Source organism: Stenotrophomonas sp. 86428_Sma, assembly GCF_056481585.1.
This window is the reverse complement of sequence record NZ_CM151156.1, coordinates 1,730,597-1,951,153: the sequence shown is the minus strand read 5'-3', so window position 1 is coordinate 1,951,153 and position 220,557 is coordinate 1,730,597. Positions and strand designations below refer to the sequence as shown.

The 220,557-nt window shown below is 65.9% G+C and carries 222 protein-coding genes, 8 tRNA genes, 1 other RNA gene, 1 pseudogene and 1 riboswitch (1 of these 233 running past the window's edge); of the genes and pseudogenes, 91 read left to right on the top strand and 141 right to left on the bottom strand.

The genetic code is table 11. The annotated features are described in order from the left end of the window. From ACZK3J_RS09055 to ACZK3J_RS09045, 3 genes are all read right to left on the bottom strand, one after another. Window positions 1-533, bottom strand: partial view of a prephenate dehydrogenase gene (locus tag ACZK3J_RS09055; RefSeq protein WP_478476781.1) — the start only. 592 nt of this gene lie to the left of the window's left edge; 533 of the gene's 1,125 nt are visible here — the first part of the coding sequence; its start codon is at window positions 531-533; its stop codon lies beyond the left edge, outside the window. Further along, window positions 530-1,438 (bottom strand): pyridoxal kinase, encoded by a 909-nt coding sequence (pdxY, locus tag ACZK3J_RS09050; RefSeq protein WP_032128295.1) that lies wholly within the window; start codon window positions 1,436-1,438, stop codon window positions 530-532. Before pdxY ends, ACZK3J_RS09055 begins: the two co-directional genes overlap by 4 nt. 722 nt (window positions 1,439-2,160) lie before the next feature. Further along, window positions 2,161-3,360 (bottom strand): MFS transporter, encoded by a 1,200-nt coding sequence (locus tag ACZK3J_RS09045; RefSeq protein ID WP_478476779.1) that lies wholly within the window; start codon window positions 3,358-3,360, stop codon window positions 2,161-2,163. Window positions 3,361-3,432: 72 nt separating this feature from the next. Here ACZK3J_RS09045 and ACZK3J_RS09040 point away from each other — a divergent pair, with 72 nt between their 5' ends. Next, window positions 3,433-4,230, top strand: coding sequence for an AraC family transcriptional regulator (locus ACZK3J_RS09040; RefSeq protein WP_478476777.1), 798 nt, complete (start codon window positions 3,433-3,435; stop codon window positions 4,228-4,230). A 60-nt stretch (window positions 4,231-4,290) separates the two neighbouring features. On the opposite strand, the gene dnaJ is transcribed toward ACZK3J_RS09040, so the two are convergent. From dnaJ to hrcA, 4 genes are all read right to left on the bottom strand, one after another. Further along, window positions 4,291-5,415, bottom strand: a complete 1,125-nt coding sequence (dnaJ, locus tag ACZK3J_RS09035) for a molecular chaperone DnaJ (protein ID WP_032128292.1) — start codon at window positions 5,413-5,415, stop codon at window positions 4,291-4,293. Window positions 5,416-5,569: 154 nt separating this feature from the next. Next, window positions 5,570-7,495 (bottom strand): molecular chaperone DnaK, encoded by a 1,926-nt coding sequence (dnaK, locus tag ACZK3J_RS09030; RefSeq protein WP_134951496.1) that lies wholly within the window; start codon window positions 7,493-7,495, stop codon window positions 5,570-5,572. Between the two features lie 182 nt (window positions 7,496-7,677). Next, on the bottom strand, window positions 7,678-8,193 hold the full coding sequence (gene grpE, locus ACZK3J_RS09025; protein ID WP_032128290.1) for a nucleotide exchange factor GrpE: 516 nt from the start codon (window positions 8,191-8,193) through the stop codon (window positions 7,678-7,680). 63 nt (window positions 8,194-8,256) lie between these two features. Continuing rightward, complete coding sequence (hrcA, locus tag ACZK3J_RS09020; protein ID WP_032128289.1) at window positions 8,257-9,321, bottom strand: heat-inducible transcriptional repressor HrcA; 1,065 nt, start codon at window positions 9,319-9,321, stop codon at window positions 8,257-8,259. A 115-nt stretch (window positions 9,322-9,436) separates the two neighbouring features. On the opposite strand from hrcA, the gene recN reads away from it, so the two are divergent. Then, window positions 9,437-11,098 (top strand): DNA repair protein RecN, encoded by a 1,662-nt coding sequence (gene recN / locus ACZK3J_RS09015; protein WP_134951495.1) that lies wholly within the window; start codon window positions 9,437-9,439, stop codon window positions 11,096-11,098. Between the two features lie 121 nt (window positions 11,099-11,219). Here recN and ACZK3J_RS09010 read toward each other — a convergent pair whose 3' ends face one another. Then, window positions 11,220-12,137, bottom strand: coding sequence for a LysR family transcriptional regulator (locus ACZK3J_RS09010; protein ID WP_049463045.1), 918 nt, complete (start codon window positions 12,135-12,137; stop codon window positions 11,220-11,222). 97 nt (window positions 12,138-12,234) lie between these two features. Between ACZK3J_RS09010 and ACZK3J_RS09005 the strand changes: the two genes are divergently transcribed. After that, window positions 12,235-13,479, top strand: coding sequence for an SGNH/GDSL hydrolase family protein (locus ACZK3J_RS09005; RefSeq protein WP_049463044.1), 1,245 nt, complete (start codon window positions 12,235-12,237; stop codon window positions 13,477-13,479). Window positions 13,480-13,537: 58 nt separating this feature from the next. On the opposite strand, the gene fur is transcribed toward ACZK3J_RS09005, so the two are convergent. Continuing rightward, window positions 13,538-13,945: a ferric iron uptake transcriptional regulator gene (fur, locus tag ACZK3J_RS09000; protein WP_005409235.1), complete on the bottom strand. Its 408-nt coding sequence runs from the start codon at window positions 13,943-13,945 to the stop codon at window positions 13,538-13,540. A 103-nt stretch (window positions 13,946-14,048) separates the two neighbouring features. On the opposite strand from fur, the gene ACZK3J_RS08995 reads away from it, so the two are divergent. Then, window positions 14,049-14,441 (top strand): outer membrane protein assembly factor BamE, encoded by a 393-nt coding sequence (locus ACZK3J_RS08995; RefSeq protein WP_010484453.1) that lies wholly within the window; start codon window positions 14,049-14,051, stop codon window positions 14,439-14,441. A gap of 36 nt (window positions 14,442-14,477) precedes the next feature. Here ACZK3J_RS08995 and ACZK3J_RS08990 read toward each other — a convergent pair whose 3' ends face one another. Continuing rightward, window positions 14,478-14,735, bottom strand: a complete 258-nt coding sequence (locus ACZK3J_RS08990; protein WP_032128285.1) for an RnfH family protein — start codon at window positions 14,733-14,735, stop codon at window positions 14,478-14,480. A gap of 3 nt (window positions 14,736-14,738) precedes the next feature. After that, window positions 14,739-15,164 (bottom strand): type II toxin-antitoxin system RatA family toxin, encoded by a 426-nt coding sequence (locus ACZK3J_RS08985; RefSeq protein ID WP_049463043.1) that lies wholly within the window; start codon window positions 15,162-15,164, stop codon window positions 14,739-14,741. Window positions 15,165-15,221: 57 nt separating this feature from the next. On the opposite strand from ACZK3J_RS08985, the gene smpB reads away from it, so the two are divergent. Then, complete coding sequence (gene smpB, locus ACZK3J_RS08980) at window positions 15,222-15,725, top strand: SsrA-binding protein SmpB (protein WP_010484447.1); 504 nt, start codon at window positions 15,222-15,224, stop codon at window positions 15,723-15,725. Between the two features lie 387 nt (window positions 15,726-16,112). Continuing rightward, window positions 16,113-17,018, top strand: coding sequence for an IS110 family transposase (locus ACZK3J_RS08975; protein ID WP_478476030.1), 906 nt, complete (start codon window positions 16,113-16,115; stop codon window positions 17,016-17,018). 36 nt (window positions 17,019-17,054) lie between these two features. Here ACZK3J_RS08975 and ACZK3J_RS08970 read toward each other — a convergent pair whose 3' ends face one another. From ACZK3J_RS08970 to ACZK3J_RS08960, 3 genes are all read right to left on the bottom strand, one after another. Next, window positions 17,055-17,627, bottom strand: coding sequence for a hypothetical protein (locus ACZK3J_RS08970; protein WP_032128284.1), 573 nt, complete (start codon window positions 17,625-17,627; stop codon window positions 17,055-17,057). 141 nt (window positions 17,628-17,768) lie between these two features. Continuing rightward, on the bottom strand, window positions 17,769-18,221 hold the full coding sequence (locus tag ACZK3J_RS08965) for a GNAT family N-acetyltransferase (RefSeq protein ID WP_258013921.1): 453 nt from the start codon (window positions 18,219-18,221) through the stop codon (window positions 17,769-17,771). 64 nt (window positions 18,222-18,285) lie between these two features. Beyond that, window positions 18,286-18,513, bottom strand: coding sequence for a hypothetical protein (locus tag ACZK3J_RS08960; RefSeq protein ID WP_238380394.1), 228 nt, complete (start codon window positions 18,511-18,513; stop codon window positions 18,286-18,288). A gap of 198 nt (window positions 18,514-18,711) precedes the next feature. Between ACZK3J_RS08960 and ssrA the strand changes: the two genes are divergently transcribed. Continuing rightward, window positions 18,712-19,104, top strand: a transfer-messenger RNA (tmRNA) gene (gene ssrA, locus ACZK3J_RS08955). Between the two features lie 119 nt (window positions 19,105-19,223). Continuing rightward, on the top strand, window positions 19,224-20,798 hold the full coding sequence (locus ACZK3J_RS08950) for a tyrosine-type recombinase/integrase (protein ID WP_478457825.1): 1,575 nt from the start codon (window positions 19,224-19,226) through the stop codon (window positions 20,796-20,798). A gap of 381 nt (window positions 20,799-21,179) precedes the next feature. On the opposite strand, the gene ACZK3J_RS08945 is transcribed toward ACZK3J_RS08950, so the two are convergent. The 3 genes from ACZK3J_RS08945 to ACZK3J_RS08935 all read right to left on the bottom strand — a co-directional run bounded on the left by ACZK3J_RS08945 (window position 21,180) and on the right by ACZK3J_RS08935 (window position 24,699). Continuing rightward, window positions 21,180-21,368: a hypothetical protein gene (locus ACZK3J_RS08945; RefSeq protein ID WP_478476775.1), complete on the bottom strand. Its 189-nt coding sequence runs from the start codon at window positions 21,366-21,368 to the stop codon at window positions 21,180-21,182. Between the two features lie 876 nt (window positions 21,369-22,244). Continuing rightward, the gene (locus ACZK3J_RS08940) at window positions 22,245-22,781 is read right to left on the bottom strand and encodes a hypothetical protein (RefSeq protein WP_076739244.1); all 537 of its coding nucleotides are present in this window, start codon (window positions 22,779-22,781) and stop codon (window positions 22,245-22,247) included. Between the two features lie 64 nt (window positions 22,782-22,845). Then, entirely contained in the window at window positions 22,846-24,699 is a 1,854-nt protein-coding gene (locus ACZK3J_RS08935) for a MobA/MobL family protein (protein ID WP_254005085.1), read from the bottom strand. Window positions 24,700-25,161: 462 nt separating this feature from the next. Between ACZK3J_RS08935 and ACZK3J_RS08930 the strand changes: the two genes are divergently transcribed. Next, entirely contained in the window at window positions 25,162-25,527 is a 366-nt protein-coding gene (locus tag ACZK3J_RS08930) for a conjugal transfer protein TraD (protein ID WP_076739245.1), read from the top strand. Continuing rightward, window positions 25,524-27,275 (top strand): type 4 pilus major pilin, encoded by a 1,752-nt coding sequence (locus tag ACZK3J_RS08925; RefSeq protein ID WP_076739246.1) that lies wholly within the window; start codon window positions 25,524-25,526, stop codon window positions 27,273-27,275. The genes ACZK3J_RS08930 and ACZK3J_RS08925 overlap by 4 nt, the downstream gene beginning before the upstream one ends. A gap of 53 nt (window positions 27,276-27,328) precedes the next feature. On the opposite strand, the gene ACZK3J_RS08920 is transcribed toward ACZK3J_RS08925, so the two are convergent. From ACZK3J_RS08920 to ACZK3J_RS08880, 9 genes and pseudogenes are all read right to left on the bottom strand, one after another. Then, window positions 27,329-27,937 (bottom strand): hypothetical protein, encoded by a 609-nt coding sequence (locus ACZK3J_RS08920; RefSeq protein ID WP_076739247.1) that lies wholly within the window; start codon window positions 27,935-27,937, stop codon window positions 27,329-27,331. Window positions 27,938-28,367: 430 nt separating this feature from the next. Further along, window positions 28,368-28,952: a tail assembly protein gene (locus ACZK3J_RS08915; RefSeq protein ID WP_049462620.1), complete on the bottom strand. Its 585-nt coding sequence runs from the start codon at window positions 28,950-28,952 to the stop codon at window positions 28,368-28,370. Continuing rightward, on the bottom strand, window positions 28,945-29,610 hold the full coding sequence (locus ACZK3J_RS08910) for a C40 family peptidase (RefSeq protein ID WP_238380396.1): 666 nt from the start codon (window positions 29,608-29,610) through the stop codon (window positions 28,945-28,947). The genes ACZK3J_RS08915 and ACZK3J_RS08910 overlap by 8 nt, the downstream gene beginning before the upstream one ends. Window positions 29,611-29,634: 24 nt before the next feature. Then, window positions 29,635-29,787, bottom strand: a pseudogene (locus tag ACZK3J_RS08905) (lysozyme); the annotation flags it as partial. 531 nt (window positions 29,788-30,318) lie between these two features. After that, window positions 30,319-30,645, bottom strand: coding sequence for a hypothetical protein (locus tag ACZK3J_RS08900; protein ID WP_238380393.1), 327 nt, complete (start codon window positions 30,643-30,645; stop codon window positions 30,319-30,321). A gap of 57 nt (window positions 30,646-30,702) precedes the next feature. Beyond that, window positions 30,703-30,852 carry a hypothetical protein gene (locus ACZK3J_RS08895; protein WP_238380392.1) on the bottom strand — a complete coding sequence of 50 codons (150 nt, stop codon included), beginning with the start codon at window positions 30,850-30,852 and terminating at the stop codon, window positions 30,703-30,705. After that, complete coding sequence (locus ACZK3J_RS08890) at window positions 30,839-31,054, bottom strand: hypothetical protein (RefSeq protein WP_049462619.1); 216 nt, start codon at window positions 31,052-31,054, stop codon at window positions 30,839-30,841. Before ACZK3J_RS08890 ends, ACZK3J_RS08895 begins: the two co-directional genes overlap by 14 nt. Then, window positions 31,051-31,593, bottom strand: coding sequence for a RuvC family protein (locus ACZK3J_RS08885; RefSeq protein WP_049462618.1), 543 nt, complete (start codon window positions 31,591-31,593; stop codon window positions 31,051-31,053). Before ACZK3J_RS08885 ends, ACZK3J_RS08890 begins: the two co-directional genes overlap by 4 nt. After that, window positions 31,575-31,907: a Ref family recombination enhancement nuclease gene (locus ACZK3J_RS08880; RefSeq protein WP_049462617.1), complete on the bottom strand. Its 333-nt coding sequence runs from the start codon at window positions 31,905-31,907 to the stop codon at window positions 31,575-31,577. Before ACZK3J_RS08880 ends, ACZK3J_RS08885 begins: the two co-directional genes overlap by 19 nt. A gap of 80 nt (window positions 31,908-31,987) precedes the next feature. Between ACZK3J_RS08880 and ACZK3J_RS08875 the strand changes: the two genes are divergently transcribed. Then, window positions 31,988-32,518: a hypothetical protein gene (locus ACZK3J_RS08875; protein ID WP_049462616.1), complete on the top strand. Its 531-nt coding sequence runs from the start codon at window positions 31,988-31,990 to the stop codon at window positions 32,516-32,518. 195 nt (window positions 32,519-32,713) lie between these two features. After that, window positions 32,714-33,277, top strand: a complete 564-nt coding sequence (locus tag ACZK3J_RS08870) for a hypothetical protein (protein WP_049462614.1) — start codon at window positions 32,714-32,716, stop codon at window positions 33,275-33,277. Here ACZK3J_RS08870 and ACZK3J_RS08865 read toward each other — a convergent pair. After that, complete coding sequence (locus ACZK3J_RS08865; protein WP_049462613.1) at window positions 33,274-33,903, bottom strand: hypothetical protein; 630 nt, start codon at window positions 33,901-33,903, stop codon at window positions 33,274-33,276. The two genes, ACZK3J_RS08870 and ACZK3J_RS08865, sit on opposite strands and share 4 nt — an antisense overlap. On the opposite strand from ACZK3J_RS08865, the gene ACZK3J_RS08860 reads away from it, so the two are divergent. Beyond that, complete coding sequence (locus ACZK3J_RS08860; RefSeq protein ID WP_049462612.1) at window positions 33,902-34,630, top strand: hypothetical protein; 729 nt, start codon at window positions 33,902-33,904, stop codon at window positions 34,628-34,630. The genes ACZK3J_RS08865 and ACZK3J_RS08860 overlap by 2 nt on opposite strands. A gap of 9 nt (window positions 34,631-34,639) precedes the next feature. Next, window positions 34,640-35,296 (top strand): DNA cytosine methyltransferase, encoded by a 657-nt coding sequence (locus ACZK3J_RS08855; protein WP_049462611.1) that lies wholly within the window; start codon window positions 34,640-34,642, stop codon window positions 35,294-35,296. Window positions 35,297-35,304: 8 nt separating this feature from the next. Here ACZK3J_RS08855 and ACZK3J_RS08850 read toward each other — a convergent pair whose 3' ends face one another. Next, window positions 35,305-35,523 (bottom strand): hypothetical protein, encoded by a 219-nt coding sequence (locus ACZK3J_RS08850; RefSeq protein ID WP_049462610.1) that lies wholly within the window; start codon window positions 35,521-35,523, stop codon window positions 35,305-35,307. Between the two features lie 92 nt (window positions 35,524-35,615). Here ACZK3J_RS08850 and ACZK3J_RS08845 point away from each other — a divergent pair, with 92 nt between their 5' ends. The 5 genes from ACZK3J_RS08845 (at window position 35,616) to ACZK3J_RS08825 (ending at window position 39,423) form a co-directional block, all read left to right on the top strand. Continuing rightward, window positions 35,616-35,948: a hypothetical protein gene (locus ACZK3J_RS08845; RefSeq protein ID WP_080356552.1), complete on the top strand. Its 333-nt coding sequence runs from the start codon at window positions 35,616-35,618 to the stop codon at window positions 35,946-35,948. Further along, window positions 35,945-36,601, top strand: coding sequence for a hypothetical protein (locus ACZK3J_RS08840; RefSeq protein ID WP_049462609.1), 657 nt, complete (start codon window positions 35,945-35,947; stop codon window positions 36,599-36,601). The genes ACZK3J_RS08845 and ACZK3J_RS08840 overlap by 4 nt, the downstream gene beginning before the upstream one ends. After that, a complete protein-coding gene (locus tag ACZK3J_RS08835) occupies window positions 36,601-37,266 on the top strand; it encodes a hypothetical protein (protein ID WP_049462608.1) in 666 nt (221 codons plus the stop codon). Before ACZK3J_RS08840 ends, ACZK3J_RS08835 begins: the two co-directional genes overlap by 1 nt. Then, the gene (locus ACZK3J_RS08830) at window positions 37,263-37,514 is read left to right on the top strand and encodes a helix-turn-helix transcriptional regulator (protein ID WP_049462607.1); all 252 of its coding nucleotides are present in this window, start codon (window positions 37,263-37,265) and stop codon (window positions 37,512-37,514) included. Before ACZK3J_RS08835 ends, ACZK3J_RS08830 begins: the two co-directional genes overlap by 4 nt. Window positions 37,515-37,917: 403 nt before the next feature. Next, complete coding sequence (locus ACZK3J_RS08825; protein WP_223224726.1) at window positions 37,918-39,423, top strand: S8 family serine peptidase; 1,506 nt, start codon at window positions 37,918-37,920, stop codon at window positions 39,421-39,423. A 48-nt stretch (window positions 39,424-39,471) separates the two neighbouring features. On the opposite strand, the gene ACZK3J_RS08820 is transcribed toward ACZK3J_RS08825, so the two are convergent. Beyond that, complete coding sequence (locus tag ACZK3J_RS08820; protein ID WP_125895154.1) at window positions 39,472-40,905, bottom strand: MFS transporter; 1,434 nt, start codon at window positions 40,903-40,905, stop codon at window positions 39,472-39,474. A 108-nt stretch (window positions 40,906-41,013) separates the two neighbouring features. Between ACZK3J_RS08820 and soxR the strand changes: the two genes are divergently transcribed. Both soxR and ACZK3J_RS08810 read left to right on the top strand, forming a co-directional pair. Continuing rightward, window positions 41,014-41,484 carry a redox-sensitive transcriptional activator SoxR gene (gene soxR, locus ACZK3J_RS08815; protein ID WP_049423593.1) on the top strand — a complete coding sequence of 157 codons (471 nt, stop codon included), beginning with the start codon at window positions 41,014-41,016 and terminating at the stop codon, window positions 41,482-41,484. Between the two features lie 93 nt (window positions 41,485-41,577). Beyond that, window positions 41,578-42,063: a hypothetical protein gene (locus tag ACZK3J_RS08810; RefSeq protein WP_134951218.1), complete on the top strand. Its 486-nt coding sequence runs from the start codon at window positions 41,578-41,580 to the stop codon at window positions 42,061-42,063. A gap of 14 nt (window positions 42,064-42,077) precedes the next feature. Here ACZK3J_RS08810 and ACZK3J_RS08805 read toward each other — a convergent pair whose 3' ends face one another. Continuing rightward, window positions 42,078-42,539: a methyltransferase family protein gene (locus tag ACZK3J_RS08805; protein WP_049462605.1), complete on the bottom strand. Its 462-nt coding sequence runs from the start codon at window positions 42,537-42,539 to the stop codon at window positions 42,078-42,080. A gap of 153 nt (window positions 42,540-42,692) precedes the next feature. On the opposite strand from ACZK3J_RS08805, the gene ACZK3J_RS08800 reads away from it, so the two are divergent. The 6 genes from ACZK3J_RS08800 to ACZK3J_RS08775 all read left to right on the top strand — a co-directional run bounded on the left by ACZK3J_RS08800 (window position 42,693) and on the right by ACZK3J_RS08775 (window position 48,091). Continuing rightward, window positions 42,693-44,714 carry an esterase/lipase family protein gene (locus ACZK3J_RS08800; RefSeq protein ID WP_049462604.1) on the top strand — a complete coding sequence of 674 codons (2,022 nt, stop codon included), beginning with the start codon at window positions 42,693-42,695 and terminating at the stop codon, window positions 44,712-44,714. An 84-nt stretch (window positions 44,715-44,798) separates the two neighbouring features. Continuing rightward, complete coding sequence (gene hchA / locus ACZK3J_RS08795; protein WP_049462603.1) at window positions 44,799-45,671, top strand: glyoxalase III HchA; 873 nt, start codon at window positions 44,799-44,801, stop codon at window positions 45,669-45,671. A gap of 5 nt (window positions 45,672-45,676) precedes the next feature. Next, window positions 45,677-46,381, top strand: coding sequence for a PA1136 family autoinducer-binding transcriptional regulator (locus ACZK3J_RS08790; protein ID WP_049423583.1), 705 nt, complete (start codon window positions 45,677-45,679; stop codon window positions 46,379-46,381). Window positions 46,382-46,468: 87 nt separating this feature from the next. Next, complete coding sequence (locus tag ACZK3J_RS08785; protein ID WP_032128272.1) at window positions 46,469-46,702, top strand: hypothetical protein; 234 nt, start codon at window positions 46,469-46,471, stop codon at window positions 46,700-46,702. 135 nt (window positions 46,703-46,837) lie between these two features. Beyond that, window positions 46,838-47,080 carry a hypothetical protein gene (locus ACZK3J_RS08780; RefSeq protein WP_049462602.1) on the top strand — a complete coding sequence of 81 codons (243 nt, stop codon included), beginning with the start codon at window positions 46,838-46,840 and terminating at the stop codon, window positions 47,078-47,080. A gap of 156 nt (window positions 47,081-47,236) precedes the next feature. Next, window positions 47,237-48,091, top strand: coding sequence for an endonuclease/exonuclease/phosphatase family protein (locus ACZK3J_RS08775; protein ID WP_049462601.1), 855 nt, complete (start codon window positions 47,237-47,239; stop codon window positions 48,089-48,091). A 19-nt stretch (window positions 48,092-48,110) separates the two neighbouring features. Here the strand turns inward: ACZK3J_RS08775 and ACZK3J_RS08770 are convergent, their stop codons facing one another. After that, window positions 48,111-48,374, bottom strand: a complete 264-nt coding sequence (locus ACZK3J_RS08770) for a hypothetical protein (protein ID WP_049462600.1) — start codon at window positions 48,372-48,374, stop codon at window positions 48,111-48,113. Between the two features lie 140 nt (window positions 48,375-48,514). On the opposite strand from ACZK3J_RS08770, the gene ACZK3J_RS08765 reads away from it, so the two are divergent. Next, the gene (locus ACZK3J_RS08765; protein WP_049462599.1) at window positions 48,515-48,892 is read left to right on the top strand and encodes a VOC family protein; all 378 of its coding nucleotides are present in this window, start codon (window positions 48,515-48,517) and stop codon (window positions 48,890-48,892) included. 41 nt (window positions 48,893-48,933) lie between these two features. Here the strand turns inward: ACZK3J_RS08765 and ACZK3J_RS08760 are convergent, their stop codons facing one another. From ACZK3J_RS08760 to ACZK3J_RS08735, 6 genes are all read right to left on the bottom strand, one after another. Further along, window positions 48,934-50,355, bottom strand: a complete 1,422-nt coding sequence (locus ACZK3J_RS08760) for an efflux transporter outer membrane subunit (protein WP_049462598.1) — start codon at window positions 50,353-50,355, stop codon at window positions 48,934-48,936. Continuing rightward, window positions 50,349-51,086 (bottom strand): SDR family oxidoreductase, encoded by a 738-nt coding sequence (locus ACZK3J_RS08755; RefSeq protein ID WP_012510730.1) that lies wholly within the window; start codon window positions 51,084-51,086, stop codon window positions 50,349-50,351. The genes ACZK3J_RS08760 and ACZK3J_RS08755 overlap by 7 nt, the downstream gene beginning before the upstream one ends. 64 nt (window positions 51,087-51,150) lie before the next feature. Next, window positions 51,151-54,321 (bottom strand): efflux RND transporter permease subunit, encoded by a 3,171-nt coding sequence (locus tag ACZK3J_RS08750; protein WP_032128264.1) that lies wholly within the window; start codon window positions 54,319-54,321, stop codon window positions 51,151-51,153. Between the two features lie 127 nt (window positions 54,322-54,448). Further along, a complete protein-coding gene (locus ACZK3J_RS08745) occupies window positions 54,449-55,675 on the bottom strand; it encodes an efflux RND transporter periplasmic adaptor subunit (RefSeq protein ID WP_032128263.1) in 1,227 nt (408 codons plus the stop codon). A gap of 91 nt (window positions 55,676-55,766) precedes the next feature. Continuing rightward, window positions 55,767-56,537: an SDR family NAD(P)-dependent oxidoreductase gene (locus tag ACZK3J_RS08740; protein ID WP_049400332.1), complete on the bottom strand. Its 771-nt coding sequence runs from the start codon at window positions 56,535-56,537 to the stop codon at window positions 55,767-55,769. After that, entirely contained in the window at window positions 56,534-56,761 is a 228-nt protein-coding gene (locus ACZK3J_RS08735; protein ID WP_032128321.1) for a hypothetical protein, read from the bottom strand. The genes ACZK3J_RS08740 and ACZK3J_RS08735 overlap by 4 nt, the downstream gene beginning before the upstream one ends. A 147-nt stretch (window positions 56,762-56,908) precedes the next feature. Here ACZK3J_RS08735 and ACZK3J_RS08730 point away from each other — a divergent pair, with 147 nt between their 5' ends. After that, the gene (locus ACZK3J_RS08730; RefSeq protein ID WP_005409107.1) at window positions 56,909-57,940 is read left to right on the top strand and encodes a LysR family transcriptional regulator; all 1,032 of its coding nucleotides are present in this window, start codon (window positions 56,909-56,911) and stop codon (window positions 57,938-57,940) included. 334 nt (window positions 57,941-58,274) lie between these two features. Here the strand turns inward: ACZK3J_RS08730 and ACZK3J_RS08725 are convergent, their stop codons facing one another. Together ACZK3J_RS08725 and ACZK3J_RS08720 are read right to left on the bottom strand one after the other, a co-directional pair. Continuing rightward, a complete protein-coding gene (locus tag ACZK3J_RS08725) occupies window positions 58,275-58,970 on the bottom strand; it encodes a YiaD family glycine zipper/OmpA-like lipoprotein (RefSeq protein ID WP_008267948.1) in 696 nt (231 codons plus the stop codon). Between the two features lie 139 nt (window positions 58,971-59,109). Continuing rightward, a complete protein-coding gene (locus ACZK3J_RS08720) occupies window positions 59,110-60,525 on the bottom strand; it encodes a cryptochrome/photolyase family protein (RefSeq protein ID WP_478476969.1) in 1,416 nt (471 codons plus the stop codon). Between the two features lie 109 nt (window positions 60,526-60,634). Here ACZK3J_RS08720 and ACZK3J_RS08715 point away from each other — a divergent pair, with 109 nt between their 5' ends. Continuing rightward, complete coding sequence (locus ACZK3J_RS08715; protein WP_049462595.1) at window positions 60,635-61,219, top strand: SMI1/KNR4 family protein; 585 nt, start codon at window positions 60,635-60,637, stop codon at window positions 61,217-61,219. A 19-nt stretch (window positions 61,220-61,238) separates the two neighbouring features. Here the strand turns inward: ACZK3J_RS08715 and ACZK3J_RS08710 are convergent, their stop codons facing one another. Genes ACZK3J_RS08710 through ACZK3J_RS08695 form a run of 4 tightly spaced genes read right to left on the bottom strand, consistent with a single transcriptional unit; the run spans window position 61,239 to window position 66,856 of the window. After that, window positions 61,239-61,853 carry an inorganic diphosphatase gene (locus tag ACZK3J_RS08710; protein WP_049462594.1) on the bottom strand — a complete coding sequence of 205 codons (615 nt, stop codon included), beginning with the start codon at window positions 61,851-61,853 and terminating at the stop codon, window positions 61,239-61,241. Between the two features lie 10 nt (window positions 61,854-61,863). Beyond that, window positions 61,864-63,213, bottom strand: coding sequence for a purple acid phosphatase family protein (locus ACZK3J_RS08705; RefSeq protein ID WP_238380395.1), 1,350 nt, complete (start codon window positions 63,211-63,213; stop codon window positions 61,864-61,866). A 14-nt stretch (window positions 63,214-63,227) separates the two neighbouring features. Further along, entirely contained in the window at window positions 63,228-64,343 is a 1,116-nt protein-coding gene (locus ACZK3J_RS08700) for an NHL repeat-containing protein (RefSeq protein ID WP_049462592.1), read from the bottom strand. Then, window positions 64,343-66,856 carry a TonB-dependent receptor gene (locus ACZK3J_RS08695; protein WP_414578464.1) on the bottom strand — a complete coding sequence of 838 codons (2,514 nt, stop codon included), beginning with the start codon at window positions 66,854-66,856 and terminating at the stop codon, window positions 64,343-64,345. The genes ACZK3J_RS08700 and ACZK3J_RS08695 overlap by 1 nt, the downstream gene beginning before the upstream one ends. Window positions 66,857-67,071: 215 nt before the next feature. Between ACZK3J_RS08695 and upp the strand changes: the two genes are divergently transcribed. Together upp and ACZK3J_RS08685 are read left to right on the top strand one after the other, a co-directional pair. Continuing rightward, window positions 67,072-67,704 carry a uracil phosphoribosyltransferase gene (gene upp, locus ACZK3J_RS08690; protein WP_005409099.1) on the top strand — a complete coding sequence of 211 codons (633 nt, stop codon included), beginning with the start codon at window positions 67,072-67,074 and terminating at the stop codon, window positions 67,702-67,704. A 146-nt stretch (window positions 67,705-67,850) separates the two neighbouring features. Further along, complete coding sequence (locus ACZK3J_RS08685) at window positions 67,851-68,144, top strand: PsiF family protein (protein WP_049463240.1); 294 nt, start codon at window positions 67,851-67,853, stop codon at window positions 68,142-68,144. 85 nt (window positions 68,145-68,229) lie between these two features. On the opposite strand, the gene ACZK3J_RS08680 is transcribed toward ACZK3J_RS08685, so the two are convergent. From ACZK3J_RS08680 to rsmD, 6 genes are all read right to left on the bottom strand, one after another. After that, window positions 68,230-69,117: an MBL fold metallo-hydrolase gene (locus ACZK3J_RS08680; RefSeq protein WP_049400411.1), complete on the bottom strand. Its 888-nt coding sequence runs from the start codon at window positions 69,115-69,117 to the stop codon at window positions 68,230-68,232. Between the two features lie 120 nt (window positions 69,118-69,237). Further along, window positions 69,238-70,968: a gamma-glutamyltransferase gene (gene ggt / locus ACZK3J_RS08675; protein ID WP_049463241.1), complete on the bottom strand. Its 1,731-nt coding sequence runs from the start codon at window positions 70,966-70,968 to the stop codon at window positions 69,238-69,240. Beyond that, window positions 70,965-71,246: a YfhL family 4Fe-4S dicluster ferredoxin gene (locus tag ACZK3J_RS08670; RefSeq protein ID WP_004153175.1), complete on the bottom strand. Its 282-nt coding sequence runs from the start codon at window positions 71,244-71,246 to the stop codon at window positions 70,965-70,967. The genes ggt and ACZK3J_RS08670 overlap by 4 nt, the downstream gene beginning before the upstream one ends. Window positions 71,247-71,378: 132 nt before the next feature. Further along, entirely contained in the window at window positions 71,379-71,870 is a 492-nt protein-coding gene (locus ACZK3J_RS08665) for a hypothetical protein (protein ID WP_004153167.1), read from the bottom strand. A gap of 60 nt (window positions 71,871-71,930) precedes the next feature. After that, the gene (coaD, locus tag ACZK3J_RS08660; RefSeq protein WP_049463242.1) at window positions 71,931-72,440 is read right to left on the bottom strand and encodes a pantetheine-phosphate adenylyltransferase; all 510 of its coding nucleotides are present in this window, start codon (window positions 72,438-72,440) and stop codon (window positions 71,931-71,933) included. Window positions 72,441-72,466: 26 nt separating this feature from the next. Then, a complete protein-coding gene (gene rsmD / locus ACZK3J_RS08655) occupies window positions 72,467-73,045 on the bottom strand; it encodes a 16S rRNA (guanine(966)-N(2))-methyltransferase RsmD (RefSeq protein WP_049400409.1) in 579 nt (192 codons plus the stop codon). A gap of 648 nt (window positions 73,046-73,693) precedes the next feature. Here rsmD and htpG point away from each other — a divergent pair. Further along, the gene (gene htpG / locus ACZK3J_RS08650; protein ID WP_049462305.1) at window positions 73,694-75,583 is read left to right on the top strand and encodes a molecular chaperone HtpG; all 1,890 of its coding nucleotides are present in this window, start codon (window positions 73,694-73,696) and stop codon (window positions 75,581-75,583) included. A gap of 325 nt (window positions 75,584-75,908) precedes the next feature. On the opposite strand, the gene ACZK3J_RS08645 is transcribed toward htpG, so the two are convergent. Further along, window positions 75,909-76,208 carry a hypothetical protein gene (locus ACZK3J_RS08645; protein WP_049462304.1) on the bottom strand — a complete coding sequence of 100 codons (300 nt, stop codon included), beginning with the start codon at window positions 76,206-76,208 and terminating at the stop codon, window positions 75,909-75,911. Window positions 76,209-76,337: 129 nt separating this feature from the next. Here ACZK3J_RS08645 and ftsY point away from each other — a divergent pair, with 129 nt between their 5' ends. The 3 genes from ftsY (at window position 76,338) to ACZK3J_RS08630 (ending at window position 79,148) form a co-directional block, all read left to right on the top strand. Further along, window positions 76,338-77,666, top strand: a complete 1,329-nt coding sequence (ftsY, locus tag ACZK3J_RS08640) for a signal recognition particle-docking protein FtsY (protein ID WP_049463708.1) — start codon at window positions 76,338-76,340, stop codon at window positions 77,664-77,666. A gap of 82 nt (window positions 77,667-77,748) precedes the next feature. Continuing rightward, the gene (gene mutY / locus ACZK3J_RS08635; RefSeq protein WP_049460622.1) at window positions 77,749-78,873 is read left to right on the top strand and encodes an A/G-specific adenine glycosylase; all 1,125 of its coding nucleotides are present in this window, start codon (window positions 77,749-77,751) and stop codon (window positions 78,871-78,873) included. Between the two features lie 5 nt (window positions 78,874-78,878). Further along, window positions 78,879-79,148, top strand: coding sequence for an oxidative damage protection protein (locus ACZK3J_RS08630; protein WP_049460624.1), 270 nt, complete (start codon window positions 78,879-78,881; stop codon window positions 79,146-79,148). A 74-nt stretch (window positions 79,149-79,222) separates the two neighbouring features. Here the strand turns inward: ACZK3J_RS08630 and ACZK3J_RS08625 are convergent, their stop codons facing one another. The 10 genes from ACZK3J_RS08625 to ACZK3J_RS08580 form a co-directional block, all read right to left on the bottom strand. Next, a complete protein-coding gene (locus ACZK3J_RS08625) occupies window positions 79,223-79,672 on the bottom strand; it encodes a DUF6491 family protein (protein ID WP_049460626.1) in 450 nt (149 codons plus the stop codon). A gap of 204 nt (window positions 79,673-79,876) precedes the next feature. Further along, a complete protein-coding gene (lolD, locus tag ACZK3J_RS08620; protein WP_005409083.1) occupies window positions 79,877-80,590 on the bottom strand; it encodes a lipoprotein-releasing ABC transporter ATP-binding protein LolD in 714 nt (237 codons plus the stop codon). Further along, window positions 80,583-81,824, bottom strand: coding sequence for a lipoprotein-releasing ABC transporter permease subunit (locus ACZK3J_RS08615; protein WP_049460629.1), 1,242 nt, complete (start codon window positions 81,822-81,824; stop codon window positions 80,583-80,585). Before ACZK3J_RS08615 ends, lolD begins: the two co-directional genes overlap by 8 nt. 23 nt (window positions 81,825-81,847) lie before the next feature. Beyond that, window positions 81,848-82,297: a hypothetical protein gene (locus ACZK3J_RS08610; RefSeq protein WP_049460630.1), complete on the bottom strand. Its 450-nt coding sequence runs from the start codon at window positions 82,295-82,297 to the stop codon at window positions 81,848-81,850. Continuing rightward, entirely contained in the window at window positions 82,248-82,496 is a 249-nt protein-coding gene (locus tag ACZK3J_RS08605) for an FAD assembly factor SdhE (RefSeq protein WP_005409080.1), read from the bottom strand. Before ACZK3J_RS08605 ends, ACZK3J_RS08610 begins: the two co-directional genes overlap by 50 nt. A 98-nt stretch (window positions 82,497-82,594) precedes the next feature. Beyond that, the gene (locus ACZK3J_RS08600; RefSeq protein ID WP_005409079.1) at window positions 82,595-83,380 is read right to left on the bottom strand and encodes a succinate dehydrogenase iron-sulfur subunit; all 786 of its coding nucleotides are present in this window, start codon (window positions 83,378-83,380) and stop codon (window positions 82,595-82,597) included. Between the two features lie 66 nt (window positions 83,381-83,446). Then, the gene (sdhA, locus tag ACZK3J_RS08595) at window positions 83,447-85,237 is read right to left on the bottom strand and encodes a succinate dehydrogenase flavoprotein subunit (protein ID WP_049460632.1); all 1,791 of its coding nucleotides are present in this window, start codon (window positions 85,235-85,237) and stop codon (window positions 83,447-83,449) included. Between the two features lie 31 nt (window positions 85,238-85,268). Beyond that, window positions 85,269-85,655 (bottom strand): succinate dehydrogenase, hydrophobic membrane anchor protein, encoded by a 387-nt coding sequence (sdhD, locus tag ACZK3J_RS08590; protein WP_005409077.1) that lies wholly within the window; start codon window positions 85,653-85,655, stop codon window positions 85,269-85,271. Beyond that, the gene (gene sdhC, locus ACZK3J_RS08585) at window positions 85,652-86,044 is read right to left on the bottom strand and encodes a succinate dehydrogenase, cytochrome b556 subunit (protein ID WP_024958620.1); all 393 of its coding nucleotides are present in this window, start codon (window positions 86,042-86,044) and stop codon (window positions 85,652-85,654) included. The genes sdhD and sdhC overlap by 4 nt, the downstream gene beginning before the upstream one ends. Window positions 86,045-86,100: 56 nt before the next feature. Next, a complete protein-coding gene (locus tag ACZK3J_RS08580; RefSeq protein ID WP_005409075.1) occupies window positions 86,101-86,271 on the bottom strand; it encodes a DUF1674 domain-containing protein in 171 nt (56 codons plus the stop codon). Window positions 86,272-86,310: 39 nt separating this feature from the next. On the opposite strand from ACZK3J_RS08580, the gene ygfZ reads away from it, so the two are divergent. Continuing rightward, the gene (ygfZ, locus tag ACZK3J_RS08575) at window positions 86,311-87,186 is read left to right on the top strand and encodes a CAF17-like 4Fe-4S cluster assembly/insertion protein YgfZ (protein WP_049460634.1); all 876 of its coding nucleotides are present in this window, start codon (window positions 86,311-86,313) and stop codon (window positions 87,184-87,186) included. A gap of 87 nt (window positions 87,187-87,273) precedes the next feature. On the opposite strand, the gene ACZK3J_RS08570 is transcribed toward ygfZ, so the two are convergent. Then, on the bottom strand, window positions 87,274-88,356 hold the full coding sequence (locus ACZK3J_RS08570) for an ABC transporter ATP-binding protein (protein WP_049460636.1): 1,083 nt from the start codon (window positions 88,354-88,356) through the stop codon (window positions 87,274-87,276). 352 nt (window positions 88,357-88,708) lie between these two features. Between ACZK3J_RS08570 and zwf the strand changes: the two genes are divergently transcribed. From zwf to eda, 5 genes are all read left to right on the top strand, one after another. After that, complete coding sequence (gene zwf / locus ACZK3J_RS08565) at window positions 88,709-90,145, top strand: glucose-6-phosphate dehydrogenase (protein WP_049460638.1); 1,437 nt, start codon at window positions 88,709-88,711, stop codon at window positions 90,143-90,145. After that, window positions 90,142-91,149: a glucokinase gene (gene glk / locus ACZK3J_RS08560; protein ID WP_049400948.1), complete on the top strand. Its 1,008-nt coding sequence runs from the start codon at window positions 90,142-90,144 to the stop codon at window positions 91,147-91,149. The genes zwf and glk overlap by 4 nt, the downstream gene beginning before the upstream one ends. Then, entirely contained in the window at window positions 91,146-91,871 is a 726-nt protein-coding gene (pgl, locus tag ACZK3J_RS08555; RefSeq protein ID WP_049460640.1) for a 6-phosphogluconolactonase, read from the top strand. Before glk ends, pgl begins: the two co-directional genes overlap by 4 nt. Window positions 91,872-91,929: 58 nt before the next feature. Beyond that, window positions 91,930-93,846, top strand: a complete 1,917-nt coding sequence (gene edd, locus ACZK3J_RS08550) for a phosphogluconate dehydratase (protein ID WP_049460642.1) — start codon at window positions 91,930-91,932, stop codon at window positions 93,844-93,846. A 205-nt stretch (window positions 93,847-94,051) separates the two neighbouring features. Then, window positions 94,052-94,711, top strand: coding sequence for a bifunctional 4-hydroxy-2-oxoglutarate aldolase/2-dehydro-3-deoxy-phosphogluconate aldolase (gene eda, locus ACZK3J_RS08545; RefSeq protein WP_049429315.1), 660 nt, complete (start codon window positions 94,052-94,054; stop codon window positions 94,709-94,711). Between the two features lie 330 nt (window positions 94,712-95,041). On the opposite strand, the gene ACZK3J_RS08540 is transcribed toward eda, so the two are convergent. From ACZK3J_RS08540 to ispG, 3 genes are all read right to left on the bottom strand, one after another. Beyond that, window positions 95,042-95,689 (bottom strand): response regulator, encoded by a 648-nt coding sequence (locus ACZK3J_RS08540; RefSeq protein ID WP_004153112.1) that lies wholly within the window; start codon window positions 95,687-95,689, stop codon window positions 95,042-95,044. A 201-nt stretch (window positions 95,690-95,890) separates the two neighbouring features. Further along, window positions 95,891-96,640: a phosphatase PAP2 family protein gene (locus ACZK3J_RS08535; RefSeq protein ID WP_032128858.1), complete on the bottom strand. Its 750-nt coding sequence runs from the start codon at window positions 96,638-96,640 to the stop codon at window positions 95,891-95,893. Then, entirely contained in the window at window positions 96,621-97,886 is a 1,266-nt protein-coding gene (ispG, locus tag ACZK3J_RS08530) for a flavodoxin-dependent (E)-4-hydroxy-3-methylbut-2-enyl-diphosphate synthase (RefSeq protein WP_032128857.1), read from the bottom strand. The genes ACZK3J_RS08535 and ispG overlap by 20 nt, the downstream gene beginning before the upstream one ends. 114 nt (window positions 97,887-98,000) lie before the next feature. Between ispG and ACZK3J_RS08525 the strand changes: the two genes are divergently transcribed. Both ACZK3J_RS08525 and ACZK3J_RS08520 read left to right on the top strand, forming a co-directional pair. After that, entirely contained in the window at window positions 98,001-99,227 is a 1,227-nt protein-coding gene (locus tag ACZK3J_RS08525; protein ID WP_032128856.1) for an ATP-binding protein, read from the top strand. After that, a complete protein-coding gene (locus ACZK3J_RS08520; protein ID WP_012510702.1) occupies window positions 99,224-99,793 on the top strand; it encodes a response regulator transcription factor in 570 nt (189 codons plus the stop codon). Before ACZK3J_RS08525 ends, ACZK3J_RS08520 begins: the two co-directional genes overlap by 4 nt. 18 nt (window positions 99,794-99,811) lie before the next feature. Here the strand turns inward: ACZK3J_RS08520 and ACZK3J_RS08515 are convergent, their stop codons facing one another. The 9 genes from ACZK3J_RS08515 to pcnB all read right to left on the bottom strand — a co-directional run bounded on the left by ACZK3J_RS08515 (window position 99,812) and on the right by pcnB (window position 109,411). After that, complete coding sequence (locus ACZK3J_RS08515; RefSeq protein WP_478476772.1) at window positions 99,812-102,709, bottom strand: type 2 lanthipeptide synthetase LanM family protein; 2,898 nt, start codon at window positions 102,707-102,709, stop codon at window positions 99,812-99,814. An 81-nt stretch (window positions 102,710-102,790) separates the two neighbouring features. Continuing rightward, the gene (locus tag ACZK3J_RS08510) at window positions 102,791-102,997 is read right to left on the bottom strand and encodes a DUF6229 family protein (RefSeq protein ID WP_010484314.1); all 207 of its coding nucleotides are present in this window, start codon (window positions 102,995-102,997) and stop codon (window positions 102,791-102,793) included. Window positions 102,998-103,313: 316 nt separating this feature from the next. Next, on the bottom strand, window positions 103,314-104,828 hold the full coding sequence (gene pgi, locus ACZK3J_RS08505; RefSeq protein ID WP_414577840.1) for a glucose-6-phosphate isomerase: 1,515 nt from the start codon (window positions 104,826-104,828) through the stop codon (window positions 103,314-103,316). Continuing rightward, entirely contained in the window at window positions 104,825-105,205 is a 381-nt protein-coding gene (gene panD / locus ACZK3J_RS08500) for an aspartate 1-decarboxylase (RefSeq protein WP_032128853.1), read from the bottom strand. The genes pgi and panD overlap by 4 nt, the downstream gene beginning before the upstream one ends. Window positions 105,206-105,292: 87 nt before the next feature. Then, a complete protein-coding gene (locus tag ACZK3J_RS08495; RefSeq protein WP_197655952.1) occupies window positions 105,293-105,790 on the bottom strand; it encodes a hypothetical protein in 498 nt (165 codons plus the stop codon). A gap of 66 nt (window positions 105,791-105,856) precedes the next feature. Beyond that, a complete protein-coding gene (gene panC, locus ACZK3J_RS08490) occupies window positions 105,857-106,696 on the bottom strand; it encodes a pantoate--beta-alanine ligase (RefSeq protein ID WP_478476771.1) in 840 nt (279 codons plus the stop codon). Next, entirely contained in the window at window positions 106,693-107,508 is an 816-nt protein-coding gene (gene panB, locus ACZK3J_RS08485) for a 3-methyl-2-oxobutanoate hydroxymethyltransferase (protein ID WP_005416119.1), read from the bottom strand. Before panB ends, panC begins: the two co-directional genes overlap by 4 nt. A 34-nt stretch (window positions 107,509-107,542) precedes the next feature. Then, window positions 107,543-108,028: a 2-amino-4-hydroxy-6-hydroxymethyldihydropteridine diphosphokinase gene (folK, locus tag ACZK3J_RS08480; protein ID WP_049463674.1), complete on the bottom strand. Its 486-nt coding sequence runs from the start codon at window positions 108,026-108,028 to the stop codon at window positions 107,543-107,545. 3 nt (window positions 108,029-108,031) lie between these two features. Beyond that, on the bottom strand, window positions 108,032-109,411 hold the full coding sequence (gene pcnB, locus ACZK3J_RS08475) for a polynucleotide adenylyltransferase PcnB (protein ID WP_032128849.1): 1,380 nt from the start codon (window positions 109,409-109,411) through the stop codon (window positions 108,032-108,034). Window positions 109,412-109,463: 52 nt separating this feature from the next. Here pcnB and ACZK3J_RS08470 point away from each other — a divergent pair. Continuing rightward, a tRNA-Glu gene (locus ACZK3J_RS08470) sits at window positions 109,464-109,538 on the top strand. Window positions 109,539-109,986: 448 nt separating this feature from the next. Here ACZK3J_RS08470 and ACZK3J_RS08465 read toward each other — a convergent pair. After that, window positions 109,987-111,411: a sugar porter family MFS transporter gene (locus tag ACZK3J_RS08465; RefSeq protein WP_478476769.1), complete on the bottom strand. Its 1,425-nt coding sequence runs from the start codon at window positions 111,409-111,411 to the stop codon at window positions 109,987-109,989. 192 nt (window positions 111,412-111,603) lie between these two features. On the opposite strand from ACZK3J_RS08465, the gene fdxA reads away from it, so the two are divergent. Further along, window positions 111,604-111,927, top strand: coding sequence for a ferredoxin FdxA (gene fdxA / locus ACZK3J_RS08460; RefSeq protein ID WP_004153066.1), 324 nt, complete (start codon window positions 111,604-111,606; stop codon window positions 111,925-111,927). A 289-nt stretch (window positions 111,928-112,216) separates the two neighbouring features. On the opposite strand, the gene ACZK3J_RS08455 is transcribed toward fdxA, so the two are convergent. Both ACZK3J_RS08455 and dapA read right to left on the bottom strand, forming a co-directional pair. Next, window positions 112,217-112,732, bottom strand: coding sequence for a hypothetical protein (locus ACZK3J_RS08455; protein ID WP_049463696.1), 516 nt, complete (start codon window positions 112,730-112,732; stop codon window positions 112,217-112,219). A 32-nt stretch (window positions 112,733-112,764) separates the two neighbouring features. Then, window positions 112,765-113,658: a 4-hydroxy-tetrahydrodipicolinate synthase gene (dapA, locus tag ACZK3J_RS08450; protein WP_049463695.1), complete on the bottom strand. Its 894-nt coding sequence runs from the start codon at window positions 113,656-113,658 to the stop codon at window positions 112,765-112,767. 94 nt (window positions 113,659-113,752) lie between these two features. Here dapA and ACZK3J_RS08445 point away from each other — a divergent pair, with 94 nt between their 5' ends. The 10 genes from ACZK3J_RS08445 (at window position 113,753) to ACZK3J_RS08400 (ending at window position 119,729) form a co-directional block, all read left to right on the top strand. Then, window positions 113,753-114,382 carry a glycine cleavage system transcriptional repressor gene (locus ACZK3J_RS08445; RefSeq protein ID WP_428992976.1) on the top strand — a complete coding sequence of 210 codons (630 nt, stop codon included), beginning with the start codon at window positions 113,753-113,755 and terminating at the stop codon, window positions 114,380-114,382. Between the two features lie 79 nt (window positions 114,383-114,461). Continuing rightward, on the top strand, window positions 114,462-114,941 hold the full coding sequence (locus tag ACZK3J_RS08440) for a peroxiredoxin (RefSeq protein WP_049463694.1): 480 nt from the start codon (window positions 114,462-114,464) through the stop codon (window positions 114,939-114,941). Window positions 114,942-115,025: 84 nt separating this feature from the next. After that, window positions 115,026-116,426, top strand: a complete 1,401-nt coding sequence (locus ACZK3J_RS08435) for a PhoH family protein (RefSeq protein ID WP_010484287.1) — start codon at window positions 115,026-115,028, stop codon at window positions 116,424-116,426. Next, window positions 116,423-116,929 carry a hypothetical protein gene (locus ACZK3J_RS08430; protein WP_049463693.1) on the top strand — a complete coding sequence of 169 codons (507 nt, stop codon included), beginning with the start codon at window positions 116,423-116,425 and terminating at the stop codon, window positions 116,927-116,929. Before ACZK3J_RS08435 ends, ACZK3J_RS08430 begins: the two co-directional genes overlap by 4 nt. A gap of 12 nt (window positions 116,930-116,941) precedes the next feature. Next, window positions 116,942-117,610 carry a YoaK family protein gene (locus ACZK3J_RS08425; protein WP_049463692.1) on the top strand — a complete coding sequence of 223 codons (669 nt, stop codon included), beginning with the start codon at window positions 116,942-116,944 and terminating at the stop codon, window positions 117,608-117,610. A gap of 64 nt (window positions 117,611-117,674) precedes the next feature. After that, a complete protein-coding gene (thiD, locus tag ACZK3J_RS08420; protein WP_049400932.1) occupies window positions 117,675-118,484 on the top strand; it encodes a bifunctional hydroxymethylpyrimidine kinase/phosphomethylpyrimidine kinase in 810 nt (269 codons plus the stop codon). After that, window positions 118,481-119,407 (top strand): alpha/beta hydrolase family protein, encoded by a 927-nt coding sequence (locus ACZK3J_RS08415; protein ID WP_049463691.1) that lies wholly within the window; start codon window positions 118,481-118,483, stop codon window positions 119,405-119,407. Before thiD ends, ACZK3J_RS08415 begins: the two co-directional genes overlap by 4 nt. Continuing rightward, a tRNA-Arg gene (locus tag ACZK3J_RS08410) sits at window positions 119,398-119,474 on the top strand. The genes ACZK3J_RS08415 and ACZK3J_RS08410 overlap by 10 nt, the downstream gene beginning before the upstream one ends. A 69-nt stretch (window positions 119,475-119,543) precedes the next feature. Continuing rightward, window positions 119,544-119,620: transfer RNA gene (locus tag ACZK3J_RS08405), tRNA-Arg, on the top strand. A 32-nt stretch (window positions 119,621-119,652) separates the two neighbouring features. Then, window positions 119,653-119,729, top strand: a tRNA-Arg gene (locus ACZK3J_RS08400). Window positions 119,730-120,476: 747 nt separating this feature from the next. On the opposite strand, the gene ACZK3J_RS08395 is transcribed toward ACZK3J_RS08400, so the two are convergent. After that, window positions 120,477-121,397, bottom strand: a complete 921-nt coding sequence (locus ACZK3J_RS08395) for a LysR family transcriptional regulator (protein ID WP_049461318.1) — start codon at window positions 121,395-121,397, stop codon at window positions 120,477-120,479. A 140-nt stretch (window positions 121,398-121,537) separates the two neighbouring features. Here ACZK3J_RS08395 and ACZK3J_RS08390 point away from each other — a divergent pair, with 140 nt between their 5' ends. Beyond that, complete coding sequence (locus ACZK3J_RS08390) at window positions 121,538-122,239, top strand: pirin family protein (RefSeq protein WP_478476767.1); 702 nt, start codon at window positions 121,538-121,540, stop codon at window positions 122,237-122,239. A gap of 115 nt (window positions 122,240-122,354) precedes the next feature. Here the strand turns inward: ACZK3J_RS08390 and ACZK3J_RS08385 are convergent, their stop codons facing one another. Both ACZK3J_RS08385 and ACZK3J_RS08380 read right to left on the bottom strand, forming a co-directional pair. Further along, on the bottom strand, window positions 122,355-124,559 hold the full coding sequence (locus tag ACZK3J_RS08385) for a TonB-dependent siderophore receptor (protein ID WP_049461315.1): 2,205 nt from the start codon (window positions 124,557-124,559) through the stop codon (window positions 122,355-122,357). Window positions 124,560-124,706: 147 nt separating this feature from the next. Next, a complete protein-coding gene (locus ACZK3J_RS08380; protein ID WP_049461313.1) occupies window positions 124,707-125,402 on the bottom strand; it encodes an alpha/beta hydrolase in 696 nt (231 codons plus the stop codon). Window positions 125,403-125,586: 184 nt separating this feature from the next. Here ACZK3J_RS08380 and ACZK3J_RS08375 point away from each other — a divergent pair, with 184 nt between their 5' ends. Continuing rightward, on the top strand, window positions 125,587-126,726 hold the full coding sequence (locus ACZK3J_RS08375; RefSeq protein WP_049461323.1) for an MFS transporter: 1,140 nt from the start codon (window positions 125,587-125,589) through the stop codon (window positions 126,724-126,726). A gap of 82 nt (window positions 126,727-126,808) precedes the next feature. On the opposite strand, the gene ACZK3J_RS08370 is transcribed toward ACZK3J_RS08375, so the two are convergent. Next, entirely contained in the window at window positions 126,809-127,927 is a 1,119-nt protein-coding gene (locus tag ACZK3J_RS08370; RefSeq protein WP_049400454.1) for an alpha/beta fold hydrolase, read from the bottom strand. A gap of 185 nt (window positions 127,928-128,112) precedes the next feature. Between ACZK3J_RS08370 and ACZK3J_RS08365 the strand changes: the two genes are divergently transcribed. Together ACZK3J_RS08365 and ACZK3J_RS08360 are read left to right on the top strand one after the other, a co-directional pair. Continuing rightward, window positions 128,113-129,459 carry a c-type cytochrome gene (locus tag ACZK3J_RS08365; protein WP_478476765.1) on the top strand — a complete coding sequence of 449 codons (1,347 nt, stop codon included), beginning with the start codon at window positions 128,113-128,115 and terminating at the stop codon, window positions 129,457-129,459. Further along, window positions 129,456-130,382: a c-type cytochrome gene (locus ACZK3J_RS08360; RefSeq protein WP_478476764.1), complete on the top strand. Its 927-nt coding sequence runs from the start codon at window positions 129,456-129,458 to the stop codon at window positions 130,380-130,382. Before ACZK3J_RS08365 ends, ACZK3J_RS08360 begins: the two co-directional genes overlap by 4 nt. Window positions 130,383-130,394: 12 nt before the next feature. Here ACZK3J_RS08360 and ACZK3J_RS08355 read toward each other — a convergent pair whose 3' ends face one another. After that, window positions 130,395-131,924, bottom strand: a complete 1,530-nt coding sequence (locus ACZK3J_RS08355; protein WP_478476762.1) for an OmpA family protein — start codon at window positions 131,922-131,924, stop codon at window positions 130,395-130,397. 150 nt (window positions 131,925-132,074) lie between these two features. Between ACZK3J_RS08355 and ACZK3J_RS08350 the strand changes: the two genes are divergently transcribed. After that, window positions 132,075-134,453 carry a TonB-dependent receptor gene (locus tag ACZK3J_RS08350; protein WP_478476760.1) on the top strand — a complete coding sequence of 793 codons (2,379 nt, stop codon included), beginning with the start codon at window positions 132,075-132,077 and terminating at the stop codon, window positions 134,451-134,453. Window positions 134,454-134,461: 8 nt separating this feature from the next. Beyond that, on the top strand, window positions 134,462-136,570 hold the full coding sequence (locus tag ACZK3J_RS08345) for a phosphocholine-specific phospholipase C (protein WP_478476758.1): 2,109 nt from the start codon (window positions 134,462-134,464) through the stop codon (window positions 136,568-136,570). Window positions 136,571-136,684: 114 nt separating this feature from the next. Here the strand turns inward: ACZK3J_RS08345 and ACZK3J_RS08340 are convergent, their stop codons facing one another. The 4 genes from ACZK3J_RS08340 to ACZK3J_RS08325 all read right to left on the bottom strand — a co-directional run bounded on the left by ACZK3J_RS08340 (window position 136,685) and on the right by ACZK3J_RS08325 (window position 142,900). Further along, entirely contained in the window at window positions 136,685-138,280 is a 1,596-nt protein-coding gene (locus ACZK3J_RS08340) for an alkaline phosphatase D family protein (RefSeq protein WP_478476757.1), read from the bottom strand. 10 nt (window positions 138,281-138,290) lie between these two features. Then, complete coding sequence (locus ACZK3J_RS08335) at window positions 138,291-141,224, bottom strand: TonB-dependent receptor (RefSeq protein ID WP_478476756.1); 2,934 nt, start codon at window positions 141,222-141,224, stop codon at window positions 138,291-138,293. 141 nt (window positions 141,225-141,365) lie between these two features. Then, a complete protein-coding gene (locus tag ACZK3J_RS08330) occupies window positions 141,366-142,388 on the bottom strand; it encodes a FecR family protein (protein ID WP_478476754.1) in 1,023 nt (340 codons plus the stop codon). After that, window positions 142,385-142,900 (bottom strand): RNA polymerase sigma factor, encoded by a 516-nt coding sequence (locus ACZK3J_RS08325; protein ID WP_049400446.1) that lies wholly within the window; start codon window positions 142,898-142,900, stop codon window positions 142,385-142,387. Before ACZK3J_RS08325 ends, ACZK3J_RS08330 begins: the two co-directional genes overlap by 4 nt. A gap of 138 nt (window positions 142,901-143,038) precedes the next feature. On the opposite strand from ACZK3J_RS08325, the gene ACZK3J_RS08320 reads away from it, so the two are divergent. Together ACZK3J_RS08320 and aceE are read left to right on the top strand one after the other, a co-directional pair. After that, the gene (locus ACZK3J_RS08320; protein WP_032128423.1) at window positions 143,039-143,338 is read left to right on the top strand and encodes a hypothetical protein; all 300 of its coding nucleotides are present in this window, start codon (window positions 143,039-143,041) and stop codon (window positions 143,336-143,338) included. Window positions 143,339-143,582: 244 nt separating this feature from the next. Beyond that, entirely contained in the window at window positions 143,583-146,255 is a 2,673-nt protein-coding gene (gene aceE, locus ACZK3J_RS08315) for a pyruvate dehydrogenase (acetyl-transferring), homodimeric type (RefSeq protein ID WP_478476752.1), read from the top strand. A 51-nt stretch (window positions 146,256-146,306) separates the two neighbouring features. Here the strand turns inward: aceE and ACZK3J_RS08310 are convergent, their stop codons facing one another. The 3 genes from ACZK3J_RS08310 to ACZK3J_RS08300 form a co-directional block, all read right to left on the bottom strand. Then, window positions 146,307-146,789, bottom strand: a complete 483-nt coding sequence (locus tag ACZK3J_RS08310) for a LuxR family transcriptional regulator (protein ID WP_164080814.1) — start codon at window positions 146,787-146,789, stop codon at window positions 146,307-146,309. Between the two features lie 122 nt (window positions 146,790-146,911). Continuing rightward, on the bottom strand, window positions 146,912-149,083 hold the full coding sequence (fauA, locus tag ACZK3J_RS08305) for a TonB-dependent alcaligin siderophore receptor FauA (RefSeq protein ID WP_478476750.1): 2,172 nt from the start codon (window positions 149,081-149,083) through the stop codon (window positions 146,912-146,914). A 111-nt stretch (window positions 149,084-149,194) separates the two neighbouring features. Further along, entirely contained in the window at window positions 149,195-150,133 is a 939-nt protein-coding gene (locus tag ACZK3J_RS08300) for a helix-turn-helix transcriptional regulator (RefSeq protein ID WP_049400437.1), read from the bottom strand. A 139-nt stretch (window positions 150,134-150,272) separates the two neighbouring features. Here ACZK3J_RS08300 and ACZK3J_RS08295 point away from each other — a divergent pair, with 139 nt between their 5' ends. After that, on the top strand, window positions 150,273-152,603 hold the full coding sequence (locus ACZK3J_RS08295) for a TonB-dependent receptor (RefSeq protein WP_478476749.1): 2,331 nt from the start codon (window positions 150,273-150,275) through the stop codon (window positions 152,601-152,603). Between the two features lie 120 nt (window positions 152,604-152,723). Next, on the top strand, window positions 152,724-153,185 hold the full coding sequence (locus tag ACZK3J_RS08290; protein ID WP_478476748.1) for a DUF4189 domain-containing protein: 462 nt from the start codon (window positions 152,724-152,726) through the stop codon (window positions 153,183-153,185). Between the two features lie 74 nt (window positions 153,186-153,259). Here the strand turns inward: ACZK3J_RS08290 and ACZK3J_RS08285 are convergent. From ACZK3J_RS08285 to rlmE, 15 genes are all read right to left on the bottom strand, one after another. After that, window positions 153,260-153,352, bottom strand: a tRNA-Ser gene (locus ACZK3J_RS08285). A gap of 78 nt (window positions 153,353-153,430) precedes the next feature. Further along, complete coding sequence (csrA, locus tag ACZK3J_RS08280) at window positions 153,431-153,634, bottom strand: carbon storage regulator CsrA (RefSeq protein ID WP_004152909.1); 204 nt, start codon at window positions 153,632-153,634, stop codon at window positions 153,431-153,433. 147 nt (window positions 153,635-153,781) lie between these two features. Then, entirely contained in the window at window positions 153,782-156,430 is a 2,649-nt protein-coding gene (gene alaS / locus ACZK3J_RS08275) for an alanine--tRNA ligase (RefSeq protein WP_478476747.1), read from the bottom strand. 109 nt (window positions 156,431-156,539) lie between these two features. Then, window positions 156,540-157,031, bottom strand: a complete 492-nt coding sequence (gene recX / locus ACZK3J_RS08270) for a recombination regulator RecX (protein WP_005409024.1) — start codon at window positions 157,029-157,031, stop codon at window positions 156,540-156,542. A gap of 110 nt (window positions 157,032-157,141) precedes the next feature. Then, on the bottom strand, window positions 157,142-158,179 hold the full coding sequence (gene recA / locus ACZK3J_RS08265; protein WP_005412937.1) for a recombinase RecA: 1,038 nt from the start codon (window positions 158,177-158,179) through the stop codon (window positions 157,142-157,144). A 203-nt stretch (window positions 158,180-158,382) separates the two neighbouring features. After that, window positions 158,383-159,018 carry a transcriptional repressor LexA gene (gene lexA / locus ACZK3J_RS08260; RefSeq protein ID WP_005412936.1) on the bottom strand — a complete coding sequence of 212 codons (636 nt, stop codon included), beginning with the start codon at window positions 159,016-159,018 and terminating at the stop codon, window positions 158,383-158,385. Between the two features lie 212 nt (window positions 159,019-159,230). Then, on the bottom strand, window positions 159,231-160,913 hold the full coding sequence (gene ubiB / locus ACZK3J_RS08255; RefSeq protein WP_478476968.1) for a 2-polyprenylphenol 6-hydroxylase: 1,683 nt from the start codon (window positions 160,911-160,913) through the stop codon (window positions 159,231-159,233). A 34-nt stretch (window positions 160,914-160,947) separates the two neighbouring features. After that, window positions 160,948-161,442, bottom strand: coding sequence for a CinA family protein (locus ACZK3J_RS08250; protein WP_010484249.1), 495 nt, complete (start codon window positions 161,440-161,442; stop codon window positions 160,948-160,950). A 122-nt stretch (window positions 161,443-161,564) separates the two neighbouring features. Continuing rightward, entirely contained in the window at window positions 161,565-162,875 is a 1,311-nt protein-coding gene (gene hflX, locus ACZK3J_RS08245) for a ribosome rescue GTPase HflX (RefSeq protein WP_004152892.1), read from the bottom strand. Between the two features lie 14 nt (window positions 162,876-162,889). Further along, window positions 162,890-163,165 carry an RNA chaperone Hfq gene (gene hfq, locus ACZK3J_RS08240; protein ID WP_004152891.1) on the bottom strand — a complete coding sequence of 92 codons (276 nt, stop codon included), beginning with the start codon at window positions 163,163-163,165 and terminating at the stop codon, window positions 162,890-162,892. 96 nt (window positions 163,166-163,261) lie between these two features. Continuing rightward, window positions 163,262-164,215, bottom strand: coding sequence for a tRNA (adenosine(37)-N6)-dimethylallyltransferase MiaA (miaA, locus tag ACZK3J_RS08235; protein ID WP_478476746.1), 954 nt, complete (start codon window positions 164,213-164,215; stop codon window positions 163,262-163,264). Then, window positions 164,215-165,111, bottom strand: a complete 897-nt coding sequence (folP, locus tag ACZK3J_RS08230) for a dihydropteroate synthase (RefSeq protein ID WP_049461273.1) — start codon at window positions 165,109-165,111, stop codon at window positions 164,215-164,217. The genes miaA and folP overlap by 1 nt, the downstream gene beginning before the upstream one ends. A gap of 578 nt (window positions 165,112-165,689) precedes the next feature. Then, on the bottom strand, window positions 165,690-165,875 hold the full coding sequence (locus ACZK3J_RS08225) for a hypothetical protein (RefSeq protein WP_005409016.1): 186 nt from the start codon (window positions 165,873-165,875) through the stop codon (window positions 165,690-165,692). A gap of 102 nt (window positions 165,876-165,977) precedes the next feature. Beyond that, on the bottom strand, window positions 165,978-167,912 hold the full coding sequence (ftsH, locus tag ACZK3J_RS08220) for an ATP-dependent zinc metalloprotease FtsH (protein ID WP_010485966.1): 1,935 nt from the start codon (window positions 167,910-167,912) through the stop codon (window positions 165,978-165,980). 69 nt (window positions 167,913-167,981) lie between these two features. Continuing rightward, a complete protein-coding gene (gene rlmE, locus ACZK3J_RS08215; protein ID WP_005409014.1) occupies window positions 167,982-168,614 on the bottom strand; it encodes a 23S rRNA (uridine(2552)-2'-O)-methyltransferase RlmE in 633 nt (210 codons plus the stop codon). A gap of 65 nt (window positions 168,615-168,679) precedes the next feature. Between rlmE and yhbY the strand changes: the two genes are divergently transcribed. After that, window positions 168,680-168,985, top strand: a complete 306-nt coding sequence (gene yhbY, locus ACZK3J_RS08210) for a ribosome assembly RNA-binding protein YhbY (protein ID WP_478476744.1) — start codon at window positions 168,680-168,682, stop codon at window positions 168,983-168,985. A 13-nt stretch (window positions 168,986-168,998) separates the two neighbouring features. Then, complete coding sequence (locus ACZK3J_RS08205) at window positions 168,999-169,373, top strand: Mth938-like domain-containing protein (RefSeq protein ID WP_478476743.1); 375 nt, start codon at window positions 168,999-169,001, stop codon at window positions 169,371-169,373. Window positions 169,374-169,399: 26 nt separating this feature from the next. Here the strand turns inward: ACZK3J_RS08205 and ACZK3J_RS08200 are convergent, their stop codons facing one another. From ACZK3J_RS08200 to surE, 5 genes are all read right to left on the bottom strand, one after another. Next, on the bottom strand, window positions 169,400-169,888 hold the full coding sequence (locus ACZK3J_RS08200; RefSeq protein WP_049462717.1) for a YqhG/Tai3 family protein: 489 nt from the start codon (window positions 169,886-169,888) through the stop codon (window positions 169,400-169,402). Window positions 169,889-170,062: 174 nt separating this feature from the next. Next, window positions 170,063-170,848: a peptidoglycan DD-metalloendopeptidase family protein gene (locus ACZK3J_RS08195; RefSeq protein WP_032130122.1), complete on the bottom strand. Its 786-nt coding sequence runs from the start codon at window positions 170,846-170,848 to the stop codon at window positions 170,063-170,065. Further along, a complete protein-coding gene (locus tag ACZK3J_RS08190) occupies window positions 170,845-171,459 on the bottom strand; it encodes a YqaA family protein (RefSeq protein WP_014036746.1) in 615 nt (204 codons plus the stop codon). The genes ACZK3J_RS08195 and ACZK3J_RS08190 overlap by 4 nt, the downstream gene beginning before the upstream one ends. Window positions 171,460-171,477: 18 nt before the next feature. Further along, window positions 171,478-172,155, bottom strand: a complete 678-nt coding sequence (locus tag ACZK3J_RS08185; protein ID WP_010485977.1) for a protein-L-isoaspartate(D-aspartate) O-methyltransferase — start codon at window positions 172,153-172,155, stop codon at window positions 171,478-171,480. After that, on the bottom strand, window positions 172,152-172,931 hold the full coding sequence (surE, locus tag ACZK3J_RS08180; protein WP_049462715.1) for a 5'/3'-nucleotidase SurE: 780 nt from the start codon (window positions 172,929-172,931) through the stop codon (window positions 172,152-172,154). Before surE ends, ACZK3J_RS08185 begins: the two co-directional genes overlap by 4 nt. 209 nt (window positions 172,932-173,140) lie before the next feature. On the opposite strand from surE, the gene ACZK3J_RS08175 reads away from it, so the two are divergent. Beyond that, window positions 173,141-173,680: a Smr/MutS family protein gene (locus ACZK3J_RS08175; protein ID WP_180860893.1), complete on the top strand. Its 540-nt coding sequence runs from the start codon at window positions 173,141-173,143 to the stop codon at window positions 173,678-173,680. Between the two features lie 69 nt (window positions 173,681-173,749). Here ACZK3J_RS08175 and truD read toward each other — a convergent pair whose 3' ends face one another. From truD to ACZK3J_RS08125, 10 genes are all read right to left on the bottom strand, one after another. Next, window positions 173,750-174,781, bottom strand: a complete 1,032-nt coding sequence (gene truD / locus ACZK3J_RS08170; RefSeq protein ID WP_478476741.1) for a tRNA pseudouridine(13) synthase TruD — start codon at window positions 174,779-174,781, stop codon at window positions 173,750-173,752. Next, on the bottom strand, window positions 174,778-175,275 hold the full coding sequence (gene ispF / locus ACZK3J_RS08165) for a 2-C-methyl-D-erythritol 2,4-cyclodiphosphate synthase (protein WP_005409005.1): 498 nt from the start codon (window positions 175,273-175,275) through the stop codon (window positions 174,778-174,780). Before ispF ends, truD begins: the two co-directional genes overlap by 4 nt. 34 nt (window positions 175,276-175,309) lie before the next feature. Further along, window positions 175,310-176,008, bottom strand: coding sequence for a 2-C-methyl-D-erythritol 4-phosphate cytidylyltransferase (ispD, locus tag ACZK3J_RS08160; RefSeq protein WP_049462713.1), 699 nt, complete (start codon window positions 176,006-176,008; stop codon window positions 175,310-175,312). Further along, window positions 176,005-176,358 (bottom strand): cell division protein FtsB, encoded by a 354-nt coding sequence (ftsB, locus tag ACZK3J_RS08155; protein ID WP_032130117.1) that lies wholly within the window; start codon window positions 176,356-176,358, stop codon window positions 176,005-176,007. The genes ispD and ftsB overlap by 4 nt, the downstream gene beginning before the upstream one ends. A 4-nt stretch (window positions 176,359-176,362) precedes the next feature. Beyond that, window positions 176,363-177,655, bottom strand: a complete 1,293-nt coding sequence (eno, locus tag ACZK3J_RS08150) for a phosphopyruvate hydratase (RefSeq protein WP_032130116.1) — start codon at window positions 177,653-177,655, stop codon at window positions 176,363-176,365. A 96-nt stretch (window positions 177,656-177,751) separates the two neighbouring features. Further along, a complete protein-coding gene (locus ACZK3J_RS08145; RefSeq protein ID WP_049400376.1) occupies window positions 177,752-178,081 on the bottom strand; it encodes a hypothetical protein in 330 nt (109 codons plus the stop codon). Then, window positions 178,081-178,428: a hypothetical protein gene (locus ACZK3J_RS08140; protein ID WP_049462712.1), complete on the bottom strand. Its 348-nt coding sequence runs from the start codon at window positions 178,426-178,428 to the stop codon at window positions 178,081-178,083. The genes ACZK3J_RS08145 and ACZK3J_RS08140 overlap by 1 nt, the downstream gene beginning before the upstream one ends. Next, a complete protein-coding gene (gene kdsA / locus ACZK3J_RS08135; protein ID WP_014036736.1) occupies window positions 178,425-179,255 on the bottom strand; it encodes a 3-deoxy-8-phosphooctulonate synthase in 831 nt (276 codons plus the stop codon). Before kdsA ends, ACZK3J_RS08140 begins: the two co-directional genes overlap by 4 nt. 89 nt (window positions 179,256-179,344) lie before the next feature. Next, a complete protein-coding gene (locus ACZK3J_RS08130) occupies window positions 179,345-181,009 on the bottom strand; it encodes a CTP synthase (protein WP_032130113.1) in 1,665 nt (554 codons plus the stop codon). A gap of 401 nt (window positions 181,010-181,410) precedes the next feature. Continuing rightward, the gene (locus tag ACZK3J_RS08125; protein WP_005416022.1) at window positions 181,411-181,644 is read right to left on the bottom strand and encodes a hypothetical protein; all 234 of its coding nucleotides are present in this window, start codon (window positions 181,642-181,644) and stop codon (window positions 181,411-181,413) included. A 172-nt stretch (window positions 181,645-181,816) separates the two neighbouring features. Here ACZK3J_RS08125 and parE point away from each other — a divergent pair, with 172 nt between their 5' ends. The 3 genes from parE to ACZK3J_RS08110 all read left to right on the top strand — a co-directional run bounded on the left by parE (window position 181,817) and on the right by ACZK3J_RS08110 (window position 186,038). After that, window positions 181,817-183,706, top strand: a complete 1,890-nt coding sequence (gene parE, locus ACZK3J_RS08120) for a DNA topoisomerase IV subunit B (RefSeq protein ID WP_019338185.1) — start codon at window positions 181,817-181,819, stop codon at window positions 183,704-183,706. Between the two features lie 147 nt (window positions 183,707-183,853). Continuing rightward, complete coding sequence (locus ACZK3J_RS08115) at window positions 183,854-184,432, top strand: GNAT family N-acetyltransferase (protein ID WP_049421510.1); 579 nt, start codon at window positions 183,854-183,856, stop codon at window positions 184,430-184,432. A 109-nt stretch (window positions 184,433-184,541) separates the two neighbouring features. Further along, the gene (locus ACZK3J_RS08110; protein WP_277779304.1) at window positions 184,542-186,038 is read left to right on the top strand and encodes a S10 family peptidase; all 1,497 of its coding nucleotides are present in this window, start codon (window positions 184,542-184,544) and stop codon (window positions 186,036-186,038) included. 372 nt (window positions 186,039-186,410) lie between these two features. Here the strand turns inward: ACZK3J_RS08110 and ACZK3J_RS08105 are convergent, their stop codons facing one another. Together ACZK3J_RS08105 and ACZK3J_RS08100 are read right to left on the bottom strand one after the other, a co-directional pair. Continuing rightward, on the bottom strand, window positions 186,411-187,532 hold the full coding sequence (locus tag ACZK3J_RS08105) for an inorganic phosphate transporter (RefSeq protein WP_006431323.1): 1,122 nt from the start codon (window positions 187,530-187,532) through the stop codon (window positions 186,411-186,413). Between the two features lie 13 nt (window positions 187,533-187,545). Next, the gene (locus ACZK3J_RS08100) at window positions 187,546-188,172 is read right to left on the bottom strand and encodes a DUF47 domain-containing protein (RefSeq protein WP_004152833.1); all 627 of its coding nucleotides are present in this window, start codon (window positions 188,170-188,172) and stop codon (window positions 187,546-187,548) included. Between the two features lie 283 nt (window positions 188,173-188,455). Between ACZK3J_RS08100 and ACZK3J_RS08095 the strand changes: the two genes are divergently transcribed. Together ACZK3J_RS08095 and ACZK3J_RS08090 are read left to right on the top strand one after the other, a co-directional pair. Further along, on the top strand, window positions 188,456-189,799 hold the full coding sequence (locus tag ACZK3J_RS08095; protein WP_134950615.1) for a hemolysin family protein: 1,344 nt from the start codon (window positions 188,456-188,458) through the stop codon (window positions 189,797-189,799). Then, window positions 189,783-190,442, top strand: a complete 660-nt coding sequence (locus tag ACZK3J_RS08090; protein ID WP_032128944.1) for an exopolysaccharide biosynthesis protein — start codon at window positions 189,783-189,785, stop codon at window positions 190,440-190,442. Before ACZK3J_RS08095 ends, ACZK3J_RS08090 begins: the two co-directional genes overlap by 17 nt. A 92-nt stretch (window positions 190,443-190,534) precedes the next feature. Here the strand turns inward: ACZK3J_RS08090 and ACZK3J_RS08085 are convergent, their stop codons facing one another. The 3 genes from ACZK3J_RS08085 to ACZK3J_RS08075 form a co-directional block, all read right to left on the bottom strand. Next, window positions 190,535-191,032 carry a pyridoxamine 5'-phosphate oxidase family protein gene (locus ACZK3J_RS08085; RefSeq protein ID WP_478476738.1) on the bottom strand — a complete coding sequence of 166 codons (498 nt, stop codon included), beginning with the start codon at window positions 191,030-191,032 and terminating at the stop codon, window positions 190,535-190,537. Between the two features lie 68 nt (window positions 191,033-191,100). After that, a complete protein-coding gene (locus ACZK3J_RS08080; RefSeq protein WP_049400370.1) occupies window positions 191,101-192,096 on the bottom strand; it encodes an LLM class flavin-dependent oxidoreductase in 996 nt (331 codons plus the stop codon). 222 nt (window positions 192,097-192,318) lie between these two features. Beyond that, complete coding sequence (locus ACZK3J_RS08075) at window positions 192,319-193,086, bottom strand: sulfurtransferase (RefSeq protein ID WP_134950614.1); 768 nt, start codon at window positions 193,084-193,086, stop codon at window positions 192,319-192,321. Between the two features lie 139 nt (window positions 193,087-193,225). Here ACZK3J_RS08075 and ACZK3J_RS08070 point away from each other — a divergent pair, with 139 nt between their 5' ends. Next, the gene (locus ACZK3J_RS08070; protein WP_478476736.1) at window positions 193,226-193,360 is read left to right on the top strand and encodes a hypothetical protein; all 135 of its coding nucleotides are present in this window, start codon (window positions 193,226-193,228) and stop codon (window positions 193,358-193,360) included. A 46-nt stretch (window positions 193,361-193,406) separates the two neighbouring features. Here the strand turns inward: ACZK3J_RS08070 and ACZK3J_RS08065 are convergent, their stop codons facing one another. Continuing rightward, entirely contained in the window at window positions 193,407-193,772 is a 366-nt protein-coding gene (locus ACZK3J_RS08065; RefSeq protein WP_132809777.1) for a DUF6164 family protein, read from the bottom strand. Window positions 193,773-193,842: 70 nt separating this feature from the next. Between ACZK3J_RS08065 and ACZK3J_RS08060 the strand changes: the two genes are divergently transcribed. Then, window positions 193,843-194,277 (top strand): FKBP-type peptidyl-prolyl cis-trans isomerase, encoded by a 435-nt coding sequence (locus ACZK3J_RS08060; protein ID WP_049421508.1) that lies wholly within the window; start codon window positions 193,843-193,845, stop codon window positions 194,275-194,277. Next, window positions 194,264-195,511, top strand: a complete 1,248-nt coding sequence (locus ACZK3J_RS08055; protein ID WP_478476734.1) for a TIGR03862 family flavoprotein — start codon at window positions 194,264-194,266, stop codon at window positions 195,509-195,511. Before ACZK3J_RS08060 ends, ACZK3J_RS08055 begins: the two co-directional genes overlap by 14 nt. A gap of 36 nt (window positions 195,512-195,547) precedes the next feature. Here the strand turns inward: ACZK3J_RS08055 and ACZK3J_RS08050 are convergent, their stop codons facing one another. From ACZK3J_RS08050 to ACZK3J_RS08030, 5 genes are all read right to left on the bottom strand, one after another. Next, the gene (locus tag ACZK3J_RS08050) at window positions 195,548-196,510 is read right to left on the bottom strand and encodes an IS110 family transposase (RefSeq protein WP_478476732.1); all 963 of its coding nucleotides are present in this window, start codon (window positions 196,508-196,510) and stop codon (window positions 195,548-195,550) included. A 313-nt stretch (window positions 196,511-196,823) separates the two neighbouring features. Beyond that, the gene (locus ACZK3J_RS08045) at window positions 196,824-197,285 is read right to left on the bottom strand and encodes a GNAT family N-acetyltransferase (protein WP_049461935.1); all 462 of its coding nucleotides are present in this window, start codon (window positions 197,283-197,285) and stop codon (window positions 196,824-196,826) included. 160 nt (window positions 197,286-197,445) lie between these two features. Beyond that, window positions 197,446-199,068, bottom strand: a complete 1,623-nt coding sequence (locus ACZK3J_RS08040; protein WP_049420983.1) for an FMN-binding glutamate synthase family protein — start codon at window positions 199,066-199,068, stop codon at window positions 197,446-197,448. A 55-nt stretch (window positions 199,069-199,123) separates the two neighbouring features. After that, window positions 199,124-200,410 (bottom strand): nucleotide sugar dehydrogenase, encoded by a 1,287-nt coding sequence (locus ACZK3J_RS08035; RefSeq protein ID WP_049461936.1) that lies wholly within the window; start codon window positions 200,408-200,410, stop codon window positions 199,124-199,126. 142 nt (window positions 200,411-200,552) lie between these two features. Next, window positions 200,553-200,987: a BLUF domain-containing protein gene (locus tag ACZK3J_RS08030; RefSeq protein WP_032128935.1), complete on the bottom strand. Its 435-nt coding sequence runs from the start codon at window positions 200,985-200,987 to the stop codon at window positions 200,553-200,555. 130 nt (window positions 200,988-201,117) lie between these two features. On the opposite strand from ACZK3J_RS08030, the gene ACZK3J_RS08025 reads away from it, so the two are divergent. The 5 genes from ACZK3J_RS08025 to ACZK3J_RS08005 all read left to right on the top strand — a co-directional run bounded on the left by ACZK3J_RS08025 (window position 201,118) and on the right by ACZK3J_RS08005 (window position 207,040). Beyond that, window positions 201,118-201,204, top strand: a tRNA-Leu gene (locus ACZK3J_RS08025). A gap of 1,771 nt (window positions 201,205-202,975) precedes the next feature. Further along, window positions 202,976-203,137: a hypothetical protein gene (locus tag ACZK3J_RS08020; RefSeq protein WP_157805894.1), complete on the top strand. Its 162-nt coding sequence runs from the start codon at window positions 202,976-202,978 to the stop codon at window positions 203,135-203,137. A 93-nt stretch (window positions 203,138-203,230) separates the two neighbouring features. Further along, entirely contained in the window at window positions 203,231-203,524 is a 294-nt protein-coding gene (locus ACZK3J_RS08015) for a hypothetical protein (protein WP_134950612.1), read from the top strand. Window positions 203,525-203,681: 157 nt separating this feature from the next. Further along, on the top strand, window positions 203,682-205,799 hold the full coding sequence (locus ACZK3J_RS08010; RefSeq protein ID WP_149908622.1) for a peptidase domain-containing ABC transporter: 2,118 nt from the start codon (window positions 203,682-203,684) through the stop codon (window positions 205,797-205,799). Continuing rightward, the gene (locus tag ACZK3J_RS08005) at window positions 205,796-207,040 is read left to right on the top strand and encodes an HlyD family secretion protein (RefSeq protein ID WP_049461940.1); all 1,245 of its coding nucleotides are present in this window, start codon (window positions 205,796-205,798) and stop codon (window positions 207,038-207,040) included. The genes ACZK3J_RS08010 and ACZK3J_RS08005 overlap by 4 nt, the downstream gene beginning before the upstream one ends. Here ACZK3J_RS08005 and ACZK3J_RS08000 read toward each other — a convergent pair. From ACZK3J_RS08000 to ACZK3J_RS07990, 3 genes are all read right to left on the bottom strand, one after another. After that, on the bottom strand, window positions 206,964-207,719 hold the full coding sequence (locus tag ACZK3J_RS08000) for a phage tail protein (protein ID WP_223224655.1): 756 nt from the start codon (window positions 207,717-207,719) through the stop codon (window positions 206,964-206,966). The genes ACZK3J_RS08005 and ACZK3J_RS08000 overlap by 77 nt on opposite strands. Window positions 207,720-208,108: 389 nt before the next feature. After that, entirely contained in the window at window positions 208,109-209,518 is a 1,410-nt protein-coding gene (hemN, locus tag ACZK3J_RS07995; RefSeq protein ID WP_132809774.1) for an oxygen-independent coproporphyrinogen III oxidase, read from the bottom strand. Window positions 209,519-209,562: 44 nt separating this feature from the next. After that, window positions 209,563-210,003, bottom strand: a complete 441-nt coding sequence (locus ACZK3J_RS07990) for a group III truncated hemoglobin (RefSeq protein WP_049399954.1) — start codon at window positions 210,001-210,003, stop codon at window positions 209,563-209,565. A gap of 179 nt (window positions 210,004-210,182) precedes the next feature. On the opposite strand from ACZK3J_RS07990, the gene ACZK3J_RS07985 reads away from it, so the two are divergent. Together ACZK3J_RS07985 and ACZK3J_RS07980 are read left to right on the top strand one after the other, a co-directional pair. After that, window positions 210,183-210,470: a hypothetical protein gene (locus ACZK3J_RS07985; RefSeq protein WP_478476730.1), complete on the top strand. Its 288-nt coding sequence runs from the start codon at window positions 210,183-210,185 to the stop codon at window positions 210,468-210,470. Next, window positions 210,467-211,516, top strand: a complete 1,050-nt coding sequence (locus ACZK3J_RS07980; protein ID WP_478476729.1) for a 4Fe-4S dicluster domain-containing protein — start codon at window positions 210,467-210,469, stop codon at window positions 211,514-211,516. Before ACZK3J_RS07985 ends, ACZK3J_RS07980 begins: the two co-directional genes overlap by 4 nt. A gap of 1 nt (window position 211,517) precedes the next feature. On the opposite strand, the gene ACZK3J_RS07975 is transcribed toward ACZK3J_RS07980, so the two are convergent. After that, window positions 211,518-211,754: a hypothetical protein gene (locus tag ACZK3J_RS07975; RefSeq protein ID WP_032128931.1), complete on the bottom strand. Its 237-nt coding sequence runs from the start codon at window positions 211,752-211,754 to the stop codon at window positions 211,518-211,520. 353 nt (window positions 211,755-212,107) lie between these two features. Further along, the gene (locus ACZK3J_RS07970; RefSeq protein WP_032128930.1) at window positions 212,108-212,317 is read right to left on the bottom strand and encodes a helix-turn-helix domain-containing protein; all 210 of its coding nucleotides are present in this window, start codon (window positions 212,315-212,317) and stop codon (window positions 212,108-212,110) included. A 111-nt stretch (window positions 212,318-212,428) separates the two neighbouring features. On the opposite strand from ACZK3J_RS07970, the gene ACZK3J_RS07965 reads away from it, so the two are divergent. Together ACZK3J_RS07965 and crcB are read left to right on the top strand one after the other, a co-directional pair. Further along, a complete protein-coding gene (locus tag ACZK3J_RS07965; protein ID WP_010486043.1) occupies window positions 212,429-212,830 on the top strand; it encodes a transcriptional regulator in 402 nt (133 codons plus the stop codon). Window positions 212,831-212,852: 22 nt separating this feature from the next. Continuing rightward, window positions 212,853-212,916: riboswitch (Fluoride riboswitch) on the top strand. A gap of 82 nt (window positions 212,917-212,998) precedes the next feature. Continuing rightward, window positions 212,999-213,391, top strand: a complete 393-nt coding sequence (gene crcB, locus ACZK3J_RS07960; RefSeq protein WP_032128929.1) for a fluoride efflux transporter CrcB — start codon at window positions 212,999-213,001, stop codon at window positions 213,389-213,391. A 3-nt stretch (window positions 213,392-213,394) separates the two neighbouring features. Here crcB and ACZK3J_RS07955 read toward each other — a convergent pair whose 3' ends face one another. After that, on the bottom strand, window positions 213,395-214,228 hold the full coding sequence (locus tag ACZK3J_RS07955; RefSeq protein ID WP_032128928.1) for an AraC family transcriptional regulator: 834 nt from the start codon (window positions 214,226-214,228) through the stop codon (window positions 213,395-213,397). A gap of 96 nt (window positions 214,229-214,324) precedes the next feature. Continuing rightward, window positions 214,325-214,837, bottom strand: a complete 513-nt coding sequence (locus ACZK3J_RS07950) for a P-loop nucleotide/nucleoside kinase family protein (protein ID WP_100437538.1) — start codon at window positions 214,835-214,837, stop codon at window positions 214,325-214,327. A 261-nt stretch (window positions 214,838-215,098) separates the two neighbouring features. Between ACZK3J_RS07950 and ACZK3J_RS07945 the strand changes: the two genes are divergently transcribed. The 3 genes from ACZK3J_RS07945 (at window position 215,099) to ACZK3J_RS07935 (ending at window position 217,347) form a co-directional block, all read left to right on the top strand. Continuing rightward, window positions 215,099-216,175 (top strand): alpha/beta hydrolase family protein, encoded by a 1,077-nt coding sequence (locus tag ACZK3J_RS07945; RefSeq protein ID WP_478476728.1) that lies wholly within the window; start codon window positions 215,099-215,101, stop codon window positions 216,173-216,175. An 88-nt stretch (window positions 216,176-216,263) separates the two neighbouring features. Next, a complete protein-coding gene (locus ACZK3J_RS07940) occupies window positions 216,264-216,464 on the top strand; it encodes a hypothetical protein (protein ID WP_032128925.1) in 201 nt (66 codons plus the stop codon). A 118-nt stretch (window positions 216,465-216,582) separates the two neighbouring features. After that, the gene (locus ACZK3J_RS07935) at window positions 216,583-217,347 is read left to right on the top strand and encodes a thioesterase family protein (protein WP_134950610.1); all 765 of its coding nucleotides are present in this window, start codon (window positions 216,583-216,585) and stop codon (window positions 217,345-217,347) included. Between the two features lie 17 nt (window positions 217,348-217,364). On the opposite strand, the gene ACZK3J_RS07930 is transcribed toward ACZK3J_RS07935, so the two are convergent. Then, window positions 217,365-217,634 (bottom strand): hypothetical protein, encoded by a 270-nt coding sequence (locus tag ACZK3J_RS07930; RefSeq protein WP_032128923.1) that lies wholly within the window; start codon window positions 217,632-217,634, stop codon window positions 217,365-217,367. Between the two features lie 122 nt (window positions 217,635-217,756). After that, window positions 217,757-218,461, bottom strand: a complete 705-nt coding sequence (locus tag ACZK3J_RS07925; RefSeq protein ID WP_049399948.1) for an ArsR/SmtB family transcription factor — start codon at window positions 218,459-218,461, stop codon at window positions 217,757-217,759. 105 nt (window positions 218,462-218,566) lie between these two features. Here ACZK3J_RS07925 and ACZK3J_RS07920 point away from each other — a divergent pair, with 105 nt between their 5' ends. Then, entirely contained in the window at window positions 218,567-219,208 is a 642-nt protein-coding gene (locus ACZK3J_RS07920) for a flavin reductase family protein (protein WP_134950609.1), read from the top strand. A 10-nt stretch (window positions 219,209-219,218) separates the two neighbouring features. Here ACZK3J_RS07920 and ACZK3J_RS07915 read toward each other — a convergent pair whose 3' ends face one another. Further along, a complete protein-coding gene (locus tag ACZK3J_RS07915) occupies window positions 219,219-219,740 on the bottom strand; it encodes a GNAT family N-acetyltransferase (RefSeq protein WP_049461948.1) in 522 nt (173 codons plus the stop codon). A 107-nt stretch (window positions 219,741-219,847) separates the two neighbouring features. Between ACZK3J_RS07915 and ACZK3J_RS07910 the strand changes: the two genes are divergently transcribed. Beyond that, window positions 219,848-220,252, top strand: a complete 405-nt coding sequence (locus ACZK3J_RS07910; protein WP_032128919.1) for an NUDIX hydrolase — start codon at window positions 219,848-219,850, stop codon at window positions 220,250-220,252. Between the two features lie 77 nt (window positions 220,253-220,329). On the opposite strand, the gene ACZK3J_RS07905 is transcribed toward ACZK3J_RS07910, so the two are convergent. Together ACZK3J_RS07905 and ACZK3J_RS07900 are read right to left on the bottom strand one after the other, a co-directional pair. Next, window positions 220,330-220,403, bottom strand: a tRNA-Cys gene (locus tag ACZK3J_RS07905). 66 nt (window positions 220,404-220,469) lie between these two features. Continuing rightward, a tRNA-Gly gene (locus ACZK3J_RS07900) sits at window positions 220,470-220,545 on the bottom strand. Between the last annotated feature and the right edge of the window lie 12 nt (window positions 220,546-220,557).

Sequence of the window (220,557 nt, the reverse complement as noted above, 5' to 3'; positions counted from 1 at the left end):
TGGGTGGCATGCACCATCGCCTGCACCAGCGCCATCATCTGGTCGTGGTGCTGCGGCGTGGCCCGCACGCACTCGGCCTGCAGCGCCGTGCACAGCGTATCGACCCACGGCTGCCAGTGCTGCAGGCGCGCTTCGCAGACCACCATCACCCGGCCCTTCAGGGTCGGCGCCTTCGGCGGCGCGGTCATCGGGTGCAGGCCGACCACTTCGGCTTGAGAGGCCAGCATCGCCTGCACCGGCGCTTCCTTCACCGAGGTCACGTCCAGCCATAGCCGGTCCTGCTCACGGCCGGCCGACTGCCGCACGTACTCGGCAATCAGAGCCGGCGTATGCCGGATCGGTGCCGAGAACACCAGCACGTCGGCCTGCGCCAGCAGCTGTTCCGGCGTATGCGAGTCCGGATCCGCCGGATCGTGGCCGATCACCTGCAGCTGCAGGTGCTGCTGGAAGAAGCGGCTCAGCCAGCGCCCATAGGCGCCGGCACTGCCGACGATGCCGACCGTGCGCGGCGTGCGTTCGAGCAGACCGCTCATGCCACGCGTTCGGCGCGGAAGCGCGTGCCTTCGGCCAGTGCGGCAGGCGCCGCCGCGATCACGTCGAACTCTTCGAAGCCATTGTCCAGAGTCGCCTCCAGCGCCGCGTGGGTACCGGCAATCGCACGCGAAATCGCCTGCTGCATCGATTCACCTCGCAACAGGAACGACACCACCAGCGACATCAGCACGTCACCGGTGCCGGCCACGTCCACCGGCAGCAGCGGCGAAGTCCAGCGCCAGGTTTCCTCGCGACCGACCGCCAGGGTCACCAGCTCACCCGGGTTACCGCCCACGCTGTGCGCGATCACCCAGTGCGGGCCACGGTCAAGCAGCGTACGCGCGGCGGCGATGGCATCAGCCTCGGCCAGTGCCGGCATACCGGTCAGACGATTCAGTTCGAAGGCGTTCGGGGTCACCAGCCAGGCATGCGGCAGCAATCGCTCGGCGAAGATCGCTTCCAGGCCCGGCTCCACGTAGGGGCCGGTGTGGGTGTCACCAATCACCGGATCCAGGCAGTAACGCAGCTGCGGACAGACCGGCAGGATGTTGTCCAGCCAGTCGGCGAAGGCGGCACCGTTGGCGGTGCTGCCGAAGTAGCCGGAAACCAGCATTTTCGCCCGCTGCGGCAGGCCGCGCTCGTGGGTGCCCAGCAGCAGGTCGGCGAACCAGTCGGCGGGCAGCACCCGACCGCGCGTGGTGTCGTAGAACGGCGCATTGCTCAGCAACACGGTCGGGATTTCCGCGACGCGCACACCGAGCGCACGCATCGGCGGTACGGCGGCGCTGTTGCCGGCGTGGCCGTAGACAAGTTGCGACTGGACCGAGATGACATCGATCGGCGACGGACCATCCGGCCGCTGGCGGCGGCCGTGGACCAGGTGGTTATCAAGGGATTCGCTCATGCCCGCATTCTACGCCCAAGGGAGTTTTCGGCAGGGCTTGCAGCCCTGCACCTGCTCAATGCAACGGCAACCGCAACGGCCGAAGCCAAAGCGGCATTCCGTGGGTGACGGGGCGGTGTCGGAGTGCGGGGACGCCGCAAGTACGTCCTTGTAGGCTTCGCAGCGGCATCCATGCCGCTGACACCCCGCAATCCGACACCGCCCCACCTTCGACAGGTTCACGCGGCTGTTGGTAACTGCGCCTGTTGTTCCGCGCGGCTGTTGGTAGGTGTCGACCTTGGTCGACACATCTGTCAGATATCGAACGAATTCATCCGTGTCGACCAAGGTCGACACCTACCAGGGCCGGACGCTGTTCCGACAGATCGCGGAAAACTGTCGAAGGCGGGGTGGGTCCGGTTGAGGGGGCGTGAGCCGCATGGGCCCGAGGCATGCCTCGGGCGGGTTGGGCAGGACGCCCAACCCCGGTCTTGCCGTGTGCGCAGGACTGCGCACACGAGCAAGCGGCGACCGAGCTTACATGGGTGAGGGCGCTTTGCTTGCGAAGCACTGCTTCGCAAGCGCCCGAACGCACAGCCGCCAGCGGCTGGGCCGGGCCCCGGAGGGGGACTTGCAGCGTCCCCCTCAACCGGACCCACCCCGCCAACCCGCGGAATGCAGGCTTTTGACGTTGACGTTGCCTCTGCAGGTGCAGGGCTGCAAGCCCTGCAAACCCCACCCCCTCAGTGAGCAGCAGGCCGCGACGTTGGCAGCCACGCCGCCACGATACCCAACAGCGGCAGGAACGCGGTCAACTGGTAGACGTACTCAATGCTGGTCTTGTCCGCCAGCAGGCCCAGCACAGCCGCCCCAAGCCCGCCCATGCCGAAGGCGAAGCCGAAGAACAGGCCGGACACCGTGCCGATGCGGTGCGGCATCATTTCCTGCGCGTACACCACGATCGCCGAGAACGCCGAGGACAGCACGAAGCCGATCAGCACCGCCAGCACGGTCGTCCACAGCAGATCAGCATGCGGCAGCATCAGCGCGAACGGGGCCACGCCCAGGATCGAGGTCCAGATGATCGGCTTGCGGCCAATGCGGTCACCCAGCGGGCCACCAAGGAAGCCGCCGGCGGCGGACGCCACCAGGAACGCGAACAGATGCAGCTGGGCCTGCGCCACCGGAATGCCGAAGTGGTGGATCAGGTAGAAGGTCAAGTAGCTGCCGATGCTGGCCATGTAGAAGTACTTGCTGAAGATCAGCACCAGCAGGATCGCCAGCACCTTGGCCACGGTGCGAGACGGATGCCGCGGCGCCATCGCAGCCGTGCTGACCGGTCGAGGCGTACCCAGATGCAACGCGTACCAGCGGCCGACATAGGTCAGCAATGCGATGCCGATCAGGGCAGCACCGGCAAACCACGATGCGGCGTGCTGGCCATACGGCACGATCACTGCGGCGGCGATCAACGGGCCAAGCGCTGTTCCGAAATTGCCACCCACCTGGAACACCGACTGCGCGAAACCATGACGACCGCCCGAGGCCAGTCGCGCGATGCGCGAGGCTTCCGGATGGAAGATGGCCGAGCCAATGCCGACCATCGCCGCAGCCATCAGCACAACCGCGTAGTTCGGTGCGAAGCCGAGCAGCAGCATGCCGCACAGGGTCGAGGCCATGCCGATCGGCAGCGAGTACGGTGCAGGGCGACGGTCGGTGGCCATGCCGATCAACGGCTGGAAGATCGAGGCGGTAAGCTGGTAGGTCAGGGTGATCAGGCCGATCTGGGTGAAGCTGAGATTGAAGCCGCCCTTGATCACCGGATAGATGGCCAGGATCAGCGACTGCATCATGTCGTTGACGACATGCGAGGTGGAGATGGCGGCCAGCACGCCGGGGGCCACCGGGCGTGAGGTCGTTGCGGGAGAAGCCAGGGTCGACATGGACACAGTCAGGTTGGGGGCGAGCCACGCATGCTACGGTGGCCTCCCCCTCCCTTCTGCCGCGTTCGGGTCATGGCATATCGCAAAAAGGACACCCCCTGCCTGGTCCGCGAGACTGCACCGTGGAACGAGGTTCCGGTACACCGCCCGGTGACCTGCCGCGCCCGCCACTACAAACCCGGCACCCACATCGCGCCCCACCGGCATCGCCGTCACCAGCTGGTGTTCGCCATGTCCGGACTGATGGTGGTGCGTGCGGACGGCGGCCGCTGGGTGGTGCCCTCGACCCGCGCGATCTGGGTGCCGGCCGGCATGGCCCATGCGGTGGACTGCATCGCTGAGGTGCATATGCGCAGCCTGTACGTGGAACCGGATTTCGCGCCGCAGCTGCCGGACGAGGCGTTCGCGGTACAGGTAGCGCCGCTGCTGCGCGAGCTGCTGCTCGCCGCCAGCCTGATCGATACCGCGCATGTGGATGACAGCCGCGACGGCCGCGTGGTGCGCCTGCTGCTGGACGAGCTGCACCGCATGGACGTGCTGCCGCTGCACCTGCCCTCGCCCACCGACCCGCGCCTGCAGCGGATCTGCCAGCACATCCAGAAACATCCCGGCGACGACGCCACCCTGCAGGACTGGGCGCAGGCGCTGCAGGTGGACGTGAAAACCATCCAGCGTCATTTCGCCAGTGAACTGGGCATGACCTTCGGGCAGTGGCGGCAGCAGGCGCGGCTGTTGGCCGCCCTGGAGCGACTGGCGGTCGGCGACAAGGTCATCGATGTCGCGCTGGCGATGGGCTACGACAGCCCGAGTGCATTCACCAGCATGTTCAAGCGCCAGCTCGGGCAGACGCCGGCGGCGTTTTTCCGTTGACCGCATACGACAACGCCGGGCATGGCCCGGCGCTATCGTTCATCGCTTCCGTCGAAAAACTCAGGACGTCATCCGGTCCCAGAAACCCTTCACGCCATCCATGAAGGTGGCCGACTTCGGCGAATGCTTGCGCGCTTCCTCACCGACGAAGGTGGCTTCGAACTGCTCCAGCAGCTTGCGCTGCTCGTTGGTGAGGTTGACCGGGGTCTCCACCACCACACGGCAGTACAGGTCGCCTTCGCTACGGCTGCGCACCGAACGCACGCCCTTGCCACGCAGGCGGAACAGCTTGCCGGTCTGGGTCTCGGCCGGGATGCGGATCTCCGCTTCGCCGCCCAGGGTAGCCACGCGCACGGTATCGCCCAGTGCCGCCTGCGAGATGCGGATCGGCACTTCGCAGTGCAGGTCGTCGCCATCGCGCTGGAAGATCGCATGCTCGCGCACGCGCACTTCCACGTACAGGTCACCCGGCGGCGTACCGGCCGGGCCGGCCTCGCCTTCGCCCTGCAGGCGGATGCGGTCGCCGGTGTCGACGCCGGCCGGCACCTTCACCGACAGCACCTTGTCTTCCTCGACACGGCCGTTGCCGTGGCAGGTCTTGCAGGGCTTGGCGATGATCTGGCCACGGCCGCCGCAGTTGTGGCAGGCCTGCTGCATGGCGAAGATGCCGCGCTGGATGCGCACCTGGCCGCGGCCATGACACACATTGCAGGTCTCGACCTTGCCGTCTTCGGAGCCACTGCCATCGCAGTCGCCGCACTCGGCCAGGGTCGGGATCTCGATCCGGCGCTCGACGCCGCGCACGGCCTCTTCCAGGTCCAGTTCCATCACGTAGCCGATGTCGGCGCCGCGACGGGCCTGGCGCGGACCACCGCCGCCACCGCCAAAAATGTTGCCGAAGATATCGCCGAAGATATCGTTCATGTCCGGGCCGCCCGGACCGCCACCGCCCATGCCGTGCTCGAACGCGGCGTGGCCATGGCTGTCGTACATGCGGCGCTTGTTGCCGTCGGACAGCACTTCGTAGGCTTCCTTGCACTCCTTGAAGGAGGCTTCGGCCGCCGCATCACCCGGGTTGCGGTCCGGGTGGAATTTCATCGCGCAGCGACGGTAGGCCTTCTTCAGCTCTTCGTCGTTGGCGGTGCGGGCAACGCCCAGCACTTCGTAGTAATCGCGCTTGCTCATATCGTGAATCGGGTTCCGGAAAGTCGGGATTCGTCAAAGCGGAAGAGCGGAACCAGGTCCGCTCTTGCGTCGGGCGCCCCGACACGCCGGTGGGCGGTCAGGACCCTGATGCGACAACGGGACGCTGATGGCCAGCGTCCCGTGTCGGTCCGGATCAGGACTTCTTGTCGTCCTTGACTTCGGTGAACTCGGCGTCCACCACGTCATCCTGCGGCTTGCCCGCATTGCCGGCGTCGGCACCCGGGGCGGCACCGCCCTGGTCGGCCGAAGCGGCGGCAAACAGCGACTGGCCGGCTTCTTCCAGTGCCTTCGACTTGGCTTCGATCTGTGCCTTGTCGTCACCCTTCATCGCGGTTTCCAGGTCGGCCAGCGCCGCCTCGACCTTGCCGATGACATCGCCGCCGACCTTGCTGCCGTGCTCGGTGATGGCGCTGCGGGTGCCATGGATCAGGGCGTCGGCCTGGTTGCGGGCCTGCACCAGCTCCTGGAACTTCTTGTCTTCTTCGCGGTTGGCTTCCGCGTCGGCGACCATGCGCGCGATCTCTTCCTCGGACAGGCCCGAACCGGCCTTGATCTCGACCTTCTGTTCCTTGTTGGTCTTCTTGTCCTTGGCCGACACGTGCAGGATGCCGTTGGCGTCGATGTCGAAGGACACTTCCACCTGCGGCAGGCCGCGCGGGGCCGGCTCAATGCCGGACAGGTCGAACTTGGCCAGCGACTTGTTGAAGCGGGCCTGTTCGCGCTCACCCTGCAGCACGTGCACGGTCACGGCCGACTGGTTGTCCTCGGCGGTGGAGAACACCTGCGAAGCCTTGGTCGGGATGGTGGTGTTCTTCTCGATGATCTTGGTGAACACGCCGCCCATGGTTTCGATACCCAGCGACAGCGGGGTCACGTCCAGCAGCAGCACGTCCTTGACGTCGCCGCCCAGCACGCCGCCCTGGATCGCAGCACCCAGTGCCACGGCTTCGTCCGGGTTGACGTCCTTGCGCGGTTCCTTGCCGAAGAACTCGGTCACCGCCTGCTGCACCTTCGGCATGCGGGTCTGGCCACCGACCAGGATCACTTCGCTGATGTCGCTCGAACGCAGGCCGGCATCGTTCAGGGCGACGCGGCACGGCTCGATCGACTTCTTGATCAGGTCGTCCACCAGGGCTTCCAGCTTGGCGCGGGTCAGCTTGATGTTCAGGTGCTTCGGACCCGACGCGTCAGCGGTGACGTACGGCAGGTTCACTTCGGTCTGCTGGGCGCTGGACAGCTCGATCTTGGCGCGCTCGGCAGCATCCTTCAGGCGCTGCAGGGCCAGCGGATCCTTGCGCAGGTCGATGCCCTGGTCCTTGTTGAACTCTTCAACCAGGTACTCGATGACGCGGTTGTCGAAGTCTTCGCCGCCCAGGAAGGTGTCGCCGTTGGTGGCCAGCACTTCGAACTGCTTCTCGCCGTCGACGTTGGCGATCTCGATCACCGAGACGTCGAAGGTGCCGCCGCCCAGGTCGTACACCACGATCTTGCGATCCTTGTTGTCGCCCTTGTCCAGACCATAGGCCAGCGCAGCCGCAGTCGGCTCGTTGATGATGCGCTTGACGTCCAGGCCGGCAATGCGGCCGGCGTCCTTGGTCGCCTGGCGCTGGCTGTCGTTGAAGTAGGCCGGCACGGTGATGACCGCTTCGGTGACCTTCTCACCGAGGAAGTCCTCGGCGGTCTTCTTCATCTTTTCCAGCACCTTGGCCGAGATTTCCTGCGGGGCCATCTTCTTGCCGTCGCTGGTCGACACCCAGGCGTCGCCATTGTCATGGGCCAGGATGCCGTACGGGACGTGGGCGATGTCCTTCTGCACTTCGGCGTCGGTGAACTTGCGGCCGATCAGGCGCTTCACCGCATAGAAGGTGTTCTTCGGGTTGGTCACGGCCTGGCGCTTGGCCGAGGCGCCGACCAGGACTTCGCCGTCCTTGGTGTAGGCGACGATCGACGGGGTGGTGCGATCGCCTTCCGAATTCTCGATGACGCGGGCCTTGCCGCCGTCCATGATCGCCACGCACGAGTTGGTGGTGCCGAGGTCGATACCAATGATCTTGCCCATGGGGGAGACTCCTGAGGATGCTTGTTGGGGTCAGTCCGGCCGCTCGGCCGGTGGATGAATACGATGTGGGGGAGGCTCGTGGAACATTCAAGCCATCTCCCGAACGCTGTGTTCAGCGCCTGGAAAACCTTGCCAGGCATGGCCTGGCACGACCGGGACCGGGCATCGCCCGGCCCGGCCGATCAATCGGCGGCCACCACCACCAGCGCCGGCCGCAGCAGGCGCTCGTTGAGCAGGTAGCCCTTCTGGAACACGGTCACCACGCTGCCCGGGGCGGCGCCCGGGGTCGGCACCTGGCTGATCGCCTGGTGGTGTTCCGGGTTGAACGGCTGGCCGATCGGGTCCAGCAGGACCAGGCCGTTGTCGGCAGCGACCTTCAGCAGCTGCTTGTAGGTCAGCTCCAGGCCTTCGCGCAGCGGGTGCGGGTCGTCGCCGGCGGCCTTCAGGCCGGCATCCAGGCTGTCGAATACCGGCAGCAGCTCGCCAAGCAGCTTCTCGTTGGCGAACTTGCGGGCCTGCTCGATGTCACGGGCAACACGCTTGCGCTGGTTCTCGAGGTCGGCGCGCTCACGCAGCGCATCGGCCTTGATCTGCTCGACTTCGGCGCGCAGGCGCTCCACTTCGTCGTTGACGCCGGCGGCGGCGGCCGCATCGGCGGCAGTCTGCTGGGATTCGATATCTGGATGTTCGTGGTTCATGTCTGGGTCCCTGGCGGTCAATCTCCGCCTCCACCCACCCTAGTGTGGGCGGGATGCTGCGTTTCAAGCGTCGGATGTGCCGGGAGTGCGCCCGGCCGGTGAAAAGGCCGCGCCGAGCACATCGGCGGTGGCCTGGACCAGCGGAATCATGCGGTCGTAGGCCATCCGCTTGGGGCCGATCACGCCCAGCACACCCAGTACCTGGCCATTGGCGGTGTACGGGGCGGTGACCAGCGAGACCCCCTGCAACGGCATCATCCCGGTCTCCTCGCCAATGAAGATGCGCACCCCCGGGGCCTGGATGGTCCGCTCCAGCAGCTGCAGGATCTCGCGCTTGCTGGAGAACAGCTCGAACAGTTCGCGCAGGCGCTCCAGGTCCGACAGGTCCTGCACCCCCATCAGCCGGGTCTGGCCGGCCACCAGCATGTCGTCGGCGGCCGGCTGCAGGGCCTGCTCGGCCAGTTCGATGCTGTGCGCCAGCAGCTGCTCCAGCTCGGAACGGGCATCGCGCAGCTCCAGCAGCAGGCGGGTGCGGATCTCGGCCATCGGCAGGCCGGCGAAATGCGCATTGAGGTAGTTGGCGACCTGCTCCAGCTGGCCTGGCGCGAAGTCCTGACGGGTCTCGATGACCCGGTTCTGCACCTCGTTGTCGGCGAACACCAGGATCGCCAGCACCCGGCGCCCGTCCAGCGCCACGAAATCGATCTGTCGGAAGGCGAACTGCTCGCGTCGTGGCGCGCTGACCACGCCAACGAAGTGGCTCATCGCCGACAGCAGCTCCGAGGCGCTGCCGAGCAGGGCCTGGGTGCTGCCGCCGCTGGCCAGTTCCTGGCGCAACCGGGCCAGCTCGCCCTCGCCCGGCGGCTGCATCTGCAACAGGCTGTCGACGAACACCCGGTAACCATGCGCGGTCGGGATGCGCCCGGCCGAGGTGTGCGGCGAGGCCAGCAGCCCCAGGTCTTCCAGGTCGCCGAGGATGTTGCGGATGGTGGCCGGGCTGACCTCCAGGCCGGCCACGCGCGCCAGCGTCTGCGAGCCGACCGGCTCACCGTCCTGGATGTAACGCGCAATCAGCGTGCGCAGCAGATGGCGCGCACGCGGGGCAAGCTGGTCGGGAGAACCGTGCATGGAATCAACCTGTGAGACACGGACACTAGATAATGGCGGCGCATCACCTTGGCAAGTCATTGGACCTCCCTCGCCCGCGTGCTAGCGTTGCGCGGCTGCTGATACCCCCTTACCCATGCTCAGACATCTTTCGATCAAGGATTTTGCCGTCGTCCGCGCCACCGAACTGGAGTTCGGGCCAGGCATGACCGTGGTTTCAGGCGAGACCGGCGCCGGCAAGTCGCTGATGGTCGACGCGCTGGGCTTCCTGTCCGGCCTGCGCGCCGACAGTGGCGTGGTCCGCCACGGCGCTGCGCGCGCCGAACTTTCCGCCGAGTTCGCGCTGGACCAGCTGCAGGCCGCGCGCCAGTGGCTGGCCGACAACGAGCTGGACGACGAGGAACAATGCCAGCTGCGCCGCGTGATCCGTGCCGACGGCGGTTCGCGGGCGTGGATCAATGGCCGCCCGGTGACCCTGGCCCAGCTGGGCGACCTGGCCTCGTTGCTGGTGGAGATCCATGGCCAGCACGAACAGCAGGCCCTGCTGACGCGCCCGTCGCAGCTGGCCCTGCTGGACGCTTATGCCGGCAACGAGAACGAGCGCCGCCAGGTGCGCCGCGCCGCCGCGGCCTGGCAGGCTCTGGTCGATGAATCGCTGGCGCTGTCGCAACAGGGCGACGTCAGTGACCGGATCGGCTTCCTGGAGCACCAGCTGCGCGAACTGGACCGCGAAGACCTGGAACCGGAGTCGATCGTCGCACTCGGTGCCAGCCACCGCCGCCAGGCCCATGCCAGCGCCCTGCTGAGCGCCTGCCAGGCGGCCAGCAACCAGCTCAATGGCGACGACGGCAGTTCCGCGCTGGACCTGCTACAGCAGGTGCGCCACGAGCTGTCGCGCCTGATCGAACACGACCCGCGCCTGGGCGAGGTGGACGGCCTGATCGAGAACGCCTCGATCCAGCTGCACGAAGCCCTGTCGCTGCTGGACCGCGTGCACGACGACCTCGATGCCGACCCGGAGCAGTTCGAGGAGAACGAGCGTCGCCTCGGCCGCCTGCACGACCTGGCCCGCAAGCACCGCGTGCCGATGGACGAGCTGGGCGCGCAGCGCGAGCGCATGCATGCCGAAGTGGAACAGCTGCGCGGTGCCGACGAGCGCCTGCAGCGCCTGGCCGGCGAAATCGACAAGGCCGCTGCGGCCTGGCGCGTACAGGCCGAGGTGCTGACCGCCAGCCGTCGCAGCGCCGCTGCCGAACTGTCGGCCACCACCACCGGCATCATCGCCGAGCTGGGCATGGGCGGTGGCCAGTTCCTGATCGAACTGGAGCCGCAGGATTCCAGCAAGCCCGATCCACAGGGTGCGGAGCGCGTGGAGTTCCTGGTCGCCGCCAACGCCGGCCAGCCACCGCGCGCCCTGCGCAAGGTGGCCTCGGGCGGTGAACTGTCGCGCATTTCGCTGGCCATCGAAGTGGCCGCGCTGGACCTGGATGCGGTGCCGACCATGGTGTTCGACGAGGTCGACTCCGGCATCGGTGGCGCGGTGGCGGATATCGTCGGCCAGAAGCTGCGCGCCCTTGGCGAGAAGCGCCAGGTGCTGTGCGTGACCCACCTGCCGCAGGTCGCCTCCAAGGGCCACGCGCATTACCGGGTCAGCAAGGCGCCGGTGGAAGGCATGACCCAGAGCGCGGTGGAAAAGCTGGACAGCAAGGCACGCGAGGAAGAACTGGCGCGCATGCTGGGCGGCGTGGAAGTGAGCAAGGAAGCGCGCGCCGCCGCACGCAAGCTGCTGCAGGTCTGAGGCCTGTTCGCGGTTATCCACGCATGGCGTGGATCTACAACGCGCGAGGTAGTGCCGGCCGCTGGCCGGCAACCCAACACAGGTGAACGAAGATCATGAGGTTGCCGGCCAGCGGCCGGCACTACCCCCGTGGCCGCGCCAGATCCACCGTTTCCACCAGGAAATCGAGGAAGGCGCGCACCCGCAGCGGCAGGTAGCCGCCCTGCCCCAGGAACACCGCGTGCACCTCTTCCAGGTCACCGGGGTTGGCCTCCTCCAGCACCGGCAGCAGGCGTCCGGCGGCGATGTCCTCCTGCACCTGGTAGGTCGCCAGCCGCGCCATGCCCAACCCGCCCAGCACCAGCTGCCGCAGCGCGTTGCCATTGCTGGCGCGGGCATTGCCACTGGGCAGCACCATCCGCTCGCGTCCGTCCTGCAGCAGCGGCCAGCCCTGCATCGCACGCGCATGGCCGATGTCCAAACGGTTGTGCGACATCAGCTCCTCAGCGTTGCGCGGCAGTCCATGCCGCTGCGCGTAGGCTGGCGCGGCCACGATCATCATCCGCGTCGCACCCAGCCGTCGCGCCACCAGGCTGGAACTCTTCAGCGGGCCGGCCCGCACCGCCACGTCGGTGCGCTGCTCAAGCAGGTCGATCACCTCGTCGTTCAAGGTCAGATCCACCCCCACCTGCGGATTGCGCTCCAGGAATGCCGGCAGCAGCGGCAACAGGAAATGCTGGCCGAACGGCACGTTGGAGTTGACCCGCAGCCGTCCGCGCGGCTCGGCATGGGCGCTGGCACAGCGCTCGGCCTCCTCCAGGTCGGCCAGCACGCGCAGGCCGCGCTCGTAGAATGCGCAGCCTTCCGGGGTCAGCTGCAGCTGGCGGGTGGAGCGCTGCAGCAGACGCGTACCCAGCCGTTGCTCCAGCCGGGCTACCAGCTTGCTGACTGCCGACGGCGTCATGTCCAGGGTACGGGCCGCCGCGGAGAAGCCACCGGTCTCGATCACCCGCACGAACACTTCCAGTTCGCCGGATCGGTTGATGTCGGGTCGCGCCATGGCGATGAATCCAGTTCACAGATGATTATCCATGCGCAGTCTAGTTCACAGATGGACGGAGAATCACCATGGCCTTCCCTCCTCCCGGGATTGCCCGATGAACCGCTTCAGCCAGCTCACCGCGACCGCCTTGATCGCCCTGTCCAGCGCAGCCAGTGCCGCCCCGGCCCCGCACTGGGTCGCCAGCTGGCAGGCCAGTCCGCAACCGGTCTGGGGCGCCGATTTCCTGTTCCCGACCCTGGTCCCGGCCACGCTGCAGGACCAGACCTTCCGCCAGACCGCGCGCATCAGCCTGGGCGGGCCCCGGCTGCGGGTGCGGCTGAGCAATGCCTACGGCACCCAGCCGCTGCGGATCGGGGCGGCCAGCGTGGCTGCACACGCGGGTGCCACCCCGCAGCCGCTCAGTTTCGACGGCCAGCCCGGCGTATCGATCGAGCCCGGTCAGGAACGGCTGAGCGATCCACTAGCGGTGGCCACGGATGACCGCAAGGCGTTGCAGATCAGTGTCTTTGTGCCCGGGCCGACGCCCGTGCAGACGTTCCACTGGGAGGGGCGGCAGACCAGTTGGATTGCGCCCGGCGACCAGAGCCAGGCCCAGGCTCTGAGCGGGGTCAGCAGCACCACGGCCCGCCTGTTCCTGACCGGCATCGAGGTCGAGGCACCGGCCAGCGCACGCAGCGTGGTGGTGATCGGCGATTCGATCACCGATGGCGCCACCGCCAGCCTCGATCAGGACCAGCGCTGGACCGACCATCTGGCGGCGCGCCTGGCATCGCGGGGCGTTGCCGTGGTCAACGCCGGTATTTCCGGGGGGCGGCTGCTGCGCGATGGCATGGGCGAATCCGCCCTGGCCCGCTTCCGGCGTGACGTGCTGGATCAACCAGGCGTGGTCAGCGTAGTCGTGCTGATCGGCATCAATGACATCAGCTGGCCCGGCACCGCCTTCGCTCGGAACCAGGCCCGGCCCACGCTGGCCGAACTGCAGGCGGGGTATCGCACCCTGGCCGAGCAGGCCCATCGGCGGGGTCTACGCATCCTCGGCGCCACCCTGACACCGTTCGCCGGCGCCCTGCCCGGCACGCCGCTGGACGACTACTACCAGCCGGACAAGGAAGCACTGCGCCAACAGCTCAATGCCTGGCTGCGCAGCGACAGCCCGTTCGATGCGGTGATCGACCTGGATGCGGCGCTGCGCGACCCGGCCGATCCGTCACGGATGGCCGCCGCCTACGACTCCGGCGACCACCTGCATCCGGGCGATGCGGGTAACCGGGCCATGGCCGAGGCGGTGGATCTGGAGGTGCTGATGGGGCCCCTTACGCATGGTGTGAATCTGCCGTAAGCAACGAAAAACCCCGGGAAGGCCCGGGGTTTCGTCGCATACAGCTGGCCCGAACGGCTTACTTGCGCTTCTTGCGCACGTACAGCACCAGCGAGTGCTCTTCCAGCTCATAGCCGTGGTCTGCGGCGATCTTGCGCTGCAGCTCCTCGATCTCGTGGCTTTCGAACTCGATGATCTTGCCGCTGTCCACGTCGACCATGTGGTCGTGGTGGCCGCCACGGTCCAGCTCGTAGACGGCCTGGCCGCCTTCGAAATTGTGCTTGAGCACGAGGCCGGCGGCCTCGAACTGGGTCAGCACCCGGTAGACCGTCGCCAGGCCGATCTCGTCGCCATGCTCGAGCAGCTGGCGGTAGATGTCTTCGGCGGTCATGTGGTGCTGGGCATTGCGCTGTTCAAGCAGCGCCAGGATCCGCATCCGTGGATGGGTCACCTTCAGGCCGACTTTTCGCAGGTCGTGGGTTTCCATAGGTCTCCGTTCATTGGCGATTTAGCGCCAGCTGCCTCGGATTGGGTCGCGGTGGCACGCCGGGAGTGTATCATCGGTTTGATTTCCCCAACCGCCAGTCCCGATGCGCAATCTCCTGTTGGTCGCCGCCGTCGCCCTGTCCACCACCGGGTGCGGCATCATCTACAAGCAACCCATCTATCAGGGCAACCTGATCCGGGAAGATGCCGTGGCCAAGCTGCAGGTCGGGCAGAGCAAGCAGCAGGTCACTGCGCTGCTGGGCACCCCGTCCATTCCGGACCCGTTCCACGCCCAGCGCTGGGACTACACCTCCAGCCAGCGCGTGAACCGCCTGGGCCGTACCGAGGTGAAGAACTTCACCGTGTTCTTCGACAATGACAACGTGACCCGCTGGGAAGGCGACTACTTCCCGGGTAACGACAAGGCCCTGGCCCAGCAGACCGTGCGCCAGTTCGGCCGCAATCTGCCGAAGGACAAGAAGAAGAAGGGTCGCTGACGCCCCCTGCCCGTCCTCGCGGACGGGCGACAGGAATCAACCGCCGAGCGCGCGACGCCGGCGGTTGTCCTTGGGGTCGGCCTGCAACGGGCGTAGCAGTTCGATGCGGTCGCCATCCAGCAGCACCTGCTGCGGGCGCGCCAGCAGCCCATGCACGGCCGCCGCCGGGCAGTCGGCACTGCCTTCCAGCGCAGCAGCGGCAATGGCCTCGGCTACGGTCGCGCCCTCGTCCAGCTGCAACCGGCGCGAAAGCACCCGCTGCGGCCAGGCCAGCACCACCTCGACCTCGATCATCGCTCAGGCCTCGTCGGCAACGCGGATGAAGTCATTGACCATGCGGTCGGCCAGGCTCTGGAAGCCCAACGCCAGCGCCGGACCGAGCAGGCGCGAACTGGGCTCGAAGTCCAGGGTCAGGGTGACCTTGCAGGCATCTTCGGCCAGCGCATGGAACTCCCAGCGGCCGTGCAGCTGCTTGAACGGGCCATCGCGCAGCTGCATATCGATGCTGTGCGGGCGCTGCAGGGTGTTTTCAGTCTGGAACCAGGTGCTGAACGAGCCCAGGCCCAGGTCCAGGCGCGCTACCAGCCGGCCCTCGCCCTGCTCCAGGATCTGGGCAGCCGAACACCAGCGGAAACGGCGCGGATAGGCCTGGACATCATTGACCAGGTCGAACATGCGCGCGGCCGAATGTTCGACCAGGGCGCTGCGGCGGATAGTAGGCATGAATACAGGACGTTTCGGCAATCGACCGGGCGGGCCCGAATCGGAGACAATACGGAAATGAGCAAGAACAGCGGCAAGGATAAAGCAAAGAGCGCGACGGCCAACAAAACCATCGCGTTGAACAAGCGTGCCCGCCACGAGTACCACATCGAAGACCGCTTCGAAGCCGGCCTGGCCCTGCAGGGCTGGGAGGTGAAATCGATCCGTGCTGGCCGCGGCAACATCGTCGACGCCTACGCCTACGTGAAGGATGGTGAGATCTTCCTGATCGGCGCGCAGATCACTCCGTTGATCCAGGCCTCGACCCATGTCGTGGCCAACGACCGGCGCGATCGCAAGCTGCTGCTGCACCGGAGCGAGATCGACAAGCTGGTCGGCAAGGTCGAGCGCGATGGCTACACGATCGTGCCCACCGCGATGTACTGGAGCAAGAACAAGATCAAGCTCGAAGTCGCGCTGGCCAAGGGCAAGCAGACCCACGACAAGCGCGATGCCGCCAAGGACCGCGACTGGGCGATCGAGAAGCAGCGCGTGATGCGTCGCGGCAACCGCGACGCGTAAGGCCGTTGCACATGACCATGTAGAGCCGAGCCACGCTCAGCTGCCTTGGCTTTCTGTAGAGCCGAGCCATGCTCGGCTTCGGTAAGAAAAGCAGTCGAGCATGGCTTGTATGTTCCTCCCGGCTCCTACGCGGTATGTAGGAGCCAGGGTGGAGGGACCGTCAAGCATGCATCTGCGGATACTAGCCGACAGACGAGTCGAGCGATCCCCATCCCGCACACGAACGTCGATAAAGGATCGTACGGCCCCCAAAGGGGATCGTCGATGTAGGCAAGCTAACGTCGGTGCGGTACCACCCCAGCCCCTTAAAGATAGCTGGGAGCCGTACAAATGTCTGATTCTCTCGATATTGGCGTGGACGTGGACTCCAAGGAGTTCGTACCGGCAGTGGCCGACCGCAAGGCCGGCGACAGGATCGCCAACACCCGGGCCGGCATAGCCCAGTGGCTCAACACCTTGCCCCAGCGATGCCGGATTGGCATGGAGGCGACGGGGCGGTACTACGAGTTGTTGGCTCGGATGGCTGGCCAGGCAGGCCACGTTGTCTATGTGATCAATCCACGTCTGATCAAGCACTACGGCCGGGCGACGGGCTCGCGTGGCAAGACGGACGCCATGGACGCCGAAGCGATCGCCCGGTACGTGAAGAAGGAGAACGATCGCCTGCGTGAATACGTACCGCGTACCGACGAGCAGCAGCAGATGCACGATTTGCTGCGCAAGCGGCAGACGCTGGTAAAGACACGCGCGCGCCTGGAGCAATCCTTCGGGGTAAGCAAAAGTGCCCCCGGGGAGCTGTCAGATCTGTTCTGCGCTCTGGCTGGGACGCTGTCCGAGCTGGAAAGCGAACTGCAGCGCTTGGGTCGCGATGGAGAGCATGGCACGCTCTACAAGCGCCTGTTGACCATCCCTGGTGTCGGCCCTGCCGTCGCCGCTCACCTGATCTACTACATGACGCGCTGGCCGTTGGCCAACGCCAACGCGTGGATCGCCTGCACCGGCCTGGATCCCCGGCCTAACGAGTCTGGCGGCAGAACGGGACGGCGTCGGCTGTCCAAACAGGGCGCGCCAGTGCTGCGCCAGATGCTCTACATGGCCGCCATGGGGCTCAAGCGGTGTCGCCGGGGGCAACCGCTCTACGACGAGCTGTCAAAACGCGGTCACCCCAGCACCGCCGTCTTCAACATCCTGGCCAGAAAGCTGGCCAGGATCGCCTGGGGTGTCTTCAAAAGCGGCCGGGACTTCGATCCGGCCATGCTGAAGGTGGGTCAAGCCTGCTTCCAGCAGGCTTGACCACGAACATAGGATCTCGACTCTACAAAAGGCAGGTCACCCCGCCAGCATGCCCTGCCTGCGCATCCGCGGCGACAGCGCCGCGTGCATCACCGCCAGGTGCATCACTACCGCCAACTCCGGTGCGTAACGGTCATCGCCCAAGCGCCACTGTTGGGCCAGGTTCGCGGCATCAGCCGGCAGCAACGCCAGCAACTGGGCGTCGTCCAGTGCATCGGCCGCGCCCTGCAGCTGGCGTGCCATCTGTCGCGACTGCCACACATGCACGCCGATGCTGAGACTGGCCAGCGACATCAGCACCACAGCCAGCCCGTGCTCGAACCACTGCGACAGCACTTCCGGCCCCCACAGCAGGGCGGCCAGCACTGCCAGGCCCGGCAGGCGCCACCCCAGCCAATGGATGCGGCCGCGCTGCGACCAGTGCACCACCACCGCGCTGGCGACCAGTGCCGCAGCTGCCGTGGCCGGCAACTCCGTCACCCAGGTGGCCGCCAGCAGCACCGCCAGCACCGCCCAGACCCAGCCCGGCGGCAACGCACGCCGCTGGTAGTCGGCACCGACCGGCCCGATCAGCTGCCGCAGGCTGCGTTGTTGGCTTGCATCGGTCACCCATGGTCTCCGTGTCTGTCCTGGCTCGGATGGTCATCGCCAGTGTGTCGCAAATTCGTGCCCACGAAGTTAGCAATCCGCTATGACAGACGCTCTACAACAAGTTGCGGATTGACAGGACGCGCGGCTCGCCCGCAGCGCTCACCCCGCCGACAGATCCTTGCTGAGGAACACCCTGCATGTGCCGACCGGATCGCATGGCACACGGCCGAACACGACCCATCCGTGCTTCACATAGAAGTCGGGCGCCTGGAAGCTGAGGGTGTACAGCACGCCGGAACGGCAACCGCGACGCCGCGCTTCATCCTCTGCGGCCTTCAGCACACGCGACCCCAGCCCGTTGCCGCGATGGGCCGCTGGCAGATGGAACAGATCCACGAACCACAGGCCCAGTGAGGTTCGCCCGGTAAGGCCCCCTACCACCTCGCCACTGGCCGGATCGGTGACCAGCACCGCCAGCGTGCGCCGATCGGCGTAACCCGCAGCGTCAACATTGAACTGATCCAAGCCAGTGCCAATCACCTCCAGCGCTTCGTCGCTGGGTTCATCTGTTACTGCAACGTCTAGCGTCATGGCGTCCTTCCACTGGCTCAACTTCAGGAATCTGGATGCTATCAAGCCTGATCGCACCTACGCCGGCCCGCTTCAGCGTTTGGCGCTATTGCGGCCCGTCTTGAGCACAGACCGATGCCATTGCCTTCAACAACAGATCGGCCTGCAGCCCTGATGCAGGACCTGTTGCCGGAAACGCCGCCGCGAGGGCCTTCGCCGCCTGATCTGCGTGTGGCTGGATGTACCAGGACGATTCAGCCGACAGCATGCCACCGCGCACCTCTTGCCCGATCCGATACTGTCCCCAGTTGCCGGGGCTGACGGAAATGGCCATGAGGCCCCCCCGTGGAGTGGTACCGGAAATTCGAGCACGGCGTCCCAAGGGATCGCAACGTGCCAAACAGCTGGGAACCGGACGCTCACCTGCGTGACTGTTCAGGAAGATTGCCGTAAGATCCGTCTCGTTGGGCAGGGTCAGTGTCAGCTTTTATGACGGCATTGGCCCCAAAGCCTTGCAATGCTTGAAGAAACCGGGGGTGCATTGGTTTCGACGGGGGTTGTGAAGTCGCCTGGCGCATGCCGAGGGGGTAGCTTTCCTCGTAAATCCAGCTGCAAAACTCTAGTTGCCAACGACGACAACTACGCTCCGGTCGCTCTCGCAGCCTAAAAACTGCGGTGCGTGACCTTCTGCCGACTTAGGCGGAGCCTCGAAACTGCTTGTGTCCATGCTCGCAGCGTAGAGTCATTATCATGGAATCGCGCTGGGCGGCTGCCTGTCAGTCCGGCACTAGAACACAACAGGCTGGTTCCCGGGTGCGCTTTGCACACCGTGCTGCTCGGGGATGAGATTCAACGGTGAGCTAAGCATGTAGTGCTGGGGATGGAGTGCCTTCGGACGGCGGTTCAATTCCGCCCACCTCCACCATTCTCGCCTTGAAATCTACGCTAAGTGCATTGATTTTTCAAGGCTTTTTGGTAGAAAACGCGCCTCAAACGATACCCCTTTCAGGTATCGTTTGAGGTATCGTTTTGCCCAAACCCTTCTTGTTGAAGCGCGCCAGGGGGCTTTACGCCCGCTTTCTGGTGCCCGTGGATTTACGCCCGGTGCTGGGTTGCCGCTTCCTTGTTCGTGCCCTGCCCGGCCGAGGCGATACCGCCAGGCTGGTCGCTGCACGCATGGCGGTGGCACTATCGGAGTCTTTCCGAGCCATTCGAACAGGGGCGATGGTGAACGACGACATCAAGGACATCTTGCGCAGGGTGCGCGAGAACGGGCACAACGACCTGACCATCCAGCAGGTGCGGCTGCCCAACGGGCTGACGCTCGGCGGCGTGGAAATCAACACGGCCGAGGACCGCCGGCTGTTCCGGCAGACCGTGCAGGACTTGAACGCTCTCGCAGCAAAGGACCCGCTCATGGCGGGCATGCACGGCTGGGAACCCCCGCGGCCCCTGGCGCCACCTGCGCCTCCCGCCGGGCCGCTGCTGTCCGAGCGCATTGACGTCTACCTCAGCGACATGCAACGCGCTCAACGGGCCGTGCGCAACGTCATGGACACCGAATACACGCTTCGCCTCTTCCTGGCCCTGGGCGATGACAAGCCGATTGAAGAAGTCACGGCCACGGACGTGCGCGCGTTCCTGGATGCGCTGGCGGTCTACCCGGCCAACGCAAGCAAGAAAGCCGTGTTTCGTGGCCTGACGCCCAAGGAAGTGTTGGCGAAGGCCAAAAGAGGCGGCCACCCGACCCTGCTGGAACGCACCCAGGAGAAGCGCCGCGACCACCTGGCCGCTTTCTTCAACGCCCAGGCCGACGAGGCCCTTATCCCCAAAGCCCCGCACAAGGCCATCATGAATCGCTCCAAGTCGAAGACCGACGCACCGACCCGCGAACCTTTCACGCCGGAAGAGCTGGCCGCGCTCTTCGATGTCGAGGCATTCCCGCCGTGGGCGAGCAAATACCCGCACCGCTGGTTCGGCTCCATCCTGGGCGTCGCCACGGGTGCGCGCGTCAACGAGGTGGCCCAGCTCTATGTGGACGACGTTGCAGAGGTGGGCGGCCATTGGGGCATCCATATCCGTGCCCTGCGCCCGGACCAGCGCCTGAAGAACGCGCATTCCTCGCGCTTTGTCCCGTTGTCGGACAACGTGCTGCAGGCGGGATTCCTAGAGTTCGTCGAGGACGTGAAGCGGGCCGGGTTTGACCGCCTGTTCCCGCACCTCCAGCACACAGAGGCCGGCGGCTACGGCGACACCATGGGCGACCAGTTCCGCGCCTACGCCATCAAGCGCGGCCTGACCGGCCGCCTGAAATCCTTCCATTGCTTCCGCCACAACATCGTTAGCAACCTAGTCAACGAGCGGGGCATTGCCATCCAGGTGGTGCAGGAAATCACGGGGCACGACCTGACCTTGCCCAGCGGCCTCAGGCACTACGTCAATCCGGGCACCATCCCCAAGCGCTTTGCGGCGCTGAACGAATACGGCCCACCCGTGCCGCTGCCGACCTATGTGCCAGGTCAGTTTGACCGGGCCTTTAAGCAGGTGGCCCACATCGAGCGCCGCAGGGAGAAAGCCGCCAAGACGCGCCAAGCCAAGAAAAGCAAAGCCCCCGAGTGAGCGGGGGCTTTGGGTGTCGGCGCGTCAAGAGAAGACCAAGAAAAGTGCATCCGCCCTCTTACCCCGGCTAGCCATTGACTACGGTTTAGCATCCTTTTCGCTGGCGCGCCGGTTGCCCTCGTCAATCATCCTTCGAATGGTGCTGTTCAAGTCTGCTTGCGCCTGCGTAAGCGCTTCGGCCCTGTGATGCTCGCGCCGGGCCCCCGCAGGGTCAAAACGTCCGTTAACCCAGTTCGCTGGGTTCTCCTCCGGAAAATCGTCAAAATAGTCCGACCATTCGCCCACGGTATGCCTCCTAGCAGTGTGTAGGCGAACAATACCCCGACGCCAGTCAAACTGCCAGGAATACCGTCCCAGCGACGGTATGCACATGAGTAGGCGTCAAGCCATGGACTTGCGGGCCAAAGCACCCCGCATTTTCCCCGGCTTTTTCCCTTGCCGGGCAACGTGGGCCGCTTTGCGTTTCTTCTTCATGGTCTTGCGCAGGTTCTTGCCCCGCGGGTCGTAACCAGCGGCTTTCAGAAGTTTGTCTGCCGCTTTGGCGGCGGCTCGGCGGGTGGCACTGTCCATCGACAGTTTTTAGCGCATCTCGCTGGATGCGCAAGGGGCCGACGCGCGCCGATGTGCTTTTCTGGAACTGGAAAAGCCCGGGCCTGCCCTTCTTCCCCTTAAAGCTTCGCTAAGCTCCCCTGCTTTGCCCTTCATCTTGGGGGTCGCCTCCGGCTCCCCCCGACGATGAAGGGCAAAGTCTCCCCTAGGACCTCCGCGCGAAGCGGTCGGGGTGACTTGGCCCCCGTTGGTTACCGCCCCAAGGGACGGCCCGACAGTCGGGCGCGGTGATAGAAGGACTACACCGCTACGACGGATTCACGCGGTCCAACCGCGCCGGCTCAGGGTTCCGTCACCACTATGTGGCGTCTCTCCTGTGGGCTTGCCCGTTCCCCAGCCGTCGCTGGAAAATATCATCCTAGCTGCCATCCATGGGCCACAAACCGCTGATAGTCGGACCGCGACAGGGCACACGAGTGGGGCCAGATTGAGCACTCCCCACGCCTCTGCGACGCTTGAACTACCTGGTTGGCGCAGGTTGCAGGCCATACAGCGCCCGGTCCCCCTGCTTCAAAGCCTGCGCACCCTGGTGGGGTCAACCCAAGCCCTTGCGGGCTCCCAGTTCTCCTTGTGCGCAGCCGGTCTTTCCACCGACAACGAGTTACGGCTACCAACGGCCTTCGGGCTGGGCAGATTCGGGGGGCGAGTAAAGAGGGGGCTTGCGGCTCCGTCCAGGCTTGTTAGAGTGGCCTCAAGGGGCCTTGCCTGGGCATGTCGTAGCTGATTCCTACATTTGCTCGCCTCCGAGTCTGCTAACTCGGGGGCCGTGGATTCAAAATAAGATGCCCTCGGCTTTTGTCAAGCCGGGGGCTTCTTTTCTAAGCTAACTCGCACTTATCAGGAAACCTTTCCCACTCGCAACATGGCGTTCAGCGCCTCCTTAATGGCATTTTCTGTAACGGCCACTTGCTCAAATGCAGCGGCCGCCAGCCTCAGCCTGCCCTGAGCATCTACATCGTCATTTGACTCAACTTGTAACTTCCACAGTCGATGCAAATATCCAATCTGAGCGAATGCCTTGGCAACAAGCGAGGCTGAAATAGAATCGAACAGATCTGCCTTATCAATAAACTGACTTGGAAGGTCAAGCGTTACTCGCAATGCCTTTGCCTGAATCTGCTCCCTTCCCTCGACGGGTGTATCCAACAACTCTCGAGCGCTTGCCTCCCCACCAAACCTTGCGACTAGTGATTCCCTAAAGCGTGCAATCTCTACTTCAGCTTCCATGAATGGCTTGGTCATAATCTGAGCCAGCAGCCTACGGCTTGCCGCTCTTTCTTTGCGACGCCGCAAGGTATCGTGAACCCATATCCAAAGTGCGATGCCTGCCGCAATAGCGGTCCAATCGATTTTGTAATCGGTGCAAATCCACATGCGCCTTCGCCTGAAGTTCATTTTGGTAAAGGATGAGGCTAACCCTCCTCACCGGGCAAGGGTTTTAGGCCGGCCCTGGCCGCTTGCTGAAGGTAGCAGGCTGTCGGGATGCAGTGGGAGACTCCGGCAGCGGCTTAAGCGTGGGTGATGGCGAGATGTCGGCGGTGGGTTTGGCGGGCGGGAACTGGTGCGGGAACTGCGTCAAAAAATCCGCCGTTGCCAGCTCGAACGCCACGCCGGCCTTGTCTGTGGCTTCTTTGGTCTGTTCGCGTAATGCGCGGGCCTGCTGTTCTTGCCGCCTGGCCTGCTGTCTCTTTTCTTGCATCGCCTGCGCGGCCCGGTCCTTCACGGTGGGCCGTCCCACCTTGCGCAGCAACATGGAGCGGAGATCCGTGGGCACTGGGAACGTGTTGGCGTCAGCCACCGCCCTGCGGCGGGCCAGCCTGGCGTCCTCCCTGGCTTGTTTGGCATCCTCATGCGCCTGGCGCTTTTCGGCCAAGTCGTCACGCCGTTGGAGGAGCGTGCGAGAGACAGAACGCTGCTCAGGCGTGGCATTGCTGGACTGAAGGGCCCGGCGCGCCACCTTGAACATCATCTCGATCATCTCGTCCAAACTTTTTGCCACCTGCTCGCCTGCCATGAGTTCCGCCTGTCTGTTGGGTGTGGTTTTGCGTGAAGCGCGCTCGATGCCTGCCGCCCCCTTTCCCTGCTGACCGCCCCCAACGGGGGCCGGCCGGGGCATGGATGCTCCGGCTTTGTGCGCAGCGGGACGCTGTGCACGCGCCTGGACGGCGGCCCCTGGCTTGGGCGTCAGGAGTTGGACTGGAATGCGGAGCACCGCCGGACGAGGGTCGTGATGTCGCGGTGCATCTGTCCGCAAAACACGACTAAATCCGGCCCCTTCGGCGGCTGGTCGTCCGCCACCGGCCAGCCCAGGGTTAAGGTTGTGGAGTGGGCGCAGCGCAGGCATGCGCTCGTTGCCAACTCCGGGTTTTCTGACTCGGAGAGCATCAACGCTATCTCGCGTGAGAGCGGGGGCGCGTCGGCGCTGGGAATTGGTGGTAGTTCGGTCATGGCGTGGGGCCTCGGTGGGGGATGGCTGGGCAGCAGCGCGCAAGCGCACCGCCGATTCTTTGCGGCGTTCCAGAAGCGCTTGTGCGTGCAGGGCTTGCTCGTCCACATGGGCCAAGCGCCCCTCGGCTGCGGCTTGGGCTCTCAATGCCTCGAAGCGCTCGGCGTGGGCGATGACGCGGCTGTCGGCCGCTCGGCGGACCCGGTCGTTTCGCTTGGCGCGCGGCAACCGTTCGCCACGGCGGCGGGCTTGGGTGACCGCTTTGCCTTCGTGCTTAGTGGCCGGGCGGTCCAACTGGGCCGCTTTGGCGAAGTCATCGTTTTGGACGGCCGCGGCCTGCTGGCTCAACAACGAACGATGGTCCACGCGTGCAGCCATGCCTTCGCTGGCCAGCATGCGGTTGACGGCCGTGGCCCAGAACTCGCGTTCCCTTTCGGCCAGTGTGGGTTGCTTGGCTCGCTTGCACGCAATCGGGTCCAGCGCCACAGCCTTCTTCCCCAAGCTTCCGTCTGGGTTGACGCTGCACGCGCTGAGCAAAATATGGGCGTGGTGGTTGCGCCCGTCCCCGCCCTTGCTCGGCTCGTGGATGGCCACGTCAGCGGCCACGCCGTAGCGCTCGGCCAAATGGCGGGCAAAGCCATGCGCCAGTTCTTGGCGCTTTTCGGCCGAAAGTTCGGCGGGAAGCGCCACCTCCACCTCGCGGCACGTGATGGCGTCTCCACGCTTGTGGTGGGCCTCGACCCGATTCCAAAACTCGGCCCGGTCGGCGGTCTGTTCGCCTGGAAGGCAGAGCGCCGAAAACGCGACGCCTTGGCGGCGCGTGTAGTCGTGGACCGTCCCGGTCAATGCATCTTCAATCCGCACCCCTGCACGATAGGCAGCGCCAGCGGTGGACGAGTGTCCTCCCGAGCGCGAGTAAGCCTTAGCAGTGAGGTGGTAAATCGCCAATCCAGTCTCCGAGCGCAGCCCCTTGGGGGGCGAGCAATGGGGGGCTGGCGTGCGAAGCGCGCCGGGGTGTCGGGGGCGAAGCCCCTGACCGCACGTAATCCCGAAGGGATTACTCTAAGTGCGCTCTTGTTGTTTTCTTTGGGCGCTTCGCACCCGCATCAAACTAAAGAGAACCGGGGCTGCTCGCTGCGCTCGCTGGCCCCCTGAATCAGAGTTACATGCACAACGGAACTGTCAACTTTTTAGCCAAAGTCAAAAGCGGCGCTCGCTGCTCGCTCGCGCCAGAAAATGGGCATTGCCCCCTTGCGCTCCGCGCCGAATCTGCTTGCATGGTTTATCAGGACTTAATGCAGGCGTGCCGTGGCAGATATTGAAAAGCAAAAACTAAAACTGGCGAAGATGCTGGAAGCCGCGGCGAAGGAGCAAGCAAAGCTCTTGGTCGCTGAGAAGCAAGAGAAAGAGCGGCAAGCCCGCCAGGCCGCGCGTGACAAAGCCAAGGAGCGCGCCAAACTGTTCCGCTCGGCCGATGCGCACCGCAAGATTGGGTTGGGCGGACTGGTCATCGCCGCCGGTGCAGACGGCTGGGATGAGGCAGAGATTGTGGGTGCCCTTTTGATCATCGCCGGCCAACTCGAGCGCGAACCACAAAGGCGGGACGCACTGCGCGAGCGCGGCATCAAACACCTCGAAGCTCGTGCGGCCGCACGAGAGGCGGCCCGGTCATGAGCGACGATAAGAGACCCACGGACCCGCTGCTTGAACAGCAGAGGGAAGCCCTGCGCGTTCACTTCCTGGGCTCGCTGGGCGACTTGCTCGACGCGCGTCGCAAGCGCAAGGCGGAGTGCCCGACGCTTCCGCCAAGCGCTCCGCGTGGCCAGAAGCCGGGCGGCTATACGCTGGTGGAGGTGTTGTTGGTGCTGGCCGCAATGTCGGCCATGGCGGCCGCCGGCTGGCTGCTGTTCGGTCCCACATCGGTGGCCGCCGACGTGAAGCAAACACAAATGGACTTCAGCGAAACCGCAACGGCCATCGACCGCTCGCTAGGAATCGTAGGCGGCTTCTCTGGGCTGTCCACGTCCCTCGTGCGAACCGATGGCCTGGCCGCGCAGCGGCTGCGGCACAGCGATGGCCTCCGCAATGCATGGGGCGGCTCGGTGTCGTTCTTGCCGAACACCGTCAAGCACGGCAACGACTCGTTTTTAGTCGAAACCCGCGACGTGCCCAAGGCGGCATGCGCCAAGCTGGTTGCCGCGATGGCCGGTGACCCGGCCGTTGCCGATGCGCAGGTCAATGGCGAGAGCGTCTATGTGAACAACAAATACGACCCGGCCAGCGCCGCCGTTGCGTGCGAGCAGCACGGCGGGGACCGCCTGGGCTTCGTGTATTTCTCCGGTCTGGCGTCCGGCTCGTCGGTTGCGGTGTCGTCCATCGCGCTGCCTACGGCTCCGCCATCGGTGAACCCGACCAACCCAGCCACGCCAGTCGCCCCGGTCAATGGAGCCCCCAGCGTGGGCGATGCTGTGCCTGGAACGCCTGGCGTGGTGACGCCTGGCACGCCCTCAGCACCACCCCCGGCCGTGCCTACGGCCCCGCCAGCACCAGCGACACCGACGACCCCGCCGCCAACGCCGGGAGTTTTACCTCCGAGCACGCCGAAGGTTTTGCCGGTCTGCACGGTGCCGCCGACGCAATCTCAAAACGTGGGTTGCCCAGCTGGCCAAGTGGGCGAGCACTGGCAGCAACGAGAGGGCTATTGCGGCGAGGTGGGCGGGCCTTACGAGGCCTGGGCCACGGGGACCTATGGACCGTGGACGACTGTTTCCAGCACATGCGCGCCCGCGTGCGTGGCTCCGTCGCCTACCTCCGTGGCCATCTCCCGCGACGCGCCGGCCGAACGCCAAAACGTCGGTTGCCCGGCTGGCCAGGTGGGCGAGCACTGGCAGCAGCGCAGCCGCGTCGAGAACGGCACGCGCACCACGTCCTGGGTGTGCCCGGCCGCCACCGGCTCGCCGGTGTCGAGCACGTCGGATAGCTGGAGCGGCACCTACACGGCTACCAGCGGGTGGGGGACTACATCCAACAACTGCGCCACGCAGGGGCTGGTGGTTACCTCGGGATTCGTCAATCTGTCTGTGGCCAATGCCTACGGAACCGTGGGCAACCGCACGTTGACCGAAGCCACGAGCTGGACTTACCTGGCGGGCCAGAGTTCCGAGTGGTCCAGCAGTTGGGGACCAGTGCGGGGCAATGGACAGATAGAAATCACGTTCAATGGCATCACTGCAACCATCACTGGCGGTGGGAGCAGCAGCAACACCGCACGTCCGGGAAGCCCGACGTCATTCACGGCTAGCAACCAGGTTCTCAGCTTCAACGGTAAGCGCGTGGAGTTTGAGTTTCGTGGCAACGCCTCCACTGACAACGGCTCCGTCATACGCGGCAGCGTTGCGTTTTACTACCGCGTTCTGCCCTGACGTAGCATCAGAAAGCCCCGCATTGCGGGGCTTCCTCTTGGCTTCATTTCGGTTTATTTGGGTTCCGCCAACTCCCCCGGCGTAACAACGAAGTGGCCCAGGTTTCTTTCGGTCCCTTTGCCCTCCTGGTAGAGCAACTGACCTTCTGCCACCAGGTAGCCCGGGCCGGCGGCATAATCGCCGCTTGAGAAGTAGGCGCCGCCCACACGCTCAGAACGCCCACGCTTCACCATTCGGCCCGACGACAGCGGATTTTCCGCGTAGAAGGACACGTCTGCGGCGGTCGGCAGCACTGAACGGGTGTGGGGATGAGAGTGGATAGAGACGTTCAGGGCGTGCATGCCGTCGGGCACGTTGGACCGCGACATGGAACAGGTCATCGCCCCTTTCGTCGTGCCCAAGCGGATGCCAAACCGCTCTGCATCCGCAGACTGGGCGACCATGCCGCAAACCTCGTGGCCGCTTTCACGGGTGTGCTGGTCCAGGACCGGGGCAATGCGCAGCATGAAATCGCTCAGGCCCTCCCCGGGCTCGCTTACCAGTTCCGCCAGGTGCAGCCCCTTCCAACCCTGCTCCGTTCCGGTGGGCGGAATCGAACCGCCCTGCGCCCAGGCCGGAACGCCGGCCAACAAAGCCATCACCGCCAAAAGTTTCCACAGCATGCCGTCCTCTTTCGAGAACGGCCGCCCACGAGCCCCTTACCGTGCCTGCATGCTACGATTGGGTATCGTTTGAGGTATCGTTTTGAGGGAGCGGGCCCGGCAACTTTTCCTTGCAGTTCAACTGCTTAGAAAGAGGTGCTGGGACGATCCGCCCACCTCCACCAATACCGGGTCCGCAAGGGTCCACGAAAAGCCGGAATCCCTCGTCAAATAAGGGGTTCCGGCTTTTTCGTTTTCCACCCTTGTCCATGCCGTTCCGTTGCAGGCTATGAGACGGTGGGGGTATATCTAGGGGTATCGCACCGCCCACGAAAAGCCGATACCCCCATGCCCCTGACCGACGTCGCGATCCGCCGCGCGAAGCCACCGGCAATGGCCTCCGGCGAGCAGGCACGCGCCAGCTGCGTGGGCTGATACTTGATGACTACGTTCACTGCTGATCCTCTGCGTAGTTGCCGCCGCTGATCACTGCCGAGCCCACGAACATTCCCTTGGTGTCGTGGCCGCCATAGGCGACAGACACAGGGTTGCCCTGCGCCTGCGTGTTGACGGCGCCGTTCATGCTGTAGTTCGGGGTGTTCTCGGCACTGTCTTTGGCGCCAAGCCCTGTCGGCTGTGGTGCGAGCATCTGGGAAACGCCGCCCAGCACCATGACGCCGCCCTGGAAGACGAGCTGGTAGTTCTGGGTCCAGACGCCGACCACGATGAGCACGATGCCGAGAATTGTCTGCAGGACGCCTCCGCGCTTCGAACCCACCAGCACCGGAGCGATCCGAATGTCGTCAGCGCCGGGCGGATCGTGCAGCTGTTCCTTGGTCAGGTTCTGCCGCCCGACGAACACGGCGAACTCCATGCCCTTGGCCTTGGCGCCCATGAGGTACTGCTGGAAGCCCGGCAGCAGCACGCACAGAGCGCGCACGGCCTCAGCGGGGTTACTGACGGCCAGGCGGAACTTGCGGCCGAAGCGAGCACCCAGCAAGCCGTATAGGCGGATGGTGCGCAGGCGCTCAGCCATGACGGGCCCCCTTGTGCCGGACGATGTAGCGAGTGCGCTCGGCCCACATGCCGCCGTAGACCACCTTCTCCGACAGGCGGCCGTGCATGTGGTGCAGCATCTGGCCGTCGCCCAGGTAGACGCCGGCGTGGTTCGGCACCGGCGAGCGGATCTGCATCAGCACCATATCCCCGCGCTGTGGCTCGCCATCGATCAGCTCGAAGCCTTCGGCGCGCAGCCGGTCCAGGCTGTAGAGGTCCTGGCCCTTCTCCCACCAGTCGTCCTCGCGCTCGTACTGGCTGAGCTGGATGCCCAGCTTGCGGGCGTAGAAGTCCCGCACCAGGGTGTAGCAGTCCAGCACCCCGTGGGCGAACTGGCGGCCAACCAGCGGCGCCTCGTAGCCACAGGGCTCGATAGTCTGCAGGTCGCCACACTCCGGCTCTGCGCCGGTGCACTGGCCCACGCTCACGATGTGCCACGGCAGGCCGCTGGCCTCGCACATGACCCGATCAGCGTCGGAGGCAGCCGCAGAGGCGTTCGGGTGGCTGTGCACGACGGCCAGCACCTCGCCCTGGTCCTCCGCGTCGGCGTAGTCCTCAGCCGGCAACCGGAAGTGCTCGCTGGGGGTGGTGGCCACGTTGCGGCAGGAAATGTAGGTCTCGCCATCGGCGCCGGCCACGATCAGGCCGCAGCACTCGCGCGGGTAGCCGTTGAATAGCTGGCCGCCAACGATCACGTCATAGCCACGGTCCTTAGTCGGCTGCTTGCCGTTGTCCGTACCTTCGGACCAGGCCAGCATGTCGAGAAAGGCCACGACGTTCACGCCGCCAGCTTGTTGTGCCGTGATCTGCGCCATGGCGACTTCTCCTGCATAGGTGCCCGCCCCGCAACCGGCTGGTGCGCGAGGATGTGGTTTGTCCGGGGGGCGCGGGCTTAGAGGGCCGATCACCACCGCTGCCTAGGCACTGCCCGGCCTCCAAGGGCCGTGCGCAGACCGCCCGCCTGCGTTGACGCCAGCCCCAATCGCCTCACGGCGAGCGGAGGGGGATTCGGCGCGGTGGTTGATCGGTTTTTGGGTCCTGGAAACGCAAAAGCCCCAGCGCAGGGCCGGGGCTTCAGGGACAATTCTTGACAGTTGCAGAATCAAACCATTCGATAACGTAACTGTCAAGAAAAGATCGCCTAACCGTTTCTGATCCTCTCCAGCAAGTGCCACGGGTTGAACCCGGCGCCCAACACGGTCTTGCAGGCCGGGCAGCTATAGGTGACACCTCCGAGATAGTTCTTCGGATCCAACGGAACGTTCTCCGTCTCGAGTCTCTCGACAGGTTTTGAGCATTTCGGACAATACCCGGCCATGGCTGTTCCTCCTTGTAGTGGCCAGATGCTAAGCCGCAATGCTGCCGCGAAGCCAGTCCGTCGCTTTCGCCAACTCGTATCGATACTGCCTCAGCGTGAGCACGCCGCCATATTGCTCGGCCACCATTCGCGCCTTTACTGCCTGGCTGGCCGGCACGGTGAACTCGGTCCGGACGATCAGGGCGCGCACCGGATACTGCCGCTCCATCGATGCCAGCGCCCGGTCGATCCAACGCAGCTCATCCGGAACGCCGACATCGACCGCGATCTCTGGGTTGTCGTGAGGGTGATCCGCGTCGTTGGACGCGCGAATCGGATCTGCTGCCCACATAGGCACCATGCGCAGGCCCTTCACCCCTGCGGCGGCAGCCAGAAGCCGACGCCGGTCGGCGCCGTCGCGACCGACCAGATTTTAGACCGCCCGCTCCCGCGTCATCGGGGCATGGTCCCGCACCTTGTCCAGGACGTGCACGCTCCTGTCGGCACGGCTCAGCGCAAATCGATTCACCTGGGCGTGCCCCCAGCGGCGCAGATCTTCGGTCAGCGGATCATTGTTGCGCATCGCGCATGCCCTCCAGTACGGCGTCATCGAATCGGAAAACCGGTAGCTTTCTGTCGGTGTCGCAGGTGCCGGTCCGGTCGGGCCAGCCCTTGCAGTGGAAGCCAGCGGGGCCGAGGGTGCGGAACTGGCAGACCGAGCATCGGCCGTGCTTCTGCACGTAGGACCGGTACCGCTTCTGCATGCGCAGCTCGGCGCCGGTCATGCGGCGGCCTGGCCCATGGCCAGCTGGTGCTCGGCCCACAGGGCGATCAGCAGCGCGTCGGCCCGGCCGTTGTCCTTCTTCCGCTGCAACAGAAATGCGGCGGACGGAAAGCGCTGGATGGCTAGTAGGCGAGCCGCATCCTTGTCCTGGCCGGTCAGACCGAACCGGCGCTTCCAGCTGGCAGGCTCCGCACGCATGTAGGGAATACCCAGCAGCTGGAATGCGGCCTTGGCCTTTCCGTAGTGGTCGCCAAAGTTGAAGGACGACTGAGGACCTGCCCGCCGCTCTTCTTTGCCGTCGGCGCCCCGCTTCGGCGGCATGGCACGCACCCGCTCGATCACCCCGGACACGGCTGCACCCGGGTTCATGTCTTTCGCAGCACGGATGAACACCGCGATGGCCCTGGCGTCGACCTCCTCGTTCTCGCCGACGGTCAGCAGCGGCATGTCGATCACCGGACCTGGCGCGCCGTCGACCAACGCCGCGATGGCGCCGATTCGGCCGGGGTCGATTCTGATAATCAGGCGGCTAGTCGCCATGAGGTCTTCTCCAGGTGCTGTTCGATCAGGGTGTTCTGCAGGTCTAGCAGGTAGTCGTCGGTGCCGATCTCTTGCCGGAACCGTCGCGGTTCGCGGGCGTAGCTGGGGCCATACCGATCGGCGCAGGCGGAGTGGCTGAGGCCCGCCATCGGCTCACCGACGTGGTGCGAAGGGCACAGGCCGATGGTGAGGTCGTGGCCGCGCCGGGGCTGGCCGTGCTTGCCGCCGACTAGCAGGTGGTGCACCTGGCAGGGCATGAAGCCGTGGCCAAGGGCCTCGCAGACGATGCAGCCAATCTCGGTGATGGCATCCATCCGCTGTTGCTGGGCAACCGTCGGGTTGCCGGTTGAGCGTCCTCGCCTCATGCTGGCACCTCAGTTCTCGAGGAATGCACATGGACGCGCGGTACTGTCTTTTGCCCTCCGACTGGCCATGCCTTGGCCAGTCCGAATGGGCCGCTTGGATTCAGGTCATTGGCGCAATGGTCGCGCTCTTCTTGGCAATCTATGTGCCAATCAGAATGCGCAGGATCGACGATCTTGATCGGCGACGCAGTGCTGTTGGCTGTTTGCAACAACTGGACCGCATTGCCACCTACTATGCAACCGTGATCGACCAGCTCGAGAACGTCCTTGGCACTCCATTTGTCGACCTCACAGCAGCGCTCACTGCCGCTCGCGCACACCTGCAAAACCCCGACACACCGCCAGAAACGCTGCCTACTATAGGCCACGCAGTAGATGCGACCGAAAAGATGATGAAAGACTGGACGCGCGCAGCCAGCGACAGCGTCTACCGTCAGAACAAGTTCACAGTGCAGCAGGCCCGCGAGCATCACACGCGAATCCAAACCCACTGCCTTGCGCTCCAAGTTGCCTTGGACCGCTGGCGCCGCAAGCACTGGCTCTCTCTGGCTTTTACGTAGGATCACGCCACCCTCCGGTTCTGCCCAGCCATCCTCCAGAACTCGGCGCGTACGTCGTCGAGCCTCACGCTGGTGTGATGACAGACGAGGCGCCCGACATCCTTGATCGCCGCCAGCCTGGCCTGCTGCGCACGAGTTTCCTTGCCGGTTGAGCGCCCAAGCTTCATGCTTATCCCAATTACAATGGAGGACTGCATGGACTGCGAATGGATTGGATGGTGTGCGCTGAAGCCGGAGGCTCAGGCAGCTTGGATTCAAGCAGTGGGTAGCATTCTCGCTATAGCTGTCGCACTTGGTGTACCTGCCTGGCAGAAACGCAAAGAGGTTAAGTCGAAGGAGGAGGATCAGCGACAACGCGCTATCAACACAGCCGGAGCATTGCAACCTTTCGTCGACGCATATCGACGGCGGGCACAGATGCTGAAAGAGTGCTTGGAAGAGAAGCAATCGGTTGACCAACTCAAGCGTATCTTTCCTATTGATGCATTCGATCTTGCGCCAACCGTCCAGCAGTTCCATCCGACATTCCATCTGATGGGAACTGCTGGTTCCGTAGCGAATATGTTCGTTTCCAGCCTGTTCTGGCTGCAACAAGCCATGCACGTAATCCAGAAGGAATCTCTTCGAGATGAAACTCGCCTTCAGATTCTGCAGGACTGCGAGAATACGATCGCGCTGGCTCAAGAGCTTGCCCCGCTTCTCATCGCGCTGTGTGGAAAAACCAATCGGTTGCCTGATCAGGATATGGAGAGTCACTAGGCTGCCTTCCCCCGCTGCCGGCCATTGACCATCCGCCAATAGTCCGCGCGCACGTCGTCCAGCATGACGTGCGCGTAGTGGTCACCGATCCAGGCGGTGATGCCCTTGAAGAAGTCGGCGAAGTCCTCCTCTTCCATCGAATCGAAGGCCAGGGACTGAGCCACCTTCACCGGAATGGTGCGGATCTCCGGCAGCACCGCCGCCAGCACTTTCCGCGCCCCGGCGCCCAGCACGGTCTCTGCGGCATCCAGCAGTGCTTTCACCACCGGGCTGGCGTCCATCTCCACAATCTCGCAGCAGACACCTGACTCCAGCTGCACATGCTTCAGCGCGACATGCGCGTCCAGGTCACGGAACGCCTCGACGTTGTCGACCAGCAGGTGACCGATGACATGGGCCAGGCGATGGAACGCGGCATTGCGCGAGGCCTTGATCTCCAGTCGGTACTCATGGCCGACGCGGTAGCCGCGGTCCTTGGCCAGCCTGCGATCGATGTCGTTGCTCGGGGCGAACGCGCCAATCTCCTCTCCCGTGGCCGGATCGACCAGGCGCAGGCAGAGGGCGTAGATGGGCCGGCTGGCCCGCTTCGCCCGGATCTTCCGCGTAGCTGCTGTCATCGCGGTCATGCATCGTCTCCTGCGGCAAGGTCGCGGCGGCTGCGACGGCGGCGGCCCGACCACCCGCCGCCGCTTCTTCCTGATCGGCCGCAGTGACGGCAAGCGCCTGTCCTGGCCGGAGTTCACGCACGATCGCGTGGGCGGTACCGACCTGCTGGGCAGCCGGCCGCGCTGGCGTGGCGCGCGCGAGGTCATCGACTGGACCATGACCGGCAAGAGCATCTTCACCCGCATGAAGCCGCTGAAGCCGCTGAAGCCGAACACCCTGCGGCGGATCTTCGCCGGCGCGGTGAAGTACAGCTGGCCCCGGCCCTACATCGATGCCGTGCAGGCCCTGCTCAACGGCCAGGCCCCGCGGCTGGTGTTCAGCCGCGCTGAGGCAGCGGCCTTGGGCCTGATCAGCGCGGCCCCGATGCTGGTTCACCTGCGCGGCACCAGCGAGCAGCACCTGCAGGCCACGGCGAAGTCCGCCGACGAGCCGCTGCCCACGCTAACCGCCGGCGGCAGCCACGTTGGGCTGGTGCTGGCGACCAGCAGCGGCGGTGCAGCGCGCGACTTGGACCAGCCGCTTCCCACCATCACCACCGGCGGCGCGGGCGCCGAGCGCCCCGGCTGCGCACGGCCGCAGCTGGTGGAACCGATCATCGTGCCCACGTCGAACTCCAGCAGCGCCGGCGTGCCGCGCTCTGCCGCTGAGCCGATCCGGACGGTGACCACCGCTAGGGGCGGTGATTAAGCGCTGGCCGTGCCGCTGGTGGCCCCGTATTACGGCGGTGGCTCAGGCCTGACCGCGTCGTCGGTAGGCGAGCCGGTACCGTCCGTGACTACCAGGGCTCGCTTCGGCCTGGCCGAGCCAGTGCTGATGCGCGCCGGGCACGGTGACAGCGACGGCCGCAATCCCGTGAGCCGCGTGCTGGACGCTGACGCGCCGATGCCGGCGCTGACCGGATCCAACGAGATGGCGCTGGCCGAATCCATCGTCATGCGCGGCAATGTCGGCACCGGCCGGACGGGCGATATGCGGCCGGCCAGCGAGCCCATGCCCACCATCACCTGCTCCGAATCCCTGGCTCTAGCTGAGCCGTTCACCATGCCGGTCACCCACCACGGCGGCGAGCGCGTGCGCGGCATCGATGAGCCGCTGCCGACCATCACCTGCGCCAACCGGGGCGAGCTCGGCCTGGCTGCCGCTGCAGCAGATGTCGCCGACGAGGTCCGCATCGACATCAACTACCGGATGCTCCACTGGCGCGAGCTGGCACGGGCCACGTCGTTCGATGACGAGGGCGAGGTGTACGACTTCGCAGGAAACGCCACCGAGATCACCAAGCAGATCGGCAACGTGGTCCCGAACCGCACCGCCAAGGCGCTGGCCCTTGGCCTGATGAGGGACGCGGCATGAGCACGGGACTAGTTGTCTATCAAGGACGTCGCCAGGCGCAGACCGGCCTGCAGCGCCTGGTCGAGTGTGTCGTGCTCCCCGCAGTCGGGGGTTTCAATATCCGGGAGATCACCGGCTTGCACCAGGTGCACAAATGCCTTCCCGCCGGTCGGCTGCCAGGCCTCGACGTAGATATCTTGGCCGTAGTAGCTGGTGCTCAACGAATCAATCTGGATCTCTGGCTTCATAACGCGCTCCTTGCTGGTCGGGCGATGCTCGCCGGAAGCCGTCCGTTGGTCAATGGCAGCCAGCGCAAGCTCCAGTTCATGAGGGCTGCCGTATGAGCCGCCGTCAGCACGCCCACAACGGCATGGCCGCCGGTGGCCGGCCCATCCGCATCCCCCGCTCGGTCGACAGCGTGCGCGCGCACCTGAAGCGCCACCTGGTGGAAGAAGGCAAGCGCATGCAGGACCTGGCCGACGCCTGGGGCTGCTCGAAGCACAACGTCTACGACCTCTTCTACCGAGACCGGCCCATCTCCCCAAACCACATCGAGCTCGCCGCGAAGCTGCTCGGCCTGGACGAGTTCGACACCAACGAGCTGCGCCTGCTCGGTGCCCGCGAGGCCGGCTGGCAGATCGACCCCAACTTCATTCTGGAGACGCACGCATGAACACCACGATGGCAGACGGCGCCAGCGAGCGCCTGGACGCACAGATTGCCGACGCCCTGTTCGGGCAGCCGGGCATGAGCAAGATGGACGTGGCAAACCGGCTGCGGCAGCTGCGGGGCGACGGCGACGCGCTGCTGGGTTCCGCAGCCTATCCGGCCGCATGGATGTGGCCGCACCCCGAGGACGGCAGCGTGCGCTTCACCGCTGACGGCGATGTGGCTACCGAGGCGGCGAGCACGGGCCGCGCTGTGTCGGCGCTGTACCGCGTGCCGGTGCAGGAAGACGCCCAGCCATCCCCGGTCGATCACGGGGATGCGCTGGATCTCGACCGCGTGCTGTCGCTGGCGGACGTGCACGCCGAGGAAAGTCGAGAAGATGGCACGCGATTGCTTGATCGCGGCGGGCTGCTGGCGTTCGCTCAGGACGTAGCCGCCCCCCTCGCCGCCTACCAGTCAGCGCATGGTGAGCCGAATACCGCGCGGAATCGACTCACGGCTGGGGTCGCCGGATCGGTCACCCGCCCGTGGGAGTTCCGAGATGCCCCGCTGTGGGCACAGGACGCCGCCGACTGTTCGTCGCACCCAGACCACAAGGCCTACAGGTTCGCGTTCACCGAGCTGCTGGGCATGATCGACATCAGGGCGGTGGCCTGATGAGCCAGATCATCATCTTCCCGGGCGGGCAACTGACCGCTGCAGACCGCAAGCGCATGGCCGTGGCCTTGGCCGTGGCCTTGGCCGTTGCCGTGGCCGGAATCGTGGCCGTCAAGGCCGACGACCCGGAGAATCGTTATGAAACCAGACTACTTCACTCTGGCCTTGGCCACCGCCTGCAGGACCTTGGCGTAGCTGTTCCAGGCAGCGTCAGTGTCCGCAATCGTGTCGCCGTCTTTGTAGAAGTAGAGAATTCCCGGGTCCTCGGGCTGATCCTCGATCTCGTAGACAGCCAGCTTTTTCAAAGCAGCGACGCTTCGATGGTCCAATGCCACTCGATCAGGGTGACTGTCGTAGTCAACCCAAATTTCCTTGCCGACAGTGCCGAGCGGCTTGTAGTTGCGATTGAGCAAAAGCCATTTCCCGTCAGAGGTTTTCTGAATGCAATACGGCAAATGGGTGTGGGCCAGGTGTCCAATAGGCATGAGTCGCTCCCTTCGTTGAAGGCTGATTGTTGCACAAGCTCAGCATCTACAGACCAGCCCCCAATGCTCGCCCTCACCCTCGCCGGCTGGCTTCAAACGTTACGTTTCATCGACTTATACACACGCCGCTTCCGCGGCACCAAACTGGCCGCCGCCGGCGCGCCGAAGGAGGAAGCATGAACGAGAGCACCGCAGTCCCCCCCAGCCGCCTCCTGCGTCGCGCCGAGGTTCTGGCCCGCGTCGGCATGGCCAAGTCGACCCTGTATTTGCGCATTTCCGGTGGGAAGTTCCCGAAACCGGTCCATCTGGGCAGCTCCGTTCGCTGGGTCGAATCGGAGATCGATTCCTGGATTCAGGACCAGATGGAGCAGCGCGACCAGGGGGGCGAAACCGGGGGTATGAGCGGGGGTATCGCCGACGCGGCGTAGGGCCAGACCATCGCAGCGCAAGGGCCTGCGCCACAACTACGGTAGAGCCCACCTCCACCAACGAACGGTTCGTCAAGGACCGGAGAAGCCCGGAAATTCCACCAGCGTGGGTTTCCGGGCTTTTTTATTGGCTGCTCTACGCCGCTGCGAAGTTCGACGCCCCGGCGCAATCGCGGTCCGATGCCGTCAAGCAATGTCGGCAACCGCCATCTTCTCTCGCTTTCGACATCACTAAACCACTTCAGAAATTTCCCACCCTCTCCTTGGGGGGGATGTGTCCGCGAAGCCGTTCGTCCTTGGTCGCCATCAAAAGGAGACCACGGGACACCTGCACCCTTCACATCCAAGCCGAGCCCGAAGGGCACGGCCTGTTCGACACATCTTCCACAAAGGAACTGTATCCATGCGTACGTCGCTTCGGGTTTCCCTTGCCAGCGCCATCACCCTGGTCCTGGCCAGCGCCCCCGCCTTCGCCCAACCCACCGAACGGGTATGGACGCGAGGCATGGCCAGCAACGAGCAGTACAGCAGTTTCATCGTCAAGTACCGGGACGGCAGCAGCAAGCGCGTCTCCGCCACCACCGCGCAGGATGCGCTGAAGAAGCGCCTCGGCGTCCAGCAGCGCAGCAAGCGTTCGATCGGCAACGCACCGCCAGCAGCCGCGTCCGTAACCCATCAACGCCGCATGGGCGGCGGGGCCGACGTGGTCACCACGGACAAGCCACTGGACCTCCCGGAAGCGCAGATCCTGATGCAGCGCATCGCCGACGATCCGGATGTGGAGTACGTGCAGCCGAACTACATGATGAGCGCATTCGCCACACCGAACGACCCACGCTACGGCGAGCAGTGGCACTACAGCAATCCGACCAGTGGTGCGCGCCTGCCCGGCGCGTGGGATCGCTCCACTGGCCAGGGCGTGGTGGTGGCTGTGGTCGATTCGGGCTACCTCAACAACAACGACCTGCAGGCCAACCTGCTGCCGGGCTACGACATGATCTCGTCGACCCGTCCGTTCAGTGATTGGCAGTGCATCATCGGCGGAATGAATCCCGGCTGTGGCGGATCCGACGATGGCGATGGACGCGACGCCGATGCCTTCGATGCCTCGGGCATCGCACACGGCACCCACGTCGCCGGAACGGTCGCTGCGGTGACCAACAACCAGATCGGCGTGGCCGGCGTGGCCTACAACGCGAAGGTCGTGCCGGTACGCGTACTCGGCAACCAGGGCAATGGCGGTTCCGCCGACATCATCGATGGCATGCTCTGGAGTGCCGGTATCAACGTGCCCAACGTCCCGGCCAATGCGAACCCGGCCGAAGTCATCAATCTCAGCCTGGGCGGCCGCCGCGCCTGCTCGCCGGCCGAGCAGGATGCAATCGACGACATCACCGCGCAGGGCACGATCGTGGTGGTCGCCGCCGGCAACAGCAATCTGGATGTGTCCGAGTTTGCTCCGGCGAACTGCAAGGGCGTGATCGCGGTGGCTGCCAACGATCAGGGCGGGCGACGCGCGTTCTACTCCAACTATGGCGCAGGCATCCATATCACCGCACCCGGTGGTGAAACCTGGTCCTGCCGCGCGTCCGTCGGCGAGTTCCTGCCGCTGGCCACGCCGCCTAGCCAGGCAAACTGCGCCCCGACCCGTCAGCATCCGGCGCAGGGCATCCTGTCCACGGTGGGTAACAACGCCTTCGACTTCATGTCCGGCACTTCGATGGCGGCGCCTCACGTCGCTGGCATCGTCGCGCTGATGCAAGCGGTGGCGCCGGTGCCCAAGACCACCGACCAGGTCAAGGACATCCTGCGTCGCACTGCGCACCCGATCGCCGCAGCGAACTGCCCGGGTGGCTGCGGGCCAGGCATCATTGACGCGGCCGAAGCCGTGAAGGCAGCCAGCAACTGATGGCATGGCGCAGCGGCCCGGCAAGGTCGCTGCGCCCTCCTCCGTTCCTCAGTTCACGTCTGCCGGAAAGCGGCATCGCTTCACCAGCAGCATGCCCAGCATCGGCGCCAACGCGAAGGTGGCAAACAGCCACCGGGCCGCACGCGCGGTTCCCTCGGCCCCGCCCGGCTCGATCAGTCCCGCTGCATTGGCGACCATCCCGGCAAGCGCTGCCCCGGCCGCGGTGGCGAACAGCTGGATGGTGGTGATCGACGCACCGGCGCGCTCCTGTTCCTCCGGCGGTGCAGAGGTCAGAACACGTGTCAGCAGGTGAGGCCAAGCCAGACCCACGCCGATCCCGATGACGGCCAGCGCCACGCAGATCGGCACCATCTGCAACCACGTACCGCTGCCCGCAGCCGGCACCCGCAGCGCCAGCCCGATCATGCCCACCCACCCCAGCGCCGGGCCGATCATCAACGCCCGGTCAACGGCGCGCCCGCTGAAGCCGGAGCCGACCAACGACCCGAGCGTCCAACCGGCCGCCATCAGCGCCGCGAGGTAGCCCGCAGCAAGCGGTGATTGCTGATGCAGCACCTGCAGGAACAGTGGCACGAAGACCTCGCCGCTGGTGATCATCACCACCAGCAGCGACATCAGCCCATACAACGCGGCCAGCCGCGAGCGGAGCCGGAGAGCGCCGGAAGGAAGCAGCGTCTGCTTCGCGCGGGACTCGATCCTCACCAGCACCACTGCGAGGAACACGGCCATCACGATGCCAATGAAATTGTTGACTGCGCTCGAGGATGTACTGCCAAGGGAGACGCTGATGACGGCCAGGGTCAGCAGCAGGATCTGCAGCCACGGGACCGAGGACCTGGCCGCAGCTGAAGACGATGCCTCCCTCTGCGGAAGGACGTTCGACGCCAGCAGCGCGAACAACACGGCAACCGCGGTGACCGACCAGAATGCGGCCCGCCATACGCCCCATTCGGCGAAGACGCCGCCCACCGCAGGTCCGATCAACGTCGCCACGCCCCACATCCCCGAAACCAGGGCCATCGCGCGGGGCCAGAGCGGCTCTTCGAACGCGAGCCGGATCATGGCGTAGGCCAGTGCGAACAGGAAGCCGCCGCCGACACCCTGCACCAGTCGCCCCACCAGCATCATCGGCATCGAGGTCGCGAGCGCGCAGATCACGGCACCGGCTGCAAAGATGAGCGTCGCCAGTGCATAGCTTCCACGAGGCCCGGCACGTTCAAGCAGCTTGATCGACAGTGCCGACCCCAGGATGGACGCGACCACGAAGAGCGTGGTGTTCCATGCGTAGAGATCCAGGCCACCGATGTCCTCCACCACGGTTGGCAACATGGTGGTGGCGATGTAGACGTTGACCGCATGCAGTGCGACCCCGCCCGCCAGGGCAAGTGAGCGCACTGCATTGCGGCCGGACAGGAGATCGCCCCAGCGGGTGCCGGGGACGGCGATGCCTTGCTGTTCCATTTTCGTTCAAACCTATGATTCATGACCTGCAGCCCAGGGTTCACATGCAGGAAAAAGGGAACTGCCTTATAAAACCTCATGTATTGATGAGGTCAAGGAATCCCGGCCATGAAGATCGATGTCAGCGTTCCGCTTTCCGTGGGCGAAGTCGCGCGTCGCAGCGGGGTCAGCATTGCCACCGTCCACTTCTATGAAGCCAAGGGACTGATCCATGGCTGGCGCAACAACGGCAACCAGCGCCGCTACCGCCGCGACGTGCTGCGACGCATTGCCGTGATCAAGGTCGCACAGCGGGCAGGCGTTCCCTTGGCCACGATCAAGATCGCGCTGGATGATCTTCCAGCCGAACGGGCGCCCAGTTCGAAGGACTGGGCAAGGCTGTCCAGCAACTGGCGCGACATGCTGAACGAGCGCATCCGCAGCCTGGTCCAGCTGCGCGACCAGCTCGACGGATGCATCGGCTGTGGTTGCCTGTCACTGAAGGACTGTCCGTTGCGAAACCCTGGCGACCAGTTGTCACAACGCGGCGACGGCGCCGTCTTGCTTGAATCGGACGACGGCGACCGGGGCGTGCCATGATCCGTTGCTGCACGCGGCACTGACTGGAACATCGCACAATGAGGCGGCATCCTCCGTCCGCGTTGCTGCCCACTACCTACAGAAGGACCTGCGATGAGAACCGTGATCATCACCTCTGCCCTGCTCCTGGCTGCTTTTGCCGCAGCCCCGGCTGCGCACGCGGCTGCACCCGCCATCGCGCCGCCCGGCACCGCAACACTCGAAGCCCTGCTGGCCTGCAAGGCAGGCTCGACCTTCAGCGAAGCCGAGGCCATCGATGCCCTGCAGGCAGCCGGCCTGGCCAGAAAGCCTGGCGGCACGTTCGAGCCGGAAACCACGCCGGTCGCCCTGTTCGGCGGTACCGTCACCCATGCCGACGTGAATGTCGCCGAGGGCGAGAAGAGCATCTTCGTCTACTTGAACGGTGTCGACCCCAAGCGCCTGGCCAAGACCTGGTCGGTGACCACGGTCAACGAATACGCCAACACCGAAGCACCGTCCTACGTGAAGCGCATCGACAAGCACCACACCCTGCACGTGATTGCCGGTGACGATTACGAAGGTTATTCCGCTGCCGTGAAATGCCAGATCACACCGTGACGGCCTGACCCGCGCTAGAGCCAGCGCCGTACCCGCTGGCGGAAGGCTGCGTATGCCCCCGGAAAGCGGGCCGACAGTGCCCGCTCTTCCGGCATGATCTGCCATCGGTCGATGTACAGCACGAACAACGGCACGGCCAGCAGTGCGGTCAGGTTCTGCAGGTACAGCATGGCACCTGCCAGGACAGTGGCCTGGCCCAGGTACATCGGGTTGCGCGTGTGGCGGTACACGCCGTGCGTGACCAGCACGCTCGACGTCGCAGGCCGCAGGGGGTTGACCGTGGTGCCCACGCGCCGGAAGGCCAGCTTCGGCAGCAGGTTCAATACCACGCCGAAGGCCATCACCAGACCCGCAAGCAACTCCGGCCCGGGTAGCTGCAGCGCCCCGCCCGGCTGCCATCGGCTGCCCATGTAGCCGATGGCGGCGCACAACAGCATCACAAGAGGCGGAGGAACACGGGTCTCAAGCCATCGCATCGCAGCCCCGCATTCATCCTGTTCACCCCAGTGTCACACGGAAATGCCTGAATCGCCCGGTTGGCAGCATTTCCGCGCTCCAAACCGACCGCCCGGTATCTTCCGCTTTGACATGCCGACCGCTAGAGTGGCGCCACCGCGCAGGAGGATCGTATGGCAACCACGGGCTTGGGCTTCATCGGCCGCACGACCCTCATCATCACCGTGCTGCTCACCCTGGGCGGCTGCGCGACGTTGCGCCAGTTCGGGCCGTCGGTGCAGGTGGCCTCGGTCACCCCCGGCCAATACATCGCCCTGAAACGCGGCGACATCCTGACCACCGGCAAGCTCAGTTCGGCCACCATGGAGACGCTGCGCGTCGCCGGCCTCGACGAAGGCGTCTGCGCCAAGCCAGGCCTGCCCTGCATCGAGGCGATGGAAGGCAGCATCGTGGTGCGCGAGGAGGACAAGCGCTCAAGCCTGGCCGAACTGTGGCTGCAGTATGCGATGACCTTGCCCGCGCCCAAGCGCGAGTACTCCACGTCAGGCCGTGCCAAGAGCGCGATCACCGAACTGGATGCGGACTTCCAGCCGCGCCTGGACGCGTGGATGCAGGTCGCGCGGCAGGCCTACGCCTACCTGTTCTTCACCGAGCGCACGGCCAACCAGCGCGGTTTCGAAGACCGCCAGACCCAGGTGCGCGACTACTACAACCTGGCCGTGCAGGAAGCCTCGGTGCAGTTGTACAACGCCTATGCCACCGGGCGCGTGCATGGTGAAGCCAGCCACTTCCAGCTGGGCCGCTGGACGTTCGTGCTGGCGCCGTCGGGCCAAGCATCACCGCTGGATACGCGTACGCCCACCGAACTGGTACCGGCAGCCTCGCTGTCGTTCACCGGCACGCTGCGCAGCGTGCATCGCCGCGATGGCTTCGGTGCCGAACTGGTGGCCGTGATGGATGATCCCGCCGCCACTACGGCCACCACGCCGCCGGCCACCACAGCCGCCGCGCAGGCCACCACGCCCGTCACGCAGAGCTGGAGCGAGATGCCGTCGCCATCGATGACGGTGCTGCTGCGCTTCTCCGGAAAGAACCTGTGGGAAGTACTGCACGACGACGAGCCGGAACTGGAGATCCACGATCCCTACCAGGTCACGGAAGTCACCCTGCATGGGCAGCAGGTGCCATTGGCCGCGAACTTCACCGCAGGCTACGCACTGTGGCTGGCGCGCTCCAATTTCAGCCACCAATCGCTGCGTTCGCTGTTCGGTGGCAAGGGCGGCATCGACACGCCGCATCTGTACATGATGCAGCCCTACGACCCAAACCGCCGCGTGCTGCTGATGATCCATGGCCTGGCCAGCAGCCCGGAAGCCTGGGTCAACGTCGCCAACGAGCTGATGCGCGACGACGAGATCCGCCAGGACTTCCAGGTCTGGCAGTTCTACTACCCGACCAACATGCCCATCGCGATGAGCCACGATGCGATGCGCCACACGCTGGATGAGGTGTTCAAGCACTTCGACCCCAGCGGCAAGGCGCAGGCCTCGCATGACATGGTGCTGGTCGGGCACAGCATGGGTGGGGTGATCTCACGGCTGATGGTGTCTTCTTCCGGCGACCACCTGGTAGAGACCCTGCTGGCGACCGCACAGATGACGCCTGCGCAGCAGGAGCTGCTGCGCACCAAGGGCGCGCCGGTGCTGACCTTCCTGCCGGAACCGGAAGTATCGCGCGTGGTATTCATTGCCACGCCGCACCGCGGTACCGATGTGGCGAGCACCCGCCTCGGCCGCTGGATCGGCCGCCTGGTACGGCTGCCACTGACCGTCCTGGAGGACGTGGCCACCATCGCCAACGACGGCAAGATCGATCGCAACGACGGCAAGCACGGCTACCAGATGAACAGCATCCAGAACCTGGACAAGGACGATCCCTTCGTGCGCGCCGTGGCCGACCTGCCGATGGCACCGAAGGTGCGTTACCACTCGATCATCGCGCGCGCCAAGGCAGATGGTCCGCTGGAAAAGACCGACGACGGGCTGGTGCCCTACTGGAGCTCGCACCTTCCGCACGCGGATTCGGAGAAGGTGATCGTGTCCGGGCACAGCGTGCAGGAAGCCACGCCGGCCATCGTCGAACTGCGGCGGATCCTGCATGAAGACATGCAACAGCACGGCGCCGTGGTGAAATAGCAGGGGGCGAATGAGGGGAAAACCCTCATCGCCTGTACGCATCCGCCCTTCTATGCTGGCTCCACTACCCCACTGGAGGTCCGCATGAACACGCAAGAGCCCAGCCGCCACCCCAGCCCCGATCCGGCCGAGCGCGACGCCTTCTTCCCGTCGCCGTACTCGCTGTCACAGTTCACATCGGCGAAGAGCGACCTGTCCGGCGCCGACTATCCCGACGCTCGCCGCGATGGCCGCTGGAAGGTGCTGATGATCGCTGCGGACGAACGCTATCTGCCCACCGCAAACGGCCACCTGTTCTCCACCGGCAACCATCCGGTGGAAACCCTGCTGCCGATGTACCACCTGGACAAGGCCGGCTTCGACATCGATGTGGCGACGCTGTCCGGCAACGCCGCCAAGTTCGAGTGGTGGGCGTTCCCGCATGAGGACAAGGAGATCGGCGGACTGTACGACCGCTACGAAGCCCGCTTCCGCCAGCCACTGCCGTTGGATGAGGTGGTGGCAGGCCTCGATGCCGCGTCGGACTATGCAGCCGTGTTCATTCCCGGTGGCCACGGCGCCCTCATCGGACTGCCGCAGAGTCGCGCGGTAAAGGCGGCCCTGCACTGGGCGATGGCCGAGCAACGTCACATCATCACCCTCTGCCACGGCCCGGCCGCATTGCTGGCCGCAGGCGTTGACGAGTCCGACGGTGGTTCGCTGTTCCGCGGCTACCGCATCTGTGCCTTCCCCGATGCGATGGACCGGCAGACGCCGGAGATCGGCTACATGCCCGGGCAGCTGCCGTGGTTCTTCGGTGAGCGCCTGGCGCAGCAGGGCGTGCAGATCGTCAACGACGGCATCGATGGCAGCGTGCTGCAGGACCGCCTGTTGCTGACCGGCGACAGCCCGCTGGCCGGCAATGCGCTGGGCAAGCTGGCCGCGCGCACGCTGCTCGACGCATTGGCCGGGCGCTGACTGGCGTGAGCGATCTGGTGCAGGCGTTGCTGGAACTGGAACGCGCCCGCTCACTGAGTGCGGTGGGCGCGGTACTACGCGGCATCTCTGCACCGCTGGGCTACGACCGCGTGCTGGTGTTCGCCACCGGCACGGGGTTGGAACGCGGTACCCAGCGCGTGTACTGGATCGAGGGCGACTGGTTCGGCGACGGCAGCACTACCGACCTCGCGCGCTACCTGCACGCCTGTCCGGTCAATCGCCACGTTCTGGACAGTGACGCGCCGTTCTTCTGGAGCAAGCGCCAGGGCGTTCGCGGCGAACGCTATCAGGTGGTAAAGCAGCCACGTGGTGAAGGCCTGCACGGTCTGCAGGTGCCGGTGTTCGGCACCACAGGGCTGGAAGGCGCGATCAGTTTTGCCGGGACAGCGATCGATGCATCGGCCAGCGCGCGACTGCTGCTGGATGCTGCTGCAGCTGCAGCATTCCGTGCCGCACGCCGGCTTTCCGAGACGCCCACCGAGCTTTCCGGAAGTGCGTTGAGCACGCGCGAACGCGAGGTGCTGCGCTGGGTCGCCGCCGGCCGTCGCCAGGCGGAAATCGCGGCCACGCTGGGGCTTTCCGCCCGTACGGTGGAGAATCATCTGCGACGCGCGCGCCAGCGCCTGGGCGTGGCAACCACCGCGCAGGCGGTGCGTGCTGCCAGTCGGCGCGGCGAGATCGAGGACTGATCCGGGCAAGACACTTCCGGCGCTCTGGTTCGCGTGTTACACACGCCATGCGCATGTGCGCGATTGCAGAAAGCAAGGACGATGCTTATGAAACTGCAACTGGCCGCGATGGCCGCGTTGGTGATGGCAACGGCAACCCTGGCTCCGGTGGCGGACGCCAATGCGGGGGGACCGAAAGAAAATGTTTCGTGCGTGCCGGTGAAAGTGGACCACAACCGGGTCCACCAGCACTGCACTGAAACCTACACCGATGAATTCGGCAACGTGTACGAAGCCGAGTACTGGATCGACGAGTACGGCAACCCTTACCTGCGCGACTGAGCCGGCAGGGGACTGCGCCGGGCCGCCCGCCGGGCCGGCGCGCATGCAGCAGCTGCCGCTCGGGTGCATGCTCTACCCGGGGGTAGTTGCACGACACCGCGCAGATGCGCGATTGCAGACACAAGGATGATGCCCATGAAACTGCACCTGGCCTCGATGGCCGCACTGATGTTTGCCGTGGGAGCTCTCTCCACGCCGTCCCAGGCCACCGCCGGCGGTGGTGGCGGTGGTCCGGAGAACACGAACTGCGTCCGGGTCAAGATGGGGCCCTATTACCATCAACGTTGCGAAGTGACGTACTTCGACGAGGACGGCACTCCCTACATCCAGGTGTACTGGATTGACCAGAATGGCCAGTGGTACCTGCCCGCCGACTGAGCACCCATGACCTCCTGATCGCGCCCGCGCGATCCGCCGGGCGGGACCTTCACCGCCCGCCCGGCATCTTCCATCCGCCCATCCCGGCATATCGCCGACCCCACCGTCCATGGCATGCTTCATGAAACCGTTTTCATGGAATGGAGGGATTCCACGATGTTGTCGCGTTTCCGTCGCCCTGCGCTGTGTGCGCTGCTGGCGCTTGCTCTGCCTGCCGTCGCCTGGGCTGCTGCGCCGGTGCCACTGAAAGTGATGTCGTTCAATGTCCGTACCCCGGCCGATACCGAACCGGGCAAGCGCTGGCCGGACCGTCGCGATGCCATGGTCAAGGTCATCCTCGATGCACACCCGGCCGTGATCGGCACGCAGGAGCTGGTGAAGGAACAGGCCGACTTCCTGTCCGGGCATCTGCCCGGCTACCGCTGGTTCGGTGAAGGCCGCCGCGGTGGCAGCGGCGATGAACACATGGGCGTGTTCTACGACAGCAAGGTGCTGGCCATCGAGGATTCCGGCAACTTCTGGTTATCCGATACGCCCGAAGTACCCGGCAGCATCACCTGGGGCAACCTGTACCCGCGCATGGTCACCTGGGCCCTGTTCCGGCGCCTGGACGATGGCCGCCGTTTCTACTTCATGAATACCCACCTGCCCTATCGCGACGAGGACGAACCGCGCAGGGTGAAGGGTGCCGAGCTGATCGGCAAGCGCCTGCAAGCCCTGCCTGCCGACCTGCCGCTGGTCCTGACCGGTGACTTCAACAGCGAGCCCGGCGGTGACACCTACAAGGCATTCACCCGCCTGCTGCAGGACACACGCACGCAGGTGAATGCACCGCAGGGACCACGCCTGACCTTCCACGACTTCACCGGCAAGGCCACCGTGCAGCTGGACTGGGTGCTGGTGCGCGGCTTCCATGCCCGCAGTTTCCTCACCGATGACCGCCGCATCGACGGCGTGCTGCCGTCGGATCACTTCCCGCTGGTGGTCGAGCTGGACTGGCCGAAGCACTGAATCTCCGCGGCCGCCGTGGCTACCGCGGCGGCTGCCGCGACAACAGCCGGTACAACGCCAGGTGCTGGTTGCGCGCCTGGCAGATGCGGGCGCCGACAGCAAGGAACACGGCAACCCCGATCAGGCCCAGCCCCAGCATCGGATCAGGCAGTCGCAGAAAACCGATCGCAGCGGCCATCGTCGCCAGCACCAGCAGCACAACGACCGCCACCGAAAGGCCCGCGCCGGGTGGCCCCGGGTCGCCAAACAGTATGCGCTGGGTATCCCGCCTGTCATCACTCATCGTATGTACTCCCTGGAATCTGCCCCACTAGTTACACGGCGGACACGGCTTCCGGCAGAGTCAGAAACGTCACGACTGTGACAACGTCCACAGCACACGCCGCGCTACCCTGCCCCCGTTCCCGAACTGTGGAGAAGGGCATGGCACACCAGAGTCGCCTGGCCGGTTTCATCATCGATTGCGAGGGCATTCCCGCCGACGAAGGTGCCCGCTTCTGGTCCGCCGCGCTCGGCCTGCAGGCGCAGCCCGCCTATGCCGAAGACGGCGCCGAGTACGCCGACCTGCAGGGCGCGCCCGCAGGCATGAACGTGGAGGTGCAACGCGTCAATCACCCTTCACGGGTGCACCTGGACATCGAGAGTGACGACATCGACGCCGAGGCCGACCGCCTGGAGAAGCTCGGCGCGCGCCGGATAGGCTTCATCAAACGCTGGTGGGTGATGGAAGCACCGACCGGCCATCGCTTCTGCATCGTGCGCATGCGCGAGCGCGAGATACCAACCAATCACTGGCCCTGAAAGAAGAAAGGGACGGAAGCCGCTGCTTCCGCCCCCTGCGGTTACTGCACCTGCGCCACACTCGCCGGCTGCGGTGATTGACCCCAACCACCCAGCGCCTTGTACACCCCCACCACGCTGACGTTGACCTCGGACTCGGCCGCGGCCAACGCATCATCGGATGCCAGCTGCGTACGCTGCGCATCCAGCAGGGTCAGGAAGTCCTCCGAGCCCTCGCGATAGCGGATCTGCGCCAGCGACTCGGCACGGCGTGCCGCCTGCGCCTGCTCGACCACGATCGCCAGCCGCGCCTGCTGCTTGGAATAGCGGGTCAGCGCGTTCTCGGTGTCTTCCAGTGCCAGCAGCACCGTCTGCTCATACTGTGCTGCCACGCCTTCGGCCTCGGCCTTGCTGGCACGCAGGCGTGCACGTACGGTGCCGAAATCGAAGGCCGCCCAGCTCAGCGACGGCGTCAGCGACCAGGCCTTGTTGTTGCCATTGACCAGGCCACTGGCATCGCCACCGAGGAAGCCGACGAATCCGGACAGCGACAGCCGCGGGAACAGATCCGCCGTGGCCACGCCCACCCGCGCGGTAGCGGCGGCAAGACGACGCTCGGCCACGCGCACGTCGGCGCGTTGGCGCAGCAGCTCGCGGGTATCGCCCAGCGGCAGCGCCTTGGCGAATGCCGGCACTTCGTGCGGCGCAAGCATGGCGGTCAGCGTTTCCGGACGCTGGCCCAGCAGAACCGCCAGGCGGTTGCGCGACTGCGTTTCGGCCACTTCCAGCAGCGGAATGTCGGCCTCGATCGCCTTCAGCCGGGCACGACTGCTCTGCACGTCCAGCTCGCTGCCGGCGCCCAGCTCCCAGCGTGCCTCGGTCAGCTTCTGCGTCTCGCGCAGATTGACCAGGGTGTGCTGGGCCACGGCGATGCGCTTCTGTGTGCCGCGCAGCTCGAAGTAGTTGCGTGCCACTTCGGCGGCGATCAGTACCTGTGCGTCGGCCAGGTTGGCCTGCTCGGCGTCGAGGTCGGCACGCGCGGCTTCTGCAGCACGGCGCTTGCGGCCGAACAGATCCAGCTCCCAGCCCGCATCGAAGCCGAGCTGGTAGCTTTCACTGAACACCCGCTGCCCACCCAGCTGCGGATCGGGTTGCTTGCGGCGATCGTAGCTGCCGCCCGCGGTAACGTGGGGCGCCTGGTCGAAGCGGCTTTCGACGAACACCGCGCGGGCCTGGCTGACGCGGGCCACGGCCACGCGCAGGTCCAGGTTGTCCGAAAGTGCGCCGTGAACCAGTTCTTCCAGCACCGGATCATCGAACTGCGCCCACCAGCTCGCCACCGGCGAGGTGGTGCTGAACACCGGCTGCTGCGCCCCCTGCAGCACCACCGGTTCCTGCACCGGGGCCTTGTAGTTCGGGCCGACGCTGACACAGCCTGCCAGCACCAGACTGGAGACGGCCATCGCCAACGTACGGATCACCATGGCAGCACCTCGCCCAGGTAAGTGAAGCTGCCGTTCGGGCCTTCATGGCCGATCAGTGCCATCTGCACGCTGGAGCGCGCGCCTTCGCTGATCTCGATCTCGCCGTGGCCGCCGTTCATATCGGTTTTCACGTAACCCGGATGCACGGTATTGACCTTGATCTGGGTGCTGCGCAGTTCGTGCGCCAGCGCCAGCGTCCAGCTGTTCACCGCTGCCTTGGAGGCGTTGTACGCGGGGATCTTGAAATCGTAGATGCCCGAGGTCGGATCAGCATGCAGGGTCTGCGAGCCGAGCATGCTCGAAACGTTGACGATGCGCCCGGACTTGGCCTGCCTGACCAGTGGCAGGAAGGCCTGGGTCACCGCAACCAGTGCGTACACGTTGGTGTCGAAAGTGCGCTTCCAGGTATCCAGCGACTGTTCGGACGGCGCTTGCGCCGGGTTCTCGATCATGATGCCGGCGTTGTTGACCAGGATGTCCAGGCGCCCATGGCGCTGGCGTACCTGCTCGACCGCTTCGGCGATGCTGGCGGCATCGGTCACGTCCAGCTGGATGGCTTCCACCGGCAGGCCCTCGGCCTGCAGCTTCAGCGCCTGCTCTACGGCGGTCTCGCGCTTGCGGCCGGCCAGCAGCGTATGCACGCCGGCCTGGGCCAGCTGGCGCACGGTCTCGGCGCCGATGCCGCGGGTGGCGCCGGTGACCAGCGCGATCTTGTTCTGATGAGAGTTCATGGATTCTTGCCTCGTGAGGGGGAAGCCGCCGCCGGCCAGTGACCGGCGGCGACGGGGTTCCATGTCAGTGGTGGATGGTCGGCTCGCCGTGCTGCACCAGCTGGCCACCACCGTTGCGGGTGACGAACTTGCGCAGGGCCACGTAGAACACCGGGGTGAGGAACAGGCCGAACAGGGTCACGCCCAGCATGCCGGCGAACACGGTGATACCGGTCACCGAGCGCACCTCGGCACCTGCACCGTGCGACAGCACCAGCGGTACGGTGCCGGCGATGAACGCGATGGAGGTCATCACGATCGGGCGCAGGCGCAGGCGGCAGGCTTCCAGCGCAGCTTCAACGATGCCCTTGCCGCCCATCTCCAGCTCTCTGGCGAATTCGACGATCAGGATCGCGTTCTTGCACGCCAGGCCCATCAGCACCACCAGGCCGACCTGCACGAACACGTTGTTGTCGCCACCGGTCAGCCACACGCCGAACAACGCGGACAGCAGGGTCATCGGCACGATCAGGATCACCGCCAGCGGCAGCGACCAGCTCTCGTACAGCGCGGCCAGCACCAGGAAGGCCAGCATGATCGCCACCGGGAACACGATGAAGGCGGCCTTGCCCTGGGTTGCCTGCTGGTAGCTCAGGTCGGTCCATTCGGTGGTCATGCCCACCGGCAGCACCTTGCCGGCGATCTCGGTCAGCTTGTTCATCGCCTCGGCCGAAGACAGCAGGCGCGGGTCGGCTTCACCGGCCAGATCCGCCGCCGGATAGCCATTGAAGCGCAGCACCGGGTCCGGGCCGAAGGTCTGCTTGATGGTGACCATCGAACCGATCGGCACCATCTCGCCGCGGTCGTTGCGGGTACGCAGCTTGCCGATGTCCTCGACCGTTTCGCGGTACGGACCGTCCGCCTGCGCGATGACCTGCCAGGTACGGCCGAACTGGTTGAAGTCGTTGACGTAGGCCGAGCCGAGGTAGGTCTGCAGCGTGTCGAACAGTTCGGTGAGCTGCACGCCCTGTGCCTTGGCCTTGACGCGGTCGACCTCGGCATCCAGCTGCGGCACATTGGCCTGGTAGCTGGAAATCGGGAAGGCCATGCCCGGCGTCTGCGCAACGGTGCCCTGCATTGCCTGTACAGCATTCTGCAGCGCGCCGTAACCCAGGTTGCCACGGTCCTCGATGAACATCTGGTAGCCGTTGCCGTTGCCCAGGCCGAGGATCGGCGGCGGCATCATCGAGAAGGCGAAGCCTTCCTGCAGGCCGGCGATCTTCTGGTTGATCTCGGCGTTGATCTGCGCGGCGGTACGGCCATGACGCTCGGCGAACGGCTTGAGCGGAATGAACGCCACACCGGTGTTCGGCGTGTTGGTGAACTGCAGCGCGTTCAAACCCGGGAACGAGATGGTGTGGGCCACGCCATCGGTTTCCTGGGCGATCTTGGCGACCTTGCGCAGCATTTCATCGGTACGCGCGATCGACGAACCTTCCGGCAACTTCACACCGGCAATCAGGTACAGCTTGTCCTGGGTCGGGATGAAGCCCGGCGGCACCAGCTTGAAGATCACACCGGTACCGACCAGCAGGATCGCGTAGACCACGAACACCGCACCACGACGGCCGAGGATGCGGGCCACGCCACGCTCGTACTTCTCCGAACTGGACTTGAAGAAGCGGTTGAACGGACGGAACACCCAGCCGAACAGGCGGTCGATCAAGCGGCTCGGGCCGTCCTTCGGCGCACCATGGGCCTTGAGCAGGCGCGCAGCCAGGGCCGGCGACAGGGTCAGCGAGTTGATCGCCGAGATCACCGTGGAGATGGCGATGGTGACCGCGAACTGCTTGTAGAACTGGCCAGTGACACCCGACAGGAAGGCCATCGGCACGAACACGGCACACAGCACCAGCGCGATCGCGATGATCGGGCCGGACACCTCACGCATGGCCTGGTGGGCCGCGGCGGTGGGCGACAGGCCTTCTTCGATGTTGCGCTCGACGTTCTCCACCACCACGATCGCGTCATCGACCACGATGCCGATCGCCAGCACCAGGCCGAACAGGCTCAGCGTGTTGATCGAGAAGCCCAGCAGGTACAGCGCGGCGAAAGTACCGACCACCGACACCGGCACCGCGATCAGCGGAATGATCGACGCACGCCAGGTCTGCAGGAACAGGATCACCACCAGCACCACCAGCGCGATCGCTTCCAGCAGCGTGGAGACCACGGCCTTGATCGAGTCGCGCACGAAGATGGTGGTGTCATACACGGCTTCGTACTTCACGTCGGCCGGCATGGTCTTCTGCATCTCGTCCATCGTCGAGATGACCTGGTCACGGATCTCCAGTGCATTGGCACCCGGCGACTGGAAGATACCGATACCCACCGCGTTCTTGCCGTCCAGCTGCGAACGCAGGGTGTAGTCACCGGCACCCAGTTCCAGGCGGGCCACATCGGCCAGGCGCACGATCTCGCCATCAACACCGCTCTTGAGCACGATGTCGCCGAATTCCTTTTCAGTCTTCAAGCGGCCCTGGGCATTGATCAGGGTCAGGAACTGGCTGTTCGGCAGCGGTTCGGCGCCGAGCTGGCCGGCCGAGACCTGCACGTTCTGCTCACGCATGGCGCGCACTACGTCACTGGCGGTCAGGCCGCGCGAGGCGACCTTGTCCGGGTCCAGCCAGGCGCGCATGGCGTAGTCACCACCACCGAAGATCTGCGCGTCACCCACGCCCGGAATACGCGCCAGCGCATCCTTGACGTGCAGACGGGCATAGTTGCGCAGGTACAGGGTGTCGTACTTGCCGTTCGGCGAGGTCAGGTGCACCACCATCAGGAAGGTCGGCGACTGCTTCTGCGTGGTCACGCCCTGCCGGCGCACGTCCTCGGGCAGGCGCGCCTGCGCCTGCGCCACGCGGTTCTGCACCTTCACCGCCGCCGCGTCCGGGTCGGTGCCCGGGCGGAAGGTGACGGTCATCTGCAGCACACCGTCCGAGCCGGCGACCGACTTCAGGTACATCATGCCTTCGACGCCGTTGATCGCCTCTTCAAGCGGCGTGGCGACGGTCTCGGCAATGACCTTGGGGTTGGCGCCCGGATACACCGTGCGCACGACCACCGACGGCGGCACCACTTCCGGGTACTCGCTGATCGGCAGGATTGGAATCGTGATCAGGCCTGCGGCGAAGATCACGATCGACAGCACCGCCGCGAAGATCGGCCTGTCGATGAAGAAACGGGAAAAGTCCATGGAGGAATTCCTGGGAAAGGCGTTCGGCGGGCAACAGCCTCCCCGCCCCTCGCCGAGATGACGAAGGCAGGGAAGGCTGCTGCTGGCGCCGGCAGCTAAGCGGGGACGCGGATCAGGAGACGGCGGATCAGTGGTTCAGCGCGGCGGTGGCATCGCGGCCCGGTGCCGGCGGCGCAGCCTGCGGCTGCATCGCCACGGCCTTGGCCTGCACCGGCATGCCCGGCATGAAGACCTTCTGCACGCCGTCGATGATCACCTTGTCGCCGGCGGCCAGGCCGTGCTCGACAATACGCAGGCCGTCGGCGGTGCGGCCGAGCTGGATGTCACGGCGCTGGGCCTTGCCATCCTTGTCGACCACGTACACGTACTTGCGATCCTGGTCGGTCAGAACAGCCTTCTCGTCGATCAGCAGGGCCTGGAACTGGCCGCTGCCGAGCAACTGCACGCGGGCGAACAGGCCCGGCGTGAACTGGCGATCGGCGTTGTCCAGCAGCGCGCGGACGCGGATGGTGCCGGTGCTGCGTGCCACCTGGTTGTCGAGGAAGTCGACCTTGCCCGAATGCGGGTAACCCTCTTCGCCGGACAGGCCGACCTTCACCGGCAGATCGCTGTCACGCTCGCTCGGGCGTTCACCCTTGCGTGCCATCTGTGCATAGCGAAGGAAAGTGCTTTCATCGGCATCGAAGTAGACGAACACGGTGTCCAGCGAGACCAGCGTGGTCAGCACGCTGGCGCTGTCGCCGGCGGTGACCAGGTTGCCGGCGGTGACCATCGCGCGGCCGGCACGGCCGTCGATCGGCGCACGCACCTTGGTGAACTCCAGGTTGAGGCGGGCCGCATCCAGCGCAGCCTGGGCCGCCTGTACGGCGGCACCGGACTGGTCAGCCGCAGCGCGACGCTGTTCGGCCGTCTCGGTGGAAATGGCCTGCTGCTCGGACAAGCGCTTGGCGCGCTCGGATTCACTGCGGGCCAGCGTGGCCTGGGTGCGGGCGCGGGCCAGTTCGGCAGCGGCGCGATCGTACTCGGCCTGGTAGCTGCGCGCGTCGATGGTGAAGAGCACTTCGCCCTTCTTCACTTCCTGGCCTTCGACGTAGTTGACCTTGTCGATGTAGCCGGACACGCGCGGGCGCAGTTCAACGCTCTGTACCGCTTCGACGCGGCCGCTGAACTCGTCCCACTGGCTGACCTGCTTGACCAGCACCGGTGCAGCACTGACCTGCGGCGGCGGCGGTGCACCGGCTTCTTCGGCGTGGCCGCCGCTGCAGGCCGCCAGCACGGCTGCGGCGAGGATCGACACGCCAACCATCGCGATGCGATGGCCGAAACGATGTGGGGTGGAATTGGGGGAAGTCATGGCATGCATCCGTACGGAGGGGTGGTACAGCTAGATGAGAACGTGTTGCAAAAACAGGCGGCGTATCCTGCGACCTCAACCATGGTCGAGGTCAAGCGACGCCTGCGGTATCGCGCCACAGGGGAGGAACGTCCAGGTGCAGCAGGCCGCGCGGCAGTTCGGCATCACTGCTGTCGCAGCGGACGATGGCGCGGTTGTCGCGGCAGCCGTCGAGCAGGGAGACCACGCGACGGCCGACCAGCAGTGAGCTGGGCCACTCGATGCAGGCATTGGCCGCGTTGGCCGGCGTACACACCGGGCTGCAGACTTCCAGCATCTGCGCGCGCACGCCCAATGCCTGGGCTTCCTGGTGCACCACCTGCGCGTACATACGCAGCGCCGCAGTGGTGATCGAGGTTTCGCCGTAGCCCGCCCATGGCTTGGCATTGGCCGGGCTGCCGATCATCACGTAGCGGCGCGCATGCACGTTGTCCTGCAGCAGCGGCAGCAGATGACGCACCGCGTGCACGTGCGGCATCAGATCGGCCTGCATCGCACCCAGCAGTTCATCGCCGTTGCGGTCAGTCACCCGGCCGCGACGGTAAGGGCCGCCCATTGCGGCGATCACTGCCGCCAGCGGACGCGGGCGATGCGCGATGCGTTCGGCCAGTGCGCGCGCCGAGCCGTCATCGCTGAGCGAACCCAGCAGCGTCTCCAGGCCCGGCTCATCGGCGAACTGCTCATGCAGCGCCGCCAGCCGGCCCGGGTCGCGACCGACCACCAGCACCGGGCTGCCGGCTTCCAGCAGTGCGCCAACCACGCCCTGGCCGACGGCACCGGTGCCGCCGAGGACCAGGACTTCGGGCGTCAGCATCCCATTCACGGGACATTTCCTCCCAAATCCGGGATAGTCCCGATTCGACGCAGCCGGTCGCCCTTGTGCGGGGCCAGGCGGATGGCACCGCCACGCTGCTGACGCATCGGCGCGGTAAACTCACGGAAGTCCTTATGTACCAAGGAACTCGGGCGGACTTCAACGGTCATTGCCAGGTCCAGGGTGCTCTGGCCGGCGTTCCGGAGACGGGCAAGAATGTTGCGCAGGCTCATGGCGGACGGGCTCCAAATAACGAATGGCGCCACGATAGACCTCAAACCTTTACTTGATTAGTCCTGATTAAGGGGAATAATCATCCCGCTCTCGGTCCAATCGTTCTGTCACGATTGTCCCATCCCCGACGTCCAGGATCCCAGACCATGTCCCACGATCTCAACGAGACGCTGATCTTCGTCAAAGTGGTCGAGCAAGGCAGCTTCATTGCCGCTGCCAAATCGCTCGGCCTGCCCAAGACCACGGTCAGCCGCAAAGTGCAGGAGCTGGAAACGCGCCTGGGTGCGCGCCTGCTGCACCGGACCACCCGCCGCCTCGGCCTGACCGAAGCGGGTTCGATCTACCACGAACATTGCCAGCGCATCGCGCGCGAGCTGGAAGAAGCCGAGAGCGCGGTGAGCCAGCTGCAGTCCGGTCCGCGCGGCTGGCTGCGCTTCACCGTGCCCTACTCGATCGGCATCACCTGGATTGCACCGCTGCTGGGCCAGTTCCATGCGCAGTACCCGGAGATCCGGCTGGACATGCATATGGGCAATGAGAAGCTGGACCTGATTGCAGGTGAGGCGGACCTGGCCCTGCGCGTGGGTGCCCTGCCCGATTCCAACCTGGTGGCACGCAAGCTGGGCAGCCTGCGCACGCAGGTGTTCGCCAGCCCGGCCTACATCGAGCGCTATGGCGAGCCGCTGCATCCGGAAGAGCTGCAGTTCCATCGCATCCTGGCGATGCGCAAGCCGTACCACACCGGCAACTCGCCGCGCTTCACCTGGCAGCTGGGCGAGAACGGCGGCGAGCTGCGTGACTTCCCGGTCACCCCGCTGATGACCGCCAACGACATGTCTGCGTTGAATGGTGCATTGGTGTGCGGCGAAGGCCTGCTGCTGACCGGCGACGTGATGGCCAAGCCGTTCGTCGAGTCGGGCATGGTACGGCGCGTGCTGGCCGGCTGGACTGGCCCGGAAGTGGACTTCAACGCCGTGTTCGCCGGTGGCCGCCTGGTCTCGCCGAAGGTGCGTGCATTCGTCGACTTCCTGGTCGAGAAGCTCAACTTCGACGCCAATTACATGCTGGCGCAGTGCCCGGGCGCGAAGCTGGCGCAGCAGCAGAAGGAAAAGGAAGACGCCGCGCTGGAAAGCAGCGGCAAGCGGATTCTGGAGAAGGTGGCCGCTTCGGCCGCATGACCGGAAGCATCCACGCATGGCGTGGATCTACCGGCATTCCGTAGAGTCGAGCTTGCTCGACTGCTCTTGCGCTTCAGTCGAGCAAGCTCGACTCTACGGGCGCTATCGGCGTGCCGAGCAACGCTCGGCACCTACAGAAAATGCCGCCTGCAAGGGCGGCATTCTCGTTCCGGCTACGTGGCTTTCGGTAGATGCCGACCTTGGTCGGCGCCGTTTGGAGAAACCGCAACCGGGAGCGCTATCGGTGTGCCGAGCAAGCTCGGCACCTACAGAAAATGCCGCCTGCAAGGGCGGCATTTTCGTTCCGGCTACGCCGGAACCGTAACGCTACGCGTTACTGCTTCAGGGGAATCACGCGGATCTCGACGCGGCGGTTCTTGGCGCGGCCGGCATCGGTGCTGTTGTCGGCAATCGGGTACGACTTGCCGGCGCCCAGGGTTTCGATGCGCACGCTCTGCACGCCCTGCCCGATCAGGTACTGCGCGACCGAGTCGGCACGTTCCTTCGACAGGCGGTTGTTGACCGCGTCACTGCCGATGCTGTCGGTATGGCCGACCACTTCGATCATGGTCTGGTTGTAGTCACGCAGGGTGCCTGCCACGCCATTGAGCGAGCCGTAGAACTGCGGCTTCAGGGTCGCCTTGCCGAAGTCGAAGGTGATGCCGTCCGGCAGGTTCAGCATGATGTTGTCGCCCTGGCGCTGCACATCAATGCCGGTGTTGGCAGTGCGCTCGCGCAGTGCGCGTTCCTGGCGATCCTGGTACTGGCCTACCGCGGCGCCGCTGAGCGCGCCGATACCGGCGCCGATCAGCGCATGCTGGCGGCGCTCCGTGGCGCTGTCACCGGTCAGCAGACCGGCGGCTACGCCGATGGCGGTGCCGATCAGCGCGTTGCGGCCGGTGCGGTTCTGCTGCTCGGTCGGGTTGCCGTACTGGTCACTCTGTACGTAGGAGCCGCCGGTGGCGCAGGCCGACAGGACGGCCGCACTCATCAGGGCCAGTGCGACGTTGCGGGTGGTGTTGCGGATCATGAGGTTCTCCTTGGTTTCCGGTCGGCCGGCGGCCTGCGGGCGCAAAGAGAATAAACAGCCCGATGCGATGCCGGAATGATGATCGGGCACACCGACAGGGCCGCGTTCAGCTAACTGACCAGATCGCTCAGGTCGCCCTTTACCCCGCCCCCGACTGGCGGTAAGCCGCCAATGCGGCATCGCGGCCAACCGCCAGGTCCACCAGCGGCGTGCGCGGATAGCCCGGGGCATGTGCCGCCAGCAGCAACGGATGCTGCCACGGTGCGAAGCGCGCTTTCACCGGCAGCGCCCCCAGTTCGGGCACCCAGCGGCTGATGTAGCGGGCCTGGGGGTCGAACTTCTCGGCCTGGGTGACCGGGTTGAACACGCGGAAGTAAGGCGCGGCATCGGCACCGGTCCCGGCCACCCACTGCCAGCCCATCGTGTTGTTGGCCAGGTCGGCATCGACCAGGGTGTCCCAGAACCAGCGCGCGCCATGCAGCCAGTGCGCGCGCAGGTGCTTGCACAGATAGCTGGCCACGATCATCCGCACCCGGTTGTGCATGTAACCGGTGTGCCACAGCTCGCGCAGGCCTGCATCGACGATCGGCACGCCGATGTTGCCTCGCTGCCAGTCGTGCAGCTGCGCGGCACTCGGTGTGGCCCACGGGAAACGGTCAAAGCGCGGGTTGAGGTTGTCGGTCGGCGTCTTCGGGAAGTGATGCAACAGGTGGTAGGCGAAGTCACGCCAGCCGAGCTGGCGCAGATAGCCGTCGATGTCGGCGTCGGTACCGGCACTGCGCAGGCCTTCCAGCGCATGGGCAATGCGCCACGGTGCGATCTCGCCGAAATGCAGGTGCGGCGACATCCGCGAGGTGCCCACGCGATCTGGCAGGTCACGCTGCTCGCGGTAGCCGCGCAGCGCACCGTCCTCGAACACGGACAGCGCTTCCAGCGCACCGGCTTCACCCGGCTGCCAGTGCTCCCAGAAGCCGGTATCCCAGTCCAGCGTCGGTGCCAACTGGAGATCATCCAATGCCAGGCTGTCGACCGCGTGCGTCGCCAGTGCCTTCGGTGCAGCCTGCAGTGCGGGCAGGCGCCAGTGGCTGAGTACGTTGCGCCAGTATGGCGTGAATACCTTGTAGGGCTGGCCCTGCTGGGTGGCGATGTCCCACGGCTCGAACAGCAGGCCGCCATTGCAGCTCTGTGCGTCGATGCCCTGCTCGCGCAGCGTGCGCTTGATGGTGGCGTCGCGTGGCTGGGTGGCCGGTTCGTACTTGCGGTTCCAGTACACCGCCTCGGCGCCGGTCTGCTCGATCAGCAACTGCAGGGCCGGCAGGCTGTCACCACTGCGCAGCACCAGCGACGAACCGCGCACGCGCAGGTCGGCGTCCAACGCGGCCAGTGAACGGTGGCGCCACGCATCGGAGGCGGCACCCGGCACCCACTCACCCTCTTCGTGGGGCGCATGGATGTAGATCGGCACCACGTCGTGACCGGCATCCAGCGCGGCCTGCAGGGCCGGATTGTCCTGCAGCCGCAGATCACGGCGGAACCATACCAACGCTACCGACACAGACACCGCCTTCGTTGTTGAAGGCGGACATGATAGCCAGCGGCGGTGAAGGCCTTGCACGCAGACGCCGTCTGCTAGGCTGCTGGGCCGCTCCTCGTTGGACCCCGCCATGGATGAATTGCACGCCTCATTCGCCCGCTTCGGGCTGCTGCGGGCCCAGTACGAAGGTGACTGGCAGGGACCGTTCCCGCTCCCACCGTTGCTGGCGCGCTTCTACGCGCAGGTGGGACCGCTGGGTCATGAGATCAATGCGAAGGTGGGCAACTCCGGCATCACCATTCCGGGCCTCGATGTCTGGATACCGCCGCTGCGGCGTGTGTGGAGTCACCAAGCCGGTTATCGCTGGCATGGCATCAGCGGCGAGCCGATCGACAACTGGCCATCGAACTGGCTGGTGATCGCCGATCGCGGCGCCGATCCGTTCATCCTCGACCTGGATGACGGCCGTGTGCTGTTCAGTCACCACGGTGCGGGCCTGCTGGATGCCGGCGAGATCACTACCGATGTGCCGACCTTGATGGCGGCTCTGGCTGCTGCAGGCACGATGTACCTCGAGGCAGGCGATGACCTCTACAACGACGATGACGATGGCGGTATCCGTCCTGAACACCAGGAGGCAGCCGTACAGGCGGTGGCCCGGGTACTGGGCGACCGCCTGCAGGCCGAGTCGTTCATCGAGACGTTGCTGGACTGAATCCACGCATGGCGTGGATCTACTTTTCGAAGCGCTTCATCGCTTCGCTGATCAGTACCCGCGCCTCGGCGGCGTTGCCCCAACCGTTGAGCTGCACCGGGTTGCGACCGGCCGGCAGGTCCTTGTAGACCCGGAAGAACGCCTCGATGCGCTGGCGCTCGACCTCCGGCAGATCCGCCAGGTCGCGGATGCTGGCGTAAGTCGGGTCAACCTTGTCGGTGGGCACGCCGATGATCTTCTCGTCGTGCTCGCCGCCATCGATCATCTTCAGATAGCCGATCGGCCGGAAGCGCACGATCACGCCCGGATGCAGCGGTTCACGGGTCAGCACCAGCGCGTCCAGCGGATCGTTGTCGCCGGCCAGGGTGCGCGGCATCGAGCCGTAGTTGGCCGGATAGGCCACCGGCATCGACTGGAAGCGGTCCACATGGACCAGGCCGTCTTCCTTGATCTCGTACTTGGTGAAGCTGCCGGCCGGAATCTCCACCGCCAGATTCACCTCCTGCGGGGCCTGCTTCGGCTGGGCGACCAGGAACGGATGCAGCACGGGATCGGCGGCCGTCACCGCACTGGCCAGCAACAGCAGGGCGGCGCCGATGGCAGCGAGCGGAAGGATGCGTCGGAGCGTGGTCATTGGCATCTCGTCATTCCCAGCAGCGGTCGGCGCGACCCTTGGCGGTCTGCGCACGCGGGCAGTCGCGCGGTGCTATGCGGCCTTCGGTCAACTCCGTGCGTTGCTTTGCGCCCTTGGCATCACGGCGCAGTTCGAAGGCGTCGTAGAGGCGCCCGGTCACGGTGCGCGCTTCGTAGCGCAGGTGCTGCGGATCGATGTTCAGCACCTGGAACAGCTGGGTGTCCTCGGCTACCGGATCCATCGTCTTCCGTGCCTCGTCGGAAAGGCGGTACTGCTTCGGCCCGGCCACGGTCACCACGTACTGCGGCGTGGCGGCCTGCCCTTCACCGCGACGGCCATAGGTGTGATCGTGGCCCTGCAGCACCAGGTCGACGTTGTGGCGGCGTACCACCGGCAGCAGCACGTCACGCAGCGCAGCGTTCTCGCGGCCTTCGCGGGGTGAGTAGAACGGCTGGTGCAGCAGCACAATGGTCCACGGCTGCCGGTTGCCGGCCAGGACCTTGTCCAGCCATTGCGCCTGTGCCTTGGCGGTGCCGAGGTCGAGTGCCGAGGTGCCATCGACCACCGCCACGCGCACGCCCTGCGCATCGAACCAGTAGCTGGTCTGCTGCGCGGCGGTGGCGCCATTGCCCGGCAGCGCGAAGGTCACCGGCCAGTGCCGGCCCAGCACGCGACGCTCCTGCGGGGTATCCTCGAATTCCTCGAAGTACTCGTGGTTGCCGATCGCCGGGGCCACCAGCGTTTCCTGCGCCAGCCAGCCGGTGGCAGCAAACCACTCGCCCCATTCGCTGTCATCCATGTTGTCGCCGCCGCTGACCAGGTCACCGGCGAACAGGCTCATGCGTGCCTGCGGTGCGGCCTTCTGCGCGGCGCGCACTACACGGCTGACATGGCTGACGTTCTTGTTCTGGGTATCACCGAAGTACAGCAGGGTCAGCGGCTGGTCGGCCGCAGCCAGCGTGCGCAGCTGGTTCCAGGCGCTCCAACTGCCGTTGCCCTGCACGCGGTAGACGTACTGGGTGTCCGGCTGCAGGCCAGCGATGTCTGCACGATGATGGTGCGACAGCCCGTTCTCGGTCTGCAGTGCGCGGGTCGTTGCGCGCACCTGGCGGATGCCCTCGATGGCCGGCGAATCCCCGGCGAGAGCGATCTCGAGCAGCGGTGCCTGCACGCTGCCGTCAGTACGCCAGGCCACGGCGAAACCGTGGCTGGGATCGACCGCCGGCGAGGCGACGATGCGATCCGGCACCGGCGTCGCTGCGTAGTGGCGGCTGCCTGCTGGCACCTGGGTGTTGGGTTCGGCCGCTGCGAACGACAGCGACGGCAGTGCCAGCAGCAGGCCCAACGCCACCGTGCGCATCACGCACTGCCGGCTCATGCGCCACACTCCAGCGGCAATGCCAACTGCTTGGCGATGCTCTCCCAGTCGAACGCCACCACGCCCTGGTCGTCATGCACTGCATACAGTGCACCGTGCGGGAAGCGCGCACTGGGTTGCTGCATCATCCAGATGCCGTCGGTGTTGGCCACGGTATTGCCCTGGAACGCGCCCACCGGCTTCAGCGTGTGCCGGTCGAATAGATGGAACACGCTGCGCTGCTTGCCCTGTTCGGTGGTGATCCACCAGCCGTCCTTGCCGCAGGTGCGCAGGGTCACGCCTTCGGCCTGCGCCTTGAACACGTCGCGGCCGAATGTGGTGCCGGTGAAGCGTCCGGCCAGGGTGTAGACCTTGAACTCGCTGGCGTAGCTCTCATCCTCTTCGGCGATCAGCAGGCGATCATTCTCCGGGTCGCCCCAGATCGACTCGACCACGCGCAGCGCACCGGCTTCGCTGGTGTCACCGATGCTGGCCACCAGCTTCGCCTCGACCTTCGCACCGTCGCGGGTCACGTGGTACTGGCGCACGCGCTTGTCCAGCTCGGCCAGCGGCGGCAGGATGTCACGCCCCTGCGCATCCTCGCCGTTGTCCCAGGAGTCGGTAACGTAGACGCTGTAGCCATCGGCACGGCGGTCGACCCACAGCCCGTACGGCTTGCGCAGGTCGTCCGCAGCGAACGTCGCCAGCGGCGCGAAGTCCGGCAGGCTCAGCACCTGCACGCGGTGATTGTCGCGCTCCACGATCCACAGCAGGTCGTCGATTACCGCGATGCCGTTTGGGCGGTCGAACTGCCCCGGTGCGGAGCCGCTGCCGCCAACGTCACGCAGGTGCTGGCCGGTGCTGCCATCGTAGACCACCAGCTTGTCCGTCGCCTTTGCGGTGGCGATCAGCCACAGCGCGCCGTCCGGCGCGCGCCAGGCCGCCGGCGAGTCGATGTTGTCGGCCGGGGTCATCGGTGACAGGAAGGCTTCGGCGATGGTGGTCACCGTGCGCGCGCCCCCGGCTTTCGCTGCCGTAGGGGCCGCGGCCGGATCGTTGCCGGTCGCCGGCGTGCAGCCGGCGGCCAGGGTCGCCGCGAGCGCGACCGCCAGGACGGTGATGCCACGCCCCATCACAGTGCCACCTTCAGGCCGAGCGCGTAGGTACGACCGTATTCTTCCATCTGCAGGGTGCGCGAGCGCGTGCCCTGGTACAGCTCAAGCGGCTTGTCCAGCAGGTTCTGTGCTTCGAAATACATGCTCACCCGCGGGGTGAACTTGTAGTCCAGCGAGAAATCGAGCTGGGTGTTCGGTGCAACGTAGATGTCGAACGCCCGGCCCTTGCCGATGCTGTCCAGGTACTCGCTGCGGTATACCGCCGCCAGGCGTGTACTCACACCGTACTTTTCATAGCCGATGTGTGCGCTGTAGACATGCTTGGAGGCGCGCGGCAGTGTGAAGTCCTCGCCTGCACGGTCCTTGATGCCGGCATCGAACTTGGTATCCAGCCAGGTGCCACTGGCACCGACCAGCAGGCCATCCAGGCCGTCCGGCAGGAAGGCCAGCTGCTGCTGCCAGTTGAATTCCGCACCGCGCACGGTGGCCTTGCGGCCATTGATCGGCTGGGTCACGTCGAAGCCGCCATAAGCGGGATCATTGGTCCGCACCATTTGCACGATGTAGCCATCGATCGACTTGTGGAACAGGCCAAGTGAAACGATACCGGTGCTGCCGATGTACTTCTCCACCGACAGGTCGATGTTCTTCGACTCGTACGGATCCAGTTCCGGATTACCCAGGCGCACTTCCTCGTCGCCGCGGCTGTAGCCCACGCGCGGCGAGATGTCACCGAAGGACGGGCGCGATACGGTCTTGTTGGCCGAGGCGCGCAGTACCCAGTCATCGGCCGCATCGTAGCGCAGGTGCAGGCCCGGCAGCACGTTGGTGTAGCTGCTGTTGGCCACCCGCGGGGTGACGGTGAAGCTGCGGCCGTTGGCGGCCACGTCCACCTGGTTGCCGACCGCCTTGAACTGGGTGTTTTCCACGCGCACACCGCCGATGATGCGCAGCGCGCCCACGTCCCAGGTGCCCATCGCATAGCTGGCGAAGATGTCTTCGCTGGCCACGTAGTCCTCTTCCAGCGATGTCATCGCGTTGCCACCGACGTCCTGCGGACGAGCGCTGTACTGTCCGCCATTGGCCGCCCAGAAGGCACGCATCGCGGCCGAATCCATGCCGTCACCCAGGTTGCCGTGGCGGTGCTCCGGCGAGGAGGTGCTCCAGCTCGACAGCGCCACCTTCGGGCCGACACGCAGTTCGCGCTCGTCCACATTCACGTCGCGGTCGCGCCAGCGACCCAGCAGGCCGAACTTGATGCTGCTGCTGTCACCGTCGAAGCGCACGTTGACCTGCGCGCTGTGCTCCTTGTCGTTCACCTGCTTGGGCGAGAGCACGAAGCGGTCGAACGCGTAGTTGCTGTTGTCCAGCCACTGCGGGTTGTCGAAACTGTAGCTGGGCAGGCGGCTGCTTTGGTCCAGGGTGCCGTTGAAGGCCTTGCCGTTGAGCTTGAAGCGCGCCTCCATCTCGTCGTTCACGCGCTCTTCGGTACGGGTGTAGCCGATCCGGTAATCGACCACGGCGTTGGTCAGCTTGTTCTCGCCACCGAGACTGGCCGCGAAGGTGTTCTCCTTCTTGGTGCGGTAGCGCATGCGCTTGTCGATGGAATCTTTCGGCATGCCATCCAGGCGGTACTGGTCGGTGCCGGTCTTGACCATCTTCGCGTCGTCGAAGTTGAAGATCACGCGCTGGCGGGTCTCCGCATCGTCGAACTGGCTGTACAGCGTGCGCAGGTAGTACTTGCTGTCTTCATTCGGGCGCCAGTCGAGGTTGAGGCTGGCACCGATGCGCTTGCGCTCGATCTCGTACTTGCGGTGCTGCAGGTTGATCGCGGTGACATCGCCGGGGACGGCATCGTCCTTGCCGTCATACTCCACTTCGGTGTTGTCCGACTCGAACCTGCGCTTCTGGTAGTTCACGCCCAGCGCCACACCGAAGGTGTCGTTGAACACCTCGCTGTAGTTGAAGGCGGCCTTGGGGCTGGTCTCGCCGGACAACTGCTGGTGGCTGCCTTCGATCTTGCCACGCAGGCTGCGACCGTCACGGTCGAAGGCCGAGGCCGATTCCACCAGCACGGCGCCGCCGATGGCATCACCGGGCATGTCCGGGGTCGGCGACTTGACCACGCGCAGGCGCTCGGTGGAGTCGGACGGGATCACGTCCAGCGGTGCGGCGCGGCTGGAATCCTCCGGCGTACCGATGGCGATGCCATCCACGCTGACGCTGTTGAGGTTGGCGTCCAGACCGCGGATGACCACGAAGCGCCCCTCGCCCTGGTCGCGGGTCACGCTGATGCCCGGCAGGCGCTGCAGCGACTCGGCCACGTTCTTGTCCGGGTACTGACCCAGGGCATCGGAGGACACCGCATCCTCGATGGCGTCGCTGCTGCGCTTGAGGTCGACCGCGCGGATCTGCGATTCGAGCTGGGCGCGCACTTCGATGCGGTCCAGGTCGACCGCATCAGCGGCCACGGCGCCGGTGGCGGCTACCGCCTGCTGCCCGGCCGCCTGCAGCGGGGCTGCGGCCCCCATCGCCAGGGTCAGCGTGATGGCAACGGCCAACGGAGTCTTGATATGCACTCGGAATCCCCATTCCTGTTAAGAATGGGTCTGCACGGTATGTCCGCAAGGTTGCATGGCCGTGACATGCGCCTGCACATTTCGAGTAACGCCGCTCCGGGCCAGGTTTGGGTTCGGCCCGCCGATCCGGCAAAATGGCGCCCTCTCTCCTTTTCCCCTTCCCGACCATGAAGATCGTCGAAGTGCGCCACCCGCTGGTGCAGCACAAGATTGGCCTGATGCGCAACGCTGCGCTCAGCACCAAGGATTTCCGCGAACTGGCCAACGAGCTGGGTACGCTGCTGGCCTACGAGGCCACCGCCGACCTGGACACCGAGCCGCACACCCTGCCCGGCTGGGCCGGCCCGGTCACCGTGCAGCGCATTGCGGGCGCCAAGATCACCGTGGTGCCGATCCTGCGCGCCGGCCTGGGCATGCTCAGCGGCGTGCTGTCGCTGATCCCGGCGGCCCGCGTCAGCGTGGTCGGCCTGCAGCGCGATGAGGAAACCCTGCAGCCGGTGCCCTACTTCGAGCGCCTGACCGGGCGCCTGGAAGAGCGCGACGCGCTGATCCTGGACCCTATGCTGGCCACCGGCGGCACCCTGATCGCCACCATCGACATGCTCAAGCGTGCCGGCGCCCGCCGCATCAAGGGCATCTTCCTGGTCGCCGCGCCGGAAGGCATCGAGGCGGTCAAGGCCGTGCACCCGGACGTGGAGATCTACACCGCGGCCATCGATGCCCAGCTCAACGACAAGGGCTACATCCTGCCGGGCCTGGGCGATGCCGGTGACCGCATCTTCGGTACCCGCGTCGGCTGATCCGAAGAACCGGGGTCAGAGCCCTTTCGCCGCGAAAGGGGTCTGACCCCAACAGCGCAGGCCATCGCGGCCGCGTTGCGATTCTTCACGTGCTCTTGGCGCCGGGAAGCGAATGCTCCGCGCACCCGCCACCCTTGGAGCTCCCGATGAAAGCCTCTTTTCTGCTGGCCGCCGTCCTGCTGGTCGGCCTGCCCCTGGCGGCCAATGCCACCACTCCGCAGCAGCAGCGCATGGCCGAATGCTCGGCCAAGAACAAGGGGCTGAAGGGCGATGCCTACAAGACTGCACAGAGTTCCTGCCTCAGCGGCCACGCCGCCGACGCCAAGCCGGTCAATACGCAGCAGGAACGCATGCGCAAGTGCAACGCTGACGCGGGCGCCAAAAAGCTGGCCGGTGATGCGCGCAAGACCTTCATGAGCAGCTGCCTGAAGGTGTCGTAATGGTCGCATCCGGATAAAACGCCATCCACGCATGGCGTGGATCCACGGACATCAGTAAAAGGCCGGGCATTGCCCGGCCATGCCATTACCCCAGGGCGCGTGCCTTCAGCTCACCCTGCTCGTGCAGGGTCACGAAACGCCCCTTGTCATCCCTGCCAAGCTGCGCCAATGCCACCTGCGGATCGTGGGTGAAGAACAGCCGCACGTTGCGCGCCAGCTTGTCTTCCAGGAACTGCCGCTTCTCGTCGATCAGCAGCTCGGCATTGCGGTCGTAGCCCATGGTGATCGGCACGTGTACCCATGAGCGGCCCGGGATCAGGTCGGCACAGAACACCACGCCACCATGCGCACTTTCGCCTGGATGCGCGTGACCGACGATCTCGGCCAGCATCAGCCCCGGTGTATGCCCGTCGCTGTAACTGAAGCGCACGCTGCGGCCGAGCGCCTTCGAGTACTCCCCGTCCACCACTTCCAGCCGGCCACTGGCCTGCAGCAGGCCCGGCAGTTCCGGAATGAAGCTGGCGCGATCGCGCGGGTGTGGCTGCACGGCGCGCTGCCAATGCTGCGCACCGACCACATAGGTTGCGTTGGGGAACAGCAGCTCGGGCTCACGCCCTTCGCTCCATGCCGCCAGCAGGCCACCGGCATGATCGAAGTGCAGGTGGCTGAGTACCACCACGTCGATATCCTCGTGCTCGAAGCCGGCTTCGCGCAGCGAATCGATCAGCACGTGCTGGCTTTCCTGCACACCGTAGCGTTCGCGCATGCGCGGATCGAAGAACGCCCCGATACCGGTTTCAAACAGCACCGTCTTGCCTTCCAGCGGGCTGGCAAGCAGCGCACGGCAGGCCAGCTCGATGCGATTGAGCTCGTCCGGTGCCGCCCATTTTTCCCACAACGCGCGCGGCGCGTTGCCGAACATCGCGCCGCCATCAAGGCGCTGCGAGTTTCCACGAATAGACCAGAGTTTCATGTGTCGATTATCGGCGCCGGCTCGTTAAATAATCGCTAGAAGGGAAACAGAAAACCCCGCCGGCAAAGGCGGGGTTTCGATAATCAGCCGGATTGCCGGCCAGCAGCCGGCACCACCGGATCAGTGTGCCGGCACCACCTGGGCACTGCCGACCGGGTTGCGCGGGTCACTGCCACCGAACAGCTTGTTGGCCCTGCGGTCCCATTCCACGGTCTGCAGGTTGCCCCACACGTGGCTGGAACCGCGGCCACCCGCGGCGACATTGCCCGGCAGGTCGATCTTGTGGCCCATCGCCTGCAGCTGCTTCACCGTCGCCGCGTCGAACGCATCGTCCTCGGCTTCGATCAGGTCCGGCAGCCACTGGTGGTGGTAGCGCGGCAGTGCGGCAACCTGCTGCGCATCCAGGCCGTCGTCGTAGCCGAGGATGCCCAGCAGCACCATGGTGATGATGCGGCTGCCACCCGGGGTGCCCAGCACCACCACCTTGTCGGCGTTCTCCATGAAGGTCGGCGTCATCGAGCTGAGCATGCGCTTGCCCGGCTTCGGCGCATTGGCTTCATAGCCCATCACGCCGAACGCATTGGGCGTGCCCGGCTTCAGCGCGAAGTCGTCCATCTCGTTGTTCAGCAGCACGCCGGTGCCCTTGGGAATCAGCCCCGAGCCGTACAGCAGGTTGACGGTCTGGGTGGCGCCGACGCGGTTGCCGTCGCGGTCGATGATCGAGAAGTGCGTGGTCTCGTCGTCTTCCAGCGGCGTCGGGTTGCCTGACAGCAGGTCGCTGGGCGTGGCCTTCTCCGGATGGATGGTCGCCCGCAGGCCCTGTGCATAGTCCTTGCTGGTCAGCACCTTCTGCGGGATCTGCACGAAGTCCGGATCGCCGAGGAAGAAGGTGCGGTCACGGTAGGCGCGACGCATCGACTCCACCACCAGGTGGGTGCGGTGCGCCGGGTCCATCTTCTTGATATCCCAGCCTTCCAGGATCTGCAGCATGCTGGCCAGCGCGATGCCACCGGACGACGGCGGCGGCGCGGTGGTGATCTTCCAGCCGTTGTAGTTGAACACGATCGGCTCGCGCTGCTTCACGCGGTAACCGGCCAGCTCTTCAGCGGTCCACTTGCCGCCGGCCTGCTTCACGCCGGCCAACAACAGCGTTCCGGTCTGGCCCTTGTAGAAGCCATCGAAGCCACCTGTGGCCAGGCGCTCCAGCGTCTGTGCCAGCTCCGGCTGCTTGAACAGGTCACCGCTGGCGATCGGCTTGCCGTTGCGCAGGTAGACCTCGCGCGTTCCGGGATAGCGCTCCATCACTTCACGGCGCGAGGCATAGCCCTTGGCCATGCGGTCGTACACCGGGAAGCCTTCGCGCGCGATGCGGATGGCCGGCTGCAGCGAGGTCGCCAATGGCAGCTTGCCGTGCTTGGCCGACAGCTCGACCAGCGCTGCGGGCAGGCCCGGGATACCGGCCGACCAGGCGCCATTGACCGAGCGGTCACGGTCGAGGTTGCCCTGCTTGTCGAGGAACGCCTGCGGGGTCGCAGCGGCCGGCGCGGTCTCGCGCGCATCCAGCATCACATCCTTGCCGGTGGCCGCATCGTGCAGCAGGAAGAAGCCACCACCGCCCAGGCCGGAACTGATCGGCTCGACCACCGCCAGCGTGGACGATACCGCCACCGCGGCATCGAAGGCGTTGCCGCCCTGCGCCAGGATGTCGATGCCCGCCTGGGTGGCCAGCGCATGGCCGCTGGCAATGGCCGCGCCATCGGGGCGCTCGGCACGGGCCGGGCTGTCGGCCCAGGCAATCGGGCTCAGCAGCAGGCCGAGCAGCAACAGGGGGCGGACGATCAGCGTCTTCATTCGGATGGGGGCTCCGCGTAGAGTTCGGGGTGATCGTGCTGCAGCTGGCGCAGCTTGGCCAGCAGCTGGTCTTCCGTTTCCACGATCTCCGGGTCCGGGTCGATGCACTCGACCGGGCAGACGACCACGCACTGTGGCTCGTCGAAATGACCCACGCATTCGGTGCAGCGCGCAGGGTCGATCACGTAGATGGTTTCACCCATCGCAATGGCCTGGTTCGGGCAGGCCGGCTCGCATACGTCGCAGTTGACGCAGAGCTCGTTGATTTTCAGCGACACGGCGATACTCCTCGCCCGCGCCCTGGGACAAAGGACCGGCCAGCGCGGGCGCGCGGGCCGGTCAGGTCATCAGCGGCGCCCTTGCAGGACGCCGCCCGGGCCATGCCGGAGCATGGCCGCCATGGCTCGGTATTACTTGGCTTCGACGAAAATGTACTCGGCACCGGTCGGCTGGATCGCAGCCTGTACGCGGGCGTTGTCGGCCGACTGGCCGATGAAGACGACGCGCACGCCCTTCATCGAATCCGGCGACACGTCCTTGAACACGGCCTGGATCATGTCAGCCATCTTGCCCGAGGCCGACGAACCGAAGGCCAGCATGTTGCCCGGCTGCACGCCACGGGCCACGGCCTGGGTCGCGCTCTCGGTCTGGCGCTCGTACTTGGCCTGGAAGTCCGGGTCCGATTCCGGCGAGAGGTAGTACAGGAACGGGCTGTTGGTGATGTTGCCCATGTTCTGGATCGCCACTTCCTGCAGGTACTTCTTCCAGCCTGCATCGTCGTCCTTGGACGGAGCGACCAGGGCCTGCTTGGCCTCGTCGACCGGAGCGGCCTCTTCCTTCTTGCAGGCGGTGAAGGCCAGGGCCAACGAAGCGATCAGCATCGCGCGCATGGTGGTGTTCATGGGTTTCCTCCCGGAATGGTGCGTGGTGTTGTACGTAATGGGGTGCGGGTACAGCGGGGCTTACGACTGTGCCGCCTTCGCTTCGCGGACCTTGCGCAGGGCTTCGAGCACCGCGGCCGGCACGAAGCCGGACACGTCGCCGCCCAGGCGCGCGATCTCGCGGACCAGCGAGGACGAAATGAAGCTGTGCTGCTCGGCCGGGGTCAGGAACAGGGTCTCGACCTCGGGGATCAGGTGCCGGTTCATGCTGGCCATCTGGAACTCGTACTCGAAGTCGGACACCGCGCGCAGGCCGCGCAGCAGCACCCCGCCCTGGACCGAACGTACGAAATGCGCCAGCAGGGTATCGAAGCCGATGACCTCGACGTTGCTGTGGTGGGCCAGCGCGCCACGCGCCAGCTGCACGCGCTGCTCCAGCGGCAGCGCCGGGCCCTTGGACGGGCTCTGCGCCACGCCGACCACGACCTTTTCGAACAGCGGCGCGGCCCGGCTCACCAGGTCGATATGGCCGTTGGTGATGGGGTCGAACGTGCCGGGGTAGACGGCAATGCGGCGGTTGGCCACGGTCATGGGCGGATGCAGATGTTCAGATGAGGTCAAAGTGTAGCAGTGGCGCGGCGGTACAGGGCAAAGCGCACCTCGCGGGTGCCACCCTCGCGGTGCAGCAGCCAGTCCGGTGGCAGCACCGGCACGTGGCCGGCCGGCGATTCCAGGTACAGCCAGGCATCGGCGGCCAGGTGCCGCGGCAGCTGGGCCAGCACGTCCTGCCACAGGCCGTCGGCGAACGGCGGGTCGATGAAGACCAGATCGGCCTGCTGCGCCGGCGCGCCCTGCAGCCAGCGCAGGGCATCAGCCTGCACGACGCTGATCTGGTCGGAGGCCTGCAGCCTGGCCACGGCAGCGGTCAGATTGCGTCCCAGCTGCGCGTCGCGTTCGACCAGGGTGGCGTGTGCGGCACCGCGCGAGACCGCCTCCAGGCCCAGTGCGCCACTGCCGGCGAACAGGTCCAGCACGCGGGCCCCACCGAGCCTGGGCATCAGCCAGTTGAACAGGGTTTCGCGCACACGGTCGCTGCTGGGGCGGAGCCCCGGCAGGATCGGCACCGGCAGGCGGGTATTGCGCCAGCGCCCGCCGATGATGCGGACCTGGCCTTCATTGCCGCCACGGCCGCTCATCGGCTCCCCCGGCGGGAGGTATTCGAGAATTTCAGCATGAGCGGGATTGTAGTTCGGCCGGGCGGCGCCCGGCACCCGCAGAAGCCACAGCAACGGCCGAAGCAACAGCAACAGCGGGCATTCCTTGGGATGGCGGGGTGGGTCCGGTCGAGGGGGACGCTGCAAGTACGTCCATGTAAGCTCGGTCGCCGCATCCATGCGGCTCACGCCCCCTCAACCGGACCCACCCCGCCTTCGACAGTTTGCTGCGATCTGTCGGAACTCTCTTGGAGTCAGATCCGTTTTCCTGCGGAAAACGGATCTGACTCCATTTGATGTATCGATATCTGACAGATGTGTCGACCAAGGTCGACACCTACCAACAGCCGCGTGAACCTGTCAGAGGCGGGGCACTGTGGGTTCGCGGGGTGTGAGCCGCATGGATGCGGCGACCAAGGCTACATGGACGTACTTGCGCCGCCCCCGCGAACCCACAGTGCCCCGCCATCCCACGGGATGCCGCTCTGGCCCTGGCTTTGGCAGTTGCAGTTGCACTGAGCGGGTGCCGGGCGCAGCCCGGCCGACCAACCCCTTGATTTCGGGACAATCAGCCATACCCCTTGGCGAGGCCGCACGCGCTGGCGCGGCATTGCACACGGAGCCTTATCGATGACCGAGACCACCCAGACCGAAACCCTTGGCTTCCAGACCGAAGTCAAGCAGCTGCTGCAACTGATGATCCACTCGCTGTACTCCAACAAGGAGATCTTCCTCCGCGAGCTGGTCTCCAACGCCGCCGACGCCGCCGACAAGCTGCGTTTCGAGGCCCTGACCCAGCCGGCCCTGCTGGAAGGCGACAGCGAACTGCGCGTGCGCGTCAGCTTCGACCCCACCGCCCACACCATCACCATCGAAGACAACGGCATCGGCATGAGCCGCGCCGAAGCCATCGCCCACCTCGGCACGATTGCAAAGTCCGGCACCGGCGATTTCCTGCGCCAGCTGTCCGGCGACCAGAAGAAGGATTCGCAGCTGATCGGCCAGTTCGGCGTCGGCTTCTACAGTGCCTTCATCGTCGCCGACGAAGTGGAAGTGACCTCGCGCCGCGCTGGCCTGGCTGCAGGCGAAGGCGTGCGCTGGACCTCGCGCGGCGAAGGCGATTTCGAAGTCGCCACGGTCGACAAGGCCGAGCGCGGCACCCGCATCGTGCTGCACCTGAAGGAAGGCGAGCACGACTTCGCCGATGGCTGGCGCCTGCGCAGCATTCTCAAGAAGTATTCGGACCACATCGGCCTGCCGATCCAGATGCCCAAGGAGGGCGAAGACGGCGCTGCCGGCGAGTGGGAGACCGTCAACCGCGCCAGCGCGCTGTGGACCCGCCCGCGCACTGAGATCAGCGACGCCGAGTACACCGAGTTCTACAAGCACGTGGCACACGACCACAGCGATCCGCTGGCGTGGAGCCACAACAAGGTCGAAGGCAAGCTCGAGTACACCTCGCTGCTGTATGTGCCCGGCCGCGCACCGTTCGACCTGTATCACCGCGATGCACCCAAGGGCCTGAAGCTGTACGTGCAGCGCGTGTTCGTGATGGACCAGGCCGAGCAGTTCCTGCCGCTGTACCTGCGCTTCATCAAGGGCGTGGTCGATTCCAACGACCTGTCGCTGAACGTCTCGCGCGAGATCCTGCAGTCCGGTCCGGTCATCGATTCGATGAAGGCCGCGCTGACCAAGCGCTCGCTGGACATGCTGGAAAAGCTGGCCGCCGACAAGCCGGAGCAGTACGCCACGTTCTGGAAGGAATTCGGCCAGGTGCTGAAGGAAGGCCCGGCCGAGGACTACAACAACCGCGAGAAGGTGGCCGGCCTGCTGCGCTTCGCTTCCACCCGTGGCGACGGCGATGCGCAGAGCGTGTCGCTGGCCGATTACCTCGACCGCATGACCGAAGGCCAGGACAAGATCTATTACCTGACCGGCGAGAGCTACAGCCAGGTGCGCAACAGCCCGCACCTGGAAGTGTTCCGCAAGAAGGGCGTGGAAGTGCTGCTGCTGACCGACCGCATCGACGAGTGGCTGATGGGCTACCTGACCGATTTCGACGGCAAGGGCTTCGTCGACATCGCCCGTGGTGACCTCGACCTGGGCGCGCTGGAAACCGAAGCGGACAAGCAGGAACAGGAAGCGGCGGCCAAGGACAAGCAGGGCCTGGTCGAGCGCCTGAAGACGGTGCTGGGCGATGACGTGGCCGAAGTACGCGTCTCGCACCGCCTGACCGATTCGCCGGCGGTGCTGGCCATCGGCGAGCAGGACCTGGGCCTGCAGATGCGCCAGATCCTGGAGGCCAGCGGGCAGAAGGTGCCGGACAGCAAGCCGGTGCTGGAGATCAATCCGGGCCACCCGCTGATTGCCAAGCTCGATGCCGAAGCCGATGGCGCGCGCTTTGACGACCTCGGTCGGGTGCTGTTCGACCAGGCTGCGCTGGCCGCCGGCGACAGCCTGAAGGACCCGGGTGCCTACGTGGCGCGCCTGAACAAGCTGCTGCTGGAGCTGTCGGTCTGATCGAGGCGGTGGTCGCCGGGCGTGGCCCGGCGCTACCGGGTGCTGGTGGATGCCAACCTTGGTTGGCATTCCTGCTCTGGTAGGTGCCAACCTTGGTTGGCACTGTTGCCCTGGTAGAGGCCAACCTCGGTTGGCGCCCCAAAAGCGTGCCAACCAAGGTTGGCACCTACCAGGGCGGGTCGAGCGTGCCAACCAAGGTTGGCACCTACCAGGGCGGGTCGAGCGTGCCGACCAAGGTTGGCACCTACCAGGCTGGGCCGAAGCGTGCCGACCAAGGTTGGCACCCACCAGGGGCGGCGGTTGGCACCTGCCAAAACGGTGTTGCTCAGGCGTCCCGATCCAGCAGTGAGCCCAGCATCTGGTCCTGGCGACGGATCACCGTGGCATTGGCGGCGAAGGCCACGACCTCGGCTTTCGCGGCCAGCAGATCACCCAGCGGCGCGCCGGCATCGGCGCCGATGGACGCCACCGAAGCCTGCACCCCACCCTGCTCGGTGGTATTGCGCTGCAACTGCAGGTGCTGGGCATCCGGGGTCGCCAGGTTGGCCACGTTGTGCGCGGCCACCTGCACGCCCTGCTGGGCCGCACGCATCCCGCTGAGGGCGATTCCCATCACGTTGTCCATGGCGGTCTCCGGGCCGCCCTGCGCAGCCCTCCGGACCGGTTAACGGCCGACGGGCCGCGACCTTGAGTCCACATCGGCCCGACAGGCCCGAGTGGTAGCATATCCCTCTGATTTCAGCGCCTTTTGCCAATGCTCAGTTTTTTCCGCCGCAAGAAGCCCCAGGATGCCCCCGTAACGGAGGCACCCAAGACCCAGCACTACTCGGCTGAAGAGCTGGCGGCGGCATTCCCGTCGGCCGCGCCGGTCGAGGACAAGGAGCCGGCGCCGGTAGCAGTACCGGCCGAGCCTGTACCGGTCGAGCCGCCCCCAGCAACCGCCGTTCCGGTCGCTGTCGAGCCCACCCCGGTTATTCCGGCCCCAGCCGCACCGGTTCCGGCAGCTCCTGCGCCGACGGCTCAGATCGACGTCGCCCCTATCGCGACTCCGGCCATCGAACCGGCCCCCGTACCGCTGCCTGAGCCCACCCCGGCACCGACACCGGCACCGGTCACCGACGACCTGCCTGCCGCCGCCTCGATCGACGCCGTTCCGGCGCCGGCTGGCAAGCCCGGCTGGCGCGAGCGCCTGCGCAACAGCGTCATCGCGCGCAGCTTTGGTGGCCTGTTCTCGCGCAACCCCAAGCTTGACGACGACCTGCTGGACGAGCTGGAAACCGCACTGATCACCGCCGACGTCGGTGTCGGTGCCACCACCGACCTGGTCGAGGGCCTGCGCAAGCGCATGAAGTCGCGCGAGTTCGCCGACGCCAATGCGCTGCTGGCCGCGCTGCGCGCGGAGCTGATCGCGATCCTGCAGCCGGTGGCCAAGCCGCTGGTGATCGACCGCAACGCCAAGCCCTTCGTGGTGCTCACCGTCGGCGTCAACGGCGTTGGCAAGACCACCACCATCGGCAAGCTGGCCAAGCGCTTCAAGGACGATGGCCACAGCCTGATGCTGGCCGCCGGTGACACTTTCCGCGCCGCCGCCGTGGCCCAGCTGCAGGCCTGGGGCGAGCGCAACGGCGTGGCCGTGGTCGCGCAGGGGCAGAACGCCGATGCCGCTTCGGTGGCATTCGACGCGCTGCAGGCCGGCAAGGCCCGTGGCACCTCGGTGCTGATCGCCGACACCGCCGGCCGCCTGCATACCCAGTCCGGCCTGATGAACGAGCTGGGCAAGATCCGCCGCGTGCTCGGCAAGATCGACCCCACCGCCCCGCACGAAGTGCTGATGGTGATCGACGGCACCACTGGCCAGAACGCGCTGTCGCAGCTGCGCCAGTTCAATGCCGCAGTGAACGTGACCGGCCTGGTGGTGACCAAGCTGGACGGCACCGCCAAGGGCGGCGTGGTGTTCGCGCTGGCCCGCGAGTTCGGCATTCCGATCCGTTTCGCCGGCATCGGCGAGCGCCCGGAAGACCTGCGCGTGTTCGACCCGGAAGCCTTCGTCGACGCCCTGCTGCCCGAAGCGCTGGGCGCCTGATACACCGTGCAGCCACGCATGGCGTGGCTCTACTGCAATCCAGTAGAGCCACCCCACGGGTGGCTGCCTCTCTGGAACACCGATGCCCCGCCAGCCGCACGCCAGCGCCGGAACCACGCAGACTGACGACTTCGTCGCCCACCTGCTGCATTGGTTCGACGACCACGGCCGCCACGACCTGCCCTGGCAGCACCCACGCAGTCCCTACCGGGTCTGGCTGTCGGAAATCATGCTGCAGCAGACACAGGTGAGTACGGTCATCCCGTATTTCCAGCGGTTCCTGCAGCACTTCCCGACCCTGCCCGACCTCGCCGCCGCCAGCAACGACGCGGTGATGGCGCAGTGGGCCGGGCTCGGCTACTACGCCCGCGCACGCAACCTGCATGCCGCTGCGAAGCGCTGCGTGGAACTGCACGACGGCGACCTGCCGCGTGATTTCGATGCATTGCATGCCCTGCCCGGCATCGGCCGCAGCACCGCCGGTGCGATCCTCAGCCAGGCCTGGAACGACCCGTTCGCGATCCTCGATGGCAACGTCAAGCGGGTGCTCAGCCGTTACCACGGCATCGATGGCTTCCCCGGGCTGCCGGCCATCGAGAAGCAGCTGTGGGCGATCGCCGAGGCGCATGTGGCGCAGGTGCCGGCCGGGCGCATGGCCGACTACACGCAGGCGCAGATGGACCTGGGCGCGACGGTGTGCAGCCGTGCCAAACCGGCCTGCGTGATCTGCCCGTTGCAGGATGACTGCGTGGCACGGCGCGAAGGCCGCACCGCTGAACTACCCACGCCCAGGCCCAGCAAGACCCTGCCCGAGCGCGAGGCCGTTGCGCTGCTGCTGCGCGACGCCCAGCAGCGCGTGCTGCTGCAGAAGCGGCCGGACACCGGCATCTGGGCGCAGCTATGGACGCTGCCGCAGGCCGATGCCGGCAGCGTGCTGCAGGACTGGTTCGACGTGCACGTCGACGGCTCGCTGGAAGAGGCCGAAGAGCTGCCAGTGCTGCAGCACACCTTCAGCCACTACAAGCTGCATCTGCAGGTGTTGTCGCGGCAGGTACACGGCCTGCGCGTGGAAGAACCCACGCTGCGCTGGGTCGCCAGCGACGAACTGCACGCGCTGGGCCTGCCGGCACCGATCCGCAAACTGCTCGACGGCGCAACGATCAAGACGCCGAAACGAAATTCCAAGAAACCCCGCAACCACGAGTGAATGCCATGTCCCGAACCGTCTTCTGCCAGTACGAACAACGCGATGCCGAGGGCCTGGACTTCGTGCCCTACCCCGGCGAACTGGGCCAGCGCATCTTCAACAACATCGGCAAGCAGGCCTGGGCTGCGTGGCTGGCGCACCAGACCATGCTGATCAACGAGAACCGCCTGTCGCCGCGCACGCCGGAGCATCGCGCGTTCCTTGAAGGCGAACTGGTCAGGTTCCTGTTCGAGAAGGACGCGGAAAAGCCGGCCGGCTTCACCCCGGAAGCCTGACACACAGGTAGTGCCGGCCGCTGGCCGGCAACCTGGCATCTGCGCGATGCCGGCCAGCGGCCGGCACTACCACGCTATTTCGTGCTTTCCTCGCGCTCCTGCACCTGCGCCTGGCGCAGCTCCTGCTCGGAGGCTCGCAGCGCCTTCACGTCCAGCTTGCGGATGCTGTCGATGAAGCACGGCATGCGCGGGCCACCGGCAGGGTCGCGCACCAGCACCTTGTCGAATCGCGCCGAAACACGGTTCATCTGGCTGGTCAGGCCGATGGCGGTGGCATACGGCAGGTCCTGGCAGGGACCTCTCAATTCCAGCAGATAGGCCTCGCTGGGACGCGTCCACACCGCCAACGCGCTGTCACCCAGTTCGGTCCAGCCGTTGAGGCTGCCGAAGAACTGCATGTCGTTCTGCGGCGCGCCGGCATGGGCACGGTACAGGTCAAGTTTCTCGGCAGAGCTGAGCCGGCCGGTGGTCGCGCAGGCGGCCAGCGCCAGGCAGAGTCCGGCCATCAGGATCGGGGTCTTCATGGCGATCTCCTCGGGGAACTGTCGCCATCATGCGCCTGCGCAGACAACGCCGGCGCGAAAGCCAGTACCCCATTCAGCAGCCGGTCGGCGGTCGCCCCAAGCAGGCCCAAGGCTCCGGATTCCGGTAGTCGCCAACCTTGGTTGGCGCTTGCCCTGCAAGAGCAGCCGACCAAGGTCGGCTTCCACCAAAGCGGGCCCGGCGCCTCAGACGTCGGCGTGGGCCAGCGCGTGCAGGCGCCCCTCGCGCAGCTCCAGCACCCGGTCCAGGCGACGCGCCAGGCTGCGGTCGTGGGTCACCAGCACCAGGCTGGTATGCCGCGCCCGGTTGAGCTCCAGCATCAGCTCGAACACCGTCGCCGCGGTGCGGTCATCGAGGTTGCCGGTCGGCTCGTCGCCGAGCACGCAGGCCGGATGGTTGACCAGCGCACGCGCCACGGCCGCACGCTGGCGTTCGCCGCCGGACAGTTCGCCGGGCTTGTGGTCCAGGCGATGGCCAAGGCCGACCGCTTCCAGCAGCGTGGTGGCGCGGCTGCTCGCCTCGGCCACTGCAGTACCGGCCAGCAGCACCGGCATCATCACGTTTTCCAGCGCGGTGAACTCAGGCAGCAGGTGGTGGAACTGGTAGACGAAGCCCAGCGCCTGGTTGCGCAGCAGGCCGCGCGCGGTATCGGACAGCGCTGACATGCGCTGGCCGGTCACATAGACCTCGCCGGCGGTCGGAATGTCCAGGCCACCCAGCAGGTGCAGCAGCGTGCTCTTGCCGGCGCCGGAGGCACCGATGATCGCGACCGTTTCGCCGGCGGTCACGGTCAGGTCCAGGCCATCGAACACCGGGGTCTGCATGCGCCCTTCGGCGTAGGTCTTGCCCAGTGCTTCGGCGCGGATCACTTCATCGCCGCGGTTGAAGACCTTATTCATAACGCAGGGCCTCCGCCGGCTGGGTGCGTGCTGCCCGCCAGGCGGGATACAGGGTGGCCAGGAAGCTCATCAGCAGCGCGACCACGGTGATCGCCACCACGTCGCCGGTCTGCATGTCGGTCGGCAGGCCGGTGATGTAGTACACATCCTCCGGCATCAGCTTGACGTTGAACACGCTCTCGATGGCACCGAGGATGCGCTCCAGGTTGAGTGTGAGGGTGATGCCACCGATCAGGCCGGCCAGCGTGCCGAAGATGCCGATCAGCGAACCCTGCACCATGAATACCTGCATCACCCCGCCCGGGGTCAGGCCGAGCGTGCGCAGGATGGCGATGTCGGCCTGCTTGTCAGTGACCAGCATCACCTGCGAGGACACCAGGTTGAACGCGCCCATGGCGATGATCAGCGACAGCAGGATGCCCATCACCACCTTCTCCATGCGCAGCGAGTGGTAGAGGTTGGCGTTCTGCTGGGTCCAGTCACTCACGCGGTACGCACCACCGAGGTTCTGCGCCAGGTCCACACCCACTTCCAGCGATCGGTCCATGTCGTGCAGTTTCAGCCGCACGCCGGTGGCACCGTCGCTGCGCAGCACGCGCTCCAGGTCCTGCATGTTGGCGAAGCCGACGCCGCGGTCGACCTCGTTGTAGCCGGCCTCGAAGATGCCGCTGACGGTGAAGCGTTTCATCCGTGGCACCGCACCGGCAGGCGTGCCCTGCACTTCGGCGAAGGTCACCAGCACCTGGTCGCCGACATCAACGCCCAGCCAGATCGCCAGTTCCTTGCCCAGAAGCAGGTTGAAGCTGCCCGGCGTGAGGCTGCCATAGCTGCCCTTGGTGACCTTCTTGTCGATCACCGATACCTTCGGCTCCAGCGCCGGATCGATGCCCTGGATGATCGCGCCCTGCACGCGCGGGCCGCTGATCATCGACTGGATCTCGATGTACGGCGCAGCACCGGCCACGCGCGGGTCCTTGCTGGCCACGTCGACTACGCGCATCCAGTCCGGCATCGGCTCGCCGTCACGGCTGATGGTGGTGTGCGCGGTCATCTGCAGCAGGCGGCTGCGGATTTCCTTCTGGAAACCGCTCATCACGGCCAAGGTGGTGATCAGCACCGTGACGCCGAGCGCGATGCCCAGGATCGATGCCATCGAGATGAAGGAGATGAAGCCGTTGCGGCGCTTGGCGCGCAGGTAGCGCAGGCCAATGGCCACGGGAATGGGTTTGAACATGCAGGCACGCCGGTCAATTCAGCTTATGGTGCCATCGACCGGGGCCTACGGGAAACGCCACGTGCGGCCACGGCCAGTCGCAGTTCACGTCGCTGCCCGGAATCGAGCACATCCGGCCAGAACAGCAGGCGCCGGCGGCGCCGATCCTCACGCCAGAGCAACAACAGCCATGGGCCACGCACGACCAGCTGTGGTGCATCGACGTCCTGCCCAGCCACCTGCAGCGGCTCGGGCGGCATCGGCAGAAGCACCTGCACGCGTGGCCTGCGCTGGCGCCAGGCCAGTTCGGCCAACCCGACGCTCCAGGCCAGCACCACTGCGGGCATCAGCAGCCGTGAAGGCAGATCCGATGCGCGCAGCAGCCAGGGTGCGGCCAGCAGCACCGCCAGTTGGGCGGCGGCCTGCAGCCGCGAGGGGCGCCACTCAAGGCTTGAGGGCGAGGATCTTCTGCATGAGGGGGATCGCGTGCGCATGTGGACAGGCCTCATAGCCCATGAACCAGCGCCACAACTTATCGTCCTCGCAGTCGAGCAGGAACAGGAAAACTTCGCGCTCTTCGGTCGGCGCAGTGCTCCATTCGTGGTCCAGGTAGCGACCGAACAGCTGGTCCAGCTCACGCATGCCGCGGCGGCAACGCCAGCGCAGCTTCTTCAGCAGAACGTCTTCTTCCATCATGTTTCTCCAGATACAGCAAAGCCACGCATGGCGTGGCTCTACTGGGGTGGCACAGCCACGCGTGGCGTGGCTCTACCGGGTACAGCCAGGCCTGATCAGGCGCGGCGTTCCATCATCAGCTTCTTGATCTCGGCGATCGCCAGCGCCGGGTTCAGGCCCTTCGGGCAGGTCCGGGCGCAGTTCATGATGGTGTGGCAGCGGTACAGCTTGAACGGATCTTCCAGATCGTCCAGGCGTGCACCGGTGTCCTCATCGCGCGAGTCGATGATCCAGCGGTAGGCCTGCAGCAGGATCGCCGGGCCCAGGTAACGCTCGCCGTTCCACCAGTAGCTCGGGCAGCTGGTCGAGCAGCAGGCGCACAGGATGCACTCGTACAGGCCGTCCAGCTTCTTGCGGTCTTCCGGCGACTGCAGGCGCTCACGGTCCGGCGGTGCCGGAGTCTGGGTGCGGATCCACGGCTTGATCGAGGCGTACTGCGCGTAGAAGTGGGTCAGGTCCGGAACCAGATCCTTGACCACGTTCATGTGCGGCAACGGGTAGATCGGCACTTCCTTCTTGCCGCAGTCCGAGATGGCTCGGGTGCAGGCCAGGGTGTTGGTGCCGTCGATGTTCATCGCGCACGAACCACAGATACCTTCGCGGCAGGAGCGGCGGAAGGTCAGGGTCGGGTCGATCTCGTTCTTGATCTTGATCAGGGCGTCCAGGACCATCGGGCCACAGGCGTCCAGATCGACTTCATAGGTATCGGTGCGCGGGTTGCTGTCGTCGTCCGGACTCCAGCGGTAGATCTTGAAGGTCCGCACGTTCTTGCCGCCGTTCTTGACGGGGAAGTGCTTGCCCTTCGTGATCTTGGAATTCTTGGGGAGTGAAAACTCGGCCATGGCTGCTCTCGTTGGCTCAGGCGGCCCGCGCCCGTGGGCGCGGATTGCATGGTAGGCGGGGTCGGATCAGTACACGCGCGGCTTCGGCGGCACTACGGACACGTCGTCAGTCAACGTGTACATGTGCACCGGACGGTAGTCGAAGCTGCACTTGCCCTTCTCGTCGACGCTGACCAGGGTGTGCTTCTGCCAGTTGACGTCGTCGCGGTCCGGATAGTCCTCGTGCGCATGCGCGCCGCGGCTTTCCTTGCGCTGTTCGGCCGAGTTGATCGTCGCCACCGCGTTGAGCAGCAGGTTGTTCAGCTCGTAGGTCTCGATCAGGTCCGAGTTCCAGACCAGCGAACGGTCGGAGACCTTCACGTCCTGGAACGAGTCGAAGATCTTGTCCATCTTCTCGCAGCCTTCCTTCAGCGTCTGGCTGGTGCGGAAGACCGCCGCGTCGGCCTGCATGGTGCGCTGCATGCGATCGCGGATGACCGAGGTCGGGGTATCGCCGTTGGCGTGGCGCAGCTTGTCCAGCAGGCCCAGCGCCTTGTCGCAGGCATCGGCCGCCAACGGCTTGTGCGACGCGCCCGGCTTGATGGTCTCGGCGCAACGGTTGGCCACCGCACGACCGAACACCACCAGGTCCAGCAGCGAGTTCGAGCCGAGGCGGTTGGCACCGTGCACCGACACGCAGGCGGCTTCGCCGATCGCGTACAGGCCCGGGATCACCGCATCGGGGTTGTCGCCATCCTTGCGCACGACTTCGCCGTGATAGTTGGTCGGAATGCCACCCATGTTGTAGTGCACGGTCGGGATGACCGGGATCGGCTGCTTGTGCACGTCGACGCCGGCGAAGATGCGGGCGCTTTCTGCGATGCCCGGCAGCTTCTCGTCGATCACGCCCGGGCCAAGGTGGGTCAGGTCGAGCAGGATGTGGTCCTTGTGCTCGCCGACGCCGCGGCCTTCGCGGATCTCGATGGTCATCGAACGGCTGACCACGTCGCGCGAGGCCAGATCCTTGTAGTGCGGTGCGTAACGCTCCATGAAGCGCTCGCCGCTGCTGTTGCGCAGGATACCGCCTTCACCGCGGACACCCTCGGTGATCAGGCAGCCGGCGCCGTAGATGCCGGTCGGGTGGAACTGCACGAACTCCATGTCCTGCATGGCGATGCCGGCACGCATGGCCAGGCCGCCACCGTCACCGGTGCAGGTGTGCGCCGAGGTGGCGCTGAAGTAGGCACGGCCGTAACCGCCGGTGGCCAGCACCACGCCCTGGGCGCGGAACAGGTGCAGGGTGCCGTCGGACATGTCCAGAGCCAGCACGCCGCGGCAGGCGCCTTCGTCGTCGAAGATCAGGTCGAGCGCGAAGTACTCGATCATGAAGCGCGCATCGTGCTTCAGCGACTGCTGGTACAGGGTGTGCAGCATCGCGTGGCCGGTACGGTCGGCCGCCGCGCAGGTACGCTGCGCCGCCGGGCCTTCGCCGTACTTGGTGGTCATGCCACCGAACGGACGCTGGTAGATCTTGCCTTCGGCGGTGCGCGAGAACGGCACGCCGTAGTGTTCGAGCTCGATGATGGCCGGGATGGCCTCACGGCACATGTATTCGATGGCGTCCTGGTCGCCCAGCCAGTCCGAGCCCTTGATGGTGTCGAAGAAGTGGTAGCGCCAGTCGTCCTCGCCCATGTTGGCGAGTGCGGCCGAGATACCGCCCTGGGCGGCAACGGTGTGCGAACGGGTCGGGAAGACCTTGGTCAGGCACACGGTCTGCAGGCCCTTGGCGGCCAGGCCGAACGTGGCGCGCAGGCCGGCGCCGCCGGCGCCCACCACGACCATGTCGTACTTGTGTTCGGTGATCTTGTAAGCGGACATCTAATCTGGATTCCTGTGTTGGTGCCTGGGCTCAGGCAACGCCGAGGGCGATGCGGCCCACCGCAAACACACTGACGATCATGCCGAGCACGGCGACGAACTTCACCGCGGTCTGCAGCACCAGAGCCAGCAGCGATTCGTGGATGTAGTCTTCCAGCACGACCTGCATGCCGAGCTGCGCGTGCCAGAACATGGCGATCAGCAGGCCGATCAGCGGCACCGCATTCCACGGCTTGGCCACGGCAGCGGCGGCGGTCGCGTAATCCGAGCCCAGCAGGCCCAGCACGAAGACCAGGAACCAGATGCCCAGCACCACCAGGGCGGCGGCGGTCAGGCGCTGGTGCACGAAGTGCTCGGTGCCGGTCTTGGCCGAACCGAGGCCGCGCACGTTCTTCAACGGGGTACGGAACTTGCTCACGCGGCACCTCCGAACATCACATAGGCCCACACCAGCAGGGTGATCACCAGGCTGCCGATGACCGAAAGCCAGCTGCTGCGGATGAAGGCGGGGATGCTGAAGCCGATGGCGAAGTCCTGCACCACGTGGCGGATGCCATTGCACAGGTGATAGGCGAACGACCATGTCCACGCGAACAGGAACACGCGGCCATACCAGGCCCCGGCATGGCCGGTGAAGCAGTTCCAGGACTCGGGCCCCATCATCAGGGCCAGCAGGCCGGCGGCGATGATGAGGGCACCAACAGACAGAAAGACGCCAGTGGCTCGATGCAGGATCGAGGTGGCCATCTGAATCTGCCAGCGATACACCTGAAGGTGCGGGGAAAGTGGGCGTTGTCTGGTCGCCATTCGCTGGGCTCGTTGTCTCGGCTGGGCGGCACACGGCCGCGTTGGCTCAATGCTGATCAGAAATCGATGCAGCGTCCGTTTTTCTCCCAATCGCCATACCGCACCGGATCAAGTCCGCCGCGGCCGCCGAATTCCTCTGCTTTTTCCTGTTCCACGGGCACGGGTGCCGCGGGGACCAGCGGGGCTTCAGATTCGTCGTCGGGAGTGGGGGTTGTTTGGCCTATCATGTTCGGTCTCGCAACGCACAAATTTTAGACCTCGTTCACGTGCCTGACAACCTGCCCCCTGCTTTCGTCGGATATCCGCGCCTGCCCGGCCACCAGCTGCTGAGCCTGCAAGGCCCGGATGCGGCTGTCTTTGCCCACGCCCAGTTCAGCAGCGATGTCACCGCCCTGCCCCTGCAGCACTGGCAGTGGAGCGCCTGGCTGAGCGCCAAGGGCCGCACCCTGGCGGTGTTCCAGCTGCTTCGGCTGGCCGACGATCACGTGATGCTGGTGCTGGCCGACAGCGACGCCGATGCGATTGCGTCGCAACTGCAGCGCTTCGTGTTCCGCCGCAAGGTGAAGGTGCAGGTGCGCAGCGATCTGGCCGTGGCCGGTGCGTTCACTGCGCCCGACGCCGCCAGTGGCGCCGCGATTGCGCAGACCGCAGGTGACGGCTGGGAGCTGGACCTGGGCAGCGACGCCCTGCCGCGGACCCTGCGAATTGGCAGCGCCGATGCCTTCGCCGCCGGAAGTGAAGCCGATGAGGCCGCTTTCGCACTGGCCTGGCGCCAGGCCGATCTGCGCTACGGCCTGCCCCGGCTGCAAGAAGGCCAGCGCGAAGTGTGGACCCCGCAGCAGCTGGGGTTGGACCGCCTGAACGGTTACAGCGTGAAGAAGGGCTGCTATCCCGGCCAGGAAATCGTCGCCCGCACCCACTTCCTCGGCAAAGCCAAGCGCGCGGTGCAGCTGCTGCATACCGCGGCACCGGCGCAGGCCGGCGATGGCGTGCAGCAGGATGGCGCAGCGCTGGGCACGATTGCCTGCGTGGCCGGCGACCTGGCACTGGCGGTGCTGCCGCTGGAAGCCAGCGACGCTGATCTGCAGGTGGGTGATGCGATCGCGCAGCGCATGCCGTTGCTGGATGGCCTGGCGCGCTGAGCCCGGTGGATGAAGGAATGGTAGTGCCGGCCGCTGGCCGGCAACCATGCATGGTTGAAGTTGCCGGCCAGCGGCCGGCACTACCCGTTACAGCCGCTCGCCGGATTCCGGGTTGAAGAAGTGCAGACCCTGCGGGTGGATCGCCACACGGATCTGCTCGCCCACCGCCGGCAGCGACTGCGGCGCCACGCGCATGGTCAGCGCGTGCTGGCCACTGCTCAGGTTGACGAAGATCTCGTTGCCGACCGGTTCGATGCCTTCAATGCGTGCGGCAAATGCATGCGCATCATCGGCACGGGCCGGCTGCAGGTGTTCCGGGCGCACGCCCACCGCGATCGGCTTCTGCAGCCACGCCGGATCGATCGTGGCCTGGCCCAGCGGTGCCCGCCATTCGCCGTCGACCACGGTCACGCCACCGGCATCGCCCTGCAGCGTGCCACGCAGCACGTTCATCGCCGGGCTGCCGAGGAAACCGGCCACGAACAGATTGGCCGGGCGGTCGTACAGCGCCATCGGCGTATCGATCTGCTGGATGATGCCGTCCTTCAGCACCACGATGCGCTGGCCCAGGGTCATTGCTTCAACCTGGTCGTGCGTCACGTAGATCATGGTGGTGCCCAGCTTGCGATGCAGCTGCGCGATCTCGGTACGCACGCTGTGGCGCAGCTTGGCGTCGAGGTTGGACAGCGGCTCGTCCAGCAGGAACACCGCCGGCTCGCGCACCAGTGCACGGCCCAGCGCAACACGCTGACGCTGGCCACCGGACATCGCCTTGGGCAGCTTGTCCATCATATCGGTCAGGCCCAGGGTCTGCGCTGCTTCGGCGATGCGCTTGTCGATGGTCGCCTTGTCATGCCCGCGCAGCTTCAGGCCGAAGGCCAGGTTCTCGGCCACGGTCATGTGCGGATACAGCGCGTAGCTCTGGAACACCATGGCGATGTCGCGATCCTTTGGCGCCACGTCGTTGACCACGCGGTCACCGATGGTCAGCGTGCCGCCGCTGATCTCCTCCAGGCCAGCCACCATCCGCAGCAGGGTCGACTTGCCACAGCCGGACGGACCGACCAGCACCATCAGCTCGCCATTGGCGACCTCGAAGCTGGCGTCCTTCACCGCGACCTGGCCGTTGTCATAGACCTTGCGCACACCCTGCAACTGCACTTTTGCCATATCACCTATCCGGTCCGCCCGAAGCCGGGCTGTCTTTTGGGACTGCCTCGGCCCTCCCGATGGCAGTGATGATTGCGCGCCTGCCGCATGACGGCGAGCACTGCAATCGAATACAGTTGCCCATTCTGCCATGTAAACGTTTTCACGTGGCACTATCCGATGATCGGTGCGCACCGATCTGCGTCGGCGGTTGAACGAAGGTTCCGCCGAGGCAGTGGTTTCGAATGGAACGGTCTTCCGCTACCCCGGAGAACGTTCCCGACGAACCTCGGACAGGCAGTTGCGCGGATGTCCCCCGAACCCAGCCATGAAGCGATTGACAACGATGTCACCCGGATCTGAAACTCGAGCGATGCACGACACCCTCTTCCTGTTCGGTGCCACAGGTGATCTGGCCCAGCGCTACCTGTTCCCTTCGCTGCTTCGCCTGCTTGGCGACGGCCTGCTGCCGGAGGACTTCCGCATCCGTGCGCTGGCCCTGTCCGGGCATGACACCGAAGCCTTCCATGACATCCTGCGGCCGCGCCTGCAGCAGGCCATGCCGATGGCCACGCAGGACGACATCAGCGCCCTGCTGCGCCGCATCGACTATCGTTCGGTGGACCTGCGCGACGTCGACTCGGTTGCCGCCGCGGTCTCCGACCTGGTGCACCGCAAGTGCGTCAGCTACCTGGCCATCCCACCGGGCCTGTACATCTCCACCTGCGAAGGCCTGGCCAAGGGCGGCGCCCTCGCCGCACCGGCACGCCTGATGCTGGAGAAGCCGATCGGCAGCGACAGCGAGAGCGCCGAGGAAATCATCAGCACCATCGGCCAGTGGATCGACGAGGACCGCGTGTTCCGCCTCGACCACTACCTGGGCAAGGCCGCAGTGCAGAACCTGATCGCGCTGCGCTTCGGCAACACGCTGCTGGAAGCGGTGTGGAACCGCAACTACATCGAATCGGTGCACATCCTGGTGGCCGAGAGCGAAGGCGTGGATGGCCGCGACGCCTACTACGCCCGCTCCGGCGCGCTGCGCGACATGGTGCAGAGCCACATCCTGCAGCTGCTGTGCATGGTGGCGATGGAGCCGCCGGCCTCGCTGGAAGCCGACCGCATCCGCGACGAGAAGGTCAAGGTGCTGCGCGCCCTGCGCCCGCTCGATGCCAGGCACGCCGCGCGTGACAGCATCCGTGGCCGCTACACCGCCGGTACCATCAACGGCCAGCCGGCCCAGGCCTACCAGCCGCCGGAAGGCAGCGACGTGGAGACCTTCGCCGGGGTCACCGCGCATATCGACAACTGGCGCTGGAGCGGCGTGCCGTTCCACCTGGTCACCGGCAAGCGCCTGCCCGAACGCACCACCCGCGTGGTGGTCACGCTGAAGCCGGTCACCCACTGGCTGTTCGAGCGCCCGCAGCGCGCGCAGGCCGCACCGAACCGCCTGGTGTTCCAGCTGCAGCCGCAGGAAAACATCGAACTGGGCCTGATGAGCAGCCTGGCCGGCCCGGAATGGGGCGCGCTGGAGCTGCATCCGCTGGAACTGGAACTGTCGGTGCCGACTGGCCTGCACCGCCGCATCGCCTACGAACGCCTGTTCCTGGATGCCTTCAACGGCAACCACACGCTGTTCGTGCGCGATGACGAAGTGCGCGCCGCCTGGGCGTGGATCGACAGCGTCGCCGACGCCTGGAAGGATGCCAAGCTGCCGCTGGAGCCCTACCCGGCCGGCCAATGGGGCCCGAGCAATGCGGGCGAGTTCCTGCCGCAGGGCGTGGACGCGCCGGACAGCGGAGCGTCGGCATGAGTGCCAGCTCGCAGCCGGTGCTGGTCGCCGACATCGGCGGTACCAACGCCCGCTTCGCCCTGGCCGACACCTCGCAGGACGCACCGCTGCAGAAGGACAGCATCCGCGAGTACGCGGTGGCGGAGTTCCCGTCGCTGGGTGATGCCGCGCGCCACCATCTGGAACAGATCGGCGCCACGGCCAGCCGCGGCGTGTTCGCGGTGGCCGGTCGCGTCGACGGTGACGAAGCGCGCATCACCAACCATCCGTGGGTGATCTCGCGCAGCCGCACCGCCGCCATGCTCGGCTTCAACGAACTGCACCTGATCAACGACTTCGCCGCACAGGCGATGGCGATTTCGCTGCTGCAGCCCGATGACGTGGTCCAGGTCGGCGGTGCCGCCTGGGTGCCGGGCAAACCCGGCCAGCCGCGCAACTACGCGGTGATCGGGCCGGGTACGGGCCTGGGTGTCGGTGGCCTGATCCTGCGCCACGGCCGCTGCTACCCGCTGGAAACCGAAGGCGGCCATGTCAGCTTCCCGCCGGGAACCCCGGAGGAGATCCGCATCCTGGAGATCCTGTCCGAACAGTTCGGCCGCGTCTCCAACGAGCGCCTGATCTGCGGCCCTGGCCTGGTCAACATCCATCGCGCCGTATGCGAGATGGCCGGCATCGATCCGGGCCAACTGCAGCCGGTGGACGTGACCGCCCGCGCCCTGCACGGTGACCCGCAGGCGATGCGCACCGTGGATGTGTTCTGTGCCGTGTTCGGCGCCATCGCAGGCGACCTGGTGCTGACCCAGGGCGCGTGGGACGGCGTGTTCCTGACCGGCGGGCTGACCCCGAAGATGCTCGATTCGCTGCAGCACTCCGGGTTCCGCCAGCGCTTCGAACACAAGGGCCGCTTCTCTTCGATCATGGCGCGGGTGCCCTCGTTGGCCGTGATGCATCCCCACGCCGGACTGCTGGGCGCCGCTGCCTACGCCGCCGACGCCGAACGTGACGCACCTGGAGTTGCCGCATGAGCCCCACCACCTTCCACGACGACCGCATCGAGTTCGTCCAGCACGGCGATGCCGATGGCTGGATCGAGGCGGTGGCCGCCGAGATGGCGCAGACCCTCAACCACGACATCAACGAAGTGGGCCGCGCCCGCATCCTGTTGTCTGGCGGCACCACGCCGGCACCGGTGTACCAGGCGCTGGCCGAACTGGACGTGCACTGGGACCGCGTGGAAGTGAGCCTGGCCGATGAGCGCTGGCTGTCGCCGCAGGATCGCGACAGCAATGCCTGGCTGGTGCGCGAGAATCTGCTCAAGCGCGCCGAGGGTGCCCACTTCGATCCGCTGGTGCGGATCGGCAAGCCGCTGCCGGAATGCGTGTACACCGCCAACCTGCAGGCGCAGCACAGCCAGCCGCCGAGCCTGGTGGCACTGGGCATGGGCAACGACGGCCACACCGCCTCGCTGTTCCCCGGCTCGAAGGACCTGGCCCGCGCACTGGAAAGCACCCTGCCCTATGCCGCGCTGGACGCCACCGGCTGCCCGGGCGCGAACCAGTGGCCGCTGCGCATCACCCTGACCCCGCATGGCCTGCGCCAGTGCCGCCAGCGCCTGCTGCTGCTGCGCGGCAAGCAGAAGCTGCAGGTGCTGCGCCAAGCGCTGGACAGCAACGACGCCCAGCAGTACCCCATCCTCAATGCGATCAATCTGGAAGGCGCGCGCCTGCGCGTCCACTGGGCTGATTGATGTCGGCGGCGGCGCCGCGCCGCCGCTTGCCTCTCGCCACCACGAACGCCGGTAGCCAATGAGCCTCCATCCGCAACTGCAAGCCATCACTGAGCGTGTCATCCGCCGCAGCGCCGCCTCGCGTGCCGCCTACCTGGCCGCGATCGACGCCTCGCTGCGTGAAGGCCCGTTCCGCAGCCGCCTGAGCTGCGGCAACCTCGCCCACGGGTTCGCCGCCTGCGGCGGCACCGACAAGAGCCGCCTGCGCGGTGGCGTGACGCCGAACCTCGGCATCATCACCGCCTACAACGACATGCTGTCGGCGCACCAGCCGTTCGAGACCTATCCCGAGCAGATCCGCGAGATCGCCCGCGAGCTGGGCGCCACCGCACAGGTGGCCGGCGGCGTGCCGGCGATGTGCGACGGCGTCACCCAGGGCCGCGGCGGCATGGAACTGTCACTGTTCTCGCGCGATGTGATCGCGCAGGCCACCGCGATCGGGCTCAGCCACGATATGTTCGACACCACCGTCTACCTCGGTGTGTGCGACAAGATCGTGCCGGGCCTGCTGATCGGTGCGCTGGCCTTCGGCCATCTGCCGGCGGTGTTCGTGCCGGCCGGCCCGATGACCCCGGGCATCCCGAACAAGCAGAAGGCCGAAGTGCGCGAGCGCTATGCCGCTGGCGAAGCCACCCGCGAAGAACTGCTGGAAGCGGAGTCCGCGTCGTACCACGGCGCCGGCACCTGCACCTTCTACGGCACCGCCAACTCCAACCAGGTGCTGCTGGAAGCGATGGGCGTGCAGCTGCCGGGCGCCTCGTTCGTCAACCCGGACACGCCGCTGCGCGACGCCCTGACCCGTGAAGCCACCGAGCGCGCGCTCGACATCACGGCGCTCGGCGACGACTTCCGCCCGTTGGGCCGGATCATCGACGAGCGCGCGATCATCAACGCGGTCATCGCACTGATGGCGACCGGCGGCTCGACCAACCACACCATCCACTGGATCGCGGTGGCGCGTGCGGCCGGCATCGTGCTGACCTGGGACGACTTCGACGAGCTGTCACAGCTGATTCCGCTGCTGGCCCGCGTCTACCCGAACGGCGAAGCCGATGTAAACCGCTTCGCCGCAGCAGGCGGCCCGGCCTTCGTGTTCGGCGAACTGATCAAGGCCGGCCTGATGCACGGCGACCTGGTCAGCGTGGCGCGTGGCGGCATGGCCGACTACGCACGCGAACCGCAGCTGCGCGACGGCCAGCTGGTCTACCTGCCGGGCCTGGAACGCAGCGCCGATGACGAAGTGGTGCGTGGCGTCGACAATCCGTTCGAGCACCAGGGTGGCCTGCGCCTGCTGCGCGGCAACCTGGGCAAATCGCTGATCAAGCTGTCGGCGGTGAAGCCGCAGTACCGCACGATCGAAGCACCGGCGGTGGTGGTCGATGCGCCGCAGGTGTTGAACAAGCTGCATGCCGGCGGCCTGTTGCCCGAGCATTTCGTGGCGGTGGTGCGTTACCAGGGCCCGCGTGCGAACGGCATGCCAGAACTGCATTCGCTGGCACCGCTGCTGGGCCTGCTGCAGAACCAGGGCCGGCGCGTGGCGCTGGTCACCGACGGCCGCCTGTCCGGCGCCTCGGGCAAGATTCCTGCGGCGATCCATGTGACGCCGGAAGCGGCGCGGGGTGGTCCGCTGGCCAAGGTTCGCGAGGGCGACATGATCCGCCTCGATGGCGAGGCCGGCACGCTGGAAGTGCTGGTGGACGCAGCCGAATGGGCTGCACGTCCGCTGGCGCCGAACACCGCGCCTGCCGCGCATGATCTGGGCCGCAACCTGTTCGCGATCAACCGTCGTGTGGTGGGTCCGGCCGACCAGGGGGCGATTTCGATTTCGTGCGGGCCGGCGGCGGCTGATGGTGGGCCGTGGGAGTACGACGCGGAGTATGAGCTGGGGCACGATGCCGCGGCGGCGGCGGCGCCGCATGAGGCGAAAGACGCCTGAAGCGAAAAGCCGCGGCAGGCTTCCCGGCTTGGGCAGTAGAGCGCCCTGGCCGGGACACGCCGTAAACCCATCCATGGGGGCTCGATCGCGGCATCCATGCCGCTCACGGTCCCGGCCAGGGCGCTCTACTGCCCTTGGACAATTCCCGGCGCGTCATTTGCGCTGCGGCCACTGAATCAAGAAGAGCAAAGGCAAGGGCAAAAGCATGGGTATCGAACAACATCAGGTGAAGGCGGCGGAGCTGTTGCATGCGGCGGGCATCCTGCCGGTGGTGACGATTCATACGCTGGACCAGGCGCGTGCAGTCAGCGCGGCGCTGCTGGAAGGTGGCTTGCCGGCGATCGAGCTGACCCTGCGTACGCCAGTGGCAATGGAAGCGCTGGCGATGCTCAAGCGTGAGCTGCCGGATGTGGTGGTGGGTGCGGGCACGGTGCTGACCGTGGAGCAGATGCAGCAGTCGATCGATGCGGGCGCGGACTTCCTGGTGACCCCGGGTACGCCGCCGGCGCTGGCCGATGCACTGGCCGCTGCGCCGCTGCCGGTGGTGCCGGGTGCGGCAACCCCGACCGAGCTGCTGTCGCTGTACGCGCGCGGCTTCCGCGTGTGCAAGCTGTTCCCGGCCACGGCCGTGGGCGGGCTGGCGATGATCAAGGGCCTGGCCGGCCCGGTCGCCGACCTCAAACTGTGCCCGACCGGTGGCATCACCGAAAACACCGCCGCCGAATACCTCGAGCAGAAGAACGTGGTCTGCATCGGCGGTTCGTGGATGGTGCCGGGCAACTGGATCGCCGACGGCGAATGGGACAAGGTGCGCGCCAGTGCCGCAGACGCCGCCAAGATCATCAAGCGCGTGCGCGGCCACTGAGCCCGGCAAAGGGGTAGAGCCGCGCCCACGCTCGGCTCCGGCATCATCAGGGGTCAGAGCCCTTTCCCACCGGGAAAGGGATCCGACCCCGGGCGACGAGCGCGCACAGCGCGCGACCCGCTCCTGCTCTTCCTTCTTCATTCCGCGGTGGACGCGCACGGAACCTGTCCGTGGCCCTGCGGAGGGATTGCGCAGGGGCGTAAGCGCCATGGATGGCGCGCCCGAGCCTCCAGGGATGGATCCACGGCGTCCCCTGCGCAATCCCTCCGCAGGGCCAACCCCACGAATCCTGCCGCACACCGCGAGGGGCTCAGCCGTTGGCCGAAACCCTTACAGCGGCCGTGCCGGATCCACCAGCCCGTACTGGCTGGCCATCCGCGCCAACGCGATGTTGTCGTGGATCCCCATCTTCTCGAACAACCGCGCCTTGTGCGTGTTCACCGTCTTCGCACTCAGGCTCAGCCGCCGCGCGATGTCTTCCTGGCGCAGGCCCTGGGTCAGCAGCAGTGCCACTTCCAGCTCGCGCGGTGACAGGCTGTCGAACGGCGAACCGTTGCCTTCCACCGTCGACAGCGCCAGGTTCTGCGCGATGCTGGTGCCCAGGTAACGGCGGCCACCGGCCACGTCACGCACCGCGCGCAACAGCTCCTGCGCATCGCAGCCCTTGCCGATGTAACCGGCGGCGCCAGCCTCGAGCAGCCGCTTCGGCAGCGGGCCATCTTCCAGCACCGACACGATCACCACGCGGGTATTGCGGTGGCTGCGCACGATGCGCTCGGTCACTTCCATGCCGCTCACACCCGGCAGGTGCAGGTCACACAGCACCACATCGGGCAGCAGCTGGCGGACTTCACGCAGCGCGTCTTCGCCGGTCTCGGCTTCGCCCACCACCTCGATGTCGGTTTCCCCCGACAGAATCATCTTCATCCCGGTGCGGACCAGCGCGTGGTCATCCACCAGGTAGACTCGAATCGTCATTCACGTACCTCTTCGAATGCGGCCATTGCAGGTCAAGCTAGGCAGGGTGCCGATACCCCTGCAAGCGCGTTCGGAATGCGACCCCGGCAATCTGCCTTGCGCATCACACTACCGCGCGTTGTGCTTGCCCCCTGTCTTGCAGAACCTGCTGCAACGAAACAACTGATCTATCACGTAGACGTCCCTCAAGGGCCATCCACGTCAATCCCCCTGTGATGATGCTTCGCTGGCCTTCGCTGGCGGCGAGCCGTGACGTCGCCATGGGTGCCGGCGACTGAACATGACCAGATAGCACCCTACCACCCAAACCAGCGCGGCACACCATCCGGCCAGGATATCGGAGGGGTAATGCACCCCCAGGTAGACCCGGGACACGCTGACCAGCAGGCTGAATGCCGGTGCCAGCAGCAGCACCGGCCAGCGCCAGCGGGTGTTCCAGGCCAGCAGCACCAGGGTCACTGCCAGGGTCATCGAGCCCATCGCATGGCCGCTGGGGAAGCTGAACGTCGATTCCGGCGCGATCGATTCCCACAGGCTGGGGCGCTGGCGCTGGAAGAAGTGCTTGCTGCCCATGTTCAGCAGCGCAGAGCCGACGAAGCTGACCGCCACGAAGGTCGCCTCGCGCCACCGCCGGTAGCCCAGCAGCACGCCGATGATCAGCACGTCGGCCGGGATCAGGAACCATTCGTAGCCCAGTCTGGAAATGAGCACGAAGAAGCGGTCCAGCAGCGGCGAATGCAGGCCATGCATCTGCCACAGCAGCGGCGCATCGAAATGGAACGATTCAAACTCGTGCACCTCGTCAGCCAGGGCGACGAAGCCGGCCAGCGGCAGCAGCACGCCACCGAACAGCAGGACCAGGCGCCAGGCATTGCGCGCCATCCAGTGGCGGAAGCCGGAGGCGGACTCCGGTGCAGCGAGGATCGCAGGCTTATCCGGCGCTTCGGACATACTTGTGTTCGACGTAATCGTCGATCAGGGCGACGAATTCCTGGGCGATGTTCTCGCCACGCAGGGTCACCTTCTTTTCGCCATCGACGAACACCGGCGCTGCAGGCGTTTCACCCGTGCCGGGCAGCGAGATGCCGATATTGGCATGGCGCGACTCACCCGGTCCGTTGACGATGCAGCCCATCACCGCCAGGGTCATGTTCTCCGCACCCGGGTGGTGGATCTTCCACAGCGGCATCTTCTCGCGCACGTGGTTCTGTACCACCTTGGCCAGCTCCTGGAAGAACTCGGAGGTGGTGCGGCCGCAGCCCGGGCAGGCCGTGACCAGCGGCGTGAAGGCGCGCTGGCCGGTGGTCTGCAGCAGCTCCTGGGCGACGATCACTTCCTGCGTACGCGACTGGCCCGGTTCCGGGGTCAGCGAGATGCGGATGGTGTCACCGATGCCCTCCTGCAGCAGCACGCTCAGCGCCGCGGACGAGGCGACGATGCCCTTGCTGCCAATTCCGGCCTCGGTCAGGCCCAGGTGCAGGGCGAAATCCGAGCGCTGGGCCAGGTCGCGGTACACCGCGATCAGCTCCTGCACGCCACTGACCTTGGCCGACAGTACGATGCGGTCGCGCGGCAGGCCGAGCTCCACCGCCTGCTCTGCCGAATCCAGCGCCGAGCGGATCAGCGCCTCGCGCAGCACGCGGCCGGCGTCCCACGGCTGCTCACGCAGGTTGTTCTCGTCCATCAGCTTTGCCGCCAGGGCCTGGTCCAGCGAGCCCCAGTTGGCACCGATGCGCACCGGCTTGTTGTAGCGGATCGCGAACTCGATCAACTGGGCGAACTGCAGGTCCTTCTTCTTGCCGAAGCCGACATTGCCCGGGTTGATGCGGTACTTGGCCAGCGCTTCGGCACAGGCCGGTTCGGCGGTCAGCAGCTGATGGCCGTTGTAATGGAAGTCACCGATCAGCGGCACGTCGATGCCCATCATCGCCAGCTTGTCGACAATGCGCGGGATCGCCGCAGCCGCTTCCACGGTATTGACGGTCAGCCGCACCATTTCCGAACCCGCACGCCACAACTCGGCCACCTGCTTCACGCTGGAGGCCACGTCGGAGGTATCGGTGTTGGTCATCGACTGCACCACGACCGGCTTGCCTCCGCCTACGGTGACCCCGCCGATCTGGACGGCATGGGTCTGGCGGCGGGGCCAGGCAGTGGCATCGGAAGGGGGCGTCGGGCGGGTAACGGCGTCGTGCATGGGCGCATTCTACCGCCCGCCTCCGCATTCCGGGTGACTCGCATTCAGCCGGCGGCACGGCTGCGGCCGATTGTCGCAGGCACGGTCACGCGTGAACGCATACGATGAGCGTGAATGACCGGTCCCGACGCCCCGTTTCTCCGAACCCTGTGCAGCCTGCGCTGGCTTGCCGTAGGTGGCCAGGCCGCCACCATCCTGGTTGCCACCTGGGTGCTGGGCCTGCCGTTGCCGCAACTGCCATTGTGGGCGGGCGTGGCCGTGCTGACCCTGTTCAACATCTACACCCAGCTGCGCCCGGAGGCGGCCGACACCGCGCCACTGACCGCGTTCGGCCACATTCTGGTGGACGTGATCATCCTGACCTGGATGGTGGGCTGGAGTGGCGGCATGGCCAACCCGTTCAGTTCGCTGTTCCTGATCCTGATCGCGCTCGCCGCGTTCGCCCTGCCCCTGCGCTGGGCACTGGCGGTGGCGCTGGCCTGCCTGCTCGGCTACGCCGCCAGCGGCATCTTCGGCCAGTCGCTGCCGGATGGCTATTTCCGCGCCCAGGACCTCAACCGCTGGGGCGTGGTCGCCAATTTCCTGATTTCCGCAGCGGTCGTGCTGACCTTTTCCACCCGCCTGGCACTGGCGCTGCGCCAGCGCGAACTGGAACTGTCGGCCCTGCGCGAACGCTTCGCCCGCAACGAGGGCATCGTCGCCCTGGCCACCCATGCCGCCTCGGTGGCGCATGAACTGAACACGCCGCTGGCGACCATGACCCTGCTCGCCGATGACGTCGCCGAGCGCAGCGAAGAGCCCGAAGTACGCGAAGACATGGAAACCCTGCGCGAGCTGCTGGTGCAGTGCCGCGAGCGCGTGCTGGCGCTGGCCGCACCGGCCTCGGCCGATGCACCGGGTCGCAGCCACTCCAGCGCCCAGCAGGTATTGGAACAGTGGCGCCTGGTGCGGCCGACCATCGACCTGCATCGCAATGACGATGCGCCGCTGCGGCTACCACTCGACCCGGGCGTGGGCCATCTGCTGATGGTCCTGCTCAACAATGCCGCCGATGCCGGCGAGCAGGCCGGCCGGCCGCGCGTGGACCTGGACCTGCGCATCGAAGGCGACGACCTGATCGGCGAAGTCCGCGACTACGGCCACGGCTTCGACGCCCGTGCCGCGGTGCTGCCGGGCAAGCTGTTCGGCAGCAGCAAAAGCGAGGGCATGGGCGTCGGCCTGGCCCTGTCCCATGCCACCATCGAACGCCTCGACGGCGAGATGTGGATGCGCCCGGCCCAGGGGGCCGGCAGCCGCGTCGGCTTCCGCCTGCCGCTGACCCCACGTGAGGACACCCCATGAGCCTTCATCACTCCACCCTGGGCCTGCTGGTCGACGACGACGAGCTGTACCTGCGTACCCTGCAGCGCAGCCTGGCCCGCAAGGGGCTTGAAACGCAGACCGCACAGGATGCCGCCAGTGCGCTGGCGCTGGCCCGCCAGCATCCGCCGGCGTTCGCGCTGATCGACCTGAAGCTGGGCAGCGATTCCGGCCTGGCACTGATCCAGCCGCTGCGTGCCCTGCGCGCGGACATGCGCATCCTGCTGGTGACCGGCTATGCGAGCATCGCCACCGCGGTGGAGGCGATCAAGCTCGGTGCCGACGACTACCTGCCGAAGCCGGCCACGGTGCCGATGATCCTGCGCGCGCTCGGCGAGGAAGACGACGGCCCGGCCGATGATGGTGAAATGGAAGTGCCTGATGCGATGACGCCGATCAGCCGCCTGCAGTGGGAACACATCCAGCAGGCGATGCACGAGACCGGCGGCAACGTGTCCGCAGCCGCCCGCCTGCTCGGCATGCACCGGCGTTCACTGCAGCGCAAGCTGGCCAAGCGGCCGAGCCCGGAACGCGATCCCAGCCGTTGATCGCCGGACCCGTCCGGCTCAGACCTCGGCCAGCACTGCTCGGTCCTGCGCGGCGCTGGAGCGCGACGCCGACGCATCGACCCGCGCCGCTACCGTCTCCTGCAGCAGCGGCGACGGCAGCGTGCAGGCCGGATGCATGCGCAGGAAGCCATAGATCGTACCTGCCAGACCGATCATCAGGCCCGGAGTAAAGGCCGCGCGGGTCAACCCGCCGACCATGCCCTGGTGCTCCTCGATCGAAGAAACGATCTCGATGGCGGCCTCATCCTGCGGATAGGGACATCCCTCCGGATCCAGCGCAGCCGCCAGCACCAGCAGCTCCCGGGTGGACACATCGCCGTGGCACAGGGTGTGGCTGAACCCCCATTTGCCGCGCGCGTCGGCCACAGCCCGCCGCATGTCACGCAGCTGCGCGGGATCGCCGGTGCGGGCATACAGATCCGCCGCCGCCAGACCGATGCCGACGCTGCCATGGCACCAGGTCGGGAAGTTCTTCTGCCCGTCTTCCAGGTGGATATCGCGCCAGCGCCCGGTATGCGACTCGAACAGCGCCGCCTGGAACGCAAAGGCTCCTTCGGCCAGCTGCCGCCAGGCGGCCCGCTCAGGCACACTGCCGGCATCCGAACGCGCCAGCCGTGCCAGCGCCCAGCCCATGCCCATCGCGCCGTGGCCGAAGCCACCAATCGGCTCGCGGAACTGTGGCGTCGGCCAGCGCGCACCGTCCGTGTCGACGATCGCAGCATCCTGCAGGCGACGTCCCGCTGCGGCCGCCAGCTCCAGCCAGCGCGCGTTTCCGGTAGCCCCGGCCAGCGACAACAACGGCAGGATCATGCCGGACACGCCATCAATCAGTTCGAACTTCGTCGCCTCCTGGAATCCGCGACGCTCTGCGGCTTCTGCGCAGCGCTCCGCCAGCGCCAGCAGCGCCGGTCGCTGCAACAGGTCGTTCAATGCCAGCAATGTCCAGATCTGCGAACCGGTTCCGACGAATCCACCATCGATCTCGGCGGGATGCCGCTCACACATGGCCTGGAACACCGCGAGGGCGCCATCGATGGCCGGGGCCAGCCCCACTACCGGGTCGGCACGCCCCTGCTCCACTTCCCGGCAGTAGGCCGCCAGTGCGAACGCAATGCCTCCCAGCCCGAAATACAGGTCGGGCTGCACCGGCTGGACGGTCCATCCGGTACGGGTCACCTCGGGCGTGATCCAGGTCATCGAACCGTCTTCGCCGTGCACCGCCAGCCGCAGCAGGCTCTCCACCGCGCGCGCGGCCAGCGTGCGACGGCGTGCATCCAGGTCGTCCGCACGCGGATGCTGTGCTGCATAGCTGTGGCCGGATCTAGCCTCGGCGCGGGCCAGCGCATGCTGGTTCAGGTCGGTGGCTACCAGCGTGCTGCGGATGGTCACGTCTTCCAGGTCGATGCGCATCGCACGCCAGTTGTCGGTGATGGAGCGGATGCGGGCCGCGTCCAGCTGCGATGCGAAGATCGGAATGTCACCGTGGCGCAGGTCGTCCACTTCGCCGCGCACGGTCTCCAGGTCCGATGGCGCGGCCGGTGACACCGCCGCATTGCGCACCAGCAGGTCGATCGCGCGTTCAACCGCCTGGGCTTCGTTGTGCAGCGATGCCGGATGCCAGAGCATTCGCCCGAGCTCGGCGTACGCCATGGTCGGCCGCCGCACATCGCGCACCTGGCAGCCCTCGAAAGCCGCCAGGAGCGGCATCAGTTCACCCTTCGCATCGAGCGCGCGCAGGCGCCCACTGGCGTCGATGAAGCCCTCGCTGATGTGATCCCAGTACAACGACACATCGGGCTGCGCGCTGGGATGATTCTGCGCAACGGAGACCTCGGCCTCAACCATGCCCAAGCGGGCCGGTTCCGTCCCATCCTCGACAATCACCGGCACCTGTACCCGCGGCTGCTCGCCCGGCAGTGCGCCGGCTGCGGACAGATCCACGCCTTCCATGCCCAGGCCGGCAGTACGGAATGGCACGATTCCGGTACGCAGCACTGAATTACGCATCAGCTTGACGGCGGTGTCGTACGCATCGCCAAGCCCTGATGGCTCGATGTCGATTACCCGGGAGAACACGCTTTCGGCGTCGACCACAACCGGCACCGGCCCGACCGCGATCAGATTCTCCAGATGGATGTCGGTGCCACCGACCAGGCGCAGGATTGCCAGCCAATGGCCAAGACCGCGGTAGTAGGCACGCAGTTCAAGGTCATCGGCACAGTAGCGGTGCGCGGCGAAGGCGGCCCAGCCGTGGCTGCCACGATCAATCACCTTCGGCACGCATACGCGGTCAGGGCCGTCACCGAAGACCGTGGACAACAGGCCATCAAGCGTCGCATCGATGCGCAATGAGCGTGGCTTGTACATCACCGTGCCGCCATCGAACTGCAGCCGTGCCACAGTCCGGCCGCCACCATGCAGGTCACCGCGTCCCAATGCAACGGCATGCAGCGTGCCCGCCGGCGCACCCAGCAACTCTGCCAGCGCCGCACGATCGCTGCCGATGCGAACAGCGAGCTCCACCACAGCCGCACATTGTCCTACGAGCATGCGCGTCAGGCGCGGCAGCAGCACCGGATAGCGTCGCTGCAGATGCGTGCGGAAGCCCTCGCTGGTGGCCAGGGCAACGAATTCGTCCAGCACCCCAGCGCTGTCAAGCGGGCCGATGTCACCGCTGCGCGCAGCGGCGTGCAGTTCCAGCAGCAGCACGCGGTTGAGCTTGAGCTGGGCATGCTCACGCAGTGCCGCATCGCCCCGTGCATGCAGCAGATCGCGCTCGCCAGGCTGCAGAGCAATGGCGGGATCATGCAGGCCGGCAACCAGCGCAGCGCGCGCCTGGGCAAGGAAATGTTCGGTGATGCACGCAAACGCGGCCGCAGCCGGAGAAGCGGTCATTACGCCCCCTGCGAGATATCGAGAGTCTGTTCCAGTCGCCGGCACGCAGCTGCATGCCTCTGCGTGCCGGCTCGGGTTACATCAGCAACACAGGCAGTGGTTGATCACCGATACCGTGGTGGTGCACTCGTTGGTGCCCCCGGTGATCATGGTGTCCGAAGCTCCGGTGAGGGCCGCTTCGGTGGCTGCCGCACCGTAGATGAACAGCGAACCCGCAGGGTTGGCACACCCATCCACATCGTCCGAGCCATTGAGCCAGCCGGACACAACATCGTCGTTCAGATCCATTCGCAATCTCCTGTCATTCACAACATGAGGCGTTGAGGACATGGATCGATTCCACGTCCCTTCGGATACGGCCAGTCCCTGGCATCAACATCATGCTGCGAGCGATACTGGATGACAGGTACAGCCGCCCGTGCACACTGCATCCGCGTGTGAAGTGCGTCAAGCTGCGCTGCGGCAGGGCGCACGAATACGCTGCACGTGAAGTACGGAGGTGACGTGGAATGAGTGGCCGCGCCGCCATTCCTGCGTGACCGGATCGAAGGCAACCGGAGAGGCATCGGATGGCCGGCCGGCGCCGGCACATCCGCAGGCCGGGTCAGCCCTTCAGCTGCACCAGGATCTCGCGGGTCATCGGATCGGCAATCGCCACATCCTCACCCTGCAGCGCCGGCAGCAGGCCACTGGCCAGCTGCTTGCCCAGCTCTACACCGAACTGGTCGAACGCGTTGATGTTCCAGATCACCGACTGCACATACACGGCGTGTTCGTACATGGCGATCAGCGCACCCAGCGCCTGCGGGGTCAGCGCGTCGAGCAGGATCAGCGTGCTCGGGCGGCCTCCCGGGTAATCACGGTGCGGGTCGTCGCTGCTCTGGCCATTGGCCAGTGCTTCGGTCTGCGCCAGCAGATTGGCCAGCAGGGCCTGATGATTGATCGTGTAGGGATCGTCGTTGTGCACGCAGCCGATGAAGTCGGCCGGAACGATGCTGGTGCCCTGATGCAGTGCCTGGAAGAAGCTGTGCTGCACATCGGTGCCCGCGCCGCCCCACCACACCGGCACGGTGTCGGTGGTGACCGGCTGGCCGTCACGCTGCACGCGCTTGCCCAGGCTTTCCATCACCAGCTGCTGCAGGTAGGCCGGCAGCAGCGCCAGGCGCTGGTCGTAAGTCATCACCGCATGCGTGGCATGGCCCAGCACGTTGCGGTTCCAGATGTCGGTCAGGCCGTGCAGCACCGGCAGGTTGCGCTCCAGCGGTGCATCCAGCGCGTGCGCATCCATCTGCGCGGCGCCGTCCAGCAGCTGCTCGAAGCGCTCGAAGCCGATCGCAAGCGCGATCGGGAAACCAACGGCCGACCACAGCGAATAACGGCCACCGACCCAGTCCCACATCGGCAGTACGCGATCGGCAGCGATCGCGAAGGCCTTGGCGGCACGTTCCGGATTGGCACTGACCGCGTACAGGCGCTCGCTGCCACCCAGCCAGTCGTGCAGGATCTGGCCGTTGAGCAGGGTTTCCTGGGTACCGAAGGTCTTGGAGATGAGGATGCCGGCGGTCTTCGCCGGATCCAGCGTGGCCAGTGTGCGCTGCATGGCGGCGCCGTCCACGTTCGATACGAAATGCACGCGCAGGCGCGCGCCGGTGACCGGGCGCAACGCATCGGCGACCAGGCGCGGACCGAGATCGGAACCACCGATGCCGACGCTGACCACGTCAGTGACGCCGCTGTCTTCCAGCGCACGCACCAGCACGCCCATGCGCTGGCGGATGTCGCGCGCGGTGGCATAGGCCTCGGCCGCCACCGGCGCATCGACCACGTCGCCGCGCAGCGCGGTATGCAGCGCGGCGCGACCTTCGGTCAGGTTGACCTGCTCGCCACGGAACAAGCGGGTGATGGCACCACCGACATCACGGTCGGCGGCCAACGTGAGCAGGGCCTGCAACGCCGCGGCATCGTATTTCTGCCGCGCGAAATTGACATACAACGGACCGACCCGCAGCGCCAGGTCCTGCACGCGGCCGGGTTCCGCGGCGAGCAGGCTGGGAATGCTTGCGCCCTTCAGGCGCTGGGCGTGGGAATGCAGCGAGTCGAATCCGTTGTTCGTTGTCATGCGGCCTGGGTCGGGATCGTGTCGTTGGTGTGGGAGATCTGGTTCTTGCCATCAACGTACACCAGCTTCGGCTTGAAGCTGTCAGCTTCCTGCTCGGTCATGCTGGCGAACGCGGCGATGATGATGATGTCACCGACCTGCACGTGGCGCGCAGCACCACCGTTGAGCGAGACAACGCCGCTGCCGGCTTCGGCACGGATGGCGTAGGTCGAGAAGCGCGCACCGTTGGTCACGTCCCAGATGTGCACCTGCTCGAACTCGCGGATGCCGGTGGCAGCCAGCAGGTTGTCATCGATGGCGATCGAGCCTTCGTAGTTCAGCTCGGAATGGGTGACGGTGGCGCGGTGGATCTTGGTCTTGAGCAGGGACAGGTGCATGGGGGCGCTGCAACGGCAAAGGAAAGAGCGGATTCTAGCACCCGCTTGGCCATCGTCACGGGGCCGCAGCAGGACGCTGAAGGCTGTTCAGGCCCCCTCCCCCGGCGGCGGCGGCGCGGCATGCCCGGAACTGCCCTCCAGAGACAGCCGGAACACCGTATGGAAGGCCAGCCCGGCGACCAGGCCGAAGCCACCTGCGGCCAGCACCTGCAAGGCATAGCTGATCACGTCGAAGGTGTCGACATAGCGCAGGCGCTGCAGCAGCGGACCACTGTCCGCGCCCGGCCAGGTGCAGGTGGCCATGGCCAGCGCGCCCAGCCCGAAGCCGACCAGCACGAATCCAGTCCGGCGCAGCCGCTGTTGAGACTGCAGGATCAGCGCCATCGGCAGCAACACCGCGATCGCATTGCACACGGCCAGCACGAACATCAGCCCACCGCCGGTGAGCGCAGGCATCGGCGTGCGCCTGAATTCAAGCGCGAACAACAGCCCGCCAAACAGCTGGGCCGGCAGCATGCCGGCGGCCAGCACCGCCAGGATCGAGGCCTGGGCAAGACGGCCAGTATCGGTGCTGGGGGTCTTCATTTCCGGTCTCCCGTCCGTGGGAAGTCGAGAGGCGCCCGTTGCGGGCGCCCCGGAGCCGCATGCGGCTCAGAACTCCAGGTTGTCGATCAGGCGCGTGCTGCCCAGGCGTGCGGCGATCAGCGCCACGCGGCCACCGCCGTCGAAGGTCGGCTCGGCCAGTTCCGGCGTGCGCAACACGGCGTAGTCGACCTGGAAACCGGCCGCCTGCAATGCCGCCGTGGCGTCGGCCTCGATGCGATCACGTGCCTGCCCGGCCACGTAGCCTTCGCGCATGCCCAGCAGGGTACGGTGGATGGTGGTCGCAAGCGGGCGCTGTTCGGCGCTCAGGTACTGGTTGCGCGAGCTCTTGGCCAGGCCATCCTCGTCGCGCACGATGTCCGCACCGACGATCTGGATCGGGAACGACAGTTCGGCCACCATCTGCTTGATGACGGCCAGCTGCTGGTAGTCCTTGCGGCCGAACACGGCCACATCCGGCTGCACCTGCAGGAACAGGCGCGCCACCACCGTGCACACGCCATCGAAGTGCCCCGGACGGCTGGCGCCTTCCAGCACTTCACTCACGCCCGGCGCGTGCATGCGCGTGGTCTTGTCCACCCCCAGCGGGTACATCACCTCGACGCTGGGCAGCCACACCGCATCGCAGCCGGCCTGCTCCAGCCCGGCCACGTCGGCCTCGGGCGTGCGCGGGTAGCGGCTGAAATCCTCGTTCGGCCCGAACTGGGTCGGGTTGACGAAGATGCTCGCCACCACCTTGTCGGCGTACTGGCGGGCCAGGGTCACCAGCGAATGGTGACCCCCATGCAGGTTGCCCATGGTCGGCACCAGCGCCACGCGCAGGCCCTCGCGCTTCCACTCGGCGATCTGCCCGCGCAGTGCGCCGAGCTCGTTGAAGGTCTGGATCATTGGGCGTAGGCGTGCTGTTCGTCGGGGAAGCTGCCGTCGCGCACGGCGTCGGCATAGGCGCGGGTGGCACCGGCCACCGAACCGCCTTCGGCAAGGAAATCCTTGACGAACTTGGGACGGCGATGACCACTGTCCAGGCCGAGGAAATCATGCAGCACCAGCACCTGGCCATCGCACTGCGGGCCTGCGCCAATGCCGATGGTCGGCACATCCACCGCAGCGGTCACTTCGGCGGCGACCGGAGTCGGCACGCATTCGAGCACCATGATGCTGGCGCCGGCAGCGGCCACAGCCTTGGCATCTTCCACCAGCTGGCGCGCGGCATCGCCACGACCCTGGATCTTGAAGCCGCCCAGTCGCAGCACCGACTGCGGGGTCAGGCCCAGATGCGCGCAGACCGGAATCTCGCGCTCCACCAGGTAGCGGATGATGTCGACCTTGAAGCCGGCACCTTCGATCTTGACCATCTCCGCGCCCGCCTGCAGCAGCTGCAACGAGGCATCCAGCGCGCGCTCCGGGGTGGCATCGGCGCCGAACGGCAGGTCGGCCACCAGCAACGCACGCTGCAGCACGCGGGCCACGGCGCGGGTGTGGTAGACCATGTCGGCCACGGTCACCGGCAAGGTCGAATCATGGCCCTGCACGACCATGCCCAGCGAATCGCCGATCAGGATCAGGTCGACGCCGTTGGCATCGAAAGTGCGGGCGAAGCCGGCGTCGTAGGCGGTCAACATGACCAGCTTCTGGCCATTGCGCTTGGCCTCGGCCAGGGCGGGAACGGTCCAGGGCTTGCTGTCTGCGTGGGTGCTCATGTGCTGATAACCGGGGGAGATAACCCGGGCATTATCACCCTATCGGCGCAATCCCGCAGGCATCCACCCGCATCACTGCATCCCGCACGCGGCCATGGCCGGGAATGGCCAGATCCGGCGCGATTTCGGCCAGCGGCACCAACACGAAGGCACGCTCGTGCAGGTAAGGATGCGGCACCTGCAGACCAGGCCGGTCGAGCACCTGCGCGCCATACAGCAGCAGGTCCAGGTCCAGCGCGCGCGGGCCCCAGTGCACCGCCGGATCGCGTACGCGACCAAAACGCTGCTCCAGCGCCAGCATCGCCTGCAGCAGCGTATCGGCGGGCAGCGTGGTCTCGACCGCAGCCACCGCGTTGACGAACGGCGGCTGGTCTTCATTGCCCCAGGCCGGCGTGGCGTACAGCCTTGAGGCTTGGCGCAGGCGGGTATCGGGCAGGCCGTCGAGCGCGGCAATCGCCGCGCCGACGGTGACGGCCGCGTCGCCAAGGTTGGCGCCGAGGCCGATCCAGGCAAGGGTCATCGTTTACTCGCCAGCCGCACCGGCCGGGGCACCCGGACGACGGCGGCGACGGCGGCGCTTGCGCGGTGCCCCGCTCTCGTCATCCCCCTCTTCGCTGTGCATCACGTCCAGCGACGACTCCAGCTCACGACCGGACTGCGCCTGCGCCTCACGCCAGAACTCGACATCGGCGGCGTGCTCGGCCGAGGCCACCTGGCGCAGGCTGAGGAAGTCGAACGCAGCGCGGAAGCGCGGATGAGTCAGGGTACGGAACACGCGCTTGCGCTGGCGCGAGCTGAAGCGCGACTGCAGCAGCCAGATTTCCTGCATCGGCAGCGAGAAGCGGCGCGGCAGCGCGATGGTGCTCAGCTGCTGCACCGTGACGCGATCGGCGGCACGGCGCTGCGCCTCTTCCGGTGCCACGCCCTGCTTGAGCAGGGTTGCCTGGGCGCGGCAGAACGCCGGCCACAGCAGCAGCGCAAACAGGAACGCGGGCGAGACTGGTTCATCGTTGGCCACGCGGGCATCGGTGTTGGCCAGGCCCTCCACCAGCATGCGGCGCAGCGCGCCGGTGCGGTTGGACTTCAGCGCCTTGGCGCTTTCAGGGAACAGCACGTCCAGCAGGCCGTAGCGCTCAAGGCCTTCGAAGCTGGCCACGCCGTGCCCGGACAGGAACAGCTTGAGCACTTCTTCGAACAGGCGCGCCGGTGCGGCTTCGTTGAGCAGGCCCGCCAGGTGCGGGATCGGCGCGGCGGTGCCCTCTTCGATCTGGAAGCCGAGTTTGGCCGCCAGGCGCACCGCACGCAGCATGCGCACCGGATCTTCGCGATAACGCTGCTCGGGGTCGCCGATCAGCTTCATCAGGCGCGCCTGGACGTCCTCGAAGCCGCCGGTGTAATCACGCACCGAGAAGTCCTCGATGGCGTAGTACAGGGCGTTGCAGGTGAAGTCGCGGCGGATGGCGTCGTCTTCGATGGTGCCGTACACGTTGTCGCGCACGAGCATGCCGTTTTCCATCTCGCGGTCGCCGCTGCCGTCATCGCTGTTGGCACGGAAGGTGGCGACTTCGATGATCTCGCGGCCGAACACGACGTGGGCGAGGCGGAACCGGCGACCGATCAGGCGGCAGTTGCGGAACAGCTGCTTGACCTGTTCGGGCGTGGCGTCGGTGGCCACGTCGAAATCCTTGGGTTGGCCATTGACCAGCAGATCGCGCACCGCGCCGCCGACAAGGTAGGCGCCGAAGCCGGCATCGCGCAGGCGATAAAGCACGCGCAGGGCGTTCGGGCTGATGTCCTTGCGGGAGATCGTGTGCTGGTCGCGCGGGATGACGCGCAGGCTGAACGGTGATGTAGCAGAGGAAATGATGTTGGCGCTTCCGGTTGAAGTTTCGGGATTGCCCAATGGCATCGAGGTGCATATACTAGCGCTCCTGCCTCGGCAGCGACACAGTTACGCTCCCTTCGTCTAGTGGTTAGGACGTGGCCCTCTCAAGGCTAAAACAGGGGTTCGAGTCCCCTAGGGAGCGCCAGTCGCCGCAGCAGGAACCGAAAAAGCCCGCCTTCGTGCGGGCTTTTCTGTTTTCCGGGATTGCAGTGACTGCTGTCGAGTTGGTCGCATCGGCGCCTCCCTGCAATCGGCTTGAGCCGGTGGGGTCACCCAGGGCAGGACACGCCGTGAACCCATCCATGGGGGCTCGATGGCGCCATCCATGGCGCCAACGGTCCCGCCCTGGGTGACCCCACCGGCTCTGGACGGTTTCCTGCGCCCCCGGCAACAACCGACCAGCGCTTCGCCGCGTCCGCACGCACCATGAAACTGTCAGGAGGGGGCAGGCCGCCCTCTCCAGGACCGTTGGCGCCATGGATGGCGCCATCGAGCACCATGGATGGGCTTTTGCGTGTCCTGGAGAGGGCGGCCTGCCCCCTCAAACTCGGGACAACCAGGCGCCAACAGGATGCAACCGAAGCCGGGCAACGTCAGCCTTCCATCTGCTCCAGCTCCTTGCCCTTGGTCTCGCGCACGCAGCGGACCACGAAGAAGATCGAGAGGATCGCAACGACAGCGTAGATGCCGTAGGCCCCGGCCAGGCCGATGCCGGCCAGCAGCATCTGGAAGGTCACGGTGATCGCGAAGTTCGAGGTCCACTGCGCCGCACCGGCAACGGCCAACGCCGGGCCGCGGATCTGGTTCGGGAACATTTCGCCCAGCATCACCCACATCACCGGGCCCCAGGACATGTTGAAGAACACCACATAGACGTTGGCCGCAACCAGCGCCAGCCGGCCCATGCCATCGGACAGCTGCAGCCGACCATCGGCCAGGCTGCCGCTGGCAAACGCCACCACCATCAGCACCAGCGCCACCGACATGCCAACCGAGCCGATCCACAGCAGCGGCTTGCGCCCGATGCGGTCGATCAACAGCACCGTCAGCAGGCAGGCGCCGATGCTAAGCGCGCCGGACAGCACGTTGATCAGCAGCGCGTCGCTTTCCGAGAAGCCCACCGCCTGCCACAGCACCGCGCCGTAATAGAACACCACGTTGATGCCGACCAGCTGCTGGAACATGGCCAGGCCAATGCCTACCCAGAGGATCGGGCGCAGCTTGCCGGTGACCGTGTCGCGCAGGTCGCTGAAGCGCGGCTTGTGCTGATCCTGGGCCAGGCTGGCTTCGATCTCGGCCTGCTTGGTCGCCGCTGCCGCCTCGCCGTACAGTCGCGACAGTACCGCCCTCGCCTGCTGCTGACGCCCCTTCAGGACCAGGAAGCGCGGGCTTTCCGGAATCACCAGCAACAACAGCAGGAACAGCCCGGACGGCAGCGCCTGCATCCAGAACATCCAGCGCCAGGCCTCATGCCCCAGCCACAATGGCTCGGTGGAGGCCCCTGCCGCGCGGGCCAGCAGGTAATTGCTGAGGAAGGCGGCAAACAGGCCGCAGATGATCGCCATCTGCTGCACCGTGGCCAGGCGACCGCGATAGCGCGCCGAGGCCACCTCGGCAATGTAGGCCGGCGACATCACGCTGGCCGCGCCCACCGCGAAGCCGCCGAGCACCCGTGCGGCGATGAACAGCCAGGAGGCGTGAGCGGCACCGGCGCCCAGCGCCGAGACCAGGAACATCAGTGCCGAGGCGATCAGCACGCCACGACGGCCCAGGCGATCCCCCAGCCAGCCGGCCAGGAAGGCACCGATCGCGCAGCCCAGCAGCATCGAGGCGACTTCGAAACCGAGCGCCGCCTCGCTGGAGTTGAAGGCCTGGCGCAGGCCATCGACCGTGCCATTGATGACACCACTGTCGAAGCCGAACAGGAATCCACCCAGCGTGGCCACGCAGCTGATCAGGACGATGAATGCAGTGTTCTCACCGCCATGGGAGGCGATGTTGGGCTGGGCTGGGGACATGAACGATCCTGCTGGGAAGGGGTCCGGCCATCCAATGCAGCCGGCTGACCCGCAGCGTCGCACAGGCCTCACCCTGCCGCCAACGACCACCACGGCCGCGCCTGCCAGACGCCCGATTTCCGCCCCGCGCCGACACCGGGGGCCAACCTGTTCTAGAATTGGCGGGTTCAGGAATCGATCCACCCCCAGCCCATGCCCTTTGTCGTCACCGAAAACTGCATCAAGTGCAAACACACCGATTGCGTGGAAGTATGCCCCGTGGATTGCTTCCACGAAGGCCCGAACTTCCTGGTGATCGACCCGGATGAGTGCATCGACTGCACCCTCTGCGAACCGGAATGCCCGGTCAACGCGATCTTCCCGGAGGACGATGTTCCTGCCGGCCAGGAGAGCTTCGTCGCCCTCAACGCCGAGCTGGCGAAGGAGTGGCCGGTACTGACCGTGCGCAAGGACCCGCCCGCCGACGCCGGCGAATGGGACGGCAAGCCGGACAAGCTGAAGCTGCTGGAGCGCTGAGAAGCGCCTCTTGCCGCAACGAAAAGGGCGCCTATGGCGCCCTTTTTCGTTGCTCGGCAGATAGCATCCGCGCGATCCGATAGATGCCAACCGCAAGATCCGGTAGCTGCCAACCGCAAGATCCGATAGGTGCCAACCGCAGGATCCGATAGGTGCCAACCGCAAGATCCGATAGGTGCCAACCGCAGGATCCGGTAGGTGCCAACCTTGGTTGGCACAGAAGCGCCGACCAAGGTCGGCCTCTACCCGGGCACGTGCGGACCTGGGCCCGCACCCACCCGACCGGCCCTTACTGGGCCAGCTTTGCCTTGAGCGCGGCGATCAGCTTCACCGGCGCTTCTGCAGTGGCCGGCAGGCCACGCGGGTCGACCGCGGAGATGTAGGCGCCGGCATCGACGGCGACCACGCGGACCAGGAAGTTGCTGCCTTCGTAGGCCACGTCATACGAGCCCAGCAGCTGCGCGCGGCTGGCGATGGTCACGCCTTCCACGCCTTCCAGCGCGGTGCCGACCTTGGCGAAAGCCTCGTCCTTGCCGCCGGCGATGGTGAAACCGGTGTTGCCCACGGCCGGGGCCGCAGCCACCGGGGCCGCCGGCTTGGTCGCCGAGGCAAGGGTCGGCACCCTGTTGTCACTGGTGGCGTTGGGCAGGTTCAGGTCCGGCGGCACTTCCAGCGGACGCATTTCCGGGGCCAGGGCGTAGTCGCCCTTGACGCCACGCTTGAAGCAGCCGGTGGTGCCGGCGGCGACGGCCACGGCAAGCAGCGCGTAGGACAGCACGCGGACGGTGGATACGGATTGACGCATGTGAATCTCCTGGGTCAGACCAAGACGGAAGGTCAGTGGCTGGAAAGGGCTTCGAGGGCGGCGATGTCGCCGGCAAGATGATCGGCCGCCGGATGGTGCGCCGCCGACAGCGGCAGCAGCGGCAGGCGCAGGTCGTGACCGATGCCGATACGGCGCAGCAGCGCCTTGACCGGAATCGGGTTCGGCTCAACGCCGCAGAAATCATGGAACGGCTGCAGGCGCGCATCCCAGGACCCGGTGGCTTCGTGGTCGTGGGCGGCAGCCAGCTCGCACATCCGGCGGTAGGCGCCGGGCAGCACGTTGGAGCCGACCGAGATCAGGCCATCGATACCGGCCTGGATCGAGCGCGCCGCCGTACCGTCGTCGCCACTGAGCACGGCAAACTGCGGGCTGCGCAGGGCGAGCAGCGCCTGCACCCGGCCGGTGTCACCCACCGCCTCCTTGATGCCGACGATGTTGGGATGGCTGGCCAGTTCGGCCACGGTCTCCGGCTGCATGTCGCACCCGGTACGGCCGGGCACGTTGTACAGCACGACCGGCAGCCCGCCCTGGTCGGCAACCGCGCGGTAGTGGGCGATCAGGCCAGCCTGGGTCGGCCGCACGTACGGCGGGGTGACCACCAGCGCGTGGCTGGCGCCAAGCGCGGCGGCACGGCGGGTCTGTTCGATGGTCTTGGCGGTGCCCGACAGGCCGGTACCGGCCATGACCGGGATGCGGCCGCCGATGCGCTCGACCGCGCTGGCCAGCAGCAGGTCGTACTCGGCATCGGTGAGGGTCGCTGCTTCACCGGTCGAGCCGGCTACGACAACGCCATGGACGCCACCTTCCAGTTGCAGGTGCAGCAGGCGCTGCCAACCGTCGGGATCGAGGGCGCCGTCGGCCCGGAACGGGGTCGCCAGCGCGGTGATGAGGCCGGAAAGGGACAAGGACGTGCTGCTCTTGGCTGGAAAGGGAAAACGCCCGCCACGAAAGGCCGGGGGCGACCTGAATGTTACTTGCGGCGCGAAAGCACGGGCAAGTATGCTGGACACCGGTGGATCCCGCCTCTGGCGGGCATTCAGACTAACGCATGCATTACCCGGAATCGCCTTGACCGACACCACCCCGCGCCCCGCGCCGAGCGAAAACCACCTCCTGATCAACGCCTACACGACGCATCCGGAGTCTCCCCTGCTGTCCGTCACCCGCCGCATTGCCGACAGCGGCTGCAATCTGGTGGACGCACGCCTGGCCACGGTCGGCCGCGATGTCTCGGTCACCGCCCTGGCCACCGGCTCCTGGGACTCGGTGGCCAAGCTGGAAGCGATGCTGACCCGGCTGGAGCGCGAAGAGGGCCTGAAACTGGTCTGGTACCGCACCGCCGCCAAACAGGCGCAGTCCAACCTGCTGCCGTACATCGTCGAAGTGATCGCCGCCGACAAGCCGGGCATCCTGTTCCAGCTGGCCGATTTCTTCGACCGCCAGGGCATCACCATCGAGAACCTGCAGAGCACGCGCTACCGCGCCATGCAGACCGGTGCGGAGATGTTCAGCGCGCAGGTCACCATCGGCGTGCCGGCCAACATGCACATCGCCGCGCTGCGCGACGATTTCCTTGAATTCTGCGACCACCTGAACCTGGACGCGATCATGGACCCGATGAAATTCTGATTCTTCGCGCGCCTCTCACGGGCGCGTGGCGTTTCATGCAATTGTCGTAGAAAGAACCCAGGCTCGACAGAAGGACCTCATGAACAACGGCGATACCCTGGACAGCACCACCCTCTCCCTGCCGCTGGCGCTGTCCGGTGGCGAACAGGCCACTCTCGGCGACTACGCCGGCCACTGGCTGGTGCTGTACTTCTATCCCAAGGACAACACCCCCGGCTGCACCACCGAAGGCATCGACTTCAACGCACTGCTGCCGAAATTCAAGAAGGCAGGCGCGGTGGTACTCGGTGTCTCGCGCGACTCGGTGAAGTCGCACGACAACTTCTGTGCCAAGCAGGGCTTCAACTTCCCGTTGGTCAGCGATGGCGACGAAGCGCTGTGCAGCGCCTTCGACGTGATCAAGATGAAGAACATGTACGGCAAGCAGGTACGTGGCATCGAACGCAGCACCTTCCTGATTTCCCCCGACAGCCGCATCGTGCAGTCCTGGCGCAAGGTCAAGGTTGCCGGCCATGCCGATGCCGTTCTCGCCGAACTGAAGGCCTCCCAGTCCAAGTGAGTCCCACTGCCTACTGTGTCTGTCATCACCCTGCCCCGCAGCAGGCCGTGGTGGTTTTTCCCTGTCCGTAACCAGGAATCGACGATGACCCGAGGCAAGCGCATCTACGTGCTGGATACCAACGTGCTGATGCACGATCCCACCGCGCTGTTCAAATTCGAGGAGCACGACGTCTACCTGCCCATGCAGGTGATCGAGGAGCTGGACAACGGCAAGAAGGGCACCTCCGAAGCGAGCCGCAACGCCCGCCAGGTGAGCCGCTTCCTCAACGAGCTGGTGCAGGAATCCGGCCTGGACAACCTGGCCGACGGCATTCCACTGCAGCGTCCCAATGGCCTGCAGCTGCGCGGCAAGCAGAGCGCCGGCAAGCTGCGCTTCCAGACCAGCCATTTCGACGCCGGCAAGAGCTTCGGCAAGGTCATCCCGGACAACGCCATCCTCGGCGCGATCCTGGCACTGAAGGAAGAAACCCCGGACCTGCCGGTGGTGTTCGTCTCCAAGGACATCAACCTGCGGATCAAGGCCGCGATCGCCGGCATCGTGTCCGAGGACTACGAGAACGACCGCGCGCTGGACGATTTCAGCCTGCTCTACACCGGCGCCACCGAGCTGCCGGAAGACTTCTGGAAGCGCCACGGGGATGACCTGCGCAGCTGGAGCGACAAGGGCCGCACGCATTACGAAATCCTGGCGCAGGATGGCGAGGAGTGGTACCCGAACCAGTACGTCTACCTGCCTGGCGAAGATGAAGTCGAGCTGCGCGTCAGCCGCGTGGTCGGCGACGGCAAGGTGGTGCTGTCACTGGTCGATGATTTCCGCCACGGCAGCCACGCCGTGTGGGGCATCAGCGCACGCAACCGCGAGCAGAACTTCGCGCTCAACGCACTGATGGATCCGGAGATCGACTTCGTCACGCTGCTGGGTACCGCCGGCACCGGCAAGACCCTGCTGGCGCTGGCCGCCGGCCTGGCGCAGACGATGGACCAGCAGCGCTACCGCGAGATCATCATGACCCGCGCCACGGTCAGCGTCGGCGAGGACATCGGCTTCCTGCCCGGCACCGAGGAAGAGAAGATGACGCCGTGGATGGGTGCACTGACCGACAACCTGGAAGTGCTCACGCACAACCAGGAAGGCGGCACCTGGGGACGCCAGGCGACCAACGACCTGCTCGCCAGCCGCATCAAGATCCGCTCGATGAACTTCATGCGCGGCCGCACATTCCTGTCGCGCTACCTGATCCTGGACGAGGCGCAGAACCTCACCCCCAAGCAGATGAAGACGCTGATCACCCGTGCCGGCCCCGGCACCAAGATCGTCTGCCTGGGCAACGTCGAGCAGATCGACACCCCGTACCTGACCGAGACCACCTCGGGCTTGACCTACGCGGTGGATCGCTTCAAGAACTGGCCGCATAGTGCGCACATCACCCTGCGCCGAGGCGAACGCTCACGCCTGGCCGATTACGCTTCGGAGGTGTTGTGAACCGCTGCACCCGCCTGCTGCTGCCCACGGCTGCGATCGCCCTCGCAACCGCCCTGGGTGCCTGCACCACCACGCGCGGCCCGGCCAGCGTGCCGACCGCCGAGCGTACCGGCCAATCCTGGGTGGTCACCCGCCCGATCATCGCCGCGCAGGTGCTCGACACCTGCTCGCGCCCCAGTCCCGGCCGCGAGGCCGGGCGGGTCAGCGGCTACTGGGCACCCAGCCGGCAGCAGATCGACCAGCTGGAAGCGCAGCTGTCGTCGCTGGAGTCACAGGTACCGAAGGTGCTGGACTTCGACCGCCAATACGTCGGCATCGAAAGCACCGGCAAGCGGCTGATCTACATCAACGCCTTCCATCTGCCCGACGACAGCGGCATCAACCCGGCACGGGAAGCGATCCGCGTCTGTGACGGTGGCACGCAGTTCTGGGGCGCGGTATTCGACCCCGCCAGCAACACCTTCAGCGAGCTGCAGTTCAACGGCGGCTTCGGCGGGCCCTGAGGGGCCCCGCCGATGGGAATACGCCTGCCCACCTGGGTCTGGATCGGCGCGGTCGCGCTCTCGTGCGTGGCCGGCATGGTCAACGTGGTCGGCTTCCTCGGTTTCGAGCACCAGGCGGTCAGCCACATGACCGGCAGCACCAGCCAGCTGGGCATGGCGCTGGCCCAGGGTGACTGGCGCGCGGTCGGCCACCTGTGGGGATTGCTGATCGCGTTTTCGCTGGGCGCGATGCTCAGCGGCCTGCTGATCCAGGACAGCGCATTGCAGCTGGGCCGCCGCTACGGCGTCGCGCTGGCGCTGGAATCCGCACTGCTGCTGGTGGCCATTCCGCTGTTCGAACAGCATCAGATCTGGGGCGCACTGGCCGCCGCCATGGCCTGCGGCCTGCAGAACGCGATGGCCACCACCTTCAGTGGCGCGGTGGTGCGCACCACCCACCTCAGCGGCATGTTCACCGACCTCGGCATCGGCCTGGGCCACCTGCTGCGCGGACTGCCGCTGCAGGTACGGCGGCTGACCCTCAGCGGCCTGATCATCAGCGGCTTCCTCGCCGGCGGCATCCTCGGCGCCTGGTTGTTCATGCGCTGGCAATACGACGCCCTGCTCGCCCCCGCCCTGCTGACCGGCCTGACCGGGCTGGGTTATGTGGTGTACCAGCAGTGGGCGCGTTGGCGGCATTGAATCAAGGACATCCACGCATGGCGTGGATCTACCTTCCCCTGCGGGACCACGGCACAATCAACTGATGAGCCCGACCACTCCCGTTTCCGCCCTCACCATCGCCGGCTCCGACTCCGGCGGTGGCGCCGGTGTCCCTGCCGATCTCAAGGCCTTCGCCGCGCACCGCGTGCATGGCCTGGCCGTGTTCGCCGCGCTGACTGCACAGAACACCCGTGGCGTCACCGCCGTGCATGTGCCACCGATCGCATTCCTGCAGGCGCAGATCGAAGCCTGCTTCGATGACTTCGATATCCATGCCGTGAAACTCGGCATGCTGGCCAACGCCGAGGTGATCCATGCCGTCGCCGACGCACTGGAAAAGCATCGCCCGCCGCACGTGGTGCTGGACCCGGTGATGGTCGCCACCAGCGGCGCGCGCCTGCTGGAGGAAAGTGCGCTCAAGGCCATGCGCGAACGCCTGCTGCCGTTGGCGACGCTGGTTACGCCCAATACCCCGGAAGCAGAACTCCTGATCGGCCGGAAGATCGCCAACGGCGATGACGCCGAACAGGCTGCCTCTGCCCTGCTCGATCTCGGAGCCGGCGCAGTCCTGCTCAAGGGTGGCCACCTGCAGGAAGGCAACCGCGTGATCGATCGCTACTTCGACGGCGTCAGCAGCGAAGAATTCATCCACGCCCGCCTGCCGCTGGACGCACATGGCACAGGCTGCACGCTCGCCTCGGCCATCGCCGCGCAGCTGTGCAACGGCCTGAGCCTGGCCAATGCCTGCGAAGCCGGCATCGACTACGTTGCGCGCGGCCTGCAGCAGGGCTACGCGCCTGGCCGCAGCGAGGTGCTGGTGCTCGATCACTTCGGCGCGGCACCGCACGCATGAGCCTGACGTCGAGCGTCCTCGCCGTGCAGTGCGACGACGGCCATCTCTACGAAGTGATCGCCTGCGTGCCCGCACAGCCCATCGCGCGCCTGCTGTGGCTGCCAGCGCTGGGCGTGGCCGCGCGTCACTACCTGCCACTGGCATTGGCGCTGGCGGCGAAGGGCGTGGCGGTCTACCTGCATGAGTGGCGCGGCAACGGCAGCAGCTCACTGCGCCCCTCGCGCACGCAGGACTGGGGCTATCGCGAGGTACTCGAACAGGATCTGCCGGCCAGCCAGGCCGTCCTGGCCGCAGCCGATGACGCCACCGACGCCCTGCCCTGGATCATCGGTGGACACAGTCTGGGCGGGCAGCTGGCCTGCGTGCATGCCGGCCGCAACCCGCAGCACTTCAACCGGCTGTGGCTGGCCGCCAGCGGCTCACCGTTCTGGCGCGGCTTCCCGCCACCGCGTGGCTGGCTGCTGCCACTGGTCTATCGTTTCCTGCCGTGGATCGCGCAACGCCAGGGCGTGCTGCATGGGCGGCGCCTCGGCTTTGGTGGCACCGAAGCGCGCGGGCTGATTGCCGACTGGGCACGCGTTGGCCTGAACAACCACTACGCCGCGGCCGGCATGAACGAAGACCTCGATGCGCAGATGGCGCGCGTGCATGGCAGCGCACAGGCCGTATTGATGGAGCACGACTGGTTGGCACCGACCGGATCGATGCAGACGCTGCTGGCGAAGCTGCCGAATGTGGACGCGCAGCTGCGCGTGCTGTCCGTGCAGGAATTGGGCACGCGCGCCGATCATTTCGCGTGGCTGAAGGCGCCGGAGGCCGTAGCTGACAGCTTTTTCATTCAGTTGGATGAAAATTTTCACAAAACTGTTGACGGTACGCGCCGACATCCGCATAATTCCGCTCCTGTCGCAGGGCGCCCGTAGCTCAGTTGGATAGAGTACCTGGCTACGAACCAGGCGGTCGGGAGTTCGAATCTCTCCGGGCGCACCACTCGACAGGTTTTCAGCATCCGCCGCTGGAAATGCAGTAAAATTTAGCAGTAACTTGATTGTGTACCGCGCGCCCGTAGCTCAGTTGGATAGAGTACCTGGCTACGAACCAGGCGGTCGGGAGTTCGAATCTCTCCGGGCGCACCATACACAGTCAGCACAACAAGTTTATGTAATTGGCGCCCGTAGCTCAGTTGGATAGAGTACCTGGCTACGAACCAGGCGGTCGGGAGTTCGAATCTCTCCGGGCGCACCATTACACCGAAACAGCAGGCCCCGGCCTGCTGTTTTTTTTATGTGTGTTTTTCGGCAGGGCTGCGCCCTGCACCCTGGTAGTGCCGGCCGCTGGCCGGCAACCTCAACGGCAAAAGCAAAAGCAAAAGCTGGCATTCCGTGGGTTGGCGGGGCGGTGTCGGAGTGCGGGGACGCCGCAAGTACGTCCCTGTAGGCTTGGCAGCCGCATCCATGCGGCTGACACCCCGCACTCCGACACCGCCCCACCTTCGACAGGTTCACGCGGCTGTTGGTAGGTGTCGACCTTGGTCGACACATCTGTCAGATATCGAATGAGTCATCCACGCATGGCGTGGATCTACCGTGTCGACCAAGGTCGACACCTACCAGAGCGCCGTTCCGACAAATCGCGGAAAACTGTCGAAGGCGGGGTGGGTCCGGTTGCGGGGGCGTGAGCCGCATGGGCCCGAGGCATGCCTCGGGCGGGTTGGGCAGGAGGCCCAACCCGGGTCTTGCCGTGTACGCAGGACAGCGCACACGAGCAAGCGGCGACCGAGCTTACATGGGTGAGGGCGCTTTGCTTGCGAAGCATTGCTTCGCAAGCGCCCGAACGCACAGCCGCCAGCGGCTGGGCCGGGCCCCGGAGGGGGACTTGCAGCGGCCCCCGCAACCGGACCCACCCCGCCTCCCCACAGGAAACCAGCTTCTGCTGTTGCTGTTGCTGTTGCTCCAGCTCGTAGCGGGTGCAGGGCGCAGCCCTGCCGTACCCCTACCCCCTGGCCATTGACTGCCACCACTGTGACAGCAGCTCCGGCCTGCGCAGGCGCTCTCGCCACCAGCGCAGTGCGGCGCCATCCTCGCCGGTGCGCCAAGCCAGCCAGAAGGTCTCTTCCGGCTTGTGCTCCTCCACCTCGCGGATCACCAGCTGGCCACGCGCCACCGCCGCACGCGCGCAGGGCTCGGGCAGGAAACCGAAGCCCACGCCTTCGCACTGCAGCTTCAGCTTGCTGGCCATGTCCGGCACCGTCAGCATCTCCTGCCCCATCAACAGACCGACCGTGCGCGGCAGCAGCCGCCGCGCCGAATCGGAGACCGCGATCGCGCAGTGCTCGACCAGCTGCTCGCGTCCGAGCACGCCCGGCACTGCAGCCAACGGATGACCGGGGGCGACCGCGAACACGAACTCCACCGTACCCAGCGGCTCGACCACGTAACCGCCGCCGCTGGGACCCTCGCCCGGCGCACCAACCAGCAGGTCGGCACGGCGGTCCAGCAAGGCCTCCCAGGTACCGGACAGGGCCTCGCCGATCAATCGCAGCCGGGTCGGTGCCTCGGCCTCACGAAACGCGGCGATGTCCGGGCCGAGCAGCCAGGTCGGGAACACCGAATCCACCGCCAGCGTCAGTTCGGTCTCCCAGCCCGACGCCACCCGGCGCACCCGCAGTTCCAGCTCGCGGGCGGCGCGCAGCAGGTGCCGGCCTTCGTCCAGCAGCGCGCGGCCAGCCTCGGTCGGCTCGGCACGCGGGCCGACCCGGTCGAACAGCTGAACGCCCAGATCCTCCTCCAGCTTGGCCACGGTGTAGGAGATGGTCGAGGGCACCTTGTGCAGGGCCTTGCCGGCGCCGGCAAAGGAGCCGCGGCGGTCGATGGCGTCCAGGATCTGCAGGGCATCGAGACTGAGTTTGAGCATTCGAATTTTTCGATGATGGCTGTCAAAACTATCCGTTTTTCAAACCCCGGGCGCAAGCGGATACTCCTCTCCAACGGGGAAACACGCCGGCTACAAGCCCACCCCGCCCCATCGAAACCATCGAACAAGGAGATTCCATAATGCTGCAGATCCGCAAGAGCGCTACCCGTGGCCTGGCCAAGCATGGCTGGCTGTCCTCGCGCCATACCTTCTCCTTCGCCAACTACTACGACCCCCGCTACGTCAGCTTCGGCCCGCTGCGGGTGATCAACGAAGACAAGGTGATCGGCGGCCAGGGCTTCGGCACCCACAGCCACAGCAACATGGAGATCGTTTCCTATGTGCTGGGCGGCGCGCTGGAGCACAAGGACTCGATGGGCACCGGCTCGGTGCTGCGTTACGGCGACGTGCAGCGCATGAGCGCCGGCAGCGGTGTCAGCCACAGCGAGTTCAATCACTCCGCCGACGAGACCGTGCACTTCCTGCAGATCTGGATCTTCCCGGACACCGAGAACATCACGCCGTCCTACGAGGAGACCCACTTCGCCCCGGAAACCAAGCGCGGCCAGCTGCGCCTGATCGCTTCGCCGGACGGTGCCGACGGTTCGCTGCGCATCCACCAGGATGCCCGCATCTTCGCCACCATCCTCGATGGCGGCCAGAAGCTGCACCACGCCCTCGGCAACGGTCGTGGCGCCTATGTGCAGGTGGCCCGAGGCCAGCTGCAGGTCAATGGCATCACTCTGGAAGCCGGTGATGCACTGCAGGTCAGCGACGAAGCCCAGCTGACGCTGGAAAACGGCAACGATGCCGAAGTGTTGGTGTTCGACCTGCCGCTGTAACGACAACGCCCGCGATGCCGAAAAGCATCGCGGGCGTATTTGTAGAGCCGAGCCATGCTCGGCTGCGGTTTGACAGCCAGCCGAGCGCGGGCTCGGCTCTACAGCACCACCGGCGTCAGAACTTGTACGTCATCGCCAGGCGCACGTTGCGCGGCTCACCCCAGGTATAGGTGCTGTACCAGCTGAAGATCGTGTAGTAACGCTTGTCCAGCAGGTTGTTGACGTTGAGCGTGGCCGACAGGCGATCGTTGAATTCATAGCGCGCCATCGCATCCAGCAGCCAGTAGGGTTGGGTGCGATGCACCACCTTGGCCTGCGTGGCCGGGTTGGTGATCTCACCGAAAGTGGAATCCTGCCAGCGCGCGCCACCGCCCAGCGTCAGCCCCTTCCAGTCGCCGCGCAGGCGGTAGCTGGTGTGCAGGCTGAACTGGTTTTCCGGCTCCAGTGTGGTCACCTTGGCACCGGCCTGGCGGGCGATCTTGTGCGAGAACCCACCCTGCACCTGCCAGCCCTCGGCCAGCTGGCCCGACATTTCCAGCTCGTAACCCTTGGTACGCACGCCCATCAGGGCGCGATACGCATCCTGCCCGTCCGGCGTCTTGCCGCCGGTGGGCTGGGCGAAGTTGTCCTGGTCGAGCTGGAACAGCGCCGCACTGGCGTTGAAGCGCCCATCGAGGAACTCGGCCTTCAGGCCCATCTCGTAGCTGCGGCCTTCCAGCGGATCCAGTGCCTTGCCCTGCTCGTCGCGTTCGCTATGCGGTTTGAAGATGGTGCTGTAGCTGGCATACACCGAATAGTGCTCGCCAAGGTCGTAGACCACGCCGGCATACGGCACGAACACGCCGGTCTCGCGCGTGTCCGGCGAGCGGTAGCTGGCCAGGCGACTGCCCACGATCACCTTCAGTGGATCGGCCACGTCGAAACGGCCGACCACATACAGGCCGTTCTCACGCGTCACTTCGTTGTTGCTGTAGCTGCGCTGCCACTCCGGCTCGGGAATGTCGCCATTCCAGGTTCTGTAGTCCGGCACGGTATCCGGGAACCCCGCCTGCGGGCCGTAGCCGGTATTGGTCCAGCGCTTGCGCGAGGCGCTGCCACCGACCACCAGCTCATGCTCCCGCCCGAACAGGCCGAAATGACCGCTCACATAGAAGTCGGCAGCATTGCTGACGGTCTTGCCAACGTACTTGCCGAGCCACAGGCTGACGCCCTCGCCGGTCAACGGATCGGGATTGCCGGCGGCGGCGCCGGCCAGTGCGGCGTCATAGCCGTTGACCTGGTGGTTGAGTTGCAGCTTGGCCACCCAATCGTTGGCGAAGGTATGCTCGAGCGTGGCAAAACCGGTGCGCACATACTGGCGCCAGCCACTCCAGCGGGTGCCGTTGTTGAACGAACGCGGCATGTCATTGAAGTTGCCGGCACTGTCCAGCAGCGGGATGCCACCCCAGGTCGAGCCCTTCGGGTCGCTGTCCATCGCATCGCCACCCACGGTCAGCAGGGTGCGCTCGCCCAGATCGGCTTCCAGCACCGCGTAGCCCACCTTGCTGGTGCGCTGGTAGAAGTCGAGATTGGAATGCTTGTCCTGCCAGGCGCCCACCGCACGACCGCGCACGCGTCCATCGGCGGTCAACGGGCCGCCAACATCGATCTCGGCACGATAGTCATCCCAGCGGCCGACACCCAGCGTGGCACTGCCGGCGAACTCCTTGCCCGGCTTCTTGCGCACCAGGTTGATGGTCGCGCCCGGATCGCCCATGCCGGTCAGCAGGCCGGTCGCGCCCTTGAGCACTTCGATGCGGTCATAGATCGCGGTATCGCTGAGCGTGTTGCCCGCCGAATAGGCCGAGTCACGCGACATCGGGATGCCGTCGTACTGGAAGTTCTGCACGGCGAAGCCGCGCGAGTAGTACTCGGTGCGCTCGCTGTCGTAGGTCACGATGCTGATGCCGGGGGTCACCCGCATCACGTCATCGATGCCGTTCAGGCCAAAGTCGTCCATCTGAGCGCGGGTAATGACGCTGATGGTCTGTGGGGTCTGCCGCGGGGTCAGCACCAGGCGGGTGGCGGTGGCGATGGTGCCGGGCGTGTACGCGCCGCTGCCCTCGGTGATGGTGCCGAGCAGGTTGGCGGTGACCTGCACGGTCTGCAGGGTCTGCGACGCCGGGGCCTCGGCGGCCTTGTCCGGCTCGGCGGCGGACTGCGCGGCTGCGATGCCGCTGCTGGCCAGTGCGGTGATCAGCAGGTCCTGGGCAAGCGCCTGCGGCAACGCACGGCGACGCGGCAATGGGGACGGAATACGGGCATCAGGCACAGACAGCACGGCGGGACCTCCACGATCGGGTGGGATCCTCTGGCGGCGGCTGGAGGGAAGACGGGGACGCGGCCGGATGGCCGCAGGCGCAGGAGTGTACTCCCCTGCGCCCCGGCTGTCGTGCGGTGTGCTGTGGTGCGGCGCGCTGCCGCAGGCTCAGCCGCCGATGGCGGCGCAGGCCTCCAGGATCAGTGCGGTCACGTCCTTCGGCTGCGAGGCCAGCGAGGCATGGCTGGCATCCAGCTCCAGCAGTCGCTTGGGCTGCATGCGCGTGGCCATGGCCCTCTGGTTTTCCGGCGCGATCATGCGGTCGTGGCGGGACAGCTGGTACCAGCTCGGCTTGTGCTTCCACGCCGGGTCGCTGATCACATCGCCGAATGTGCTGGCCAGCGGCGCCTTCTGGGTCACCGCCATCACCCGGCCCTCGTCGTCGCTCAGGTCCTGGCAGAAGCTTTCATGGAACTTGTCGGCGCGCAGCCACAGGTAACCATCACTGTCCGGCGCCAGGTTCGGTGCCGCTTCCGGCAGGTGCTGCTGGGTGATGCCACCGGGGCTCTCGCCGGCATCAGGCGCGAAAGCGGCGATGTAGACCAGGCCCTTCACGTTGTCCTCGTTGCCGGCCTGGCTGATCACCGCGCCGCCATAGGAGTGGCCGACCAGCAGCACCGGCCCGTCGATCTGCCGGATCATTTTCCGGGTGCGGCCGGCATCGTCGGCCAGCGAGGTGAGTGGCAGTTCCACCGCCTGCACGCGGTCATGGCCGTTGCGATGCAGCTCCAGGATCACTTTGGCCCAGTGTGCGGCCCCACCCCAGAAACCATGGACGAGGAGGATGGTCGGTGTCGTGCTCATGTACGGATCTCCGGCAGCGGCCGGCGGAATGCCGACCGTGTCGCCACTGTCCGTGGGCGACGTTAATCGCCAGTGACGCGATCGGGTCACTGCAATCGTATGCGTCGCCCGATGTCACGCATGGCACTTGCCGAGCCGTCCTGAAAACGTTTTCATGAACACCCCCTGGAGCTTCGCACCGCGCATGACGCCCTCATCCCCACGTGCCCAGCAGCACGCCACCCGTGCCGCCTTCTTCATCCCTGGATTCGCCACCGCCGCCTGGGCGCCGATGGTGCCCTACGCCAAGGCCAAGGCCGGGCTGTCCGACGCCAGCCTCGGCGCCGTGCTGCTGTGCCTCGGGCTCGGCTCACTGCTGGCGATGCCACTGGCAGGTGCGCTGACCGGGCGGCTGGGATGCCGCCGGGTGATGGTGATCACCTGCGCGATGATGCTGTGCGCCCTGCCCTTGCTGGTGCTGGCGCCCTCTCCGGTAGCGCTGGGCGCGGCCCTGTTCGTGTTCGGCGCCGGCGTCGGTGCACTGGATTGTGCGATGAACATGCAGGCGGTCGCGGTCGAGCGCGACGCCGGGCGCGCGATGATGTCCGGATTCCATGCCTTCTACAGCATCGGCGGCTTCGTCGGCGCCGGCTGCATGACCGGCATGCTGATCCTGGGTACGCCACTGTGGCTGGCCGCGCTGGTGTCCGTGGCCGCTCTGCTGCTGGTGGCAGTGCTGTCGGCACCGCACTGGCGCCCACAACGGATCCTGCATGAAGGCCCCCTGCTGGCACTGCCGCATGGCGTGGTGCTGTTCATCGGCGTGCTGGCCTTCGTGGTGTTCCTCGCCGAGGGCTCGATGCTGGACTGGAGCGCGGTGTTCCTCGCCGAAGTGCGGCAGGTGCCACGTGACCAGGCCGGTGCCGGCTTCGCACTGTTCACCCTGGCGATGACCGCGATGCGCCTGTTCGGCGACGGCATCGTCGAGCGCCTCGGCCGGACCCGCACCCTGGTCTTCGGCGGCATCACCGCTGCTGCGGGTTTCACCCTGGCGACGCTGGTGCCATCGTTCCCGGTGGCGCTGGCCGGCTACGTACTGGTCGGGCTGGGCTGCGCCAACATCGTGCCGGCGCTGTTCTCGATGGCGGGCCAACAGCGGGTGATGCCGGAGAGCATCGCCATCACCGCGGTCACCACGCTGGGCTACGCCGGAATCCTCGCCGGACCGGCAGCGATCGGCGCACTCGCACACGCTACCAGCCTCGGCTTCGCCTTCCTGTGCGTGGCCGCGCTGCTGCTCGGCGTCGCCGCGTCGGCGCGCTCACTGGCAAGACGGGTGGCCTGACAGAAAAAAGGGGACGGAGGGGATTAAGTCGTTTCTGGCCCAGCTGTGCGGGAAACGACTTAATCCCCTCCGTCCCCTTTTCTCAGCTGCGTGTCAGCCACTCGGCCTGGGCCGGCAGCTGTGGCGCCGGGCACGCGCTCTGCGGATGGTGCTCGTCGCGCGCCATCCAGTCATCGACCACCCCGGCCAGCAGGTCCAGCCGCAACGGCAGGGTGATGTGGTCCTCGCCGCGCATCTCGATGTAGTGCGCGCGCGGATTGGCCTGTGCCAGTTCGCGGCCCTGGCTGACCGGAATGTGCTGGTCGCCCTGGCCGTGCAGCAGCAGTACGCAGGCGCGGGTATCGGCCAGCGCGCGCGCTACATCCACGCGGTCCAGATCGACGTCGATGCGGCGGCTGGCGGCGGCGATCACCTGATTGATGTCCTGACCGCCGTAGCGCCAGCGCGCGTACGACGCCACCGCCTGCGCCTTCAGGCCTTCCGGCTGCAGTCCCATCAGGTGCGGAATCATCGTGCGGATCGCCACACCGGCATTGGCGAACGATTCCATCGCCACCACGCCTTCCACCTGGTCGCCCAGCTTGTCGGCGGTGAACACCGCTGTGGCGGCGCCATAGGACACGCCGAACAGGTACAGCGGGCCGGTTACTTCACCACGTGCGCGCAGCTCACCGATTACATCGACCACATCGTCGGATTCATAAGTGCCGTATCCGGACGGACCTGCACCGGACTGTCCATGGTTGCGCAGGTCGAGCGTGATCACGCGGTAGCCGGATTCGGCCAGCTGCAACGACCACGGCAGCATCGAATCACCGTTCATCATCCAGCCGTGCAGCAGCACTACGGTGCCGCGCGGTGCCTGCGCACGGAACGGCTGCGGCACCGCCAGGCTCAGGCCGGTATCCAGCGGCAGGCCGTTCTCGTGGCGCTGCGGCAGGTAGTGGTAACGCGCGCCGTAATCGCCCGGATCGAACACACGCCAGAAGATCGGCACGCCATCGCGGCCCGGCGCGAAGCCATGGCGGTTGGGCAGTTCGGCGATGGCCGCGGCAATACGCGGGCGATCGAGCAGGGTCGATACGCCACCTGGCGCGATCAGCCTGTCGGCGAGCGAGGTGGACGAGGCATTGATCGAAGAGGAGCATGCAGCCAGCCACAGGCCGGCGCACGCCAGCAACAGCAGCAGCAGGCGCTTCATATCACGTCATTGGGGTGAATCAGACAGGCTGGGACGTTAACGCCCCGATAGACCGGTCATCTATCGCGCGCGGATGACGGCTTGATGACAACGCAGGAACGATTCAGCTTGGTGTACAAGCTGTATCCGTTCAGTCATTGATCCGGATCAATGAACGCGCGCGCGGGATTGCCCACAGTGCCGCCATGCGCACCTCGCTCAAGCTCGCCATTGCCCTGGCCGCCACGTTTGCCGCCGCCTACGGCATCGCCCGCACCACGCCCTACTGGTTCGCACCGCGACAGACGGCGCAGGTCGACATCCACGATCCGACGCTGATCGCGCAGGGACAGTACCTGTCGCGCGCCGCCGACTGCGCCGCCTGCCACACTGCGCCGGGCGGCAAGCCGTTCGCCGGTGGCCTCGGCATGCAGACGCCGATGGGCACGATCTACTCGACCAACATCACGCCCGATCCGGACACCGGCATTGGCGCCTACGACTACGCCGACTTCGAGCGCGCGGTCCGTCGCGGCATCCGTCACGATGGGCAGCCGTTGTATCCGGCAATGCCGTATGCCTCATACGTGATCGCCAGCGATGCCGAGATCAAGGCGCTGTACGCCTACTTCATGGGCTCGGTGCAGCCGGTGAAGCAGGGCAACGCCGACAGCACGATCCCTTGGCCGGCCAACATGCGCTGGCCACTGGCCTGGTGGCAGCTGCTGTTCGCACGCCCGCGTACGTTCAACCCGGATCCGTCGCTGGATGCCAGCCAGCAGCGCGGCGCCGAACTGGTGGAAGGCCTGGCCCACTGCGGCGCCTGCCACACGCCACGCGGCCTGGCGTTCCAGGAAAAGGCGATGGCCGATGATGGCAGCCGCCAGTTCCTGTCCGGCTCGGTGCTGGAAGGCTGGTATGCGAAGAACCTGCGCAATGAATCAACCGGTCTGGCCAGCTGGAACGAGGGCGAGATCGTCGACTTCCTGCGCACCGGACGCACCGATCGCTCCGCGGCCTTCGGCGGCATGGCCGACGTGGTCGAGCACAGCACGCAGTACCTGTCCGACGCCGACCTGCTGGCGATGGCCCGCTACCTGAAACAGCTGCCGGCACGCGAGGGCCGCAACGCACAGTGGTCACCGGGTACCGACACCACCACCGCCGCACTGCGCAGTGGCGACTATCGCGTGGCCGGCTCGCTGGCCTATGCCGAGCATTGCCAGGCCTGCCATCGCGCCGAAGGCCGCGGCATGCCACGGGTCTACCCGGCGCTGGCCGGCAACTCGATCGTGTTCGCCGATGATCCCAGCTCGCTGGTACAGGTAACCCTGATCGGCGGCCGCACGCCGCATACCCCGCACGACCGCATGGCCTTCACCATGCCCGGTTTCGAGCAGCTGCCGAATGCACAGCTGGCACAGATCCTGACCTTCATCCGCAGCAGCTGGGGCAACCAGGCCAGCGCGGTGAGCGAGGTCGACGTGGCGCGCATGCGCCGGGTGGTGCGTGACAAGCCGGTGCACTACGTTCCGCAGGAGGCCGCACGATGAAACGTTCGCGCAAACGCTCCCGCCTGCTGGTCGGCAGCGTGGTCACCCTCGTGCTGCTGGCCGGCGCCGGCACCCTCGCCTATCGCCATCTGTACCCGGACCTGGATGCTGCCGTAGCCAGCACGATCGATATCCTCGATGCGCAGGGCAAGGTGGTCGGCCGCTACCACGCACCCAGCGCCGAAGAGATCGCCGGGCTCGGCAATGCCGAATCGGTGATGCTTGGCCGCCGCCTCCTCAACGAGACCGCACGGCTGCTGCCGGACAACGTCGGCAACGATCTGAACTGCAATTCGTGCCACATGGCCGAGGGCAAGCGACCGTTCGGCAACCACTATTTCAACACCGGCGGCGGCGCCTATCCGCGTTACATGCCGCGCCCGGGCAAGGTGATCGGGCTGACCGAGCGCATCAATGGCTGCCTGCAGCGCTCAATGAACGGCAAGCCGCTACCGAAGGACTCACCGCAGATGCGCGCCATGCTCGATTACATGGCGTGGCTGAGCAGTCCAGTGCCAGACGGTGCAAAGGTGGCCGCCCCCAGCGAGGGCCCCATCGACAGCACGCTGACCCCGGACCCGATCCGTGGCCAGGCGCTGTACGCCGTGCAGTGTGCCGCCTGCCATGGCGACAACGGCGAAGGCCGGCGCGACGCCAGCGGTGATATCGCCTTCCCGCCGCTGTGGGGCGACCACAGCTTCAACATCGGCGCCGGCATGGCGCGCCTGTACAAGGCGGCCGGTTTCGTCAAGCACAACATGCCGCCGGCGGTGACCCGCGAGCCACCACTGGGCCAGCAGGTGATGCCCGACCAGGATGCGGTGGACATCGCCAGCTACTTCATCAACCAGCCGCGGCCGGACTTCGCCAACAAGAGCAAGGACTGGCCGCGCGACCCGAAACCCAAGGACGCGCGGTACTGAGGAGGGCGTGGTTCAGCGCTTGACCAGCTCGACCCGGCGATTTCGCGCTTTGCCTTGCTCGCTGCCATTGTCGGCCACCGGCCTGTCGGCGCCGAAGCCGGCCGCCTGCAGGCGGTCGGCGGCGATGCCCTTGGCGGTCAACGCCGCCACCACCGACCGCGCACGATCCTCGGACAAGCTGCGGTTGTGCGCGGCCGCGCCACTGTTGTCGGTGTGGCCTTCAATCGACAGTTTCAGCGACGGGTCGGCACGCAACAGGTCCAGCACCTGCGCCAGTTGCGGTTCGGACGTCGGCAGGATCTGCGCCTTGTCGGTGGCGAAGTTGACCTGGATCGCCACGCGGCCGTCGCTGTCCAGCTTCTTCTTCAACGCATCGGCCGGCAGCAGCGCCGCGGTCTGGGTGAAACCCTTGCGCTCGACCACGACCCAGCCTGCGCTGAGGTATTCGAGGCGAGCATGCACCCACACCTGGCGGCCATCAGCCAGATCGACGCGATAGACCACGGTGTCGTAGTTGTCCCAGCTGTAGCTGGCCGCGTTGCCGTAGGACGACTGCACCTGCTTCGACACGCCCTCGGCCGCCTCGTGCGGGATGCGCCCCTCGAACACCTTGGTGCCGTTGACCTGGGCCATCATCGCCTCAAGGTTGCGGCGTACTTCATGCATCGAGTATTCGCGCTCGCCCTTGTCGAAATCGGCAGCGAAGGTGCGGCCCTCGACCGGTTCGAAGTGATCTCCGGTCCAGAACGGGAAGGCATCGAAATCACGCTGCTCGGGCGTGTTGCGCTCACGATAGCCGGCCGGCAGGGACAGGTGCGGGAAACTGTCCGACCACTGCGCGGTGGCCTTGAACGGCACGTCATCCACGACCACCAGACCGGCGCCGTTGCTGTCCACTGCCAGCTGCACCCACACGGTGCGGTTGACCTGGCGCAGTACGTAGACGGTGGTGGGTGCGTCCTGTTCACCGTTCACCGCATCGATGAAGCCACCCCCGATCTCGCCTTCCAGTTGCGGGCCGTAGTAGATGTCGCGCAGCAGCGTGCCTTCAAAGACCTTGCGGCCGCCGGCGGCGGTGATCACGCCGTCGAAGTTGCGCTGCACTTCCAGCGCGGAGAACGCCTTGTCGGGGGCCGCATCACTGTCGGTCACGATGCGTGCCGACCAGCTCGGACCTTCCGCCCAATGCACACCCTCGCCCATCCGGAACGGGAAGCGCGCCCAGGTGCGCGGGTGCGGGGCGTTCTGCGGCGCGTAGCCCTGCGGCAGGCTGAAGAACGGCAGCTCACCCAGCGTGGTGTCGCTCAGCGGCACGCTGCCGGTGTCGAAAGGCACCAGCGGCACCGGCTTGCCATCGCGGTCGGTGAGTGCGATGCCGTCGGCGGCGGCCGTTGAACCCGCTGGGGCGGCGGCCGGTGCTGCGGCCTCGTCCGCCGTGGCTGGCGCAGGCGGCGCCACCTCTCCATCCGAGGGCGTCCGGTTGCACCCTGCCAGCAGCACCAGGGCTGCACCTCCCAGCCAGATCTTCGATCGCTTCTGCATCGCCACCACCTCAGGTCCATTGAAGCGCCGAGCATACCCGAAGGCCGTGACCGCCCCCACAGTGCCATCGTTCCTGCGCTGCCACGTCATCCCGATGTCATTGGCGCTGCCGACACTCCGGGGTTTCCTCCCTCTGAAGGTCCGGTTTCGATGCGAACGATTGCGCGTTTTCCCCGTGTCTCGCTGCTGGCCCTGCTGATCGCCCCCGCCCTGGACGCCCTCGCAGAAGCACCGCAGGGCGATACGGGCGAAGCGCGCAGCAGCGATGCGCGTACCCTCGACCAGGTACAGGTGATTGGTCAGGCCACCAGCTACGCGAAGACTTCGGTGCGCGCGGAAACACTGAACCGGCAGACGGTGATGAGCAGCGTCAACGACGCGCTCAACGAAGTGCCCGGCGTGGTGGTCAGCGAGGCCGATGCCACCGGTTCGTCGGTGTGGGGCACGCAGATCAGCATGCGCGGCTTCGTCACCAACCGTGACACCCAGCAGATCGGGACCACCATCGACGGCCTGCCCAATGGCGGCTCGGGCTACGGTGGCGGTTCGCTGGCCAACCGCTACATCGATACCCTGGACCTGGAAACAGTGGAAGTCAGCCAGGGCACCGCCGATATCTCCTCGCGCTCGAACGAAGCCCTCGGCGGCACCCTGAACTTCCTTACCAGCGATCCGCTGCAGGACAACCGCCTGCGTTTCGTGGTCGGTGCCGGTGACAACGAAGCGCGCAAGTACTACGTGCGCTACGACACCGGCCTGCTCGGCGGCCATACCCGCGCCTGGGTCAGCGCTTCTTCCGCACGTGTGCACGACTGGATCGATGGCAGCGGCAAGACCAGCAATGACCACATCGCCGGCAAGTTCATCACCGAGCTGGATCGCTGGACGCTGACCGGCTACCTGTCCTACAACGATGCCGACGAGCCGGAGTACACCAGCGTCTCGCCGAAGGGCTTCGCCACCAATCCGGACCGCGACAACCTGGTCGGCACCCTCACCGGCATTCCGTACCTGGACCAGAACTACCGTTCCGGCTCGCGTGCGCTGCGCGAGAACACCTTCGGCTACCTGCGCGCGGCCTTCGACGGCGGCAACGGCTTCAAGGCCTCGGTGGCGGCTTACGGGCACCGCATGGAAGGTCGTGGCGACTGGCTGCCCCCCTACCTGGCGCAGGTCAGCGATGATGGTGCCGGTCGCCCGGAGTCGGAGTACATCGGTGGAAAGACCGTGTACGGCGGCAGTAACCGCGGCCAGATATTCTTCGTCAATCCCGATGGCAGCGCCGCGCAGCGCCTGGCCAGCTGCAGCCCACGGCTGGGCTTCACTGCCGAGTACGATCCGAACTGCTACGCGGGCAACGTGCTGGGCGCGCAGTCCTACCGCCACACCCACTACGACAACGACCGCATGGGCGTGACCGCCGACGTCGAATGGCGGCAGACCTTCGGTGCCGTCGACAACACGATCCGCGGCGGCCTGTGGGTGGAGAAGCTGGACCGTTCTGCCCGCCGCGACTGGCACCGCCTGCTCAACGTCGGCCAGGACATCGCCTTCGATCACCAGCCGTACTGGGTGCAGTTCGAAGACAAGTACAAGGTTGACGAGCAGATGTACTACGTCGAGGACGTGGCCCGCTTCGGGCCGTTCAGCGCACGCCTGGGCGTGAAGCAGTTCTTCGTCGACCAGTCGCGCCGCCGCGTGATCGGTGCCAGCGAGCACGTCAAATCCGATTCCAAGTCCGATCCGCTGCTGTCCACCGGCTTCACCTGGGCGCCCGGTGTGGAAGGCATGGAGCTGTTCGCTGGCTTCTCGCAGAACTTCGCCGCCATTCCCTCCGGCGTGCTCGGCGAGACCGACCCGCAGCGCTTCCGCAACGTCGAGCCGGAGACCGCCGACAACATCGAAGTCGGCATGCGCATCAGCCGCTGGCCGCTGACCGCGTCGGTCACCCTGTACAACATCAAGTTCGACAACCGCATCGTCTATCTGCCGGCCGGTTTCGTCAGCGGCATCGACTACCTGGGCGAGACCGACGGTGTCTACGAGAACTTCGGTGGCGTGGAAAGCAACGGCCTGGAGGCGGCGTTCGGCTACGGCTGGGACAATGGCTGGCGCCTCAACGCCGCCTATACCTACAACCGCTCCAAGTACCTGGGCAGTGGCGATGCCGCACGTGATACCCAGCTGGGCATCGTCGACGGTGCCAAGGTGATCGGCCAGCCCGAACAGACCCTGGTGCTGTCGGCCGACTGGCAGGGCGAAAACTGGAACTTCGGCCTGTCCGGTCGCTACCTCGGCACGCGCTACCTCGATGCCGCCAACGTCAACAAGCTGCCCTCGGCCACCGTGTTCAACGCCAATATCGGCTTCGACCTGCAGGGCCTGTCGCCGCGCCTGAAGGGTATGGGTGCCAACCTGGTGGTGAGCAACCTCACCGACAAGCGGTATCTTGCAGGGGTGGACGGCCGCGACAACGCCTTCATCGGCGCCCCGCGCACTGTCGGCATCTCCTTCCGTGTGGACCTGTGAGTGAGCCCGTGACTGATATCGGCCGACGCCGGTTGTTGCAGGCCGGCGTTGCCGCCGGCCTTTCCCCGCTGCTGCCCAGCATCGCCCGGGCCGCAGCGATCGCCCCCGCCGCGCAGACGCGCAGCCTCGAAGACCTGCAGCACATCGTGGTGTTCATGCAGGAAAACCGCTCGTTCGACCACTACTTCGGCACGCTGCCGGGCGTACGTGGCTTCGGCGACCGCTTCGTGGCCCCGGCCGCTGCGCTGCAGGCCGGCGGCCGCACGCGCAGCCTGTGGCTGCAACCCGATGCCAGCGGCACGCGCGCGATCGCACCGTTCCCGCTGGATACCGCTGCGCACTTCGGCTACATGCGGGTGGAGGGCACACCGCACACCTGGCCGGATGCACAACAGGCCTGGGACCATGGACGCATGGGGCAATGGCCGAAGGCCAAGCAGAACCATTCGATGGGCTATTTCCAGCGCAGCGACCTGCCCTTCCAGTTCGCGCTGGCCGATGCCTTCACCATCTGCGACGCCTACCACTGCGCGATGCAGGCCGGAACCAACCCGAACCGGGTGTTCCTGTGGACCGGTCACAATGATGCACACGCGCGTGCTGGCGGTCCGGTGATCGCCAACTCGCACGACAACTTCCCCGAGCACGGCGGGCATCCGGCGTCGTATCGCTGGACCAGCTATGTCGAACGCCTGCAGAAGGCGGGCGTCTCCTGGCAGATCTACCAGGACATGGCCGACAACTTCACCGACAACCCGCTGGCCGGTTTCGAGGCGTTCCGCCAGGCCTACCGCGCTGCGCCGGGGCATGACCCGCAGCTGCGCGCACGTGGCGTCAGCACCCGTGGCCTGACGCAGCTGCGCCAGGACGTGGTCGATGGGCGTCTGCCGCAGGTCAGCTTCATCATCGCCGACGCGGCCGGCAGCGAGCATCCCGGCCCCTCCAGCCCGGCCCAGGGCGCGGCCTATACCGCACGCGTGCTGGATGCACTGACCACCGATCCGGAGGTGTGGAGCCGCACCGCCCTGCTGCTGATGTTCGACGAGAACGACGGCTTCTTCGACCACATGCCGCCACCGGCACCGCCTTCACCGATAAACGGTGGCTGGGCGGGTATGTCTTCGGTCAGTACCGAAGGCGAGTACCACCGCCATCCGGCACCGGGCGACGAGAAGTACGACGCCGCCGAGCTGCGCGGCCGCCCCTATGGGCTGGGTCCGCGCGTGCCGCTGTACGTGATTTCGCCATGGAGCCGCGGTGGCTGGGTCGATTCGCAGGTGTACGACCACACCTCGGTCATACGGCTGATCGAACGCCGCTTCGGCGTGGCCGCACCGGATATCTCACCCTGGCGCCGTGCGGTCTGCGGAGACCTGAGCAACGCCTTCGACTTCGCCCAGCGCGATACCCGCCCGTTCATACACGGCCTGCCCGATGTGAGCGCGGTGGCCGCACGTGCCGCCGCCCTGCCGGGACGCACCGTGCCGGCGTTGCCGGAGGGGCTGGAGCCGGCGCAACAGGAACGTGGCGTACGCCCGGCACGCGCCCTGCCCTACCGGCCGCAGGCATCGATTGCTGCGATCGACGCATCGGGCCTGGATCTGACGTTGTCCTGCGAAGGTGCAGCGGCGGTGCTGCATGTGTACGACCGACTGCGGCTGGGTGCGGTGCCACGCCGCTATACGCTGGTACCGGGCACGCCGCTGCGCGAACGCTGGGCGCTGGATGCACAGGGGCGTTACGACCTGTGGCTGCTTGGCCCGAACGGCTTCCACCGTCACTTCCAGGGTGCTGCCAAAGGGCCCATCGTGCAGGCGTCGGTCGAGCGCGCCGACGGCCAGCTGCGGCTGCACTTGCGCAATCTCAGCGATACCGCACAGCAGCTGCGCGTGCATGCCGGTGCCTATGCCGGGCACATGCCCGAGCAGACGCTGGCACTGCCGGCGCATGCAGAGACTTCGTTGGCGTGGGATGCAACGCCTACCGCCGGCTGGTATGACCTGCAGGTCGGCGCGGGTGAGAGCATGCTGCGTCTGGCCGGGCGTGCCGAGGATGGTCGCCCTGGCACCAGCGACCCGGCGATGGGCAGCGAACCACTGCGCTTCGAGCACGATTGAGCCGCTCCGCCCTTGTAGAGTCGAGCCATGCTCGACTGCTTTTTCCGGTCAATGATCGAAGAACGATCGAAAAACAGTCGAGCATGGCTCGACTCTACAAGGGGGCGTGCCTGATCAGGCCTCCTGCAGCCCCGGGCGGCCGTGCTCGACCGCGTAGCGCTTCCAGCTCCGCAGCGCACCATTCGGCTGCATCACGGCATCCAGCGTCTTCATGTCGCCGATCCATGCATCACGGGCGACATCGCACAGCACATAGCCACGCTTGTCGGTGGTCGCCTTCAGATAAGGGCTGTGCGCGAGCTGATTCCTTGCGTACGCATCCACGCCCTGGCCGTCGGAGCCGGACGTGATCGAAGTGGCGAGGAACTCACTGGAGACCACGCCCGAATCACGATGGTCCTGCACCAGGTCGCTGGCGTAATGCCGGTGCGCGTCGCCACACGCCGTCACCACGTTGCCGAAGCCCACCTTCTGGATGTGGTCGAGCAGGCGCCGGCGGCTGTCCAGATAACCCGACCACTGGTCATCGGACGACTGCACCACGCCGTCCTTCTCGCGCATGTAGTTGCCCAGTGCCACCTGGTGGGCGATGGTGTGCCAGCGCGGCGCGGCATCGGCCAGGCCGTCGAACAGCCAGCGCTCCTGCTTCGCCCCCACAATGCTGCGCTCCGGCGATTCCACCTCCTCACGCAGCGCCATGTTCACCTGCTTGCTGCGGTACTGGCGGGTGTCGAGCAGGTGCAGGTCCATCAGCGTGCCGTAGCGTGCACGCCGGTACATCTGCATGTGGCCATCGCGCGGGAATGCCGATCGGCGCAGTGGCATGTTCTCGTAGTAGGCCTGGAACGCCTGTGCGCGGCGCAGCAGGAACACTTCGCTGGGCGTATCGTCCTGGTCTTCGGCGCCGGCCCAGTTGTTGTCCACTTCGTGGTCATCGAAGGTGACGAACCACGGCGCCGACGCATGCGCGGCCTGCAGGTCGGCATCGCTCTTGTACTGGGCGTAGCGGCGACGGTAGTCGTCCAGCGTGTAGGTCTGCGGCCCGACATGATTGCGCAGGTTGGTGAACGGCTGGCCGTTCATTTTCCGCAGGCCCGGCTGGCTTTCGCCTTCGTAGATGTAATCACCGTAGTGGAAAACGAAATCCAGCGATTCCTCGGCAATGCGCCGCCACGCGGTGTAGTGGCCTTCTTCGTAGTGCTGGCAACCGGCCACCGCAAAGCGCACGCGATCCACTGCGGCCGTGGCTGCGGGCAGCGTGCGGGTGCAGCCGACCGCACTGGCGTGGCCGCCTACGGTGAAGCGGTACCAGTAAGGCCGTGCGGGCGCCAACCCACCCAGCTCTACGTGCACAGCGTGGCCAAGTTCGGGATGCGCCATCGCCGAACCCTGGCGTACCACCTTGCGCATGCCCTCGTCCGCCGCCAGCTGCCATTCGACCACCATCGGCCGGGTCGGCATGCCACCGCCGAACACCAGCGGCTCGGTCGCCAGCCGTGTCCACAGCACCATGCCATCGGCCGAAGGATCACCCGAGGCCACGCCCAGGGTGAACGGCGTGCTGGCGAACCGCGGCGACGCCAGCAGGTTGCGCGGGTTCAGCGCGGCGGCATCGGTCTGTGCGGCCAGCGCGTGCGCCGTGCCCATCCACGCGCCGGCAGCAGACAGGCCGGCCAGGGCCAGGAATCGCCTGCGATTGATCGTATCCACGGCTGCGCCCTCAGTTGTAGATGATGTGGAAATAGAAGAAGCGGCCGTAGTCGTCGATCTCGGTACGGAAGCGCCCGTTCGGGCCGGTGCTGTAGGTCGGCTGCGTGTTGAACAGGTTCTTGGCCTCGTACTTCAGCGTCACGTGCCTGCTGACCTTGTGGCTGAAGCCCATGTTGAAGGTCATGTACGGGTCGTAGTACGAATCCAGCCACTGGGTATCGCCAAAGTCGACCAGCATCCGGCTGCGGTAGGTACCGGACAGGCGCAGCTGTGCGCTCTTCCACGGCATGCGCCAGATCACCGACCCATTGAGCGACCAGTCCGGCTGGTACAGCAGGCGGTCCAGGCGGCGTTCGGTGCCATCACTGATGCGGTAGTTGGTCTGGCCTTCCAGCCGCGTGGCGTTGAAGTACATGTCGAAGCGCTGGCGGCCCCACTGCAGGTTGCGGTTGGCCACCGCGAACTCGACGCCGCGCAGCTTGGACTCATCGGTGTTCATCGGCTGGGTGACCCGGTAGCGCGTGTCACCCACGTTCTCGAAGGTGGTCAGGGTGTAGATGTCGTCCTTGATCACCTTGTCGAACAGCGCAATCGAGACCAGGCCGTTATTGCCATTGAAGTACAGGTCCCACGCCAGGTCGATGTTGGTGGAACGGCGCGGCTGCAGGTTGGCGTTGCCCTGCTTGATGGTGCAGAAGCCCCTGCCCTCCTCGTCATCACCACAGCTGGTGCTGGTGGCCTGGGCGATGTTGCTGGGTGTCGGCCGGCCCAGCGTTCGGCTGGCGGAGAAGCGCAGGCGCTGGTCCTCGCTCAACTTGAACGTCGCATTCAATGAAGGCAGCAGGTTGTTGTAGCCACCGCTCGTATTGCGGAAGGCAGAGGTATACGTAGTGCCGCCATCATCGCTGAATGGGCTGTAGGCATCGAAGCGGGTGTGGTCGTAGCGCAGGCCGCCGATCAGCAGCAGTCGGTCCCAGGCGTAGTGTGCGGACACGTAGGCATTGGTGATGTCCTCCACGTACTTGTAGTCGCTGGTGAAGTTGGCATTTGGATACGCCGCATTGTTGTTGCCCAGTTTCGGCAGCAGTTCCTCGTTCCACTTGCGGTTGTCGATCAGCGGGAAGCCCGGCACGCTGCCCAGCAGCGTCGAACCCGGATACAGGTAATCGTTGAGCGTGGCACTGCTCTTGAAGTAGTCGAAGTCGATGTCCTGCCAGATCTTCAGATGGCGGTATTCGGCGCCGGCGGCCAGGCCGAAGCCACGCGCATCGGCGCCGACGTTGTAGCTGAAGTCGGCACGCAGGTTGTCGATGCTCTCCTTGGCGTCGCGCGGCGAGACATAGGCCTGCGCCGGGTTCAGCTTGAACGCCGAGCTGGTCAGCAGGCTGGAGTCGGAAACCGCCACTGCGTTCGGGAAGCCGTGGCTGTCGTTCTCGTAGTCGACGAACAGATTGCTTGGGTAGGCGCGCACACCCCAGTAGACCTGGTTGTTGTGGAAGGTCTCTTCGGTGTGGCCACCGCGCAGGGTCAGCCGCGAGCGATCACCGATATCCCAGTTGAAGCTGGCGATGGCGCCCCGGTTGCTGCGGTCCCAGCGGTCGTGGCGGTTCTTGATGTAGATGCTGTTGATCTGGGTGGTGCCACTGTCTTCGGTCTGGTTGCGGATCGGAAACTTGGCGTTGCCGTACAGATCGGTCTTGTTCATCGTCGAGTTCTCGTAGAACCGGTACGAGTACAGCAGCAACGATGCGTAGAAAGGATCGTCCGATGGCTTCCATTCCAGCTTGGCCGAGCCACCGAAGTTGGTGATGAAGTTGGTGTAGGTGCCGGTGCTGAAATTGCCCGGCGCACGCAGCCCGTTCCAGCCCTTGGCCTCGTCCGGCCCCGTGGTACCGTCGGTGAGGTACTTGCCGGCGTCGTTGTAGTAGTAGTTCGACTCCACCCAGCGCTTGACGCTGTTGCGCGAACGCTGCTCATAGCGCGCTACCGCAACAAGGCCGAATTCCTGGTCGGCACCGAACTGGTTGGAGAACACCATCTTGGCGCTCTTGCCGAAATGCCCCAGGGTCTCGTGGTTGCCACCGGCACTGCGCTCGACATTGGTCTCCGCCGTGGAATAGATGCCGGCCACATCGGCGAACACGTACTTGCCGGACCGGTCGAAGGCACTGCGGCTGATGATGTCGATCACGCCGCCGATCGCATCCGGCGCCTGCTCCGCGCTGAAGCTCTTGTAGATGTCGGTGCGGGTGCCGATGTCGCTGGGAATCAGCTGCAGGTTGTTCATGCGCTCACCCGAGCCACTGCCACCCACGCTGGCAATCGCGATGCCATCGATGGTGGTGTAGTTGAGGTTGGCCTGCACGCCCCGCACCGTCACGTAACGGGGCTCACCGGCATCCTCCACGGCACTCAGGCCCGGCGCGGCCATCAGGCTCTCGGCCAGGGTCTCGTCGCCGTAGCTGTCCATCTCGTCGTAGACCACCGAATCCTTGATCACCGGCGAGGTCTTCTTCTGGTCGATCACCTCATGCGCAGCAATCACCTTCACCGTGCCCAGGGTCGGCGCCACCACCGCTTCGGCCTCGCGCGGCTTCGGCGCGGCCGGCTTCGGTTCGTTGTGTGCCGGCGCAGGATCAATGGCGATGACGTTGCCATCCACCACGGTGTAGCCCAGGCCGGTCCCTGCCAGCACCGCGTCCAGCGCCTGCTTGACGGTGGCACCGCGCGGCACCGCCCCGGCCATGTGCACGTCACCACTGCCCGAATACAGGAACTGCACGCCGGAACTGCGCGACAACTGCTCCAGCGCGCGCGCCAGCGGCTGCGCTGCGATCGGCGCCGAAACGCGGGCCTCGAGGCCATCGGCAGTGGCCGCAGCCGCCAGCGGCACGCTGCAGGGAGACAGGGCGAGGATGATCGACAGGTAAAGCGTGTTGCGCATCACGGGTCCTTGGAAGAGAGAAAGCAGCAGGTGCCGCTGCGTGACTCGGCAGCGGCTTCTCCCAAGTAAGAGCCCGCATCCACCGAAGTGGAGAACGCGGATTTGATGAATTTTTTCTGACAACCCACGGCCATGTCGACCTCAGCGACTGCCAACCCGCACGGTGTCGCCTTCTCGCCGCACCACGAAGCGCGGATCGCGCTCGAGGAAGGCCTGCAGCGCACCGATGCGATGCGCGTCCAGGCTGCCGGACAACCGTGCCGACGCCGCACCTTCATCCAGCACCCGCACCTGCACCTGGTTGTGGCGGTTGAAGGCGGCGGCCACCTCATCCAGCCGCTCGTCCAGGAAAGAGACCTTGCGTTGCTGCCAGTCCAGCAGCATCGACAACGGCACATCCAACGACTCGACCGCATGGCTGCGCGCGTCGACCTGCACCACCTGGCCTTTGCCCAGTTGTGCAAGACGCCGCGCATCCGCACCGTGGCTCCACACTTCCACCTCGCCGGAAACCACACCGATGCGGGTGCCCTGCAGCCGTCGCGATACGTCGAACACCGTGCCGATATCGCGGATCTGCAATCCGTTCACCCGCACCTCGAACGGCCGTCGGTCCTGGGCGATGTCGAACGTGGCCTCGCCCTGCAGCAGCTCCACCCTGCGGCTGAACCCGCCCATGCGCACCCGCAGGCGGCTGTCCGCGTTGAGCCGCACCTGGGTCTGGTCGGGCAGCACCAGGTCGCGAATTTCTCCATGTCCGGCGCTGTACAGCTGCTCGGTAGGCATCAGCTGCGGAACCAGGCCCACGCCGAGCAGGGCGATACAGGCTGCGGCAGCCGCCACCCACCAACGCGTGCGACGGCTGTGCGGCGCACTGCGCAGCGGGGCCTGTGCGTGTCCGAACAGCGGCACGACCTTGGCAGCGGCCTGCTGTGGCGGCACCGAGGCCTCTTCAGCCAATGCCGATTGCAGCGCCTCACCAACCTGCCGGTGCAGTGCGAGCGCGTGCATATAGGCGCGCACATGCTCCGGCGAGCGCTTCATCCAGTCCAGAAACGCAACCCGCTCGGCTTCGCCCAGCACGCCCTCGCGATTGCGCTGGAACCAGTCCATGGCCTCGCTGGCGATCACGTCGTCGGCCGCACCCGATGGATTCCGTTTCATGTGAGCTCCCTGGCGCCCAGCGCCTTCCTGCAGGCGTCCAGCCCCTTGCCGATATGCTTGCGCACCATGTGCACCGAGACCTGCAGCTGCTGGCTGATTGCCGGGCAGTCCAGCCCGTCGCGATAATGCAGCTCCATCACCCGCCGCGTGGTCGCCGGCAGCCGTGCGATGGTGGTGCGGATATCGTTCCAGCGCTGCGCGCGCTCGAATTCGCCTTCGATGTCTTCTTCGCTCTTCAGCACTTCGGCCAGGAGGTCGACGTCCTCCAGCGGCGGCAGCGACGAACGCGCGCGCGCGTGCTCCCGTGCAAGATTGGCGGCCACGGTGAACAGGTAGGCTTCCGGGTTCTCGACCGCGTCGGCATGCTCACCGGTGCTGCGCAGCAGCCGCAGGTAAACCTCCTGCGCCAGATCCTCGGCATCTTCGCTGGCAGAACCCCGGCGCAGGAAGAAGCCGCGCAGCAGCCGCCGCCGCAGCGCATAGCTCTTCTCCCAGATCCTCACGCTGTTCACGGCCGGCCAACCACCCCAAGGCTGGAAAGCCCCGCAGGGTGACGGCCATCGATGACAGTGGCGTTTCAACTGCCGGCAGGCAGCCGCTAGAATGCCGCCTCTGCAGTTTCCGGCAGCCGGCACAAGGAGTGCCCCGCAATGAACGCCCGCACCGCCATCAACACCCTCAGCAGCCTGCTGTTCCTGCTGCTGGTCGCACACACCACCGCCTACCAGCAGCAGATGTGGCCGCCCAGCCGTGTCGTCCACGTGCATCCGGTGGTCGTCGCCCTCGCCTACGCGCTGGGCCTGCTCACCCTGCTGCTGTGGATCGGAGGACGCCGCTTGCCGGAACGCTGCCAGCAGCTCTCAGGCTGGCTGCCGATCGTGGCCTGGTGCCTGCTGGGGGTTGGTGTGGCGGTCATCCCGATGTTCTTCCCGGGCCTGTCCCCGGCCTGATCAGCGGCCGCACCCGGCGCGCCCGCCCATGATACGGCGCGCCGTGCCAACCCTTGCTTGCCAGAGACCCAAGCCCTGCCCGCCTATCGAAGCCGGGGGGCCAGGCCTACGCTTGTCTTCTCGGCGGCCGCCACGGTCGCCCTTCGCGTCACGGCCCCGCCGTTGCGACCCCGCTCCAGTGCTGTGCGCCCTGCCGGTGTTGTCGCCCAGGCAGAAGTCCGACCGGCGCCCTCTGGAGACAGTCATGAACCAAGCGCTCATTCCCTTCGATACCGATCCGCTGGAAACCCGCGAGTGGCGTGAATCACTGGAAGCGGTGATGCAGACCGGTGGCCGGCCGCGCGCGCACTACCTGATCGACCAGCTCAGCGAGCTGGATGCACAGCAGCACGGCGACCTGCATACCCGTGCCTGGACCGCCTACGTCAACACCATCCCGCCCGAGCGCCAGCCGGCCTACCCGGGTGATCTGGCCATCGAGCGCCGCCTGAACGCGATGATCCGCTGGAACGCGATGGTGATGGTGCTGCGTGCCGGCAAGCATTCCAACGTCGGTGGCCACATCGCCACCTACCAGTCGGCGGCAGTACTGTACGACGTGGGCTTCGATCATTTCTTCCGTGGCCGTACCGAGACCTTCGACGGCGACATGATCTACATCCAGGGCCACTCCGCGCCGGGCATCTATGGCCGCGCGTACGTGGAAGGCCGCATCGATCCGGCGCGCATGGACAACTTCCGCCGTGAAGCCGGGCGCGAAGGCCTGTCCTCGTATCCACACCCGCGATTGATGCCGGAGTTCTGGCAGTTCCCCACCGTGTCGATGGGGCTGGGCCCGCTGACCGCCGCCTACCAGGCGCGCTACATGCGTTACCTGGAATACCGCGGCCTGAAAGAACACCAGGGCCGCAAAGTCTGGGCCTTCCTCGGCGACGGCGAGATGGACCAGCCCGAATCGCTGGCGGCAATTTCCCTGGCCGGTCGCGAGCGGCTGGACAACATCGTGTTCGTGGTCAACTGCAACCTGCAGCGCCTGGACGGTCCGGTGCGCGGCAACGCCAAGGTCATCCAGGAACTGGAAGGCACCTTCCGCGCGGCCGGCTGGAACGTGATCAAGCTGATCTGGGGCAGCGGCTGGGACGACCTGCTCGCCCGCGACCACAGCGGCCTGCTGCGCCAGCGCATGATGGAATGCGTGGACGGCGACTACCAGACCTTCAAGTCGCAGAACGGTGCCTACGTGCGCGAGCATTTCTTCGGCCGCTACCCCGAGCTGCTGGAGCTGGTCGCGCACATGAGCGACGACGACATCTGGGCGCTGGCACGTGGTGGCCATGATCCGCAGAAGGTGTACGCCGCCTACCAGCAGGCAGTGAACACCAGCGGCCGGCCCACCGTGATCCTGGCCAAGACGGTCAAGGGTTTCGGCATGGGTGAAGCCGGTGAAGGCCAGAACATCAACCACCAGCTGAAGAAAATGAGCGCCGACGCGGTGCGCGCCTTCCGTGACCGCTTCAACCTGCCGGTCAGCGACGAACAGCTGGAAGAGATGCCCTATCTGCGCCCGGAACCGGGCAGCGCCGAAGCCATCTACTTCGCCGAGCGCCGCCGCATCCAGGGCGGGCAACTACCCGCGCGCCTGGCCAAGGTCGATCCGCTGCCGCTGCCGCCGCTGTCGATCTTCAACACCCAGCTGCAGGGCAGCGGCGATCGCGGACAGTCCACCACCATGGGCTTCGTGCGCATTCTCACCAGCCTGCTGAAGGACCCGGAACTGGGCAAGCTGGTCATTCCGATCGTGCCCGATGAATCGCGCACCTTCGGCATGGAAGGCCTGTTCCGCCAGATCGGCATCCACTCCTACCTGGGCCAGCTGTATACCCCGCAGGATGCCGGCCAGCTGAGCTACTACAAGGAAGCCAAGGACGGCCAGATCCTGCAGGAAGGCATCAACGAATCCGGCGCGATCTGCTCGTGGATCGCCGCCGGCACCGCCTACAGCAACCACGGCCTGGCGACGATCCCGTTCTACATCTTCTACTCGATGTTCGGCCTGCAACGCGTCGGCGACCTGGCCTGGGCCGCCGCCGATGCGCGCACCCGCGGCTTCCTGCTCGGCGCCACCTCCGGCCGTACCACGCTGATGGGCGAAGGCCTGCAGCACGATGACGGCCACAGCCACGTGCTGTCGTCGGTGATCCCGAGCTGCGTGTCCTACGACCCGACCTACAACTACGAGCTCGCGGTGATCATCCACGACGGCCTGCGCCGCATGTACGTCGAGCAGGAAGACATCTACTACTACATCACCGTACTCAACGAGAACTATCCGCAGCCGGCGCTGCCCGAGGGCGCCGAGGCCGGCATCCTGAAGGGCCTGTACCTGCTGCACCCGACGGCCGCCGACAGCGACTCGCAGCCACGCGTGCAGCTGATGGGCAGCGGTTCGATCCTGCGCGAAGTGGAAGCCGCGGCAGAACTGCTGCAGCAGGACTTCGGCATCGCCAGCGATGTGTGGAGCGCGACCAGCCTGACCGAACTGCGCCGCGATGGCCTGGCCGCCGAGCGCTGGAACCTGCTGCATCCGGCCGAGGAGCCCCGCGTGCCCTACCTGCAGCAGTGCCTGCAGGGCCATGAAGGCCCGGTGGTGGTGGCCACCGACTACATGAAGATCGTCGGCGACCAGATCCGTCCCTTCATCAACGACCGCCGCTTCACCGCGCTCGGCACCGATGGCTTCGGGCGCTCCGACACGCGTGAGTCGCTGCGCACGTTCTTCGAAGTGGATCGCCACTTCATCGTGCTGGCCGCCCTGAAGTCGCTGGCCGACGAAGGCCGCATCGAGCGCGCGCGGATGCAGGACGCCATCGACAAGTACGGCATCGACACCGGCAAGCGCGACCCGGCCGCGGTGTAAGGCTGCAGCATTCACCACGCCCGTTCTGCGGGCGTGGTGCCGGTGGCAACGCTAAGGCATCCGCTTGAACAGATTGGTCTGCAGGATCGGCGTACCATCGTGGCTGTAGAACGCCTTGGTCTCGGTCATCGTCGAGCGGTCAGCCGCCACGGTATAGATACGGGTGGAGGCCGGCGTGCCGTGGTCCACCAGCTGCATCACCAGGGTGTTCGGCGCCGGCAGTTTCAGGTTGGCCTTGTCCGCGCCATAGGTGCCGGACAGGGCGCCCGGCGTACCATCCAGCGCCAGCGTGCCGTCGGATTTCATGGTCTTGCCATCGTGCAGGACGATGTCCACATGTGAACTCCAACGCCCCGCACCGGCGTCCTTGAACTCCAGCACCACCTGCTTCGGGCGCTGCGCCTCGGGCAGCGCCGAGGTGGCGATATCCAGCGACCAGCGCCCCAACAGCGGTGAAGGAGACGCCTCCACTGCCAGCGCCGGAACGGCAGGAAGTGAAAGCGCAGACAACAACACAGCGGACAACAGCTTCATACGTTGCTCCGTTCCCGTGAAGAGGACGCTGCGTGAAGCACTGTGGGGCGCAGCATCCGGATGCTGCACAGCATCGGCGCCCCGCACAAGGCAGGGCGCTGAACGGAGGGCAACGCCGTGCCTTAATAGCCAACCTTCACAGTGAACATCACGTTTCGCGGCGCGCCGTACCAGCCCTGGTTGTAGAAGCCGATCTGCGAGTAGTAGTGGCGGTCAAACAGGTTGTTGATGTTGACCGCCGCCGACACATTGGAACTGAACTGATAGCGCGCCATCAGGTTCACCAGCGCGTAGCTGGGCTGCTCCACCGGCACACGGCGATTCCCTGGCGCGGTGGCGGTCTGGTACATGCGGTTCTGCCAGTCCACGCCACCGCCGATCGTCAGCCGGTCCCAGGCACCCGGCAGGCGCCAGGTGGTGAACAGCTTGAACAGGCTGCGCGGCTTGGCGGTATTGATCGCCCGGCCCTGCGCGTCCTGCGCGATGAAGGTGGTGAAGCTGGTGCCAAGGCTCCAGCCCGGCAGCGGCTCGCCGGCCAGTTCCAGTTCCAGGCCGTCCACCGTTGCGCCCTTCACCGCACGATAGGCCGCTTGTGTGCTGCCTTCGACCAGCCCGCCGGTGGCTTCGGCCAGGTTGTTCTGCTGGGTGCGGAACAGCGCCGCCGACGCATTCAAACGCTCCTGCAGCCAGCTGCCCTTGAGACCCAGCTCGTAACTGCGGCCGCTGACCGGATCGAGGATCTGCCCGGATTCGTTGCGGTTGTTCTGCGGCTTGAAGATGCCGGTGTAGCTGGCGTACACGCTGCTGTAGCCGTTGAAATCCCAGACCACGCCGGCATACGGTACGAACTCGTTGCGGTAGCGGTACTTCCGCTTGGTGCCAAAGTAGACCTGGTCGGTCTCCCAGTTGCTCATGCGGCCACCGACGATCACGTGCAGCGGATCGGCCAGCGACAGCCGCGCCACCGCGTAGGCACCGCTCTGATGGTTGTCCAGGTCATCGGCCTGGGTCTTGCTGCTGGCCCACGTCGGCTCCGGCGTGCCCGGCCCGTGCCAGTCCAGATAGCTGGCCAACGGCGGCAGCGGCGCCAGTGCGCGGTACTGCCCCAGCGCGATTTCATCGCGTGAGCGCGACCAGCCGATGGACGCAGTGTGCTGGCGGCCGAACAGCTGGAACGGACCGGTCAGGCTGGCGCTGATCGCTTCGCGGCGCACCGGACCGTCGTAGCGGGTGAAGCTGTTGCCATTGGGCATGGCACCAGTGACCGGGTCAGGATAGCCACCGCGATAGAGATGCTTCATCTCCATGTCGGTATGCGATCGGCTGTAGGAGACGCGCGCCTGCCAGTCGTTGCTGAAACGATGGTTGAAATCGAAGAAGCCGTTGCGGGTATCGGTGCTCATCCGTGCCCACGGCGCGGTGGCTGATACCGAGCGGTCGAAGCGGGTACGCGTGCCATCGGCGTTGAACAGCGCGAAGCCGCTGCCGAAGCCGCGGTTGTCGTTGCTCTGGTAGGAGATGCCGGCGATCAACCCGGTGTCCTCGCCCAAGTCCACGCTGACCACGCCGTAGAGCGTCTTCGCCGTACTGTCCAGGCCAGCGGTGTAGCTGTCGCCCTCTGCCTGCGCGGCCACCAGGCGACCACGCACACGCCCTTCCCGGCTCAGCGGGCTGGACACATCCACCCAGGCGCGCCGTGCGTCCCAGCTGCCGAGGCTGATACCACCACTGGCAGCGAACTCGCGCAGCGGGCGCTTGCGCACGTAGTTCACTGCCGCAGAGGGATTGCCGGCGCCGGTCATCAGGCCGTTGGCGCCGCGCACGATCTCGATGCGGTCATACACCACCATGTCCAGGTTGTTCTCGCCGAAATTCCACGGCGACAGCACCGGCATCACCACGCCATCGAACTGGTAGTTGTCGATGTCGAAGCCGCGTGCGGAGAACGAGTAGCGGTTGGCGTCGCTGCGCGTGACCGAGATGCCAGGTGCGGTCGCCAAGGCATCGGCGGTGCTGAGCAGGCCACGGTCCTCGATCTGCTGGCGGGTGACCACGCTGACTGATTGCGGGGTCTGCCGCGAGGTCAGCGACAGGCCGGTCGCCGTGCCCATGGAATCAGTGGTGTAGGAGCGCGAGCTTTCGGTGCTGCCATCGAGGTCGGCCGTGACCTGCACGGTTGGAAGCTGGGAAGGCGTTACGGACGGAGTGCGTTCGGCGGCGTGGGCAGCGTTGAACAGCGCCAGGGTCGTGCCGATGGCGCTAGCCAGGGCACACGGGCGGAAACAGGCAGGCATGGGAGATCCAGCGGGAAGGAAAGGCTGGATGAGAATTATTGTCATTTGAGCGTGAGCGCACGTATGCGCGGACGCAGCAGGCGTATGCGCACTGCCGACGATGGTCCGGACTCAGCGAAGCTCGCTGGGCGCGATGCCGTAGCGCGCGCGGAATGCGGTCGCGAAATTGGTGGCGTGCCGGTAGCCGACGAAATGCGCGGCCTGCTGCACGCTGCAGCCCTGCCGCAGCTGCTCGCAGGCCAACTGCAGGCGCCGCTCGCGCAGCCAGGCGAACACCGAACACCGGTGCACCTGCTGGAACTTCAGCCGCAGGCTGCTCGGGCTCATGCAGGCCAGGCGCGCCAGATCCTCCAGGCTGTGGTCAGCCGCAGGTGATGCCTGCAGGCAGTCGATCACCCGTTGCAGCATGCGGCGATCACGTGCTGAAACACGCTGGTCCGGCGATGCCTCCTGGGCAGGCGCACCCAACGCCATCGCCAGCATCTGCAGGCCCACACCCTCGCACAGCAGCGCATGCATTGCGCCCTGCCAGGTCCCCGACAGCAACTGTTCGGCGGCATGTTCAAGATGCGCGGGTACCTGCCAGCTGTGCAGCCGCCGGCGACCATGGCGATGAGCCTGCAACAGCAGTTCGCTGATCACCGGATCATCCATCTCGGCCGGTGCATCCAGCGAGACATTCAGACTGCGCATCCGTTGACCGGCCGGATGAATCGCAGTCATCGGCGTGGCATCGGCCAACACCATCGCGCCGGCGCCGCGGTTCATGCCGATCACAGCCTGCCCTTCCAGGCGTGCTCCGGCACGACCTTCCAGCATCACGATCGCAGCGAACGGCGGGGGTACCTCCGAAGTCGCCTCGAACGGCTGATGCGCGACCACGTCCGACAGCGCCAGGCTGATGCCAGGGCGCAAGCAGCGCTGTTCCACCCTGCCCTCGACCACGCACAGCGCGCCCGAATCGGCAGCGGACGCGAGTGCTGGCAGCCGATAGCGGAAACCACTGCTGCGGCCCAAGCGGTCCAGGTCGGCGAGGGTGAGGCTGTGCATGGTGCGCCCGTGAAGAATCACCCGCCATTCTCATATGAGAACCGTTCTCATATCCAGCCCTGGCGGCAAGGCCCAATCCGCCCTTGTCGATACAAAAAGTTACGTTATAACATTTCACATCAACTTCACGGATCGTGTCATGCGCCGCCATCTCCTTGCTGCAGCCATTCTGTTCGCCGTCCACACCGCCCAGGCCGCGGACGAACCCACCCTCCCCACCCTCCAGGTCCAGGCCACCCAGCCTTCGCGCATTGACAGCCGGGTCACCGTCGACAATCCGCAGGCGCAGAACCGCACCCTCGGCGGCCTGCTCGAACACGTCTCCGGTGTGCAGAGCAGCGCCTTCGGGCCAAACGCGGGCGCTCCGGTCATCCGCAGCCTCAGCGGCAACCGCGTGCAGATCCTGCAGGACGGCCAATCGATTCTGGGCATGAACGCGATCAGCGGCGACATCAACATCCCGTTCGATCCGCTGTTCGTACGCAGTGTCACCGTCAACAAGTCTTCCGACACCGTGCGCTACGGCGGCAATGCGATCGGCGGCAGCGTGGAGATCGATTCGGGCCTGATCTCGCGCAGCATGGAAGACAAGGACCAGTCGATGGAACTGGTCCTGCGCAAGGGCTTCAACGCGGCCGACGCGCAGGGCTTCCGCATGAACTTCAACAACCAGCGCAACGTCTCCACCAACCTGCAGGTCTCCCGACAGCGGATCTCGCACTACGACATCCCCGGCAACAGCAAGGCCAGCGTCTGCAACACCGGACTGTTCCCTGCCGGCGGGGGCGTCAACTCGGCACTGGCCGACGCCTGCCAGAAAGAGGCGCGCGTCCAGCAGCTCTACAACAAGGCCTCGCAGCCATACATCGACCAGTTCATGACCGAGAACCCGGACTGGGCCGATGGTGACTTCTCGTTCTACACCAACAATCCGACCTCGGTCTGGCAGCGCCGCACCTACATCAATCCGGTCAACCCGGCCTACGTGCCCGGCACGCCGTCGTATGTGCAGAAGCAGATCAACAACGATGTGACGCCCGACTACCATCGCCGGCTGGGCAACAGTTATGCGCGCAACAGTCAGGTGGCCTTCGGCTCGACCCTGTTCTTCGACCGTGGCTACGTGGGTGTCAGCATTGATGCCAAGGACAGCGAGTACGGCGTTCCAGGCTTCTCGATGCAGAACCTGTCGTTCGGTTCCAACTATGCCGATGGCCTGCCGGTGGGCGTGGTGATCAAGCAACAGCGCTACGCGCTGGAAGCCCTGCTGCGTGATCCACTGCCGTGGTTCGAGCGCGCGGAACTCCGTGTTTCCAAGCTGGACAACACCTCAGGCGAGCGGCTGGGCGCCACCAAGGCCAACGACTACGATTTCGAGAGCACCCAGGCCGAGCTGCTGCTCAGCCATCAACGCATCGGCCCGCTCAGCGGCCTGCTCGGTTTCAGCCATCAGTCGCGTGATGTCACCGGCAGCGGCTCGCAGCGCTACCTGCCGGACGTGGACACGCGCAGCAATGCGGTGTTCCTGAAGGAGACGCTGGACTTCGGCTGGGCCAGTTTCGACGCTGGCGTGCGCCACGAGCGCGTTGACCATGACCTGCGACCAAGCCGCTTCAAGACCGCGCGCAATGCCGCCAACGCGAAACTGCAGGACCGCGACTACCGGCTCAACAGCTACAGCCTGGGATCGTATGTCGAGCTCGGTCCGTTGTTCGTCGCCAAGGTGCGCTACTCGTCCTCGCAGCGCGCACCGGAGATCAACGAGTTGTATGCGAGCAATGCCCACTATTCGGTGATGACCCAGGAAGAAGGCAACCAGAACCTCGAACCGGAGCGCGCGAAGAACCTGGAACTGACCGGCCTGTTCCACCTTGGTGGTTTCGAACTGTCGGCCACCGCGTACCGGATGAAGTACGAGAACTATCTGTACCTGGGTTACTCGGGCGTGCAGACCGCCAACCGCCTGCCGCTGAAGTACTGGAAGCAGACCGACACCACGGTGAAGGGCTTCGAGATCGATGCCTCGCAGGCATTGGACCTGGGCCGCTACGGCACGTTGAACGTGTCCGCCTTCGCCGACCTGGTGAAGAACAAGGCCGATCACCCCGATTCGTTGCGTGCCCACAATGACGGCAAGTACCTGCCGAACATGCCGACCAACCGCTACGGTGCCACCCTGCAGTGGCAGCGCGAAGGCTGGAAGGCGCAGCTGTCCAGCACCTACTACGACACGCAGAAGTACCTGGGCCGCAATGTCAGCCAGGAAGTGCCACTGGATGCGTTCAACCTGGTCGACCTGCAGATCAGCCGTGAGCTGCCGGTACGCAACAGCTACATCGCCGGCATGGAGGTGTTCGTCAACGGCAGCAACCTGCTCAATCAAGAAGCACGGCCGCACAACTCGCCGCTGAAGTACATCGCGCCGCTGCCCGGGCGCGGTTTCCAGGTGGGCGTGACGGTGAAGCTCTGAGGATCGAACGCGTCGGTACGCGCCTGCGGGCAAATGGCCTGCAGGCGTTCTCCCCCGCCCCCCTGCGGGGTTGCGCAACATTCACCGGTTGATTCACCATCGGCAAAAGAGGAGAGCGTGATGAACTGGAAGCATGCAGTTTCACTGGCGCTGTTGTTGTCCGTTTCATCAGCCGCAAGTGCTGCGTCTGCGATCACCTACGACAAGGATGGCCGCTACGGCTATTCGATGAACCAGTCTTCCCTCACCACTGCGATGCAGCAGTCGCTGCACTACTGCGCAGCGCGATCGCGCAATTGCGGTCAGTCCGCCAGCACCACCAGCGAAGGCTATTCGGCCATAGCGACCGGCACGATTGCGTTGGGCTTTGCACTGGGTGAGAAGACGGCGGACGCCGCGCAGCGGAAGGCCGAAAGAATGTGCAGGGAACGTGCCAACGACTGCACGCTTGCGTTGCTGTGGCGGGAAATTCCACCTCGCCACATTGAACCGCCACAGCTGCCGGGTACACCCACTCCGGCACCGGCGATGACACCCACGCCCATGCCAACGCCTGCCTCCCGCACCGATCAGCCAGGATAGTCAGCTCCACGCTGCGAGTGTCGGATAAAGAAAAACGCCTGCAGATCGAGGATCTGCAGGCGCTTCTTTGTATCTGGCGGAGTGAGAGGGATTCGAACCCTCGATAGAGCTTTTGACCCTATACTCCCTTAGCAGGGGAGCCCCTTCGGCCACTCGGGCATCACTCCGGGGTTTTCTCCGCGTCTGGTGCGTTGCACCTCAGCGGGGCGTGAATCATAACGTTAATCGAGTGCGAAGGTAAAGCGTTATTCGGCAGAATTTTCGCTACCGGTGCCACCGGCTTCGTCACCGCGCTGGATGCGCTGATAGATCTCTTCGCGATGCACAGCAACGTCCTTCGGCGCGGTGATGCCGATACGCACCTGGTTACCCTTGACGCCAAGCACGGTGACGCTCACCGAGTCTCCGATCATCAGGGTTTCGCCGACGCGGCGAGTCAGGATCAACATTTTTGTAAGTCTCCATGGAACCGTGTGGAAGGGTATCCCCCACCGGCTTGACGCTCCGTCAAGAAGCGCTACCACGACAAAGGGAAAAGATTCGCAATGGTACCGTCAGCCGTCCCGCTCCTACAAGGAGGGGGACGGCCAGGTTCATCACAGGCGGGGGCTGACCCATTCGACGACTGCAGCCAGCGCAGTGGCAAGGGCGGGCCCGTCCTCGCCACCACCCTGGGCGAGGTCCGGGCGTCCGCCGCCCTTGCCCCCGATCTGACTGGCGATATGGGACAACAGTTCCCCGGCCTTGACCTTGCCCATTGCACTGCCGTTCACACCCGCGACCAGGGCGGCCTTGCCGTCCTGGGCGCCGGCCAGCACGATCACCGCGTCGCCCAGCTGCTGCTTGAGGCGGTCCATGGCGTCACGCAGGGCCTTGGCGTCGAAGCCCTCCAGGCGGGCAGCCAGTACCTTCACGCCAGCAACCTCGACGGCCTGGCCGGACAGATCGGCCGTGGCACCGGCGGCGACCTTGGCCTTCACGGCCTCCAGTTCGCGCTCCAGCTGCTTCTGGCGCTGGCCGAGGGCACGGATCTTCTCGACCACGTCGGCAGCGCTGCCACCGAGCAGTTCAGCGGCCTCGGCCAGGCGGGCCTCTTCGGCGTCCACGTAATCCAGCGCACCCTGGCCGGTAACAGCCTCGATGCGGCGCACGCCCGCGGAGACGCCGCCCTCGGAGGTGATCTTGAACAGGCCGATGTCGCCGGTACGGTTGACGTGGGTACCACCGCACAGTTCGGTGGAGTAGTCACCCATCTTCAGCACGCGCACGTGCTCGCCGTACTTCTCGCCGAACAGGGCCATCGCGCCGAAATCCAGCGCCTCCTGCATGCCCATGTTGTGTACTTCAGCGGCGTTGTTGGCGCGCACCTGCTGGTTGACCTTGCGCTCGATCGCCGCCAGCTCTTCCGCGCTGATCGGCTGGAAGTGCGAGAAGTCGAAACGCAGGCGGTCCGGAGCGACCAGCGAGCCCTTCTGCTGCACGTGGGTGCCGAGCACTTCGCGCAGGGCGGCGTGCAGCAGGTGGGTGGCAGAGTGGTTGAGGATGGTGGCGCCACGGCGCTCGCCATCGACCTGGCCGGACAGCACATCACCGACCTTCAGGCCGCCTTCGGACAGGGTGCCGACGTGGCCATGGAACTGGCCGGCGAACTTCTGGGTGTCTTCCACCACCAGGCGCACGCCGTTGCCGGTGAGCACGCCGGTGTCGCCGACCTGGCCGCCGGACTCGGCGTAGAACGGGGTCTGGTTGGTGATCACGATGACCGCATCACCGGCATCGGCCGACTGCACCGGACGACCGTCCTTGAGCAGGGCCAGCACGCTCAGGCCGTCGGCCTGCAGGCGGTCATACCCCAGGAACACGGTCGGGCTGAGGGTCGCCACCAGCTCGGCCGGCAGCGTCACGCCGCCACCGAACTTGCCGGCCGCACGCGCGGTCTCGCGCTGCTGCTCCATCGCGGCGTCGAAGCCGGCAATGTCGACGGTCAGGTCGCGCTCGCGGGCAATGTCCTGGGTCAGGTCGAGCGGGAAGCCATAGGTGTCGTACAGGCGGAACGCGTCAACACCCGGGATCACACCATTGCTGGCCTTGCCGGCCACGTCCTCGAAGATCTTCATGCCGGCATCGAGGGTTTCAGCGAAACGCTCTTCCTCGGCCTGCAGCGCACGGGTGACGGTATCCACCGCCGCCGGCAGTTCCGGGTAGGCCTCGCCCATCTGCTCGACCAGGGTCGGCACCAGCTTGCTGAAGAACGGCTGGCGCACGCCCAGCATCCAGCCGTGGCGCAGGGCGCGGCGGATGATACGGCGCAGCACGTAGCCGCGGCCTTCGTTGGACGGCAGCACGCCGTCGACGATCAGGAACGAGCAGGCACGGATGTGGTCGGCGATCACGCGCAGCGACTTGTTCTCCAGGTCGGCGGTGCCGGTCAGCTCGGACGCCTTGCGGATCAGGGCCTGGAACAGGTCGATCTCGTAGTTGGTGTGCACGTGCTGCAGGATCGCCGCCAGGCGCTCCAGGCCCATGCCGGTATCCACGCACGGCGCCGGCAGCGGCACCAGGGTGCCATCCGGCTGGCGGTCGAACTGCATGAACACCAGGTTCCAGATTTCGATGAAGCGGTCGCCGTCCTCGTCCGGGGAGCCCGGGGGGCCGCCGGCGATATGGTCACCGTGGTCGTAGAAAATCTCGGTGCACGGGCCGCACGGACCGGTGTCGGCCATCTGCCAGAAATTGTCCGAAGCGAACGGTGCGCCCTTGTTGTCGCCGATGCGCACGATGCGCTCTTCCGGCACGCCAACCATGTCGCGCCACAGCGCGTAGGCCTCGTCGTCGGTCTGGTAGACGGTGACCAGCAGGCGCTCGGCCGGCAGCTTCCAGACCTGGGTCAGCAGCTCCCAGGCCCAGGCGATCGCGTCCTTCTTGAAGTAGTCGCCGAACGACCAGTTGCCCAGCATTTCGAAGAAGGTGTGGTGGCGTGCGGTGTAGCCGACCTGGTCAAGGTCGTTGTGCTTGCCGCCGGCGCGCAGGCAGCGCTGCACGTCGGCCGCGCGCACGTAGCTGCGCTTCTCCGCGCCAAGGAACACGTCCTTGAACTGCACCATGCCGGAGTTGGTGAACAGCAGGGTCGGATCATTGCCCGGCACCAGCGGCGCCGACGGCACGATGGTGTGGCCTTTGCCCTTGAAGAATTCAAGGAAGTCGCTGCGGATCTGGGAAGTCGTGAATTTGGCGGATGCGTTCATTGGGGGCTGGCAGTCTGCGGGCCGGCGGACCCGGACCACCGGCCGCGTTGGCCAGGGTCGCGAGGGACCGCCGAAAACCTAAAGGGTATCAGGCCCGGCGCCGCCAGTCTCAGTCATCCGGGTCGTAGCGGGTTGCGCGGCGGATGCTGTCGCCGTCGAAGCCCCGTCGGGCCAGCAGATCGGCGGCCTTGCGCCGCTGCGTCAGGTCCTGCGGGCCGGCCTCGCCAAAGCGTCGGCGGACCAGATCACGGGCGTTTTCCTGCCAGTCGCCTTCGTAGCTGTCCATCGCTGCGGCAATCGCGGCACTGTCCAGGCCGTGGGTCCCCAGCTCGGCGCGGACATGGATCGGCCCATAACCGGTGTTGGCGCGCATCCTCACCAGGTTCTCGGCAAAACGGGTGTCGTCCTGCCAGCCGGCCTCGGTCAACTTGGCGACAGCGGCCTGCGCGGCTTCGTCTTCGATGCCACGGGCGGTCAGCTTGCGGGTGAGTTCCTTGCGCGAGTGCTCGCGGCGGACCAGCAGGCCCAGCGCCCGTTGCACGGGGGTCTGCTCACGCGGCCGGCGCTTGCGGCCGGTCGGAATGTCTTCGGCGTCGGACATGGGTACTCCAAGGGTGGCGCCATCCGTGGCGCCCAGCCCATCCCTGGGCGATTCGAACCTGCGGGACAGGGCGACGTCACTGACGGCGCCACCCTGCCCCACAGCAAGCCTTATTCGTCTTCGCCTTCGTCGTCGCCTTCCTCGCGGGCCGCTTCGGCCGGCTGGAATTTCTCGCGCAGCTCGGCCTCGAGCTTGGCGGCGACAGTCGGGTTGTCGCGCAGGTAGCCGCGGGCGTTGTCCTTGCCCTGGCCAATGCGTTCTTCACCGTAGCTGTACCAGGCGCCAGCCTTCTCGACCAGCTTGGCATCCACACCCATGTCGATCAGCTCGCCTTCACGGCTGATGCCTTCGCCATACAGGATCTCGGTGATGACCTGCTTGAACGGAGGTGCCAGCTTGTTCTTGACGACCTTGATCTTGGTCTGGTTACCGATGATCTCGTCACCCTTCTTGATCGCGCCGATACGGCGGATGTCCAGGCGGACCGAGGCGTAGAACTTCAGCGCGTTGCCACCCGTGGTGGTTTCCGGGCTCTGGCCCGGCATCATCACGCCGATCTTCATGCGCAGCTGGTTGATGAAGATCACCAGGGTGTTGGAGCGCTTGATGTTGCCGGTCAGCTTGCGCAGCGCCTGGCTCATCAGGCGCGCCTGCAGGCCTGGCAGCTGGTCGCCCATCTCGCCTTCGATTTCGGCCTTCGGGGTCAGCGCGGCAACCGAGTCGATCACCAGGATGTCGACCGAACCCGAACGGACCAGCATGTCGGCGATTTCCAGCGCCTGCTCACCGGTATCCGGCTGCGACAGCAGCAGGTCGTCCACGTTCACGCCCAGCTTGGCGGCGTAGATCGGGTCCAGCGCGTGCTCGGCGTCGATGAAGGCCGCGGTACCGCCCATCTTCTGGCATTCGGCGATGGCCTGCAGGGTCAAGGTGGTCTTGCCCGAGGATTCCGGCCCGTAGATCTCAACGACACGGCCCTTCGGCAGACCACCAATGCCCAGCGCGATGTCGAGCATCAGCGAACCGGTCGGGATGGCTTCGACGGGTTCGACCACGCGGTCGCCCATGCGCATCACCGAGCCCTTGCCGAACTGCTTTTCGATCTGGCCCAGAGCTGCAGCGAGGGCGCGCTTCTTGTTCTCGTCCATCGGATTGGTCCTTGCAGAGGTCGTGTCGTTGGAGGTGCTGTCTTTGGGGGTCTTCTTTGCCATGGGTTCACTTTAAGTCGGACGTATCGCACAGGCTGAGATTCTGCCCGGCGCTCTGAAAAGAATTATCGGACATCCGTACCAACCTCAGTGGAACCAGAGAATCGCCACAAAAGACCGCGGGTAATGCGCCATGGAACGGGTCAACGGTTGGGCCGCAGCAGGCCGCAATAGAGGCCCTCGATAGCGAAGTCCTGATCCGGCAGTACCTCGATCGGCTTGTAATCGGGATTGCGCGGCAGCAGGCGGATGCGATCCTTGGCGATCTTCAGCAGCTTGACCGTGATCTCGTCATCGATGCGGGCCACCACGATCTGCCCGGAATGGGCGTCGCGGGTGCGATGCACGCCGATCAGGTCACCGTCGAAGATGCCCTCGTCGATCATCGAATCGCCCTGCACCTTCAGCAGGTAGTCCGGCGCGGGCGAGAAGAACACCCGGTCCAGCACCACGAAATCGTCCGAGCCGATATCGGCGCCGATTGGCAGGCCCGCCGCAACCCGGCCGAGCACCGGCAGGCGCAGCACACTGTCGGGGAGGCCCGGCTCGGCCAGCTTCTCGACCGGCGGTGCCTGTACCAGGCGGATGCCGCGGGCCTGACCCGGGATGCGACGGATCGCACCGGCCTGCTCCAGGGCTTCCAGGTGGTACTGGGCCGCGCGCACGCCCTTGAAGCCGAACGCACGTGCGATTTCAGTCTGCGAGGGCGGCGCGCCTTCGCTCTCGATACGCTCGGCGATCAACTGCAGGATCGCCTGCTGGGTGTCGGTCAGGTCCATGGTTAGTAGTATTACTACTAATGAGCGGGACTGCAAGTGCCGGGGGCGACACGGCGACAGCTGTAGTGCCGAGCCCTGCTGGGCGATCGTCGCGGGGCTTGGCCTGGCTGGCAGAGACAAAGGCGGAGCAAAAGCAGCCGACCAGCGGTCGGCTCTACAGGAATCGCGCGGCGATTCCGCGGTTCCCGTTGGGAACCGCTGCGGCAAGCACACTATGTGTGCTTGCCGCTTCTCCAGATCGAAAACAGGATCCAGACGCCGCAGAAGCCGGCGCCGATGAAGCCGCACACGCCCAGTGCCAGCAGCCAACGGCTGGAGACGCCGCCAACGCTGTGCATCACGATCGACGAGCCGATGATCAATGCGGCGGTGACGATGCCCATCACCAGCCGGTTCGCCGCGCGGTTGACCTGCTCGCCGAAGCCCTGCAGCGCCGTGGTTTCCACCTTCAGCTGCAGGCCTCCCCGGCGCGCAGCCTGGACCAGCTTGCGCAGATCGCGGGGCAGTTCGCCGGCGAAGTCGACCAGGCCCAGCAGGCTGCGGCGGCCGCGCTTGAGCAGGGCCTTGGGCGCATAGCGCTGCAGTACCACCCGTTCCAGGAACGGGCGCGCGGCGCTGGCCATGTCGAAATCCGGGTCCAGCTGCCGCCCCATCCCTTCCAGCGTCAGGAACGCCTTGATCATCAGCGCCAGGTCGGCCGGCAGGGTCAGGCTGTAGCTGCGCAGCAGCTGGGTGATGTCGCCCAGCATCAGACCGATGCGCAGGTCCTTCAGCGGCACGCCACGGTACTGGTCGACGAACTGGCTGATGTCGTGCTGCAGCCGGTTCTCGTCCACTTCCACGCCGCCGGCCCAGTCCAGCAGCACGTCGGCCACGCCCTGCGGGTCCTGCTCGACCAGCCCGTGCAGCAGCTGCGCAACCTGGAAACGACGCACTTCGGACAGCGCACCGACCATGCCGAAATCGATCACACCGATGCGGCCGTCACGCAGGTAGATGATGTTGCCCGGGTGCGGATCAGCGTGGAAGCTGCCGTCCTCCAGCACCATCTTCAGCACGATGTCCGCACCGCGTCGCGCCAGTTCGCGCCGGTCCAGTCCTGCCGCATCAACGCCAGCCAGATCACGCCCTGGAATGCCGTCGACGAAGTCCTGCACGTTGAGGCTTTCGCAGCTCCACTGCCAGTGCACGTCGGGAATCAGGATGTCGTCGCGGCCTTTGAAGTTGCGCGCGATGCGCTCGGCATTGCGGCATTCGGCGGCGAAATCCAGCTCGCGACGCAGCGACACGGTGAACTGCTGCACCACCTCGGCCGGGCGATAGCGGCGCAGGTCCGGCAGGCGCGCCTCGACGATCTCCGCCAAGCGGGCCAGCAGCCGCAGGTCGGCCTCGACCACATCGCGGATGCCGGGGCGACGCACCTTCAGCACCACCTCGCGACCGTCATGCAGGCGCGCGCGGTGGGCCTGCGCCAACGAGGCGGCGGCCATCGGGGTTTCATCAAGGAAGGCGAACACTTCTGAAGGCGATGCGCCAAGGTCGGCCTCGAGCTGCTCGCGGATATCCGCGTACGGCAGCGCCGGCACTGCGTTCTGCAGTTCAGAGAGCTCGGCGATCCATTCCGGCGGCAGCAGGTCGACGCGCGTCGCCAGTACCTGGCCGAGCTTGACGAAGGTCGGGCCGAGATCCTGCATCGCGCTGCGCACGCGCACCGGCGCGGTCATCCGCAACAGTTCCTGCCGCTCCTCGTTCCAGTGCAGCAGGCGCCCTGCCCGCTCCAGCGTGCTGGCCAGGCCGATGCGCCGCACCACGTCGCCGAAGCCATAGCGGATCAGGACGACGGCGATTTCCTGCAGTCGGCCCAGGTCACGGACCGTGCCCAGCGTTTCCCACATCATGCGTGCTCCGGACGATTACCGGAGCAGCATGTCACAGCTGGGCGTCGATACCGCGCAATGCCGCCGCCACGGTTTGCCGGCGGATGGCTTCGCGGTCGCCGTCGAACTGGAACAGCTCGGCACGGGCGTAGCCACCGCGGCGCTTCCAGCCAATCCAGACGCTGCCGACAGGCTTGTCCGGGCTGCCGCCACCAGGACCGGCGATGCCGGTCACCGCCACGGCGATACCGGCGCCGGAATTGACCAGCGCACCGGACACCATTTCCAGCACGGTTTCGCGGCTGACCGCGCCGAACTGCTCCAGCGTCTGCGCACGCACGCCCAGCAGGCGCTGCTTGGCCTCGTAGCTGTAGACCACCATGCCGCAGTCGAAGAACGCCGAGGAACCGGCGATGTCGGTCATGCACTTGGCGATCCAGCCACCACTGCAGCTTTCAGCGGTCACCAGCTGCAGCGAAGCCTGCTGCAGGCGCTGCCCGAGCGCGGCGGACTGGGCGTTGAGTTCAGCATCGGTGGGAATGGACATCGGCATGACGGTGGGGTGAAGAACCTGCACGTTGTACCGCAGATGACAGCTGGATGTCGCGCCCCTCCGGCACGGTTGCGCTGCCGGCCAGCGGCCGGCACTACCGGGCATGGGCCGCTACCTCACCACTCCGGCAGTTTCTCCGGCAGCAGCGCCCGGATCGGCGCGCCGTCGGCACTGGCAGCCAGTTTTTCGGCTTCGGCAATCGGCAGGTCGACCTGCAGCAGCCAGCCGTCTTCGTCGGCCTGCTCGCTGCGGATCACTTCCAGCTGGTGCAGGCGCGCACGCAGGCGGCCGGCATCCGGCGGCAGGCGCAGCTCACCGGTCACGTGCTGCAGGCCAAGGCGCTTGCCCAGCACGCTCTGCAGCAGCTCCAGGCCCTGCCCGTCACGCGCGGAAATCCACACCCGCTCGCGACGCGACTCATCGGGGATACCGTCCTGGCCATCGTGGCGGACGTCGGCGCCCTCGATCCGGTCGATCTTGTTGAACACCAGCAGCTGCGGCAGGTCACCGGCACCGACCGCGGTCAGCACCTCGTCCACCTGGGCGATGCGCTCCTCGCGGTGCGGATCGGCAGCGTCGACCACATGCAGCAGGAAATCGGCCTCGCGCGCCTCGGACAGGGTCGAGCGAAACGCAGCGACCAGGTCATGCGGCAGATCACGGACGAAGCCGACGGTGTCGGCCAGCACCACGTTGCCGCCCGGCACCGCGATGCGGCGCACGGTCGGGTCCAGCGTGGCAAACAGCTGGTCGGCGGCGTAGGCCTCGGCGCCGGTCATGGCGTTGAACAGGGTCGACTTGCCGGCGTTGGTGTAGCCCACCAGGGCGACACGCGGCAGCTCGCTGCGCACGCGCGCACGGCGCATCTGGGTGCGCTGCACCTCGACCTTTTCCAGCCGCTTCTGCAGCTGCTCGACCCGCTTCTGCAGCAGGCGGCGGTCGGTTTCCAGCTGGGTTTCACCCGGGCCACGCAGGCCGATCGAACCACCGCGCTGGCGCTCCAGGTGGGTCCAGCCGCGCACCAGCCGCGTGGCCAGGTGACGCAGCTGTGCCAGCTCGACCTGCAGCTTGCCCTCGTGGCTGTGCGCACGCTGGGCGAAGATGTCCAGGATCAGGCCGGTACGGTCGATCACCCGGCGCTCGAGGAAACGTTCCAGGTTGCGCTCCTGGCCCGGGCTCAACGCATGGTTGACCAGGATCAGGTCGGCACCGCTGGCATCGGCCGCGGCCTTGATCTCGTCCAGCTTGCCGCTGCCGATCAGGGTCGACGGATTCGGACGATCCAGGCGCGCGGTGATCGTCGCGGCGATGCTGGCCCCAGCCGAGCGGGCCAGATCACCGAATTCTTCCAGCACATCGTCTTCCAGCTTGCCGAAATGGGGCTGGATCAACAGGGCGTGTTCACCCTTTTTCGAGCGGTCAAACATTCACCGCTCCGGTATTACTCGTCTGCTTCATCACCTGCCTGACCACCTTCACCCGACTGCACGTAACCGCCACCCGGACCGACCTTCACGTTGCGTGCCGGAACGACCGTGGAAATGGCGTGCTTGTAGACCATCTGACTGACCGTGTTGCGCAGCAGGACCACGAACTGGTCGAACGACTCGATCGTGCCCTGCAGCTTGATGCCGTTCACCAGGTACACCGAAACCGGCACGCGTTCGCGCCGCAGTGCGTTCAAGAAAGGATCCTGCAGCGATTGCCCCTTGGACATTGCACACTCCTGATTATTGTTCTTATTGGGTTGCCGACGGTTGCCACGGCCCCCGAGCCGCCCGCCGACCGATGATGTTACACGGCTGGCGGGGGTTCAGCGTGCGACGAAGGTCGACACCGCGCCGGCCAGGCGCTCGTGGTCGATATGGGGGTCGAACCAGCGCGCATCAAGCTCGCCGCGCAGCCAGGTCAGCTGGCGCTTGGCCAGTTGGCGGGTGGCGAAGATCGCCTTGTCACGGAAGCGGGCAGCATCGCCCTCCCCGTCCAGGTACTCCCAGGCCTGGCGATAGCCGACCGCGCGCACTGCCGGCAGGTCCAGCGGCGCCTCCACGGCAGCCATTTCCGGCATCGCGCGCAACGCTCGCACCTCGTCGAGGAAGCCCTGCGCCAGCATGGCGTCGAAGCGTGCCTCGATGCGCTGGTGCAGCACCGCGCGGTCACGCGGCGCCAGGATCAGCTTGAGGGTGCGCACCGGCAACGGCGCCACGCCCGGCCGGCGCTGCCATTCAGTGATGGGGGTGCCGGTCAGGCGATAGACCTCCAGCGCCCGCTGGATGCGCTGCAGGTCGGTGGCATGAATGCGTGCGGCCGCCGCCGGATCGACCTTGGCCAGCTCTGCGTGCAGTGCCGTCCAGCCACGCTCGGCCGCCTCGGCGCTGAGTGCTTCGCGCGTCGCCGGATCGGCCTCCGGCATCGGCGACAGGCCCTGCAACAGGGCGCGGAAGTACAGGCCAGTGCCACCGGCCAGGATCGGCATCTTGCCGCGTGCCACGATGTCGGCCACGACCCGGCCGGCATCGGCGGCGAATTCGGCTGCCGAGTAGGTCTGCCAGGGATCGCGCAGGTCCAGCAGATGGTGGGGGGCCTGCGCGCGCTCGGCCGCATCCGGCTTGGCCGAGCCGATGTCCAGGTGGCGGTACACCAGCGCCGAATCGACGCTGACGATCTCGCCATCCAGCTGCTTCGCCAGGGCGATCGCGGTGGCGGTCTTGCCACTGGCGGTCGGCCCCATCACGGCGATCGCCAGCGGCCGCCGGTCGATGCCCATCAGTCTTCGTCCGGCCAGCGGATCGTCGGCGTGGCGTCAGCGCGTGGCGTCGGCACCGCCTCGACCGCCTGCCAGATCTTCAGCGCATCCACAGTGGCGGCTACGTCATGCACGCGCACGATGCGCGCACCACGCTGCACCGCAATCAGGTGCGCGGCCACCGATGCGGCCACGCGTTCGGACGGCGTGTCGCGGCCGGTCAGTTCCCCCAGGCTGCGCTTGCGCGACAAGCCGGCCAGCATCGGCACGCCCAGTTCCAGGAAGCGCTCGGAGCGCGCCAGCAGGGTCATGTTGTGGGCGGTGGTCTTGCCGAAGCCGAAACCGAGATCGACCAGCAGGTTCTTCTTCGCAATGCCGGCCATCTCGGCAGCGAACAGGCGCTGCACCAGGAAGCCATGCACCTCGGCGACCACATCGTCGTAGTGTGGATCGGCCTGCATGTGGCCCGGCTCACCCCGCATGTGCATCAGCACCACCGGCACGCCGGCTACAGCGGCGGCGTCCAGCGCCCCCTCCTGGCGCAGGCCGTAGATGTCGTTGATCATGCCGGCGCCAGCGGCCACCGCCGCACGCATCACCTCCGGCTTGAAGGTATCGATGCTGATCGGCACCTGGGTACGGGCGGCCAGCTGCTCGATCACCGGAATCACCCGGCGCAGCTCGTCATCGACCGATACCGGGGCGGCGCCCGGACGGGTGGATTCGCCGCCGATATCGAGCAGGTCCGCGCCCTCCTCGACCAGCTTCAGGCCATGTGCGACCGCGGCCTCGGTGGTGTCGTGCGCGCCGCCATCGGAGAACGAATCCGGGGTGACGTTGACGATGCCCATGACCCGGGCACGGTCGAGGCGCAGGATGCGGCCGGCGCAATCGAGCTGGGGCGAGGTATCGAACATGGGCAATCCTGCAGGGACAACGGCGGGTAGTTTAGTTCGGCAGGGCGGCGCCCTGCACCCGCAGAGGCCAGAGCTACAGCAAGAGCCGGAGCAACAGCGGGTTTACTGAGGGATGGCGGGGTGGGTCCGGTTGCGGGAGACGCTGCAAGTACGTCCATGTAAGCTCGGTCGCCGCATCCATGCGGCTCACGCCCCCGCAACCGGACCCACCCCGCCTTCGACAGATTTCTGCGATCTGTCGGCATTTCTGTAGAGCCGAGCCATGCTCGGCTCAGATCTCACAGATATCGAGATATTCAATTTCGATGAAGATTCATCCACGCATGACGTGGATCTATCGTGTCGACCAAGGTCGACACCTACCAACAGCAGCAGGAAATTGTCAGGGGTGGGGCGGTGTAGGTTGGCAGGACCGTTGGCGCCATGGATGGCGCCATCGAGCCCCCAAGGACGGGTTTACGGCGTGTCCTGCCAACCCACACCGCCCCGCCATCCCCAGAAACTCGCTGTTGCTGTTGAGGTTGCCGGCCAGCGGCCGGCACTACCACGGGTGCAGGGCGCAGCCCTGCCGACACCCCTCAACGGCGGCGGCGCTTGCGGTCCACGTACAGGGTCTTGGCGATGCTCAGCACGATGCCGACCCCGATACCCACCACGCAGCCCAGCAGCAGGTTGTCGGCCCCCAGGCCCACACCCACGCCGACCACGGTGGCGATCACCATTTCGGCGGTGTGGGAAATCGGTTCGGGCTTCGGGGCGGACATGCGGGCTCCAGCGTCAGATCAGTTCTTCGGGATGGGCCAGTGGCCCGGAAACGACGAAGCCGGGTTGCCCCGGCCTCGTCTGGTGTCACGTGCAGCGGGCCGTCAGTGCGATTCTGCCGGGCCTGCGATCGGCGGCAGCGGACGGGCGTCGCCGCCCTTGTCGTTGCCACCATCCTTGTTCGACTTGTTCCAACCGGCCGGCGGCGGCGGATCGCGGCCTTCCATGATGGCGTCGATCTGCGGCGCGTCGATGGTCTCGTACTGCAGCAGCAACTGGGACATCGCGTGCAGCTTGTCCAGGTTGGCCGTCATCAGCTCGGTGGTGCGTGCGTAAGCCTCGTCGAGGATGTTGCGCACTTCCTCGTCGATGCGGCGCGCGGTGTCGTTGGACACGCTCTTGTGCTGGGTGACCGAACGGCCCAGGAACACCTCGTCGTCCTCTTCGCCATAGGCGATCGGGCCGAGCTGGTCGGACAGGCCCCACTTGGTGACCATGTTGCGGGCCATCTTGGTGGCGCGCTCGATGTCGTTGGAGGCGCCGGTGGTGACCTTGTCGGCACCGAAGATCAGCTCTTCGGCCACGCGGCCACCGTACAGCGAGCACAGCTGCGACTTGATCGCCACTCGGTTCATCGAGTACTTGTCGCCTTCCGGCAGGTACATGGTCACACCCAGCGCACGGCCGCGCGGAATGATGGTGACCTTGTAGACCGGGTCATGCTCGGGCACCAGGCGGCCGACGATGGCGTGGCCGGCTTCGTGGTAGGCGGTGAGGGTCTTCTCCTCCTCGCTCATGGCCATCGAGCGGCGCTCGGCACCCATCAGGATCTTGTCGCGGGCACGGTCGAAGTGGTCCATGCGGACCTCCTTCTCGTTGCCACGCGCGGCGAACAGGGCAGCCTCGTTGCAGAGGTTGGCCAGGTCGGCGCCGGAGAAGCCCGGGGTACCACGCGCGATCACCATCGGCTCGACGTCGTCGGCCAGCGGCAGCTTGCGCATGTGCACCTTCAGGATGTGCTCGCGACCCTTCACGTCCGGCAGGCCGACCACGACCTGGCGATCAAAACGGCCCGGGCGCAGCAGCGCCGGATCCAGCACGTCCGGACGGTTGGTCGCAGCGATCACGATCACGCCTTCGCCACCTTCAAAACCGTCCATTTCGACCAGCAGCTGGTTCAGGGTCTGCTCGCGCTCGTCATGACCGCCGCCCAGGCCGGCGCCACGGTGACGACCGACGGCGTCGATTTCGTCGATGAAGATGATGCAGGGGGCGTGCTTCTTGGCCTGCTCGAACATGTCGCGCACGCGGCTGGCGCCGACGCCGACGAACATTTCCACGAAGTCCGAACCGGAGATCGAGAAGAACGGCACCTTGGCTTCGCCCGCGATGGCCTTGGCCAGCAGCGTCTTGCCGGTACCCGGCGGGCCGACCATCAGCACGCCGCGCGGAATCTTGCCGCCCAGCTTGGTGAACTTGGACGGGTCGCGCAGGAAGTCGACCAGCTCGCCCACTTCTTCCTTGGCCTCGTCGCAGCCAGCGACGTCGGCGAAGGTGACCTTGATCTGGTCTTCGCCCTGCAGCTTGGCGCGCGACTTGCCGAAGGACATCGCGCCCTTGGCACCGCCGCCACCGCCCTGCATCTGGCGCATGATGAACAACCAGAAGCCGATGATCAGGATGACCGGCAGGAAATTCATCAGGATCGCGCCGAGGGAAATGCCGCTGGACGGCTCCTCCTGCACGATCTCCACGTTCTTGGTACGCAGCACGTTGATCAGGTCACGATCGAACGGTGCGGTGATGGTGGACGACTGCCCACCGCGGGTGGTGTAGGTCAGCTGGCTGGTGCCGCCGCGCATGTCGCCGCCAAAGGCGACCTTCTGCACGTTGCCGCTGTCCACCTGGTCCAGGAACTGCGAGTACGACGCGCCCTGCGCGCCGGCCCCGGAGGACTTCGGCGAGAAGCTCTGGAAGACCACCATCAGCACGACGGCGACGACCACCCATAGCAGGAGGTTCTTGGTCAAGTCGTTCATCCTCATTGGCTCCGGTGTTCCTCTCAGTGCTGGCGTTGCGTTGGGGTCGAACTTGCGTACGTTGCGAGCTTACTTCATGTGGGCGCGTTTTCCCTGACCCAAGGCATACACCTCGGGAGAGCGCTTGCGCGAGGCTTCCGGCTTGCGGATGGAGACCTTGTCGTACCGGCGGCGCATATCGCGCACGTAGTCGTCAAAGCCCTCGCCCTGGAACAGCTTGATCAGGAATGCCCCACCGGTCTTCAGGTGGTTGTCGGCAAAATCCAGGGCCAGCTCCGCCAGGTGCATCATCCGCGGCTGGTCGACCGCGCCTACACCACTCTTATTGGGGGCCATGTCCGACAGCACAAGGTCTACCGGCTGATCCCCGAGCATGGCTTCAAACTGCGATAGAACGGCTTCTTCCCTGAAGTCACCATGAAGGAACTCCACGCCGGCCAGCGGCGGCATGTCCAGGATATCCAGTGCCAGCACGCGGCCGGTATCGCCGATCTGTCTCCGAACCTGCTGAGACCAGCCGCCCGGGGCCGCGCCGAGGTCGACCACCACCATGTGCGGCTTCAGCAACCGGTCACGTTCCAGCAGCTCTTCGAGCTTGTAGGCCGCGCGCGAGCGCATGCCTTCGGCCTGGGCCTTCTTCACGAAGGGGTCGGAGAAGTGTTCCTTGAGCCAGCGCTGGCTGCTTTTGCTGCGGGTAGCCATTGAAAATAGGGGCTGATGGGGTCCTCATGATACCCTGATCGCCCCATTCAACCGTGTTTTCCTGCATGTCCATCGCCCTGACCGCTTCCCAGACCCGTTTCCTGCGCGGCCAAGCCCACGGCCTGAAGGCCCTGCTGCAGACCGGCGGCAAGGGCGTGACCCCGGCCTTCATCGCTGAGCTGAACGAAGTGCTGGAGCGCCACGAGCTGGTCAAGGTGAAGGTCGCTGCCGAAGACCGCGACGCCCGTGACGTGATGATCGGCGAGATCGTCGAAGCCACCGAGAGCGCGTTGGTACAGCGCATCGGCCACGTCGCCGTGCTGTACCGCCCGAGCAAGGAACAGCGCCAGATCGTGCTGCCGCGCGGCTGATCGCCTTACTGCCATGCAGCTGAACCACGAACCGCCCGATTACGCCTACAGCCTGCGCGCCGCCGACGGCCGTTCGGCCCGGGTCAACGACCAGGTGCTGGGCAGCAGTTTCTTCCTGACCCCGGACCAGCTGGTCACGCAATGGCCGGTAGTGAGCGCCACCGCGCTGCAGCTGGCTGACCTGGAGCCGATCCTGGCGCTGAACCCGGCGCTGATCGTGCTCGGCACGGGTGACCGCCAGGTATTCCCGCCGGCAGTGGTGATGGCTGCCTGCCTGTCACGCGGCATCGGCCTGGAAGTGATGAACAATCCGGCCGCCGCGCGCACCTTCAACATCCTGGCGGGCGAAGGCCGCAAGGTCGCGGCCGCTTTCATTCTGGAAGGCTGAGTCGAGGCGTCGGGCGCGCCCCGGCGCTAGCCGCCAGAAGCGGTGCAGCGGAAGGCCGAGAACTGCTTCAGCCGCCCGATCAGGTTGCCGCTCTGGCCCCAGCGGATGTCCATGACCTTCCAGTCCTGGCCCTGCCTTTGCAGCAGGACACGGTCGGTCCAGCGATAGTCGCCCACCGCCATTTCGACGGGTACCCAACTGCCATCGCCGCTCGTCGCGGGCAGCCCCACCTTTACCGTTTCCGGCCGATCCGGCGCCATGAGATACGGGCTCTGGTCCAGCATGTGCGGCTTCTCGTCATGCGCGGCCAGCACCGCACAGGTCCGCTCGTAAGCGCGCTGCGCATCGATGGCTGAGCGCAGCGCATCGCCCAGCAACGGCGGAATGGTCGCTTCGTCCGAAGCCGGCGCCTGGACGGCCGCGTAAAGACGGGTGACCACGTCGCGCGGATCGCTGGCTGCGGAGGCCAGCGGCGCGACGATGAGCAACGCGAGAGTGGAAGCAGGACGGAGCATGGGGCACCGGATCGACTGGGACCGATCAAGAATGCCGGGTATCCCGTCCGCCGTGAAGGTGAGCCTGCGACACACAAGATCGCAAATGACCACTCTGCGGTACCCGGGTCGAGCATGGCTCGACTCTACAGGTCAGGAACGCCGGGCATGGCCCGGCGCTATCGCATCTGACGATCAGCGTGCCGGCAGGTACTGCTGCGGGTCGACCGGCTTGCCGTTGTAGCGAATCTCGAAGTGGACCATGTCGCGGTTCGCACCGGTACGGCCCATTTCGGCGATCTGCTCACCGGCCTTCACGCTCTGCCCTTCATTCACCAGGCGCTTGCGGTTGTGGCCATAGGCCGACAGCCACTGGTCGCTGTGCTTGATGATGATCAGCTCGCCGTAGCCCACCAGGCCGGCGCCGGAATACACCACCACGCCGTTGGCGGTGGCCTTGACCGCCTGGCCGCTGGTGCCGGCGATGTCGACGCCCTGCTTGGTCGCATCACCAGCCACGTAACGGCCAACGATGGCGCCATCAGCCGGCCAGCGCCAGGCGATGTTGCTCTTCACCGGACCGACCGGCGCCGGGGCCGGCGTGGTGCTGCCGCCACTGCTGCCACCGGAACGCGGCGGGGTGACCACCGTGGTGGGCGCGCGGCCGCCGCTGGCACCGGCCGGATACAGCCGGATCACCTGCCCCGGATAGATCGTCGAGGGGTTGTCCAGGCTGTTCCAGGCAATCAGGTCGGCCGGGGTGATGTCATGGATGCGGGCCAGCGCATAGATGGTGTCGCCCTTGCGCACCACCACGGTCTGCCCCGGCTTGGGTACCGAGGTCTTCGGCGTGGTCACACCGCCACCGGTGCTGCCACCACCAGGACGAACCACGGTGGCGGTGCCGCAGGCGGCCAGGGTGGAAACCAGCAACGCCAGCGCGCCGATGCGCACTCCCTTGCTCAGACGATCAGGACTCATGCGAACTTCGACCTCCATACAAGCCAGGCGATCAGCACCACCACCAGCGCGGTGGCGATCCAGCCCAGCGGTTCAATCCAGCGACGCAGTGCCGCTTCAGCACGCGCACCACCGATACGGATGACCGCAGCCAGCACGAACACGCGCTTGCCACGACCGATCAGCATGCTCAACAGGTACTGCGGCATCGGTACACCGACGATACCCGATGCCCACGTGAAGACCTTCATCGGGATGGGCATGAATCCGCCCAGCACCAGGAAGGTGAACACTGCCCACGGCGACTCGGCCATCTTCGCCTGCACGGTGGTGATGCCCTGCTCGATGGCCGGCAGCATACCCAGCGCCTCGAACAGCGGCTTGATCGCCTCGAAGGCGTAATGACCCAGCGCGTAGCCAACCAGTGCGCCGACCATCGAGCCGGCCAGGCTCAGGGTGGCGAACCACCAACCGCGCTTGGGCTGGGCCACGCACATCGGCGCCAGCATCACCTCCGGCATCACCGGGAAGATGATCGCCTCGAAGAAGCTCAACACCGTCAGGTAGGTCGGCGCGCGTTCGTGCGCCGCCCACTTCATCGCCCGCTCGTACAGCGGCCCGAAAATCTTCATGCAACCCTGCTCCGTGGATTAGTCGAGCATGCCAGACAGCAGCGGCACGAACGTGACCGGCGCCAGCACGTGTTGTTCGATGCTGCCGTCGGCCTTGCGGTCCAGCTGTACCAGCGACTGCGCCCCGGGGCCACCGACCGGCGCCACCAGGCGGCCGCCCTCGGCCAGTTGCTCGATCAGGGCGTCGACCAGTGCCGGCGCCGCCGCAGTGACCACGATGGCATCGAACGGACCGTGCTCGGCCCAGCCGACGCGACCGTCGTCATGCTTGGTGCGGATGTTCATTCCCAGCGCACGGAAGCGCTTGCGGGCCTGTCGCAGCAGATCGCCGATGCGCTCCACGGTGTAGACCTCCAGGCCCAGCGCACCGAGGATGGCGGCCTGGTAACCGGAACCGGTGCCGACTTCCAGCACCCGTTTCGGTGCGACCTGGAGGACCGCCTCGGTCATCCGCGCGACCACCCAGGGCTGCGAGATGGTCTGGCCGTGGCCGATCGGCAGCGCAGTGTCTTCATACGCGCGCGAGGCCAGTGCCTCGTCGATGAACAGATGGCGCGGCACCACCCGGATCGCATTCAAGGTCGGCTCGTCGACGATGCCGGCTTCGCGCAGGCGGTCGACCAGGCGGTCACGCACACGCTGCGAGGTCATGCCGATACCGACGGCTTCCGGTTGCAGGCGCAGGCGTGGACTCATGCCGGCTGGTCCAGCGCGGCACTGAGGCCGCCGACCCAGCTGGCCACTTTCTCCAGTGCCTGGTAGCGGGTCAGGTCCACCTGGATCGGGGTGATCGAGATATGCCCGGTGCGCACCGCATGGAAGTCGGTACCGGGGCCGGAATCCTGCTCACGGCCGGCCGGGCCGATCCAGTACACCTCGTTGCCGCGCGGGTCTTTCTGCGCGATGCAGCCTTCGGCGCGGTGGCGGTTGCCGAGGCGGGTGACCTCGAAGCCCTTGACCTCGCTCCACGGCAGATCAGGCACGTTGACGTTGAGGATGGTGTCAGCCGGCAACGGATCGGCCTTGAGCCGGGCAACGATCTCCACCGCAGCGCGCGCGGCGGTCTCGAAATGTTTCGGATCGTGGTTGCGGGAAACCAGCGAGACCGCCACCGCCGGCAGCCCGAGGAAGCGACCTTCCATCGCCGCCGAGACGGTGCCGGAGTAGATCACGTCATCGCCGAGGTTGGCGGCATTGTTGATGCCGGACACGACAATGTCCGGTTCGAACTCGAGCAGCCCGGTCAGCGCCAGGTGCACGCAGTCGGTCGGAGTGCCGGCCACCGAGACGGTGTAATGGTCGATGCGCTTGAGGCGGATCGGCAGGTCCAGGGTCAGCGAATTGCTGGCGCCGGAGCGATCACGGTCGGGCGCGACCACCGTGACTTCGTGTCCGGCCTCGCGCAGCACCGAAGCAAGCATCCGGATGCCTGCGGCGTCGACGCCATCGTCGTTACTGACCAGGATTCGCATCTTCGATTTAACCGCTTGATTTTCCAAGAATTCGATTCCGTCACCGTGCAGTGTGGGCGGGACCGCCGTACTCCCCTGCGGAAGCCGTCGACCCTGCAAGGGCATCGTCTATTGTGCCGCATGCGAGCCGCCGGTCCTACCCTGTCGGCGGTCATGACCGACATCGAACCGTCATAGGCAGACCTGCGCCGGCGGTTTACCCTGTGCGCATGTCGCACCCTGATGACGAAGATCCGGCCGCATTGTTCCGTGCGGCCATCGGCGAAGTGACGCCACTGCGCAAGGACGCCGAGCCGGCGCCTGCCGCGCCCCGGCCGAAGCCGCGCGCGCGCATGGCCGAACGTGACGAGGCCGAAGCCGCCGGCGAATTCGCTCGGCTACTGCGCGACAGTACGCCGCTGGAAGCCGGTGACGTAGCCAGCTATCGCCGAGACAATCTGCCACCACGCCTGTTCCAGCGCCTCAAGCGTGGCCAGTACTCGGTGCAGGACGAGCTGGACCTGCACGGCGCCACCGCTGCGCAGGCCGAGACGCTGTTGCGCCAGTTCCTGCTGGAGGCACATGCACACGACTATGGCTGCGTGCGCATCATCCATGGCAAGGGATTGCAGTCTGATGGCGGTGCGCCGGTGCTGAAGAACCTGGTCGATCGCCTGCTGCGGCTGCGCAACGACGTGCTGGCATTTCACTCGGCACCGACCGGACAAGGCGGTACCGGCGCGATGCTGGTGCTGCTGGCGCGCAGATGAAAAAGGGGACGGAGGGAATTAAGTCGTTTGTGCCACAAACGACTTAATTCCCTCCGTCCCCTTTTCCTGTCAGGCCTGAGAGGCGTCTTCGACCGGGCCGAGCTCGTGCAGCACGGCGGTGGCGTAGCAGCCCGGCGGCAGCGCGAACGACAGTTCCAGCACGTCGTCGGCCAGCCACTGGTGCTGCAGCAGCGCCGGGCGCAGGCGCAACGCGCGGCGCTCCTGCTTCAGCCGCGCGTCTTCCAGGCCGGCCCGCAGTGCCTTTGACTCCTCGTCGTCCAGCGCGGCCAGCTCCAGCGCATGTGCCGTTTCGGTGCTGCGCAGTTCACCCTCGCCCCACAGCGGCGCGCTGGGATGGATGTCGAAACGCGCCAGTCGCTCGGCCAGCACGTCGGTGTACGGCTCGGGGCCGAACACGCTGCGGCTGCCATCGAGCATCCACACTTCGCCATCGAGCGGCTGATCCCAGTTGCCCTGCTCCACGCGCGCGGCCAGCACGCGGTTGAACAGCGCCGAGCGGGCTGCAGAGAGCAGCAGCGAACGCTGGTCCTTGCGCATGCGGCGGCCACCGAACATCGCCAGTGCCGCCGGCACGTTGCCGCCGTCGCGGCCAAAGCGCTGTTCGCCGAACCAGTTCGGCAGGCCGCGCTCGGCAATCTGCTGCAGACGCTCGCTGATCGCCGTGGCATCACCCTGCACCTCGCGCAGCACCAGCTTGAAGCGGTTGCCGGCCAGTGCGCCACGCTGCAGCTTGCGGTTGTGCCAAGTGGCTTCGAGCACTTCGATCTCGTCACTGGCCAGCTCGGCCAAGTCCGGCGCGATGCGCTTGGGCAGGTGCACGCTGAAACGCTGGGTGGTGACCGCATGGCGATCCTTCATGCCGGCGTAGCTCACCGCCATTTCCGGCAGGCCTGCCCACTTGGCCAGCAGCTTGGCCACATGCACGGTGTTGGCACCGCGCTTGCGGATGTGCAGCAGCAGGTGTTCGCCTTCACCGGTCGCCTCGAAGGCCGGCAGTTCGTCAACCTGGAAATCGTCCGGCGTGGTGCGGATGCGCGCCGTCAGCAACGGTGCACCAAACGCCAACGGCAGCGGAATCATGCCGCCACCAGCAGTACCACCGCCTGTGCGGCGATGCCTTCGCCACGACCGGTGAAGCCCAGCTTCTCAGACGTGGTGGCCTTGACGCTGACTGCATCCAGCGGCAACTGCAGCAACCCACCGATGCGCTCACGCATCGCCAGCGCATGCGGGCCGACCTTCGGCCGCTCGCAGATCACGGTGATGTCGGTGTTGCCGACGCGCCAGCCACGCTCGCGCAGCAGGCTGTCGCAATGGCGAACGAAATCACTGCTGTCGGCGCCCTTCCAGCGGTCGTCGCTCGGCGGAAAATGCTGGCCGATATCGCCCAGCGCCAGCGCGCCGAGCATCGCATCGCACAGGGCGTGCAGGATCACGTCGCCATCGCTGTGCGCGAGCACGCCGCAGCTGTGCGGCACGTTCACGCCGCCGAGCATGATGTGATCGCCTTCACCGAAGGCATGGACGTCGTAGCCCTGGCCGATGCGGACGGGCGGGAACGGTGCGGTGCTCATGGATGCAACCCTTGCAACAGGGCCGCGCGGACGGTCAGCCGGCGCGGCGGGAAAGTACGAATTCGAACCGGTCCAGATCGGCCGGGGTGGTGACCTTGAAGTTGTCCTCGCTGCCTTCCACCAGCAGCGGGCGCTGACCCTGACGTTCCATGGCCATGGCCTCGTCGGTGACGTCAACACCGGCGGCCGCAGCGTCAGACAGCGCGCGGCTGAGCTGGTGGCGGCGGAACAGCTGCGGCGTCAGTGCGCGCCACAGGCGCTCGCGTGGCTCGGTGCCATCGATGCCGCCGTCGTCGCCAGCGCGCTTGAGGGTGTCGCGCACCGGCGCAGCCAGGATCGCCCCGACCGGGTCGGCACGACCGACTTCAAGCAGACGACCGAGATCGGCCAGCGACAGGTTCGGTCGCGCGGCATCGTGGACCAGCACGAATTCGTCGGCGCGCACCGAGTCCGGCAGCGCCTGCAGCCCGGCCAGCACCGAGGCGGCACGGGTCGCGCCGCCGATGCAGGTCAGCACCGGCTTGCCCGACCACTCATTCCAGCCCGGCCAGTCGGCGTCGTCCTGGCCGATCACCACCATCGCTCCGGCCACGGCGGGGTGCGCCAGCAGCGCGTCCAGCGTGTGGGCGAGCAGGATCTGCCCGCCCGCCTGCAGGTACTGCTTGGGCAGCGGCGCACCGAAGCGGGTGCCACGGCCGGCGGCCGGAACAACGACCCAGATCGCCGCGCTCATGGCACGTCTGCCGGGTGTTCGCCCGCCTGGGCAGTGACGCCGGCAGCAGGCTGCGCCGGGTGGACCGGCGCATCCTCGACCACGCGGTAGAACTTCTCGCCGGGCTTGATCATGCCCAGCTCGCTGCGCGCGCGTTCCTCGATGGCGGACTGGCCTTCCTTGAGGTCCTTCACTTCGGCAGCGAGCGCGTCGTTGCGCTGCTGCAGACCCTCATTGTCCCGCTCCTGGTTGGCGACCTGGGCTTCGAGCATCATCACTTCACCCGAGTTGCCAGGACCGAACCAGAAGCGGTACTGCAGCCAGCCCAGCAGCAGGGCCAGCACCAGCAGCATCCAGCGCCAGTCGCGCATCGGCTCAGCGCTTCAGCGAAACGAACGCGTCACGACCGGCGTAACGCGCGCCGGCGCCGAGGGCTTCCTCGATGCGCAGCAGCTGGTTGTACTTGGCCACGCGATCGCTGCGGCACAGCGAGCCGGTCTTGATCTGGGTGGCGGTGGTGGCCACCGAGATATCGGCAATGGTGGTGTCTTCGGTTTCGCCCGAACGGTGCGAGACGACGGCGGCATAGCCGGCGCGGTCGGCCATCGCGATCGCTTCCAGGGTTTCGCTGAGCGTGCCGATCTGGTTGACCTTGATCAGGATCGCGTTGGCGGTGCCAGAGTCGATGCCTTCCTGGAAGATCTTCGGGTTGGTCACGAACAGGTCGTCGCCCACCAGCTGCACCTTCTTGCCGATGCGGTCGGTCAGCAGCTTCCAGCCGGCCCAGTCGTTCTCGGCCAGGCCATCTTCAATCGTGATGATCGGGTACTGCGCGGCCCAGTCGGCGAGGAAGTCGACGAACTGCTCGGAGGTCAGGCGCTTGTTCTCGCCGACCAGGTTGTACTTGCCGTTTTCGAAGAATTCGCTGGAGGCCACGTCCAGGCCCAGCAGCACGTCTTCACCGGCGGTGTAGCCAGCCTTGCCGATCGCTTCGAGGATGGTGTCGAGTGCTTCGACGTTGCTGCGGAAGTCCGGTGCGAAGCCGCCTTCGTCGCCGACCGCCGTGCTCAGGCCGTGGCCCTTCAGCACCGACTTCAGCGAATGGAAGATTTCGGTGCCCGCGCGCAGCGCTTCGGAGAACGAAGTGAAGCCGACCGGCAGCACCATGAACTCCTGGAAGTCGACGTTGTTGTCGGCGTGCGCGCCGCCGTTGATGATGTTCATCATCGGCACCGGCAGCGACGGGGTCACGCCGGTCTTGGCGGCAAGGTACTGCCACAGCGCCTGCTTGTTCGATGCAGCGGCGGCGTGCGCGGCGGCCATCGAAACACCCAGCAGCGCGTTGGCACCCAGGCGGCCTTTGTTCTCGGTGCCGTCGAGGTCGATCAGGCGACGGTCGAGGCCGGCCTGGTCGGTGGCTTCGAAGCCCTTCAGCGCATTGGCGATGGTGGTGTTGACGTTGTCGACAGCCTTGCGCACGCCCTTGCCCAGGTAACGGGTCTTGTCGCCGTCACGCAGCTCGACCGCTTCCTTGGTGCCGGTCGAGGCGCCGGAGGGAACCGCGGCACGACCGAACGAACCGTCCTCCAGGATGACTTCGGCTTCCAGCGTGGGGTTACCACGGCTGTCGAGGATTTCACGGGCGTGGATGCTGCGGATCGTACTCATGGTCGGGCCGGTTACCTGTATGGAGAGGGGGCGACAAAACGAATGCCGCGTGATTATCCCCGGCTGCCCGCCACTTGCCAAATGGCGTGGGCGGCTTCAGCCCCAACTGGACCCGATCACGATCAGGATCATCGACACCAGCATCACCAGCAATGCACCGGCAATCGCTGCCAGGATGGGGCCACGCCGCCGTCGCCAGGCCAGCACCATCGCCACCGGGCTGCCCAGGAAGGACAGCACCATCGTGACCAGCGCGCCCAGCAGCCACCACTGCGTGGCCTGCACGCCGTTGTTTCCATCCCCCGGCGGCCGGAAACCGGACGTGAAGGCCAGCACGCCCACCACCAGGGCGATCCAGGTCAACACGGACAGCCCCAGGGCGATCAGGCCCCAGGGCCAGCCACGCGCCGATGTGGTCGTATTCATCAAAGCAATCCGTAGAACAGGGCGCCCAGCCACAGCGAGAGCAGGATGATCGCCAGGCCAGCCGTGACCTTGCCGCGATTCAGCCGCCAAGCCAGCACAGCGGCAGCGACGCATCCCACCGCACCGAGCAGCTCCGCCACCAGCAGCGCAATGAAGTACGCCCGCAGATCGAGCGCACTGCTGCCATCACCGGGGGGCCGCACCGACGCAGCGCCGATCAGTACCAGCCCGAACATGCCCACGGTGAACAGCACGGCCAGACCCAGTGCGATCAGGCCCCAGGGCCACCGTTTCCAGTGCCGGCGGTGACGCTGGGCTTCCAGCGCCCCCCGCGGGTCACGACTCACGCGAAGCGCGAGAAGCCGTGCTTCTTGGTCACCGCATCGAGTTCCATCAGGGTCTCGAGCAGCGCTTCCATCTGGTCCAGCGGCCACGCATTGGGGCCATCGGACAGCGCCTTGGACGGGTCCGGATGGGTCTCGGCGAACAGGCCGGAGATGCCCACCGCCACGGCGGCACGGGCCAGCACCGGCACGTGCTCACGCTGGCCACCGGAACTGGTGCCCTGCCCACCCGGCAGCTGCACCGAATGGGTGGCGTCGAACACCACCGGGCAACCGGTATCGCGCATCACCGCCAGCGAACGCATGTCGCTGACCAGGTTGTTGTAGCCGAAGCTGGCACCGCGTTCGCAGACCATGATCTGCTCATTGCCGGTGGCCTTGGCCTTCTCCACGACCGGCTTCATGTCCCACGGTGCCAGGAACTGGCCCTTCTTGATGTTGACCGGCTTGCCGGCCGAGCACACCTTGCGGATGAAGTCGGTCTGGCGGACCAGGAACGCCGGGGTCTGCAGCACGTCCACCACCGAGGCCACTTCGTCCATCGGAGTGTATTCGTGGACATCGGTCAGCACCGGCACGCCGATCTGCTTCTTGACCTCGGCCAGGACCTTCAGGCCCTCTTCCATGCCCGGGCCGCGGAATGCGGTGCCCGAAGTGCGGTTGGCCTTGTCGAAGCTGGACTTGAAGATGAAGTTGACGCCGAGCTTGTCGGTGACTTCCTTCAACTTGCCGGCGGTATCGAGCTGCAGCTGCATCGACTCGATCACGCAGGGGCCGGCGATCAGGAACAGGGGCTGGTCCAGCCCGACCTCGAATCCACACAGTTTCATGGCGTTTCCTTGTTGTCCTCGGCACCGGCCGGGCCGGTGCGCTGGGGGTTGAAGCGTGCAAGATGGGGGCCGGCGGCCCCCATCACAAGTCAGGCGCGGGCTTCCTGCAGCAGCTTGCCGCCGGCCTTGCGCTCGCGTGCGGCACGGATGAAACCGATGAACAGCGGGTGGCCGTCACGCGGCGTGGACAGGAATTCCGGGTGCGCCTGGCAGGCCAGGAACCACGGGTGCGCATCGCGCGGCAGCTCCACCACTTCCACCAGGGTGTCGTCCATCGACTTGCCGGCGATCACCAGGCCCGCATCTTCCAGCTGGGTGCGGTAGCGGTTGTTGAACTCGTAGCGGTGGCGGTGGCGCTCGGCAACCACGTCCTTGCCGTACAGCTCACGGGCCAGCGTGCCCGGCTTCAGGCGCTGTTCCTGCAGGCCCAGGCGCATGGTGCCACCGAGGTCGCTCTTGTCATCACGCTTTTCGACGTCGCCGGTTGCCGTGCGCCATTCGGTGATCAGGCCGATCACCGGGTTCGGCGACTGGCGGTCGTTCTCGGTGCTGTTGGCACCTTCCAGGCCGACCACGTTGCGGGCGTAATCGACGACGGCCGCCTGCATGCCGTAGCAGATGCCGAAGTACGGCACGTGCTGCTCGCGGGCGAACTTCGAGGTCAGCACCTTGCCTTCGAAACCACGGTCACCGAAGCCGCCCGGCACCAGGATGCCGTCGACATCGGCCAGTGCGGCCATGTCGGTGCCTTCCAGGTCCTGTGCTTCCAGCCACTTCAGGTTGACCTTGGTGCGCTGGCGCAGGCCGCCGTGCTTGAGCGCTTCGCCGACCGACTTGTAGGCATCCTGGTGGTCGACGTACTTGCCGACCACGGCGATGGTCACTTCGTCCAGCGGATGCAGGGTCGCATCGACCGCGTCTTCCCACATCGACAGATCGACCGGACCGACCTTGTCGGCCAGCTTCAGCTGGTTGACCACGATCTCGTCCAGGCCCTGCGCATGCAGGCCCGACGGAATGCGGTACAGGACGTCCACGTCCGGCACGCTGATCACCGCGCGCTCGGAAACGTTGGTGAACTGGGCGATCTTGCGGCGCTCCGAATCCGGCACAGCCTGTTCCGAACGGCACAGCAGCACGTCCGGCTGGATGCCGATCGAGCGCAGTTCCTTCACCGAGTGCTGGGTCGGCTTGGTCTTCAGCTCACCGGCGGCGCCGATGTACGGCACCAGGGTGAGGTGCATGAACAGTGCCTTCTCCGGGCCACGCTCGGTGCGCACCTGGCGGATCGCTTCCAGGAACGGCAGCGACTCGATGTCGCCGACAGTACCGCCGATCTCCACCAGCGCCACGTCGTAGCCTTCGGTGGCTTCGTCGATGCAGCGGCGGATCTCGTCGGTGATGTGCGGAATGACCTGCACGGTCGCACCCAGGTAGTCGCCGCGGCGTTCCTTGCGGATCACGTTCTCGTAGATACGACCGGTGGTGACCGAGTTCTTGCGGCTCAGGCGGGTGCGCACGAAGCGCTCGTAGTGGCCCAGGTCGAGGTCGGTCTCGGCGCCGTCGTCGGTGACGTAGACCTCACCGTGCTGGAACGGGCTCATGGTGCCGGGGTCGACGTTGATGTACGGGTCGAGCTTCATCATCGTGACCTTCAGGCCACGGGCTTCGAGAATGGCGGCCAGCGACGCGGCGGCAATGCCTTTGCCGAGCGAGGACACCACGCCGCCGGTTACGAAAATCAAGGGAGTCATGGCTGCAAGCATCCTGTCTGGAAATGGAAAACGGCAGCACCACGCGCGCCCGGAGGGCAGGCATGGTGCTCAGAGGGGGTTTTCCGGTTCGCTGTGGCAGCGAGGGAGGTGCGGATCCGTGCGACGGCAGGCGCCGGACGGGGACCACCGTGCGAGGTCGGGGCGACCGTGCCGGTCAAATCGACCGTCACCTGCGACCCGCCATGCTGGAAGCCACGCTTGGCCGCTCCAGCCCATTCGCAAATGGTGGACACGCACTTACTCCCGGAAAGCCATAGTTTACAGATTGATGGCCGCCAACCCAAGAGGCAGATGGCACGCCACTAAAAGAGAAACGCCCCGCAAAGCGGGGCGTTCCGGAGCGCAACCCTTGTCGCAAGGGCGCCTGGCAGGGGGCGGGATCAGCGCTTCTTGCGCGCTTCCTCTTCCTCTTCCTGCTGCGGGGCCGGCTGGCCCTGCGCCTTCATTTCGGCATTGGCCTGGGCCCGACGCTTGGCCTTGGCATCGGCCTCGGCCTGCGCCTTGTCGGCCTGGTCACCCTGCTGCGGGGCCGGCTGGCCGGCGTTCTGCGCCACCACCAGCGGCACTGCAACGGCGGCAGCGGCCAGGATCGCAATGGTCAGCAACTTCTTCATGAGGTCCTCCTCGCGGTATGGCTTGGATGTTTCGACCCAACGGGGGTCGCCGGTGTTCAGATTCCAGCAGCTGCCATTTTACCCCCTCTGCGTCGCCGAGACTGAACCGCAGGCGTGCAAAATCCCGTGCCAGACCCCACACTTGCCCGTCGCTCCAAGCTTTCGAAGACAGATGAACGCCCGTTATAACGCCGCCGATATTGAAGTCCTGTCCGGCCTTGACCCGGTCAAGCGCCGTCCCGGCATGTATACCGACACCGCGCGCCCGAACCACCTGGCGCAGGAAGTGATCGACAACTCGGTGGACGAGGCCCTCGCTGGCCACGCCCGCTCGATCGAGATCACCCTGTACAAGGACGGCAGCGTGGAGGTCAGCGATGACGGCCGCGGCATGCCGGTGGACATCCACCCGGAAGAGAAGATCCCGGGCGTCGAGCTGATCCTCACCCGCCTGCATGCCGGCGGCAAGTTCAGCAACAACAACTACACCTTCTCCGGCGGCCTGCACGGCGTCGGCGTCAGCGTGGTCAATGCGCTGTCGACCCTGGTCGAGGTGCACATCAAGCGCGAAGGTGCCGAGCACCGCATCACTTTCCGCAACGGCGACCGCGCCACCCCGCTGGAAGTGGTTGGCAGCGTCGGCAAGAAGAACACCGGTACCCGCGTGCGCTTCTGGCCGGACCCGAAGTACTTCGACACGCCCAAGTTCGCTGTGCGCGCGCTCAAGCACCTGCTGCGCGCCAAGGCCGTGCTCTGCCCGGGCCTGACCGTGAAGCTGACCGACGAGGCCACCGGTGAAGTCGATACCTGGTACTACGAAGACGGCCTGCGCGATTACCTGAAGCTGGAGCTGGGCGATCGCGAGATGCTGCCGGCCGAACTGTTCGTCGGCAACCTGAAGAAAGACACCGAGATCGTGGACTGGGCCGTGGCCTGGCTGCCGGAAGGCGAACTGGTGCAGGAAAGCTACGTCAACCTGATCCCCACTGCCCAGCACGGCACCCACGTCAACGGCCTGCGCACCGGCCTGACCGAGGCGCTGCGCGAGTTCTGCGACTTCCGCAACCTGCTGCCGCGTGGCGTCAAGCTGGCCCCGGAAGACGTGTGGGACCGCGTGTCGTTCGTGCTGTCGCTGAAGATGACCGACCCGCAGTTCAGCGGCCAGACCAAGGAACGCCTGTCCTCGCGCCAGGCCGCCGGCTTCATCGAAGGCGCCGCCCACGATGCGTTCAGCCTGCTGCTGAACCAGAACGTGGAGCTGGGCGAGAAGATCGCGCAGATCGCCATCGAGCGCGCCAGCGCGCGCCTGAAGACCGAAAAGCTGGTCGTCCGCAAGAAAGTCACCCAGGGCCCGGCCCTGCCCGGCAAGCTGGCCGACTGCATCAGCCAGGACCTGTCGCGCACCGAGCTGTTCCTGGTGGAGGGTGACTCGGCAGGCGGCAGCGCCAAGCAGGCGCGTGACAAGGACTTCCAGGCGATCCTGCCGCTGCGCGGCAAGATCCTCAACACCTGGGAAGTGTCCTCCAACAGCGTGCTGGCGTCGGAAGAAGTGCACAACCTGGCCGTGGCCATCGGCTGCGACCCCGGCAAGGACGACATTGCTGGCCTGCGCTACGGCAAGGTCATCATCCTGGCCGACGCGGACTCGGACGGCCTGCACATTGCCACCCTGCTCACCGCGCTGTTCCTCAAGCACTTCCCGGCGCTGGTCGATGCCGGCCACGTGTTCGTGGCGATGCCACCGCTGTTCCGCATCGATGTGGGCAAGCAGGTGTTCTATGCCCTGGACGAAGAAGAGAAGCGCTCGATGCTGGACAAGATCGAACGCGAGAAGATCAAGGGCGCGATCAACGTCACCCGCTTCAAGGGCCTGGGCGAGATGAATCCGCCACAGCTGCGTGAATCCACCATCCACCCCGACACCCGTCGCCTGGTGCAGCTGACCGTGGACGACGGCGAGCAGACCCGTTCGCTGATGGACATGCTGCTGGCCAAGAAGCGCGCCTCCGACCGCAAGGGCTGGCTGGAGAGCAAGGGCGATCTGGCTTCGCTGGAAGTCTGACCCGACGCGGGGCCGGATCCGTTTCCTGCAGGGAAACGGCTCTGGCCCCATCGCCCGGTAATGCCGGTTCATGTGCCCTTGGCATTACGCCCCCATCGGCAAACCCGGCGGCGCCATAATGCGCGTCCATCTGTGTGGACCATCGTATTGGCCAGCCACTCGCTGCTGTTCCCGGGCCTGCCGCTGCACAGCGCGCGCCTGGTCCTGAGCCCGATCCGCCGCGACGATGCGGCCGCCCTGTTCGCGATCCAGTCCGATCCGGACGTGATGCGGTTCTGGAACCACCCGGCGTGGACACGACCGGCCGAAGCGCGCGCGCAGATCGACGATGACCTGGCGGCACAGGCCACCGGCACCCAGCTCAAGCTGGCCGTGCGCGAAACGCTGGATGGCCCGTTGCTGGGCATCTGCGTGGTGTTCGCCCTGGATCGCGATGCCGCTCGTGCCGAGATCGGCTACCTGCTGGCCCCCGACAGGCAAGGCCAGGGCTACATGCACGAAGCGCTGCAGCATCTGCTGGACTACCTGTTCCAGACTCTGCGCCTGCATCGCGTGGAAGCCGAAGTCGACCCGCGCAACCGGCCCTCGGCACACGTGCTTGAACGGCTGGGCTTCCACCTGGAGGGCGTGCTGCGGCAGCGCTGGCGCATCCAGGGCGAACTGTCCGATTCGGCGGTATACGGCCTGCTGGCTGACGACGACGTGCGTACACCCCTGCCCGCTTGACCCAATCTGGCCAGTGGCGGCCTCGACGCGCGGCCATGCCTTTGGACACATACGACATGCCCTCCACCGGCCTAGCATCGGAACCCCCTTCCGCTGCCGATCCGGTGCCATGAAGTCCCTGCTGCACACTGCCGCGCTCTGCGTCGGCCTGCTCATCGCCCCAGCCAGCGTGCTGGCCGCGCCCGACGCCGAGGCCAAGCCCGATCCGAAAGACGACAAGACCGAAGCGCCCGCGCTGCCCGCCGATGCGTCGGCCCGCCAGAGCATGCGCCTGGCCGGCCGCACCCTGGACTACACCGCCACCGTCGGCACCCTGCCGGTACGCGATGCCAAGGGCAAGGTGATCGCCGACGTGGTGTTCACCGCCTACACGATGCCGGGCAAGGACCGGCCGGTGACCTTCGCGCTCAATGGCGGCCCGGGTGCATCGTCGGTCTACCTCAACATGGGCGCGATCGGGCCCAAGGTGGTCACCTTTGGTTCGGAGGGTGACAGCGCATCGGCGCCGGCCACCCTGCACGACAACCCCGGCACCTGGCTGGACTTCACCGACCTGGTGTTCATCGACCCGGTCGGCACTGGCTTCAGCCGTGCACGCATCGGCGATGACGAGGCGAAGAAGCAGCTGTACAACCCCAGCGCCGACATCGAATACCTGTCGCGCTCGATCTACGACTGGCTGCTGCGCAACCAGCGCATGGGTGCACGCAAGTACCTGACCGGCGAGAGCTACGGCGGCTACCGCGGCCCGCGCATCACCCACTTCCTGCAGACCCGCCTGGGCGTGGCAATGAACGGCCTGGTGCTGGTGTCGCCCTACCTGAGCCCGACCCTGGAAGACAACGCCGATGTCTCGCCGATGGCGTGGATGCAGACGCTGCCGTCGATCGCTGCAGCGCACCTGGAGCGCCAGGGCAAACTGACCGATGCGGCGATGCGCGACGTGGTGGACTACACCCGTGGCGACTACGCGACTGCGCTGATGAAGGGCCGCAGCGATCCGCAGGCGACCGAGGCGATGCTGCGCCGGGTGACCGAGCTGACCGGGCTGGACCCGCAGTTCGTGCGCCGCGCCGGTGGCCGACTGGAGACGCAGGCCTATCTGCGTGAGGTGTTCCGCGACAAGGGCACGCTGGGCAGCCGCTACGACTCCAACGTGACCGCGTTCGATCCGTTCCCGAATGATCCAGAACAGCGCGCCAACGATCCGCTGCTGGACAGCATCATTGCGCCGACCACCACCGCGATGGTCGACTTCGTGACGCGCGTGATCGGCTGGAAGGTGGATGCACGCTACCAGGCGCTGAACTACGACGTGAACCGGCTGTGGGACCGCAACGGCGAGCTGCGCCAGGGCGCGGTGACCCAGCTGCGGCAGGCGGTGGCGATCGATCCGCATCTGCAGGTGCTGATCGTGCATGGCTGGAATGATCTGTCGTGCCCGTTCATGGGCTCGATCCTGACGGTGGACCAGATGCCGGCGATGGGCAGCAATCCGGACCGGGTGCAGGTGCGCAGTTATCCGGGCGGGCACATGTTCTACAGCCGGGCGGACAGCCAGGCGGCGTTCCGCAGGGATGTGCAGGCGTTGTTCCAGCGCAACTGAGGGTGGTGGTGGCCGGGCCTGCGGCCCGGCACCCGCTGGGGATCAACTGCCACTGCAACAGCAAGAGCTGGCATTCCGTGGGTTGGCGGGGTGGGATGGGCAGGCGGGGGACGGCAAAAACTGCTCCTGCGTGCCTCGTAGAGCGCCATCCATGGCGCTCTGCGCCCCCGCCTGCCCATCCCACCCCGCCTTCGACAGTTTCCGTGCGCTGTTGGTGGGTGCCGACCGTTGGTCGGCACGGGGGCGGATCCCTGTTTCTGCTCTGGTAGGTGTCGACCTTGGTCGACACGATGTGTCCGGAAGAATTCTCTGCCCATGAAAAAAGCCCGCCGGTATCCGGCGGGCTTTTTCGTGTGCACCTTGGCGCGGCGATCAGGTCCAGCCGAACAGTTCGAACAGCTTCAGGATCAGGTACGCGCAGCCGCCGGCAGCCGGGATGGTCAGAATCCAGGCCCAGACGATGCGTTCGATGACGCCGAACTTCAGCGAGCGCGGGTTCTTGGCGAAGCCGACGCCCATGATCGCGGTGGAGATGCTGTGCGTGGTCGAGACCGGCATGCCGAAGTGGGCGGCCAAGGTCAGGATGGTGGCCGAGCTGGTCTCCGCGGCGAAGCCGTGGATCGGATGCAGCTTGACCATCTTGTGGCCCAGGGTCTTGATGATCTTCCAGCCGCCCGAGGCGGTACCGGCCGCCATTACCACCGCACAGGTCAGCACGATCCACATGGCGATGCCGTCACCGGCATGCGCATCCGGGTGCATGAAGGCCAGCCAGGACGGCAGGTCGTTCAGTGCGCCGGTGGCTTCGGCACCGATCAGTGTCATGGCGATGATGCCCATGGTCTTCTGCGCGTCGTTGTGGCCGTGGGCGAAGCCCATGTAGGCCGCCGAGGCGATCTGCGCCTTGCCGAAGAAGGCGTTGACGATGCGCGGGCGGGCCAGACGACCGATGGCACCACCGATCTTGGCCAGGCCGGCAATCAGGCCCCACAGCAGCACCATCACCACGATGCCGAGCAGGAAGCCGGCGATCGGCGAGGTGATCATCGGCACGAACACCTTCCACAGCAGGCCCTTGTTCTGCGCCCAGCTGCCCAGGCGCTCGGACCAGATCAGCGCGTCCCAGTTGTTGTGGGCAGCGGCCAGGCCGGCGCCGCAGAGGCCACCGATCAGGGCGTGCGAGGACGACGACGGCAGCCCCTTCCACCAGGTGATCAGGTTCCAGATGATGCCGCCCAGCAGGGCGCACAGGATCACCTGCGGGGTGACGTCGACGACGTTGGTGTTGAGCAGGCCGGAGGCGATCGTCAATGCGACGGCCGTACCGGTCAGCGCACCAATCAGGTTCATGAAGGCGGCCAGCATCACCGCCCAGCCGGGCGAGAGCACCTTGGTCGCGACCACGGTGGCAATGGAGTTGGCGGTGTCGTGGAAGCCGTTGATGAACTCGAAGACGAGCGCGGCCAGGATCACCACCAGGACAAGGGTCAACATGCGGCGGCGTCCGTCAGCTGTTCTTCAACACGATCTGGTACGCCACCACGCCGGCCTCGCGGCAGCGGTCGATGGCCTTTTCCAGGATCTCGAAGAATTCCTTCAGCAGGAACATCTGCAGGTTGTCCAGGCGGCCCGAGTAGATGTCGCGGTACAGCTCGAGCATCAGGCGGTCGGCCTCGTTCTCCAGCGAACGCAGCTTCTCGTTGAGAGCGGTCATCCGGTCCAGGTTCATGTGGCGCAGGTCGGCCACCATCTCCACCACCACGCCGGCAGCCTGTTCCAGCATCGCCGCGCGCGGCGCGAAGTCGATGTGCTCCAGGTGGGTCGTGGCCAGCGAATAGCGATCGGCGAACTTCTCGATCTGCTTCGGGATCTTGTACAGCGCCGAGCCCAGCGCTTCGATGTCTTCGCGCTCGATCGGGGTCATGAAGCTGTCCACCAGCGCCTGGCTGATCTTGTCCGAGGCCGCGCGTTCGCGCAGGCGGGCCAGCTTGAACGCGTCCAGCGCGGGCTGGCGGTCGGCCTCGCGCAGCATGGAATGCAGCGCCTTGGCGGCGTCGGAAGCCGCGACGGCAGCCTCATCGAGCAGGGTGTAGAACTGTTTGCCGGAACCGAAAATGGTCTGCAGAGAGAACATTGAGAAACCTGTCAGCCGTCGCGGGAAGGACGGCACCAGACGGAATTATGACGGCTAGATGACCATCACGGGTATCCCTGCCCCCTTCCGGGGCTCTGGAAGACCCAACCTGAACAGGCGGTTGCCACCCTGCCACGCCCCTTTGCTAAGATGCCAGCGCGCCTTCGGGCGCACCTTATGGACGACGACCCTTACCCCCCTGCGCCGCGCCGGACCCTGTTCCTGAGCGCCAGCCGCCATCGCAAGCACCCGCCCTCCCTGCCACCAACCGGGGACGACGCCCGTGTTTGAGATCCTGATAGTTTTGGCCCTGATCGTGTTCAACGGCTTCTTCGCCATGTCCGAAATGTCGGTCATGACCTCGCGCAAGAGCCGCCTGAAGCAGATGGCCAGCACTTCCAAGCGCGCCGCCAAGGCGCTTGAGCTGTCCGAGAAGCCGGAGAACTTCCTGTCCACCGTCCAGATCGGCATCACCCTGGGCGGCATCCTGACCGGCGTGTACGGCGGTGAGGCCATCGGTAACAGCATCGCCCACCACCTTCAGGTGTTGTTCCCGTCGCTGGCCGACACCATCACCCTGTTCGGCAATCCGCAGCCGCTGTCGAACCTGATCGGCAAGACGCTGGCCGTGGCGCTGATCACCTTCCTGACGCTGATTTTCGGTGAGCTGGTGCCCAAGCGCCTGGCCATCACCCGTTCGGAAGACATCGCTGGCATGGTAGCCCTGCCGATGGGCTGGCTGGCCCGAATTGCATTCCCGGCCGTGTGGCTGCTGTCCCATTCGACCCGCTTGGTCCTGCGCCTGATGGGGCTAGGCAAGGACGAAGTTGCCTCGGTGACCGAAGAAGAGATCCGCATGCTGGTGGCCGAGAGCCACGAGGCCGGTGTGATCGACGCCCACGAGCGCGACATGATGAACCGCGTCATGCGCCTGGGCGACCGCACCGCCGACAGCCTGATGACCCCGCGCAACCGCATCGCCTGGCTGGATACCCAGGCTGGGCTGGAGCGCAACCTGGAAATCATGGCCGAGCACGAGTTCTCGCGCTACCCGGTGCTGCGCGACAATGACATGGACGTGGTCGGCGTGCTGGAACTGAAATCGCTGGCCACACGCATGGCGCGTGGCGACAACGCGCTGTTCCAGACCCTGCGCGAACCGCTGTACGTCTCCGAATCGACCCACGCGATGAAGCTGCTGGAGATCTTCCGCGAGGAACAGCAGTCGATGGCGCTGGTGGTGGACGAGTACGGCGAGATCCAGGGCCTGGTGACCATCAGCGACCTGATGGGCGCGGTGGTCGGCCGCCTGCAGGCGGTGGAGAACGCCGATGAAGATGCGTTGGTGGTGACCCGCGAAGACGGTTCGCTGCTGGTGGACGGCTCGCTGCCGATCGAGGACCTGCGCGAGCTGATCGGCAGCAACGATCTGCCCGATGCCGAGGATGGCGATTACTACACGCTGGCCGGCATGTGCATCCACTACTTCGGCCGCATCCCGCACGCGGGCGAGTACTTCGACTGGGCCGGCTGGCGCTTCGAGGTGGTCGACCTGGATGGTGCGCGGGTGGACAAGCTGCTGCTGCGCACGCTGTCCGACGAGCAGGCCGATGAGCTCACCGCCTGAGGCCGGCCAGGGTCCGGGCGTTGAGCGCCCGGCCTACCGTAACGAGGGCATCCGCACCCTGCTGGAGATGTTCGCCTCCGGCGACCCGGCCGAGCACATGCCGCTCGGCCAGATCCTGTGCAACCTGCAGCAGAGCGCGTTCGGCGTGTTCCTGTTCGTGGCGATCCTGCCATCGTTCATCCCGATCCCGGGCATGGGCGGCGCGGTCAGCGGCCCGCTGGTGATCCTGATCGGCCTGCAGATGCTGTTCTGCCTGCGCCGGCCGTGGCTGCCCGGCTTCATCGCCCGCCGCGGGCCCAAGCGCGGCACCATGCACCGCTTCCTGGACCGCATCGACCGCCCGCTGCGGCGGTTGGACAAGATGCTGAAACCGCGCCTGCCGCAGCTGCTGACACCGCTGCCGGCGCATGCCTTCAGCGGCCTGCTGCTGGTGTTGCTGGGCCTGCTGCTGTCGTTGCCGATTCCGTTCACCAACTTCCTGTTCGGCTTCCAGCTGCTGCTGTTCTCGCTGGCACTGCTGGAACGCGATGGCGCGCTGATGCTGTTCAACTGGATCGCGGCGCTGGCGGCGATCGCGTTCTTCGGTTTCAGTTCGGGGCAGCTGGTGGGCTACACGGTGGAGCTGTTCCAGCGCTGGTTCTGAGCCGGAATCCGGTAGAGCCGGCCGCTGGCCGGCTGCCACGTTTCGAGGTTTGCCGGCCAGCGGCCGGCACTACCAATACCGGACATCGGCCATCATCGAAGGTCGATGAATCCGTTGTCGGCCAACGCCGCCGGTTCGTCCTGCACGGCTGACAGCACGAAACTCAGCGCTGTGCCCAGCAGCGTGCCCGGTCCATCCCAGTACTCGGCCGAGTCGGCGCGCACCTGGATCAGGCGCAGGTTCGGGTCGTCCTTGCCGCCCGGGAAGAACAGCTTCATCGCTGGCGACCACAGTTCCTCGATCTTCGCGCGATCATCAACCACGCGCGCGCGCCCGGCCACCGACACACAGGTGTTCTTCGATGGCGAGGCATAGGCCACGTTGACGCGCGGGTCGAGCGCAATCTCGGCCACCTTCGGGCTGTCGGCAGTGATGACGAACCACAGATCACCGTCGAAGGTGACCTGCTGGGTGGCCAGCGGCCGGCTGTAGAGGCGGCCGTCGACGCCGGTGGTGGTGAACATCGCCACCTCCACGTCCTTGATCAGTTCTGCCAGCTGGGCAATGTGTTCGGCGCGGGTGTCGGCCATGTGGGGGCTCCTTCGATATGAGCCCCCATCAGACGCGGTTCGGCCGCAATGGGCCGTGACGCAATTGTTCAGCCCGCGTGGCGGGCGTGCCAGGCCTGCATCGCCAGTTCGAACGAGCGCAGGCGCGCACGGTGGTCATACAGGTTGGCGGTGAGCATCAGCTCGTCCGGCTTGTGGCGCTCGACAAACGCGGCGATGCCTTCCGCCACCTGCTGCGGATCCCCCAGCACGGTGCAGGCCAGTGCCCGCTCCACGCCCACTTTTTCGTGCGGCTCCCAGAAGGACTCGATGTCGTCGATGGGTGCCGGAATCTTGCCCGGTCGGCCACGACGCAGGTTCACGAAACTCTGCTGCTGGCTGGTGAACAGGCGCCGCGATTCGGCTTCGCTGTCGCTGGCAACGACGTTCAGGGCCAGCATCGCGTGCGGCTGCTTCAGCGTGGCCGAGGGGCGGAACTCGCGTCGGTACACCGCCAGCGCTTCGTCCATCACGTCCGGTGCGAAGTGCGAGGCGAACGCGTATGGCAGGCCCATCGAGGCGGCCATGCGCGCACCGAACAGGCTGGAACCGAGGATCCAGGTCGGCACCCGCAGGCCACCACCCGGAACCGCCTGCACCGCCTGCCCGGGCTGTACCGGTTCGAAGTAATGCAGCAGCTCGCGCACGTCCTGCGGGAACTGGTCGGCGCTGTCGAAATAGCGGCGCAGTGCACGCGCGGTCGGCTGATCGGTGCCCGGTGCACGGCCCAGGCCGAGGTCGATGCGGTCCGGATACAGCGAGGCCAGCGTGCCGAACTGCTCGGCCACCTGCAGCGGCGCATGGTTGGGCAGCATGATGCCGCCGGCACCGACGCGGATGCGCTTTGTGCCACCTGCCACGTGACCGATCAGCACGGCGGTGGCCGCGCTGGCGATGCCGGGCATGTTGTGGTGTTCGGCCAGCCAGTAGCGGCGGTAGCCCAGCGCATCGGCGTGCTGGGCCAGTTCCAGCATGTTGGCGAAGGCAGCGGTGGTGTCACTGCCCTCGCAGACCGGGGCCAGGTCAAGGATCGACAACGGGATCATCAGCAGTTTTCCGTCACAGGATCCCCCATGCATGGGGTCGGTCGGGCGCGGCGGCCAGTGACGGTGGCGGGATGCTGATTCCCGTGGGACGGGTTCAGGGCCCGCCGGACCGATCCGGGGTGCCCTGATCCGCGCCAAGCGCGATTGGTAGTGCCGGCCGCTGGCCGGCATACAGGTAGATCGCTTCGCAGCCGGCCAGCGGACGGCTCTACCAAGGAAGCGTCAGAACGCGCTGGGGCGCGGCTCCGGCAGCGGCTGGTCGACCATCGGCTTCAGCTCGGCATCCAGCGCCACGCGCTCGTCGAACACGAAGCAGCGGCCTTCGTAACCTTCGCCGCCCACCTCCTCGAAGTAGCCGAGGATGCCGCCGTCGAGCTGCAGCACATTGTCCATGCCATCGTTGACCATCCACAGCGCGGCCTTCTCGCAGCGGATGCCGCCGGTGCAGAAACTGACCACGGTGCTGTCCTTCAGCGCTTCGCGGTGCGGCGCCAATGCCTCGGGCAGGTCGGTGAACTTGTGGATGGGCAGCACCAGCGCATCCTTGAAGGTGCCGTACTCCACTTCCTGCAGATTGCGCGTATCGAGCATGACCACCGGCTTGCCGGCGTCATCATGCCCCTGCCGCAACCAGCGCTGCACGGTAGCCGGATCGACCGCCGGTGCACGCGGATACTCCAGCGGCTGGCCGTCATCACGGCGGAAGCTGATGATCTCGTCCTTCACCTTGGCCTTCAGCCGCGCGAACGGCTGATGCTCGCTCAGGCTGGTCTTGACCCGCATATCGGCAAAGCGCGCATCGGCATGCAGCGCCGCATAGAAACTTTCGACCGCCTCCGGCGCACCGGCCAGGAACAGGTTCAGCCCCTCGCCCGCCACCAGGATCGTGCCGCGCAGCTGCGCCGCCTCGGCACGCGCCAGCAGCTGGTCACACAAGACCTGGGGAGCGTCGATGACGGCGAAATGGTAGGCAGCGGTATTGGCGATCATCCCGCTATTTTAGCGCCTCCCGCCCGCACGGACAGTTTCAGGGGTCAGAGCCCTCTGCGCGGCAGAGGGATCCGACCCCGGCAGGCACCCGGAATCTGTCAGAGGCGGGGCGGTGTGGGCAGGCGGGACCGTTGGCGCCATGGATGGCGCCATCGAGCCCCCATGGACGGGTTTACGGCGTGTCCCGCCTGCCCGCACCGCCCTGCCCACCACGGATTGCCTGCTGTTGCTGTTGCTGTTGCTGTTGCTGTTGCTGTTGCTGTTGCTGTTGTAGTTGCCCTGGCATCGGCGGGTGCCGGGTGCAACCCGGCCGAAACCCCTTATCCCCGCAACAGCACGAACGGCAGCAGCACCAGCGCCGCCGCACCGGCCATCGCCACCAGCACCAGCACCACATATACCGGCCGGCGCCGGAACAGGCTACCGAAGGTCTCCGCCGTCCCCTCGCGCAACGCCTGCTCGCGCTCGGCACGGATGCGTGGCCCGCGTTCGGCCTGGTACTCGGCCATCAGCGCCTTTGCACGCGGATGATCGGCGTCCTCGCGCAGCCACAGGCCGCCGTTGGAAATGCCCCAGGGGCTGGGTTCGGTGCGATACCAGGCGATGCCGTGCTGGTCGAGCAGCGTGCAGACATCGGCGTATTCGTCGTCGCCGACATTGCGCAGATTGAGCAGGAGTTTTGCCATGCCCCCATGATACCCGGCGCCGATGCGCTACCCTTGCCGCCCTCGCCCTGCGCCCTTCCGGAGACGCCCGATGCGCCGCCTGCTGCTTCCCCTGCTGCTGTCCCTCGCCGCCGTTGGCTGCTCGACCGAACCGTCCGGCCCACCGCCGGGTGGCACCCTGACCACCTTCGAGCGCATCGATACCGTCCCGGGTACCGGCGCCGAAGCCGTTGCCGGCAACAAGGTCACCGTGCACTACACCGGCTGGATCTACGACAACCGCACCGAAACCAAGCACGGCAAGACCTTCGACAGCTCGGTCAGCCGTGGCGAACCGTTCACCTTTGCGCTCGGCGCCGGCCAGGTCATCCGCGGCTGGGATGAGGGCGTGGCCGGCATGAAGGTCGGCGGCAAGCGCACGCTGATGATCCCGCCGGACTACGGCTACGGCGACCGCCGGGTTGGCCCGATCCCGGCCGGCTCGTCGCTGGTGTTCGATGTCGAGCTGCTCGATGTCAAACCGTAATACCGCAACGCCTCCACGGGTCGCCGTCATCGGCGGCGGCCCGGCCGGCCTGTTCGCCGCCGAGCGCCTGCGCGCCGCTGGGCTGCAGGTGGACCTGTACGAGGCCAAGGGTTCGCCCGGCCGCAAGTTCCTGATCGCCGGCAAGGGCGGGCTCAACCTCACCCATTCCGATCCGCGGCCGCTGTTCGACAGCCGCTACCGCGAGCAGGCCTCTACCGTGGGACGCTGGCTGGACGGCTTCGACGCGCAGGCGCTGCGCGACTGGGCTGCCGGCTTTGGCGTGGAGACCTATGTGGGCAGCTCCGGCCGCGTGTTCCCGGTCGACCGCAAGGCAGCCCCACTGCTGCGCGGCTGGGTGCGCCGCCTGAAAGATCAGGGTGTGCGCCTGCACGCCAACCACCGCTGGATCGGATGGAGCGACGACGGCGCCCTGCGATTTGAAACCGAAGACGGCGCCGTTGAAGTGCATGCCGATGCTACCGTGCTGGCCATGGGCGGCGGCAGCTGGCCGCAGCTGGGCAGCGACGGCGCCTGGGTCTCGCCACTGCAGGCACGTGGCGTGGACATCGCACCGCTGCAGTCGGCCAACTGCGGTTTCGACGTGGACTGGACGCCGTTCTTCGCCGAGCGCAATGCCGGCGCACCGTTGAAGCCGGTGGTCGCGCACTGGCTGGACCTGGCGGGACAACCGCAGTCGCTGCAGGGCGAATGCGTGGCCAGCGAGTACGGCATCGAAGGCAGCCTGATCTACGCGTTGGCCGCAGACCTGCGCGAGACCATCAACCGCGATGGCCACGCGATGCTGTGGCTGGACCTGGTGCCGGGCCGCGATGAAGCACGCCTGCTGGCCGACCTGTCACGCCCTCGCAAGGGTCGCAGCTTCGGCGAGCACCTGCGCCGCCAGGCCGGCCTGGATGCAGTGAAAGCCGCACTGGTGTTCGAGATGCTGGGCAAGGAAGCGGGCAACGATCTGCCTGCCGTGGCAGCTACGCTCAAGCGCCTGCCCCTGCGCCTGCTGCGCCCCCGGCCGATGGCCGAGGTGATCAGCACCGCCGGTGGCGTGCGCCTGGATGCACTGGATGATGGCCTGATGCTGCGGGCAGTGCCCGGCGTGTTCTGTGCCGGCGAGATGCTGGACTGGGAGGCGCCGACAGGTGGCTACCTGCTGACCGCGTGCTACGCCAGTGGCCTGCGTGCTGCGGAAGGCGTGATCGGGTGGCTGGCGGCGCGGTGACACCTGCGTTGTAGAGTCGAGATCCTATGTTCGTGGTCAAGCCTGCTGGAAGCAGGCTTGACCCACCTTCAGCATGGCCGGATCGAAGTCCCGGCCGCTTTTGAAGACACCCCAGGCGATCCTGGCCAGCTTTCTGGCCAGGATGTTGAAGACGGCGGTGCTGGGGTGACCGCGTTTTGACAGCTCGTCGTAGAGCGGTTGCCCCCGACGACACCGCTTGAGCCCCATTGCGGCCATGTAGAGCATCTGGCGCAGCACTGGCGCGCCCTGTTTGGACAGCCGACGCCGTCCCGTTCTTCCGCCAGACTCGTTGGGCCGGGGATCCAGGCCCGTGCAGGCGATCCACGCGTTGGCGTTGGCCAACGGCCAGCGCGTCATGTAGTAAATCAGGTGAGCGGCGACGGCAGGGCCGATACCAGGGATGGTCAACAGGCGCTTGTAGAGCGCGCCATGCTCTCCATCGCGACCCAAGCGCTGCAGTTCGCTTTCCAGCTCGGACAGCGTCCCAGCCAGAGCGCAGAACAGATCTGACAGCTCCCCGGGGGCACTTTTGCTTACCCCGAAGGATTGCTCCAGGCGCGCGCGTGTCTTTACCAGCGTCTGCCGCTTGCGCAGCAAATCGTGCATCTGTTGCTGCTCGTCGGTACGCGGTACGTATTCACGCAGGCGATCGTTCTCCTTCTTCACGTACCGGGCGATCGCTTCGGCGTCCATGGCGTCCGTCTTGCCACGCGAGCCCGTCGCCCGGCTGTAGTGCTTGATCAGACGTGGATTGATCACATAGACAACGTGGCCTGCCTGGCCAGCCATCCGAGCCAACAACTCGTAGTACCGCCCCGTCGCCTCCATGCCAATCCGGCATCGCTGGGGCAAGGTGTTGAGCCACTGGGCTATGCCGGCCCGGGTGTTAGCGATCCTGTCGCCGGCCTTGCGGTCGGCCACTGCCGGTACGAACTCCTTGGAGTCCACGTCCACGCCAATATCGAGAGAATCAGACATTTGTACGGCTCCCAGCTATCTTTAAGGGGCTGGGGTGGTACCGCACCGACGTTAGCTTGCCTACATCGACGATCCCCTTTGGGGGCCGTACGATCCTTTATCGACGTTCGTGTGCGGGATGGGGATCGCTCGACTCGTCTGTCGGCTAGTATCCGCAGATGCATGCTTGACGGTCCCTCCACCCTGGCTCCTACATACCGCGTAGGAGCCGGGAGGAACATACAAGCCATGCTCGACTGCTTTTGATTCAGGCGATAGAGCAGTCGAGCATGGCTCGACTCTACAAAAACCATCGAGCAAGCTCGACGCTACATCACCACGGCCGGCGCATGCTCACCGAGGCCAGCGCCACGCCGCTGGGATGCGGATAGGTCTCTTCGCGCACGCTGACAAAGCCCTGCCGTTGATAGAACGGCACGGCGTTGAGCGAGGCCGACAGCACTACCTCACGATCACGATCGGCCATCGCCAGCAGGCGCTGCATCAGCGCCTGGCCGATGCCCTTGCCGCCGCGATCCGGATCGACGAACAACGCATCAACCTCGTTGGCATCGGTATCAAACACGCCGAACCCGAGCAGGACACCCTGCCCGTCCTCGGCCACCACGCAACCACCCTGCCCCAGCAGCCTCGCGTACTGCAGCGGCGGTGGCGAGGCCGACCACGGCGCGATGACCTCCGGCGGGTAGTGGCTGCAGCAGGTCTCGCGCACGCAGCGCGTACGCAGGGCCCACAGCCTGGCCACATCATCCATGGTGCCGGTCCTGAACTGCATGACGCCTCCTTGTAGAGCCGAGCCCATGCTCGGCTGTTCTTCGTTCCAACATCGCGATGTCTGATTGAAAGGCAGTCGAGCAAGACTCGACTCTACAGAATCGTTAATCTCGACGCCTGATCGAAAGGCAATCGAGCATGGCTCGACGCTACAGCAACGGTTACCGCGACTTGCTGGCGCGCAGCGCCTGGATCTTCGGCGGCGGCTGGAACGAGTCGCTGCGTGCATCGGCCCAGAACGCATGGAACACCGCATGGTCGGGCACCTTGTGCAGCAGTTCGCCTGGTTCCAGGTAGCGGTACAGCGAGGCCAGCGAACGGATTTCCACCGGTGAGACGCGGCGCAGGATGTGCTCCGGCCCCAGCTCGGCAGGATCGTTCAGGCCCGCCGCACACAGCAGCTCCTTCAGGGCGTGCAGCGTGTGCTCGTGGTAACTGTACACACGGGTGGCCTTGTCCGGTGCATCCAGATGCTTCCAGCGTGCAGGGTCCTGGGTCGCGATGCCGGTCGGGCACTTGTCGGTATGGCAGCTCAGTGATTGGATGCAGCCCAGCGCGAACATGAAGCCTCGGCCGGCATTGCACCAGTCAGCCCCCAGCGCGATGGTCCGCGCGATGTCGAACGCGCTGGTGATCTTGCCGGCCGCACCGATGCGGATGCGATCGCGCAGATCCAGGCCGACCAGGGTGTTGTGCACCAACAGCAGCGCTTCGTGCATCGGCACGCCGACATGGTCGACGAACTCCGCCGGTGCCGCACCCGTGCCACCCTCGGCGCCGTCGACCACGATGAAGTCCGGCAGCAGCCCGGTTTCCTGCATCGCCTTGGCAATGCCGAACCACTCCCACGGGTGGCCGATGGCCAGCTTGAAACCGACCGGCTTGCCACCGGACAGTTCGCGCAGGCGCGCAACGAACTGCAACAGCTCGACCGGCGTCGAGAACGCTGAGTGGCGCGACGGCGACACGCAGTCCACACCCATCGGCACGCCACGCGTCACCGAGATCTCGGCGGTCACCTTTGGCGCCGGCAGCACACCACCGTGGCCGGGCTTGGCGCCCTGCGACAACTTGATCTCGATCATCTTGACCTGATCATGGGTGGCATTGGCAACGAAGCGTTCCTCGCTGAAACCGCCCTTCTCGTCACGGCAACCGAAGTAGCCCGAGCCGATCTCCCACACCAGGTCGCCGCCCATCTCGCGGTGGTAGGGCGAGATCGAACCTTCGCCGGTGTCGTGATAGAAGCCACCGCGGCGTGCGCCTTCGTTCAGCGCGCGGATGGCATTGGCCGACAGCGAACCGAAGCTCATCGCCGAGATGTTGAACACGCTGGCCGAATAAGGCTTGGCACAGTTCGGGCCGATCAACACACGGAAGTCATGCTTGGCGATGGCAGTCGGTGCCAGCGAATGGTTGATCCACTCGTAATCCACCGCATAGGTGCTGCGCAGGGTGCCGAACGGCACCGTGTCCATCTCGTTCTTGGCGCGCTGGTAGATCAGTGCACGCTGCTGGCGCGAGAACGGCACGTCTTCCAGGTCGCTCTGCACGAAGTACTGGCGGATCTCCGGGCCGATCGATTCCAGCCCGTAGCGGAAGTGCGCCATCACCGGATAGTTGCGGCGCAGCGTGCTGCGCTTCTGCAGCAGGTCCCAGGTCCCCAGCGCCACCATCGCGGCAGTCAGGCCGACGCCCCAATACCAGGCCGGCCAGATCGTGGCCAGCCACAGGCATATCGGGAACATCAGGATGGCGAGCAGGTAGACGATATACCGGTGCATGGCTTTCCTCGGTTGCAACTGCCCCCGAGTCTACCGCGCCGCCCGCTGCCAAGGCTTACAAGCGATCGTCAACCACGTTGCGCGGCCAGGCCGATTTCACGTCGTAGACCAGGCCTCCCGGCGCCAGCAGCCCCCGGATTGCGGATTCATCCATCGCCTTGAAACGGGCGTGGGCCACTGCCAGCACCACCGCGTCATAGCACCCCGCCCCGGGATCGGCCAGCCAATCCAGGCCCTCGCCGGTCAGCGCCGCCGGGCCGACCCAGGGGTCGCTGACCTCCACCTGCGCACCGGCATCACGCAGGCGTTGCGCCAGTTCCAGCGCGCGGCTGTTGCGCAGGTCCGGGCAATCCTCCTTGAAGGTCACGCCCAGCACCAGGATGCGTGCGTCCGCCGGCGCACAGCCACGCTCGGCCAGCATCGCCAGCACCCGCGCCGCCACGTGCTCGCCGACGCGGTTGTTGACCTGTCGTGCGGTGTGGATCAGGTCCGGGTGATAGCCCACGCTCTCGGACTTGTGCAGCAGATAGTACGGGTCCACGCCGATGCAATGGCCGCCGACCAGCCCCGGCCGGAACGGCAGGAAATTCCACTTGCTGCCGGCGGCGTCCAGTACGTCCTGGGTATCGATGCCCAGCCTGTCGAAGATCAGGGCCAGCTCGTTGACCAGCGCAATGTTGACGTCGCGCTGGATGTTCTCGACCACCTTGGCCGCTTCGGCCACCCGCATCGACGGTGCCGGGAAGGTACCGGCGGCGATGATGCGCTGGTACAGACCATCAATCACCGCAGCAACTTCCGGTGTCGAGCCGGAAGTGATCTTGCGGATGTCGGCCAGGCGCCGCTGGCGGTCGCCGGGGCTGACCCGTTCCGGGCTGTAGCCGCAATAGAAGTCTTCGTTGAAGCGCAGGCCCGAACCCTGCTCCAGCAGCGGCACGCACACTTCCTCGGTGGTACCGGGGTAGACCGTGGACTCGTAGATCACCAGGTCGCCGGCGCGAAGATGACTGGCAATCAGCCGTGTCGCCGAACGCAGGGGCTCCAGGTCGGGCTGCTCGTAAGCATCGATCGGGGTCGGCACGGTGACGATGTAGACGTTGCAGGCATCGAGCAGTGCCGGATCGCTGCCGTACTGCAGCAGCTGCGCACTGGCCAGCTCGTCGGATTCCATTTCCAGCGTGTGGTCCTGGCCGTTGCGCAGCTCGGCGATGCGACCGGCATCGATATCGAAACCCAACGTCGGCCACTGCCGGCCAAACGCCACCGCCAACGGCAGGCCGACGTAGCCCAGGCCGATCACCGCAAACCGGGGTGCGCTGGCCGCCGCTACCGGCGCACTCATCGGCACATCCCGCGCAACGGATGCGATCGCACATACGCTGCCATGGCCTCGGCCAACACACTCATCTGCTGCACCACTCCGGAAAACCTGCGCCAGAAAGGCTACAGCCTACCGGCCCCGGCGCCCTGCCGCCAAGGCGGGCTCAGGACCCCAACGCCACCGCGGCCGGTTCCAGTTCGCCGTCGGCGCCGGTCCAGGCCTGCAGCAGGCGCTCGAATCCACCGCTGCCAAGCAGGAAGCCGGGCCACGCGGCGTCGACGATCTGTGCCAGCAGCTCCGGTTCGATCCGCCGCGTGCCCATCGACCAGCGCGGAAATGCGCGCTGCACCACGGGGGCACGGCACAACACTTTCAGCTGCCCGTGGCTGCGCGCATTGAGGATGCGCTGGAACACCGAATCGATGCCGTCCTCCGGGCCCTCGAGATACTGCAGGAAGCGCGCTCCGTCGAACATCAGCACACCGGTGACACCGGCCACACGATTGAATGCCGTGGCGTCGGCCAGCAGGCGGTCAAGATCGGTTGTCTGCAGATCGGCGCGGGCCTCACTGGCATAGGCAATCGCGTGCAGCGACATCAGGTGGCTCCCCCCTGGGAACGATGGCAGGGACTATGACATGAATGCGATCGACAGTTAAGCACGCCGCGGCCATGATGCAATCCGGTTGCGGAACCGCAGGTGGGCTACAATCGGCGCCGCGCTGCAGGCCCGGATGGCGAAACTGGTAGACGCATCGGACTTAAAATCCGCCGGGGGCAACCCCATGCCGGTTCGATTCCGGCTCCGGGCACCAGCGCATGTTTTGGGGAGCCTACGTGTTCGCTACGATTCACCCCGAATCGGCACGCAATCAGGCACTTAGGTTGATCGAGTTCTTCGCGATCACCACGATTCGCCCGGACTTGCCCGGCCACTCTCCCCAAATTTTCCCCATATGATGCAGCCATGGCCAGCATCCAACGATCAGGGAACAAGTGGCACGTGCTGGTGTGTATCGTCGGCGTTCGTGACTCCACTACAAAGCACACGAAGCAGGAAGCTGCCAAGTGGGCTTTAGAACGAGAGGCCGAGCTGCGAGGTGGGAAGCTTCCGGACAAATCTCTGCGCGAAGCCATGCGCCACTAAGTCAAGGAGAAAGCGCCCAAGAGAACTGGCGAGCGATGGGAGTCGGTCCGCATCGCGACTTGGGAGATCTCTGCCGCTCTTGGACCGGCGCATCGCGGTAGTCGACAGTTCGGACATCATCGCTTGGCGAGATACCAGGCTTAGGCAGGTCAAGCCGGGGACGGTTGCTCGTGAAATGAACCTGATGCGGCCTGTGTTCGAGACTACGCCCCGGGAATGGAAGTGGATCAAGTAAAGCGCCATGTCGGACGTTCGCTGGCCACAGCAGCAGAAAGGCCGGTCACGACGCGTATCTCCAGCTTAGCAAGAACGGCGACGCGAGAGACGTACCGCTTAGTCGGCGGGCCTGCGAGGCTCTGAAGACACTACCCCTCGGCTTCGGGCCCATCTCCAGATCACGTCAGGCGTTCGTGATGCGCTCTGGCGGAAGGTCCGCGACTCAGCGGGCGATCGGGAAGTGCATTTCCACGACAGCCGTGCAGAGGCTATCTGGAGGCTATCGAAGAAGCTCGACATCCTGCAGCTGGCCAGAATCACCGAACATCGAGACCTCAAGTCTTTGATGCTCTACTACCACGAGCCAGCTTCTGAGATCGCCCGCAGTTGGGGGGATGACCACATCCCATCCGGCCTCCCAGGTGCAGGCAAACAACCAGACACGCAGCTAGACCGTTACGGGTGCGCGGAAATGGAGGTGGCAAGACGGTGTCACCAGGGAAAATCTGTCTAGCTCGATTGGGTTCCTAACCAATGCAGGGAGATTGCCGCTCACCTCTGACAGGACCACCAAGGGAACGACAAGCCGATAACGCCGATCCCGGGAGTTAGGCCCCCAACGGCAAACCGGGCAAACACCAGTTGTAGATGTCACTTGAGCCAACAACTGCAACAAATTGCAAAAAAAACGATGCCCACAACTTCCACTCCCCATTGCGGATACAAAGCGAGGACTGCCAAGACCAGCGTTGCATCGCACAAAGGGCGAGGCACAAAAAATTCTTGCCAAGCACAGCCCCTTCCTCTCCATCCCCATCTCCATCTCCATCTCCATCTCCATCTCCAGATCGAAACCCGGAACACCTAAGAAAACACTTGACTCCAAGCCCCCCCATGTTTACCTCCAATCCAAGCCAACCCTTCGCTAGATTGATAAATCAGCCCTTGGGTAGCATTGCGCAAGAATGAGACGGAGCAAGGAGTCGTCGGAAGCCCCGACACCCAGGCGCAGGGAATTGCGCCAACACAGGAGAGTGAAGCAATGCATACGTTGACGAATGAACAGGTTCTAAGCGTTTCCGGCGGAATGGGAAGTACGACAAAGACGATTATCGCAGGGACGTTCGTGGCGTCCCCGGTAGTAGGCGCAATGCTTCTGCTCGGTTACTACGCAAACAATCAATGCTAATCATCCAGTGACCCCACATCAAAAGGACGTGCCCATGAACAATGAAGTTATCGAACTCGACATGAATGAAGTCGAGCAAGTTTCCGGCGGCAACCCGCTGGTAGTAGCCGGCACCGTTGGCGCAGTATTGGCCTTTGCCTATCAGGTAGGGAAAGATATGGCGGCGCGTGACGCTCTCCAGTGCCCTGCTCGCTAATTTGGCTTAACCAGTAGTACTTTGCAAAAAAAACGTCAGCGCCTTTTCGAGGGCGCTGACGCTATGAGGCGTAAGCACACCACTGGAGACACCATGAAAGAGGCCCCTCTCTCTGCAGGATCAAGTGCGCATCGCGAGATAGCGATATTGAGTGTTTTTGCGCTGATCATTTTGGGCTTATCCGTCAGCGCCACTTTCTTTATCGGTGCTTTCCTTTGCGTAGCTTTCATTGGCCTAAAGGATCGCAAAGCTATCACCATTTATGCGGCACTTTGCTTGGGATTTTTGGCACTGGTCGGCGCGTACCATGTCGGGAAAGATATGGCGAAGAGAGATGCAGCAACCTCATCATCGGAAATGTGTCCTGCAAAAGCGCAATCATCCTGATATAAATTGCAGGACCCTCCAGCACAAGGGAGTAGCGATCACACGCGCCGCGATGGATAGATGATCAGGTGCGAGGCATCGTTCATTCCGAGTTATAACGGTGACGCCTGCGGCAGTCACGCCTCACTCGCAAAACCGAAATAAAGACGGAGCACGCATGGACGCCATTGTGCAATCCGAAGCTGCGGAGTGCGGCCTTGCTTGCTTGGCCATGGTCGCCTCCCACCATGGCAATCGCATAGGTCTACGTGAGCTTCGCCGGCAGCATTCGCTATCTCTCAAAGGCGCAACGCTTTCGCAGCTGATGGACATCGCCGCGAAGATGGGTTTCATGTGCCGTCCACTGCGATTGGATTTGGAGCATTTGGCAGAACTGAAGCTCCCGTGCATTCTGCATTGGGACCTCAATCACTTCGTTGTGCTCACGCGCGTCCACAAGCGCCACGTTACGGTCCTTGATCCGGCACTTGGAAAACGCGTTCTGGCCTTGGCTGATTTTTCGCAGCACTTCACGGGAATTGCTTTGGAGCTCAGCCCTGGTGCTGATATGCGTCCATCTGCGCCGCCACCCGCGATCGCAATCTCACAATTGACCGGCAGAGTCAGTGGTCTATGGCGTGCACTTGGACTCATTCTTCTTCTATCGCTGGCGTTGCAGGTCTTTGTGCTGCTGGCCCCATTCTTCATGCAGTGGGTCGTCGATCAGGTGTTGATCGCGGCCGATCGTGATCTGCTGACGGTCCTCGGCATCGGGTTTGGGTTTGCACTGCTACTGCAGATCGGTATTGGAGTGGTGCGGGGGTGGGCTGTCATCCATCTCTCCAATCGGCTCGGCCTGCAATGGACAGGAAACGTGTTTAGCCATCTGATTCGGCTCCCAGTTGATTTTTACGAGAAGCGTCACCTGGGTGATATCACCTCACGCATGGGCAGCGTGCAGGCCATCCAACGAACCCTTACGACAAGCTTTGTGGAAGCATTGATTGATGGCGTCATGGCAATCGTTACGCTTGGCATGATGCTACTTTACAGCTGGAAGCTTGCCTTGGTGACGCTGCTCGCCGTCGGCCTCTACCTGTCTGCACGCGCCTTGGCATTTCGCGCGTTTCGCAACGGTACTGAGCGGCAACTGATCGCATCGGCCCATCAGCAAAGTCATCTAATGGAGTCAATTCGCGGTGTGCAGTCCATCAAGATTGCAGGCAGAGAAACGCTACGTAGCTCGGGCTACTACAACCTGATGAATGAAACGATCAATCGCGATGTTTGGCTCGCGCGATTTGGGCTGGCGTTCAACAGCACCAGTCAGCTCATTTTTGGCATGGAGCGTATCGCGGTCGTCTGGATCGGCGCAGTCTTGGCGATGCAGAACATTTTCTCTGTTGGCATGCTCATCGCCTACCTTGCCTATAAGGACCAGTTTGCTCAAAGGATTGGCGGTCTGATCGACAAATGGATGGAATTCCGAATGCTGCGACTGCATGGAGAGCGCTTGTCTGACATTGTACTGACCGAGCCTGAAGCTACCGGAGAGCGGTCTTGCGGACAGGACTTGCCTGCGGAGCTACGCATAGAGGTGGAAGGCCTGGGCTTTCGATACGCATCGGGAGAGCCCTGGGTACTCCGCAATTGCAACCTGACGATCGGCCCCGGAGAGTCGGTGGCGATTATTGGAGCATCTGGGTGCGGGAAGACCACACTACTGAAGCTGTTGCTTGGGCTGCTAACGCCAACCGAAGGGCAGATCCGGATAGGAGGTATTCCCATGCATAAAATAGGAATGGAGCACTATCGTCGCGTCATTGGGGCCGTAATGCAGGACGATCAACTCTTTGCAGGAAGCATCAGCGATAACATCAGCTTTGAGAACGAAAACGTAGACGAAGATCGCATCATGGAAGCTGCCAGACTCGCAGCGGTTCATGACGACATAGCAGCAATGCCTATGGGATACAACAGCTTGATTGCTGATATGGGCACCTCCTTGTCTGGTGGACAGAAGCAACGGGTGATCCTGGCGCGAGCCTTGTACCGGAAACCCCAGCTATTGTTCTTGGACGAGGCCACCAGCCACCTTGACGTGGAGCGCGAACGCCTGGTCAACGATGCGGTGCGTCAGCTCGACCTGACGCGCGTCATCATCGCGCATCGTCCGGAGACGATTGCCAGCGCCGATCGAGTGCTGGTCATGCATGCCGGCGCTATTGTTCGCGAACTGTGCTCTTCGACAAGCCGAGAGTGCGAACAGTCAGTGACCACTGAAGTGCTTGCATGAACGGGCTGTTTCGCCGGGAAGTCCTTGAAGCGAAGCGAGGAAATTGGCTTGGAAGCATCTCACTTGCTCAGCCCATAAGGTTGTGGGTGCTCGCAGCCTTGGCGGCCACCTCTGCTGCCGTCGTGCTGGGCTTCTTCACCTTTGGAGAGTACACCCGACGTTCCAGGGTGGAAGGTGAGCTGATTCCGGATCTCGGCTTATCCACCGTGGTAGCACCTTCTGCAGGTGTTGTCGCCACTCTGCATGCAGAAGAAGGCGACCACGTCCAACAGCAGGCCGCACTGCTCTTGATCAACGTGCCGCGAGTCACTGCAGCTGGCGACGATGCACTTAAGGTCATGCGTGATGGGCAAGAAACTCGGGCCGTGAGCCTGGGCACGCTTCAGGACGCGCAGGATAGACAATTGCAGGTTCAGCAGCGTGGTATTGAGCAGCAACGCGACGCATTGCGTAGCGAGTTAAAGCAAATCGAAGGCGAAATCCACACTCGTGGGGAGCAGGTGCGCATTGGCCAGGAAACCGTTCAGCGCTTCCGCCAAGTCGTCGATCAACGTTATGTCAGCCTGATACAACTTGGTCAGCAGGAGCAATCGATGCTGGACATGCTCAATGCACAGCAGTCTCTACAGCGTCAAGCAACGTCGATGCGCCGGACGCTAGCTCAACTGGACCAGTCGCTTGCGGAACTCCCCGAGCAGCGGCGTGCTGCCCGGGCTACAAGCGAACGTGACTTGGCGACGCTCAACCAGGAGTCCGTTCAGGCCGAGGCCAGCGGCGAGTTGCTGCTGCGTGCTCCGGTCTCTGGTCTCGTTGCCAGTAGGTTGGTAGAAGCGGGACAGGCGGTGCAAGTCGGCCAGCCGATTCTTAGTCTGCTGCCTGAAGGATCACAGTTGCGCGCACAATTGTTGGTCCCGAGCGCCGCAATTGGATTCGTCAAGCCCGGCGATCGCGTGCTCTTGCGTTACTTGGCCTATCCATATCAGAAATTTGGTAGTCACGAAGGTACGGTCATTCGTGTTTCTCGAAGTGCAATTGCAGCTGCCAGTTCCAAAGGGGAAGGGGGAGAACCCGTCTACCGGGTGCTTGTTTCCTTGGATAAGCAAAGTGTTCTGGCGTATGGGACACCAGAAGCGCTGCGTCCGGGAATGCGCTTGGAGGCGGACATTATGGGAGAGCGCAGGCGACTGTACGAATGGGTCCTAGAGCCACTTTACTCGGTGGTAGGAAAAGTTGGCGGTTAGGCTCCCTGACTTCGAAGCGTGATCCATTGGCCATGTAGGTAGGCAGCGGTGATCTGGGCGGGATAGCGTATGGATGCCATCTGGCCGCAGCGTCCGTTGCGGCGGAGTGAGGGGCTACCCTCACCCGAACCCCAGCGGCACCTCGGTCAGGTCCACGATGAAGATCGTGGCATTCTGCTGCCCCATTTGTCGCGCCGACCACCGGGAACATGTTGGAGATCATGGTCTGCTGAACCGTCTGCAGCCGGGAAATGAAGATCCGGTTGTCGCTCGTCATGTGGAAGTCTCCCGCTCGCCGCTCGTTCGGCGGCGTGGCGCGCAGCAGGTCTCCGACCTCCATCGTGGGCGGCACCACGTCCAGCGTAAGGCTATTCCCACTGGCGACACTGATCCGGCCGGAGTTCCGGCGGCCGGCGCGGTTGGCGTCGGCCACCTGGATCACGTCGCCCGGCATGCAGTTCAGGGCATCCAGCCCGACCTCGAACGTGACTATCTCCGTCTCCAGGTTCTCGCTGTAGAGGATATGGTTGCCTATCCGGCGCGCAATCAGGTTTGGGATCTTCGCCGCTGCCGACGGAGCCAAGATCAACCAAGCCCGTGCATCGGCACAGATGATGGCGCAGGAATGGCCAGAGGTCGCACATTCCGTGGCGCCTGGAGACTCGTTCGAACAGACCATCCAGGAAATGGCCGAGGTACTGCAGTGGCTTGAGTACCCGTCGCACCCGCGCAAGCCCGGCGCAGCTTCCAGCATCTTGAGCTCGGCTGAGGAGGCGCCATGATCGAACCTACTGTTCCGGGCCCGTCAATTACAGTCCTGGCCGCGATGATCGAGGGCGAGCGCTGGCTCAGTGCAGATTCCTGTGCAGTCCTATTGGGCCTGACGACGCCGGAGGCAAGGCCCAATGGGCGGGGCTTCCTCGAAAGGTTGGCTTGCCGCCCCAGCTTCCCTGCCCCACTCCAGATCGGAAACGAGAAAAGTGGAAGAGGTCCGAGGTCCTACGTTGGGCCGATGACGAGAAGAGGAGTGGCGGCTAGACTGGCGTCGCCAGCACGTTGCCCCCTGAATCAGATCGCCCGCGAGTAACGCGGTTGCTCATGTGCTGCACGCAGATACGGGTCAAAGCACATCGCCAGCAACCGCAGCAGCGGTCGCCCGGGTTCGCTGGCACGCACCACGCCATCGCGGTATTCGGCCAGGCCGTCTTCCTGCAGCCGCTGTACCGAACGCAGGTCCTCGGCAAAGTACTGCTCGAAATCCACGCCGTGACGCTGCCCCAGCAGCACGCCATCCACCTCGCCCTGGCACATCAGCTGCTGGATCAGTTCCGCGCGCAACTGGTCGTCGGCACTCAACGCCACGCCGCGCCAGACCGGCAACTGACCCTGGTCCACCGCGTCCTCCCACGACGGCAGGTCGCGCGGATTCTGGCTGTAGGTGGCACCGATGTGGCTGATCGCACTCACGCCCAGGCCGAGCAGATCGGTATCGGCGTGGGTGGTATAGCCCATGAAGTTGCGATGCAGCTGGCCGGCGCGTTGTGCGCGCGACAGATCCTCTTCCGGCAACGCAAAGTGATCCATGCCGATGTACTGGTAGCCCGCCGCGGAGAGCTTCTCCACCGCCAGGCCCAGCAGCGCCAGCTTGTCTTCCGGTGACGGCAAGCGGCTTTCGTCGATCTGCTTCTGCGCGCGGAACAGATGCGGCAGATGCGCGTAGCCGTAGACCGCCAGACGGTCCGGGCGCAGCGCCAGCACCAGCTCGAGGGTGCGACCGAAGCCTTCCAGGCTCTGTCCCGGCAACCCATAGATCAGATCGACGTTGACCGAACGCATGCCGCTGTCGCGGCAGGCGCGCAGGATGTCCAGCGTCTGCTGCACGCCCTGCACGCGGTTGATCGATTCCTGCACCTGCGGATCGAAATCCTGCACGCCCAGGCTGGCCCGGTTGAACCCCAGCCGCGCCAGCATGGCGACGTCGCGGGTGTCGATGAAGCGCGGATCGAGTTCGATCGAGAAATCGCGCTGCGGCGAATCACTGAAATCGAAGCGCCGGCGCAATCCTTCCACCAGCGTGGTCATCGCTTCGGCATCGAGGAAGTTCGGCGTACCACCGCCCAGGTGCAGCTGGATCACCTCACGGCCGTCATCGAACTGCGGCGCCAGCAGGTCGGCCTCGGCCAGCACGCGTGAGACGTAGCTGTGGCCACGACCGCGATCACGGGTGATCACCCGGTTGCAGCCGCAGTAGAAGCAGGGGCTGGAACAGAACGGCACATGCACGTACAACGACAGCGCGCGGGCCAGCTGGTTGCTGTCGGCGATCGCCTGGCGCAGCGCCGGCGCGTCGAAGCCATCATGGAAATGCGGCGCGGTCGGGTACGAGGTGTAGCGCGGGCCCGGCCGGTCGTGCCGGCGCAGAAGATCGGGGTCGAAGGTCCAGGCCAGGCCACCGGCGGCGGGAGAGAACGTGTCCATGCCGCCAGCATCGCGCCGGGCGGCCCGCGCCGCCTTGACCCAGATCAATCCTTGCCGGGGATCCCCAGCACCGGCAGGCCGACCTGCGGCCAGCGCAGCATCTGGTAGCGCTTCCAGAAGGTGTCACCGATGCGCGCGGCCACGTCGTTGGCCAGCTCCTGCATCGGCGGGTTGTTGCATTCGGCGGTGGTGATCCGGAACAGCACCAGCCAGCGGTCGAACAGGTCCTTGTCCAGCTCGATGGCCATGTGCTTGGACATCGGCGAGCCCTTGAACCGGCGGGTGCCGCGCAGCATCGCCGACCAGAAGTCGACCAGCTGCGCCAGGTGCTCGGGCCAATCGTGGACGTGCGCGCCGAACACCGGCCCCAGCCGCTCTTCCTCGCGCACGCGCGCATAGAAGTCGTGAACCAGGCGGGTCACTTCCTGCTCGGTGCACAACTCGGGCGAGGCGACGGGGAGGACAGGCGGCGGTGTTGCGTTCATCGGGGTACCCAAAGCGTGCCGGCAGTGTGCCGCAGCCGGCCATCACCACCGTTGATCCAGATCAATGTCGGCGCAGTCCGCTGCGCCTAGGCTGGCACGCTTGCAGGAAGCATGCCCTGCGGATGCGGCGCCGACCCTGGCGAAGTATACGCGCCGCCCACTTTTCGATCCGGGACAGCATGAACAGACCTTATCCCAACCGCCGCCAGCGGCTGATCCAGCAGTGGGGCGCCATCCTCTGGCCCAGCTTCATCGCCGCCGGCGTGGCCAGCGTGGTGTTCTTCGCCTTCGTCGATCCATTGCGCCTGCAGGCCATCAGTTTCCCGGGCACCGCAATCAGCCGCGAACTGGGTTACACGGCGGGATTCTTCATGTTCTGGTCGGTGACGGCACTGTCCAGCGCGGTCACCTGGTACCTGCAGCGGCCCATGCCGAGCGATGACGACGACGAGCTGCCGCTGGGATGAGCACGTCATGTACCCGGACTCCCCGTCCCTGGCACTGGCGCGGCACGCTCAGCGCCGCCCTGCTGGCGCTGTTCTACGCACTGCCGTGGCTGCGCTGGGAGGGCCGCCAGGCGCTGCTGCTGGACATCAACGCGCGGCGATTCGACCTGTTCGGCTGGACCCTGTGGCCCGGCGACGTCGGCGTACTGATCGGCCTGCTGGCGGTACTGGCCGTCGGCCTGGCGCTGCTTACCCACCTCGCCGGACGCATCTGGTGCGGCCATGCCTGCCCGCAGACGCTGTGGCGGCGCGCCTTCGACTGGATCGCCCGCAGCGCGGCCCGCATGCTGCCGGCACCTGCTGTACGCCCGGTCACCCAGCTTGCCTGGGGACTGCTGTCAGTGTGGACCGGCATTACCTTCGTCGGCCTGTTCAGCCCGATCACCGGCTTGCTGGCCGCCGCGCCAAACGCTGGCTGGAGCGGCTGGGAAACGTTCTGGGTACTGTTCTATGCCGCTGCCACCTGGGGAAACGCCGGTTTCCTGCGCGAGCAGGTCTGCCGTTCGTTGTGCCCGTTCGCACGCATGCAGCCGCTGCTGACCGATCCGCATACGCCACGCATGCTGTACGACGCTCGCCGCGGCGAGCCGCGAGGGCCGCGTCCCTCCGGCCTCGGCGGCGTGCTGGGACGGGGGCGTGGCCTGCTCGACCCGACCACCGCGCAGGATTACGTGTTCCGGGCCGCGCATCCGCTGCTGGCCGGACCGATGCCGACCTTCAGTGCCGATCGTCTCGGTGACTGCACGGACTGCGCCGCCTGTGTCAGCGCCTGTCCGATGCAACTGGACATCCGCCAGGGGCCGCAGGCCGATTGCCTGGCCTGCGGCGCCTGCCTGGAAGCCTGCGCAGGGCAACAGCACCGGGCCGGTTTCGGTCCGGGGCTGGTGCGCTACTGCAGTCCGCAGGCAATGGCCGGACAACCGAAGCGCCTGTGGCGACCCCGGACGTTGGCGCTGCTGTCCTTGTTGCTAGCGCTGCTTGCCTGCGGCGCCTGGCGCCTGCTCTGAATCAACGCGACCCGCTGGCGTGCGGCGGCACAAGCTGCGCACGCCGGACGATGCCCAGCTGTTCGATGATCAGCGCCATTTCGTTGGTGACTTCGGTACGCTCGGTCCCCTGCGGGACCAGACGGTCCAGCACCTGCTGGTAGGTATCCCAGAACGCCGGACCGCATCCGTGTTTGTGGTAACTGGCTTCCAGTTCGCGGCGTACCCGTTCAGCCAAGCCATGCATGCCGTATTCCATACGACCTCCGTTGGACTTGTTCTGCATTGTTGACGGTCTACCGACTCACTTGCGTGCTACTGAAAGACTCCCAGGCTTCACGCTTGGTTGACTCCAATTAGTCATAGATTTCACGACAGGTCAATTACATGCGGCGACTTTAGCGATTGAAATTATTAATCGTTCACGAAACTACATACGGGACCCCGGGGCCCCCGGATGGGGTGAAGCCGACAGGCCGCGGGAACCATGGACCGATGACTCCAGTAGATGGCGCCGATTGTGACCCTCAGATCGATCGATCTTGCCTATTTCGCTAAGCATACTTAGCAAATTGCGCTTAGAGTGCTAAATGCGACAAAAGGCGGCGCAAGTCAGATGGATTCGCCCGCCGACGCTTCTGTCGTGGGGAACAGGTTCGGATAGCGCTGATGCAGGATGTACTGCCGCAGGGCCGGAATCGGGAAATCCTTCGGCCATTGCGACACTGCGGAACGGCTGATGCCAAAGAAGCGGGCCAGTTCGGCATCGGTCTGGAATCCCAGCCGGGTGCGCACCTGCCGCTTGCTCCAGAATTCGGTCACGGTCGGTCCTTCTGTTAACCAGACTGATTCTTGCGACAAGGCTTCTTCGCAATCCACGCGTTAAGCTGGCTTGCATAGATGAATACTCTCGGCCAACGACTCGCGGCAGCCATGAAGAAAGCCGGGCACCCACGCCCGGCCGATCTGGCACGCGCCGCCAAATCAACGACAGCAACCATCAGCAACTGGCTCAACGACCACGTGAGCGCCTCGCACGTGAAAGCCGAACAGCTGTTCCGCATCGCCGATGCGGCCAAGCTGGACGCACGCGAGCTGCTGTACGGGGTCAGCGGGCTCGGCGTCGGTGAGCCTGGCAGTGCCTACATCCCCAGCCAGGCCCATCTGGATGTCTGGCAGGACGCCTACGAGCTGGTCAGTCACCTGGTGGCCGAGAACGGGCTGGAGATCGACCATCGCCGCCATGCAGCGTTGGATCTGCTCGCGTTCGAACTGCTGATGGATGGCTTCAGCCGCAGCAAGGTCGCCCGCGTGCTGACGACCTCGATGACGTGAATGCACCGCCGCTGGTAGCATGGACCGCGATGGGGATGGGGCTCCCCCGATAACCGCCTGAGAAGGCTGATGGCTCCTGCCAGGACGAACCCGGTGTTCGTCGACGGCAGGTCGTGCCTGCCCTCGGCGTTCGCCATTGACCCTGCGAACCCGCATTCGAGGCACGCCATGCAAACACTGAACAATTATTTCCTGGTCTTCGTCGGAGGCGGCATCGGTGCCTGCCTGCGCCATGCCTGCAACCTGATCGGCGCGCGGGTGGCCGTCGGCAGTCCCTGGCCCTGGTCGACCTTCCTGATCAACGTCAGCGGCGCCCTGCTGATGGGCGTGGTGGTCGAGGTCTTCGCGATGCGCAATGGCGCCTCGCCGCAGCTGCGCCTGCTGCTGGCCACCGGCATCCTCGGCGGCTACACCACGTTTTCCACCTATGCGCTGGAGATCGGCCTGCTGCTGCAGCGTGGCCAGCATGGGCTGGCGGCACTGTATGCCGGCGGCTCGGTGGCACTGGGCCTGGCCGGCCTGTTCGGTGGGATGAAGCTGGCCCGGCTGGTGCTCGGCTGACGCTCAGGCCGCACTGGCACGGGCCTGTCCCCGCCATTCCCGCGGCGACTGCCCGGTGTGCGCCTTGAACGCGCGCGACAGCGCCGCTTCGCTGCCGTACCCCACATCGTCGGCAATCCGCTTCAGCGGTCTGCCTTGGCGCAGTGCCTGCTGCGCCAGCCCCACCCGCCAGCCCTGCAGGTACTGGCCCGGCGTGGTGCCCATCGCCTCGCGGAAGCTGGCGGCGAACACGCTGCGTGACATGCCGGCCACTTCGGCCAGGTCTTCCAGCGTCCACGCCTGCGCCGGCGCTTCATGCATCGCCACCAGCGCCAACCGCAGCCGCGGATGACCCAGCCCGGCGAACAGGCCGCCACGCATCTCGCCGCCTTCCATCAGCTGACGCAGCACCTGGATCATCACCACCTCGAACAGCCGGTTGACCATCGCCGCCCGCCCGCAACGCTGCTCGAACGCTTCTTCGAACAGCAGTTCCAGCGCCGCGTTGCCGCCATACAGATCGGCCAGCGGCAGGCAGATGAAATCAGGCAGCGCGGCGCTGATCGGATTGAGCCGACCGCCCTCGAAATGCAGGTTGGCGCAGGCCATGTCGGCGCCCTGCTGCGGGTCGGTGCTGAAGCGATGCGGCATCGGCCGCGGATACAGCAGCAGGCTCGGCACTTCGACCTGCACGGTCTGCTGCCCGTGGCTGACCTGCACCGGCCCGCGCCGCACCAGGTGCAGCTGACCCGCCTCGTCTTCTCCCTCCAGCGTGTTGATGCCGCACAGCGCACCGGCATGGAATACCGAGGCGGTCACCGCAAAACGTTCAAGCAGTATGGCGAGACGGTCGACCATGACGGGACTCCGGGTCAAGCGAGGCGAGCTCAATGCGACAGATCGTATCGGAATCGCCACCGAGATGGTCGACTGAACGCCGCCCTCTCCGCGCCCTCAAGCCTCCTGTGAATGGCGGATCACCACGAAGCCCTCCTCCTGCGCAGGTGCCACGAAGTGACGGGTGATCTGCTCGAAGGCTTCGTCGCTGGGCTGGAACGGGTGCTCACCGCGCGCGTTGCGGGCATGCAGCCGCGCCTTGCAGATGGCGTCGGCAACATCGAGAAAATGCAGCTGGTGGGCAACACCGGCCGACTCGAACAGTTCGCGGCCCCATGCACGGGCGGCCCGCGTATTGAACGGAACGTCGAGCACGACCGAAACGCCGGCCTGCAGGATCGCGCATACATGCCGCGTCAGCGCCCCGCGCAGCGCGGCCGCGCGCTGCAGGTAATCGGCAACGGAATGGATCTGGTCGGGATACAGCGCGGCCAGCCAGGCGTCCTCGCTGATCAGCACGTGACGTGGCTGCGCCGCCAGCTGCTGCGACAGGGTGGATTTGCCGGCACCGATCTTGCCGCACACCAGGTGCAGGATCGGCGCATTGTCGGTCGATGAAAGATGATGCATCTGCGTTCTCCTTGATGGATTCCAGTACCCGGGAGAGCGCCGCATGCAACCCGCCTTCCCGGGCGGGTTGCATGGCCGTGGCGACCGCGCGCTATCCCGCCTTCCCGTGGGGAATGCGGATAATCGACGCGGTGCTGTGCAGGACCATGCCGCCAGCGTAGAGCGCAGCCTGGCCGGCGGGCAATCCCCTGCGGCAGTGCAGCGCGCGCAAGGTTTTGCGGGGATCTATGCTCGGCGCCATTCCCGCATGGAATGACCACGATGCGACCCTTGCTTCGATGCGCCCTCGCCCTCGGCCTTCTGCTGCCTGCGGCATCGCTGCTGGCCGCGCCCCCCACGGCACCACGCATGCTCAGCGGCGAGCTGCAGGGCGCACCCTGGCGGCTGGACGTTCCGGCTGACTGGAACGGCGACCTGGTGATGCTGGCGCACGGCTACGAGCCGGTGGGCGTGCCACGCACTACGCCGATGACCGCCAATGACAGCACTGCAACGCTGCTGTCCGAAGGCTACGCCGTCGCGCAGAGTGCCTATGCGAGCCAGGGCTGGGCAGTGGCCGATGCGATCACCGACATGGAGCGCCTGCGCCAGCATGCGCTGGGCGAACTCAAGCGCGTGCGCCACACCTGGCTGCTCGGATTCTCGATGGGCGGCGCGGTGACACTCGCCAGCCTCGAACGCTTCCCGCAGCACTACACCGGTGGCGTCTCGCTGTGCGGTGCCAATCTCAGTGGCGAACAGATCGCCGCAGATCTGCTGACCACGCTGGTCGCCTTCGATTACTTTTTCCCCAACGCTGCAGGCCTGCCGGCCACCGGACTGGCTTCGCATGAAGCGGCCGTGCTGCCGCAGGGAGTGCTCTATCAGGGCATCGCCGACGCGCTGCAACGGAATCCCCAGCATGCCGACGTGCTCGCCAAGCGACTGCAGGTCGCTCCGGATGCACTGGCCGGGACAATCAGCCTGCACACGCTGGTCCTGCATGAACTGGCCACGCGCAGCGGCGGCATGCCGGCCGGCAACCTTGGTGTGGTGTACAGCGGATTCGGTGACGACGCCGCGTTCAATGCCGGCGTGCAGCGCATCGCTCCCGTGCCTGCGGCACAGGCCGATGTCCGCGCGAAGCTGGCACTGAGCGGCGCGTTGAAGCGACCGCTGGTGGTCCATTTCAACAACAACGATCCCACCATCGTGCCGCACATGCAGGCGGTGTATCCGCAGATGGCCGCACAGGCCGGCGCGCGACCATTGCCGCGCGTGCTGCCGCCGGTGGGCGAAGGGCATTGTGGCTTCTCTGAAGCACAGGTTGTCGACGCCTTGAAGGCAATCCAGCGTTGAGCTCAACGTGTCGCAGCGCATCAGGGGCGCGCCATAAGGACTGCTATGGTGGCCGGGCCCATTGACGGGCACACAAAGGACTGACGTGATGATCAAGACGACCTTGAAGACCGTGATGTTCCTTGGCATGGCCGTGACCGGGCTGGCCTTCGCCGCAGGCCCCTGTGAATTCTGCAGCCAGCAGTACGAGTATTGTCTGCGCGCAACTTCAGGCCCACTGGCCAAGACACCCGCAGAATGCCTGGCCCAGTACAAGATGTGCCGCGAAATGGATTGCCAGTCCTCCTGACCGGCATCCGGCCGGCTCCTGCGGGAGCCGGCTCAGCCGGCCACGCTGCCAAACGCTTACGATGCAGGGACCCGCGCAGCATCTGCCGCCGCCCCTCCCTGCTGACACAACGCATACGATGGCCTTCTTCGAACGACTGAGCGACACCCGCTACCTGCCGACCGAACACACGGGCGGCGCCTGGAACATCCGCGAACAACACATCGCACCTGCGATCGGGCTGCTGGCGCACCACCTGGAACGCGACGCCGCAGCGCGTGGGCACGGTTTTCTGATCGCGCGCCTGTCCTACGACATCCTCGGCACCATTCCGATCGAAGCGATGGAGGCCCACGTACAGGTGCTGCGCGGTGGTCGCACCATCGAACTGGTCGAAGCCACGCTGCGCCATGACGATCGCCCGGCGCTGCGCGTGCGTGCATGGCTGATGCGCCCGAACGATACGCAGGCCATCGCCGGCACGCCGATCACCGGCATTGCTCCGCCGGAATCAATGCCCGCGTGGGACCCAGGTACGGTCTGGCCAGGTGGTTTCATCAAGAGCGTGGAGATCCGCCGACATGATCAGGGGACCGGCCGTGCCACCTACTGGGCGCGCGCGAAGCACGGGCTGCTGGACGGCGAGCCGGTCAGTCCGCTGGCCCGTGCCGCCACCCTGTTCGATCTGTCCAATGGCATGGCCGTGCGCGCCGATCCGAAGGAGGTCGCCTTCCCCAACCTCGATCTGACCGCGCACCTGTTCGGCATGCCCGAAGGCGAGTGGCTGGGCTTCGACACGTCGGTGTCGTTTGGCCACCAGGGTCTCGGCTTGACCAGCACCGTGCTGCACGATGCGCGCGGTCCGATCGGCATGCTCGGCCAGGCACTGACCGTACGCCCGTAATCCCCAAAAGGGCGGCGTCAGCCGCCCAGCGTACCCATGGTGAAGGTGTAGCCGGAGCTCATCAGGAATTCGCGCATGCGCATCTCCGCGCGCCGCGGTGAGGCCAGGTTGGCCGGTGCATACAGCGCGTAGACCACGCCCGCGCCTTCGATGGCTTCACGCCGCACGCCACAGTGGCGAGTCTCCGAAGCAATCACCCATCCATCCTTCAGCCGATCCGGTCCGATCGACTGGCCGTTCATCAGCCGGAACGTCAGCCAACGTACTTCCACAGAAGATTTGCTCATTGCCGGCATACCGCCAGCGTGCCGCGATCGTTCATGTCCTTGCTCGCCATTGCAGCTCCCTAAGACTTGGAACTCGACCATAGCGCCTTGCCATGTCGTGGGCGAATGAGACGGGAGGGGCCCTATGTCGCCAGGCCGAACCGCGTCCACAGCGCTTCGCGCCCCGGCTGCGTCAGGCGCAGTTCGCGTCGACCCTCAACCCGCCGAAGCCAATCGTTCTTCACGAAGCTGTCCAGCATCGCCTCGCCGACCAGCCCGGCCAGATGCGGGCGCCGCTCGGTGCAGTCCAGGCATCCTCGGCAGTAGCGCGCAGGCTTGACCGTCACGGGAAGCCGCAGCAGCTCTGCCAGCGGCTGGCCGAGCTCCTGCAGGAACGCTGCGCCCTCCACACTCACCTGCCAATGCGCCTGGTGCGGGACCAGGTGCCCTGCCTGCAACAAGCGGTCGGTGATCGCCACCGCATGCACACCGGCCAGATGCCGGTAGCAGGAACGCGCCTGGCGCAACGCCGGCATGCTGCGTGATGCCTCAGCGGTGCAGGACGGCGTGCGGTCCGCAACGCGCAGGATGCCCTCCAGCATGTCGGCGACTTCGTGCGAGGCCAGCCGGTGATAGCGATGGCGCCCCTGCGCGACAGCGACCAGCAGGTCGCCCTCGACCAGCCTGCGCAGATGCGTGCTCGCCGTCTGCGGTGTTACCCCAGCCACGCGTGCCAGCTCCGTCGCGGTATACGCACGCCCATCCATCAACTGCAGCAGCATGGATGCGCGCGCCTGGTCACCAACCAGGGCACCGACGCTGACAAGGGAACCGGAGGTGTGGACCATGCCCGCATTGTGGCACGCCGTTGCAGGCCGACAGTTCGATGCAGGCCGAAGCGTCGGCACCCGCTGCCACGGCACAGTGGTCCCCCCGATAGTGCAAGGCCTGCCATGAATTCCGCTCCGATTCCCCGCCGCTGCATCACCCCTTCGGTCCTGTACCCGGGCACACCTGTGTTGCTGATGACCACGCTGAACGACGACGGCAGCAGCAACATCAGTCCGTTGTCTTCGTTCTGGGCCCTGGGCAACCGGGTAGTGCTGGGCCTCGGCGTGCAGGGTCAGGGCTATCGCAACCTGCAGCTGCGCAACGAGTGCGTACTGAACTTCCCATCCTCCGCGCAGGCCGCACAGGTCGAGGCCATCGCGCGCGCGACAGGCTGCCACCCGGTACCCACTGCCAAACAGGCGATGGGCTACGTGCACGTCCGCGACAAGTTCGCGCTGGGGGGCTTCAGTGCGGTCGCCTCGACGCACGTCGCACCAGAGGCGATTGCCGAGTGCCCGCTGCAGGTGGAAGTCAGCGTGATGGCGATGCACCCGCCCGGCGAGGATGACGGTCAGGGCTTCGTGATCGTCGAAGGACGGATCCGTTGCGTGCATGCGCACGAAGCGATCACCGTGGCTGGCACCCAGCACATCGATGTCGCCCACTGGAAACCGTTGATCTATCTGTTCCGCCACTACCTGAGCGTGGGTGAACCAGTCGGGCGCAACTTCCGCGCGCAGACGCCGGTCTACGATCCGGCGTAGAGCGGGTGATTCAAGGTGCCGGCGATGGTCGGTGACTGGTCACTGAAATCCAGTACGACACCATGTTCACATAGCGGCCGTCGCGCTTCACCGCGCGCGGCTCGACGCCGGATTCGGTGAAACCCAGCGATTCATACAGCGCGCGCGCGGCGGCGTTGTCCGCCAGTACCGTGAGAGTTAGCGATTCGATGCCTTCCGCGCGCGCAGCCGCGAACGCGGCAAGAAGAAGCTGACGGGCGACACCCTGGCCTCGATGGCCAGCACCCACATGGACACTGTGCACTTCCGCCGTATGCCGTCGCGCCATCCGCACCGGGCGTACGTAACGCAGGAAGCCCACCAGCATGCCGTCAACGAACGTGCCGAAGTAGCGCGTGCCGGGATCGGCAAGCTGGGCGCGCATCACGTCCGCCGAGTCATCCTGCGCCTCGGCCAGCGTGGACAGGAACGCCGCGGGCGACTCGCGAAGGGCCTGCAACCGTGCTTGCCAGAGAATATCGGCGTCGTCAGCGCTGAGTTGCCGGAGAAGCATGCGACACACCTGTGAGGATGCTGATGCACAGGTGCCCAGCCTAGCGCGGGTTCGCCTGATACGGTGTGCATGCAAGAATGAAGACGGCTCCTTCTTCATTCTCTGCCATGACTGAACTTCAGATTCCCCGCGTTGGATGCGGCGCCGTCGTCCGTGATGCCGACGGCCGCATCCTGCTGATCCAGCGCGGACGCGATCCGGAGCGCGGGCACTGGGGCCTGCCCGGCGGCAAAGTCGACTGGATGGAAACGGTGGAGGCTGCCGTGGTCCGCGAAACTCGCGAGGAGACGGCGTTGGAAGTGACGCTGCTGCGCCTGCTGTGCGTGGCCGATCATTTCGAGCCGACACTTGCGCAGCACTGGGTTGCGCCGATCTTCGAGGCTCGGGCACCTGCCGGTGCCGAGGCCTCCATCCAGGAGCCGGGTGTGCAGACCGGCCTGGGCTGGTTCGCGCTGGATGCGCTGCCCCAGCCACTGACCCAGGCCACGGTGCAGGCGCTGGCCAGGCTGTAGCGGATATCGATCCGGACGCAGGTTAGCTGGCATCCAGGCAAACAAAAAAGCCCTGACCGGAGTCAGGGCTTTTCAATTGGAGGCCTCAAGCGGAATCGAACCGCTGTAAACGGATTTGCAATCCGGTGCATAGCCACTCTGCCATGAGGCCAACGTACTGCGCGCCAGGAACGGAGCCCTGACAAGACAAAACCCCATGATGGGGCCTGTCGGAACATGGAGCGGGAAACGAGACTCGAACTCGCGACCTCAACCTTGGCAAGGTTGCGCTCTACCAACTGAGCTATTCCCGCATAAGCCGCCAT

Coding starts and splice junctions, on each gene's coding strand:
- ACZK3J_RS08370 (WP_049400454.1), bottom strand. CDS start 127,927: ATGAAGCGCCTGCTGCTGCTGTTGCTGGCGTGCGCCGGCCTGTGGCTG.
- hrcA (WP_032128289.1), bottom strand. CDS start 9,321: ATGCACGGTTCTCCCGACCAGCTTGCCCCGCGTGCGCGCCATCTGCTG.
- sdhA (WP_049460632.1), bottom strand. CDS start 85,237: ATGTCCGCTTACAAGATCACCGAACACAAGTACGACATGGTCGTGGTG.
- ACZK3J_RS08075 (WP_134950614.1), bottom strand. CDS start 193,086: ATGATCGCCAATACCGCTGCCTACCATTTCGCCGTCATCGACGCTCCC.
- ACZK3J_RS08515 (WP_478476772.1), bottom strand. CDS start 102,709: ATGACCGCTTCTCCGGCTGCGGCCGCGTTTGCGTGCATCACCGAACAT.
- ACZK3J_RS08865 (WP_049462613.1), bottom strand. CDS start 33,903: ATGACCGCGATGACAGCAGCTACGCGGAAGATCCGGGCGAAGCGGGCC.
- ACZK3J_RS08030 (WP_032128935.1), bottom strand. CDS start 200,987: ATGTCGCTGCACGCGATTGCCTATGCCAGTGAGGCCCGCGCCGATCTG.
- sdhC (WP_024958620.1), bottom strand. CDS start 86,044: ATGGCGACCAGACAACGCCCACTTTCCCCGCACCTTCAGGTGTATCGC.
- csrA (WP_004152909.1), bottom strand. CDS start 153,634: ATGTTGATCCTGACTCGCCGCGTCGGCGAAACCCTGATGATCGGAGAC.
- ACZK3J_RS08685 (WP_049463240.1), top strand. CDS start 67,851: ATGAAAGCCTCTTTTCTGCTGGCCGCCGTCCTGCTGGTCGGCCTGCCC.
- crcB (WP_032128929.1), top strand. CDS start 212,999: ATGCAAACACTGAACAATTATTTCCTGGTCTTCGTCGGAGGCGGCATC.
- ispD (WP_049462713.1), bottom strand. CDS start 176,008: ATGAGCGCGGCGATCTGGGTCGTTGTTCCGGCCGCCGGCCGTGGCACC.
- ACZK3J_RS08680 (WP_049400411.1), bottom strand. CDS start 69,117: ATGAAACTCTGGTCTATTCGTGGAAACTCGCAGCGCCTTGATGGCGGC.
- ACZK3J_RS08445 (WP_428992976.1), top strand. CDS start 113,753: ATGCTGGACACCGGTGGATCCCGCCTCTGGCGGGCATTCAGACTAACG.
- ACZK3J_RS08105 (WP_006431323.1), bottom strand. CDS start 187,532: ATGTTGACCCTTGTCCTGGTGGTGATCCTGGCCGCGCTCGTCTTCGAG.
- ACZK3J_RS08310 (WP_164080814.1), bottom strand. CDS start 146,789: ATGAAGCTGTTGTCCGCTGTGTTGTTGTCTGCGCTTTCACTTCCTGCC.
- ACZK3J_RS08195 (WP_032130122.1), bottom strand. CDS start 170,848: ATGAGTCCTGATCGTCTGAGCAAGGGAGTGCGCATCGGCGCGCTGGCG.
- ACZK3J_RS08510 (WP_010484314.1), bottom strand. CDS start 102,997: ATGGATCTGAACGACGATGTTGTGTCCGGCTGGCTCAATGGCTCGGAC.
- ACZK3J_RS08600 (WP_005409079.1), bottom strand. CDS start 83,380: ATGGCCGAGTTTTCACTCCCCAAGAATTCCAAGATCACGAAGGGCAAG.
- grpE (WP_032128290.1), bottom strand. CDS start 8,193: ATGAACCACGAACATCCAGATATCGAATCCCAGCAGACTGCCGCCGAT.
- ACZK3J_RS07990 (WP_049399954.1), bottom strand. CDS start 210,003: ATGAACGCAACACCGCCGCCTGTCCTCCCCGTCGCCTCGCCCGAGTTG.
- ACZK3J_RS08725 (WP_008267948.1), bottom strand. CDS start 58,970: ATGATCCGCAACACCACCCGCAACGTCGCACTGGCCCTGATGAGTGCG.
- ACZK3J_RS08540 (WP_004153112.1), bottom strand. CDS start 95,689: ATGACGATTCGAGTCTACCTGGTGGATGACCACGCGCTGGTCCGCACC.
- ACZK3J_RS08050 (WP_478476732.1), bottom strand. CDS start 196,510: ATGTCTGATTCTCTCGATATTGGCGTGGACGTGGACTCCAAGGAGTTC.
- fauA (WP_478476750.1), bottom strand. CDS start 149,083: ATGCCTGCCTGTTTCCGCCCGTGTGCCCTGGCTAGCGCCATCGGCACG.
- ACZK3J_RS08960 (WP_238380394.1), bottom strand. CDS start 18,513: ATGGCCATTTCCGTCAGCCCCGGCAACTGGGGACAGTATCGGATCGGG.
- ACZK3J_RS08010 (WP_149908622.1), top strand. CDS start 203,682: ATGGACGCCATTGTGCAATCCGAAGCTGCGGAGTGCGGCCTTGCTTGC.
- ACZK3J_RS09045 (WP_478476779.1), bottom strand. CDS start 3,360: ATGTCGACCCTGGCTTCTCCCGCAACGACCTCACGCCCGGTGGCCCCC.
- ACZK3J_RS08870 (WP_049462614.1), top strand. CDS start 32,714: ATGGACTGCGAATGGATTGGATGGTGTGCGCTGAAGCCGGAGGCTCAG.
- ACZK3J_RS07950 (WP_100437538.1), bottom strand. CDS start 214,837: ATGCATCATCTTTCATCGACCGACAATGCGCCGATCCTGCACCTGGTG.
- ACZK3J_RS07975 (WP_032128931.1), bottom strand. CDS start 211,754: ATGGAATACGGCATGCATGGCTTGGCTGAACGGGTACGCCGCGAACTG.
- ACZK3J_RS08875 (WP_049462616.1), top strand. CDS start 31,988: ATGGACGCGCGGTACTGTCTTTTGCCCTCCGACTGGCCATGCCTTGGC.
- ACZK3J_RS08645 (WP_049462304.1), bottom strand. CDS start 76,208: ATGGACAACGTGATGGGAATCGCCCTCAGCGGGATGCGTGCGGCCCAG.
- hchA (WP_049462603.1), top strand. CDS start 44,799: ATGAACACGCAAGAGCCCAGCCGCCACCCCAGCCCCGATCCGGCCGAG.
- ACZK3J_RS08745 (WP_032128263.1), bottom strand. CDS start 55,675: ATGACTTCCCCCAATTCCACCCCACATCGTTTCGGCCATCGCATCGCG.
- zwf (WP_049460638.1), top strand. CDS start 88,709: ATGCACGACACCCTCTTCCTGTTCGGTGCCACAGGTGATCTGGCCCAG.
- ACZK3J_RS08020 (WP_157805894.1), top strand. CDS start 202,976: ATGAACAATGAAGTTATCGAACTCGACATGAATGAAGTCGAGCAAGTT.
- ACZK3J_RS07935 (WP_134950610.1), top strand. CDS start 216,583: ATGGCCTTCTTCGAACGACTGAGCGACACCCGCTACCTGCCGACCGAA.
- ACZK3J_RS08730 (WP_005409107.1), top strand. CDS start 56,909: ATGTCCCACGATCTCAACGAGACGCTGATCTTCGTCAAAGTGGTCGAG.
- kdsA (WP_014036736.1), bottom strand. CDS start 179,255: ATGAAACTGTGTGGATTCGAGGTCGGGCTGGACCAGCCCCTGTTCCTG.
- ACZK3J_RS08605 (WP_005409080.1), bottom strand. CDS start 82,496: ATGGAAGAAGACGTTCTGCTGAAGAAGCTGCGCTGGCGTTGCCGCCGC.
- ACZK3J_RS08440 (WP_049463694.1), top strand. CDS start 114,462: ATGAACAACGGCGATACCCTGGACAGCACCACCCTCTCCCTGCCGCTG.
- panC (WP_478476771.1), bottom strand. CDS start 106,696: ATGATCCAGACCTTCAACGAGCTCGGCGCACTGCGCGGGCAGATCGCC.
- ACZK3J_RS08665 (WP_004153167.1), bottom strand. CDS start 71,870: ATGAACACCACCATGCGCGCGATGCTGATCGCTTCGTTGGCCCTGGCC.
- ACZK3J_RS09005 (WP_049463044.1), top strand. CDS start 12,235: ATGAACCGCTTCAGCCAGCTCACCGCGACCGCCTTGATCGCCCTGTCC.
- ACZK3J_RS08895 (WP_238380392.1), bottom strand. CDS start 30,852: ATGCGCAACAATGATCCGCTGACCGAAGATCTGCGCCGCTGGGGGCAC.
- ACZK3J_RS08835 (WP_049462608.1), top strand. CDS start 36,601: ATGAGCCAGATCATCATCTTCCCGGGCGGGCAACTGACCGCTGCAGAC.
- pgi (WP_414577840.1), bottom strand. CDS start 104,828: ATGACAACGAACAACGGATTCGACTCGCTGCATTCCCACGCCCAGCGC.
- ACZK3J_RS08175 (WP_180860893.1), top strand. CDS start 173,141: ATGTCGCACCCTGATGACGAAGATCCGGCCGCATTGTTCCGTGCGGCC.
- panB (WP_005416119.1), bottom strand. CDS start 107,508: ATGAGCACCCACGCAGACAGCAAGCCCTGGACCGTTCCCGCCCTGGCC.
- ACZK3J_RS07915 (WP_049461948.1), bottom strand. CDS start 219,740: ATGCTTCTCCGGCAACTCAGCGCTGACGACGCCGATATTCTCTGGCAA.
- ggt (WP_049463241.1), bottom strand. CDS start 70,968: ATGAAGACGCTGATCGTCCGCCCCCTGTTGCTGCTCGGCCTGCTGCTG.
- htpG (WP_049462305.1), top strand. CDS start 73,694: ATGACCGAGACCACCCAGACCGAAACCCTTGGCTTCCAGACCGAAGTC.
- ACZK3J_RS08495 (WP_197655952.1), bottom strand. CDS start 105,790: ATGAAGACCCCCAGCACCGATACTGGCCGTCTTGCCCAGGCCTCGATC.
- ACZK3J_RS08015 (WP_134950612.1), top strand. CDS start 203,231: ATGAAAGAGGCCCCTCTCTCTGCAGGATCAAGTGCGCATCGCGAGATA.
- aceE (WP_478476752.1), top strand. CDS start 143,583: ATGAACCAAGCGCTCATTCCCTTCGATACCGATCCGCTGGAAACCCGC.
- ACZK3J_RS08580 (WP_005409075.1), bottom strand. CDS start 86,271: ATGATAGGCCAAACAACCCCCACTCCCGACGACGAATCTGAAGCCCCG.
- ACZK3J_RS08090 (WP_032128944.1), top strand. CDS start 189,783: ATGAGCTCACCGCCTGAGGCCGGCCAGGGTCCGGGCGTTGAGCGCCCG.
- ACZK3J_RS08425 (WP_049463692.1), top strand. CDS start 116,942: ATGGGAATACGCCTGCCCACCTGGGTCTGGATCGGCGCGGTCGCGCTC.
- recN (WP_134951495.1), top strand. CDS start 9,437: ATGCTCAGACATCTTTCGATCAAGGATTTTGCCGTCGTCCGCGCCACC.
- ACZK3J_RS08250 (WP_010484249.1), bottom strand. CDS start 161,442: ATGTCCATTCCCACCGATGCTGAACTCAACGCCCAGTCCGCCGCGCTC.
- ACZK3J_RS08395 (WP_049461318.1), bottom strand. CDS start 121,397: ATGCTCAAACTCAGTCTCGATGCCCTGCAGATCCTGGACGCCATCGAC.
- ACZK3J_RS08945 (WP_478476775.1), bottom strand. CDS start 21,368: ATGGACAGTGCCACCCGCCGAGCCGCCGCCAAAGCGGCAGACAAACTT.
- ACZK3J_RS08100 (WP_004152833.1), bottom strand. CDS start 188,172: ATGTTCTCTCTGCAGACCATTTTCGGTTCCGGCAAACAGTTCTACACC.
- rlmE (WP_005409014.1), bottom strand. CDS start 168,614: ATGGCTACCCGCAGCAAAAGCAGCCAGCGCTGGCTCAAGGAACACTTC.
- ACZK3J_RS08770 (WP_049462600.1), bottom strand. CDS start 48,374: ATGAGTGATGACAGGCGGGATACCCAGCGCATACTGTTTGGCGACCCG.
- ACZK3J_RS08080 (WP_049400370.1), bottom strand. CDS start 192,096: ATGATCCCGTTGTCGATCCTTGACCTGGCCCCGGTCTGCGAGGGCAGT.
- ACZK3J_RS08205 (WP_478476743.1), top strand. CDS start 168,999: ATGCAGCTGAACCACGAACCGCCCGATTACGCCTACAGCCTGCGCGCC.
- smpB (WP_010484447.1), top strand. CDS start 15,222: ATGAGCAAGAACAGCGGCAAGGATAAAGCAAAGAGCGCGACGGCCAAC.
- ACZK3J_RS08320 (WP_032128423.1), top strand. CDS start 143,039: ATGAACGCCCGCACCGCCATCAACACCCTCAGCAGCCTGCTGTTCCTG.
- surE (WP_049462715.1), bottom strand. CDS start 172,931: ATGCGAATCCTGGTCAGTAACGACGATGGCGTCGACGCCGCAGGCATC.
- ACZK3J_RS08985 (WP_049463043.1), bottom strand. CDS start 15,164: ATGCCTACTATCCGCCGCAGCGCCCTGGTCGAACATTCGGCCGCGCGC.
- ACZK3J_RS08145 (WP_049400376.1), bottom strand. CDS start 178,081: ATGAATACGACCACATCGGCGCGTGGCTGGCCCTGGGGCCTGATCGCC.
- ubiB (WP_478476968.1), bottom strand. CDS start 160,913: ATGTGGGAAACGCTGGGCACGGTCCGTGACCTGGGCCGACTGCAGGAA.
- ACZK3J_RS08200 (WP_049462717.1), bottom strand. CDS start 169,888: ATGCTCCGTCCTGCTTCCACTCTCGCGTTGCTCATCGTCGCGCCGCTG.
- lolD (WP_005409083.1), bottom strand. CDS start 80,590: ATGAATAAGGTCTTCAACCGCGGCGATGAAGTGATCCGCGCCGAAGCA.
- ACZK3J_RS08615 (WP_049460629.1), bottom strand. CDS start 81,824: ATGTTCAAACCCATTCCCGTGGCCATTGGCCTGCGCTACCTGCGCGCC.
- ACZK3J_RS08190 (WP_014036746.1), bottom strand. CDS start 171,459: ATGAAGATTTTCGGGCCGCTGTACGAGCGGGCGATGAAGTGGGCGGCG.
- recX (WP_005409024.1), bottom strand. CDS start 157,031: ATGTCCGACGCCGAAGACATTCCGACCGGCCGCAAGCGCCGGCCGCGT.
- ACZK3J_RS08840 (WP_049462609.1), top strand. CDS start 35,945: ATGAACACCACGATGGCAGACGGCGCCAGCGAGCGCCTGGACGCACAG.
- ACZK3J_RS08225 (WP_005409016.1), bottom strand. CDS start 165,875: ATGTCCGCCCCGAAGCCCGAACCGATTTCCCACACCGCCGAAATGGTG.
- ftsH (WP_010485966.1), bottom strand. CDS start 167,912: ATGAACGACTTGACCAAGAACCTCCTGCTATGGGTGGTCGTCGCCGTC.
- ACZK3J_RS08055 (WP_478476734.1), top strand. CDS start 194,264: ATGTCAAACCGTAATACCGCAACGCCTCCACGGGTCGCCGTCATCGGC.
- mutY (WP_049460622.1), top strand. CDS start 77,749: ATGCCCCGCCAGCCGCACGCCAGCGCCGGAACCACGCAGACTGACGAC.
- ACZK3J_RS08365 (WP_478476765.1), top strand. CDS start 128,113: ATGCGCACCTCGCTCAAGCTCGCCATTGCCCTGGCCGCCACGTTTGCC.
- pdxY (WP_032128295.1), bottom strand. CDS start 1,438: ATGAGCGAATCCCTTGATAACCACCTGGTCCACGGCCGCCGCCAGCGG.
- ACZK3J_RS08705 (WP_238380395.1), bottom strand. CDS start 63,213: ATGCGCACGGTGGCGTTGGGCCTGCTGCTGGCACTGCCGTCGCTGTCG.
- ACZK3J_RS08715 (WP_049462595.1), top strand. CDS start 60,635: ATGGATGAATTGCACGCCTCATTCGCCCGCTTCGGGCTGCTGCGGGCC.
- ispF (WP_005409005.1), bottom strand. CDS start 175,275: ATGAGCACCGCACCGTTCCCGCCCGTCCGCATCGGCCAGGGCTACGAC.
- ACZK3J_RS08610 (WP_049460630.1), bottom strand. CDS start 82,297: ATGCGCACGCGATCCCCCTCATGCAGAAGATCCTCGCCCTCAAGCCTT.
- ACZK3J_RS08330 (WP_478476754.1), bottom strand. CDS start 142,388: ATGAAACGGAATCCATCGGGTGCGGCCGACGACGTGATCGCCAGCGAG.
- ACZK3J_RS07940 (WP_032128925.1), top strand. CDS start 216,264: ATGATCAAGACGACCTTGAAGACCGTGATGTTCCTTGGCATGGCCGTG.
- glk (WP_049400948.1), top strand. CDS start 90,142: ATGAGTGCCAGCTCGCAGCCGGTGCTGGTCGCCGACATCGGCGGTACC.
- dnaJ (WP_032128292.1), bottom strand. CDS start 5,415: ATGAGCAAGCGCGATTACTACGAAGTGCTGGGCGTTGCCCGCACCGCC.
- ispG (WP_032128857.1), bottom strand. CDS start 97,886: ATGCACGACGCCGTTACCCGCCCGACGCCCCCTTCCGATGCCACTGCC.
- ACZK3J_RS08830 (WP_049462607.1), top strand. CDS start 37,263: ATGAACGAGAGCACCGCAGTCCCCCCCAGCCGCCTCCTGCGTCGCGCC.
- ACZK3J_RS09010 (WP_049463045.1), bottom strand. CDS start 12,137: ATGGCGCGACCCGACATCAACCGATCCGGCGAACTGGAAGTGTTCGTG.
- ACZK3J_RS08920 (WP_076739247.1), bottom strand. CDS start 27,937: ATGCTGTGGAAACTTTTGGCGGTGATGGCTTTGTTGGCCGGCGTTCCG.
- ACZK3J_RS08000 (WP_223224655.1), bottom strand. CDS start 207,719: ATGGTCTGTTCGAACGAGTCTCCAGGCGCCACGGAATGTGCGACCTCT.
- ACZK3J_RS08110 (WP_277779304.1), top strand. CDS start 184,542: ATGAAGTCCCTGCTGCACACTGCCGCGCTCTGCGTCGGCCTGCTCATC.
- ACZK3J_RS08755 (WP_012510730.1), bottom strand. CDS start 51,086: ATGAACTCTCATCAGAACAAGATCGCGCTGGTCACCGGCGCCACCCGC.
- ACZK3J_RS08760 (WP_049462598.1), bottom strand. CDS start 50,355: ATGGTGATCCGTACGTTGGCGATGGCCGTCTCCAGTCTGGTGCTGGCA.
- ACZK3J_RS08700 (WP_049462592.1), bottom strand. CDS start 64,343: ATGGGGCGTGGCATCACCGTCCTGGCGGTCGCGCTCGCGGCGACCCTG.
- ACZK3J_RS08300 (WP_049400437.1), bottom strand. CDS start 150,133: ATGCACAGCCTCACCCTCGCCGACCTGGACCGCTTGGGCCGCAGCAGT.
- ftsY (WP_049463708.1), top strand. CDS start 76,338: ATGCTCAGTTTTTTCCGCCGCAAGAAGCCCCAGGATGCCCCCGTAACG.
- soxR (WP_049423593.1), top strand. CDS start 41,014: ATGAAGATCGATGTCAGCGTTCCGCTTTCCGTGGGCGAAGTCGCGCGT.
- ACZK3J_RS08570 (WP_049460636.1), bottom strand. CDS start 88,356: ATGGCAAAAGTGCAGTTGCAGGGTGTGCGCAAGGTCTATGACAACGGC.
- ACZK3J_RS07955 (WP_032128928.1), bottom strand. CDS start 214,228: ATGGTCGACCGTCTCGCCATACTGCTTGAACGTTTTGCGGTGACCGCC.
- ACZK3J_RS08350 (WP_478476760.1), top strand. CDS start 132,075: ATGCGAACGATTGCGCGTTTTCCCCGTGTCTCGCTGCTGGCCCTGCTG.
- ACZK3J_RS08065 (WP_132809777.1), bottom strand. CDS start 193,772: ATGGCAAAACTCCTGCTCAATCTGCGCAATGTCGGCGACGACGAATAC.
- parE (WP_019338185.1), top strand. CDS start 181,817: ATGAACGCCCGTTATAACGCCGCCGATATTGAAGTCCTGTCCGGCCTT.
- ACZK3J_RS08290 (WP_478476748.1), top strand. CDS start 152,724: ATGAACTGGAAGCATGCAGTTTCACTGGCGCTGTTGTTGTCCGTTTCA.
- ACZK3J_RS07945 (WP_478476728.1), top strand. CDS start 215,099: ATGCGACCCTTGCTTCGATGCGCCCTCGCCCTCGGCCTTCTGCTGCCT.
- rsmD (WP_049400409.1), bottom strand. CDS start 73,045: ATGAGCGGCCGTGGCGGCAATGAAGGCCAGGTCCGCATCATCGGCGGG.
- ACZK3J_RS08630 (WP_049460624.1), top strand. CDS start 78,879: ATGTCCCGAACCGTCTTCTGCCAGTACGAACAACGCGATGCCGAGGGC.
- ACZK3J_RS08130 (WP_032130113.1), bottom strand. CDS start 181,009: ATGACTCCCTTGATTTTCGTAACCGGCGGCGTGGTGTCCTCGCTCGGC.
- ACZK3J_RS08750 (WP_032128264.1), bottom strand. CDS start 54,321: ATGGACTTTTCCCGTTTCTTCATCGACAGGCCGATCTTCGCGGCGGTG.
- ACZK3J_RS07925 (WP_049399948.1), bottom strand. CDS start 218,461: ATGGTCCACACCTCCGGTTCCCTTGTCAGCGTCGGTGCCCTGGTTGGT.
- ACZK3J_RS08625 (WP_049460626.1), bottom strand. CDS start 79,672: ATGAAGACCCCGATCCTGATGGCCGGACTCTGCCTGGCGCTGGCCGCC.
- pgl (WP_049460640.1), top strand. CDS start 91,146: ATGAGCCCCACCACCTTCCACGACGACCGCATCGAGTTCGTCCAGCAC.
- ACZK3J_RS08360 (WP_478476764.1), top strand. CDS start 129,456: ATGAAACGTTCGCGCAAACGCTCCCGCCTGCTGGTCGGCAGCGTGGTC.
- edd (WP_049460642.1), top strand. CDS start 91,930: ATGAGCCTCCATCCGCAACTGCAAGCCATCACTGAGCGTGTCATCCGC.
- lexA (WP_005412936.1), bottom strand. CDS start 159,018: ATGGACCTGACCGACACCCAGCAGGCGATCCTGCAGTTGATCGCCGAG.
- ACZK3J_RS08070 (WP_478476736.1), top strand. CDS start 193,226: ATGGATGGCGCCATCGAGCCCCCATGGACGGGTTTACGGCGTGTCCCG.
- ACZK3J_RS08060 (WP_049421508.1), top strand. CDS start 193,843: ATGCGCCGCCTGCTGCTTCCCCTGCTGCTGTCCCTCGCCGCCGTTGGC.
- ACZK3J_RS08185 (WP_010485977.1), bottom strand. CDS start 172,155: ATGAGTCCACGCCTGCGCCTGCAACCGGAAGCCGTCGGTATCGGCATG.
- eda (WP_049429315.1), top strand. CDS start 94,052: ATGGGTATCGAACAACATCAGGTGAAGGCGGCGGAGCTGTTGCATGCG.
- ACZK3J_RS08810 (WP_134951218.1), top strand. CDS start 41,578: ATGAGAACCGTGATCATCACCTCTGCCCTGCTCCTGGCTGCTTTTGCC.
- miaA (WP_478476746.1), bottom strand. CDS start 164,215: ATGGGCATCGACCGGCGGCCGCTGGCGATCGCCGTGATGGGGCCGACC.
- ACZK3J_RS08040 (WP_049420983.1), bottom strand. CDS start 199,068: ATGCACCGGTATATCGTCTACCTGCTCGCCATCCTGATGTTCCCGATA.
- ACZK3J_RS08940 (WP_076739244.1), bottom strand. CDS start 22,781: ATGTGGATTTGCACCGATTACAAAATCGATTGGACCGCTATTGCGGCA.
- ACZK3J_RS08415 (WP_049463691.1), top strand. CDS start 118,481: ATGAGCCTGACGTCGAGCGTCCTCGCCGTGCAGTGCGACGACGGCCAT.
- ACZK3J_RS08465 (WP_478476769.1), bottom strand. CDS start 111,411: ATGTCCCCAGCCCAGCCCAACATCGCCTCCCATGGCGGTGAGAACACT.
- ACZK3J_RS08915 (WP_049462620.1), bottom strand. CDS start 28,952: ATGGCTGAGCGCCTGCGCACCATCCGCCTATACGGCTTGCTGGGTGCT.
- ACZK3J_RS08045 (WP_049461935.1), bottom strand. CDS start 197,285: ATGCAGTTCAGGACCGGCACCATGGATGATGTGGCCAGGCTGTGGGCC.
- thiD (WP_049400932.1), top strand. CDS start 117,675: ATGAGCCCGACCACTCCCGTTTCCGCCCTCACCATCGCCGGCTCCGAC.
- truD (WP_478476741.1), bottom strand. CDS start 174,781: ATGATTCCGCTGCCGTTGGCGTTTGGTGCACCGTTGCTGACGGCGCGC.
- ACZK3J_RS08295 (WP_478476749.1), top strand. CDS start 150,273: ATGCGCCGCCATCTCCTTGCTGCAGCCATTCTGTTCGCCGTCCACACC.
- dnaK (WP_134951496.1), bottom strand. CDS start 7,495: ATGGGCAAGATCATTGGTATCGACCTCGGCACCACCAACTCGTGCGTG.
- upp (WP_005409099.1), top strand. CDS start 67,072: ATGAAGATCGTCGAAGTGCGCCACCCGCTGGTGCAGCACAAGATTGGC.
- ACZK3J_RS08845 (WP_080356552.1), top strand. CDS start 35,616: ATGAGCCGCCGTCAGCACGCCCACAACGGCATGGCCGCCGGTGGCCGG.
- ACZK3J_RS08860 (WP_049462612.1), top strand. CDS start 33,902: ATGCATCGTCTCCTGCGGCAAGGTCGCGGCGGCTGCGACGGCGGCGGC.
- ACZK3J_RS08735 (WP_032128321.1), bottom strand. CDS start 56,761: ATGAGCCTGCGCAACATTCTTGCCCGTCTCCGGAACGCCGGCCAGAGC.
- ACZK3J_RS07910 (WP_032128919.1), top strand. CDS start 219,848: ATGACTGAACTTCAGATTCCCCGCGTTGGATGCGGCGCCGTCGTCCGT.
- ACZK3J_RS09040 (WP_478476777.1), top strand. CDS start 3,433: ATGGCATATCGCAAAAAGGACACCCCCTGCCTGGTCCGCGAGACTGCA.
- ACZK3J_RS08775 (WP_049462601.1), top strand. CDS start 47,237: ATGTTGTCGCGTTTCCGTCGCCCTGCGCTGTGTGCGCTGCTGGCGCTT.
- ACZK3J_RS08335 (WP_478476756.1), bottom strand. CDS start 141,224: ATGCGCAACACGCTTTACCTGTCGATCATCCTCGCCCTGTCTCCCTGC.
- ACZK3J_RS08925 (WP_076739246.1), top strand. CDS start 25,524: ATGAGCGACGATAAGAGACCCACGGACCCGCTGCTTGAACAGCAGAGG.
- ACZK3J_RS08435 (WP_010484287.1), top strand. CDS start 115,026: ATGACCCGAGGCAAGCGCATCTACGTGCTGGATACCAACGTGCTGATG.
- ACZK3J_RS08990 (WP_032128285.1), bottom strand. CDS start 14,735: ATGATCGAGGTCGAGGTGGTGCTGGCCTGGCCGCAGCGGGTGCTTTCG.
- ACZK3J_RS08355 (WP_478476762.1), bottom strand. CDS start 131,924: ATGCAGAAGCGATCGAAGATCTGGCTGGGAGGTGCAGCCCTGGTGCTG.
- ACZK3J_RS08125 (WP_005416022.1), bottom strand. CDS start 181,644: ATGAAGAAGTTGCTGACCATTGCGATCCTGGCCGCTGCCGCCGTTGCA.
- ACZK3J_RS08780 (WP_049462602.1), top strand. CDS start 46,838: ATGAAACTGCACCTGGCCTCGATGGCCGCACTGATGTTTGCCGTGGGA.
- ACZK3J_RS07965 (WP_010486043.1), top strand. CDS start 212,429: ATGAAGAAAGCCGGGCACCCACGCCCGGCCGATCTGGCACGCGCCGCC.
- ACZK3J_RS07980 (WP_478476729.1), top strand. CDS start 210,467: ATGAGCACGTCATGTACCCGGACTCCCCGTCCCTGGCACTGGCGCGGC.
- ACZK3J_RS08820 (WP_125895154.1), bottom strand. CDS start 40,905: ATGGAACAGCAAGGCATCGCCGTCCCCGGCACCCGCTGGGGCGATCTC.
- ACZK3J_RS08380 (WP_049461313.1), bottom strand. CDS start 125,402: ATGAGCACGACACCGACCATCCTCCTCGTCCATGGTTTCTGGGGTGGG.
- folK (WP_049463674.1), bottom strand. CDS start 108,028: ATGACCCTTGCCTGGATCGGCCTCGGCGCCAACCTTGGCGACGCGGCC.
- ACZK3J_RS08885 (WP_049462618.1), bottom strand. CDS start 31,593: ATGGCGACTAGCCGCCTGATTATCAGAATCGACCCCGGCCGAATCGGC.
- hflX (WP_004152892.1), bottom strand. CDS start 162,875: ATGTTTGACCGCTCGAAAAAGGGTGAACACGCCCTGTTGATCCAGCCC.
- ACZK3J_RS08995 (WP_010484453.1), top strand. CDS start 14,049: ATGCGCAATCTCCTGTTGGTCGCCGCCGTCGCCCTGTCCACCACCGGG.
- ACZK3J_RS08890 (WP_049462619.1), bottom strand. CDS start 31,054: ATGACCGGCGCCGAGCTGCGCATGCAGAAGCGGTACCGGTCCTACGTG.
- ACZK3J_RS08525 (WP_032128856.1), top strand. CDS start 98,001: ATGACCGGTCCCGACGCCCCGTTTCTCCGAACCCTGTGCAGCCTGCGC.
- ACZK3J_RS08800 (WP_049462604.1), top strand. CDS start 42,693: ATGGCAACCACGGGCTTGGGCTTCATCGGCCGCACGACCCTCATCATC.
- ACZK3J_RS08825 (WP_223224726.1), top strand. CDS start 37,918: ATGCGTACGTCGCTTCGGGTTTCCCTTGCCAGCGCCATCACCCTGGTC.
- alaS (WP_478476747.1), bottom strand. CDS start 156,430: ATGAACGCATCCGCCAAATTCACGACTTCCCAGATCCGCAGCGACTTC.
- ACZK3J_RS08765 (WP_049462599.1), top strand. CDS start 48,515: ATGGCACACCAGAGTCGCCTGGCCGGTTTCATCATCGATTGCGAGGGC.
- ACZK3J_RS08455 (WP_049463696.1), bottom strand. CDS start 112,732: ATGCGTCAATCCGTATCCACCGTCCGCGTGCTGTCCTACGCGCTGCTT.
- ACZK3J_RS07985 (WP_478476730.1), top strand. CDS start 210,183: ATGAACAGACCTTATCCCAACCGCCGCCAGCGGCTGATCCAGCAGTGG.
- ACZK3J_RS08390 (WP_478476767.1), top strand. CDS start 121,538: ATGCTGCAGATCCGCAAGAGCGCTACCCGTGGCCTGGCCAAGCATGGC.
- hemN (WP_132809774.1), bottom strand. CDS start 209,518: ATGGACACGTTCTCTCCCGCCGCCGGTGGCCTGGCCTGGACCTTCGAC.
- ACZK3J_RS08535 (WP_032128858.1), bottom strand. CDS start 96,640: ATGTCCGAAGCGCCGGATAAGCCTGCGATCCTCGCTGCACCGGAGTCC.
- eno (WP_032130116.1), bottom strand. CDS start 177,655: ATGAGTACGATCCGCAGCATCCACGCCCGTGAAATCCTCGACAGCCGT.
- ACZK3J_RS08710 (WP_049462594.1), bottom strand. CDS start 61,853: ATGACCACGCTCCGACGCATCCTTCCGCTCGCTGCCATCGGCGCCGCC.
- ACZK3J_RS08785 (WP_032128272.1), top strand. CDS start 46,469: ATGAAACTGCAACTGGCCGCGATGGCCGCGTTGGTGATGGCAACGGCA.
- ACZK3J_RS08880 (WP_049462617.1), bottom strand. CDS start 31,907: ATGGATGCCATCACCGAGATTGGCTGCATCGTCTGCGAGGCCCTTGGC.
- panD (WP_032128853.1), bottom strand. CDS start 105,205: ATGCACCTGTCCCTGCTCAAGACCAAGATCCACCGCGCCACCGTCACC.
- ACZK3J_RS08375 (WP_049461323.1), top strand. CDS start 125,587: ATGACGCCCTCATCCCCACGTGCCCAGCAGCACGCCACCCGTGCCGCC.
- ACZK3J_RS08805 (WP_049462605.1), bottom strand. CDS start 42,539: ATGCGATGGCTTGAGACCCGTGTTCCTCCGCCTCTTGTGATGCTGTTG.
- ACZK3J_RS08035 (WP_049461936.1), bottom strand. CDS start 200,410: ATGAGTGCGCCGGTAGCGGCGGCCAGCGCACCCCGGTTTGCGGTGATC.
- ACZK3J_RS08520 (WP_012510702.1), top strand. CDS start 99,224: ATGAGCCTTCATCACTCCACCCTGGGCCTGCTGGTCGACGACGACGAG.
- coaD (WP_049463242.1), bottom strand. CDS start 72,440: ATGACCGTGGCCAACCGCCGCATTGCCGTCTACCCCGGCACGTTCGAC.
- ACZK3J_RS07920 (WP_134950609.1), top strand. CDS start 218,567: ATGAATTCCGCTCCGATTCCCCGCCGCTGCATCACCCCTTCGGTCCTG.
- ACZK3J_RS08005 (WP_049461940.1), top strand. CDS start 205,796: ATGAACGGGCTGTTTCGCCGGGAAGTCCTTGAAGCGAAGCGAGGAAAT.
- ACZK3J_RS07930 (WP_032128923.1), bottom strand. CDS start 217,634: ATGAGCAAATCTTCTGTGGAAGTACGTTGGCTGACGTTCCGGCTGATG.
- yhbY (WP_478476744.1), top strand. CDS start 168,680: ATGTCCATCGCCCTGACCGCTTCCCAGACCCGTTTCCTGCGCGGCCAA.
- folP (WP_049461273.1), bottom strand. CDS start 165,111: ATGTTCGATACCTCGCCCCAGCTCGATTGCGCCGGCCGCATCCTGCGC.
- ACZK3J_RS08850 (WP_049462610.1), bottom strand. CDS start 35,523: ATGAAGCCAGAGATCCAGATTGATTCGTTGAGCACCAGCTACTACGGC.
- hfq (WP_004152891.1), bottom strand. CDS start 163,165: ATGTCCAAGGGGCAATCGCTGCAGGATCCTTTCTTGAACGCACTGCGG.
- ACZK3J_RS08085 (WP_478476738.1), bottom strand. CDS start 191,032: ATGGCCGACACCCGCGCCGAACACATTGCCCAGCTGGCAGAACTGATC.
- ACZK3J_RS08695 (WP_414578464.1), bottom strand. CDS start 66,856: ATGGGGGCCGCAGCCCCGCTGCAGGCGGCCGGGCAGCAGGCGGTAGCC.
- fdxA (WP_004153066.1), top strand. CDS start 111,604: ATGCCCTTTGTCGTCACCGAAAACTGCATCAAGTGCAAACACACCGAT.
- recA (WP_005412937.1), bottom strand. CDS start 158,179: ATGGACGAGAACAAGAAGCGCGCCCTCGCTGCAGCTCTGGGCCAGATC.
- fur (WP_005409235.1), bottom strand. CDS start 13,945: ATGGAAACCCACGACCTGCGAAAAGTCGGCCTGAAGGTGACCCATCCA.
- ftsB (WP_032130117.1), bottom strand. CDS start 176,358: ATGCGCGACTGGCGCTGGATGCTGCTGGTGCTGGCCCTGCTGCTGGGC.